Genomic DNA, 230,686 nt, shown 5'->3' on the forward strand with positions numbered 1-230,686 from the left:
TAAAAATGCCGAGCGACAGCGCTCCGAAAAAAGCAATGTAAGTGATACCCAAAAGCGGAAGACTTCGCCCGGAGACTTTTTGCATCAAACGGGCAAGCTGGTATATGAGCGTATTTACAGCAAAACCAATTAGCAGTAAAATAAGTAAATCCATGCGACTATCTAAACCTTCCTTTGTGATGATGTCTTTTTCCGACTTACATGCTACCATACCTTAGGTTTGAAAGATATCCACAAATGCGAAAAGCAGGAACCCTGCAGTAAACTGCCTGGTGGCAGCATTAAAATATAGAGAGAACGGGACAAAGGTGGAGGGATGTTCATGCAGGCATATGCAGACTTTTGGATGGAATGGCAGACACGTATTGTGGAGCTGCCCTGGATTGATATAGGCGTAGCCGTTTTGATTGCACTTCTCGTGTTTGCTTTTCGGAAGCTTTTTACTAAATACATTTTCAGGTTCATTTTAAAGATGACTCACCAATCGAGATCACAGCTCTTCACGAATGTTTTAGTATCATTTGAACGGCCGATCCGGATGTTTTTTGCCGTGTTCGGCATATACTTAGCGCTGCTGTATCTGCCTATACCGTGGGATTCCATGACTATTATCAACCGCCTGTACGGTTCGATTTTAATCGTGCTCGTAGCATGGGGCACATACAAGCTTCTGAACACGTCTTCGATGCTCTTTAACCCGATGATTAAACGGCTCGAGGGCAAGGAAGATAATATGCTGGTGCCTTTTCTTTCCCGGGTGCTGCGGATTATTATCGTGGCGCTTGCATTCACCATTATTCTTTCATCCTGGGGCTTTAACATTAACGGCTTTGTGGCAGGTCTCGGTCTTGGCGGTCTGGCTTTTGCTCTCGCCGCCCAGGACATGGTGGCTAACTTTATCGGCGGTATAATTATTGTAGTGGAGCGCCCGTTTAAGCGGGGCGACTGGATTTATACGCCGACGGTAGAAGGAATCGTGGAAGATATTTCATTTCGGAGCACGAAGGTGCGTACCTTCGCTGATTCGATTGTCATCGTTCCAAACAATACACTTGCCCACGAAGCGATTACGAACTGGAGTGAAATGCGTAAGCGGGAAATAGATATGACGCTTGGCATTGAATACCAGACACCGAGGGAGCAGGTGCTGCAGCTGCGGGAGCGTCTTGAAGAGATGCTGAATAACCGTGATGACATTGATAAAGAACTGATTCTTGTGCAGTTTAAAGAATTTAACAGCTCCTCGCTCGACCTGTGGGTTTACTGCTTTACCAAAACGACCGCATTTTTGGAATGGGCGGAAATAAAAGAAGAACTGAATCTTGAAATCATTCGTATCCTTCAGGAGGAAGGCGTTCAGTTTGCCTATCCAACACAGTCTATTTATATTGAAAAAGCGCCTGAAGAAAATTATCACATCTCCGACAATAATTAAGCGGGCTTCACGGTTGGCAAATGAAACGTACATGTTATAATAAGAATGTTTGTCAGAAGGAATATGTACGAAAAAAAGGAGCCGATGCATTCGATGGAACGAGTGGAAACATTCGTGTTAACCCGTGGACTGAATGCCAGTCAAGTATTGTCATTTGTGCATGAACTGGAAACATTTAAAGCAGATGTGTTTTTTGAAAAGCGGAGAACTTCCGCAAATGGTAAAAGCGTACTCGGCATGATGTCTTTGTTTACAAGCATCAGACTTGGAGACAAAGTGGAACTCAAAGTACATGGAGAAGAAAAAGAAGCAGTTGCCAGGGTGGCAGCTGAATATCTTGGAGCAGCAGCAGAGCATCAGAACAGCAATGGCTATTGGGAAGACGAAGCAGCGGAGCATGTGGAACGGGCAATGGCCGGATGCATGGCCCACTGGAATCCCAATGTACGAAATATTGCGCGCTCGTATCTGAAAACGACACGCAGCTAATAGGAAGACCCGGCGCCAAAAAAAGCGTCCGGGTCTTCAGCTGTATTAAGAGCCATTTTTCTAAGACCCGGGTAATGCTAAGCATATAACGTGCTAAAACGGGTAAAATAAGAAGGAACGAATCGTACATACTGGTTGTATAATACAAGCAGCAACGACGAATGAGACGGAAGGACGAATGCTTTATGATCGACCGGCATACTGGAACGTTTTGGCGGGCCTCCATTGCCCTTGGGCTTGCCTCCCTGCTCATTTTTGCCAATATGTATTACCCCCAGCCACTGCTTCCATTGTTTACAGGAGAATTCAATGTAAGCGAAGCGACAGCGAGCTTTGTCATTTCATTGTCGCTGCTGATGCTTGGAGTAAGCTTCTTTTTTATCAGCGCGATATCCGATGCGAAAGGGAGGAGGAAAATCATCGTGTATGCGATGATCTGGGGAACGATAGCTACGCTCCTTATTCCGTTTGCCGGCTCCTTCTGGCTGCTTTTGCTGCTGCGAATGGTACAGGCAGTGGGGCTTGCCGGTATTCCCATTGCGGCTATGTCCTATATCGGGGAAGAATTTACGCCGAGGGCGATGACAGTAGCAATGGGATTTTACGTAAGCGCGAACAGTCTTGGGGGGATGGGTGGAAGAGTAATGAGCGGCGTGCTTGCTGATTGGTTTGACTGGCGGACGGCATATTTTTTCATGGCCGGAGTAAGCGTATTGCTTGCCTTGATGGTAATTTTTCTGCTTCCGGCTTCGAAAAACTTCAACCCAAAGCCTCTGGAGTGGAGCGACACATGGAAAAATGCGCTTTTTCACCTTAAAGATCCAGTCCAGCGGCTCGCTTATATCATCGGCGGATTGAATTTCTTCGTGTTTATCGGCACGTTTAACTTTATTACCTACCGCCTGGACGGGGATCCTTTTTTCGTCAGCACGGCGGTTCTGGGTCTGCTCTTTTTAACATACGGGGCGGGCACATTCAGCTCGAGCCTTGCCGGGGAATTGACGCAGCGCTTTAAACAGACAGACTGTATGCAGACCGGCATCCTCATTATGGCCGGCGGTCTGATGCTGTCGCTTGTTCCGCAGCTGTGGGTGGTTATTGCATCGCTTGCAGTACTGAGTTTTGGCTTTTTCTTTGCGCATTCCACCTCAAGCTCATGGGTGACAAAAAACGCAAAAAAAGCCCGGGCGAGCGCCTCGGGACTTTATTTGACCTCTTATTATCTGGGCGGAAGTCTCAGCAGTATATATTTTGGACTTCTTTGGCCCATAGCTGGCTGGATCGGCGTCATTGCTGGCGGTCTGCTTCTGTTAACAGTTACACTTACAAGCGTGCGCCGTCTTATGCCGGTGGAGGCGGGCTAGGTTTTGGCAGGGAGAAGCACAATGCCGTCGCTGTCCGCATAAACGTAATCCCCGGGTGTCCAGGTGACGTCGGCAAAATCGACTGGAACGGAGCGTTCACCGCGTCCTTCCTTGACGGACTTCCGTGGGTTGGTGAAACGGGAAAACACCCGGACATTCATTTCGCGCAGTTCATCACTGTCGCGGATTGCGCCGTTTACGATAATACCTGCGAGTCCGCGTTTAACAGCAATTTCTGCCAGGTTGTCCCCAAGGAGCGCGCGCCGGGATGAACCGCCTCCGTCAACTACAAGGACGCTGCCGGCGGGAATTTCACCAAGCGCCTGCTCGACAAGAACGTTATCCTCAAATACCCGTACTGTTTCCACCGGACCTTCGAAGGAAAGTACCGGCCCGTGCGATAAAAACGGTTCATTGGCGACAAAAACCTCGTTTCCGTATTCGTCACAAATGTCAGCTGTTCTACCCATATGTATGCCTCCTTTTATTATTTTCATTGTAAGGCTTTCCCAGAAGAAAGAAAATAGCATAAGAACAGAAAAAAGATGCCACTATCATTTTGCTTTCAAAGGGCGATATGATAATCTAGGAAAGAGAAATTTGAAGGAGGATGTAAAACATGAATCAAATGGACGCAAACGAAATTATCCAGTTCATTTCAGATAGTAAAAAATCCACTCCGGTTAAAGTACATATTACCGGCGAATTGGACGCTATCGGATTTGGAAATGAAACGAAGCGGTTTATTACAGGAAACACCGGCGTATTGTTCGGTGAATGGGAAGATATTAAAGAGGGAATCGAAGCGAATGCGGACAAAATTGAAGATTTTGTCGTAGAAAATGATCGTAGAAATAGTGCGATCCCGATGCTTGACCTGAAAGACATCGAAGCACGCATTGAGCCGGGTGCGATCATCCGCGACCAGGTGGAAATTGGTAAAGGTGCCGTCATCATGATGGGTGCAAGCATTAACATCGGCTCCGTTGTCGGAGAAGGCACGATGATTGATATGAACGTTGTAATGGGTGGACGTGCCACCGTGGGCAACAACTGCCACATTGGTGCAGGATCAGTCCTTGCCGGCGTCATTGAGCCGCCATCCGCACAGCCGGTCGTTGTCGAAGACGGCGTTGTGGTTGGCGCCAATTGCGTGATCCTTGAAGGGGTCACTGTCGGTGAAGGGGCAGTCGTAGCTGCGGGCGCCGTAGTAACAGAAGACGTGCCGCCAAATACGGTCGTTGCCGGTACTCCTGCACGCGTCATCAAAGAAATTGACGAGCAGACAAAAGGAAAAACAGAAATTAAACAGGAACTGCGCCGCTTAAAATAACAATGCAACAACGTAACGGTGAAAGGCTGCCTTTTGGGACGGGTTCCAAAAGGGGCCTTTCTTTTTCATTTACGCGAAAGGGGCAAACAGCATGAACTGGCTTGAAAAAGACCAGCACTATATAATGTCTACGTACCAGCGTCTTCCGATTGTAGTGGAAAAAGGGGAAGGCAATTACTTATACGACAACGAACAAAACAAATATCTCGATTTATTTACCGGCCTGGCCGTTAATATTGTCGGTCATTCGCACCCCTATTTGCTCGATAAGCTGAAGGAACAGGCAGACCAGTTTCTGCATATTTCCAACATGTTTATTAACAAACCGGCGGTCTGCCTGGCAGAACGGTTGATTGAGCTCAGTATCCCGGGGAAGGTATTCTTTGCAAATTCCGGAGCGGAAGCCACTGAAGCAGCAGTCAAGCTTGTGCATAAATGGGGCAGCAGCCAGGAAACGCCGAAAAAAGGAATCGCTGTGCTCGAAAAAAGCTTTCACGGACGGACGCTGGGTGTTATTCAGCTGACGCGCCAGCCCGGAATTTATCAGGATTTTCCTGCAGCAGACTATCCTGTATATGAAGTGGAAGCAGAAAACCTGGAGGCACTTGAAGAAGTGCTTAAGACGAAGCAGCCGGCCGCATTTTTATTCGAGCCGATATTAGGATCAGGCGGTATTCAGCCGGTTTCCCCTTCTTTTATGGAAGAAGCGAAAGCTCTCTGCGAAAAATACAACGTGCTGTTTATCGTAGATGAAATTCAGACCGGAATTGGACGCACAGGCACGTTTTTCGCCTACGAACGGGCAAATATCAAGCCGGACGTTATTTTATTTGCCAAAGGCATCGGCGGCGGTCTGCCGCTTGGAGGAATGATTGCAGGAGAGCATGTGCAGGAAGTATTTCACCCGGGCGATCATGGCACGACCTTCGGACCTTCACCGCTCAGCGCCGCGATGGGAAATGCGGTGCTCGACGTCCTGTATGATCAAAAGGAATTGGAGAAGGGGCGTGAACGGGCTGAATACCTGTGGTCCCGTCTCGAAGACTGGAAAAAGGAAAGCGAAGGATTTGTGCAGGAAATCCGGGGGCTCGGCATGATGATTGGTGTAGTGCTGGATGCCGATGCTTCATTCGTCAAAACACTGCAGGAGAGGCTGCTTGCGAAAGGGTTTATGTTTAATATTACACAGCAGCGTATTATCCGCCTTCTGCCGCCGCTGACCCTTGAGCGAGCTGAAGTGGATACCTTTATTGAAACCCTTGCAGAAGAAATGAACGCCCTGAAAGAAAGGAGCGTGCAGTAATGACTTCAACTGACTTAACGAAATTCCGCCGCGATCTGCACCGCATTCCGGAGCCGGGGTTTCAAGAAGTTAAAACGCAGCAGTATCTGCTTGATGTGATTCGAGCTCTGCCGCAGGAACACCTGTCATATAAAACATGGGAAACAGGTATTCTTGTTCGCATTGAAGGCTCTGACCCGGAAAAAACAGTTGGCTACCGGACGGATATGGACGGCCTGCCAGTCCAGGAGCAGTCAGGTCTGGAGTTTCCATCCGAGCACGAGGGGATGATGCACGCCTGTGGACACGACATGCACATGGCAATTGCGCTTGGCATACTGCAGAACCTTGCGGAGCAACGCCCGGTTCAAAACGTGGTGATGCTTTTTCAGCCGGCAGAAGAAGGACCGGGGGGAGCAGAGCCGATGCTCCGCTCCGGCGAATTCAAGGCCTGGAAGCCGGATGAAATCTATGCCCTGCATATAGCTCCAGAGCACCCGGTTGGCACGATTGCGACAAAGCCGGGGGTGCTGTTTGCCAACACCTCCGAATTGTTTATCAACCTTCACGGTAAAGGCGGACACGCGGCACGTCCCCATCAGACAGAAGACATGGTAGTGGCAGCGAGCCACTTTGTGACTCAGCTTCAGTCAATTGTGGCAAGAAACATTGATCCACTCGATCCGGCCGTTGTAACCATCGGTACGATTGAGGCAGGAACCAAGCAGAACATTATTGCAGAATCCGCCCGGGTGGAAGGGACGATCCGCACCTTTTCGATGGACAACATGAAGCTGATTAAAGAAAGAATAACCGGAATGCTAAAAGGAATTGAAGCTTCCTTTCATTGTGAAACAGAGGTGGACTGGGGAGCGAACTACTGCCAGGTGTATAACGATGAAACAAAAACAGCGGATCTGGCTTCGTTTGCCAAGAGCCATGGCCGGGTCAACTATGTGGAGAGCCGGGAAGCAATGACGGGAGAAGACTTTGGCTACTTTCTCCGGGACATTCCAGGGACGATGGTCTGGCTCGGGGTGGATACGCCGTACGGGCTGCACGATAACCGGATCAGCCCATCCGAAAAAGCGATAGATACAGCGGTGGAATTTTTCACTGATTTTCTGCACAGTCGGTAAGAAAACGATAAAAGACGGCAGGGGCTTTCAAAGCCCCTGCCGTCTCTTTTTGTGCTTTATGCTTCTTTGCTGACGTTCACCTGGTGCGGGTAAGGAATTTCGATATTATGGGCATCAAGATCTTCCTTGCAGGCCTTCAGCAGCTCCCGCTGCATGGCCCATTGCATCATGTTCTCTGTTTTGGCAATAATACGGATCGTAACCTCCGAAGCGCCAAGGGCGTTTACTCCTACAACGTCAGGGCCTTCCTTAAAAATGCCCTGTTCCTCAGCTACGCGGTTGCAGGCTCCCTGAATGACAGCAATCGCTTTATCCACATTCTCTTCATAAGCGATGCCGATATCGACAATGGCCTGCATGTTCCCGCGAGAATAATTGCTGACAACGCTGATTTCCCGATTTGGTACGAAGTGCAGCGTACCGTCAAAGCTACGCACCTGAGTCGTGCGCAGGCCAACCTCCTCGACGATTCCGTCTATTCCGGCGATCGCAATGTAGTCTTCGACGTCAATCTGCTTTTCAAGCAGAATAAAAAAGCCGGTAACGACGTCGCTGACAAGGCCCTGGGCCCCGAAACCAATCGCAAGCCCGACGATCCCGGCGCTGGCGATCAGAGGAGCAATATCAAGATCAAACAAGCCTAAAGTAATAGTAATTACGATAAATAATAAAATGTAAGTAAAGATGCTTATAGCGAGCTTCGAAAGGGTTTTAACCCTGCCCGGGTGCATATTCCGCTGCTTTTCCATGCGGTTAAAGGCGCGATGGATGATTTTGCTTCCGATGGCCCGTACTATAATATAGCCGATGAGCACACCAATTAGCTGCACCATTAAAATAATGGCAGCTGTCCAGAAAACTCCTTCATTAAACGATTCCATATTCAACTTATACCACTCCCCAGCCTGTAGTTTCCATTTTAACCTGACTAGTATAACATAACCGGTTGTGCCAAAAAATATGCAATAGTAATGAATCAAACCGCCATAAAAACAGGAGCGGAGCGTTTCGTTGACTTTGAAATTGGCGGTCCATATAATGAAGGATAGAATGCAGGATCGTAATTATTAAAGGAGTGGAATGCATGAGTGAAAAGCGTATGGTAGCAAAGCAGGCTCCGCGCTTCGAGATGAATGCCGTCATGCCGGACACCTCGTTTGGCACGATCAGCCTTGAACAAATAATGAAGGAAGATAAATGGACGGTGCTCTTTTTCTATCCGATGGATTTCACCCACATCTGTCCGACAGAAATTACAACAATGAGCGACCATTATGACGAGTTCGAAGAACTTGATACAGAAATTATCGGCGTCTCGACGGATACCATTCACTCGCATAAAGCATGGATCAATATGACGCGGGAAGAGAACGGGCTCGAGCAGCTGAAGTTTCCGCTTGCAGCTGATACAAACCACCGGGTGAGCCGGGAGTACGGCGTGTTAATTGAAGAAGAAGGAGTGGCGCTGCGCGGTTTGTATATTATTAATCCGGACGGGGAACTGCAGTATTCGATGATACATCACAACGACGTCGGGCGCGATGTAGATGAGGTGCTTCGAGTACTCCAGGCTTTGCAGATGGGCGGAATGTGTCCAGCAAACTGGAAGCCGGGACAGGATACGATGAATACCTGAGCGTCATGGCCCGGACTGAAAAGATCCGCCAAAAAAGCTGAAGGACTTGAGAAGAATAGGGGAGAACGGAATGAAGAAACAGTTTGCAGTCATTGGACTCGGGCGGTTCGGTGGAAGCATATGCAACGCTTTGGCCGACGAAGGAATGGACGTGCTTGCTATTGATTCCAATGAACACCGGGTCAATGAATTTGCCCAGGTCGTCGCCCAGGCGGTCATTGCGGACGGCATGGATGAAAAGGCGCTGCGCGGCCTTGGGATCCGTAACTTTGACAATGTCATTGTAGCGATCGGTGACAATATTCAGGCAAGCATTATGACGACTATTGTGCTGGATGAAATTGGCGTCAAGCATATTACGGTAAAAGCACAAAATGACTATCATGAAAAAGTACTGCGGCGCATCGGTGCCCATGAGGTTATCCATCCGGAACGCGATATTGGAGTAAGAGTGGCGCACAGCATCGTATCTAAAAGCGTGCTCGACTACCTGGAGCTTTCCGAGGATTACAGTATCGTAGAACTGGAAGCCGGCCAGCTGCTTGACGGGAAATCTCTTCTCGACTTAGATATACGTGAGACGTATGGATGTAATGTCCTTGCTATTAAACGCGGGGAGGACGTCCACGTCTCTCCGCGCCCGGAGGTGGATATCAGCGAGGGAGATATTTTGATTATTGTAGGTGCGGATGGAGACATTGCGAGACTCGAGTCCCGGTGGATAGATGATAACTGAAAAATGGCGAAAGCTCTTCCGTATGATTCATGCGGAAGGGTTTTTTAGTTTTTCAGATTGCAAAAAGGGTAAATAAGGATGTTGGCTGCAATATTATTACAGGAGGTGAATTAGTTGCTGCTGTATGCGTCATTACTCGTAACACTGTTAGCCATCGGACTGATTGTTTATATATTTGATGTTAAAAGCAATTATTTCCCAGTGCCGATGGTGCTTTTGATTATTGGCCTCGGCCTCTCCTTCATTCCCGTTTTCAACAGGCTTGGTTTGAATCATGATATTATTTTTGATCTGCTGCTTCCGGCAATATTATTTGTATCTGCCTACAGTTTTCCGATACGTTCATTAAAGAAAAACATCTGGCCGATTGCGACGCTCGGGACACTTGGGCTAATGGCTACCGTTTTTTTAATGGCAGTGCTTATATATCTTGCAGGTGCTCCTGCTGTCGGTCTATCGTTCGTAGCGGCATTTTTAATTGCTTCTATACTGACACCGACCGATCCGGTATCCGTGACGGCCATCCTTGAAAATGTGTTCGGTGATTCGGATATCCCGAAAGTAGTGGAAGGGGAATCGATGATCAATGACGGCACAAGCGTCGTATTGTTCGGGATTGCTTCATCCATGTTTTTGTATAATGAATCCTTTTCTATTCTTTCGTTTCTAGGTGAATTTCTGCTCGTTTCGCTTGGCGGTGTAGCCGTCGGGGCGGCGGGAGGATGGCTTGTTACAAAAGCCGTACACGTTATACATAATCACGTGTACCAGGTGATGCTCAGTATAATTCTTGCCTACGGAGGCTTTTATATTGCTGAAGGCCTTGGAGCTTCCGGTGTTTTAGCAACAGTGTCCGCAGGTATCATGCTTTCCCGGGCCTTCCAGAGATCAGAAAAGGAGGAGGAGCTTCACTCCTATTTGGACGGCTTTTGGAAAGTGGTGGAGCCGGCCATATTGTCCCTGCTCTTTTTATTGATTGGCATCCAGTCAGCGGACTATCTTGCGTTCGGGCATTGGCTGCTTGCGATTGGAGTATTTATTATATCGTTAATCGTCCGTTTCATTGTATTGGGAGGTTTTCTGAAATTATCCCCCCATATCAAAGAGCGGTTTCAGTGGTCCTCCGTATTTATGATGACCTGGTCGGGGCTGAAGGGAACCGTTTCTGTGGCCCTGCTGCTGAGCATTGAAACGCAGTCGGGCAGCAGTGCGGACCTCGTCGTTTCTCTGACGTTTGCAGCTATTCTGCTGTCGCTTGTGATTCAAAGTCTTGGGATTTATCCACTGGCACAGAAATTTTCTTCCTGAGAGTGTCCGGCTATGCCAGGTGATATGTTAACTAATATGTATAAGAAAAAACACGTCCCGATGAATACACCGGGTGTGTTTTTTGGTTTCCGGTTAAGCTTTACTCCAGTCAGCATTCATTTCCACTCCGGCTGCGTGCAGAGTAGTAAACACCGGACAGCGGGCATCAACCTTCTCCTGAAGCTCCTGAACACGTTCATCGCTTTCAGATGTCCGGACCTTCGCTTTTACCGAAACAGTCTGAAAATACGGGCGTACATCAGGATTGCCCAGCATGCCTTCTGAATCAATGTTGCCATGTACCTGAAACGAAATACCCTGCAGATCAAAATCCATTTCTCTGGCCACGAAGTTGGCTACTGCGTTTTCGCAGCCTGCCAGGGAGGAGAGAAGAGCGGATAAAGGGTCCATGCCCTGATTGCTTCCGCCAAGATTTTCCGGCTCATCGATCGTAATTTCATGATTGCCTGCAGAGAGGTCAGTCTGAAAGTTTTTGGCATCTCCTTCTACGTTAAATTCCATATTAGCCATAGTTATTCACTCCTTTGGGTAGAACTACCGTACTATACCCATGCCCCTATTAAGATAAACAAGAATGGCAGCCATTCCTCAAGTTGCGTTTTTTCAGCTATCCTTTAGGGAATGGGATAAAAAGCAAACTGTAAAGGAGAAATCAATTATGGCAAAGTACAGTAGAATTATCGCCCAGGCAGGGTGCCACATTCATCACGCAGAGCCTGCACAGGTATATGAAGCCTGGACCAATCCTGAGCTGATGAAAACGTGGATGTTTCCATCAGGTGGAGAAAAAGAAGCAGAAGCGGAGGCTGATGTAACAGAAGGGGGAGCATGGAGCGTCGTGAACGAAGGCCAGGAGGAAGCGTACCGGGCCTACGGAAAGTATCTGGAAATAGATCCGCCGGAACGAATCAAAAAAACGCTCATCCGTAAAGAGACAGGCGGGCAGGACGAAAAAATCACAGTGGAAATTAACTCAATTTTAAACGGAAGCCAGCTGATTGTAACCCAGGACGTAGTTTTTCTTCATCATGAACAGCTGGAGGGAAAAGTAGTCGAAGAGCATTTAAGAGAACAAAGGCTCCGAACGGAAAAATATTGGCATGAAATGTTTTCCTTACTATCGAAACAACTTACACCTTCGTAAGCATATGATATTATAAAAGACGGGACAATATTTCCCCTACAGACTTAACGACGTATAGGATGATGAGGAAAATGCAGAAAAAGATCGTATTTACCGGCGGTGGCTCCGCCGGTCACGTTACGCCGAATATTGCTGTGATTAATGAGCTCGATCAAAGCGATTGGGGCATTTATTATGTCGGCTCAAAAGAAGGTATTGAAAAAGAGCTGATTGAGCGCAGAGGCATACGGTACCACTCTATCAGTTCGGGGAAACTGCGCCGTTACATAGACTGGCAGAATATTACTGATATTTTCCGTGTGGTAAAAGGCTGCCTTGAAGCCCGTAAGTATTTAAAAAAAGTTAAACCGAATGTGGTATTCTCCAAGGGCGGCTTTGTCACTGTGCCGGTAATTATCGCAGCCAAAACATTGAATATTCCCGTTATTATTCATGAAAGTGATATTACGCCGGGACTTGCCAATAGAATCGCCCAGCGGTTTGCGACAAAAATATTCACATCGTTCGATGAAGCGACAGCTCATTTTCCTTCCGGAAAAGCAAAAGCTCTCGGTTCACCGGTGCGAAAAGAAATCACACGTGGAGACAAAAGAAAAGGGCTCGAGTTCCTTCAATTCGAAGAATCCCGGCCGGTACTTACCGTTATGGGGGGGAGCCTTGGCGCAAAAAAAATTAATGAAACGGTGCGTGCGGCGCTTCCGTGGCTCACGGATAAATATCAGGTAGTTCACCTTTGTGGTAAAGGCCATACAGACGATAGTCTGGAAGGTCAGCCAAACTACCGTCAATTCGAATATGTTAATGAAGAACTGCCGGATGTGCTGGCTGCCACAAACACAATCATTACCCGGGGCGGTTCCAATTCTATTTTTGAATTTCTGACGCTGCATCTGCCAATGCTGATTGTGCCGTTAACACGTGCTCAAAGCAGGGGAGACCAGATTCTGAATGCTGAGTCATTTAAGGAAAAAGGATATGCAGCTGTCCTGGAAGAAGAACAGCTGAGTGAAGAAACGCTGCGCGAAGCTCTGCAGAACATTGAAGACAGCCGGGACGATACGATCGCCCAGATGAAAACATATATGGCTGAAAACCCATTGGATCTTATTATCAAAGAGCTGTATGCCTATCACTAATCAAAGCCTTCCCGGCACTTGTGGCCGGGAAGGCTTTGCATATTAAAAGGAAATTGCATTACTCAGCAAGTAGGCCGGCAATTAAATCAATCTGCTCGTTAATGGAAATAGGGTCATACGGATAATACGTGTCGTAATCAAGAAAATAAAACTGGTCGTTCTGTACAGCATCGAGGTTTGCCCAGACATCGGAATTCTGGATTTTTTCCTTGCTTTCACCAGTCTCCTCAGGGTCGTAGGTAGTCATAAACATATGATCGGCCGAGTACTCCTCAAGCACCTCCATTGAAATCTCCTGCGCATTTTCGCCCATAACCTCCTCCTGAATTTTCTCGGGAGCGTTCAAATCAAGAGCATTATAGATAGCCTGGCCGCCCCGGCCACCATTCGCCCCAAAAACATAAAGGTCGTTATTATTGGTCAGTTCATATAACCCGAAAGTATCATCCTCTTCTATTGTACCCTCTAGACGTTTTTTGGCATCCACTGCGGTTTCCTCAATGGTGTCTTTAAAATCTTCAGCTTCTGTCTGATTATTGGTTAGTCCCCCGAATGTATCAAGCGTTTCCTGAACATTTGTATCCGGGTTGTATGGAATATGAACCGTAGGCGCAATCTGCGACAGTTGTTCGTAATTGTCATCATACATCACAACAATTAAATCAGGATCGAGCTCGAGTACTTCTTCAGGATCAATTGGATTCCCAACATTTTTTGCTTCGCTCAAGTGTTCTTCAAGAAAAGGATTGGAAAATGCATTCGGTCCGGAACCGGATACGTCTGCATCAACCGCAAGCAGCTCGCCGGCATAGTAATCTGTCACAATCGTTTCTGGGTCGGTGGGGATGGAGACGTCGCCTTTTTCTGTTTCATAAGCTCTGGTTTGCTCACTGCTGTCTGCATTATCTGTAAAAGAACTGGTTCCTTCCCCGCTGCTGCAGGAAGCGAGCAGCACCGTGCCAGCTGTAACAACAGCAAATCGTCCAGGAATCGTATGTAAGCGCATCAAAATCCTCCCTGTTTAAATGATAATGATTTTCAATATCACTATTGTAACGAAAAGAAAAAGAAAAATCTACATAAAAAAGCCCCCGCAATATATGCGGAGGCAGAAGCGAAGTGGTTTACACTTCCATAATAATAGGGAGAATCATTGGGCGCCGCTTCGTACGCTCGTATAGATAAGGTGCCAGACTGTCTATAATCTCTGATTTAATCTCAGACCACTGACTGGTTTTACGTTTCATCACTTCATCAAGATGCCTGCTTAATGTTTTCTGGGCATCGTTAATCAAATCCCCGGATTCACGCATATAAACGAAGCCGCGTGAAATTAAGTCTGGACCTGCTGAAACCTTAAAGTTTTTCATATCGATACTTACGACCACTACGACGAGTCCTTCTTCGGATAAAATGCGGCGGTCCCGGAGCACAATGTTGCCAATGTCACCGATACCGTGACCGTCGACATAAACAGCACCGGAAGGCACCTTGCCTACGACAGAAGCACTGTCCCGGGTCAGGGCGAGCACTTCACCGTTTTCCATAATGAAGGAATTTTCGAGAGGTACGCCGCAGTCCCTGGCAAGTCTCGAATGCATTTTCAGCATCCGGTATTCGCCGTGAATCGGCATGAAATATTTCGGGCGCATTAAGCGCAGCATAAGCATTTGTTCCTGCTGGCTTCCGTGACCGGAAGTATGAATGTTGTTCAGTGAGCCGTGGATGACACGCGCTCCTGCACGGTAGAGCTGGTTAATAATTTTATGCACGGATGTCGTATTTCCTGGAATAGGAGAACTTGAGAATACGACAGTGTCTCCGGGAATAATCTGAATCTGACGGTGGGTTCCGTGGGCTACACGGGAAAGAGCTGCCATTGGTTCGCCCTGGCTCCCGGTACATAAAATGGCTGCCTGATCGTCCGGCAGTTTATTTAGCTGGGAAGGCTCCACGAACGTTCCTTTTGGTGCATTAATATATCCGAGCTCCTGGCCAATCGTGATGGATGATTCCATACTGCGGCCGAATACAGCGATTTTGCGTCCGTCCTTTACAGCTGCATCCACGGCCTTTTGAAGACGGTATATATTAGAAGCAAATGTTGCAAAAATGATTCTTCCTTTGGCCTGGCGGAAGATGGAACGGATGTTGTCCCCGACTTTTCGTTCGGATACAGTGAACCCTGGAACCTCCGCATTCGTGCTGTCCGAGAGCAGGCACAGCACGCCTTTTTCGCCGATGTCAGCCATTTTGGCTAAATTGGCCGGCTCTCCTACAGGGGTGAAGTCAAATTTGAAATCTCCGGTATGGACAACATTCCCTTCAGGAGTGTGGACATTGATACCGAGAGAATCAGGAATACTATGGGTGGTCCGGAAAAAATCCACTTTTAAATGATTAAAAGCAACAGGCTGGTCTTCCTGAACAGTATTTAATTTTGCTTTGCGTAAAAGCCCGCGTTCTTCGAGCTTTCCTTTTAACAGACCAATGGCCAATGGGCCGCCGTAAATAGGGACATTTAATTCTTTCAGCAGAAATGGGACGCCGCCGATATGGTCTTCGTGCCCGTGGGTGATAAAGACGCCTTTAATTTTTTCTTTGTTCCGCACCAGGTATGTGTAATCGGGAATGACGTAGTCGATTCCAAGCAGGTCATCTTCTGGGAACATGATACCGGCATCGATCACGATAATTTCATCTTGGTATTGAACCACATACGTGTTTTTGCCGATTTCGCCTAACCCGCCCAGGGCAAAAACAGCAACTTGGTTTTGGTTTATTTGTTTCATACGTTATAAATTCTCCACTTGAAAGTCTTCAGATCTTTGTTCGAACTCAAGCTGCTTATCAGTAAGCCCCTGAACGAATTCAATGTTAAATTGTTTGTCGGCGAGTTTGCGGCGGACTTCCCGCTCAGATTCTGCTTCTACATATAGTGAATGAGTGTTTTCCCGTACAGGGGCTTCTGTGAAATTATTCTGGTAAAAAACTTTGTAAATCATCGTAAATATCTCTCCTTCTTGAAATGTAAATGCGGCGTTTATAGCTGCTTTAGAAAAAAATGGTTTTTTGGCATAAACTAGTACTGTAAATAGAAAAAAGCAAAATAATGCAGGAAGGACAGGAAGTAATCGTTGCAACAGCCTGGCTGTTTAATCAAAAATGACTTCATATCCAGAGCGGTTCTACTCAGCTTCCGGCCAAAGAACTCAAGCTGAACAGCACCACAGTGTACGTACCAACCATTAATAATTCATATTATAAAGCATGAAACTGTTTTTTTCATCCTTTTAATCACTTCTGTCCAAAAATCATCCGGGTGCAGAGTAAGAAAAAGACAAAATAAAGTAACTATACGGGTACTAAAGAACCATGATAGTATAGAAAGGGAATAAATTATCTATAAATGCATAAAGTTTCTTTTATAGAAATTATTACCAAATAAAAACGGAGAGAGAAAACTTTACAGGAAAAAACTGATGAGATGAAAAAAGCATTCTCCCGAAGGAAAACGCTTCTTTAGCAGGCTATAGCTTTGGCAGTTCCCGTTTGTACTCGTCCTCGTAATCTTCAATCCGGTCGTAAAACATAACCCCGTTCAGGTGATCAATCTCGTGCTGGGCAACAATAGCCGGCAGTCCCCGGAGACGCAGCTTCACTTCTTCGTTTTCAAGAGTCTGGGCCTTTAATGTGATACGCGAATATCTTGGAACGTTTCCAGGCACTTCCCGGTCTACTGAAAGGCATCCTTCTCCGCCCTCTAAATGAGTGGTTTCTACAGAATGGCTCAGAATTTTTGGGTTGATGAAGCCGTAGCTGTACAGCTCATCTTTGTCATCGGTCACATGCATGGCAAACATTCTTTTATTAATGCCAAGCTGGGGTGCTGCTACACCGACGCCGGAACGGAGCTCATATTTTTCAGCGGTTTCCTCGTCCTGGCTGTTTTTTAAGAAATCCAGCATTTCCTGCAGGGTATTCAGATCTTCAGGAGACGGAGGAACCGGGACTTCTTCAGATACTTTGCGGAGCGCAGGGCTTCCCTCACGCTTAATATCTTTCATTGTTAACATGAATCAACTGCCTCCAATCAAGCTTACATATGATAGTCGTTAATAACAGTGTATTAGTATAGCAAAAAAATTTCAGCTAAAACAGCTCTAAAGTGTGAAATAGCCGTAAAAATATAAATATACAGGAGGAATACATATGTACAAAATGAACAAAAAATTGACAGGAGCAGCAGTCGTTACATTATCGGCTTTAGTATTATCGGCATGCGGGTCTCCAGAGGGAAGCATCCAGAATCACTGGAGTGAAGCAGTTGGAGCTGAAGAGGATTTTTCCAGTAAAGATGAAGAATTGACCGAACTGGCCCAGGAAGAACAAAATGTATTCGAAAATTTAACTTCCTATGAGAATGATGAAAAGAAAAAAATTGAATCATCTGTAGAAGAAGCTGTAGGATCAGTGAATGAACGTAAAGAATTAATGGAAGAAGAACAGGAAGAAATTAATCAGGCGTATGAGGAAGCAATGAACGCAGACGAACCGATTGAAAATCTGGAAAATGAACAAATGACTGAAAAAGCTAATCAGGCCCAGAAGGCGATGGAAAAGAGAAACGAAGCATTTAACGAAGTACACGATGCTTATATGGAAGCAGCGGATAAAGAAATTGATATGTATGAATCGTTTAATGATAAAAATCTAGAGCTTGAAGCGCTCGAGGAGCAGCTTGATACTATTAACAGCTCATATAAAGAAGTGGAGAACCACAGGGAAACATTTAATACAGAAACAAAAGCATTCAATGAAGCTAAAAATGCATTCGGGGATATGACGGAGGAAGAGAGTTAATTCAGTTTTATAACAAGGCGGCGGGGCCAGGCGGTGAATGGAGAAAAAGGGCTGAACTGTTTATATAAGCGTAGGCCGATGATATATAACAGATTTGATTATTTACAAATAATAGAAGGTGCCAAATGGCAGGATAATCCTTTGAACAAAAAGGATTGACGTATCTTTTTCGTTTGGTATATTCTAACTATTGAAAAGTATTGTTTCATTGAAATGATATAATAAACTGAAACAGTTACTTATTTGTTCTTTGTTAAAATTATCCTTGATTACATTAAGCTTGTGAAGGGTATTAAAAGATGATGTGGTCTTAAATCCGCACGCGGAAAATACTCTAGCAGCAGATTGTGAAATTCGGGCGATAATTGAAGAACAGATAAAACACAACTACTGGATACAGCCGGTGTATTTTAAGAAGAGAGGAAGAGGTGAACATTTGTGGCGACAAAAACGATTGAACAAGTCGAAAGTCACTTTGAAATGTTTCAAATTTTAAATGAAAACGGAGAGGTAGTTAACAAGGACGCAATGCCTGACCTTTCCGATGAGCAGCTTCAGGAAATCATGCACCGCATGGTCTATACGCGCATCTGGGACCAGCGCGCCATTTCCCTGAACCGTCAGGGACGGCTCGGCTTCTACGCGCCAGTAGCAGGACAGGAAGCTTCCATGATCGGCTCCCACTATGCACTGGAAAAAGAAGACTGGATTCTTCCGGGCTACCGGGATGTACCACAGGTAGTATGGCACGGCCTTCCATTATATCAGGCGTTCCTTTATTCCCGCGGCCATTTCCATGGCGGTCAGATTCCGGAAGGCGTAAACATTCTCCCCCCTCAAATAATTATCGGGGCTCAGATTGTACAGGCAGCAGGCGTCGCGCTTGGTTTAAAGCGCCGTCATCAGGATAATGTTGCTATTACTTATACTGGGGACGGCGGCGCTTCCCAGGGCGACTTCTACGAAGGTATGAACTTCGCAGGTGCCTATGAAGCTCCGGCTATCTTTGTTGTGCAAAACAACCAGTTTGCCATCAGCGTGCCGGTAGAAGAACAGTCCGCAGCTAAAACGATTGCTCAAAAAGCGGTAGCTGCTGGGATTCACGGCGTGCAGGTTGACGGCATGGACATCCTTGCCATGTACTCTGTCACGGAAACAGCCCGTAAGAATGCCTTAAACGGAGAACCTACCCTGATTGAGTCCGTGTGTTACCGTTACGGCCCGCATACAATGGCTGGTGACGATCCGACCCGTTACCGCACAGAAGAACTCGATAACGAATGGGAAAAGAAAGACCCGCTTATTCGTTTCCGGAAGTTTCTTGAGGATAAAGACCTTTGGAATGAAGATAAAGAAAACGAAGTGGTAGATCAGGCGAAAGCCGATATTAAAGAAGCGATTAAACAGGCGGACGATACACCGAAACAAAAAGCCTCCGATTTAATCGAAATTATGTATGAAAAGCTTCCGCAAAACCTGCAGGAACAGCTCGAAGAATACAGAGAGAAGGAGTCGAAGTAAGCCATGGCGCAAATGACGATGATTCAAGCAATTACAGATGCAATGCGTACGGAACTGAAAAATGACGAGAACGTCCTCGTCTATGGGGAAGACGTAGGCCAGAACGGCGGTGTATTCCGTGCTACAGAAGGGCTGCAGGATGAATTTGGTGAAGAGCGTGTATTTGATACTCCGCTCGCAGAATCTGGTATCGGGGGCTTAACGCTCGGTTTGGCTGTTACTGGCTTCCGTCCGGTAATGGAAATCCAGTTTTTCGGCTTCGTATTTGAAACAATGGACGAAGTTGTCGGCCAGATCGCACGTCTGCGCTACCGCACAGGCGGTAAATACGGTGCGCCGGTAACTATCCGTACACCTTACGGCGGCGGAGTGAAGACTCCGGAGCTGCACGCTGACAGCCTGGAAGGCCTGATTGCACAATCCCCGGGTATCTCAGTTGTTATTCCATCGACTCCTTACGATGCAAAAGGCCTGCTGATTTCTGCTATCCGCAGCAATGACCCGGTCTTTTATCTCGAGCACATGAAGCTGTACCGTTCTTTCCGGGAAGAAGTGCCGGAAGAGGAATACACAGTGGAAATCGGTAAAGCGGATGTGAAGCGTGAAGGAAAAGACGTTACTCTGATTGCTTACGGCGCTATGGTGCACACATGCCTGAAAGCAGCTGATCAGCTTGCAGAGGAAGGGTACGAAGCAGAAGTAATCGACCTGCGTACTGTAAGCCCGATTGACATGGACACCATTGTTGAATCCGTGAAAAAGACTAATCGTGCTGTTATGGTGCAGGAAGCACAAAGACAGGCAGGTGTCGGCTCCAACGTTATGGCTGACCTTAATGAGCGCGCAATTCTGCACCTTGAGGCACCGGTACTTCGTGTAGCAGCTCCTGACACTGTTTTCCCATTTGCGGCGGCTGAAGACGTATGGCTGCCAAATGAAAATGACGTGATCGAAAAGGCGAAAGCAGTACTCAACTTCTAAATTTGTAAATGACTGCAACAGGTTGATGGGTGAAATCAACCTGTTTGCTACGCGTAATATCGAATGTAAACTAAAGGAGGCATTTGTTTTGGCTTATGAATTTAAACTTCCCGATATTGGTGAGGGAATTCACGAAGGCGAGATCGTTTCATGGCAGGTTAAGCCCGGCGATGAAATCAAAGAAGACGACGTGCTCTGCGAAGTACAAAACGATAAAGCAGTTGTGGAAATTCCTTCCCCTGTAGACGGAAAAGTTTTAGAGCTTAAGGTGGATGAAGGAACAACAACCACCGTCGGTGAAGTGATTCTCACTATCGATGATGGCAGCGGAGAGGAGTCCTCTTCAGATGATTCCGCGGAAGATGCTTCCGGCGATGAAAGTTCCGAAGGTAAATCAGAAAGAGACGAGCAGGAGCAGAATGATGCTCAGCCGGCTTCCACGGAAGCAGAAAAAGAAAGTCCGACACCAGCAGGCGGCGAGAGTGCCAGTACGTCAGGAGAAGCAGACGTAGATGAAAACGCACGCGTTATCGCCATGCCTTCTGTGCGCAAATATGCGCGTGAAAATGACGTAACGATTCAAAAAGTCAAAGGAACAGGCAAAAACGGCCGTATTCTCCGTGAAGATATCGATGCATTCCTGAGCGGCGATCAGTCAGCTGAAGAAGAAACAACAGAAGCTGCTTCCGGCGCTGAAGAAAGCAAAACAGCAGCGAGCGCAGCAGCACCTTCCCAGGATCAGGGCGCTATGGAAGAACGCGTGCCGCTTAAAGGTATCCGTAAAGCTATCGCTCAAAAAATGGTACAATCAAAACAGACGGCTCCACACGTTACTCATATGGACGAAGTGGACGTCAGTGCGCTGGTTGACCACCGTAAAAAATTCAAGCCGATGGCAGCAGAGCAGGATATCAAGCTTACGTACCTGCCGTACGTAGTAAAAGCTCTGACTTCCGCAATCCGTAAGTTCCCTGTATTGAACGCTTCTATCGATGATGAAGCTTCTGAAATCGTGTATAAGCATTACTTCAATATCGGCATTGCAGCTGATACAGAGCAGGGACTTGTCGTACCGGTTGTAAAAGATACAGATCGCAAGCCAATCTTTACACTGGCTGACGAAATCAACGAACTTGCTACAAAAGCAAGAGACGGAAAGCTTTCCTCGGCTGAAATGAGCGGAGGCTCTGCTACGATTTCGAACCTTGGATCTGCAAAAGGTGCTTTCTTTACTCCGGTTATTAATCATCCGGAAGTAGCGATTCTTGGTATTGGCCGTATTGAAGAAAAAGCGGTAGTGCGCGACGGTGAAATTGTTGCTGCGCCAATGCTTGCTCTTTCATTAAGCTATGACCACCGCCTAATCGATGGCATGACAGCACAGCACGCATTGAATCACATCAAACGCTTGTTAAATGAACCAGAACTAATCTCAATGGAGGGATAATTCATGGTAGTAGGAGATTTTGCAGAAGAAATTGACACGCTAGTTGTAGGTGCCGGTCCGGGTGGCTATGTCGCGGCCATCCGTGCGGCCCAGCTTGGACAAAAGGTAACTATCGTAGAAAAAGGAAATTTGGGCGGAGTCTGCTTGAACGTAGGCTGCGTACCGTCCAAAGCATTAATCCAGGCAGGCCATCGTTTTCACGAAGCCAATGAAGGCGCGGAAAACATGGGTATCACCTCTAAAGGTGCCGACGTGGATTTCACAAAGGTACAGGAGTGGAAAGGCAGCGTCGTTGAAAAGCTTACTGGCGGTGTTGAATCCCTTCTAAAAGCAAACAAGGTAAATATCGTAAAAGGTGAAGCTTACTTCTCCGACAAGGATCAGGTAAAAGTTTCCACGGATGAATACAGTTCCCAAACGTATAAATTTAATAACTGCATCATTGCTACAGGGTCCCGTCCGGTGGAACTCAAGCCGCTTCCGTTCGGAAAACGTGTACTTGATTCTACTGGCGGCTTAAATCTCGAAGAAATTCCGAAAAGCATGATTGTGGTCGGCGGCGGCTATATCGGTATCGAGATGGCTGGAGCGTATGCAAACCTTGGTACAGAGGTTACGGTGCTTGAAGGCGAGAATCGTATTCTTTCCCAGGGCTTTGAAAAGCAGATGACTCAGCCGGTGCAGAAGAAATTAAAAGCACAGGGCGTTGATATTCAAACAGAAGCATTTGCCCAGGGCGTTGAGGAATCAGAGGACAGCGTAACTCTTACAGCTGAAGTAAAAGGCGAAGAAAAAACGTTTGAAGCAGAATATGTACTGGTTGCTGTAGGACGTCGTCCAAATACAGAAGAACTGGGACTTGAGCAGATCGGCGTGGAAATCGGCGAACGTGGTCTTATCCAGGTGGACGAGCAGTCCCGTACCAGTGTAGATAACATCTACGCAATTGGTGACATCGTGCCTGGCCTGCCGCTTGCTCATAAAGCTTCCTACGAGGCGAAAGTAGCTGCAGAAGCTATTGCCGGAGAAGCAGCAGCAGTCGATTATCTCGGTATGCCGATGGTTGTCTTCTCGGATCCGGAGCTTGCAAGCGTTGGATACACTGAAGAAGACGCGAAGGAAGCAGGCTTTGACGTAAAATCCGCGAAGTTTCCGTTCCAGGCAAACGGACGGGCATTGTCTCTGGACGTCTCTGAAGGCTTCATGAAGCTCATTACGCGCAAGGATGATGGATTAGTCATCGGGGCACAAATCGTTGGCCCTAACGCGTCTGACATGATTGCAGAAGCAGGCCTGGCAATTGAAGCAGGTATGACGGCAGAAGATGTGGCGATGACCGTTCATGCTCACCCAACGTTAGGTGAGATTACGATGGAAACGGCAGAAGCAGCACTTGGCATGCCAATTCACATTACGTAATAAAATTAAGAAGGCCGCGGCTTATCACAGCCGTGGCCTTCTTGTGTATAGTAGAAGAGCAGCTGCTCGCGGAAGCAGAATATTTCATGCCTTCTTAGTATAATAAAAACCCCGGCGCTCTGGCCGGGGGTTTCTTATTTCGTTTACAAGCTACTCTTTGCCAGTCAGGTCTTTTTGAAGCTCTTCCTGTTCTTTGCGAAGCTGTTCGCGTTCGCGACGGGAAAGTCCTGTTTCATCATCCTGGCGCAGCTTGCGTTCTTTATTAAGAATAGTGCGGTCGGTTTGGAGAGCTTTTAACAAGGATACACACATTAAGATCATGATAATAGTAAACGGCAGGGCCGCAATAGTCATGACAATCTGTATGCCCTCAATACCTCCGGATGCGAGCAGCATCGCTGCAGAACCAGAAATAACAAGTCCCCAGATGAATTTAATGGAAACCGGCGGGTTCAGGCTTCCGTTTGTCGTTTGCATTCCGAGAACAAATGTTGCCGAGTCTGCGGAAGTAATGAAAAAGCTCATGATCAAAAGTAATGCTATAACACCTGTGATCGCTCCGAAAGGAAGGGTGTCAAGCAGGCCGAACAGAGCAATCTCATCACTCTGGCTCGTCATTAACTCGTACAGGCCGCCGTTTTGGGCATTGTCTTCAGCAATACCAGTTGTCGCAAAAACGGCGAACCATACAAACGAAAAGATCGATGGCACGAGCAGAACACCAGTGATAAATTCACGAATTGTCCTTCCGCGGGATACGCGGGCAATAAAGGTGCCGACAAACGGCGCCCATGCAATCCACCAGGCCCAGTAGAATACTGTCCAGGCGTCAAGCCAAGCCCGGTCTCCAGTATATTCATACGTGGTAAAGCTCTGAGCCGGCAGGTTCTCCATATAGGCTCCAATACCGTTTGTGAAAGAGTTTAAAATGCTTGTCGTCGGTCCGGCGAAAAGGACAAACAGCATAAGTACTGCAGCCAGCGCAATGTTTGCCCAGCTTAAATAGCGGATACCTTTGTTTAAGCCGGTAGTAGCCGAGGCAAGGTAGAGAATGGTAAAGATAAGAATAATAATCAGCTGTGTCGGCAGGTCATTATTAATGGATGCGAAAATATAGCTGAGCCCTCCGTTTACCTGGGTGGCGCCAAAGCCAAGAGACTGGGCGACGCCAAAAATGGTAGCGAACACAGCAATAAAGTTAATTAAAGTACCCATCGATCCGTCCACACGATCGCCGAGGAGCGGGCGGAAAGCCGAGCTGATAATGCCCGGGGCGTTATGCCGGAACTGGAAATAGGCAAGTGCGAGTGCTACAACTGAATAAATAGCCCACGGGTGAAGCCCCCAATGGAAAAACGAAAGACGGATAGAGTCTGCAGCTGCAGCGGAAGATTGAGGTTCTGCTTCAGGTCCTCCGTAATAGTGATAAAGCGGCTCAGCAACGCCCCAGTATACCAGGCCGATCCCCATACCGGCTGTAAATAGAAACGCAAACCATGTTAAGTAACTGTACTCCGGTCGTTCGTCTGGTTTTCCCAAACGAATTTTCCCGTATGGACTAAACACTAAGTAAATACAAAAGATAACGAAAAACGTTGCGGAAATTAGATAAAACCATCCGAGATTAGTAACAATCCATCCCTGGATCTCACCGGTCACTGTATTTAAATTTCCTGGCGTGACAACACCCCAGATGATTACCGCAAGCGCCGCTATCAGGGTCACAAAAAAGACGCTTGTTAATTTTCTCATGACTTTTTACATTCCACCTTTCTTTTAGCGGGGTATTCGATTTTTAGGCAGCGGTACTCAGCAAAAGAGGGGATAGTTGCAATTCCAGTAAGCAGGTACATACCTATTTAATAAATGACAACGATGATTATTATAACACTCATAACTTCATACGCAACCAGGACGCATGAATAATCTATACCCTAAACCTAGGCCCCCAAACCCAGAAGGCTTCATATATAATTGTTAAAAAATACCTACGGGTAATAAGCAGCGTTAATATTTCTATACAAACGTTATTATTAACATTTTATAGAAATTTTTTAGACTTTTAGCCCTGACTTTGCAGAAATTTTGCTAAAATATAAAAGGGAATAATTAAACAGGGGGACTCGGGGTTGAAAAAAATGCTGATATTATCATCGCTGGCCGTACTTCTTGCAGGCTGTTCGAATGCAGGAGAAGACAATGCAGATGCAGAAAAAAAGGAAAAAGCAAATACTGCTGCTCATGAGGAAACAGGGGATCAGAATAAGGAAAAAAAAGGGGAGAAGGAGCAGCAAGAAGACTCAGTCTCAAAGGAGGAAGAACTGATCTATAAAGTTAATGAAGCAAATTGGACAATCCAGGCAGAAGAAAGCGAAGGCAATGAAGTTCTTCTCACATTTGATGATGCTCCGGATGGAAATGCTGTAAAAATCGCGGATATTTTAGCGGAAAATGAGGTGCCTGCCATCTTTTTTGTAAATGGTATGTTTCTGAAAGATGAAGAAGGCAGAAATGCCCTGAAAAAAATACACGACATGGGGTTTTCGATAGGTAATCACACGACTACCCATGCTTCACTTCCGGATTTATCAGAAAAGGAGCAGCTTGAAGAATTAAAAGAAACCGATCAACTTGTAAGAGAAATAACCGGGGAAACACCGGCATTTTTCCGTGCCCCGTTTGGACAGAACACTTCATTTAGTGATGAATATGCCAAAGAACATGGCATGATAAAAATGAATTGGACGTATGGGTACGATTTTGAAGCAGAATACCAGGAAGCAGAAGCGCTCACGGATATTACGCTGAATACGGAACTATTAACGGATGGTGCAAATATTCTTATGCATGACAGGGAATGGACGAAAGAAGCGATCGGTCCAATTATTGAAGGATTTAATGAAAAAGGCTATTCCTTTATTGACCCCCAATATATAGAAAAAGAGTAGAAAAATGCTTGATATTAAAGCTTTTTATGTCGAATTTTGTTGAAAATTTTTAATGGGCACCATATTAATGCTATATTGATTAAAAATGAATAGGATTCACACGAAGGGGGAACATCTATGGACCATTCTGCACTATATGATGAAATAAGGCTGCACGTAGGTCTTGCCCATGATTATTCCATAACGCCTGAAGGCTTCCTGCATGATGTTATGAATGCATTTCAAAAATACTGGCCGCATAAAGACCTGATTTCGCTGTACGTTAATAAATGGACGCATTTTGAATGGCAGGACGGAGACGTGCATCCGGTATTTACGAAAGAAATGGATATTCAAAACGGTCTTTTGCTTCTGGCAGATATAGAAAGAACAGTGTTTTGCTGCAGGGAAGAAGGAATGTATCACTGGATGCTTCCGTTTTATGATAATGAAGTATTTGCCGGGGGAATTATTGTTTCAAGAGAGGCAGAGATGAAAGAGCTGGAAAAAGAAGAAGTATGGCTTCTCGAAGAAATTATGTCTTTCATTAATGCCAAGCTGCCCCATTATATGTAAAAGCAAAAAAAGCAGCCGCGGCTGCTTTTTTTATTGAATCGGCTTTTGCTCCTGGATGACACGTACAGTTTGAAGAGAAGGGTCTTCGGGACCCTGGACTGGGAGGCCTGCTGCTGCGTTAGCCTGAATGTACGTTAAATTTTCCTGGGTAATAATTTCGCCTGGAAGAAGGACCGGGATGCCCGGTGGGTAGATCATAATAAATTCTGCGATAATCCGGCCGGCGCTTTCTGAAAGTGCAATTGTCTCTTTTTCGGCGTAGAATGCATCACGGGGAGCAATGGATAGTGTCGGGATAGAAGGAAGCTTTAATACTGCCGGAGCCGTGTAGGACTCAGGAGCATAATACTCCCGGGCGAGATCCTTCATTGCCTGTACAAGAAGCGATGCTTCTTTTTTTGTATCGCCAAAGCTGATAATGCATAGAATGTTATACAAATCAGAGAGCTCTACTTCAATACGATAATGCTTTCGCAGCCATTTTTCAGCTTCATAGCCATTGATGCCAAGCTGTTGAACAGAAATTAACAGCTTTGTCGGATCCATGGCGGTGACAGTGTTCTGTTCAAGCATTTCAGCGCCCGCACAGTAGAGGCCGTTAATGGAATTAATAGAGGCTCTGGCTTCTTCAGCGAGTTCAAGCGTATTTTCTATCAGCCTGTGTCCCTTTAATGCAAGCTGTCTGCGTGCAGTGTCGAGCGAGGCCAGAAGTGGATACGACGTAGATGTTGTAGTCAGCATGCTGAAGACCGCCTGAACGTGAGCAATGGAAACCCGGGGGCCCTGGACATTTAATACAGAGCTCTGGGTCATTGATCCCCCGAGCTTATGCACGCTTGTAGCAGCCATGTCAGCACCCGCCTCCATGGCTGAAGGAGGAAGGCTTTCGTGGAAATGAATGTGCACTCCGTGAGCTTCATCGACCAGGACTGGTACATCGTACTGGTGAGCGGTTTCTGCAATGGCACCCAGGTCGGAGGAAAAACCGAAATATGTCGGGTTAATTACAAGCAGGGCTTTCGCATCAGGATGCCTGTCGAGAGCATGCTGTGCTGTTAAAGGTGTAATACCGTGCGAAATACCGAACTCTTCATCGAGCGCCGGATACATAAATACCGGGACGGCTCCTGAAAAAATGATCGCATTCATAATCGATTTGTGCACATTTCTCGGAACGAGAATTTTGTCTCCCGGAGCACAAACAGATAAGATCATCGTCATAATGGCACCGCTTGTTCCCTGAACAGAAAAAAAGGTATAGTCGGCACCGAAGGCTTCTGCGGCAAGCTTCTGTGCTTCATCAATAACGCCGGAAGGGTGATGCAGATCATCAAGCGGTTCGATATTAATTAAGTCCATATTTAATATATTACTGCCGATAAATTCACGAAACTCTTCATCCATTCCAGTGCCGTTTTTGTGCCCGGGGATGTGGAAAGGCACGGGCTGCGCCTGTATATGCTCTTTTAATTTAGTGAATATCGGAGTAAGCTGCTGTCTGTTCATATGTGTCCCTCCAATGCGTTCAAAAACATTCAAATTATAGCAGATTTCCTGTCGTCAATAAATAACTTTGTGAGACGTTCCGGCCGGGATTTGCTAGAATATTACCGAAGGGGGAAGCAGCGATGAAAGAAAATGTTAATATACCCATCTCCATGGAGTGGACTACACAGGAAATTATCGATGTGACCACGTTTTTTCAAGTGATTGAAACAGCACACGGTAAAGCTGTGCCCCGGGAGGATATTTTAGGACTGTATGGGAAATTTAAAGAAATCGTGCCGAGTAAAAGCGAGGAAAAGCAGATGTTCCGACAGTTTGATGAGGATGCTGAAGTGAATTGCTGGAAAACGGTGCAGGCGGCAAAAAAAGCAGAAGCAGGAGAAAAAATTAATATGACCGGGCGCTCAGAATAGAGCGTCCGGCATTTTTATACTGTCTGCAATGACAGCTGATATAAAGGAAGGAGTTCCCTGAATGTACTATAAATATAATCGTACGTTTCATCTTCGTTCCAGAAAGCAGCCTTTTCTGCATCAAACTGACGGCCAATCAGAAATTCTGCTTTTTTTACATCCCTTACACGCTCAAGGGTGTGAATGACCTTATCCTTATTTTCATGAATAAAAAATGCGTCTGGTTTCGTATGGTCCGGAGAAATTTTATAGTCGTCCGGAAGGGAAGTAAGCTGAGAGAGGCGGTCGAGATACTTTTCCCCGATATCCGCTTTTTCCGGTACTTCGTACATGTGAGTCAGCCAGGCGAATAAATGGTCATCAAAAAGTCCGACCTGGAAATGAGGATGCTTTTTGTAGCCTCTTTTATCCGGGGCAATACCGAACCAGGTGCTTTCCGGAGGATGAACAGAACGTCTGGCATGTTTTGCAATATGAGTAAACAATTCTTCGCCCGTATCTGTGGAAAGATCTTCAGCCAGCGGTTCTGCCAGGCGGGAAAAAACTGGTTGAATGTCGTTCCGAATTTGAGTCATGCGGTTTTCAAGACCTTCTGCCTGCATAATAGTAAAATCATTTTTGGTGAAATGCTGTCTGCTCATGTAATGACTGCTCCTTTTTCAATTGGTCTGTCATCAAGCATACTGAAAATCTGGGCCTCCGGCAACCAATTGAATCATGGAGAAAACGCAATTATTTAAAAATACTGAAAATTTTTGTGTGTTTTTCTTGCGTTTCCGGTAAAAAGGTTTTATAATTCCAATAATCCTTAAAGAATAACGATTACTCAAGCGTTGCCAGTATATCGTTAGATACACAGGAAACACAGTAAGGAGAGACTGTTACAGAATATAATTTCTGAACAATAGAGATAGTTCTGTATCTTATATTTTCTGAACATTCTGAGAAGAATTGCCAGCGTCGTTAACTTTCAGCTCGAAACATTATTATTCCATTAAGGGGTGTGGGAAACTTGGAACAAGTAATTCAGGCGTTTAAACGTAGAGATGCAGAAGAACGAATCCCGGTACTGCGCTTAGAAATTGATTATGAACTGGTAACCCTTCATGACGCCATGGCAGAAGAAGATTTAACATCCATTCATGCCAGCAAATACCGCTTAGAGCAATTACGCCAGGAGTGGATTCGGCTGGAAGTATAATATAAAGTAAGAAGGTCCGGGCTGCATTACAGCAGTCCGGGCTTTTTTATGAAGAAATTGGTGCATAAATTTGCTGTATTGAGGGAACATAAACTCATATACATAAGGAAGAAGCGGAGAGGATTATAATGGAAGATAATTGGTCAGCAATGCAGCAGAAGGCTGTACAATGGATACAGGAAGCCGGGGAGCTGCTACGCGCTTCCCTGGAGGAAAGCTTAATTATAGAAACAAAATCGAATCCAAATGATTTAGTCACAGAAATGGATTTCAAAATTGAGCGGCTTTTAACAAAAAAGATCATGGAGGAATACCCTGGTCATCGTATTTTAGGAGAAGAAGAAGCCGGAGCGGATATTATGGATACCGATGATATTATCTGGATTATAGATCCAATAGATGGAACGACGAATTTTGTACATCAGCAGTTTAATTTTGCTGTATCCCTGGCTGTTTTTGAAAATGGCATCGGCAAAGTGGGCATTGTCTATGATGTCATGGCAGACGAATGGTTTACCGCACTGGAAGGAAGAGGTGCATACCGCAACGATGTCAAGCTGCCAAAGCTGAAGCCGGCAGAATTAAATGAATCAATTGTAGGTATTAACGCCAGATGGATTAAAAACGAAAAAATTCCTTATGCCAGACAGATGCGTAATATTGTGGATGAATCAAGAAGCACCAGGGCCTATGGCTCTGCTGCAATTGAACTTTGCTATGTAGCATGCGGGCGTCTTGATTCCTATGTGAACCTGTGGCTTGCACCGTGGGATTTTGCCGGGGCAGAAGTGTTGTTAAGGGAAGTCGGGGCGGATATTTCGACGATCGATAACCAGCGGCCGTCAATGCTTGAAAAAGGCCCGTACCTGGCGGGCCGGCCAGCTCTGCAGGAAAAAATACGGGGGATGCTGAATAGCTGATCCCCCGTACTGATTTTTGGCTACGATGCAGAATTTGCTTTCAGCTTTCTGGCAAAATAAAAGGCTGAGCACGTTACAGCGATGGATATAACAGCAATAATAATGGAAGCTTCGGCTATAGCAATCCCAATAGAGGCGATGCCAAAAATAGCTAACGCTGCAAGCAGCAGGTATAACCACTGTAGTTTTGTCATAGAGTCCCTTCTTCCTTTAAAATAATACTGTTATTATTTTATCGGCTTTGGAAAGAAAACTCAAATAAGTACAGCCGGCTTTGATTCAGGAATGGTTTATGTTATATTGAAGAAAGTAGTGTCTGTGATGGTAACTTGCCAGTCGGCGTTTCTTCAATGAAACCCGTCATATGTTATACTGACAATGTAAAATGTAAATGGTAGGAACTCAGATAAAAATGGCAATGAGAACCCTGGCTTTATGGAAGACGATCTCGTCGAGCGCCAGGGTTTGTTATGATTGCAGCAAGAGAATAGGAGAGATTTATAGTGACAGTTTTACGCAAAGATATTCGCAATATCGCGATTATTGCCCACGTTGACCACGGGAAAACAACCCTCGTCGACCAGCTTCTTCGTCAATCAGGAACATTTCGGGAAAATGAACAGGTAGACGAGCGGGCAATGGACACAAACGATATTGAAAAAGAACGCGGCATTACAATTCTGGCCAAAAACACAGCGGTGAAATACCATGATACGCGTATCAATATTCTTGATACTCCCGGCCACGCGGATTTTGGCGGGGAAGTAGAACGCATCATGAAAATGGTGGACGGAGTACTGCTTGTTGTAGACGCCTACGAGGGCTGCATGCCGCAGACGCGTTTTGTTTTGAAAAAAGCACTGGAGCAGAACTTAACCCCGGTGGTAGTAGTAAACAAAATCGACCGCGATATGGCCCGTCCGTCAGAAGTTGTGGATGAAGTACTGGACCTGTTTATCGAGCTTGGAGCTAACGAAGACCAAATCGATTTTCCAGTTGTTTATGCTTCTGCTATTAACGGAACAGCCAGCGAAGATCCTGAACAACAGGACGAGGATATGGATGTTATTTTCCGCATGATTTCAGACAACGTGCCGGTTCCTTTTGATAACAGCGATGAGCCGTTCCAGTTCCAGATAGCGATGCTTGATTATAATGACTACCTTGGAAGAATCGGCGTAGGAAGAGTGTTCCGCGGGACACTCCGGACAGGTGATCATGCCGCGCTGGTCAAGCTTGACGGTACGGTGAAAAAGTTCCGGATTTCCAAAATGTTTGGTTTCTTCGGTCTGAAAAAAGAAGAAATCAGCGAAGCCAAGGCAGGAGATCTCGTAGCTATTTCCGGAGTGGAAGATATCATGGTCGGAGAAACAATATGCCCGGTCGATCATCAGGAAGCACTGCCGGTACTACGTATTGACGAACCGACACTTCAAATGACCATTCTTGTGAACAACAGTCCGTTTGCCGGACGCGAAGGCTCTAAAATTACGAGCCGTAAAATTGAAGAGCGGCTGCTTACGCAGCTCGAAACCGACGTAAGTCTAAGGGTCGAGCAGACGGACAGCCCGGACGCATGGTTGATTTCCGGACGCGGTGAGCTTCACTTATCCATCTTAATTGAAAACCTGCGCCGCGAGGATTTTGAGCTCCAGGTATCCAAGCCGCAGGTAATCGTTAAAGAAGTGGACGGTGTACTCTGTGAACCGTATGAGCGTCTTCAGGTTGATGTGCCGGAAGACTATACCGGAGCGGTTATGGAGTCTCTCGGTGAGCGTAAAGGCGAAATGGAAAACATGGTCAATAAAGGCGATGGCCAGGTCCGGATCGATTTCATGATTCCATCCCGTGGTCTGGTTGGATATACGAACGAATTCCTATCCCAGACTAAAGGTTACGGCATCCTGAACCATACGTTTGAAGAATATCGTCCGTATATTAAAGAACAGATTGGCGGCCGCCGTCAGGGAGTGCTCGTTTCCATGGAAAATGGAAAAGCGACTCCTTACAGTATGATGCAGCTTGAAGACCGCGGTACAATGTTTGTTGAACCGGGTACTGAAATTTACGAAGGCATGATTGTCGGCGAGCACAGCCGGGAAAATGATTTGGCTGTAAACGTTACAAAAGCGAAGCAGCAGACAAACGTGCGTTCAGCTAACAAAGATCAGACCGTAACGATGAAACGACCACGGATTCTAACACTTGAAGAAGCTCTTGAGTATTTAAACGCAGATGAGTACTGCGAAGTTACTCCGGATTCTATCCGCCTCAGAAAGAAAATTCTCCAAAAAGGCGAGCGCGAGCGCGAAGAAAAACGCCAGAGCGTTTCCAAATAATAAAAATTCCGGCTGCAGTTTTTACTGCAGCCGGAATTTTTATTTTAGAAAACATTTAATTGAAAAGCGGTGGAGCTGTATGATGCCGCTATTACCAGTTGTTATTTTTCACCGGATCCCGGTACAGATGGAAATGGCCGGTAGCCTTTCGCTCATTCGTCCGGTTAGTAATGCGTTCATGGCATTCGGGGCATATATACGTGTGAATCGGCCGGTTCCGAATTTTTTTTGCTTCCGGATTTTCATCGTCCAATTTATGAATTTCATCGCAGATTACGCACTTTACGCGCATCATTTCGTTTCACCTCTGCTTTGCTCAGCCAAAAGATATGCATCAAGTATAACACGGGCGCTGCTTTGAGAACAGAACGAGCCTTAGATGAATGAAACAGAAAAAAATAAACGGAGAAATCCGAAAAAGAATGGACAAATTTTCTGATCAAAATGGTACTATTATACATATAAGGGGGGATACATATGGCTAGTCGAGTATTTGACGAACTACCCGAAGAGATCGTCCATTTATTAAAGCAGGAACAATATGTGACGGTTTCTACTATCGAACCAAAAAGTTCCACCCCGGATGTTCACGCTGTTTCATGGGTTTATGCAGCTTCTCCGAGGATTCTCCGGTTTGCTGTTGATGCCCGGGCGTCTGCTGTGAAAAATCTGCGGGAGACACCTGGCATGGTAATGACTGTCATCGGCGGAGGCACTACGTATTCCATTGCAGGTAAAGGAAAAATTTTAACAACCGAAGTAAGTGGAATTTCTTTTCCGCTTGCGCTTATAGAAGTGGATGTTGTGGAAGTGAAGGACGTAATGTTCTATGGATCAAAAATGCTCCGCGGACCGGTGTTTGAAAAGACATATGACCCGGAAGCGGCGGAAGAATTAGACAATAAAGTACTTGAAGCTATGAGGAACATAAACGGAATATAATATCCCGATAGAGATAAGATAGGGGGAAGCACCTTATATGAAAAAAATTTACGTTTTAGATACGAACGTACTGCTCCAGGATCCCCAGGCAATTTATCAGTTTGATGAACATCATGTCGTAATTCCAGCTGTAGTATTGGAAGAAATTGATTCCAAAAAGCGATTAATGGATGAACTTGGAAGGAATGCGAGAGAAACAGCAAGAATTTTGGACCGCTTCCGTGGAAAGGGCAGACTGCATGAAGGAGTTCCTCTTGGTTCAGGAGGCACACTGCGTGTGGAACTGAATCACCGTTCGTATGAAAGCATGAAAGATACCTTTATCGAGGTAACCAATGACAACCGAATTTTGGCAGTGGCTCAAAATTTAAAGGACGAATACGAGCTGATGGGAGATTACCATGTTGTCATTATCAGCAAAGATGCTCTTGTGCGTGTGAAAGCAGATGCACTCGGCATAACGGCCGAAGACTTTCTGAATGACCGTGTCACTCAATATGACAATATTTACAAAGGGCATCAGACGCTGACGGTGGACAGGCCGCTGCTTGACGCTTTTTTCGAGGAAGGCTCACTGGCCTCTGAAGAAGTTTCGGAAGAAGGCTTCTGCCCTCATGAATTTCTCATTTTAAGAGACGCCCTGAGCAGTTCTTCGGCTCTTGCAAAAGTTGATGAATCCGGAAAAAGAATTCGCAAGTTTACTTCCGATATCGACCATGTATGGGGCATCCGCCCGAAAAATGTCGAACAGAAGATGGCGCTTGAGCTGCTGCTCAGAGAAGACATCCCGCTTGTGACGTTAACCGGGCGGGCAGGAACTGGAAAGACCCTGTTAACTCTAGCGGCCGGTTTGCTGCAGATTGAAGATATGGAGCGTTACCATAAGCTTTTGGTGGCAAGGCCTGTCGTTCCGCTTGGGAAGGATATAGGGTATCTTCCGGGAGAAAAGGATGAAAAGCTGCGTCCCTGGATGCAGCCTATCTACGATAACTTGGAGTATTTATTTAATGCCAAGAAGCCCGGAGAGCTCGATTCCATTCTCGCCGGAATGGGGTCAATCCAAGTGGAAGCTTTAACTTATATCCGAGGGCGCAGCATTCCGGATCAGTATATTATTATTGATGAAGCCCAAAACCTGACAAAGCATGAAGTGAAAACGATACTGACAAGGGTAGGGGAAGGCAGTAAAATTGTTTTTCTCGGCGACCCGGCCCAGATCGACCATCCGTATCTTGATGAACTGAACAATGGACTCGCTTATGTGGTTGAAATGTTTAAAAACCAGGGAATCAGCGGGCATGTAAAACTGGAAAAAGGGGAACGCTCCGGCCTTGCCCAGCTTGCAGCAGATATATTATAAAGAAACGACAGCTGGGGGTTGCTCCAGCTGTCGTTTCTGATTATTTTACCCGGAATCCTGTCACGTGCCGAATAGGATCGGCTTTATTAGATCCGTCGCCGTAATAAATATGGACCGGTCCGTCTTCTTTCAACGGGCTTCCTTTATGGGAAAAGGCTACGATAAAATTTTTCGCTTCCTCGAGAGACACGAGATGAGTTTGTGTTTCAGTTTCCACAACGACGTGGCTGGCATCTTCTTTCGGTTCGGCGTTCTCCAAAAACGGCTCAAACCTGATGCCAAATGAGCCATTAATGATAGCTTCTTTTTTATTGCGTACCTTATTGGTGCGTCCCCGGCCAGGATCCGGATCGGGAGCGTTTGATCCTTCCTCGCGGTCTCTTGCAAATCTTCTGGCTGTATGATCAGCTTCTGTGGAAGGCTGTTCTTCAGCGGAGGGATCGGTATCAAAATACGTATCGAGATCAATTTTACGGTCGTCAAAGATCCAGGTAGTAGGATCGAGAGTGATTGGGAAATGAACATTTCCCTGAATCATTACAATGAAATTCATGAGGAACTCCTCCAATTTAATAACTGCTGATAGGAACTGGTTTTTATGCTACCACAACCGGGTAATAGAGAAAAAGCAGAAGCTATTGCTGCCCCCGGAGGTTATGGCATATAGTCTGAAGAATCAAGATTTTATACGCAAACCATCTTGCTTTTTTTTTAATGAACAGATAAGATGAATAGAAGGAGTCAGCTTGTAGGAGGGATTGCCTTGAGCATGAGGGCAGCAACAGAACATAGTGAGAAAGCGTATGCTTTATTAAAAGCAGATGCTGAGAAAATTAGAAAACTTATTGAAGTACAGATGGACAACCTGACAATGCCTCAATGCCCGCTTTACGAAGAGGTGCTTGATACACAAATGTTTGGCCTTTCAAGAGAAATTGATTTTGCCATTCGTTTGAATCTCATCGACGAACATACCGGTAAACAAATTCTTTCTGAACTCGAACGGAAACTTGCTGCTTTTCATGAAGCAACAGTCGGTGGATGAGCCAAGCTATTCTAATTGAATAGCTTGGTTTTTTTACAAACAGCTATATTTTTAATTAAAAGTTTTATTCGGATGAAAAACAGGGTAAAGAAACGTTACGCAGGAGCCTCTCGTAATCAAAATAGGCATAAATTTTTAAAAAATGAGAATATTACTTTGACAGATGGCCTGGTTCTTGCGTATGATAATTTATATTTAGAATTATCAGTTATTGAAGATAATTCTGATTGAACCTATCGGGATAAGATAGATACATCCTGCAGGAGATGCATTAGATAAGAGGAGGAGAAGGATGAACGGTCTAGAGAATATTAAAAAGGTATTAGTAGCAAACCGCGGTGAAATTGCTATACGCATATTTCGGGCGTGCACCGAATTACATATACGCACCGTGGCTATTTATTCCAATGAAGATGTAGGCGCCTTTCACCGTTATAAAGCAGATGAAGCATACTTAGTTGGCGAAGGGCAGAAGCCGATCGATGCATACCTGGATATTGAAGATATTATCCGTACGGCAAAAGAGAATGGTGTCGATGCTATACATCCAGGCTACGGTTTTCTTTCTGAAAATATTGATTTTGCCAGAAGGTGTGACGAAGAGGGCATCACCTTTATTGGGCCTGAGACCCGTCACCTGGAAATGTTCGGTGATAAAGTTAAAGCAAGAGAAACAGCTATCGCTGCCGATCTACCTGTTATTCCGGGAAGTGACGGGCCGGTAGACAGTGTAGAGGAAGTAAAAGATTTTACTGACAAGCACGGCTTCCCGATCATGATTAAAGCTTCCCTTGGCGGCGGCGGGCGCGGCATGCGTATCGTCCGAGACGCGGAATCCCTGGAGGATGCTTACGACCGGGCGAAATCCGAAGCAAAATCTGCTTTTGGCAACGACATTGTTTACGTTGAAAAATTCGTGGAAAATCCAAAGCACATCGAAGTACAGGTGCTCGGTGATAAAGCAGGAAACGTTATACATTTATACGAGCGGGACTGCTCCATTCAGCGCCGTCACCAGAAGGTAGTGGAGGTAGCGCCGAGTATTGCGCTCGATGAGTCGCTGCGGGAACGTATTTGCGATGCAGCTGTTCAGCTCGCTAAAAATATTGAATATGTGAACGCGGGTACGGTAGAGTTTCTCGTAAACGATAAGGGTGAGTTCTTCTTCATTGAAGTGAACCCGCGTGTTCAGGTGGAGCACACAATCACAGAAATGATTACCGGCGTGGACATCGTTCAGTCCCAGCTGAAAATTGCTGATGGGGGCACGCTGCACGACGACTCCATAGATATTCCGGAGCAAAAGGATATTAAAACGTTCGGGTATGCTATTCAGTCCCGGGTGACCACGGAGGATCCTGCGAATGATTTCATGCCGGATACCGGACGCATCATGGCTTACCGTTCAAGCGGCGGCTTTGGGGTGAGACTGGACGCTGGTAACGGTTTCCAGGGCGCGATCATTTCCCCGTATTACGATTCGCTGCTCGTGAAGGTATCCACATGGGCACGTACGTTTGAAGGAGCTTCTGAAAAAATGCTCCGAAACCTGCGGGAATTCCGGATCCGGGGTATTCGTACAAACATTCCGTTTCTGGAAAATGTCGTCCAGCACGATAAGTTCATTAACGGGACCTATGACACCTCCTTTATTGATTCGAGTCCAGAGCTGTTTGTATTCCCGGTGCGTCAGGACCGGGGCACGAAAATGCTCACATTTATCGGTGAGACAATTGTAAACGGGTACCCAGGGCTTGAAAATACACCAAAGCCGACGCTCAATAAGCCGGTAGTGCCAAAGATCGATAAGAAAAAACCGATACCGAGAGGAACGAAGCAGATTCTCGATGAACAGGGACCGGAGGGGCTTGCGAACTGGGTGAAGGAGCAGAACGAAGTGCTTTTGACCGATACCACGTTCCGCGACGCCCACCAGTCGCTGCTTGCTACCAGGGTCCGAAGCGACGATCTGAAGCGTATCGCAGAGCCGACCTCCCGGATGCTCCCTAACTTATTCTCCTCGGAGATGTGGGGCGGAGCCACCTTTGATGTGGCCATGCGTTTTCTGCATGAAGATCCGTGGACCCGGCTGATTGAACTTCGTGAGCGTATGCCGAACACGCTTCTGCAGATGCTTTTCCGCTCGTCAAACGCTGTCGGATACAAAAACTATCCGGATAACCTGATTAAAGAATTTGTTCATAAATCAGCACATGCCGGTATCGATGTGTTCCGTATCTTTGATTCTCTTAACTGGCTGAAAGGCATGACGCTTACGATTGATGAAGTGCGCCAGACAAACAAAATTGCTGAGGCAGCTATGTGTTATACAGGGGATATTCTCGATCCGAAACGGGAAAAATATGACCTGAAATACTATAAGAATCTTGCAAAAGAGCTTGAAAACGCTGGCGCCCACATTCTGGGCATCAAGGATATGGCAGGCCTGTTAAAGCCGGAAGCCGCGTACCAGCTTGTCTCTGAACTAAAAGATTCGATTTCCATCCCAGTTCACCTGCATACGCATGACACGAGCGGCAATGGTATTTTCACATATGCCCGCGCCGTTGAAGCAGGAGTGGATATTGTGGATGTGGCTGAAAGCTCCATGGCAGGTCTTACTTCCCAGCCAAGCGCAGACGGTCTGTACTATGCCCTATCCGGAAATAAGCGCCAGCCGAAGATTGATGTTGGCGCCCTGCAGGAGCTCAGTGACTTCTGGGATACGACCCGTGAATACTACCAGGGATTTGAAAGCGGTATGCGTTCGCCTGCACCTGAGGTATATGAACACGAAATGCCAGGCGGTCAGTACAGCAATCTGCAGCAGCAGGCTAAAGCGGTAGGCCTTGGCGACCGCTGGCGTGAAGTGAAAAAAATGTACCGCCGCGTGAATGACATGTTTGGAGATGTTGTAAAAGTAACACCATCGTCGAAAATTGTCGGGGATATGGCACTGTATATGGTCCAAAACGATCTGACAGAAGAAGACGTGTACGATAACGGCCAGAACCTCGATTTCCCGGACTCCGTAGTGGAATTCTTCCAGGGGTATTTAGGACAGCCGCACCAGGGCTTCCCGGAAAAACTTCAAAAAATTATTTTGAAGGACCGTACTCCTATTACGAACCGTCCGGGTGAAAACCTCGAACCGGTCGACTTTAAAGCTATTGAAGAAGAGCTCTTTAATACACTCGACCGGCCAGTGACGAGCCATGATATGATTTCCTACGCGATGTATCCAAAAGTATACATGGAGTTTGAACAGTTCCGTCAAAGCTTCAGTGATGTGTCTGTGCTGGATACACCGACATTTTTCTACGGGCTGGAGCTCGGAGAGACAGTGGAAGTGGAAATTGAAAAAGGAAAGACGCTGATCGTGAAGCTCATCTCTGTATCAGAGCCGGATGAAACGGGTCATAGAAACGTGTATTTTGAATTGAACGGACAATCCCGTGAAGTAGTTGTGAAGGATAAAAACGCTAAAGTGGATGCCAGTGTGCGTCCGAAAGTAGACAAATCAAATCCTAATCAAATTGGAGCGACTATGCCTGGAACTGTGCTGAAAACCTCTGTAAAAGAGGGAGATGAAGTGACTAAAGGCGACCAGCTCATGATTACGGAAGCAATGAAGATGGAAACGACCGTACAGGCGCCATTTGATGGAAAAATTAAAGGCGTGTATGTAGGAAATAATGAACCGATCGAATCGGGAGATCTTCTTATCGAATTTGAATAACAGTTAAAAAAGATCGGCCGGCGGGCCGGTCTTTTTTTATGATGAATACAAAAAGTGAAAGTGATTTCTTCTCAGCGCTGAGAGGATATTTCTGAAAGGAAAAAATCTGTTGAAAAGGATGTTTTCTTCAGGAAAAAGCGTAAAATAAACGGAAAAAAGGTATAGAATTGAAGAGGAAGCATTAGGGTGTAAAAGGAGCGGAGTGTATGACTGAAGTAAGTGCTTTATGGATGCGAAGGGATTTAAGGTTAACAGATAACCGGGCAATGCATGAAATGCAGCGATGGGTGGAAGCCGAAGGGGGCAGGCAGTGGTTTTTAGTTTTTCATCTTGATCCAGACTTTTATGAATATTCGTGCCCTCATCATGATTATTTTTTTCAAAATCTAGAAAAATTTCGTAAAGAATGCGATGATCAACATATACAATTATATTTTCTGCACGGGCCAGCGAATGAGGCTTTCACGTACTTAAAAGAAAAAGTTCCGGCGCTTACGCATTTATTTTTTAATGAAGATGAGGCACCGCAGGCGGCCCGGCGGGATAACCAGGTATTAAAAGAAATGGAGCAGAAAAGCGTAGAAGCACATGCCTTTAAAGATGCTCATTTTCATCGCTCCGATGAAGTGAAGAAAAAAGACGGAGGATTTTATTCTGTCTACACTCCTTATTATCGTGCCTGGCGCCAGCTTGAAAAAGAACAGCCGTATGAATGCAGACTCGATCGCATTATCAGTCAGCAGGCCCGTCTGGAACTGCCGCAGAAGGCTGCTTATAATAAGCTGTCTTCTTATTTGAACAATAACGAAAAGACGTGGGAGCGCACTGCGGAGAAAGACGGGCGGGAACGGCTGGAGACGTTTGTGGAGGAAATTGCCCCGGCGTATCATGAAACGAACAATGCCCTTTCGAGTGACGGAACGAGCCGGCTTTCTGCCTACTTAAAAACCGGTCGGCTGTCAGTACGGACGATTTATCAAGCCCTTTCAGAGCAGCTTGAAGAGGGGGGCCCGGGGGCTGAAGCTTTTGTCAGTGAACTCGCCTGGAGGGATTATTACAATATGATTCACGCCACGCGTCCTGAGCTGAAAAACAAGGAGCTGAAAGAGGCGTACCGGGATTTGCCGTGGGAGTATGATGAAAAGAGACTGCAGACATGGAAGGAAGGCCGTACCGGCTATCCGATTGTAGACGCCTGTATGCGGCAGTTAAATGAAATAGGCTGGATGCATAACCGCGGAAGAATGATTGCTGCTTCCTTTTTAACTAAGGATTATTTGATCGACTGGAGAGAAGGGGAAAGGTATTTTGCTGAAAGGCTGATTGATTATGATCCTTCTTCCAATGCCGGGGGATGGCAGTGGGCTGCGTCTACTGGTACAGATGCGGTACCGTATTTCCGAGTCTTTTCTCCAGTGAGACAGAGTGAACGTTTTGACCCGCAGGGCGATTATATTCGTGAATACGTGCCGGAGCTTCAGTCAGTTCCAAAAAAATATATTCATACTCCGTGGAAAATGAGTGAAAAGCAGCAGCGGGAGTACGGCTGCATCCTCGGAGAGAACTACCCGGAGCCTGAGGTGGACCACTCGGTACAGCGAAAGAAAGCAATTGAAATGTTTAAAGGAGAGTAAGCCATGGACATTCGCCGTATGAAAAAATCAGAAATTGATCAGAGTCTGGATCTGGCTCAATATGCTTTTCAAATTCATTTAACAGAAGAACAGCGCCGGGAGAGACGGCGGACTATCGTTCCCCAGGATAACTGGGTCGCGGTCGAGCGGGGCAAGGTCCTCTCTAAAGTAGCTATTTTCCCCACGGTAGTTTACCTTGGGGATGTGAAAATGCCGATGGGAGGAATTTCCGGTGTGGCAACATGGCCGGAAAAGCGCCGGGGCAGCCTGGTGCGTTCATTGCTGAAGGAAGCACTGGTGGATTTGAGGGACCGGGGGGTTCCGATCTCGATGCTTTATCCATTTTCGACTTCCTTTTACCGGAAATTCGGCTGGGAGGTGTTCTGTGATACCAAGCACTGGACGGTGACGAAAAACGAGCTTCCGGATACTGGGGAGCCTGAAAAAGGCAGTATTCGCCGAATCTACCAGCAGGACTGGCAGATTCTCGACTATATCTATCAGAAGTGGGCGAAACAATATGCCGGCATGATTGCGCGGTCTGAACAGTGGTGGAAAAACCGGACGCTTCAGCGAAAAAAAGGAAATGCCGCTGTTTACACTGATGCGAATGGTTTTGACAGCGGGTACGTGCTGTATGAGGTAAAAGAGCAGCAGTTGACCGTGCATGAATTTGTGGCCTGGCATGAAGATGCCCGCAGAGAATTGTGGCGGTTTTTGGCGAATCACGATTCCATGATTGAAACCGCTAAAATTTCTCCAGTTATTGATGATCCCAGCCGTTATCTGCTGCCGGAGCCGAAAATTGAAGAAACCAGAAAAAGCTACTTTATGGCCAGGATTGTCGATGTATATCCATTTTTGCATCAGTATCCATTGAATCTGCCGGTCGAGGAGTCTCTGGTGCTGCATGTGGAGGATGACTTCTGTGATTGGAACAATACGAGCTGGCAGCTGTATAAATCGAAAGAGGGCCGGACAGAAATTAAAGAAGTTCTCTCAAACCGCACCGGCATCGAACTTTCCATTAATACCTTAACCGCCATTGTTATGGGATATATCACTGTACGTGAAGCTGAGCGCACGTCGCTGGTGAAAGGAAATAAACAGCAGCTGGAGCTGCTTGGCCGCGTTCTCCCGGGATTCACTCCATTTATGTATGACTTTTTCTAATGCAAAAAAGCAGGCCTTTTAATGATGAAGGCCTGCTTCTTTCTGCTTGATGTTATTGGAGGTGCTGGTAAGCTCTGATGATGAAAGGGCGGGACGCCTTGTAATAATCACGAGCATATAGGTCATAATAGTGAAAATAATGCTGATTGTCAGCGCGTGAATAAGCACTGATGTTAAATGAGGCGCTCCGAAAAGGAGAGCGATACCTGCGCCTGCCTGAACGAGTATTAAAACGAATGTCATCACACTCATAGCAGCAAGGGAAGTGTAGGCTCTGAATCGTTTCAGCGTCCAAATCATCAGAACTGCGACGACAATCATGAGAGCGACAGCAGCGCCGCGATGGATCCAACCGGCCATCTCTGATCCGCCGGAGTGCTTCACGTAGGCGCCGGTATAGATAACGGCGTAGGAATAGACGATAGTAGCGATCAGATAACTGCGGTAGCCTTTCGTTACTTTAGGCTGCAGCGACGGCTTCTCGTTATCCTCAAATGCCAGTATTGTGAGCATGATAACTGTGGCAAGCGAAATGGCACTGATGCCAAAATGAAGCGCGAGCACGAGACTCGAGTTGCCCCAGATGACAGCGCCGGCTCCCATTAATCCCTGAAAGATAATAAACAATACAGCCATCAACGCCATAAATTTTGTCTCCCGTAAGTGGGAAAGCTTCACGGACGACCAGATAGCCAGAATAATAACGAAAAGTCCCATCAGTCCTGACCAGAGTCGGTGGCTGTATTCAATGATAGTGGCGACGGCAGGGTTGGAAGGTACTACTTCCCCAAAGCAAAGCGGCCAGGTGGCACCGCAGCCTTCCCCGGACCCTGTGTTAGTCACCAGAGCTCCCTGCAGCAGTACAATAAGCATGCCGATGGAAGTAATGACGCCAAATATGCGTAGTCCCCAGTGCAAAATAAGTCACTCCTTCAATATAAATGCAATTAAAAATTCCACGTTTTTCTTACATAATTAATCGTAGATTTCCAGCCTGAAAAAGTCAATTTTTAATACTGGTCCGCCCGTGAACAAATAATGAAATGTGAAAAATATGTGAAAGCAGCAATGGCAAAGAAAAAACGTTCACTGGATTGTTAATTCAGGGCTCTGCAAAAAGCCCTGTGATTTAGTATAATATAACCGCTACCAGAGAAGAGGAGGAATATACGTGTCGCATTTAAAAGCCGAAGAACAGAAGCGAACTAATCGTACGCACACGTGGATCGTGATACTGCTCAGCGTAATTATCAACGGGCTCGTCACGGTTTTGATTTTTGTAGAAGGCGGCGGGCAGACATTTAACGGCTTCGATTTGACCATTCTGCCGATGATGAATGCAATATTTAACAGCTTTACGACTGTATTTTTACTCGGGGCTTTATACTTTATTTTAAGAAAAAATATTAAAATGCACCGCCGGTTTATATACGGGGCATTCTCGACCACTGCTCTTTTTCTCGTCACGTATCTGGCGTACCACAGCCTTGCATCGAGCACGTCCTACGGCGGGGAAGGAATCATTCAATATGTGTATTACTTTATTTTGATCTCTCACATTATTTTGGCAGCATTGATCGTGCCGCTTTCAATCTATACATTTTTAAAAGGCTTTACGTATCAGGTGCAGAAGCACCGTAAAATTGCCCGTTGGACGATGCCGCTTTGGCTGTATGTGAGCATTACCGGTGTAGTGGTTTATTTTATGATCGCTCCGTACTATTAAGAAAAAGGAAAGCCCCGGCGGCTTTCCTTTTTTATACTCTGAAATTTAATTTAATGAGCCCTGCTTCCCGTGCAGAAGTAAAAGCAATAACCGTAAGCGGACCAACGATAAAGCCTACGACGCCAAGAAGAGTAAGCCCGAGATACAGGCTGATTAACGTGGCAAGCGGGGAGAGTCCAATATGGTGCCCCATTACTTTTGGTTCGACAGTACGGCGGATGATGAGTAGAACAATACCAAGCGCCAGCAGCTGTGTTCCAAGGACAAGGTCGCCGCTGATATACATATAGATAGACCACGGGGCGAGAATGGCGATCGAGCCGATAATTGGAATGAAGTCAACGGCCCAAATAATCAAACTCATCACAATCGCCACTTCCGGGGTAAAAATCATCAATCCGATAAACGTAACGGCCAGTATAATTAAGCTGACTAAAAATTGGGCTTTGAAGAAGCCGAGAATCACTTCAGCAAGCCGGCTGGTCATGAATTGAAATTTTTCACCAGTTTCGGGCTTTAAAAAGGAATAGAATTTATCCTTCAGTCTTGGGAGATCGATCATAAATAAATACAGGGCAATCAAATAAACTAAAAACATAATTAAATAGCCGGGAATAGAAGCGATAACCGCCGTCGCCTGGTTCAGCAGATCGTCGCTTGCGATATTTTCCTGAAGCCCGGTAAGCATTTCGGCAATCCGGCTGTTGATCTGGTCGATGGTGTCCTGCGGCAGATTCCACTGCTCATAGCGGTTATTCAGGCCGGTTTGAATATTTTCCACGGTGTCCACAAGGTTGCTGATATATGTAGGGAGATTTTTGGAGAAAGCCACCAGCTGGGTAATCACCTGCGTAATCAACAAATAGCCGAGTAGAATCAACAGTAAAAGAAAAGCCGAGAAAACGATCATAACTGAAAACGGCCGCTTAATCTTAAGAGAACGCATAGCGAGTCGCACAGCCGGAGAGAGGGCCAGGGCTGTCAGCCACGCAAGAATAATAGGACCTGAGACTGGCAGAATAAAGTAAAGAGCGACAAGGGCAAGAACGATGCCGATAAACCGGAAAATATTTTTTTTTGTCAGCAGGGCGGTCACAGGGAAACTCCTTTCGTCAAAATGAAGCAGTATGTACGTGCTTTATTCATTATAATGTATTTAAACGGATAGTAGTAATAAATTAATGGACACTGGGTCAGGAGCGGGCAGCCTGTTTTAGATAAAAGGTTCCATCTGCTTTTGCAATAAGGCGGTTTTCTTCATCATAAACTGCGGCTTCGGCATAGGAGATCCGGCGGCCGACGGTGACTGGAGACGCTTTACAGGTGAGCTGTCTGCCGGTACCGGCTGAAATAAATTGTACGTGAATATCGATCGTTAAAATATCGCCTGGAACAGGAGAGAGCTCTGAAAGAAGCACGCCCATGGAATTATCCATGATTGTCGTCAGTACGCCGCCGTGAACGATACCGTGAGTATTGTGCAGGCCGGGATGAACGGGAACCTGGGCGCAAAGCGTTTCTTCATCCTCCCAGTAGGTGGACGTATGCATTAAGTGTTCTACGCCGCTTCTGGCGTCTGAAGTATCCCAGTCGTGCAGCAGTTTAAGATAATGCCTGGTCAGCTCTTTCGCTTCCGGGGAGCCATCTGCCAGAATGCTTTCAAGCATTTCCTGTTCTGTCAGCTGGGGTGAATGTTTTTCCGTCATGTTTTTCATCCTCTCCGTAGTGCACTTCTTTTTATATTGTAGCAATAAGATAAAAAGCGAACAAATATGATGATTCGTTCTTCATAGAATGAGGGGATCCGTGATAAAATAAAAGCGGAGGTGAATGTATGTCTGTAATAGAAGCATCGACGTCTGTAGATATACTCGAGCAATCGGAACAGTTAGGATACATGGTTGTAGAGTCTGATATATATATCGAATATAAGGAAGCCAAAAAAGCGATGAAGGAAGATCCGGAGGCCCAGGAAAAAATTAATAATTTTTTAAGCTGGAAGGATCAGTACGAGGAAGTACAGCGCTTCGGGGCGTACCACCCGGACTATAAGACAACCGCCAAGCAGGTGAGAGTCGTAAAGCGGGAAATGGATATGCATGAAACAGTCATCCGGTACCGTCAGGCAGAAAAAGCGCTTGACAATTTACTGACAGAAATATCCACTCTGGTGGCGGAATCCGTATCATCTTCCATCAAAGTGCCGACAGGCAATCCGTTTTATGATAACCAGTCGTGCGGCTGTTCGACCGGCGGAAGCTGCGGCTGCTCCTGATAAACATAAAACCTCCTCTTTTAGGGTATAACTCCTTTAAAGAGGAGGTTTTTACTATGTTTAAAGGTGTGTTTGAAGCCCAGACCGTAGTGCCTGCTTCCAGAGAAGAAGTCTGGAATTACTTTCAGGACCCGGTGCAGCTTGAAGAGATGACGCAGTTTCCTGAAGTTGAGGTGGAAGCCTCCGGGAAAGCTGAAGCAGGCGCGGAGATCCGGCTGTACCTTTATTTTGGTCTATGGAAAACGGTATGGGATTCGGTTATTACTTACGTGGATGAGCCGAGCTCGTTTCAGGATGAAGGGAAAAAGCTGCCTTTTCCGTTTACGGCATGGAAGCATACTCATACTTTTCAGGAGCTTGGGCCGCTTACGGGAGTTCATGATTACATCGAATTTGAGTCAGTAGTACCGGCATGGATGGTGAAGTGCTTTTTAGGAGGAATGTTTAAAAGCCGCAAAGCCTTTGTAGTAAAACAGTTTAGTACGGAAAATAAAGAAAGCTCCGCTTTTTAATCAAAAAGCGGAGCTTTCTTTAATCAGACTGAAATTCGCGGTGGACCATAACGAGAATAGCCCGCCGTGTAATGAGACCAACAAAGGCACCTTCATCATCTTCAATACATACAAATGGATGATTGATAGAAAGCGTCAATGCCTTCCCAAAGTTATCATCTACGTTCATTTTCGGAACTTTTTCCGACATGACCGTTTCCACAGTATGCTCATGGAGCTTATCCATTTCGATGCGTTCTGTGCCGAGGATCGTATCAAGTACCTGGGCCTTGCTGATCTGGCCCTGTACACGGTAATGTGTATCTAACACCGGGACCGCAGTGTAACCGGATTTAATTAGTATCAAAAGCGCATGGTCGAGGGGATTGACTGCCTGTACATGGGCTACTTTTTCGTGGCCGATGATCAGCTCAGCTATTTCCTGATCCATAATATTTGTGTTTTTTAACTCATGAAGCACTGTCATCACATACTTTCATTGATTTCTCATAAAGCAAAAGAACGATAACTACAACACAGAGATATAAAGACATGTTGAATAATAAAAGGATTTCAAGGTTTCGTCAAGTTCCAAAAAACGCAATTAATGGTAATCTAGGCGCTTTTAGGCAGACCAAAGACAGCTGTTGGTTCAAATCGACTCAACAGCTGTCTTTTGGAATGAAATGGAATCAGCCTTTTCGCATATTGAAGGCTGCGTTCAGCTGGCCGCGCAGCATTCTTTCCCGCAATTCTTTGTTTTTCATTTTCTTTTGTTCCATGCGGCGGATTTCAAATGTCTGCATACCGTCTTCCATTTTTTCTGCAATATCGAGGAGCCGTTCTACATCCAAAAAAGAATATTTCCTGGTCCCGCCGGAAGTGCGGTCAGGGTAAATCAATTTACGTTCTTCATAGTAGCGAATTTTTCTTTCGGAAAGTCCGGTTAATTCGCTCATAACTCCAATCGTAATTACTTTTTTATCTTTGTATGACGACATAGTTTGCTCCCCTTTTCATCTCTTTTGTAAGCTAATATACCACAATAACTTTTTTATGTATGGTTGTTTGTTAGATTACCTCACATAACAGGGAAATGAAAATGTGAAATCAATGCTTAAACCTGCGAAAAGGGGGGAATTAATAGATAAATGACTATAGCCTACCAATTGAAAGTAATTGCTATGGATTACGCGTATGCAACGGACCACGGGTTCTTTCACATAAGAATCGGGTCAAACGGGCTTTAACCATGTATATTACTGATTGTTGACGGATAAAACATGTGATAATCTATTAATTGTGAAATTTTTGAACAATTCACATCATAATAACAAAGCAGGAAATATACACGAATGATATTTATACAAAGACTGGAAATAATGACAGGAGTGACAGGAAAATGAAAGTAGCTAAATTTGGCGGAAGTTCTCTGGCAAGTGCAGAACAAATAAAAAAGGTGGCGGATATTGTAGCGACGGATGAAGACCGCAGGGTGGTAGTAGTATCTGCGCCTGGCAAAAGAAGCGGTGAAGATACGAAAGTAACAGATTTATTAATCGCCCTCGCCGAAGCCTGCCTGGAGAATTCCGGGGTGGAAGAGGCCAAAAACAGAGTACTGGAACGCTTCCGTAGTATTACAGCCGAATTGAACCTATCAGACGACATTATCGCAACTATTGAAAGTGATATTGAGGCCCGGATTCAGTTCAGCAAAAGTAACGAAGGACGTTTCGTTGACCAGATGAAAGCCGGCGGCGAAGATAATAACGCTAAGGTAGTGGCAAGGTATCTTCAAAGCATCGGCACTGTGGCCGAGTATGTTAATCCAAACGATGCCGGCCTGTTTGTAAGCGACACCCCCGGAAATGCCCAGGTGCTGAACGAGTCCTACGACCACATTTATAAGCTGCGCGAGCGCGAAGGAGTAGTAGTATTTCCAGGGTTCTTCGGCTATTCGAAAGAAGGGGATCTCGTCACCTTTTCCCGTGGAGGGTCGGATATTACCGGCTCCATTCTGGCTGCGGGAGTCCAGGCTGATCTTTACGAAAACTTCACAGATGTGGACTCGGTATTTGCGGCCAACCCGACAGTGGTGGACAGTCCTTGCGCGATCAAGCGGATGACCTACCGTGAAATGCGGGAGCTTTCCTATGCAGGATTCGCTGTTTTTCATGATGAGGCACTCATTCCGGCTTTTCGCAAAAAGATTCCGGTCTGCGTGAAAAACACAAATAATCCGCAGGGAAACGGGACGATGATCATTTCGGAACGGGAATATTCATTGAATCCAATTATCGGCATTGCGGCAGATAAAGGATTCGAAACTATCTACGTGCGCAAATACTTAATGAACAGAGAAGTAGGTTTTGGCCGCCGGCTGCTTGCGATTATTGAAGACGAAGGAGTTTCGTATGAGCACATGCCGTCAGGGATCGACGACACGTCCATCATTATCGAAGAAGGCCAGATGTCTAAAGAAAAAGAAGAGCGTATCATTGAGCGGATCATGAATGAACTCGATGCAGACGACGCTTACATTGAAAAAGGATACGCGATGATTATGCTCGTAGGCGAAGGCATGCATGAGACGGTGGGTGTAGCTGCCCGCGCGACCCGGGCATTCTCCGAAAAAGGCATTAACATTGAAATGATCAACCAGGGTTCATCTGAAGTGTCACTCAGTTTCGGGATTGCTGAAGGGCATGTTGATGAAGCCATCCGCGGTTTATATGAAGAATTTTTCAGCACGAAAGAAATACTGCAGTAAAAATAAAGAGGGCGGCCACGGGGCTGCCCTCTTTTGTACATAAAAAACTAATCCTTTTGTTTTTCTTTTAGAAGCTGTTTAATATCGCTCAGTTCGCTCTCCATGTGATCGAGCTGCTTCTGCAGCTTGTCTTCGCTTTCTTCGGCTTCCGCTTTTTCAACGTTGCTTACAATGACGCCGACAAACAGGTTAAACACAACAAACGTTCCGACGAGCACAAAGGAGACAAAATAAATCCAGCTTAATGGATTCGTTTCAGCGATTGGGCGCATGACTGCACTTGCCCACGACTCGAGGGTTACGACCTGAAAGAGTGTCAGTAAGGACTGGAAAATGTCCCCGAAATACTCAGGGGCCGTGTCACGATAAAGCATTGTGCCAATTACGGCATAGACGTAAAAAATGATGCTCATCAGAATCATAATATTCCCTAACGAAGGGATGGTGCGGAGCAGAGCGTCCACAAGACGCCGCAGGGAAGGAACAACTGTGATGGCCCGGAGCACCCGTAGGACCCGGAGTACCCGTAGGACGGTAATAAAAGCTGAACCAGCGAAAATGTGACCAGCTGCTACAATGAAGAAATCAAACCAGTTCCAGGGAGAACGGAAAAAACGATAGGAGGGGAAAACACCTAAAAACCGGATGATAACCTCGATGGTAAAAAGCCAGAGGAGTATGTAATTTAACACAGAAAACGTATTTTCGTAACGCCTGTATAAGGTTTCAGAGGTTTCAAGCCCGACGAGGAGTGCATTAAATAAAATAAGTGTCGTTACAACAGCAGTGAAAAACGGCTGATCCAAAATGACAGCTAAACGCTGCCGAAAACGGGTAAAGGTAGATATCTCGCTCATAGGTGGACTCCTTTAAAAAGATGTGAACCGCTTTGATTGTACAGAAAAAAATGGACGAAGAAAAGAAATAGCTGTGTAAGGAGGAATTATATGAACCCGGATGTCATTATTATTGGTGCCGGCCTCGCCGGATGGAGCGCGAACCGCGAGCTTGAAAAGCATGGCCTGCGCACTGTGGTTGCAGAAAAAAGCAGAGGGCTTGGCGGGAGAATGGCGACACGAAGATTGAACAACAGCCGTGCGGACCACGGGGCTCAGTTTTTCACTGCCAGAAGTCAGTCGATGAAAGAGACAGTAAAAGAATGGGAAGCGGCGGGGTACATACGTAATTGGAGCAACGGGTTTATTCAGCTCGAAAACCTTGAGCAGGAGCAGCATTTTCAGGGAGACGGTCACCCGAGATATGTTGGGCGGGCCGGGATGGCACCGCTGATGAAAAATTTATGGAAGGGAAAAACGATAGAAAAGGAAACAAAAATTACGACAATCGTGCCCGGGGAAGAAGGCTGGGTACTTCGTGCAGATACTAATCAAATGGAAGCGCGGGCGGTACTTTTAACTTCCCCGGTGCCGCAGTCCCTCGATATGCTGCAAAACGTTCCCGGAGAGCGCAGGTGGGAAGAGGATCTTTCTTCTGTCCGCTATGATCCGTGTTTATCCGTAATGATCGAATATGACGGGGAGAGTCCTCTTATGGCGCCGGGAGGCATCCAGACCAGGGACCCGAGAATTCAGTTTGTCGGCTGTAATCTTCAGAAAGGCATTTCTGATTCCTGCGTTCTAACCGTGCACGCTGAAGGTGAATGGTCAAGGGAGCACTGGGACGACACCGATGAAGTTTTTGCCGAAGAACTGACCCGTATTGCCGGGCCGCTTTTGGACCGCAAAAAAATAATGAAGATTCACCCGAAGCGATGGCGTTACGCGAAGCCGGTACATATGTATCCGGACCGTTCAAGGAGCTATGATTCGCCGTATCCACTTGCATTTGCAGGCGACGCGTTTGGAGAAGGGAAAGTGGAAGGAGCTGTTTTAAGCGGAAAGGATGCAGCATGGAAAATTATTTCGCTGCTGCAATAAAAAAGCAGGAGCCGGAGCCCGGTTCCTGCTTTTCTTTCATTTCTTTCATTAATCGCCAATGGAGCCTGATCGCTTTGAAGCTTCTTTCATGGCTTCTAAAAAATGCTTCTGGACTCTGTGTTTTTCAAGATGGGTGAAAGCCGCTTCCGTCACTCCATTTGGACTCAGTACTTCCTGATACAGTTCATGCGGTTTTTTGTCAGCATCGAGATAGCGAAAAGCCGCCCCTTCCATAGTGTGAGCGATAATATTTTTTGCTTCCTCCGGCTCAAAGCCGGATTCAGCTGCCATTGCCTCCATTGCTTCCAAAAAATAATAAAAATAGGCGGGACCGCTTCCGGCAATTGCAGTGAAACCGTCGATGTCCTGCTCGGAAATCGTGTGCACGCTCCCGACTACCTGGAATAGCGATTCCGCAAGATCAAGGTCCTCGTCAGTGGCATGGGTGCCTGCACATATAGCCGTTGTTGAGGCGCCGACGTGAGCGGAAGTGTTTGGCATCGAACGGACGACTGGCACCTCCTGTTCGACGAAGGATTCAAGATCACTTAAAGAAATACCGGCCAGGACGCTGATCAGGAGCTTATCTTTTGTCAGTTCGCCGGCAAATGACTGGACGACCGCTTCGGCGTCTTTTGGTTTGACGGCAAGAACGACGATGTCTGCCGCTTTTACAGCTTCTTTATTATCAGTTTTGACGTGGATGCCGTACTGCTCCTGCAATCGCTTCTGCTTATCCACAGACGATTTCACCGTTCCAAGGACGTTCGCCGGTTTGACCAGCTCATGACGCAGAAGTCCTGAAAATATAGCTTCTGCCATTGAGCCGGATCCGATAAATGCAATGGTTTTCTGCTGTAGGTTTGTTTTTGTCATCATTTGATCTGCCCATCTCCGTGAATTAAATATTTGTAGGAGGTGATTGCCTTCAGTCCCATTGGGCCGCGGGCATGCAGCTTCTGGGTGCTCACTCCAATCTCTGCCCCGAAGCCGAATTCAAATCCATCGGTGAAGCGGGTGGATGCGTTATGATAGAGAGCAGCCGCATCAATCTGCTGGAAAAACTTCCGTTTATTTTCCGCTGATTCTGTAACAATTGCTTCAGAGTGATACGTCGTGAACGTATTGATATGCTCGATGGCTTCTTCCGTATCCTCTACGGTCTTCACCGAAACGATCATATCCAGGTATTCGGTGTTCCAATCCTCATCAGTGGCGGGCTCCACATCGCCGTGCAGCTTTTGCACGCCGGCATCTCCGCGGATAGTCACTCCGTGTGCAAGCAATGCATGCACCAGTGATTCACCGTGGGTATTAAGCCAGGACTGGTGAACAAGAATGGTTTCAGCTGCATTGCAGACAGAAGGGCGCTGGGTTTTGGCGTTAACGGCAATCTGGACCGCTTTGTCGGCTTCGGCGGTTTCATCAATAAAAATGTGACAGTTGCCGACGCCGGTTTCAAGCACCGGCACGGTGGACTGATTCACTACAGTTTTTATTAAATTAGCACCTCCGCGCGGAATCAGCACATCCAGATAATCATTCATCTGAAACATTGTCGTGGCAGCTTCTCTTGACGTGTCGGAGGCAAGCTGCACTGCTTCCTTCGGAAGGGAGGTTTTTGCCAGTGCCTCCCATATAGCGTCCATGACCGCCTGGTTTGACTGAAAAGCGGAAGAGCTTCCGCGTAAAAGAACGCCGTTGCCGGTTTTTAAAGCAAGAGCGGCTGCGTCAGCCGTCACATTTGGACGGGCTTCGTAAATCATGCCGATCACGCCGAGCGGCACCCGGATGCTTTCCATTTTCAGGCCGTTCGGCCGGGTCCAGGATTCAATGGTTTCACCGATAGGATCTTCAAGAGAGGCGATCTGCCGGCAGCCATCAGCCATACCTGCGATGCGTCCCGAATCAAGCGTTAGACGGTCAAGGAGGGCGGGGGATAACCCATTCTTTCTGCCTGCTTCAAGGTCCTGGGCGTTCGCTTCAAGAATAAAAGGTTCTCTCGTTTCAAGTTCGTCGGCGATAAGTGCAAGTGCCTTGTTTTTTTCTTCGGTAGAAGCGACAGCCACACGTTTCGCTGCTTTTTTAGCTGCTTCTCCCTGCATCCGCATCTGGGTGCTGATTTGTGTTTGTTCCATGTTTATCTCTCCCTTACAGTAGTAATCCAGTTATCCCGGTGGATGACTTCTGATTTTGACGTTAATGTAAACGAGGCTGCTTCGGCCGAGGATTTTCCTTTAACAGCCTGCAGCTCCTTGGCACTCATGTTCACCTGTCCCCGTCCGAGCAGCTGGTCCTTCTGGTCATACACATCGACCACATTTCCGGGGGAAAAGTGGCCCTGGACATCGACGATGCCGGCAGGGAGCAGGCTTTTTCCCGAGCGAAGCAGCGCTTTTGCCGCTCCATCGTCAACTGTTAAGGCGCCGGCAGTAACAGAGTGGAGGCCGATCCACTGTTTTTTATTGTTTATTACATCTCCGCCGGGCACCCCTATATAGGTGCCGTCCCCTTTGCCGCTGAGGACGTCTTCGAGTCGGTGGCCGCTGCCGAGTCTGCCGACAAATACCCGGGTGCCGAGGCGGATGGCTGTGCCGGCTGCTTTTAGCTTGGACCTCATACCACCGGTACCGACAGAGGAGCTGGATTCACCGGCCTGATCCATTAGGTCGCTCGTGATGGACGGGATGAAATGATATTTTTTGGCTTCTGGATCTTCGTTTGGGTTCTTATCGTAAATGCCGTTGATATCTGTTAATATCAGCAGTGTATCTGCATGCACAAGTCCAGCTACAAGTGCTGACAGCATGTCATTATCCCCAAACGTAAGTTCATCGACAGCGATAGAGTCATTTTCGTTAATAATGGGAAGCACCTGGCGGTGAAGGAGCTCGGTAATAGTAGAGTGAGCATTCTGGTACTGGCTGTGATTGGCAAAATTTTCACGGGTCAAAAGCAGCTGGCCGCAAGCGATATTTACTCTGCTGAATTCTTCGTTATACGCCTGCATCAGCTGGCTCTGCCCGACAGCAGCGGCAGCCTGTTTACCGGCAGTCGTAACCGGACGGGACGGATAGCCAAGGTCGTAAAAGCCGGCAGCTACGGCCCCGGAGCTGATCAAAATAACTTCGTTTCCTGCCTGCCGCAGCCGGATGATTTCATCTGCATACTGCTTCAGCTTTTCCCTGCTTAAGCTTCCCTGCTGATTCGTTAAAGAGCTGCTCCCGATTTTAACTACGACCCGTTCTTTTTTCATTGGAACCACCTGTCTTATTCGTTCTGATTGCATATAAAAAACCCCTTCGCCTGTAAAAGGACGAAAGAGTTATCCGCGGTACCACCTTTAGTTGAAAAGACTGCGTCTTTTCCGCTCATGTCCATTAACGCAGGACCGCGTCCTAAAGGAAGCTCACGGACAGGTTCAGGCAAAACAAATTCCGGCATAGCTTTCAGCTCGTGGCTATGCTCTCTGTCGGTGCTTTGTCCTACTATTTCCGTTTCACAGCTTTTGTACTATTCAGCTTATTTGTGATTACTATTATGTAAAGTGCCAGGTAGTTTGTCAAGTTTTAATACGTCTGGGAGGAAGATTAGTTGAAAACAATTATATTAACAGGAGCAAGCAGCGGTATTGGCAGAAAAACGGCAGAAAAGCTCGTGCAAAACGGAGAGACGGTAATAGGTATCGGAAGGAACACGGAGCAGCTGCAGGCAGCAGAAGAAGAGTGGAAGGGGTATCCCGGGAAGTTTGCAGCCTGGACGATGGATGTTGGGGTAACAGAAAACGCGGCAAAAAAAATGAAAAAAATCACTGGTATATACGGAAGCCCGGACGTCCTCATTAATAACGCCGGTACAGGGAAGTTTGGGGAACTGGAGCAGCTGAGCATAAAGGACTGGGAGCAGATGATAGATACAAATGTAAAAGGAAACATCGCCATTACTCAGGCGCTGCTTCCTGAATTAAAACAGACGGGCGGACATATCGTTTTCACAGGCTCAACCGCAGGGATTATAGGCACACCCAAAGCGACCGTTTACGCCGCAAGCAAACGTGCTGTGCTTGGATTCGCCGAAGCGCTGCGCCTGGAGACGGCCGGAACGGGGGTGCGGGTTTCGGTATTAAATACCGGGCCGGTGAGAACTGATTTTCATGACCGCGCAGATCCGAGCGGGAAGTATAAGCGTTCGGTTGAACAGATAGCCCTATCCTCCGAAAAAGTAGCCGGGCAGCTGGTGAAGCTGCTGGAGAAGCCGAAGCGCACGGTGTTTATGCCCCGGTGGATGAAAGTCCTCAGTACACTGTACCAGCTATGGCCGTCAGCAGTAGAAAAAATTGGACGCAGGCAGTTTCACCGCAAATGATTACTGCTGTCGTTCCAGAGCGGCAAAGGATAGGCCGCTGATCGATTCAAATACATGAATGCCACTCATGGTAACGGCCATCGTACTGGCCCCCGGGAACACGGAATCTCCGCAGAACCATACGTTTTCAAGCGGGCTCCGGTGGGACAACGGCTGAAAAAACGTGTTTTTCCTCGTCTGCGGGAAGCCGCCAACCATGCCGCGGGGCCGTTTAATATAGCGTTCCCAGGCGTGCGGAGCTCCGGGCAGGACCCGCTCCGGCTCGACAGGCAGGCCTGCTTCCTGAATTTTTTCCACTAGCGCCAGGGCAGCTGCTGACTTTTTTTCGTCATACAAGGACAAATCCTCCCAGTATTCGGGCGGTGTGTGAGTAGAGACGGTAAACGTACGCTCACCTTCGGGGGCCCGGAGACGATCATCCGGCGATGATAATGAATAAAATAAATGGCTTGAAATGCCGGGAAGCTTCTGATCCCAGAGCAGCTGGTGAAACAGTGCTGCGGGGGGCTCTGACGGCTTACAGACACCGTACATGGAAAAAGTACTCCAGATCGGCGTTTCGGATTTGGTCTGCCAGCGCCTGGTGAACTGTTTTCGCTCTTCGGGCTGAAACAGCGGGAGAGCGGTCTGAACAGGGATGTTCAGCACCAGATGATCGGCTCGTGTCTTTCGCTCCCGGTGGTCAATAACCGTCCATGTGCCGTCGTCATTCCTTTCTACAGCCTGAATGCGGCGGCGTTTTTGCATAGAAGCCCCGTGACGTTCGCCGGCTTCTTTTAACTGTTCGGCCATACGGTACAATCCGCCGTATACATAGGAAGCGCCCTGATGGTATAAATCGAGGGCGTACAGTCCAAGCAGGGCAGGGGCGTGGCGGCTGCTTGTCTGCAGGCTGTCCAGGAGCTGCCCGTCGATATACCGATGCACTTCGGTGTCGTGCAGACGGTAGTGCCGCAGCACATCCTCGGTGGAGGCAGCGAGCCAGCGGACAGCACCGAGGATTCCGGGCCGCAGTGCCCGCACAGAACGAATGAAATCAGCGGGCTTTTGCATTGGAAGAACCGGAAGACGGTGGATCAGCTTCCGGAGCTCTTCCCCAACCCGGAAAATATAGCGGTATAACGAGCGAATACTGGCTGCCGAGGATGGGAACAACCTGCAGAGAGTATCGATATGCTTTTCCCGGGAAGAGTAAAGAGGCAGAGTAAAAGAAGGAGCGTGAACCTGCATAATGGTCTCTAGGCTCTCATGTTTTGGAATTGGCTCTCCGAGGTGGCTGAAAACCCGGTGATGAAGCCCGTCCGGCTGCTGCAGACCGAGGCCGAGAGTGGCACCGACAGGAAAAAGGTGCGGTTTGTGTGTGAACTTGCCGGCGCAGCCGCCCCATTCATTGGAAGCTTCAAACAAAGTGACGTCACAGTGGTGGCGGGCGAGCAGGGCGGCTGTTGTAAGCCCGCCGAAGCCTCCTCCGATAACAATTACAGATGGTCGGTTCATGTTACTCCTCCTAGACAGCATTGCCCTTTTTTCTCCTGACATGCTAGACTTAACGAAAATCACGCGAAAGGATGTGCTTTCATGCATCAGCCGAGAATTGGCATAGCCGTTTGGATTAAATCTGTCAAACAGGCGAGACAGCTGAGAAAGTACGGATTAGTGCACTACGTTTCCAAACAAATGAAATACGCGGTAATATATGTGGATCAGGAAAATGTGGATACGGCTATAAGCCAAATTGGAAATCTCGGTTTTGTGGAAAGGGTGGAGCGTTCGGAAAAACCATTTATTCCGCTAGAATACCACAAGGTCGAAAAAGAAAGCCAACCGCAGGATGACAGCATAGGAATATAAATAAGCCACCTTTTATTGTTCGAAGGGAAACGCTGTTTTATAATAAGGGAGGCAGAAAGAAGGGACCTCTCTCATGGTAAGATGGAGAAAAAATTTATATATATTAATGGCTGCCCAATTTTTCGTAATGGCAGCCATGACGATGATCGTTCCATTCCTGCCGCTGTATCTGCAGGAACTTGGAGTGACAGACCCTGGGCAGATAAGTATCTGGTCAGGTGTTATTTTTGGCGTCAATTTTTTAACGGCTTTTTTATTTGCCCCGCTCTGGGGTAAAATTGCAGACAGACAGGGCCGTAAGCTGATGGTGCTTCGTTCCGGCTTCGGTATGGCAATCGTAATGGTACTGATGGGGTTTGCCACCGGTCCGTGGAGTTTGTTTTTTCTGAGAATGCTGAACGGGACCATCAGCGGTTTTATTCCGGCTTCGATCGCGCTCGTGTCCACGAACACACCGAAGGAATATGTGGGGCGTGCGCTCGGTATGCTGCAGTCGGGCACGGTGGCAGGAACGATCTGCGGTCCGCTGATCGGCGGCCTGCTTGCAGACGCGTTTGGCTTCCGGGCTATATTTAACATTACCGGACTAGGCATCGCCGTAGCCGCGGTTGCCGTTTTGTTTTTAGTGAAGGAAGATTTCGAGAAGCCGGAGCAGGCGGAGAAAACGAAAACGAGTGATGATTTCAAAAGGATTGCAGGCGTACAGCCTATGATCCCTCTGTATACCGTTATTTTTCTTGTGCAGTTCGCGCTGATCGGAGTGAATCCGCTCATTTCCGTGTTTGTTGGAGAGCTGAGCGGCAGAGAGGAAAATGCTTTTTACGCTGGTCTGGCTGTGGCCTCCCTGGGGGTGGCGAACATGCTTGCTTCGCCAAAGCTTGGTAAACTCAGCGATACGAAGGGGGCGCAATATGTGCTGTTCGGTTCGTTAATCGGTGCAGTGCTCCTTTCTATACCGCAGGCCTTCGTAACAAACCTTTGGCAGCTGATTGCTGCACGTTTTTTTGTTGGTTTGTGTCTCGGCGGCCTTCTGCCGGCGGCTAACACGTTAATACGCCAGCTGTCCCCGAAGGGAATGGAAAGCAGGGCGTACGGCTTTTCCAATAGCTTTTTGTTTCTTGGAAACATGCTTGGACCAGCCGCAGGAGGGCTGATCAGCGCCGCTCTTGGTATGCGCGGTTTGTTTTTAATCAGCGCCGCAATACTGGGGGCTGCTGTCTTTGTCATGTATACAAAAGTGATTCCAAAGCTGGCGCAGCGCACAGAATTATAGAGTGAGGCGAAACGTATGAGAGTGATAGCAGGGGAACTTAAAGGACGGAGGCTGAAGGCTGTGCCGGGAACCGGCACAAGGCCGACGTCAGATAAAGTAAAAGAGGCATTGTTTCATAAGCTGGGCCCCTTTTTTTCTGAGGAGGAAACGGTCCTTGATCTGTTCGCCGGAACCGGGAACCTCGGAATTGAGGCGCTCAGCAGAGGCTGCAGTTCAGCTGTTTTTGTTGACAAAGCCCAGAACGCGGTCAGGACCATCCGGGCCAATATTGACGCTTTTGCGCTTGGTGCCCGGACAGAGGTTTACCGTTCAGAAGCGTCTAAAGCCCTGGATCGTCTTGAGGCCCGGGGGCGGCAGTTCGATTTGATTTTTTTTGATCCTCCTTACGCAGAAGAAAAAGCAGAGCAGCTGGTGAAAAAAGTACTGGACTGCTCTATGCTAAAAGAAGACGGCATGCTTATATGGGAGCATGCCACGGCGAAATCGGCAGCGTTTGACGGACGTCTGTCTGTATTTGCAGAAAAAAATTATGGTGATACCACACTTACAATATTGCAGCTGACAGGAGGCGCTAAGAATGGCGAATAAAGCAATTTATCCAGGAAGCTTTGACCCGGTCACCAACGGCCATCTGGATATTATCGAACGGGCGTACAATGTATTTGACCATGTGGTAGTGGCAGTACTGCATAACCGGAAAAAAGAACCGTTCTTTTCCATTGACCAGCGGGTGAAGCTGATAGAAGAATCAGTCAAGCATATGCCAGGGGTGGAAGTAGATGCTTTTCACGGACTTTTAGTGGATTATGTGAAAGAAATAAAAGCTGATACGATCGTAAGAGGCCTCCGGGCGGTGTCTGATTTTGAATATGAAATGCAGGCAGCGTCAATAAATAGAAAACTCGAGCCTGGGGTGGAGACATTTTTTATGATGACAAATCACCAGTACTCTTATCTGAGCTCGAGTATTGTAAAAGAAGTAGCGGAATACGGAGCGGATGTATCCGGGCTTGTGCCTGCGCACGTGGAAGATGCGCTCAGAAAACAGTTTGAGAAGAAAAACCGTGGGTAGAAGTGCGATTCATTGCAATTCCCCTTCCATCCTTCGTATGATGAATAATAATTGTTTATAAAGGATGAAGAACATGTATCGCACCGGAAGCAGGAAAATGCGGCGGATTATTACTGCAGCTGTCATAGCAGCTGTGGTGCTTATATTAACCCAGGTGCCTCTCCCGTACTATTATATACAGCCAGGCTCGGCAGCCAGTTTGTCCCCGGTGGTCGAAGTGGAGCAGGGGGCGGAGGAATCCGGCGAAATGTATTTAACGACTGTTTTTCAACAGGGTGCTACACCTGCACTTGCTTTATGGTCAGTATTTTCTCCTTACCGAGAGCTTTCTCCAAAAACCTCCTACCAATTTGAAGATGAAAGTGAGGAGGAATTTTTTGAACGCCAGCGTCAGGTAATGGAAAGCTCCCAGGAATCTGCAGAAATAGCAGCGTATGAAGCGGCCGGGAAGACCGTCAGTGTAGAGTACCAGGGAGTAAGGGCTTCGGACTTTATCGACGGAATGGACGCGGCAGAAAAGCTGGAGGAGGGCGACCTGATCCAGGCGGTCAATGGCACAGATATCCAGACGCTTGAGGAATTAAACAGTGAGATTGCAAATGTGGAAACAGGAGAAAAAGCAACCATCACTTTCCAGCGTAATAATAAGCAGATGGAGGCGGAGGTTGCAGTGGAATCGTTTCCGGCATCGACCGGGGAGGAGGAAAACTCCGGTCTTGGAATACTGTACCCCTATACGGAAAGAACCGTCTCGCTTGATCCGGAGGTTACAATCGACGCAGGATCTATCGGAGGACCTTCCGCGGGTCTGATGTTTGCACTTGAAGTATACAATCAGCTCACAGAAGAAGATCTTACAGGCGGCGAGAAAATTGCTGGTACCGGCACTATTGATGAACAGGGTGGTGTCGGCCCGATTGGCGGAATAGATAAAAAAATTGTTGCGGCGGATAAAGAAGATATAGATGTCTTTTTTGCGCCCGCATCAGACATGGCTTCGCCGTCCAATTATGAAATTGCCAGACAGACGGCGGAGAATATTGGGTCAGATATGGAAATCGTACCAGTGGAGACGCTCGACGAAGCTTTAAACTACCTGAAAAACGACCTGAAATTAGCTGAAAGCAAACCTTAAAAAAGCAGCAGGGGCGGGAGGTCGTAATCCTTCCGCCATTCTTTCTGTCTTTCAGCAGGCGGAAGTAAAAGCGCATAAGCATTATCAGCCCGTTCGCCGATTGCCAGCTGCGGCGTTTTTTTACTGCTCATTTTCGTATAAAGAGGAACGGATATATGTTTTTTTGCCTGGTTTAAATAGAATCTTCCCTGCTCATTCATGCCCAGAACCCGGATGTGATCAACATTTCGCCCATCAGAGGCGGCAGAGGCTTCATCTTTTGTCAGGCCGGTTAATATATGCACAGCGGTACGCTGAAGGCGTGTCAAAGTATAACGCTTTGTTTTTACGAGGTGCAGCCACTGGTCGAAAGCGGCTGCTTCTTTCATCAGCCGTTTCATGCGGTTATGAAGACCCTCTGACATATCATAGTGGGAAGCGAGCTCTGTGTCGGAGGCAGCTACCACCTTGGCCTGCAGAACAGCAAAATAATCCTCCCAAAACCGCAGGTGTGGGAGTCGGGTAAGAATGCGCCTGGAGGCTTCGGGGATAAATGAACTGATCTCTTCCCCGCGCTGAAGCATCTGCCGGAGGCTGGTGGCGCTTGCGATAGACGAGTCCTGTGGAGAAACGTCGTGATAGGAAGCGCCTTTTCGTTTGACGGTGTCGATCCGGAGCTCCGGGTAAGCCTGGGCTGCAGCTTTTGTATAATGGAAGCCGAGAATATTGTTTGGCTGGCTTAAGTCCGGCAGGGAGCCCGGAGCCTCCAAGTCTCTGTAGGCGAGTTCGTTAGCTTTAGCATAGCTGCATCCTCCCTGAATATGAAAGCGGACGCGTTCATCAAAACGGTCCCGGTGCGCGTAAAGAAAATCGACAAGCTTTATAAATGGAGCGGATTCTCCGTGCTCGCTGCCGAAGTTTAAATCGGTAACACCGAGCTCTCTACAGATGGAAACAGCCCCGGCAGCAAATATATCAGCATGCTGGCAGGCAAACATATAAGGAAGCTCGATAACAAGATCAGCCCCGCTCGAGATCGCCATTTCAGCCCGTTCTCTTTTAGGGACGAGAGCAGGTTCGCCCCTTTGAAGAAAAGGGCCGCTCATAATACATACGATCGCATCGGCCTTGCTCTGGACCGCAGCCTGTTTGAGATGATACAGGTGGCCGTTATGAAAAGGATTGTATTCGACAACCACTCCTAGAACATTCATTATAAGTCCGCCTTTCAAGTAGGGTATTTCGGGAGATATCGCTTTTCACGTTTCTTTATTCATGATACGATGTTTTTCGAGAGTTCAAAAGGGTTTACTGTAAAGAAAAAATGTTGACAAAGAACGTTACGATGGATATAATTACTCTTGTTGTCTGGAGGTGGATCCGATGAAATGGGGTATCCAGCAGTTACTTTCAAAGAAGCACGAACAGTCGTTTAACATCGAAGATGAAGCAGATGTTTCAGAGATGATTGAACGCGATAAAGAGTTACGGGATATCAGTGCTGTGCATGTGCAGGGCGAAGGGACAATCGTTGAAGAAACCTTTCAAGTACACCTGCGGTTAACAGGAACGATGATACTTCCATGTGCGCGCACGCTCGCGGACGTCCATCATCCGTTTGATGTGGAAATGTTTGAAGCATTTCGGCTGGATGGAATGCCTGCGGACGAAGAAAACATTAATGAACACGAGCCAGAAGATGGTTTTGTCGATCTTCTCCCATATATTAAAGAAAACATTTTCCTTGAAATGCCGTTCAGAGTCTTCGCGAAAGAGGGGGACGGTGAGCCGCTTGCTCCTCAGAGCGGAGATAACTGGCGGGTAATCTCGGAGGATGAATTAATAAAGGAACGGGAGCAGGAAGCTCCTAAAGTTGATCCGAGAATGGCTGATTTATCGAAGTATTTCGATAAAGGCTCCAGCTGATCCAAAATCATTCACTGGTTGAAATAATCTTTATCTTATAAGGAGGTGGGAATCATGGCAGTACCTTTTAGACGTACTTCTAAGACCCGTAAACGTATGCGCAGAGCTCATCATAAAGTAGCAGTACCAGGTATGGTAGAATGTGAACAATGTGGAGAGCAGAAACTATCTCACCGCGTGTGCAGAAATTGCGGTTCTTACAAAGGCGAAACAGTTGTAGAAAAGTAATAAAAAAAGCAGGGAGCCGGAGACGGCGTCCTGCTTTTTTTATATAAGCACTGAGGAATCGGATATTACGACTCAGTATCGGAAAGAGGTGGTTCGGCAGTTAATTCTTCTGCTTTTTGCGGCTGTACCCCTTTTGGATACCATACGTATGGATTTTCACCACGATCTCTGACCGGGTTGTATTCTGCGGGTTCAAAGCCCATTTTCAGCCAGAAATCATCCGAACGCTGACGTGCGTTTGTTTTCACCGGCAGTTCAAAGCTTTTTGCATAGTTGACAAGCTCCTCCCCAAAACCGCGTCCCCGGTAAGGCTCGAGTACTTCGAGTTTCCAAAGCTCAAGATAGTCCTGGGGAGGGTCAAAGAAGCGGTCGTATTTGCCGGTAATTGTATATAAACACATACGTGCAACCAGCCGGTCTCCAAAATAAATGCCGTAAAATGGAGAACGGCTGTCGTTTTCCATAATGTTTTCTTCGAGCTCTTCCTGCATGGAAAGCTCCTGAGCGCCAACTTCTTTAAAGTTTTGAAATTCTTCTAATGTCTTGTAGTTTATGAGTAATGGTACAACTTCTATTCCGCTCATGCGATTGGCCTCCTTCACTAATAACTTCCAACTTCATTATACACGAAAACGTTTTAAATCGAAAAGTGAAAAGTCGGTGTCCCTGATCGTCCAATGCTACTAGTCCGGAGAGTAGAGATATGCTAAAATGCTTGAGACATCTAAAATTCATCAATAATATTGATGTTTAATGTGATAGAGTTAAGAAAATGCGAGCAAACTGGATGAGGGAAAGTGACAAATATGCTACAGCAGATATATGGATGGTTAATGGAAGCAGCTCTGGCCTTTCCGCCGGCTTTTTGGTACATAGCCTATCTGGTCACGGCAAAATTAACGAAAAGAAAAACATACGCCTTCCGGGCTGCCTGTGATTCCACTACATTGTTGTTCATCGCTTCGGTGCACAGATGGTCAAGTGATCTGTGGAACGAATCCTACCTGTGGGTTATTTATTTAGTGATTCTGGCCAGTGCCATAGTGATATCCATCATTCATTATCATTCCCGGGAGGAGCTGGAATTTTTTCGGGTGCTGAAGGGCATATGGAGATGCAGCTTTTTTATATTTACGGCAGGGTATGTCCTGTTAGCCGGATACTGGGTGTATCTGCAGTTCACGGCATAGAACGGAGCAAGGCATAAAGGATGGTAGTTTGATATGAAAGTGCTGTACGATCAACCAATAGATAACAATCATTTTTTGCATGACTATCAAAAAGGACAACCCAGTGCCAGGCAGCTCTTTCATTACGCTGGAAATACACAGGGGGTGCAGGACCGGCTTCGTTATTTAGACGGCCGGTCTTTTGAACGCCAGCGTTTAAAGCAGCTTCTGCAGAAGTATAATGACAGCCTGCACTACGGGGGAAGGGCGGTTACAGCCCTCGAAAAACTTGAAAACGAAGAAACCGTCATTGTAGCCGGCGGCCAGCAGGCCGGGATGCTTACCGGTCCGTCTATGGTTATATCCAAGGCTGTATCGGTAATTAAGCTGGCAGAGCAAGAGCAAAAGAGGCTGGAGCGTCCAGTGCTTCCTTTGTTTTGGATCGCGGGCGAGGACCATGACTGGGAGGAAGTAAACCATGTCAATTTTCCGGTCGAAGGACATCTCGGTAAAACAAGATTTGAGGGTAATTTTCTGCCGAATGTACCTGTCTCGGAACAGCCGTTTGATCCAGAGGAAGCGCAAGCATTTGTGGAAGAGGCCTTTTCAAAGATCCGGGAGACTTCGCTTACAAATGAATTAAGAAACGAAGTGAATGAACTGGTGCGTGGTTCAGCATCCTGGTCCCAGTTTTTCGCAGAAATGATGCGCTGGCTGTTTAAAGATACGGATCTCATTATGATGGACCCGCAGCAGCCGGAATGGAGAGAACTGGGAGCGCCATTGTTTCAAAGCCTGCTCTCTGTACCGGAAAAAATAAATGAAGCTGTTTACCAGGGCTCAGCTGAAAGGGCGGCAGCGGGATACGGAGCTGTCGAAGGCATTAATTTTGACAGCGGCCACCTGTTTTTTCATATAAATCATGTGCGGCACCTGCTTGAATATAAAGGCGGGGCCTGGCGGAGCCGGAGATCAGGAGAAACAATCGAAACGGGGGAATTACTGGAAGAAGCAGTACACGCCCCCTTTCGTTTCAGTACTGATGTAGTGACCCGGCCGCTGATGCAGGAGCAGATGCTTCCGATTCTTCATTTCGTGGCAGGCCCGGGGGAAATACAGTACTGGTCTCTTTTAAAGCCATTGTTTGAAGCATTGGGTTTGCGGGTGCCGATTGTACAAAAGCGCATGGAAATACATTATGCCACCCGGCAGGTACAGCAGGCAGCTGAAAAAGAACATATTCCCTTCAGGGAGCTGCTGAATTTGCCGGCACTCGAACAAAGGCTTCAGGAGATGAAACATGCTGCCCTTGAAGTGGATGGCAAAGCCAAAGCGGAACAGGTAATGGAAGAAATGAAAGAAGCGCATGCCGCTCTTGCTGACGCATGGATTCGGCAGTTTCCTTCACAGGAAAGTTTTGCAGAAGAGAACTGGCGGAGGATTGAAAAAGAAGTCCGTTATCTAGGCGACCGGCTGGATGCGGAACAGGAGCGTACCGTTCAGGTTCACGTACGGCGGCTCGAATTGATTATCGGTCAGCTCTACCCGCGCCGGGAGCCGGCGGAACGGCAGGTGAACATTTTGTTTATGCTGAATGAATTCGGCGGCTGTCTTCCATCACAGGTTTTAGCTGGAACAGAGTGGAAAAGCGGCCGGCAGAACATTATATTACTGTAGCATCTTCGTGCTGATTTATACGATATCCGGCTGAAAGCTTCCCGAAATAGCGGGAAGTTTTTTTTGTCAAAAAAATTTTCCGGAAAAAGTGGTACAAAGTGGGGGAATGTGGTAACTTAAATGTATGGAGTGGTGAAAGGTTGGGTCCATATGTTTATGGGAGAATATCAACATAATATGGACGACAAAGGAAGAATTATTATACCATCCCGTTTTCGGGAGAAGTTGGGAGATTCTTTCGTCGTTACCCGTGGTCTGGATGGATGCTTGTTTGTTTATCCGTATGACGAATGGGAACGAATTGAAACCAAATTAAAAGCTTTGCCTTTCACAAAAAAAGACGCAAGGGCATTCACCCGTTTTTTCTTTTCAGGAGCATCTGAATGTGAACTTGATAAGCAGGGACGTTCGATGATTCCTACCACCCTCCGCCAATATGCAGAATTAAAAAAAGAATGTATGATCATCGGGGTAAGCAGCCGAGTAGAAATATGGGATAAACACAAATGGGACGAATATTACGCAGAATCAGAAGAAGTATTTCCGGATATTGCAGAGAACATGGCCGATTTGGATTTTTAAAGTAGCATCAAACACATTTTTGCCGGAGGAATAGAAGTGCCGCCACAATTTGAGCATGAAACCGTATTGAAGGAAGCAGCAGTCCAGGGACTAAACATTCAGCCGCACGGTGTGTATGTTGATTGTACCCTCGGCGGCGGCGGACACAGTGAAGAAATTATGAAACAGCTGTCTGCTGAAGGTTTTTTAATTGCCTTTGACCAGGATGAGGAAGCGATTGAGCATGCCCAGCAGCGGCTTCGCGCTCATGGAGAAAATTTCAGGATCGTACATAGCAATTTCCAGTTTTTAAAGGAAGAACTGCTTGAGCTTCAAGCCGGGCAGGTAAACGGGATATTATTCGATCTTGGAGTTTCATCGCCGCAGTTTGATCGTCCGGAAAGAGGGTTCAGCTACCGCTACAATGCTCCTCTTGATATGAGAATGGACAGGCACCGGCAGGATCGTACAGCAGCACACATCGTCAATGAAGCACCTTTTCAGGAAATCTGGCAGATTCTTTCGGAATACGGGGAAGAACGTTTTTCAAAGCAGATTGCCAGAAAAATCGAAAAAGCGCGTGAAGACCATCGTATTGAAACGACGGAAGAACTAGTGGAAATCATCAAAAGTGCAATACCTGCACCGGCCAGGAGAAAAGGCGGGCATCCGGCGAAGCGGACTTTTCAGGCTTTGCGAATTGCTGTAAATAATGAACTTGATGTGTTCAAAGAAGCGCTCGACGATGCGCTGACAATGTTAGCGCCGGGCGGAAGATTGTGCGTAATAACATTTCATTCGTTAGAAGACAGAATTTGTAAAAAGTTGTTTAAACAGAAAAGTTCTCCACCTCCGCTTCCGAAGGGACTCCCGGTCGTGCCCGATGAAGCAGAACCAGATTTTAACCTGGTGACAAAGAAACCGATCCTGCCATCAGAAGATGAACTGACGCAAAATCCAAGGGCGGCTTCCGCGAAGCTTCGAATCATCGAAAAACGCGAGGAGGGGAAACAATAATGGAGAATTTGGCACAGCAGATTAAACGCCAGCAGGAAGACAAGCAAATAGTACATAAAAAAGTCCAGTACCATGTTCGTGGTGGTATTACTAAGGGTGAAAAACTGATTATGACGGCCGTCATAATAGGGATTTTAATCGCATCCTTTTTCATCGTTTCGAACTTTGCTACGATACACGCCCAGGACCAGCAAATAGACCAGACTGCCACACAGATTCAGGAGCAGCAGCAGGTGAATCAAAACCTTGAGCTGCAGGTGGCTGAACTTAGTTCACCGGAGCGTATCATGGACTACGCGAAAAATGAACTGGGTATGGAAATGAAGGATGAAAATATTCAAGTCGTAAACGGAACAGAACAGAACTGATGCAGAAGGGAGGGGAATCCGTGGAAACGCGGTAGTACTGCTCCCTTCTTGCAAGTTAACCTACGCCCCGTTACATGTAAAAATCCAGGTGGTGAACGTTCTCAGCATGAAGAAATTGAAAAGTACGAAAGTACGGGCGCTTTTATTGGTTATTGCTGTAGCTGTTTTTTTTCTCGTATTCACCGGCCGCATGGTGTATATCCAGGTAGGGAAATCAGTAGAGGGCAATGACCTTGCAAGTATGGCAGACTCAAGGTATACGTCGACCGAAACCGTTGAGGCAAAACGGGGCACTATTTACGATAAGCAGGGAGAGCCGCTGGCAGAACAGGTGCCTTCCTATTCTGTGTATGCAGTACTTGATGAATCCTACGATGACCATGTGAAAAACCCGGGCAGGGTAGCAAGAGAGCTTGGACCGCTGATCGGAATGGAAGCGGCAGACCTCGAGGACATGCTCGAACGTGACCAGTACCAGGTGGAACTCGGTTCCGGCAGCAAATACTTAACGCTGTCTGAAAGAGAAGAAATCGAACAGCTTGATCTGGCAGGCATCCATTTTCGAGAGGAGCCGAGCCGCTATTACCCGAACCAGACGTTTGCAAGCCATGTGCTTGGCTACACGAACCGGGACATGTCAGAAGCACAGATGGGACTCGAAGCCGGTTTGAATGAAGAATTAACTGGCGAAGACGGGACAAAAACAGAATCTGAAGAAAACGCTCTTCTTGATGAAGAAGAAACAACAACAAACACGGCCAAAGACGGTGAAGACGTTTATCTGACCCTGGACGGCAATATTCAGAGCGTGCTTGAGCAGTCGATGTCTGAGGTGGAAGAAAGCTATAGCCCGAACAAAATGATGGGTATTGTGGCTGACGCAGACAGCGGGGAAATTCTCGGGATGAGCAACCGGCCGAGCTTCAATCCGAATGAATATGAAGAAATTGAAAACTATACCAACTATGCGGTTTCCGACCAGTTTGAACCCGGGTCGACGATTAAAATGTTTACTCTGGCTGCTGCGATCGACGAAGGAGTATATGAAGGCAAAGATACTTATGAGTCCGGCACCTATGAGGTCTCCGGGGAAACGATCCGGGACCACAACAACGGAGAAGGCTGGGGAGAAATCACGTACAATGAAGGCCTCCGTCGTTCCTCAAACGTAGCATTTATGAGAATAGCTCTGGAAATCCTGCCGGAAGGAGCTTTATTTGATTACCTGGAGAAATTCGGATTCGGACAGGAAACCGGTATTGATCTCCCGAATGAAGCGGACGGGGCGTTAGCAGAAGAAACGCCGTTAAACGTAGGTATAACCGCGTTTGGCCAGGCTTCCACGGTCACCCCTATTCAAATGATTCAGGGCGCTACGGCGATTGCCAATGACGGAGAAATGATGCAGCCTTACGTCATCGACCGTATTGAAAATCCGAATAACAATGAAACGACGTACCAATCCGAGCCGAAGTCGGCCGGTACGCCGATTAGTAAGAAAGCCGCCCGCCAGACAAGAGAAAAGCTTCAAACCGTTATTGAAGGAGAAAACGGTACAGGCGCTCCTTATCAGATTGACGGTGTGGAAGTTGCAGGGAAAACAGGAACGGCTCAGATCTCTGACCCGGAGGGGGGAGGCTATCTGAGCGGAGAAAACCAGAATATCTTTTCTTTCATCGGCATGGCGCCGGTGGATGACCCGGAAATTATTGTCTACGTTGTCGTGGACCGGCCGGAGCTTGAGCCGACAGAAACAGGCTCCGATGCCGTGAGCGCTATTTTTAATCCGGTGATGCAGCAGAGCCTTTCATACATGAATCTTACGCCTTCAGATGTTGAGGATACAGAAGCCTATGAAGAGTCGGGTATTAAGTTTGAAGACTATACCGGAAAATCAGTGAATAAAGCTGAAAACGCCGCTAAGAATGCGGGGCTGGAGCCAGTGAAAATTGGCAGCGGCAATCAGGTGGAAAGTCAGATTCCTACAAATACGGAACGGCTGATCGTAGGTGAAAAAGTAATTTTCCTCACGAACGGACAAAAAAGTATTCCTGACGTCAGCGGATGGTCCCTGCGGGAAATCCAGCGGCTCGAGGCGCTGCTTGAAATCGATATAGACACCAGTGGCTCCGGCTATGTCAGCTCCCAGTCGGTAGATCCCGGCACAGCCGTCAGTGCTGCCGGCAATATGGAAGTCGAGCTGGTGGCACCGGACGAATTGCAGGACACTCAGGCAGAGCAGGAGGAACCGGAAGAAAATAGCGTGGAAAATGAAAATGGGGAAGAGCGTCCGGAAGAGGCCGAAACAGAGGAATCTGAACCCCAGGAAAATGATACCCAGGAAAGCTCTGGCGAAGAGCAGCCAGAAGAAAGTGAAGCGCCGGTAGAAAATTAATGACGATTGTCCCATGACATGTTTTATCGTTCACATTAGAATGAGTGAGGTGTACGCAGAGAGTGAATATAGTTCTCTGCGTGCATGTTCATTAAAAGACAGCCGGGAAGGACGAAGCATATTTTTTCTATAATTAGTGGTAAACACTTGCTCCGGATAGAAAAGAGGCACGGAAATGAAATATATAACAGACATCATTCCAAGTATAATGGTGCGGCTTGAGCGCGAAGACAAAGAAATAGAAAGCTTACATATGGATTCCAGGGGAGTGACCCCAAATGGTCTGTTTTTTTGTATTGAAGGAACCCAGGTAGACGGCCATGATTTTGCCGCCGACGCAGTAAGCAACGGAGCGGCGGCTGTGATAGCCGAACGGCACGTGGACGTTGAAGCTCCTGTGTGGATCGTGAAGGATACGCAGAAGGTAATGGCCTACGCAGCGGATCATTTCTACGAACATCCCACAAAGGATGTTCGCATAATCGGTATTACCGGTACAAATGGTAAAACCACCACCAGCCATTTAGTTGAATCTATCCTGCACGAAGAGCAGGCAAAGACAGGCTTAATCGGCACTATGTATGCAAAAATCGGAAATGAATCCGTGAAGACTAATAACACAACGCCTGAATCCCTGGAGCTGCAGCAGCTGTTTGCGGATATGCGCGATAAAGAAGTGAAAAGCTGTGTGATGGAGGTTTCGTCTCACGCACTGCAGATGGGGCGCGTACGGGGCGTCCAGTTCCGTACAGCAGTCTTTACGAACCTTTCACAGGATCATCTGGACTATCATGGATCGATGGAAAGCTACAGGAACGCTAAAAGCCTCCTGTTTTCCCAGCTGGGCAACAGCTTTGCAGGAGAGCTGGGCACTGCGGTTTTAAATGGAGACGACGAAGCCTCCGATTACTTTCAGGCTGTAACGACAGCCCCGGTACTTACTTATGGGATCAGTGACCATAACGACATCTATGCTGAAAACATAAAAACCACCGGCGGCAAAACATCGTTTACGCTGAATACTCCGTGGGGAAGCACGGAGGTGGAGTATCCGCTGCTTGGAAGGTTCAATGTATACAATGCGCTCGCAGCCATTACGGCCTGCATTGCAGAAAACGTTTCTGTCACAAGCATCGTTGACGGTCTAAAAAATGCTCCGGTCGTAAGCGGGAGATTTGAAGCTGTAGAAGCAGGGCAGAAAAGCACCATTGTCGTTGATTACGCCCATACTCCAGGCGGGCTGGAAAATGTAGCTCAAACAGCCTTTGATATGACCGAAGGACGTCTCTACACCGTGGTAGGATGCGGCGGAGACAGAGACAAAGAAAAAAGGCCGAAAATGGCAGCTGCAGCAGAAAAGTTCAGTGATCTGGTGATTCTCACCTCCGACAACCCGCGCTCGGAAGACCCGGTCAAAATATTGGAGCAGATGGAAGCAGGTTTTACTGGGACAAAATACGAAATTATTGAGGACCGCCGGACGGCGATTGAGCGTGCCGTATTTCTTGCAGATGCCGGGGACACAGTACTTGTTGCAGGCAAAGGCCACGAGACGTACCAGATAATAGGGGATCAAACGTTGGAATTCGATGACCGCGAAGTGGCAAAAGAGGCGGTCAGGAAAAAAAATAATAAACAGGCTTAGTGTTTCATACTGAAAGGAGCTCCCTTGATGGGTTTTGCAGCTTTAATAGTAACGATAGTTTCATTTATTCTATGTGCGATTTCAGCACCGGTTCTTATTCCAGCCTTGAAACGGCTGAAATTTGGCCAGAGTATCCGGGAAACGGGGCCGGAATCGCATCAGAAAAAAGGCGGTACGCCAACAATGGGGGGCGTAATGATTATTGCCGGCCTTTTGATTACTGCTCTCATCGTACTGCCGCTTTTTGTCGGCTACACAACGGAAATATGGCTGCTCCTGCTTGTAACAGTAGGCTTCGGAATACTTGGGTTTTTGGACGATTTCATTAAAATTGCCATGAAACGAAATCTCGGTCTTACGAGTATCCAGAAGCTGGTTGGTCAGATTGTTATTGCATTTATCTTTTTTATTGTTTTGTATAATGGCACATTTGACACGAGTGTAGCTGTGCCGGGAACGGAATGGTCACTCGAATTCGGATGGGCGTATTTCTTTCTTATCATTGTTATGCTCGTCGGCGCTTCCAATGCGGTGAATTTGACGGACGGCCTGGATGGACTGCTGGCCGGTACGGGAACAATGGCGTTTGCCGCTTATGCCCTGGTCGCTTTTTCGCTCGGGTATATGGACATCGGGCTGTTTGCTTTTGCGGTGGTGGGCAGCCTGCTCGGCTTTTTAATCTTCAATAAATACCCGGCCAAGATTTTCATGGGAGATACGGGCTCCCTGGCGCTCGGGGGCGCAATTGCTGCTGTAGCTATTTTAACGAAAACCGAACTGACGTTGATTGTGATTGGCCTCGTATTTGTTTTGGAGACGCTGAGCGTCATTATTCAGGTGATTTCTTACAAATTAAGAGGGAAAAAAGTATTTAAAATGAGCCCGGTTCATCACCATTTTGAACTGTCAGGCTGGTCGGAGTGGCAGGTCGTTGCTGCTTTTTGGGTGGTAGGAGCCGCCGCCGGACTGTCCGGGGTCGCATTAGAGGTGTTTTTATAATGGATCGCTTAGAAGAATATAAAGGAAAAAAAGTACTTATCGTAGGTTTGGCTAAAAGTGGATTAGCGGCAGCGAAGCTGATGCACCGTTCTGGAGCGGAGGTGACCGTGAATGACGGAACGGAAGCGGAAGAAGGAGACGAAAAGATTCAGGAGCTTGAGAATCTCGGCATTCGGCTGATTACAGGAAGCCATCCGGTCTCCCTGCTCGAAGAATCGTTTTCGGTCATTGTTAAAAATCCGGGTATTCCCTACCATCATCCTTTTATCAAAAAAGCCCTGGAAAAACAATTTAATATTATTACGGAAATTGAGCTTGCCGCAGAACTATGTGAAGGGACGATGATGGCTATCACCGGCTCGAACGGTAAGACCACCACTACCTCATTGATACAGTCTATTTTCAAAAATGACCACAGAGAAGCCGCTGTAGCTGGTAATATTGGAAATGTGGCATGTGAAGTAGCTCCTCAGATTAAAAAAGACCAGATCATGGTTACAGAGGTTTCGAGCTTTCAGTTGAAAGGGACACGCCAGTTCCGCCCGAAGGTTGGAGTGCTGTTAAACCTCTTCGATGCCCATCTGGATTACCATGGCTCGCGGAACGACTACGAGCACTCAAAAGCAAAGCTTTTTCAAAACATGACCGCAGAAGATACTGCCGTCTACAATTATGATCAAAAAGAGGTAAAACGAATTGCTGAAAGCTCAGACGCCGCACTTGTGCCATTTTCCACAGAGTCTGTCTGTGAAAACGGCGCCTATATTAAGGAAGGCATGTTTTATTATAAAACAGAGCCGGTGATGGCTGTGGAGCGTGCTTCTCTTCCCGGAGCGCATAACAAGGAAAATATGCTGGCAGCGATTGCTGCAGCTAAAGTACTTGGCGCATCCAACAAAGCCATCGATTTGGCATTATCCGACTTCCACGGCATCGAGCACCGGCTTCAATTCAGCGGAATTGTGAACGGGCGCAAAATTTACAACGATTCAAAAGCGACAAACATGCTCTCCACCCAAAAGGCGATCGAAGCTTTTGAAGAGCCGGTGGTGCTTTTAGCCGGAGGACTTGACCGTGGAAACACCTTCGATGATTTGATTGAGTCTTTTCGGAAAATCAAAGCCATCGTTGCTTACGGCGAGACGCGGGACAAACTGGCGGCGTCTGCTCAGGAAGCAGGGGTAAATGAAATCCACCGCACAGAATTTTTGGAAGATGCTGTAGATACAAGCTTTCAGCTTTCTGAAAGCGGGGATGTGCTGCTGCTCTCTCCTGCCTGTGCAAGCTGGGATCAGTTCCGGACGTTTGAAGAACGGGGCCGGAAGTTTATGGAATATGTAGAAAAGTATAAATGATATGGGGTGCAGTTTTGCTCCACTCCTGAAGCTACCTTTAAAAGGTGGTTTCAGGAATGGATCGAATGATGCATTCTTTAAAAAGAAAGTATACAAAAACAAACAAAAAATGTAATGGAATCCAGGGAGCCTGAAATAAACAATTGAATAAACAGGAGGGGATCGTATGGGACAAGAGGCGGAATCAGCATGGAACTTCGAAGACTTTGGCAAAGTACTGAAAGATGAACCACTGGCGAAGCATACGACTTGGAAAATCGGTGGGCCGGCGGACTGGCTGGTGGAGCCGACAAGCGTGGAAGAACTGGAAAACGCCATGAAATGGATTCAGGAGGAAAACCTTCCATGGCGTGCCATCGGCCGTGGATCAAATCTGCTGGTGGATGATGAGGGGATTGAAGGCGTAGTAATAAAATTTGGCACGAAGCTTGCCAATATGGAAAACGATAACGGTATAGTCACGGTGGAAGCGGGCTATCCATTAGTCCGGCTAGCTACGATTTTAAGCCGGGACGGATACGGAGGCATGGAGTTTGCCGGGGGCATTCCGGGGAGTGTCGGTGGCGCAGTATTTATGAATGCAGGCGCCCACGGCTCTGACATGTCAAAGGTGTTAATAGAAGCGTTAATTTTATTTCCGGATGGAACAATGGAATGGATTCCTAATGAAGAAATGGGATTTGCTTACCGCACCTCCAGGCTCCAGTCGGATAAAGGGATATGTGTTGCTGCCAGGCTCAAGCTTGAGCAGGGGGAAAAAGACGTCATCTTTAAAGAAATGCAGGAATACAAACAGTACAGAAGAGAGACGCAGCCCTGGGCGCACCCCTGTGCCGGCAGTGTGTTCCGGAATCCTCTGCCTGACCACGCCGGTGAGCTTATAGAAAACCTCGGGTTAAAAGGTCACGTGATTGGCGGGGCGCAGATATCAGAGCTTCATGCAAACTTTATTGTTAACACAGGGGAAGCCAAAGCATCTGATGTGCTGGCATTAATTGAAAAAGCCCGTTCCTCCGTGAAAGAAGCTTACGGCATTGAGCTTGAAACCGAAGTGGAAATTGTAAACAAAAGATCAGCCGACAGCTGATAAGCGGGGAAACAGAGGAGGACTGCGGTGTGAGAAAGCCGAATGATGGCAAACTGGTCTCGCTCGAAGAGCATCACCCCAGTTTAAAGGAGCAGCGCCGGCAAAAATCGCGGCGCCGGCTGTTTATCTATCTGGCTGTATTTTTTGTATTGATCGGACTGGTTATCTATTTTCAATCTCCGTTAAGTCATATCCGCAGTATTGAAGCGAGCGGAGCCCAATTCACAGAAAAACAGGTTATTAAAGAAGAAAGCGGGGCCCAGATCGGAACAAATATCTGGGAAATGGACAGAAGCGTGATTAAAAATAATGTAGAGAAGCTGCCGGAAATTCAAGAAGCAGAGGTGACGAGGTCGTGGCCGGCGACGGTAAACATTGAGGTTACTGAGTATGAAAAAGTTGCTTATACACAGGTTGAAGGCGCTTATGCCCCGGTGCTTGAGAACGGCTACGAGCTTACAGATAACGTAAGCAGCGAACTTCCGGCAGATGCGCCGCTTCTGCAGAATTTTGAGAAAGAAGAAAGACTTGAAGCGTTCGCAGAGGAACTTGGGAATTTAGGTGAAGGGGTGACCAACCGGATTTCAGAAGTATATTTCGATCCTTCTGAAAATGAGGAGGATAATATCACTCTTTACATGAACGACGGTCTTGAGGTCCGCAGTTCTGTATCTGGATTCTCGGAGTATATGGGCTCGTATCCATCCATTGCAAGAAATATTGATCCCAGCCAAAACGGGGTGCTTTATATGATGAGGGCGCCTTATTTTGAAGCAGCAGAGCCGGAGGAAGGCTCTGGGGAAGAAATGGAAGGCACGCAGGAAATGCCTGAGGAAAGCTTCATTGAAGGAAATGATACTCCTGAAGGGGCAGAAAACGGAACTTCTGATACAGAAGAAAACGATAGCGCCAATGGAACTGACCAATAAAAGAATGAATATTGTTTGAAAATTGCCTTTTCCATTGAAGATAGTTGTTGTAGACTGAAAAGAAGGCGTATTTTTCTTAACCTAAACAAAAATACTGCCGCATATTATTAATGGAAGCGCAACCGGAAAAATTCTGGTGCGTATGGAAATATAAAGCACAAAACAACTGTAAAACCGAAACGAAAATAGATCTATAAGGGGGTGCCCAACCTTGAACAGTGAAAATTTGTATGTCAGTCTTGATGTCGGCACATCGTCTGTCCGAGCGATTATCGGAGATATGAGCGGTGGTGCCTTGAAAATTATCGGAGTCGGCCGGGCGCCGTCTATCGGCATGAGAAAAGGTGCGATCGTCGATATCGATGAAACGGTTAAAGCGATTAAAGAGGCCGTGGACCAGGCGGAACGAATGGTTGATTTAGAAGTAAAGCAGGTCATTGTAGGAATTAATGGTAATCAGGTGGAAATGCGGGCGTGTAATGGAATAGTGGCCGTATCAAGCACCGATCGTGAAATTCAGGATGAGGATGTAGAAAGAGTAATCGATGCGGCACATGTGATGAGTATTCCTCCCGACAGAGAAATTATTGATATTATTCCAGCCCAGTTTATTGTAGACGGAATGGATGGAATTAAAGATCCGCGCGGCATGCTCGGTACTCGTCTGGAGATGGAAGGCACTATTATTACAGGAGCTAAAACCGCTTTACATAACCTACTACGCTGTGTGGAGCGAGCAGGACTGGAAATTGCAGACATTGTTCTTCAGCCGTTGGCTTCAGGGAGTGTAGCTGTTTCAAAGGACGAGCGTTCTCTTGGAGTAGCCTTAATTGATATTGGCGGCGGCTCGACAACGGTCTCTGTATTCCAGGAAGGCCAGCTGCAGACAATGTCCTTTCTTCCGATTGGCGGCAGCCATATATCAAATGATATTTCTGTCGGTATCAGAACGACCGCTGAAGAGGCCGAGCGCCTGAAGCTTGAGCATGGTCATGCCTTTATTGATGATGCTTCTGATGATTTGTCATTCTCCATTCAGACGCTTGGAAATAATGATCAGAAAAAATTCACGCAGCTCGAACTGGCAGAAATTATTGAACCGAGAATGGAAGAGATTCTTACATTAGTGCAGCAGGAAATCAACCGCATGGGTTATCATGATCTTCCGGGCGGGTATGTATTAACCGGAGGTGCGGTCATGATGCCGGGGACGCTCGAGCTTGCCCAGGACATTTGGAAGCAGCACGTCCGTCTGGCAATGCCGGACTACATCGGCGTACGTGAACCTACGTATACAGCCAGTATCGGCTTGATTGAATTTGCATATAAAAGCATGAAGGTTCATAGTGGAGAGGAGTCCGTTGTAGCAGCGGGCCGCTCTGAGAAGTATGCAGAATCAGACCGCCCGGCTTCAGCAGGAGAAGCTAATTACCGTAATGGTTCAAACACGCGCCAGCAAAACCGGACGAAAGAAAAAGATCCGGAGGAGCCTGGATTTAAAGAGCGTATGCGAAGCGTATTTAAATCTTTCTTTGAATAAGTAACGAAGGATAAAACGACTATATAGGAGGACCACATATGTTGGAATTTGAAATGGATATGGACCAGCTAGCCCAGATTAAAGTCATCGGTGTCGGCGGTGGCGGTTCGAACGCTGTGAACCGTATGATTGAGAACGGTTTACAGGGAGTAGAATTTATTGCGGTAAACACAGACGCCCAGGCGCTGAAATTATCAGAAGCAGAAACAAAGCTTCAATTAGGCGGAAAGCTAACAAGAGGCCTGGGGGCTGGAGCGAACCCCGAAATTGGTAAAAAAGCTGCAGAAGAAAGCAAAGAGCAGCTCGAAGAAGCGCTGACCGGTGCTGATATGGTATTTATTACAGCCGGTATGGGCGGCGGCACAGGCACAGGTGCTGCTCCCGTTATTGCTGAAGTAGCCAAAGAAATTGGGGCACTTACCGTAGGCGTCGTTACACGCCCGTTTACATTTGAAGGTAAAAAGCGTGCGGTGCAGTCCTCCAACGGAATTTCTTCTTTAAAGGAAAAAGTGGATACGCTGATTGTTATTCCAAACGACCGTCTGCTTGAAATTGTGGATAAAAGCACACCGATGCTTGAAGCGTTCCGTGAAGCGGATAATGTTCTTCGCCAGGGCGTCCAGGGCATTAGTGACCTGATCGCGGTACCAGGGCTTATTAACCTTGACTTTGCCGACGTAAAAACGATCATGAGCGAAAAAGGATCTGCGTTGATGGGTATTGGTATATCCACCGGAGAAAACCGTGCTGTGGAAGCGGCGAAAAAAGCCATATCAAGTCCGCTTCTTGAAACGTCCGTGGAGGGCGCTCAGGGCGTGCTGATGAACATTACCGGCGGATCCAACCTGAGCCTGTTTGAAGTGCACGAAGCAGCTGAGATCGTATCTGAAGCGTCGGACACGGATGTTAATATGATCTTTGGCTCGGTTATTAACGAGAACCTGAAAGACGAAATCGTAGTTACAGTAATTGCTACAGGGTTTCAGGATAGTGAGGATCAGCGGAGTGCGCAGGGGACGCGCGGCGGAGGCCGCCAGACTGTTTCCCGTCAGCAGCCGACAAGACAGCAGGCGCCGCAGCAGCCACAGCAGCCTGCGCCTCAGCAGGATTGGAAGGAAGAGCCTGTATCTGAAAACGAACCGTCCAGAGATGGACAGGAAGAAGATGAAGGACTCGATATTCCAACGTTCCTGCGCAACCGGCGCCGTCGTTAAGCGCGGGCAGGCGATAGAAGAAAAAAGCGGGCCGGATACGGCCCGCTTTTCTTCGCTAAGGCTGAGGTAATCTATATGAAGCCGTATAATTGATCAATAAGCAGAAGGGTCGTGATGGCATGCAGCCTGAGCCGTTTCACCTTTTAACAAACGGCATTCTCGAGCTGGAAATGAACAGCAAAGCAGTGGCCGCCGGCTTTACCACAAGAGTAAACGGTTCGGGAAAGCCTCCCTACGAGAGTCGTAACACAGCTTTTCATGTAGGGGAAGACAGGAATATAACGATAAACAACCGTATGATCACTGCCGAACATATCGGGCGGCCCCTTTCTACCTGGACTGCTGAAGAACAGGTGCACGGCAGCCGTATCGTAGAAGTCGGCCGCAATGACGCCGGCAAAGGAAGTGAGCAGAGGGAAACCTCTGTGGCAGAAGCTGACGGCATGATTACCCAATCAAAGGAAGTAACGCTTGTCAGTTTTTATGCTGACTGCGTTCCTCTGTTCTTTTATGCAGAAAACTCCGGGGTTGCAGGGCTCGCCCACGCAGGATGGAAAGGCACTGCAGCTGGCATCGGAGCTGGAATGATCCGGGCTTTTGCAGATAAAGGCATCCCGCCTGAACAAATATATGCGGCGATTGGACCGGCTATATCCGGAGCTAATTATGAAGTGGATGAAACAGTTCTCTCAGCGCTTAAGAATCAACAGGATTTTTCCAGCGGAAAGCCGTGGGTCCAAAAGGCAAACGGGCGGTACGCGCTTGATTTAAAAACAGCCAACAAACTCCTGCTTGAACAGGCAGGCCTGCCGCCTGAACGTATTGCTGTCAGCGGTTACTGTACTTATGCTGAAGAAAAACTGTTTTTCTCCCACCGTCGTGAGAACGGGAAAACTGGACGAATGATGAGTTATATCTATATTATATAGACAGGGAGGATGCTGCACTTTGAACACTGTGGAATCCAACTGGAAAGTGATAAAGCGTAACATCAGCCTCGCCTGTGAAACATCCGGCCGGGACCCGGAGGATGTGACATGCATTGCTGTTACAAAGTACGTGTCTCCGGAGCGGGCGGTAGAGGCAGTAGAAGCTGGAATAACCAATTTGGGGGAAAACCGTGTGGAAGGAGCTCTTGAAAAATACGAAGCTGTTTCCGGACGGGCGGATATTCATTTTATCGGCACCCTGCAGTCAAAAAAAGCGAAAAAGATTATCGGCAAGTGTGCATACATTCATTCGCTGGACCGCTGGAGCCTGGCAGAGGAAATCAATAAACGCTCTGGGGAAACAGTCACCGAATGCTTTGTGCAGGTGAATGTCTCCGGGGAAGAGAGCAAAGCAGGGCTTGGGCTTCAGGAAGTGGAGCCGTTTATCGAATCACTGGTGAAACTTCCCGGCCTTCGGATCGTAGGATTAATGACACTCGCTCCATTTGAAGAGGACGCTGAAAAAACCCGCCCGGTTTTTCGGCAGATGAATGAGATGCGCAGGCGTATCCAGGAAAAAAACTGGGCGCATGCTCCCTGCGGTTATTTGTCCATGGGAATGTCCAACGATTATATGGTAGCTGTTGAGGAAGGCGCTACTCATATTCGTCTCGGTACTTCGCTTGTAGGTGAATAAAAGAATCCGGCGTTAAGTAACAAAACAGCTGGTATCTCTGTGTAAAAAGGAGAGGAGAAGATGAGTTTGCGTTCGAAGTTCCGGCGTTTTTTTGAAATGGACGACGATGTGGTCGAACAGGAGGTTCCTCTTTCTGAAGAAGAACAATATGCCCAGTATGAAAACAGGCAGGGGGCAGCGCCGAGCAACGTGGTGAGCCTGCAGAGTGTACAGAAGTCCTCGAAGGTGATGCTTTTAGAGCCGCGCAGCTACGAAGAAGTGCAGGATATCGCCGATCACCTGTGCAGCCGGAAAGCAGTGATCATTAATCTGCAGCGGGTGCCAAAGGAGCAGGGGCGGCGTATCGTTGATTTTTTAAGCGGTACTGTCTATGCCATCGGCGGGGACATTCAGAAGGTTGGCAGCCACATCTTTTTCTGCGCACCTGACAATGTGGATATTTCTGGAGCTATTACAGATATTATGTCCGAACGGGATGAACATTATTAGACAGAAAGGAGAGAGATTATGCAGCTTATAGGTTCTTTGCTGATTAGTTTAATCAGTATTTACCGGATTGTGTTAATTGTATATATTTTCATGTCCTGGTTCCCGAACGCGAGAGAATCTACGATCGGCCAGTTTATCGGTTCGATTTGTGAACCGTATTTGGAGCCGTTCCGCCGATTTATTCCGCCGCTCGGCCCGCTTGATATTTCGCCGATTGTGGCAATCATCGTACTCTTTTTTGCAGAATCCGGCATCCGGGCGCTGTTTTTCAATGCCGGGGCGTTGTTCTAATTGAGGTGAATACAACATGAATATGCTCGAACACTTCCGGCCGGAAGAAAGAGCCTGGGTGGAACAGGCATCAGACTGGAAAGAAGCAGTGGAAACAAACTTCGAAAGACGGCTGACCGATTTTCTTGATCCGCGGGAGCGGGATATTTTAGCGTCAGTCATCGGAAAAGATGAAACTGTCCATTATGCTTTTGCCGGGGGAAACGATGATGCTGAGCGAAAGCGGGCGCTGATTTATCCGTTTTACGAACAGCCGGAGCAGGAGGATTTTCAGCTGATATTGTTTGAAATATCCTATCCGCAGAAATTCGCTTCTCTTGAACACAAGGATGTTCTCGGGGCCCTGATGGGCATCGGGTTAAAACGGGAGAAGTTCGGTGATATTCTGGAAGGGGAAGGATGCTTTCAATTCGTAGCAGCTGCCGAAGTCCGCAGCTATATTGAGCTGAACCTTCCCAAAATCGCCAACGTTTCCGTAACGCCGGTGGAAAAACCGTTTTCCGCTATGCTGCCGATAGAAGAGCAGTGGGTGGAACGCGAAACGACGGTTTCTTCGCTTCGGCTTGATACATTTATGGCAGAAGCATACCGGCTTTCAAGAAGCAAAACGCTCCCATTCATAGAAAAAGCGAAGGTGCGCGTGAACTGGAAAAAGGTCGACCAGTCCTCCTATATGCTGCGCCCCGGGGATTATGTTTCGGTACGCGGGCTTGGCCGCTCCAAATTGATGGAGGTGCTCGGACGCACGAAAAAAGATAAGCAGCGGATTGTGTACGGAATTAAAGAGCAGAAAAGAAAGAAATAACTTTTTTTCTTTTGAAGGAAGGAACTGCCTTTTTCGCCGCGAATGCAGTAAAAGGCAGCAGGCTTTCGGGCCGGTATACATACTTGAATTGTAGAAAGGGTGAAAGACTTTGCCTTTAACACCACTGGATATTCATAATAAGGAATTCACAAGAGGTTTCCGGGGATACGACGAAGATGAAGTAAACGATTTTTTAAAGCAGCTCATTAAGGATTTTGAAGATGTGATTCGTGAACGTGACGAGCTGTATGACCGTACAAAAGAGCTCGAAGACCGGATTAATCATTTCTCAAGCATTGAAGAAACGCTGAACAAGTCGATTTATGTAGCCCAGGAATCGGCAGAAGAAGTGCGGAAAAATGCCGAGAAGGAAGGGCAGCTGACGGTGAAGGAAGCGGAGAAAAATGCGGACCGGATTATCAACGATGCCCTGAACAAATCCCGCCGGATCGAGCTTGAAATTGAAGAATTGAAAAAGCAGGCTTCTGTTTACCAGACCAAATTTAAAATGCTGCTCGAAGCCCAGATGGAAATGCTTCATTCGGATGAATGGCTGAATCTTTCCGAGGAAGAACCGGCTGAGGCGGACGTTTATGCAGGCGACGGCGAACGTCTTGACTAACACCAGCAACTAGATTATACTTTTGCATTATCATATTCGATAAACGTTGAAGGGGAGCAGGCAGTAATGTACCGGTCTCAGCGATCTGCGGTTGGTGTAAGCGCAGAACCAGGGCATTTTTGTTATCACCCCGGAGTTCCTTAACTGAACAAAGCAGTAAGTTAAGGCGGCTTTGAAAAAGCCGTTATTGCCAATGAAGAGACAAGCAGGGAGCCGTATAGCCTCCTGCGCTCATCAGGGTGGTACCGCGAGTCATTCTCGCCCCTATGCACAGGGGCTCCGAATGGCTCTTTTTGTTGTAAGAAAAAAAGGAGGATGCGGAAATGAGTTACAAAGAATCGCTGTTAATGCCAAAAACCAAATTTCCAATGCGCGGCAATCTGCCAAATAAAGAACCGGAACGCCAGAAAATGTGGAACGAGCAGGACATCTATGAGCAGGTTCAGGCCCGCACGGAAGGCCGCCCGCTGTTTGTGCTGCACGACGGACCTCCCTATGCCAACGGGGACATCCATATGGGGCACGCTCTGAATAAAGTACTCAAGGACTTTATCGTCCGCTATAAATCAATGACAGGCTACCATGCGCCGTACGTGCCGGGCTGGGATGTTCACGGGCTTCCGATAGAAACGGCGCTTTCGAAAAACAAAAAAGTCGACCGGAAAAAAATGACGACAGCTGAGTTCCGTGCCGCGTGTGAAGAATATGCGGAAAAACAAATTGACCGGCAGCGGGAGCAGTTTAAACGTCTCGGAGTAAGAGGCGATTGGGAGAACCCATATGTGACGATGCATCATGAATACGAAGCCCAGCAGATCCAGGTATTCGGCGAAATGGCCAAGCGCGGCCATATTTATAAAGGCAAAAAACCGGTCTACTGGTCGCCATCCTCGGAATCGGCCCTGGCAGAAGCAGAGATCGAATACCACGATATGCGCTCTCCGTCGATTTATGTGTCGTTTGCGGTTAAAGACGGCAAGGACGTTCTCGAGGGCGATGAAAAATTTATCATCTGGACGACGACTCCGTGGACGATCCCGGCAAACCTGGCGATCACTGTTCATCCAGAGCTTGACTACGTCGTCGTGAAGGCGAATGGAGAAAAGTATGTTGTAGCCGAAGGACTGCTCGAGGAGCTTGAACAAAAGCTTGAGTGGGACGGCTATGAGATTACAAAGCGCATGAAGGGCAGCGATCTGGAATACGTCATGGCCGAGCACCCTATTTACGGCCGGGATTCCCTCGTCATTCTCGGCGATCACGTAACGCTCGATGCCGGTACCGGCTGCGTGCACACAGCTCCGGGCCACGGGGAGGAAGACTTTGTGGTAGGACAGCAGTACGGTCTGGAAACACTTTGTCCCGTCGACGATAAAGGAGTATTTACCGACGAAGCCCCGGGCTTTGAAGGACTGTTTTACGATAAGGCGAATAAAGCGATTACGGATAACCTCGATCAGCTCGGGGCGCTTTTGCAGCTGAACTTCTTCAGCCACTCTTATCCGCATGACTGGAGGACAAAAAAGCCGGTGATTTACCGGGCGACTGACCAGTGGTTTGCATCGATCGAAAACATCCGGGGCGAGCTTTTAGACGAAATCAGCCAGGTGACATGGACTCCGGCTTGGGGAGAAACGCGACTGTACAACATGGTGCGTGACCGGGGCGACTGGTGTATTTCAAGACAGCGTGCCTGGGGCGTGCCAATTCCGGTCTTTTATGCTGAGGACGGCGAAGCGCTTATTAACGATGAGACCATCCAGCACGTAGCCGAGCTGTTCCGCAGCCATGGCTCCAACGTATGGTTTGAGTGGGAGACAGCCGATCTGCTGCCGGAAGGGTTTACGTCGGAACACAGTCCAAACGGCATTTTTACAAGAGAAATGGATATTATGGACGTTTGGTTCGACAGCGGCTCGTCCCATCAGTCAGTGCTTGAGGCATCTCCGCTTCTGCAGCGTCCGGCTGATATGTATCTTGAAGGCTCCGATCAATACCGCGGCTGGTTTAACTCTTCTCTTACAACAAGTGTTGCGGTTACCAGAAAAGCGCCGTACCGTTCCGTACTGAGCCACGGCTTTACGATGGACGGAGAAGGCAAAAAAATGAGCAAATCGCTCGGTAATACGATTTCGCCAAACGACATCACAAAGCAGCTCGGCGCAGATATTCTAAGGCTCTGGGTGTCGAGCGTCGACTATCAGGCGGATCACCGGCTCTCGGACAACATTTTAAAGCAGATCGCTGAAGCGTACCGCAAGATCCGTAACACGTTCCGGTTCATGCTCGGAAACCTGAGCGATTTTGATCCGGATAAGCACCGGGTTGAGCCGTCGGACTGGAGCGAGCTTGATCAGTATATGCATCTGCGCCTGCAGGATTTGGTTGCAAAAATCCGTGCCGGCTATGAAGAATACCAGTTTGTGAACGTTTATCAAACGTTCCACAACTTCTGCACCGTGGATCTGAGCTCATTTTATCTTGATATCGCCAAGGACACGCTCTACGTCGAGCATGAAGACGATGTCCGCCGCCGGGCTGTGCATACGGTGCTGTATGACACGTTAACAGCTCTCGTGCAGATGATCGCACCGATCATTCCGCATACGGCCGAAGAGGTATGGGAATTCATCCCTCAAACAGAAGCTGACAGCGTACAGCTGACGGATATGCCGCAGGCGGACCGTTCGACAGAGGATGAAGAGCTCCGCAGGAAGTGGGATCGTCTCATGGATGTCCGGGACGATGTATTAAAGGCCCTTGAGACAGCGAGAGGAGAAAAAGTGATTGGCAAGTCACTTGAAGCCTCGGTAGATATCTACGCAGACGGGGAAGTAAAGGATATGCTGCAGAGCGTAACCCGTTTAAAAACGCTATTTATTGTTTCGAAGGCAGAAATTGCCGGTTCAGCGTCAGAGGCCCCGGCGGAAGCAGTGAAGCTCGACGAAGTAAGCGTTGTTGTAGGAGCAGCGGAAGGTGAACGCTGCGAACGCTGCTGGGAAGTGACCGAAACGGTGGGAGAAGACCCGGCGTATCCGGATCTCTGCAGCCGCTGTGCCTCGGTCATGCATCAAAAAGAGAACGTCAGTCAGTCATAGCATGTGAGGAGCCCCTTTCCATCAGGGGCTCTTTTTTTATGGAACGTAAAGCCCGGAAGGATCGACCCGGGCGCTGTTCGCACCGGCGAATATATGCTAAAATGCTAAGGATGGAACGCATACCGCAAGAGAGGATGAAAGAGTCCGTATGAAAATCATTAAGTGGCATTACCTGCTGGCTGCGCTGATTATTATTTTCGATCAGGTAACCAAATACATAGTAGCTGCCTCCATGCGTATTGGAGAAAGCATTGAAGTGATCCCGTCTTTTTTATATCTGACCTCTCACCGGAACGCAGGAGCGGCCTTTGGTATACTGCAGGGGCAGCGCTGGTTTTTCTTAATTATTACGATCGTCGTGATAGCAGTAGTGGTGTATTACATGCAGCAGTATGGTACGCTCTCATTTACTTTTGGCATCCCGCTGGCCCTTGTTCTTGGAGGAGCTGTTGGAAATTTCATTGACCGTATGCTTTTTGGTGAAGTTGTAGATTTTGTTGATGTCTACCTGTTCGCTTATAATTACCCTATTTTCAACGTTGCAGATGCTGCCCTGACAGTAGGTGTAATCTGGTTGATTATCGGTATGTTTTTAGATGAAAGATCACGAAAGAAGGAAGAAGCACATGAATCCACGAATTATTGACGAAGAAGAACAGGGAACAAGAATCGACCGTTTGATGACAGACGAATTGGAAGAGTCGCGTTCAGTCATTCAGCAATGGGTGAAAGAGGGATGGGTCACAGTCAACGGCGGCCGTGTGAAAAATAATTACAAGCTGCAGGCCGGCGACCGGATCGACGTCACTGTACCTGAAGAAAATCATGAAGAAATGACGCCGGAAGAGATCGATCTTGACATACGCTATGAGGATGACGATGTGGTGGTGATTTACAAACCGAGGGGGATGGTTGTGCATCCGGCACCGGGGCACACCCGCGGAACATTGATGAACGGGCTGCTGCACCGTTATCCGGCATGGCAGGACCACCCCGAAACCCGGGCAGGGCTGATTCACCGCCTGGATAAGGATACGTCCGGACTCCTTATAGCAGCCAAGCATCCTGAGGCTTACGAGCAGTTATCCGCTCAGATGAAGGAGCGGAAAATAGAGCGGAAATATAAAGCAATTGTGCACGGGGAAGTGCCGCACGAAACAGGGAAAATTGATATGCCGATCGGCCGTGATCCCCATGACCGTCAGAAAATGGCGGCGGTGCGAGAAAACTCGAAGCCGGCAGTCACTCACTTTCAGGTGCTCCAATGGTGGCACAAATACACATTTGTGGAGTGTGAGCTTGAAACCGGGCGGATGCACCAGATCCGTGTGCATTTTGCCGAGATCGGCCATCCGGTGGCCGCTGATCCGAAGTACGGACGCCGAAAGACTCTTTCTCTTCCGGGGCAGGCGCTGCATGCGTACCGGCTCCGCTTTGAGCATCCTGTAAGCGGAAAGTGGATTGAATTGGAGGCGGAGCTGCCGGAGGAGATGCAGGCTGCTATTGATGAACTTAACAAAACTAGTTGACCGCACAATAAAAGACTGTCATACTACGTAATAACGAAAAAAACGAATGCCTTTTTAACACAGTCCCGTGAGGCTGAGAAGAGGTGGTGACTGAGCGCAGAAGTACCCAGGGCGGCGTATGTGTAATACCCGGCCTGCGGGTGAATGTGCCCGGATCCGCAAGCTCTCATCCTTACGGGATGGGGGCTTTTTTTATGAAGTAAAGGAGGATGGTGCAGATGGAACGGGTGCTTTTGGATGAACAGGCAATCCGGAGAGCTCTGACGAGGGTATCGCACGAAATTATTGAACGAAACAAAGGCGTGGAAGACTGTATCCTGGTTGGAATCAAAACGCGGGGCATTTACATTGCCAACCGGCTAGCGGAAAGTATCGAACGGATTGAAGGAAACGCGATTCCGATTGGCGAAGTGGACATTACGATGTACCGCGATGATTTATCGCACAACAATAACAGCCAGGAGCCGGAGCTGCACGGGGCTGTGCTTCCCGGAGAGATTACCGGAAAGACAGTGATTCTGGTGGACGATGTGTTATATACCGGCCGGACCGTGCGGGCAGCCATGGACGCCATGATGGACAGCGGCCGTCCGGCACAGATTCAGCTGGCAGTGCTCGTGGACCGTGGGCACCGGGAGCTTCCCGTTCGACCGGACTACATCGGCAAAAACGTACCGACCTCCCGGGAAGAAATTATCGCTGTCAACATGGCAGAAGAAGACGGCGAAGACCAGGTGAGTATCCATTCTGCGTAACAAGATTTCTCTTTAATTTGAACCAGTGAGTTCAAAAAGGGACGAGACGAAAGCGTTTCTTCCCTCCATGCCAATATTAATGGAGGTTTATCATGAAAAATAACGAAGATATCCATATCCAGACCCGCCCGGCCCCGGCTACGTGGCTGATTCTGAGCCTGCAGCACCTGTTCGCCATGTTCGGGTCAACAATACTCGTGCCGGCGCTTACAGGACTCAGCCCAGCCGTAGCTCTTGTATCCAGCGGTCTTGGAACACTTGCCTATCTGGCAATCACTAAAGGACAGATACCGGCTTATCTCGGCTCGTCATTCGCATTTATTTTCCCAATCATTGCCGCTTTATCCATTGGCGGCCCGGGCGGCGTTATGCTCGGCTCGCTAGCTGCAGGGCTTGTTTACGGCATTACAGCGCTGGTTATCCGAAAAGCCGGTGTAGGCTGGCTGATGAACATTCTGCCGCCGGTAGTAGTCGGCCCGGTCATTATGGTCATCGGCCTCGGCCTTGCGACGACAGCAATCGAAATGTCGATGAACTACAACGCAGACACCGGAAACTACAATGAACCGATGCGCCATATGAGCGTAGCCGCCGTAACACTTGCAATTGTCATTGTCGCTTCTGTATTTTTCCGGGGATTTTTCCGCATCATTCCCGTGCTGTTTGGCATTATAGGCGGCTACTTGACGGCGCTTGCTGCCGGAATGGTAAATACAGGCGCCATCGGAAAGGCTGCCTGGATTCAGGTGCCGGATTTCTCCGTGCCGTTTGCCACGTACAGCCCGGATTGGAGCTGGAGCGTTATCGCGATCATGGCACCGATTGCGCTGGTGACCATTGCTGAACATATCGGCGACCAGCTCGTATTAAGCAAGGTAGCGGAAAAAAACTTCCTCAAGTCCCCGGGGCTTCACCGTTCCATCATGGGCGACGGGGTGGCAACCATGTTTGCCGCCGTGCTTGGGGGACCGCCGAACACGACCTACGGGGAAAATATCGGAGTGCTTGCCATCACCCGCGTATTCAGTGTGTACGTGATCGGCGGGGCCGCCGTGCTTGCCATCAGCTTTGGATTTATCGGAAAGGTGGAAGCCTTTATCGCAAGCATCCCCGGAGCCGTAATGGGAGGCGTTTCGATCCTGCTGTTTGGTATCATCGCCTCGAACGGCCTGCGAATGCTGATTGATAACAACATTGATCTCGGCATTAAGCGGAATCTGATTATCAGCTCCGTCATTCTGGTGACCGGGATCGGAGGAGCGTTCATCGAAATCGGGGAATACTTTGAAATATCAAGCATGGCGCTTGCTACCGTGATCGGGATGGTGCTGCACGCAGTGCTGCCGGGAAAGGAAGATTCCTACGGCAACCGGTCGATGTTTGAATCCGTAAGTACATCTACCTCAAAAAATAAGGCAGCTTGATCATCCTTTAAGGAAGTACAGAGAGACATCCAAGGTTGAACGGCATGAAAACACTTCCGTCAGCAGACTATCCTGCGCGGGGCGTTTCTTCATACCCGTACACCTGGAGTCTTTCCGACTCCGGGTTTTTTATATAGGATCGAGGCGCTTAAAAAGGAGCGGAAACGATGATGAATATGAAATCTTCAAAAACAGCAGCAGTCCAGCACGTGCTGACGATGGAGGAATGGGATGTGCGGCAGATCCATGAGCTGCTGGCGAGGGCGAATGCATTTGCAGACACGGAGAGGGAACGGAAAAGCCTTCCGTTGTACGCAGCGAACTTATTTTTTGAGCCCAGCACCCGGACCAAGCTAAGCTTTGAAGCGGCCGAACAGAACCTCGGTCTCGGAATTCTTCACTTCGATGCTGCCACCTCAAGCGTAAAAAAGGGAGAGAGTCTGTACGATACGGTGCGCACAATCGAAAGCATTGGGGCTGACGTGGTCGTTATCCGTCACGAGCAGGAGCGGTACTTTGATGAACTGCGGGACTCTATCAGCATCCCCATTATTAATGGAGGGGACGGCTGTGGGCACCACCCGACCCAGTCGTTTCTGGATTTAATGACGATTCAGCAGGAATTTGGACGGTTTGCCGGCGTGAAGGTTGTCATTGCCGGCGATATCCGGCACAGCCGGGTTGCCCGTTCAAACGTGGAGGTATTGGAGCGTCTTGGAGCGAAGGTATATGTATCGGGACCAAAAGAATGGATGGATGAAGCCATGAGCAGCCGCTTTATACCAATGGATGAAGCGGTGGAGGTGGCGGACGTTATGATGATGCTCCGCATTCAGCATGAACGGCATACGGTCCAGCTGATAGCCGGACCGAACGATTATCATGAAGCATACGGGCTCACCATAGAGCGTGCGCAGCGCATGAACAATAAAAGCATTATTATGCACCCGGCCCCGATCAACCGGGGAGTGGAGATCGCGGACGAGCTCGTGGAGGGCGGCCGCTCAAGAATATTCAAGCAGATGACAAACGGTGTTTTTATCCGGATGGCTGTGCTTGACCATGTATTAAGACAGGCTAAAGGAGGAGATTGGAAATGAACGGATGGATTATCAATGCGCAGGTGTTCACCTCCGGGGAAACCATCGAACCACAGGATGTACTGATTGAAAATGGGCGTATCCAGGAAATCGGCAGGGCGCCGGAGGAGGCTGAAGTAGTACTCGATGCGAAAGGAAGGCTGCTAAGTCCGGGCCTGGTTGACGTGCATGTGCATCTTCGTGAGCCGGGAGGCGAGCACAAAGAAACGATTTATTCAGGTACAAAGGCGGCAGCGAAAGGCGGATTCACTACCGTTTGCCCAATGCCGAACACGTACCCGGTGCCAGACTCCGCAGGAAAGCTTGATCTGCTGTATGAGCGTATCGAAGCCACGGCTGTGGTACGTGTCCTTCCCTACGCCTCCATCACAGAAAAACAGCAGGGGGCCGAACGTACGAACATGAAAGCTCTGAAAGAGCATGGGGCCTTTGCTTTTACAGATGACGGAGTGGGTGTGCAGGATGCCTCTGTCATGTACGAAGCCATGCAGGACGCCGCAGCGCTCGATATGCCGGTGGTGGCGCACTGTGAAGAAAATACACTCGTGTACGGCGGCAGCGTGCACGCCGGGAGGTTTGCGGAAAAAAACGGACTCAAGGGCATACCGGCGGTAGCTGAATCTGTTCATATCGCCCGTGACATTTTGCTTGCTGAAGCGGCCGGCTGCCACTATCACGTATGTCACGTGAGCACGAAGGAATCTGTGCGGCTGATCCGCGATGCAAAACGTGCCGGCATCCATGTAACAGCCGAAGTCACACCACATCATCTGCTGCTAAGTGAAGACGACATTCCGGAGGTGGATACGAACTATAAAATGAACCCGCCTCTTCGCTCCCGCGGCGACCGGCAGGCGCTGCTTGAAGCCTGGCTCGAGGGGACCATTGATTTTATAGCGACCGACCACGCCCCTCACGCTGCAGAAGAAAAGGCACGGCCGATAAGCGAAGCTCCGTTTGGCATTACAGGGTTTGAAACGGCCTTTCCGCTTTTATATAACGAACTGGTATTAAACGAAGTATGTACTCTGGAATATCTGCTCGCATCAATGACAGGGCGTCCGGCCAGAGTGTTCGGACTCGCTGCCGGCACGCTTGCCGCAGGTGCTGCTGCAAACCTGACGCTCATAGACCTGGAGCACGAGGAAACGGTCGATCCTGCTCAATTTGTGTCAAAAGGAAAAAACACGCCATTTACCGGCTGGAAGCTGAAGGGCTGGCCAGTTCTCACGATCGTAGACGGGAAGACAGTGTATGAAAAGGAAGAGGTGCAGCAATGAAGCGGAAATTAATACTGGAAAATGGAGCAGTTTTTCACGGAGAAGGCATTGGAAGCGAACGGGAAACTGTAGGGGAAGTCGTATTTAACACTGGAATGACCGGTTATCAGGAAATTTTATCCGACCCGTCCTACTGCGATCAGCTGGTGACACTGACGTACCCGCTGATCGGCAACTACGGTATTAACCGGGATGACTTCGAAACGATGCATCCCTCTGCCGGCGGACTGATCGTCAAGGAAGCAGCTTCGCACCCGAGTAATTTCCGAAGCATCGGCACGCTCAGCGAATGGCTTTACGAAAAGGATATTCCCGGCCTGTGCGGCATTGATACACGCCGCCTGACGAAAATGATCCGGACCGCCGGTACACTGCGCGGCAGACTGTGCGCAGAAGAAGCGGAAGAAGAGGAAATCGTCCGGGAGCTGCAGCAGTGGATTGATCCCCGGGATCAGGTGTCCCGGGTCAGTACGAAAAATGCCTATCATGCACCCGGCAACGGCAAACGGGTGGTTCTGATGGATTACGGGGCTAAACACGGCATCACCCGGAATCTGCTCAGCCGCGGCTGCGATGTGTTTGTGCTCCCATACAACGCCACGGCGAAAGAAGTGCTTGCCCTGAACCCGGACGGAGTAATGCTCAGTAACGGCCCCGGAGATCCTGAAGACGTGCCGGAGGCCGTGGAGACGCTCCGTAACCTGATCGGGGAAGTACCGGTGTTTGGGATATGTCTCGGACATCAGCTGCTGAGTCTCGCCTGCGGGGCCACCTCGTCCAAACTTAAATTCGGCCACCGCGGAGGCAACCATCCGGTCAAGCAGGTAAAAACCGGGCGGGTGGATATAACTTCCCAGAACCATGGCTATACGGTGGACCGGGATTCGCTGATGGGAACGGACCTGATCCTGACGCATGTCAACGTCAACGATGGCACAGTTGAAGGCGTCGAACACCGGGAATATCCGGCATTCAGCGTTCAGTACCATCCGGAAGCATGCCCGGGACCGAGCGATGCCAACGACCTGTTCGACCAGTTTGTCCGTCTAATGAACCGTTACGAAAAAGTACCTACTCGAATGTAAAAGGGGAGTCACCATGCCAAAACGTACAGATATTCAAAAAATATTAGTGATTGGCTCCGGCCCTATAGTAATCGGCCAGGCGGCGGAGTTTGACTATGCCGGCACCCAGGCGTGCCAGGCGTTAAAGGAAGAAGGATACGAGGTCATTCTAATTAATTCCAACCCGGCAACCATCATGACGGATACCAACATTGCCGATCAGGTGTACATGGAGCCGCTCACCCTCGAGTTTGTCGACCGGGTAATCCGTAAAGAACGGCCCGACGCCATTCTGCCGACCCTTGGTGGTCAGACCGGCCTGAATATGGCGATGGAGCTGCACCGCCACGGGCTGCTCGAGCGGTATGATATTTCCCTTCTTGGCACCGAACTGTCTGCCATTGAGCAGGCAGAGGACCGGGAGTCATTCCGGAACCTGATGTATGAGCTGAACGAGCCGGTGCCGGAAAGCACCATCGTGCACAACCTGCAGGAGGCAGAAGCCTTTGTGGAGGAAATCGGCTATCCGGTCATCGTCCGGCCGGCCTATACGCTCGGCGGTACCGGCGGCGGCCTGGTGGACAATCATGATGAGCTGGTGGAAATCGTCGGCTCCGGGCTCAAATACAGCCCGGTAACCCAGTGCCTGCTTGAAAAAAGCATTGCCGGATTTAAAGAGCTTGAATACGAAGTAATGCGCGACAGCTCCGGGCAGGCAATTGTTGTCTGTAACATGGAAAATATTGACGCAGTCGGTGTTCATACCGGGGATTCGATCGTAACCGCCCCGAGTCAGACACTTGCCGACCGGGAGTACCATATGCTCCGCGACTCGTCTTTGAAAATCATCCGGGCGCTTGAAATTGAAGGCGGCTGCAACGTGCAGTTTGCGCTGTCTCCGGACAGCTTTGAATACTATATCATCGAGGTTAACCCGAGGGTGAGCCGTTCGTCGGCACTTGCGTCCAAAGCCACCGGCTACCCGATTGCCAAGCTTGCAGCCAAGATTGCCTCGGGATATAAGCTCGATGAATTGAAGAACCCGATCACCGGTACGACGTATGCGAGCTTTGAGCCAGCCCTTGACTATGTGGTAACAAAAATTCCGCGCTGGCCGTTTGACAAATTTGAAGCAGCGAACCGCCGGCTCGGTACGCAGATGAAAGCGACCGGAGAAGTGATGGCCATCGGACGCTCATTTGAGGAGTCCATTTTGAAAGGTATCCGGTCGCTGGAACTCGGACGTGCTTTTCTGACGCATCCGGATTACGCAGAGGCATCCGAGGAAAAACTGATAGATAAACTTATTCGCGCGGACGATGAGCGGCTGTTTTACATCGGGGAAGCGCTGAAGCGCGGGTACTCGCTCGAACAGCTGCACACATGGACAAAAATTGATTTGTTTTTCCTTGAAAAATTCGCGGGTATTGTCAAGGTTGCGGAAATGGCACGCTCCTACCCAAATGATGAAGAAATACTGCGGATGGCAAAGACAACCGGCATGGCTGACGAAACACTTGCGGCCTACTGGAATACGACAGAGAAACAGGTGCGCAGCCAGCGCCTCGAGCTGGGTATTACGCCGGTGTATAAAATGGTCGACACGTGTGCGGCGGAATTTGAGTCCGAAACGCCGTATTACTATTCCTCCTATGAAGAAGAAAACGAAAGCAGCAAAACCGGGCGTCCGTCTGTCGTCGTCCTCGGTTCCGGCCCGATACGGATCGGGCAGGGAGTTGAATTTGACTACGCGACGGTGCATACCGTCTGGGCGCTGCAGGAAGCGGGATACGAGGCGATTATTATCAACAACAATCCGGAAACGGTGTCGACAGACTTCAGCGTGTCAGACAAGCTGTACTTTGAGCCGCTTACAGTGGAAGATGTAATGCACGTAGTCGATGTAGAACAGCCGGAGGGCGTCATCGTTCAATTCGGCGGTCAGACCGCCATTAACCTGGCGGATGGTCTCGCTGAGCACGGCGTGAAGATTCTTGGCACTACACTTGAGGACATGGACCGGGCAGAGGACCGGGATAAATTTGAAGCGGCGCTGCAGTCGTTGAAAATTCCTCAGCCGCTCGGCCGTACAGCGGTCAGCACCGAAGAGGCAAGGGTGGTGGCTGCTGATATCGGCTATCCGGTTCTGGTCCGCCCGTCGTATGTCCTTGGCGGACGGGCGATGGAGATCGTCGGCAGTGAAAAAGAACTGCTTAATTACATGGAGCGGGCCGTACGCGTCAACCGCAAGCACCCGGTGCTGATCGATCGTTATATGGTCGGAAAAGAAGTGGAGGTCGACGCGATTTCAGACGGAGAGATGGTGCTTATTCCGGGGATCATGGAGCACATTGAACGCGCCGGGGTGCATTCGGGCGATTCGATTGCAGTCTATCCATCGCAGACGCTCTCAGAGCAGACGAAGCAAACACTTGCCGAGCGGACGATCGCTATCGGAAAAGGGCTGAACATCAAAGGACTGCTGAACATTCAGTTCGTTATACACGAAGATGAAGTGTATGTGCTTGAAGTGAACCCGCGGGCAAGCCGCACCCTGCCGTTTTTAAGTAAAATTACCGGATGTCCGATTGCAAAGCTTGCCACCCGGGTCATGGTCGGTGAAAGCCTTGCTGCCCTTGGGTACGAAAGCGGTCTGCTTCCGGAAGCGGAAGGCGTTTCGGTCAAGGTGCCGGTCTTTTCCTTCGCCAAGCTCCGCCAGGTGGAAATATCTCTCGGCCCGGAAATGAAATCGACCGGTGAAGTGATGGGCCGGGATCAGACGCTCGAGAAAGCATTGTATAAAGGGCTGATCGCTTCCGGGATGAAAATTCCAAATCACGGCACCGTGCTGTTTACTATTGCCGATGAATGGAAAAAGGAGGCGCTTGCGCTCGCCAGGAGGTTTCATGCGATCGGCTATACGATTACAGCGACCCAGGGAACCGCGGCGTGGCTGAACAAGGAAGGCATTCCGGCTTCCTCGGTCGCAAAGGTGGAAGAAGAATCGCCAAACATTCTTGACTTTATCCGGGAAGGCAAAGCCCAGTTTGTCATTAACACGATGGAAAAACAGAAAAAAGCGGCAGCGGACGGCTTCCGGATCCGTCGGGAAGCCGTGGAAAATGAAGTAGTATGTCTCACATCCCTCGACACGGCCGGAGCCTTGTTGAAGGTGCTTGAGATGATTACCTTTTCCACAGAAGCCATGCCTGCGATGAAAGAAGATCGTACAAACGAGGTGATGGTGTGATTCAAAAAGAATGGATGAGCGTCGTTTCCATCGACGAAATCGCAGCGTCGATTTTTGAAGTTGTGCTCGAAGGTGATATGCCAGGGCGTATCCAGGCACCGGGACAATTTGTGCATGTGAAAACGTCCCCGCATGTCGCTCCGCTTCTGCGCCGTCCGGTCAGTATTAGTGAATACTGGCCTGACCAGCGGCGGATGGCGCTTGTTTTCCGGGCCGAAGGGGAAGGTACAAGCCGGATGGCGGCCTGGCGTGAAGGCGACGAAGTGGATGTGCTCGGGCCGCTCGGCAACGGGTTTGATACGAGTGACGTGGGCGAAGGAGAAAAGGCGCTGATTGTCGGGGGCGGCGTCGGCGTTCCGCCGCTGCTCGGTCTAGCTAAACAGCTGACTGGTCAGGGCGTCCGGGTGCAGACCGTGCTCGGCTTTGCCGATGAATCCAGTGCGTTTTTCCGGGATAGGTTCGGCGCGCTCGGGGACTGCTTTGTGAGTACCATTGACGGAAGTATAGGGGAGGCCGGCTTTGTCACAGATGTGATTGACCGCCAGGGGCTTTCCTACGATGCTATTTACGCCTGTGGACCGCTGCCAATGCTTCGTGCGCTCGACAGCTCCTATGCGGCCGCAAAAGGGAAGCTTTCCCTTGAGGAACGTATGGGCTGCGGCATCGGCGCCTGTTTTGCCTGTGTGTGTCACACTACAGACGACCCTGACGGAACAAGCTACCGGAAGGTTTGCAGCGACGGCCCGGTCTTCCCGTGGGGAGAGGTGGTGCTGTCATGAAACTGCATGTAAGCCTGCCCGGGCTTGAAATGAAAAACCCGGTTATGCCGGCAAGCGGATGCTTTGGCTTTGGAAAAGAATTTTCCCAGCTGTATGATCTCAATGACCTCGGAGCCATTGCGATTAAAGCGACCACCGAAGAAGCGCGGTTCGGTAATGAAACACCGCGGGTGGCAGAAACAGAAGCAGGCATGCTGAACGCTATCGGTCTGCAGAACCCGGGGCTTAAAGGAGTAACGGAACACGAGCTGCCGTGGCTCCAGCAGCTGGATACACCGGTGCTTGCAAATGTTGCGGGAACAAAAATGGAGGACTACGAAGCGGTGGCGGCCGGACTGTCGGAATCCGGTATGGTGGCAGCGCTGGAGCTCAATATTTCCTGTCCGAATGTGAAAGAAGGCGGCATTACGTTTGGAACCGACCCGAAGCTTGCGGCAGAGCTTACGAAAAGGGTGAAGCACGTGTCTGACGTGCCGGTTTACGTTAAGCTGTCGCCCAACGTGACGGATATTACGGAAATTGCCAAAGCGGTGGAACATGCCGGCGCGGACGGTTTGTCGCTGATTAACACATTATCGGGGATGAAAATTGATCCGGTGACGCGCAAGCCGCTGCTCGCTAATGAAATCGGGGGCCTTTCGGGTCCGGCCATTAAGCCGGTAGCCATCCGGATGGTATATCAGGTGCGGCAGGTAACAGAACTGCCTATTATCGGCATGGGCGGCATTATGGGCATGGAGGACGTGCTGGAGTTTATGATGGCTGGAGCTGATGCGGTCGCTGTCGGAACAGCAAACATCAGCAACCCGTTTGCCTGCCCGGAAATCATTCAGGAGCTGACAGACTGGGCCGGCTCTGAGACGGCTGCGGACTGGGCCGGCTGGAAGCGGGGCGGGGTGAAAGCATGAAGGACCGTCCCCTGATCATTGCCATGGACGTGCCGGATAAACCGGAGGCGGATGCCCTGCTCGCTTCATTCGGACAGAAATCACTGTTTTTAAAAGTCGGCATGGAATTATTTTATAAAGAAGGCCCAGCGCTTGTGGAGGAGTGGAAAGCACAAGGACACCGGGTATTTCTTGACTTGAAGCTGCATGATATACCCAATACGGTCCAGCGGGCAGCCGCTCAGCTTGCCCGGCTGCAGGTGGATCTTGTCACGGTTCATGCTGCTGGCGGAAGCCGGATGATGGCGGGTGCTGTAGAAGGCCTGGAGCAGGGCACCCGGTCCGGGCAGAAGAGACCTGCCTGCATAGCGGTCACTCAGCTGACGAGCACCTCTGAAACGATGCTGAAGGAGGAGCTTGGCATACCGCTTTCGATGAATCAAGCAGTGGCGGCTTACGCGGATCTTGCCGAACGGTCGGGGCAGGACGGCGTTGTCTGCGCTGCCGGGGAGGTGCCGCTCATTAAAAGCGCCCGCAGCCGCTCTTTTATTACCGTGACCCCGGGAATTCGCGGGGCAGGTGAGGAGGCGGGGGACCAGGCCCGGGTAGTGACACCGCAGGCCGCCGCAGATTTTGGCAGTGACGCGATCGTCGTCGGACGCAGCATTACAAAAGCTGCTGCTCCGGCTTCGGCTTACGAACAAATGGAACAGGAATGGAGAATGCCCAATGCAGAATGAAGAACTTCTCAGCAGGGATCTGCTGACCATTGAAGCAGTGACACTGCGCCCGGATGAACCGTTTACCTGGTCTTCCGGTATACGCTCCCCGATTTACTGCGACAACCGGCTGACGCTTTCTTATCCGGACGTACGGACCCGGGTGGCAGAAGGATTGGCGGAGCTTATCCGGAGCAATTACCCGGATGCTACGATCGTTGCCGGCACTGCCACGGCCGGGATAGCTCATGCGGCGCTTGCAGCAGACAGGCTCGGCCTGCCGATGTGCTACGTGCGCGGTTCCTCCAAATCCCATGGTAAAGGCAATCAGATTGAAGGCCGGGTCACTCCGGAGGATAAAGTCGTAATTGTTGAGGATTTAATCTCCACAGGTCAAAGCATGATCACGGTCCAGCAGGCTCTTCTGGACGCAGGAGCCGACGTACTCGGAGCGGCTGCGATTTTTACGTATGAGCTGGAGGAAGCCGGAAGGCAGCTTAAAGAAGCGCGGCTGCCGGTGAAAACACTGACTAATTACTCTGCCCTGATTCAGATTGCAGCTGAGGAAGGCTACGTGCAGGAAAACGATATCGAACGTCTGCAGGAATGGAAACAGGCCCCGGCTTCCTGGGCGTAAATACGAATTAAAAAGCTCCCTCCGGACAGCTGGGCTGTGTCGGAGGGAGCTTTTTTATTTTGCAGCGGTCTGGGCTTTGGCCCGGTTTTTCATTTCAAGGACAAGGCTTTCCTCCGGAGTGACAAACAGGGTGGACTGCTGATCGTAGGTCACAAACCCGGGCTTGGCGCCGTTTGGTTTTCGTACGTGGCGGATCAGGGTGTGGTCGACCGGCACCGAGGACGAAGAGCGCGCTTTGGAGAAATAGGCGGCAAGGACAGCCGCTTCCTTTAACGTTTCCTCGTCTACGTCTGTGGAGCGGATCACCACATGGGATCCGGGGATATCTTTCGTGTGCAGCCAGGTGTCTCCGGCGTTTGCCACCCGGTTGGTGACGTATTCGTTCTGGCGGTTGTTTTTTCCGACAAGCAGAAGTGTGCCGGCCGAGGAAACGTACTGCTCAACCTGCGGTTTCGTGCTTTTTTTCTGTTTTTTCTTTTGAACACGCTTTTTCAGATAGCCGCCGTCCGATAATTCTTCACGTATGTCGTCAATGTCGGATGGGGCAGCCGTTTCCACCTGCTGAATCAGCCGGTCGAGGTAATCAATCTCGCGACGGGTCAGCTTAATCTGTTTTTTCGCCTCGGATAGTGAGGTTTTAGCTTTGTTGTAGCGTTTAAAATACCGCTGGGCATTATCTGACGGCGAGAGTTCAGGCTCAAGCTCAATGGTAAGCGTGCCGCCTTCCGGATCGTAGTAATCCGTTACTTCGATTTCGTTTTCACCGCCGCGGAGCTGGTGCATATGGGCAGTTAACAGCTCCCCGTACTTTTGATAGACGAGCCGGTTTTCGGCCTGCGTAATCGTCTGGCGCAGTTTTTTCAGCTTGCGCTCGTTTTTTTCGCGCTCGTTCTGCAGAAAACGTTCGAGATCATGGGCCTGCTGATGCACCCGGTCACGTTCGGCTTTGCCGTTATGGTAGCGGTCGAGCATGGCGCTCACCGAGTCAAAACTTTCCTTCGAACCATCCACATGAGTAAGGTCAATGGCGCTGTAATATTCTTTATTGGCTTCGGTGGTCACAATCTGCGGCTGAAAATTCCCGTTATTAACTTCGTTCATGAGCGAAGTAAACGTATCGGCCAGCTTCTGGAGCGAACCGAGACCAGCACGATGCGCGGCCTCTTTGGCGCTCTGGGGAGAAATTCCTTCAAATGCCTGCATCAGCTGGCGGTCGAGCTTGCCCTGGTTGGCGTCGAGTGCTCTCAGCACGTCACCGGCTTCAGCTTCGAGGGGGTTCGCCTTATGCTGGGACGGTGGTCCAACATATTCCTGACCGGGAAGAATCGTGCGTACGGTGTTTTGGGCCGGGGAAATATGCTTCATGCTGTCCAGAATATGCGTACGGTCCTCATTAAGAAGCACGACATTACTGTGCTTCCCCATAATTTCCATAACCAGGGTCCGTTCCGTAAGATCACCGATTTCATCTTTGTTTTCAATGCGCAGCGAAACGATCCGCTCAAGTCCCTGCTGTGACACTTCCCGCACGAAACCGCCTTCAAGGTGCTTGCGCAGCAGCATGCAGAACATGGAAGGCTCCTTGGGATTCTGGTACTTTTCGTCTGTCAGATGCATTCTTGACAGGGAAGGGTTCACCGACAGCAGCAGCTGGTGGTTTTTGCGGTTCGCCCGCACTGAAATGACCAGGTCGGTTTTGTAGGGCTGGTGTATTTTTGTGATCCGGCCGTTTTGGAGTGTCTGCTGGACCTCCTGGACAACGGCCTGGGTCATGATTCCGTCAAAGCTCACGTTCGATCATCCTTTACTCGTACAAGCAGGAGAAATTCTTCTGCTGCTTGCGTTCTGTACGGTGGATTATAGCATAATGAAAAGCGCGCCGTCTTGTCTGCTGAATAAACATTGGTTGTGGGCTGAAGAGATATTGTTTACAATATAGAAGTACATAATGTTCGGGCCTCGCCGCGAAGCATCGTTTGTGACGCTTGAAATAATCGTGCTATACTGAAGCAGGAGAACAACTCGTCAGGAACCGCAGAAGAAAACATATATGAACCATTTTTTCAGGCAGCAGCTAGAGGGATGGTCCGACCAGGAGGGGTAGTTTTGAGCATTAAGCTAATCAACATCGGATTTGGAAATATTGTGTCGGCAAATCGGATTATTTCTATCGTCAGCCCGGAATCAGCACCAATCAAACGGATTATTCAGGAAGCCAGGGACCGTAACATGCTGATTGATGCCACCTATGGCCGAAGGACGAGAGCGGTTATTATTGCAGACAGCGACCATGTTGTGCTTTCTGCGGTTCAGCCGGAGACAGTCGCCCAGCGGCTGCATACAAAAGATGATGATTCATCGGACGAATAAGATTGTGAAATGAGGCGTGTCAACCTATGAAAGATGATAAAGGATTATTGATTGTTCTTTCCGGCCCGGCCGGTGTAGGAAAAGGTACGGTATGCGGAGCGCTGCGCGAAGAGGATACGAATATTGAGTATTCCGTATCCGCTACTACCCGGGCCCCGCGTCCCGGGGAGGAGCACGGAGTAAATTATTTCTTTCATTCGAAGGAAGAGTTTGAAAAAATGATCGAGGAAGGCCGGCTGCTGGAGTGGGCGCAGTATGTAGACAACTACTACGGGACCCCGCTTGATTACGTTCAGGAAACCATTGAACGCGGCAAAGACATTATTCTCGAGATTGAAGTGCAGGGCGCAGAAAAGGTGAAGGAGCGTTACCCGGAAGGCACGTTTATTTTCTTAATGCCTCCAAGTCTTGCCGAGCTCCGCAGCAGGATCGTCGGGCGTGGGACGGAAACATCCGAGTTGATTGACAAACGGATGACTGTGGCCAAAAATGAAATTGACATGATGCAGATGTATGACTATGTAGTGGAAAACGATGAAATTGAAAAAGCGGTCTCCCGCATCCGCTCTATTGTCACTGCAGAACACTGCAAGCAGGAACGCCTGATTGAAAAATATAAAGAATTAGCGGAGGTGGAATAATGGCTTCAAACAGAAACGACGAAGGAATGCTGTATCCGTCCATTGACCAGCTGCTCGGTCATATCAATTCCAAATATACGCTAGTATCCGTCTCAGCACGGCGCGCGAGAGACCTCGAAGAAATCGACGGGGCGCTCCCAATGATCGATAATGCAAAATCTGTGAAGGCAGTAGGCATCGCTCTCGAAGAAATCCAGGCAGGCGTGCTCGGCTACCGCCAGGGTGACTACGAAGAACACGACTACGAAGAATAACCGAAAAGGAACGGGCACCAGATAAGAAGAAGCAACCTATGGGATTACGTAGGTTGCTTTTTTTAGCCTGGAAGCGCCTGTTAAAGGAGGACAAAGCTGTGAAAGGCAAAAAAATTGTACTCGGTGTCACAGGAGGAATAGCTGCCTTTAAAGCCGCGGCGCTTGCAAGTAAGCTGTACCAGGCGGGGGCAGAGCTGCGCATTATTATGACGCCGGAAGCCAAAGAGTTTATTACCCCGCTCACATTTCAGGCACTGACACGATCAAGAGTGTACGACGACACGTTTGCAGAAGCCGACCCTTCAGTCGTTTCCCATATTGATGTGGCGGACTGGGCAGATGTATTTATCGTAGCGCCTGCGTCGGCCAACACACTCGGAAAGCTTGCGAACGGACTCGCAGATGATATGCTCACCACCACAATGATGGCGACACTGGCCAACGTATACGTTGCACCGGCGATGAACGTAAACATGTATAATCATCCGAGCTTTCAGCGCAATAAGGAAACGTTAAAGCAGGACGGCTACCGGTTCATTGAACCTGGAGAGGGTTATCTTGCCTGCGGCTGGATTGGCAAAGGCCGGATGGCTGAGCCCGAGGACATTATGCAGTTTGTCCAGGATGCCGAAGATGTCGGCACTCCGCTTGCCGGCAAACGAGTGCTTGTGACTGCTGGTCCCACGCATGAGCATATCGATCCCTTCCGGGTCGTTACCAATCCGTCCAGCGGAAAAATGGGGTTTGCGATCGCTGAGGAAGCAGCCCGGCGGGGAGCAGAAGTGACGCTGGTTGCAGGACCGGTGACGCTCTCCACGCCTGGCGGCGTCCAGACAAGAATCGACGTCGGAAGCGTGGATGATATGCGCGAAGCCGTGCTCACCCACTACGATACGTCGGATGTGGTAATTAAAGCAGCTGCTGTGTCCGATTACCGGCCGGAGACCGTGCATGAAAAAAAGCAGAAGAAAAAGGACGATGGTCTTGAAGTGCCGATGGTGAAAACACCGGATATTCTCCAGGAGCTCGGAGAGAAAAAGAAGCATCAGCTTTTGATCGGCTTCGCTGCAGAATCGGAACGCCTCGAGGAATATGCAGAAAACAAGCGGCAGCGTAAGAATGCCGATTTAATTGTAGCCAATGAAATCGGGAAAGCGGGTTCGGGCTTTCGGGCCGATGAAAATACTATTACCTTCGTGGATAAAAACGGAGCTGTTTCTTTTCCCACCCAGTCGAAGCACGAGGCAGCGGCAGAAATTATGTCCTGGCTGCAGAAACGAATAGGAGACGCGTAAATATGTACGCCAAGGTAATTGTGGATATAGCGACCGGCCAGACGAACCGGGCTTTTGATTATCAGATTCCGGCTTCACTCGAAATGCTCGCGCGCCCCGGATCGAGAGTGACGGTGCCGTTTGGTGCCCGGAAGATTCAGGGATTTATCTGGCGGATCGAAGACAATACAGAGCTTGCCCGGGTTAAGCCGATTACAGATGTGCTCGATCCTCATCCGGTGCTTACGCAGGAGCTGCTTGAGCTCGGAGAGTATTTGGCTGTGGAAACGGTCTGTTTTTTAATTACGGCCTATCAGTCGATGATTCCGGCAGCCATTCGGGCAAAACCAAAAAAGAAGATTGAGCTGCTCGTGCCCCCGGAGACACTGCCGCCGGTACTGCAGGCAGTGTTTCAGAAGCAGACGACAATCGACTGGAAGGACCTCCCGGACGATAAAGCAGTGATGCAGCACGTGCAGGAAGCTGTCCATCGTGAACAGATCCGGATCGATTATCAGGTGAAGGACCAGACGAAAAAACAGACGAAGCGGATGCTGCGGCTTCATCCGGAGCACCGGACGCATGCAGCTTCTCTTACGGCGAAAGCGAAAAAACAGCTGGAGCTGTACGACTGGTTTCTTTCGATCGGAGACGAAGAAGTGGCTGTCCCTGCGGCCCAGCTGCTGCATGAGCAGACGGCGAGCCGGGCGGTTATTCAGGGCCTCGTGGAGAAAAACATTCTTATGGAGCGGGACCAGGAGTCGTACCGGGATCCATTTGAAGACCGATCATTTGAAGCCACTCCTCCGCAGGAGCTCACCCCGGACCAGCAGCGGGCACTTGATCCGATTACAGAAAAAACGTCGCGGCATGAGCATCATACGTTTTTGCTGCACGGGGTCACCGGAAGCGGAAAGACAGAAGTGTATCTGCAGGCCATTGACCGTGTGCTGAAGCAGGGACGGGAAGCGATTGTGCTCGTACCGGAAATTTCACTTACCCCGCAAATGGTGGAACGCTTTAAAGGGCGGTTCGGGGACCAGGTGGCGGTAATGCACAGCGCTCTCTCAAGAGGCGAACGGTACGACGAATGGCGCAGGGTGCATGCCGGAGACGCAAAAGTAGCGGTCGGAGCACGATCGGCGGTTTTTGCCCCCTTCAAAAATGTCGGCCTGATTATCATTGATGAAGAGCACGAAGGCAGCTACAAGCAGGAGGACCACCCCCGGTATCACGCCCGGGAGGTAGCGATCTGGAGAGGCAGGTATCACGGGGCTCCGGTAGTATTAGGGAGCGCCACGCCGTCGCTGGAATCATATGCCCGTGCCGGCCGGGAGGTTTATCAGCTGCTTGAAATGCCGGAGAGAATCAACCAGAAACAGCTGCCCGCCATCGATGTGGTGGATATGAGGGACGAGCTTCATAAAGGCAACCGCTCCGTATTTTCCGAAACGCTGCTTGAAAAGCTGAAGGACCGACTGGAAAAAGGGGAGCAGAGTATTTTGTTTCTAAACCGGCGAGGCTACTCTTCGTTTGTCATGTGCCGTTCATGCGGCTATACTGCTGAATGCCCGCACTGTGAAATCACGCTCACATACCACCAGACAAAGCATCAGCTGAAGTGCCACTATTGTGGCTATGAAGAAGCGATGCCTGCAACGTGCCCGTCCTGCGAAAGCGAACAGATCCGCTACTTTGGCACAGGCACCCAGAAGGTGGAAGAAGAGCTGACGAAGGTGCTGCCGGAGGCCAGGATTATCCGGATGGATATGGACACCACGACGAAAAAAGGCTCCCACGAACAGATGCTTCGCCGGTTTGGAAACGGAGAGGCGGACATTCTGCTCGGCACCCAGATGATTGCCAAAGGCCTGGACTTCCCTATGATTACGCTGGTTGGTGTACTGGCAGCGGACACGATGCTGCATCTGCCTGATTTTCGGGCGCCGGAGCGGACCTTTCAGCTGCTTACCCAGGTGAGCGGGCGGGCCGGCCGGGACAAGCTGCAGGGCGAAGTAGTGATTCAATCCTACAGCCCAGATCATTACAGCATTCAGTTTGCTAAGAATCATGACTATCCATCGTTCAGCCGGCATGAAATGGGCCAGCGCAAGCGGGGCGGGTATCCGCCGTATTATTATTTAACGATGGTCAATGTTTCTCACGAAGAGATCGGTGTAGCGCTGAAAACCGCTGAAAAAGTGACGAGCCGGCTGCGGGAGGAATTATCACCGCAGGCGAAAATTCTCGGACCAACTGTTTCTCCGATTGCAAGGATCAAGGATAGATATCGGTACCAATGCATGATAAAATACAGGGATGAGCCTGAATTAACGAAAATCCTGAATGATATTGCTGTACATTATCAAAAAGAGACAGCTCAGGATAAGCTGTTTATTACGATTGATATGTACCCGCAGTTGTTTCTATAAGGTAAACACCAGCCCCGCTGCCTCGATAGTGACCGACGCACGGGGCTGTGTATTGTGAAAAGAGGGATAAATATGAACATTTTATTTATGGGGACGCCGGACTTTTCGGTCCCGGTGCTGCGGCGTCTGCTTGAAGAGGGCTATCCGGTAACGGCGGTGGTCACTCAGCCTGACCGTCCGAAGGGAAGAAAAAAAGAGCTGACCCCGCCGCCGGTCAAAGTTGAAGCCGAAGCGTGGAAGCTTCCTGTCCTGCAGCCGGAAAAGCTGAAAAACGAAGCCTCCTTAAACGAAGTGCTGGCAGAGAAGCCGGATTTAATTATTACAGCGGCGTTCGGCCAGATTCTGCCGAAAAAGCTTCTCGAAGCCCCTTCCATTGCAGCGGTGAATGTGCACGCTTCCCTGCTTCCTGAATACCGCGGCGGCGCCCCGATTCACCAGGCGGTCATCGATGGCCGGGAAAAAACAGGCGTCACGATCATGGACATGGTGGCAAAACTGGACGCCGGTGACATCATCCGGCAGCAGGAAGTACCCATTGAATGGGAGGATACGGTCGGAGATGTGCATGACAAACTGAGCGCCGTCGGAGCAGATCTTTTGATCGAAACGCTGCCAGCAGTAATCGACGGCACGGCGGAACGGACTCCGCAAAATGAAGAGAAAGTAACATTTGCATCCAACATCCAGCGCGGTCAGGAAAGAATCGACTGGAAGCAGAGCGGCCGTTCGATCTATAACCAGATCCGTGGGATGAATCCATGGCCGGTGGCCTATGCAGAAAAAGACGGAAAGTCGATTAAGCTGTGGCGGGCCGAATGGGTGGATGCTTCCGCCAGTGCTGAAGCGGGTACTATCACCGATATAACAGATGAATACATTGATGTGGCAGCCGGTGACGGCACGATGGTCCGGCTGTGGGAGATTCAGCCGGCTGGCAAAAAAAGAATGAATACAGCCGAATTTTTGCGGGGAAGCCACGGCTGGTCCAAAGGAGAGAGTTTTAATGAATAAAACGGAGCCTTCCTATTCCCTCCGGTATACAGCTGCTTCCCTGCTCGAGCGGGTGGAGACCGGCAAGGCCTTCAGCCACCTGCTGCTTCATCACGAGCTCGCCGGAAAAGCATGGTCGAGAGAGGATGCCGCCCTACTGACCGAAATTGTTTACGGCACCCTCCGCCGCCAGAACACCCTCGACTACGTGCTTGGGGTTTTTGTGAACAAACCGATAACGAAGCTTGACGCCTGGGTACGCGTGCTGCTGCGCATGAGCGTGTATCAGATGCGTTACCTTGACCGGGTGCCGGACCACGCCGTTGTGGATGAGGCGGTAAAAATCGCAAAGCAGCGGGGAAATAAAGGAGTGAGCGGTTTTGTGAACGGAGTGCTCCGCTCCCTGCAGCGCAAAGGATTTCCCGACACAACCGCTATCAAAAACTCAGAGGAACGTCTGGCCGTCGACTACAGCCATCCGGCATGGATGCTTCGGGAATGGCAGGCGGCCTACGGGGAAGAAACAGCGCTCCGTATCGCCGAAGCAAATAATGTTACGCCAAAAACGAATGTGCGGGTCGCCTCTGGGGCTGAAGTCGAAGATGTGCAGGAAATGCTCGAACAGGAAGGGATTCAGACAATCCGGGGCGTTATTGCAGAGAAAGCATTAATTGTAGAAAAAGGCAATGTTCTCGTTACCGAAACGTATCAGAACGGCTATATAACGGTGCAGGACGAAAGCTCCATGAAAGCCGGTGAAGCACTGATGGTTGAAGAAAATATGGACGTTCTCGACGCCTGCGCTGCCCCGGGCGGAAAATCAACGGACGCTGCCGAACGGACCGGCCCGGGCGGAAGCGTGGCAGCCCATGACCTGAGTGCAAAAAAGCTTGTCCAGATTGAAGAACAGGCGGCAAGACTTGGGCTTGAAAATATTGAAACCGCCGCCGGGGATGCACGTCAATTGACAACTACTTTTCCGGCGCGTACATTTGACCGGGTGCTCGTCGATGCACCGTGCAGCGGACTTGGCGTTATCCGGAAAAAGCCCGAGCAGAAATGGGCCAAAAAAGCAGAGGATTTTGAACGCCTGCCGGAGATACAGCACGAAATATTGAATGAAGCTGTAAGTATGTTACGATTTAATGGAAGGATTGTGTACAGCACATGTACAATTCGTCCAGAGGAGAACGAACAGGTGTGGGAAGCATTTTTGCACCGGCATCCAGAACTATCACCAGACCATGAACTGACCGACAAACTAAAACTTTCAGAAATAGAGCATTTTTCCAGCGAATACGGATGGTGCACGATTCTTCCCCACGAATACGGCACAGACGGATTTTTCATTGCCGCGGCGGTAAAAAATAATCAGGAAGAAACGGAAGGAGCATAAGCATGCAGATTTTAAAAAAGGAGGCGCCTGCCCCGCAAACGGACAGCCCCTCCATGTACAGCTTGGAATACGAGGAACTTCAACAATGGTTAAAAGAAAACGGGGAGCCGGCATTCCGTGCAAAGCAGCTGTTTGAATGGATGTATCAAAAGCGCGTGACCTCATTTGAGGAAATGACCAACATCCCGAAAACGCTTCGCGAAAAGCTCGAAAGCACGTTTACACTGACAACGTTAAAAGAGGTCATCCATCAGCAGTCCCAGGACGGCACCATTAAGATTTTGTTTGAACTGCAGGACGGCTATACGATCGAAACCGTACTGATGAAGCATGACTACGGCTACAGTGTTTGTGTAACCACCCAGGTAGGCTGCCGGCTCGGCTGTACCTTCTGTGCTTCCACACTTGGCGGCCTGAAAAGAAACCTTGAAGGTGGCGAAATTACCGCCCAGGTGCTCGAATCCCAGCGTCTGCTTGATGAAAGAGACGAACGTGTAAGCTCTATCGTGGTTATGGGCATCGGCGAGCCGTTCGATAACTACGACGGCCTGATGAATTTTCTGCGCGTAGTCAATCACGATGACGGCTTAAACATCGGTGCACGCCATATTACCGTTTCTACAAGCGGGGTCGTGCCGCGCATTTATGACTTTGCCAATGAAAACATGCAGATTAATTTCGCAGTATCTCTCCACGCAGCAAACACAGAGACCCGCAGCCGGCTGATGCCGATTAACCGCGCTTGGGATGTTTCGGAGCTGATGGATTCCATCCGCTACTACCAGAAGAAAACGAACCGAAGAGTCACATTTGAATACGGCCTGTTCGGCCAGGTAAATGACCAGAAAGAGGACGCGGAAGAGCTCGCCGACCTGATCGGTGATTTGAAATGCCACGTCAATCTGATTCCTGTGAACGATGTGCCGGAAAGAAACTACGTGCGTACCACAAGAAACGACATTTTTGCGTTTGAAAAAGCATTAAAAGACCGCGGGGTGAACGTAACGATCCGGCGTGAGCAGGGACACGATATCGATGCAGCCTGCGGACAGCTGCGTGCCAACCAGCGGAAAGAAGAAACGGAGGCTAATTCCCAGTGAACCATATGTTTTTAACAGACCGGGGGAAAATCCGTCCTCATAATGAAGATACCGGAGGCATCGTCACGCATGCTTCCGGCATTATTTTAGCCGTCGTTGCCGATGGAATGGGCGGACATTCGGCCGGAGACGTGGCAAGCGCCATGGCTTATCAGACGTTAAAGGACGCGTGGGAGGAAAATCCGTCTGTCAATTCAATTGAAGAGGCGTCGGAGTGGCTGACTGACAACATGATGAAAGCAAATGAAGCCATCATCCGCCACGCCCATCATTATCCGGAGCATGCGGGAATGGGAACGACCCTTGTCGCAGCCATCTGCCACCCGTCGTTTACCGTTACCGGAAATATCGGTGACAGCCGCAGCTATATCTGGACGGACCGTACGGTTCAGCAGCAGAGTGAAGACCATTCCCTTGTGCAGGAGCTGTATAATAAAGGACAGATTTCAGCACTCGAAGCGGAGTCGCATCCGCAGAAAAATATATTAACGAAAGCACTCGGCACGGACCGCGGCCTTTCCCCTGACATCTATACGTATGAATGGGGCGAAGGGGACGGCGTGCTTCTTTGTACCGACGGGCTGACGAATAAGCTTGGCGCTGAAGATATGGCCGGGATGCTTGCTTCTCACAAGCACCTTCGCGAAGGTGTGGAAGCGATGGTGCAGGCAGCCAACGACCGCGGAGGCGAAGATAATATTACGATTGCGGTGGTAATGCGGGAGGAAGAGGTATGGACCAACTGATCGGACGCCGTATCAGTGACCGTTATCATATTAAACGCCTCCTTGGAAGCGGCGGTATGGCGTACGTGTATCTCGGAGAGGATATGATTCTGGAACGGCTGGTGGCAATTAAAATTCTTCAGCCGCAGTTTAACGGCGACGAGGAATTTTTGCAGCGGTTCCGCCGCGAGTCCCGGGCAGCCACTATTTTGGGCCATAGAAACACGGTCAATATTTATGACGTTGGCGAAGAGCGGGAGCTGCATTATATCGTTATGGAATACGTGGAGGGCCAGACGGTGAAGGAAATGATCCGCCTGCATGGACCTTTGCCGCTTGCACAGGCGGTACATATGACCAGGCAGCTGCTTGAGGCGCTGATGCAGGCGCACAGTCACGGCATCATCCACCGGGACATCAAGCCCCACAATCTTCTTTCCAACGACCGCGGGGAAGTAAAAGTAGCTGATTTCGGCATTGCCCGTGCTGCGTCTGCTTCCACGATCACACAAACCAATACGATGATGGGCTCCGTCCATTATATTTCGCCGGAGCAGGCGAGAGGCGGAGTGGTAAGTGCACGCTCAGATATTTATGCTGCCGGTATCGTTTTGTTTGAAATGGTGACCGGGGTGATTCCCTACGATGCAGAATCCGCTGTAAGTATTGCTTTAAAGCATATTCAGGAGCCGCTTCCGGACCCGATGCAGCTGCGGCAGGGTCTGCCGCAGAGTCTGTCGAACGTTATCCTAAAAGCTGCGGCTAAAAGTCCGGATGACCGTTACGCGAGCGCCGAAGAAATGTATGAGGACATCCGTTCGGCGCTCTCGGAAGAGAGAAGAAACGAACGCCCTTATTTCATCCAGGAGGGCCACACCAATGCCCGGGAGCGGGGATGGTCGGACCCCCAGGTGGCCGAAGAAGATACGATGGTAGCAGCGCCGGCTGTTCAGGAAGATGAGCAGCAGGATTCCGGCCTGGAAACAAAGGCCGACCGGCAGCCGGAAAAAACTAAAAAATGGCCGTACGTTGTGGCCTGTATACTCGTATTTTCAGGAGCGGCATTTTTTTACTGGCTGCTTCCAGAAATGTTTGTTGTGAGTGGCTCAACGGAATTAATTCCGCACGTCTTTCCCGCAGCGCAGACAGCTGTGTGGGATGCGGACTGGGCAGGAGAGAGCCCAATATTACAAGAAGGGGCGAAGGTATGGCAACAGGTCGAATTGTAAAAGCAGTCAGCGGGTTCTACTATGTGGACAGTGAAGAAGGATATTTTCAGTGCCGGGGCCGGGGACTGTTCCGCAAACAGAAAATCAAACCGCTTGTAGGTGACTTTGTACGGTTTGAAGCAGAAAATCATACAGACGGATACGTACTAGAAATTAAAGAACGAAGCAATGAACTGGTTCGCCCGCCGGTCGCAAATATTGACCAGGCGCTGCTCATATTTTCCGCTGTCGAGCCTGATTTTTCCACCTGGCTGCTCGACCGTTTTCTTGTGCATGTGGAAAACGAGGAAATCAAGCCGGTGATTTTAGTAAGTAAATGGGACAAGGCAGACGAGGAAAAAAGAGAGATGCTGCGCGTCATTCAGAAGGACTATGAGGATATCGGCTATCCGTTCCACTTTTACTCGACGAAAACAGGCGAAGGCATCGAAGAGGCCGCTGCTTATTTTCCGGAGAAGTATTCTCTTTTATCCGGACAGTCGGGAGTGGGGAAATCCTCGCTCCTGAATGCGGTGGCTCCTGATCTTGATCTCGAGACAGCGAACATTTCGGGGGCTCTCGGTCGGGGGAAGCATACGACAAGGCACGTAGAGTTCCTGCGGGTTAACGGCGGATGGGTGGCAGACACGCCCGGGTTCAGCTCGCTTGATTTTGGTTCGATTACAGCTGAGGATCTTGATATCTGTTTTCCGGAAATGCGGGCAAGAATGCCTGACTGCAAATTCCGCGGATGCTCCCACCGGCAGGAGCCGGGCTGTGCCATAAGGCTCGACGTGGAGGAAGGACGGATCCCGTCCCACCGCTACGAGCATTACAAGCAGTTCCACGAAGAAATTGCATCCACTCCGAGGAGGTATTAACGATGATAAAAATAGCACCTTCCATCCTGTCAGCTGATTTTGCGGAATTGGGCCGGGCGGTGAAGGAAATTGATGAAGCCGGGGCGGATTATATACATATCGATGTCATGGACGGCCACTTCGTTCCGAATATCACGTTCGGGCTTCCGGTCATCGAGTCCATTCGTCCGTACAGCGATAAACCGTTTGACGTGCACTTGATGATTGAAAAGCCGGAACGCTACATTGAAGATTTTGCCCGGGCGGGTGCCGACATTATTTCGGTGCATGTGGAAGCGTGTCCTCATGTGCACCGTACGATCCAGCAGATTAAAGAAGCCGGCTGCCGGGCGGGCGTAGTGTTAAATCCGGCAACCCCGGTGGAAATGATCACTCATATTCTGCCGGATGTTGACCTTGTGCTTTTAATGACTGTAAACCCGGGCTTTGGCGGCCAGGCGTTTATTCCGAACGTCCTCGACAAAATCAGAGCAGTGAAAAAAGCGGCGGATGTCGTTAATCCGGAGCTCGAGATTGAAGTGGACGGCGGGGTCAGCCGGGAAACAGCCAAAGACTGTCTCGAAGCCGGGGCGAATGTTCTTGTGTCGGGCTCTGCCCTGTTCAAGCAGGAGGATAAAGCGAAAGCGATCGAAGAATTAAAGCAGTGAATAATATTATTATGTAAACTAAAAACACTCATAAAAAAAGCGGCTCTATGGCCGCTTTTTGCTTTATACGCGTGTGACTTTACCAGATTTTAATGCTCTAGCGGAAACGTATACGCGTTTTGGCTTACCGTTTACAAGAATGCGGACTTTTTGCACGTTAGCTCCCCAACGGCGTTTCGTTGCATTGTTGGCGTGAGAACGATTATTTCCGGCTTTAGGGCCTTTCCCAGTTACATAGCACTTGCGGGACATATGCGGCACCTCCTTATTAATATCAAACAAAATTACCCATACTCAAATATATTAGCACAGAGCCTGTACACACGCAATGTTGATTCGCCAAAAATACAATTATGCTTTTCATTTAAGGAAAACGTGGTTATAGTGATAATGGCATAGTTACTTTGAAAAGAAGCTGGAGCGTCCGGATACAGCCGGCGTCCGGAAAGGAAGGAATCGAGACATGAGTTTCGAAATATATTCGTCAAACGGCACGGTCGATATTACACTCGAAGTGCTTGCCACTGCCGTGGGAGCGGCAGCCATGGACTGCTACGGAATCGTAGGCATGGCGTCGAGGAAACATTTTAAGGACAACCTGTCGGAACTGCTGCGAAGAGAAAATTATTCCCGTGGGGTAGTCGTCCGGGAAGAGGACGGTCTTATCCATATTGATATGTATATTATTGTAAGCTATGGTACGAAAATTTCTGAAGTGGCGCACAATGTGCAGCGAAAAGTGAAGTATCAGCTGCAGAAAATGCTTGGGCTGGACGTGTCCGCTGTGAATGTATATGTTCAGGGCGTTCAAATTGAATCGGCCTCACCATAGGAAGAGACGGATGAAGGAGAGAGAAAAATGGATCAATTAGTACACGGTCCTGAACTGGGAAGGATGCTGAAGCAGGGAGCTTCCGCACTGCAAAAACACAGTAAAGAGGTAGACGCATTGAATGTGTTTCCAGTTCCGGACGGGGACACAGGCACCAATATGAGTTTGACGATCCGTTCCGGCGTCGAACAGCTCAAGGAGAACCAGCATGCCGGAGAGACGGCCAAACACTTTTCCAAAGGATTGTTAATGGGAGCGCGTGGAAACTCCGGCGTTATTTTGTCGCAGCTGTTCCGCGGCTTTGCCAAATCTATGGAAAAAAAGTCTGAGCTCCGTACTCCTGACGTAGCAGAAGCTTTTGAACAGGGAGTGGATGCTGCCTACCGGGCAGTGATGAAGCCGGTGGAAGGAACGATTCTCACGGTAGCCAGGGAAGCGTCCCTTGCTATGAAAAATGAACATAACGCCAGTGAGCTTGCGCTGGAGGAATGGATGCGGCGGTTTTTGAAGGCGGCTAAAGAAGCGCTTGCTTATACGCCCGAGCAGCTGCCCGTCCTGAAGGAGGTTGGTGTAGTTGACTCGGGCGGCCAGGGGCTTGTGCACATATATGAGGGGATGCTGCACGCGCTAACCGGGCAGGAGGAAGAAGAAGGAGAATCTGTGCCTTCGCTTGACCAGCTTGTGAAGCTCGAGCACCATAAGGATCCGGCCGCCCAGGGCGGAGCCGAAGCTATTACGTACGGATACTGTACCGAAGTAATGGTCCGCTTTGCAGACAGTGATCCTTCCTTTCAGGAAGAAGCATTCCGGGAAGAGCTGTCGGCCCACGGGGATTCTCTTTTGGTGGTCTGTGATGAAGAACTGCTGAAGGTTCATATTCACGCCGAAGAACCAGGGAAAATTCTGGAAAAATCCCAGCGGTACGGAGAGCTGATTCATATAAAAATTGAAAATATGCGTGAGCAGAATCGTGCCCTGCAGCAGGAAGGAACGTCAGAAAGGCCTGAGACTTCCGCATCTCTTGTACCCTACGGCTTTGTGACCGTGACGACTGGTGACGGAGTAGCCTCGCTCTTTGAAAGCCTTGGAGTTCAGGAGGTTGTCCACGGCGGACAGTCAATGAATCCGAGTACCGAGGACCTTCTCGAGGCTATCAGCCGGGTGCAGGCGGAGCATGTGTTTATACTGCCGAATAACGGCAACATTGTAATGGCTGCGGAGCAGGCAGCAGACATCAGTGACAAGCAGGTAACGGTTATTCCGACGAAAACGGTTCCGCAGGGTCTCGCCGGCATGCTTGCGTTTGACGAAACAAAAGAGGCTGAGGAAAATGAAGAAGCAATGAAAGAAGCCACCCGGTACGTTAAATCCGGCCAGATCACCCATGCCGTAAGAGAAACCAGCATCGAAGGAAAAAAGATTCAGGAAGGCGATTTTATGGGCATCTGGGAAAAAGATATTGTTACCGTTCATGGGGAAATGAAACAGGCTTTTCAGGAACTGCTTGCACGGATGGTCGACAGCGAGAGCGAAATTATTACGCTGATCAGCGGTGAGGATGTGAGCGAAGAGCTGGCGGATGAACTTGCCGCAGAGCTTGAGCAGGCATACCCGGATGTGGAAATAGAAATGCACACGGGCGGACAGCCGCTGTATCAATATATCGTTTCTGTGGAATAAGCTGCCCCGGGCGGCTTATTTTTTTGTTTCACGCGCAGGAGTAACTCTTTCGCGCGAAAAAGGAAACGTATATAATGAAAGGTGAACAACCGTTCGTATAATACAGCAAAAGCAGGAAGGAAGGGACGGTTTATGAATTCGACGCTTCAATCACCGGTCTCTGACTTAAAAGGTGTAGGAGAAGAAAAGCAGCGGGAGCTCGAGCAGCTTGGTATTACCACGATTGACGACCTGCTTCATCATTTCCCTTATCGATATGAAAACCACGAAGTGGTTCCTATAGAAGAATTGAAGCACCAGGAAAAAGTAACGATTACCGGCGAAGTGCAGTCGGAGCCGTCTGTGCGTTTTTTTGGCAAAAAAAAATCCCGGATGACCGTACGGATATTAATTGATCATTTACTGGTAACGGCGGTGTTTTTTAACCGGGCGTTTTTAAAAAAGCAGATAGAAGTCGGCAGGAAGGTAACTATCACCGGAAAGTGGGACAAGCACCGACTCACCATCTCAGTGCAGGATTTTCGGGCCGGCGCCCCCGACCCGGCGAAGCAGCTTGAGCCAATCTACAGCGTGACCGGGAGTCTGACGGTCAAGCAGATGCAGCGTATTCAGGCAGAAGCCGTAAAACACGTCTCGCAGGTAGTCCCTGAAAACCTGCCGGAAGAAATCCGCGAACGGTACCGCCTGCCGGGAAAACCCGAAACATTTCAGGCGCTTCACCAGCCAGAGAGCCGGGAACAGCTGAAGCACGCAAGAAGGCGCTACGTCTATGAAGAACTGCTGTTTTTTCAGTTGAAGATGCAGATGTTTAAACGAATGGAGCGCCAGTCAGCCTCAGCGGTGCCATTTGTGTATGATGCAGAGGCGACGGCGGATTTTGAAAAGCAGCTGCCGTTTCCGCTCACGAATGCGCAGAAAAGAGTAGTGCGGGAAATCCTTGAGGATATTGAGGCTCCCATCCGGATGAACCGGCTTTTGCAGGGGGATGTGGGCTCCGGAAAAACAGTGGTGGCCTCGATTGCCATGCAGGCCGTATTTACCGGAAACGCCCAGTCGGCTCTGATGGTGCCGACAGAAATTCTTGCCGAGCAGCACTATGAGTCTCTTCAGGAGCTGTTTGCAGGAACAGAGGTGACTGTGGGTCTGCTGACCGGTTCGATGCGTCAGAAGGAAAAGCGGAACGTCTATGAACACATTACCGACGGCACCATCGATATTATCATCGGCACTCATGCCCTCATCCAGGAGCCGGTGCAGTTTAATAACCTGAAGCTTGTCATCACTGATGAGCAGCACCGGTTTGGGGTCGGTCAGCGCCGGATTCTTAAAGAAAAAGGGGAGGACCCGGACGTATTGTTTATGACTGCCACCCCGATCCCCCGTACGCTTGCTATCAGCGTCTACGGGGATATGGACGTGTCAGTGATTGACGAAATGCCGCCGGGCCGGAAACCGATTGAAACCTACTGGGCGAAGCCGCAGATGCTTGAGCGGGTGCTTCGTTTTGTGCAGAAAGAAATCGATCAGGGGCGGCAGGCCTATGTCATCTGTCCGCTCATTGAAGAGTCAGAAGCGCTCGATGTTCAAAACGCGATTGACGTGCACGCCCAGCTGATGCAGTTCTTCCCGGGATATCAGGTCGGCCTGATGCACGGACGTCTTCCGGCAGAGGAAAAGGAGGACGTCATGCAGCGGTTTGCCAGCCATGAGCTTGATATTCTCGTTTCGACGACGGTCGTAGAGGTCGGTGTGAACGTGTCAAACGCCACGATGATGGTGATTTATGACGCAGAACGCTTTGGCCTTTCCCAGCTGCATCAGCTGCGGGGCCGTGTTGGACGCGGAGAGCACCAGTCCTATTGTGTGCTTTTGGCCGACCCTAAATCCGAAACCGGCCAGGAGCGGATGAATATCATGCAGGAAACCGAGGACGGGTTTGTCCTTTCGGAAAAAGACCTGGAGCTGCGCGGGCCGGGAGATTTTTTTGGAAAAAAGCAGAGCGGACTGCCTGATTTTAAAATTGCGGACGTGGTCCATGACTTTAAAGCGCTCGAGACCGCCCGGGACGATGCGGCGAAATTAATACGCAGCGAGGTGTTCTGGAAGGATGAAAAATACCGGCCCCTCCGTGAATATCTTGAAGAAGCCGGGGCCTTTCAAAAAGATAAACTGGATTAGTGGTTGAAATGAAAGAAATCGGTCTATATACTACTATTAGTACCTACTCATAGAAGTGGATGATTATTATGGCCCGAAAAAATAAAAAGGCAAGGCAGGAAGAACTTCAGACTGTTATTGCCTCTAATCCTTTTATTACCGACGAAGCACTGGCCCGGTCATTTCAGGTGAGCGTCCAGACTGTCCGTCTGGACCGCCTGGAGCTCTCGATCCCGGAGCACCGGGAGAGAATCAAGCACGTTGCTAAAGAAAGGCTTGACGAAGTCAAGGCGCTGCCGCTCGAAGAAGTGATCGGGGAGGTTATTGACCTCCATCTGGACCACGAGGCGATCAGCATACTTGAAATTACCGAGGATCACGTATTCTCAAGGAACGGCATTGCGCGCGGGCATTATCTGTTTGCGCAGGCGAACTCCCTTGCTGTAGCCGTGATCAACGATGAACTGGCGCTTACGATGCGCTCCTCGCTTGAATTTAACCGGCAGGTGCTTCTCGGAGAACGAATTATTGCCAAAGCGGTCGTTACAAAAAAGACCGAAAGAAAAACATATGTTACGGTAACAAGCCGCGTGCAGGGGGAAGAAGTGTTTCAGGGCGAATTCGTCATGTACCGTTCCCACGCTGCTTCGGTGAGCGAATAAGGAGACTAAAAAAATGAGAATTGTAGTCGATGCGATGGGCGGCGATCATTCTCCTAAAGCCCAGGTGGCTGGAGCAATGGCTGCTGTTCAAGCTTTTAAAGATATCGAGATTACACTGGTGGGCTCTGAGCCTCAAATAAAAAAACATTTATCCAAGACGGAACGTATTGATATTTTGCATACCGATGAAGTGATTGACGGGGACGAGTCCCCGACCAAAGCCATCCGTCGCAAAAAGCAGTCCTCGATGGTTCTTTCCGTACAGGAAGTGAAAGAGGGCCGGGCAGCGGCAGGTATTTCTTGCGGCAATACAGGAGCTTTTATGACGGCAGGTCTCCTGCATATCGGCAGAATACAAGGCGTAGAGCGCCCGGCACTTGCTCCGACACTCCCGACAGTGGACGGCAGCGGTTTTCTGCTGCTTGATGCCGGAGCGAATATGGATGCAAAAGCGAATCACCTGTACCAGCATGCGATTTTAGGCAGTACATATATGCAGCTGGTACGGGGCATTGAAAACCCTCGGGTCGGACTTGTTAATATTGGCACAGAAAAGGGCAAGGGCAATAATTTAATGAAAGAGACGTATGAATTGCTCGAGCATGCTCCGGTGAATTTCGTCGGAAACGTGGAATCAAGGGATCTGCTCGATGGTGTCTGTGACGTAGCGGTCTGCGACGGCTTCTCCGGAAACCTCGTGTTAAAATCCATCGAAGGCACTGCATCCACTCTGTTTTCGCTTCTGAAAAAAGAATTTATGGCAAGTCTGCGGACAAAGCTGGCTGCTGCCATGATGAAAACAGGCCTGACGCATCTACGTGAGAAAATGAATTACTCCAATCACGGCGGCGCTACGCTTGTGGGCCTGCAGGCGCCGCTGATTAAATGTCACGGGTCATCCGACCATATTTCCGTCTATCATTCGATCCGCCAGGCCCGGCAGATGGCCCAGGAAAACGTGACACACCTTATGCAGAAGCACTTAGAAGAGTAGGAGGCATTACAATGGGAAAAACGGCTTTTATTTTTCCTGGTCAGGGATCCCAGTTTGTTGGAATGGGAAAAGAATTATATGACAACGCTCCGACGGCCCGTACCGTCTTTCAGGAAGCAGATGAAGCGCTTGGATACAGCCTGACCGATATTATGTTTAACGGCCCGGAAGAAACATTAACCCAGACAGAATACACGCAGCCGGCACTGCTTACAATGAGCTCCGCCCTTCATGCGCTTGTGGAGGAAAAGGGCGTGCAGGCCGATTACACCGCCGGCCACAGCCTCGGAGAGTATTCGGCGCTGGTGGCAAATGGCGCGCTCAAATTCGCAGACGCCGCTGCTGTTGTGGCCAAACGGGGAAAATGGATGGCTGAAGCGGACCCCGAGGGTAAAGGAACGATGGCCGCAGTTATGGGCATGGAGCGTGAAGATCTGCAGGAGCTTGTGGATGAAGCTACAGAAGCCGCTGATAAAGTACAGCTGGCCAACCTGAACGCCCCCGGACAGATTGTTATCTCCGGAAGCCGGGAAGGCGTGCGCTATGTGGAGGAGCACGCTCCGGACCGCGGGGCGAAGAAAGTGGTGCCGCTGCAGGTGAGCGGTCCTTTTCATTCCTCGTTTATGAAGCCGGCGGAGGAAAAGCTGGCGGATGCTCTGCAAAACGTTGAGATCCGCGGGCCGCGCCGCCCGCTCATAGCGAATGTGGATGCCAAGGAAACCTCGGACCCATCCGCCATCCGTCAGCAGCTGATTGCGCAGGTAACCTCCCCGGTTCACTGGGAAGATTCGGTGCGCCGCCTGATTGACCTTGGTGTAACGGAATTTGTAGAAATTGGTCCTGGCAGCGTCCTGAGTGGAATGATCCGGAGGATTCAGCGCCGCGGCCTGGATGTACATGCAGTACAGGACGAAGCATCGCTGGATAAATGGCTTGAAAAAAGGAGTGCATCGTCATGAATTTCGAAGGACAAAGCGTGCTTGTAACCGGGGCGTCAAGAGGTATCGGCAAAGCCATCGCCCTTGGCTTTGCCGCTCAGGGAGCGAACGTTGCGATCAACTACGCCGGCAGCAGGGAAAAAGCCGAGGAAACCGCTTCGGAGTGCAAAGAGCACGGCGTAAAGACGCTTGTGATCCAGGCGGATGTATCGAATGAATCGGATGTCAAAGAAATGCTCAAGCAGGTGACAGAGGAATTCGGCGGTATTGACGTGCTTGTAAATAACGCCGGTATCACGAAGGATAACCTGTTAATGCGCATGAAAGAAGACGAATGGGATGACGTCATTGATACAAATTTAAAAAGTGTGTTTTTAACATCCCGGGCAGCGGCCCGTCCGATGATGAAAAAACGGGGCGGAACGATCATCAATATGGCTTCTGTCGTAGGAACGACCGGCAACCCCGGACAGGCGAACTATACGGCATCAAAAGCAGGAGTAGTCGGGCTCACGAAAACGCTCGCCCGTGAGCTTGCTTCGAGAAATATCCGGGTGAACGCTGTCGCACCAGGGTTTATCTCCACGGAAATGACCGACGAGCTCGAAGAAGACACGAAGGAGCAGATGATGCAGCAGATTCCGCTTCAAAAGCTCGGGGAGACGGAAGACGTGGCCAATACGGTGTTGTTTCTCGCTTCAGACAGCGCCAAATATATGACCGGGCAGACGCTGCATGTTGACGGCGGCATGGTAATGCCATAAAATATCGGTGACACAGCGGTTTCATTCGCGCTCAGAAGTGGAAAGAATGGAATGAAGCCGAAACGATTCTTTAAAGGAGGTGAAAGGAATGGCAGAAACACTCGAACGTGTGAAAAAAATCGTTGCAGACCACCTCGGGGTGGATGAGGCGAACGTCAATAAAGACGCGACCTTTAAGGAAGATCTCGGCGCGGATTCTCTGGATGTAGTAGAATTAGTCATGGAACTGGAAGATGAATTTGATCTGGAAATTTCTGATGAAGAAGCAGAAAAAATTCAAACAGTCGGTGATGTAATCAATTACATAGAGAAGCAGTAGTAGAAAGCAAGCCCACGTCCTGTGTAAGCGGGCTGGGCTTTTCTATGTAATACCCGACATTATTTTAAGGGAGGTTCATTTTTGCCAAAACCTACATCGTCCAAAAGCCAGTCCAGGGAGAAAGCAGTATTTACAGCCAGACAGCATGAACTTATGCAGTCCATTCTCCGCGAGCTGCAGGTTTCATTTGCAGACGAGCAGCTGCTGCGCCAGGCTTTCACGCACTCTTCCTATGTAAATGAACATCGCATGAAGCACGTAAGGGATAACGAACGTTTGGAATTTCTCGGCGATGCTGTATTGGAGCTGGCGGTTTCCAATCATTTGTTCCGCGAATTTCCTTCCATGACGGAAGGCGATATGACAAAACTCCGCGCCGCAATGGTATGTGAAGCTTCGCTAGCTAGCTTGGCCGAGGAATTGCAATTTGGAAATGTGGTCCTTATGGGGAAAGGCGAAGAAATGACGGGCGGCCGGACCCGGCCGGCGCTGCTCGCAGACGTATTCGAATCGTTCGTCGGAGCAATGTATCTTGATCAGGGACTTTCAAACGTCGAGCAGTTTTTGGAGCGCTTCGTCTTTCCGAAGCTCGACGAAGGGGCGTTTTCCGTGACAGCCGATTACAAAAGCCAGCTGCAGGAATTCGTCCAGAAGGAAAACCTGGGCGTGATTTCCTATGAAATCACCGATGAGCAGGGGCCGGCCCATAACAGGGAATTTCATTCGGCGGTCTCCTTAAACGACGCGCGCGCCGGTGCCGGCCGCGGACGGTCAAAAAAAGAAGCGGAGCAGCGGGCAGCCCAGGCTACCCTTGAACAGCTGCAGCGCCGTGAATAAACGAAATTAAAAAAACAACCGCCAAACGCTGGCGGTTGTTTAAATGTGCGGATCAGCCTTTGCGCAGATGGCCGAGCTCGGAAACGATGGCCTGCATCTCGCTGACGCTGATATTATTTTTGGAATCCACCATGTCGTAGATTTCTTTAATCTCATGGTATTGATCGACGTCATAATGCTCCGGCTGCATTACAGAAACATTGACGATCTGTAATTTTTTCTGCAGTTCGGTAATCATGTAATCCAGGTTATCACGGCTTGCTTGTTCTAAACTCATGCGAATTTCTTCTCCTCCACTCCGTCCAGTTTAAAAACCCGTGGTTCATCTCTTTAAAAAGCTTCCACGGTGTTTTAATGACAACGTTAATATTATTGTAGTGGTTTTTCCCGCGTTTGACAAAGGGGGATTTAGGTCGAGTTCTGCCAGCGTGCGTGTTGTGATAAAATATAAACAGCGGAGGACAGCGCCCGGCGCTGTCAGTACATACTATAAAATAAGAGGGGGCATACCTTTGTTCCTGAAACGAATAGAAATTAAAGGGTTTAAATCGTTTGCCGACCGTTTACATATTGATTTTAACCCCGGCATTACGACCGTCGTCGGCCCGAACGGCAGCGGCAAAAGTAATATTTCCGACAGCATCCGGTGGGTACTCGGGGAACAGTCGGCCCGGTCGCTGCGCGGCGCCCGCATGGAAGACGTGATATTTTCCGGAAGCGATACCCGGCGTGGGCTGAATATTGCGGAAGTTACGCTCGTGCTTGATAATGAAGACGGAAGCCTTCCATATGAATACAGTGAAATAAGCGTGACACGCCGTTTGTACCGCTCCGGAGAAAGCGAGTATCTGCTGAACCGGACAAAATGCCGCCGCAAAGATATTATTGATCTGTTTATGGATTCCGGCATGGGAAAAGAATCTTTTTCGATTATTGGCCAGGGCCGGGTCGAAGAGGTGTTAAACAGCCGGCCGGAAGAGCGGCGGGCGATGTTTGAAGAAGCTTCCGGGGTATTGAAATACAAGCAGCGCAAGCAGGAAGCTGAAAGAAAATTTGAATCAACAGAGGCGAACCTGCACCGGGTAAAAGACATTCTGCATGAATTGAATGAGCAGATGGAGCCGCTGCAGATACAGGCATCCGAAGCGAAGGACTACCTCGCCAAGCGTGAAGAGCTTGAAGCGCTGGAATCGGCTCTGCTCGTGCATGAAATTGAAGAACTGCATTCCGATTGGAAAGCAGCCCAGGAGCAGGAGAAAAAAGAAGAGCAGCACAACAGACGCTGGAAGCAGAAAAAAGAACAGACGGAAGCGGCCGCCCGCAAAGCCCGGGCTTTCGAAGCGCTGCTTGCCCGGTTCCACCAACAGGTGCAGAGCGGCTATGTGGAAGCGGCCAGAAATCTCGAAAAACGTGAAGGAGACCGTAACCTTTCAAATGAACAGGGAAAACATGCAGCCGAAAAGCTAGAAGCAGAAAAAAAAGCACTCGAGGAAGACGAGGCAAAGCTGAGCAGCGTAACAAACGCTTACCGGGAGCAAAAAGAACGGTATGAAAAAGAAAACGAAGCTCTCACGAGCGGGATGAATGAACTGCGTTCGGTTCAAAAGCAGCTGCGCTCCTACCAGGAAATGAACGGAAAAGACCTTGAAGAAGAAAAAAGCGAATACATTGAAAAACTCAATGAACAGGCGTCTGTAGGAAACGAAACCCGATACGTGACAGACCAGAAAGCTTCTCTCGAGCGGCGTATGAGAGCATTGAAAGAGGATAATCAATCGTTTCTTGAAGAGCGCGGGAATTCCGCGCAGCTCGTTAAGGAGCAGAAAAAAGAAGAGGAAGCGCTCTCCCTCCAAACGGAAAACGCGCGCTCGGAAGCTGAAGCAGCCACCAGAGAAGAAGAGCGCCTGGAAGAAAAATTAAAAGAGCAGGAAGACAAACTGTATAAAGCGTACCGGTACGTTGACGAAAAAAAATCAAAAATCCGTATGCTTGAAGAAATGCAGGAGGAGTATGCCGGCTATTACCAGGGGGCCAAAGAAATTTTAAAGGCCCGGGAACAAAAGCTTTCAGGCATTATCGGCTCGGTGGCTGAGCTGATGGATGTACCGGGAGAATATGTGGAGGCGATGGAAACGGCGCTTGGCGCTTCCCTCCAGCGTATTGTGACGCAGACCGAAAAAGACGCACGCGAGGCAATTGCGTATTTGCGCAAGCATCAGAAGGGGCGGGCGACGCTGCTCCCCTCCGAAACGGTGCGTCCAAGACGGGCCGACCGGTCCAGCTATGAAAAAGCACAGACGTTTACCGGTTTTGTCGGCACGGCCGGAGAGCTTGTGCATGTCCGCCAGGGATATGAGCATGTCCGTGACCAACTGCTCGGCCATATTTTTGTAGTGGACCAGCTGGAAACGGCTAACCGCCTGGCGGCAGCGTGCAGCTATAAAATCCGCATCGTCACTCTTGAAGGAGATGTCGTAAACCCCGGGGGCTCGATGAGCGGAGGGAAAATGCAGAACCAGAAGGGCACGCTTCTCGAAAAACAGCGTGAGCTTCGCGAGTTAAGAAATAATTTATCGGAAATAGAAGAAAAGACTGCAGCCTGGGAGAAAACAGTTGATCAGACGAAGCAGGCTGTAAAAAAGCAGAAAGCGGCTGCGAGCGATAAGCAGCAGAGAGCCCGGGAGTATACCGGGCAGCTTGAGGAGAAAAAGGAAGCACGCCGTAAAAGTGAGCAGGAGCACGACCGCCTTGATTCCCGTCTCGGCATGTTTGACCGGGAATATTCCTCGCTTGAGGAAGAGAAAGAACGTCTTGATGAGCGTCTGCAGGTGCTTGAAGAAAACCGGGCAAGAGTCGAAAAAGCCATTGGAGAACTAAAAGCATCGATCGACGCACTCGAGCAGGAGTACTCCAGGCGGGACGAGGAAGAAGCAGCACTTCGGGAGCAGGAAACAGAAGCCAAAGTGCAGACGGCGGCGCTCCGGGAAAACGTTTCTGCCCAGCATAAAGAAAAAGAGCGGCTGCAAAGGGAAAAGGAAGAACTCGAACAGGCGGTGGCCGGGCGTAAAGAGCGGGCGGCTGCCTGGGAGGAGCATTTAAATAACGACCATAGCAGCCAGGACTGGGATGAATTGGTCGAAGAAGCGAAAGCTGCTAAGGAAAAGATTGAGCGGCTGCAGGAACAGCTGAATGAACAAAAGAATCGTGCAGCCCGTGCTGCAGAACAAATCGAAGCAACAGCCTCAGTTCAGAATGACCGCTTTCAGGAAAGCCGGGACCGTCTTCATGAAACAACGGTGCGCATGAACCGTCTCGATGTGACGCTCGAAAATAAAATCACCTACCTGCAGTCAGAATATGAATTATCGTTTGAACGGGCGAAACAGAAGCATACGCTGTCCGTAAGCCCGGAGCAGGCAAAAGACGAAGTGCACCTGCTTCAGCTTGGCATCGAAGAGCTCGGAACTGTGAATCTCAGGGCGATTGAAGAATGCGAACGGGTCACGGAGCGTCACCGCTTTTTAAGCAGCCAGCAGGAGGATCTGATGGAGGCAAGACAGTCGCTGCAGGATGTGATCGATGAAATGGACACAGAAGTGACGGAGCGTTTTGCCGCTACGTATCATGCGATCCGCGAAGAATTTCAGCACGTCTTTGCGAAGCTGTTTGGCGGCGGGGAAGCGGATCTGGTGCTTACGGATCCGGAGAATCTGCTTCATACGGGAGTGGATATTTCCGCCCGGCCGCCCGGTAAAAAAAGGCAGCACCTGTCTCTTCTATCCGGTGGGGAGAAGGCGCTGACAGCCATCGCGCTGTTGTTTGCCATTATTAAAGTAAAACCGGCTCCGTTCTGCGTACTGGACGAAGTGGAAGCCGCTCTTGATGAAGCGAACCTCGTACGCTTTGCGAAATACCTGCGCTCGTTCAGTGAAACGACTCAGTTTATTGTGATCAGCCACCGTAAGGCTACCATGGAGGAAGCCGATGTACTTTATGGAATTACAATGGAAGAATCAGGCGTATCAAAAATGGTATCTGTCCGCCTGGAAGAAGCGGATGAACTACTGGAAGTGTAAGGAGTGAAAAGCATGAGTCTTTTTCAACGATTAAAAAAACGAATGGCCGGCGAAGCGGCGGAAGAAGAAGCCAGGGAAGAAGCGAAGCAGGAAGCACAGGAATCAGGTAAAGAAGAACCCGAAGAAGAACGGCGTGTTTCGCTTTCGAGCCGTTTCCGTGAAGGGCTGGCAAAAACAAGATCTTCTTTTTCCGAAGCGATGAATGAACTGTTTGCCCAGTACCGCGAAGTAAATGAAGATTTCTTTGAAGAACTCGAAGAAATTTTGATCAGCTCAGATGTCGGTGTGGAAACTGTGATGGAAATCATCGACGAGCTGCGAAACGAATCGCTCCTGAAAAATATCCGGACGACGGAAAAGCTCACTCCGCTGATTACGGAAAAAATGGCGGAAAAGCTGGACCGCACCGGAGAAGATTCCAAGCTTAACATGAATCCGGACGGTATGACTGTCATGCTTTTTGTCGGCGTGAACGGCGTCGGGAAAACGACAACGATCGGGAAAATGGCCCATCAAATGAAAGCAGAAGGAAAAAAAGTTGTTCTCGCAGCCGGGGACACGTTTCGTGCCGGGGCAATTGAGCAGCTCGAGGGCTGGGGAGAGCGTGCCGGAGTGGACGTTATCAAGCAGCAGGCCGGCAGTGACCCGGCGGCGGTCATTTACGATGCGATCAAGTCAGCAAAATCTAGACAGGCAGATGTGCTTCTCTGTGATACGGCAGGCCGTCTGCAGAACAAGGTCAATCTAATGAATGAGCTTGCGAAAGTAAAGCGTGTTATTACGCGGGAAATTCCCGAGGCACCTCACGAAGTGCTTCTCGTTCTGGACGCTACCACCGGCCAGAATGCCATGAGTCAGGCAAAAACCTTCCGGGAGGCAACGGAGGTTTCCGGCATCATCTTAACGAAGCTTGACGGGACCGCGAAGGGCGGTATTGTAATGGCGATCCGCAACGAATTGAACATTCCGGTAAAAATGGTCGGGCTCGGAGAAAAGCTGGATGATCTGCAGCCATTCGAAGCGGAGGATTTCGTTTACGGGCTGTTTAAGGATATGATTGAACAGACGCCGGCCGATGCAGAGGAGCGGTAGCATCCGGTTACGCAATTTCTTGACAAGAAACGCTGTGGTTCGTAAGATGAACTGTAAAGTAATTGCACTTAACGCCAGAGGTGGTATGCATGCTCGAAAAAACAGTTCGGATGAATTCACTGTTTGATTTTTACCAGCCGCTGCTGACAAACAAGCAGCGGCTCTATTTGGAAAGGTATTATTTAGACGACTTTTCGCTGGGTGAAATTTCGGAGGAATTTAACGTCAGCCGTCAGGCGGTGTACGACAATATCCGGCGCACCGAGACGATGCTTGAGGAATATGAGGAAAAACTTGGATTATATAAAAAATACCAGAAGCGCCTGGCGCTGTACGAGCAGTTAAAGGCGCTGGCTCCGGACGATTTCCCGGAAAAAACGCAGCTGCTTGAAGCGGTAGAGACGCTGGAAAATTTAGAAGAGGAAGGGGTTTCGTAATGGCATTTGAAGGATTAGGCGAACGTCTGCAGTCCACGTTTGACCATATGAAGAGCCGTGGGAAAGTTACGGATGAAGACGTTAAAGCAATGATGCGCGAAGTACGGCTCGCGCTGCTTGAAGCAGACGTCAACTACAAAGTCGTAAAGCAGTTCGTCAACAGCGTAAAAGATCGTGCGACCGGCCAGGAAGTGATGAAAAGCTTAACGCCTGGCCAGCAGGTGGTCAAGGTGGTCAGCGAAGAGCTGACCCAGCTGATGGGCGGCGAACAGGCGGAAATTGCAAAAGCGGCTAAAGCGCCGACGGTAGTAATGATGGTCGGGCTGCAGGGCGCCGGGAAAACGACGACATCCGCAAAAATTGCGAATTATTTGCGGAAAAACAAAAACCGCCAGCCTCTGATGGCGGCAGCGGACGTCTACCGTCCGGCAGCGATTGATCAGCTCGAGACGCTGGGCCGGCAGCTGAACATGCCCGTCTTCTCTCTCGGAACCGAAGCAGACCCGGTTGATATTGCCAAACAGTCGCTCGCAAAAGCTAAAGAAGAGCATTACGATTATCTGTTTATTGATACAGCCGGCCGTCTGCACGTGGATGATTCTTTGATGGACGAGCTGCAGCGTATGAAAGAAGCAGTCAATCCGGATGAAATCATGCTCGTGGTGGACTCGATGACCGGGCAGGACGCTGTCAACGTGGCAGAAAGCTTTAATGAACAGCTCGGCATTACCGGCGTGACGCTGACGAAGCTTGACGGGGACACCCGCGGCGGGGCAGCGCTGTCGGTTAAATCGGTGACGGATAAACCGATCAAATTCGCCGGTACCGGAGAGAAAATTGACGCCATTGAACCGTTTCACCCGGAACGGATGGCTTCAAGAATTCTCGGCATGGGCGATATGCTCTCCCTGATTGAAAAAGCACAAACCAATGTGGATGAAGACAAAGCCAAAGAGCTTGAAAAGAAAATGCGGTCGCAGGATCTCACGTTCGACGACTTTCTCGAACAGCTCGGCCAGGTGCGTAACATGGGATCGATGGAAGATATTATGAGCATGATCCCTGGCGCCGGCAAAATGAAAGGCCTTAAAAATGTCCAGATGGATGACAATCAGATTACACGGGTGGAGGCAATCGTTCGTTCCATGACCAGAGAGGAACGCCAGCATCCATCTTTGATGAACGCAAGCCGTAAGCGCCGGATTGCCAAAGGAAGCGGCACGACGATCCAGGACGTAAACCGTCTGCTCAAGCAGTTTGAGGACATGAAAAAAATGATGAAGCAGATGACTTCGCAGCAGAAGGGCAAGAAAAAAGGCAATTTTTCGATGCCATTCATGTAAAATTTTTGTATGGCAAGGAAAAACACTTTACAGCACGTAAAGAAGCTATTATAATAAGCAAATGTGAGAAAAAAATGGAGGTGTTTGCATATGGCAACGCGCATCAGATTAAAGCGCATGGGCTCGAACAAGCGTCCTTTCTACCGTTTGGTAGTAGCGGATTCCCGGGCACCACGTGATGGACGTTTTATCGAAGAAATCGGTACGTACAACCCGCTGACTAACCCTGCCGAGTTCCACGTGAACGAAGAGAAGGCTCTTAAGTGGATGCTCGACGGTGCTAAACCATCGGATACTGTTCGTAACCTGTTTTCGCAGGAAGGTCTTATGACCCGTCTGCACAACGAAAAGCACGCAAAGTAATAAGCTAAAAAGATCGTCTGTGCCCGTCATTTCCTTAGGGAATGAAGAGGGCGAGGCGGTCTTTTTTTATGCAGCGGCATGCCTTTATACCCTCTGCCTGCGGAGAAAGACCCGGGGACCGCTTGTTTGTGATAAAATAATACATATCAGGAAAGGATGAGTGGATGAAATCTTTTGCCTACATAATATTGGAGCGGATCGTGGATTATCCGGATGATATAAATATGACGGAATCGGAAGAGAACGGACGGGTGCTTATTGAAGTGAGGGTTCATCCGGAGGACGCGGGAAAAGTAATCGGCAGGCAGGGCAAAACGATTCAGGCGGTGAGAACGCTCCTGCAGGCGAAAGCCTCGGCTGAAGGAAAAAACGTCCGTCTTACCCTGTTGAACGATCAAAAATAGCTCCCTGTTTAGCTGCCGCTTCGGGGCCCTTGAAGAGGTGATAAAGTGCGTGTAATGAAAAAAATGAACGTTCACCATATTCTGACGGAAACATTGAAAGAGGAGCTGCAGGAAAAATACGAGCAGCAGAAATCCCGGCTGCTGGAGGAAACGGAGCAGCTTCGTTTTCAAAAGCAGAAGCAGAACAAGGAACGGGAGACCGAGAACGGCCGCTGGTCGGCCATGGATAAATTCAACAAGGAAATTGAAAAACGAAAGGAAGAGCTGCAGCAGCTTTATTTCTTGCAGAACCAGCTCGAGCATCTTCCGATCGGCTCGGAGCTTTCATTTGGCACGACGGAAGTGATGTTTGATATCGAGGTGGGGAGCGCATGGCATGAAGGCGAGCACTGGGGGACCATTGTAGTGGAAGAGGGCATTGTAAAAGAAATCAGATCAAAACATAAAGCGAGTGACGAAGATGGAATGGTTTAATATAGGCACGATTGTAAATACGCACGGCGTACGGGGGGAAGTCAGGGTAAAATCCGTCAGCGACTTTGAGGAGGAGCGTTTTCAGCCCGGGCAGGAGGTATACGTGGAGAAGCCGGAGGCAGAAGCAGGCCATGAACCGCTGGTCATTAAAAGCTCCCGTCCGCATAAGCAGTTTATTCTGCTCACATTCGAAGGGTTTCATTCGATTGATGATGTGGACTGGATGAAAAATGCGGCGCTTTTTGTACCGGAAACGGCGCTTGCCCCGCTTGAAGAAACGGAATATTATTTTCATGAAATCATCGATGCAGACGTCTATACGGAAGAAGGCACCCGCCTCGGTTATGTGAAAGAAATCCTGACCCCGGGAGCCAATGACGTGTGGGTGGTGGAGCCGGCAGAAGGGCGGCAGGACATTCTGCTTCCTTATATTGAAGAAGTCGTCCGGCATGTGGACGTTGCCGAAAAACGTATTACCGTAAGGGTAATGAAGGGAATGCTGCCGGAATGAGAATGGATTTTTTAACCTTGTTTCCGGGTATGTTTGAAAGTGTATTCGGCCACTCTATTCTTGCCCGTGCCGCTGAGAGGGGGCACGTCTCCTTTCACACCCATGACATAAGGGACTATACAGACGACAAGCATAACAAGGTGGATGATTACCCGTACGGCGGGGGCGCCGGTCTCGTATTGAAGCCGCAGCCGGTATTTGACGCTGCTGCCCAGGTCAAAAGCGCAGGTGATGCTCCGCCGGACCGGGTTATTCTTCTCTGCCCGCAGGGAAAGCCGTTTAAGCAGGAGGACGCCCGGGAGCTTGCCGGCGAAGACCGGCTGATGTTTATATGCGGTCATTATGAAGGCTATGACGAACGGATCCGCGAGCATTTAATTACGGATGAATACTCGATCGGCGATTTTGTGCTGACCGGCGGTGAACTAGGCGCGATGGTTATGGCAGACAGCATTACGCGCCTTTTGCCCGGAGTGCTCGGCAATGAACAGTCCGCCCATACAGATTCGTTTGAGGACGGGCTGCTGGAGTATCCGCAGTATACCCGTCCGGCGGACTTCCGCGGCATGGTGGTGCCGGACATTCTGCTGTCCGGCGACCACGGAAAAATCGCTGAATGGCGGCAAAGCCAGGCAATAAAGAGAACAAAAGAACGCCGGCCGGATCTTTGGGAAAAATATACCGATCAGACGTAAATCCGGCGGTTGATTCCACCCGTGGAATGTGCTATGATTCATTTTGTGACTGAATAGTCATCAATTACGGTGCTCCGCTGTTTTCATCGTGGACAAGAGCATGCGAGAGAAGGAGGCGAATACAAATGCAACAACTTATTCGCGACATAACGAAGGAACAGTTAAAATCGGATCTCCCGGACTTTCGCCCAGGTGACACTGTAGCAGTGCACTTGAAAGTTGTCGAGGGCTCCCGTGAACGTGTACAGGTGTTTCAGGGCGTCGTTATTAAACGTCGCGGCGGAGGCATCAGCGAGTCTTTCACTGTGCGTAAGGTTTCCTACGGAATTGGTGTGGAGAGAACTCTTCCGCTTCATTCCCCAAGAATCGATAAGATTGAAGTGAAACGCCGCGGTAAAGTACGTCAAGCTAGATTGTACTATCTCCGTAACCTGCGTGGAAAAGCTGCGCGTATCAAAGAACTTCGATAAGACACAGGAGAAAAAGCTGCAGCGGAGTATTCCGTCTGCAGCTTTTTTCATACGGATAAACTATATAAAGAAAGGAATCGACCGCATGAATGAACGCCGTTTTCCCATCAATTGGCTGCATCTTCTGACAGTGATTATGATTGCATTACTTATTGCATTGGCAGCACGCTGGCTGTTTGTAGCTCCAGTCGTTGTGAAAGGCGAATCAATGGAGCCGACCATTCATGACGAAGACCGGATGCTGTTGAATAAATCAAGCAAATGGCTGCACGAGTGGGACCGGTTTGATGTGGTCGTTTTCCACGCCAATAATAAAGATGATTACATTAAAAGGATCATCGGACTGCCGGGCGATACGCTCGAATACAGGAACGATAAGCTTTTTATTAATGGGGAGCAGGTGGATGAGCCGTTTCTTGATAAAAAGACCCTGGCAGCAGGCCCTATCCCGGCGACAACCGATTTCACCCTGAAGGAGAAAACGGGCCGGAGCCGTATTCCTGAAGGGCAGGTGTTTGTGATGGGCGACAACCGTCCGAACAGCTATGACTCCCGGGCGATCGGACTCGTAGAAGAAGAGGAGATTGTCGGGGAAGCGGTAATAACATTCTGGCCGCTTACTCATATGTGGCCATCGCCATTTTAATTTGAAAGGAGGCAGAGATATGGACATTCAATGGTATCCCGGACATATGGACAAGGCGCAAAAGGAAGTGCAGAGCAAATTAAAGCAGGTGGATGTGGTTATCGAGCTCGCAGATGCAAGAATCCCCCGGTCCTCACGGAATCCGCTGCTTGAAACGATTATTCAGGATAAGCCATCGGTGATCGTATTAACCAAAGCCGATCTGGCTGATCCTAAAGTAACCGAGGAATGGAAGCAGTATTACCGCGACCAGGGAATTGAGGCGGTGGATGTGGATTCCAAGCACAAGAAGGGCCTGCATGTGATTAAAGAAGCGGCACTTCAGCAGACGGAACGGCTCCAGGCCAGGTGGAAAAGAAAAGGCATTAAGCCAAGGGCTATACGGGCAATGATTATCGGCATCCCGAACGTCGGCAAATCGACGCTCATCAATCAGTGGATCGGAAAAAAAACAGCTAAAATCGGTGACCGTCCGGGAATTACGAAAAACCAGCAGTGGCTGAAAATGGGCAAGGAAATGGATCTGCTCGACACCCCGGGCATTCTCTGGCCGAAGTTCGAAGACCCTTACGTCGGGGAACGTCTCGCAGCGACAGGTGCTATTAAAGACGAGCTGTTGGATCTGCAGGATATTGCTTATTTTATTATCGGGATCTGCCAGGAGTATTACCCCGAAAAGCTGCTTCAGCGTTTCGGCCTTGAGGATAAGCCGAGGGAGACGTCGCTGGAGTGGTTTGAAGACATTGGACGTAAGCGGGGAGCGCTGCTTGCAGGAGCGGAAATCGATTACGAAAAAGCAGGTGAAATGGTCGTACGCGAGTTCCGCGGCGGGCTGCTCGGCCGCATCAGTCTCGAACGCCCGGACGATGACGTGAGCGAATAATTGTGCAGCAGAGGTGAAAATATTGGAGAAATGGACGATAACAGCTGTAAAGGAATATTTGCAGACACATGAGGAGCCGGATGCAGAGCTTCTGGAGGCCTGGAAGGAAGACTCCCGGGCTGGTGTCCAGAAGGAGCTGCAGCGGTATGCTAAGCGACAGAAGCAGAAGCAGGAAAAGTACGAGGACTTCTGCCGCCGGCTTTCGTTTGAACAGGATTATTGGGACCGGGGTTTCGAGGCGGTGGCTGGAGTGGATGAAGTCGGGCGCGGGCCGCTGGCCGGGCCGGTGACTACGGCTGCTGTTGTGCTGCCAAAGGACGTCAGCCTGATAGAAGTAAATGACTCCAAAATGCTCTCCGCCAAAAAACGTGAAGAGCTTGAAATAAAAATTAAAGAGGTGGCGGTCGCCTGGAGCGTTGTTCATATCGAGGCGGACGAAATCGATCGTCTGAATATTTACCAGGCAACCAAAAAGGCTATGCGGACGGCTGTGGCGGATCTTAAACCTGCTCCGGATGCCCTGCTCGTAGATGCGATGACCCTTCCATTACATATTGAACAGCAGTCGCTCGTGCAGGGGGACAGCCGGAGCGTGTCGATTGCGGCTGCCTCTATTCTGGCGAAGGTGGAACGGGACCGTTATATGCAGTACTATCATACGCTTTATCCGGACTATGATTTTGCCAGCAACAAGGGCTACGGTACCCAGAATCACCTGGACGGCTTAAATCGTCTCGGCGGGTGTGCCATCCACCGGTATTCGTTTCAGCCGGTATCCGGGTACCGTCGTTCGTAAAAGGAGAGAAAATCGATGAAGCTGTCGCTGCCGTCCACGTTTGCCGGAAACCGTACAGGACAAGCCGGAAATGAAGAAATTAAAGCCGGGCAGATTATTAAAGGTACTGTCAAACAGCTTTATCCAGGCCAACGGGCGGCAGTTACTGTGCACGGGAGGGTGTATCACGCTTCCCTGGAGGCACCGGTTGAAGCCGGAAAGTCATATTATTTTCAGGTGAAAAATGAACACGGCCGGCAGGTGTGGCAGGTGGCAGCAAACGAGGCTGCCACTTCTTCCGGTGATAAAGGCCATGCGCTCCTGAAGCTGTTCGGCCTGCCTTCCGGAAAGCAGGAGCAGTACATATTCCGCATGTTTGAACAGATGCAGCTGCCTGTAACGAGGGAAACGCTCCAGAAAAGCGTGCAGCTGCTAAAAGGGGAAGGCGCCGTAAATAAGCAGGGGATGCAGACGATTCAATGGATGCTCGGCGCAGGTGCCCCTTTAAAAGCATCCATCTTTCAAAGTGCCCACCAGGTGCTGCACGGCCCCTCGCCGGCACAGGATTTAACTGTGCTGCTTGCACAGCACAAAACGTCTGACGCTGTTCATCAGTCCATCAGCAGCGCCGTGCTCACCCCGGGAAGCTTTAAAGGAGACATCGAAGCACCGACAAAGCCGATGCAGCTGTTCGCCGCAGCAGCCGCGGCGGCTGTCATTGACAAAAACGGTCAGGCTGCCCAGCTGATCCACCGGCTATTTGCGGGCCTTCAGCCTCCATTGAACGCTGAAGCCTTTCTGCAGCATGTCGGTCAGGGCGCCGTAAGCAGCGGGTCCGTGGAAAAATGGCTTCAGTCCCAAGTGGAAGACGCGGCAAAGCTGCATCAGACGATCCAGCAGCCGGGCAGTTCGCCGCAGCTGAGCGCAAAGGCTCTAATGAGAGCCTGGCACGCGCTGGTCCCGGAAGCAGTGACGGTGCTTGCCAATACGCCGCAGATGGTGGAATGGCTGAAAAGTTATACCGGCAACTCGAGCTGGTCTTCCTGGGCGGAAAGCGGGAGCAAAGAAGCGATGCAGACGTCTTACAGGCATTTAGAGCAGGCTCAGGTGCATATTATGTCGAGAGCTGAACTCTCACCCCAGCATGAACGGACCGTCGCCCATGTGGCCGGTCAGCAGCTCATGCAGCAGACCGAGCAGGAGGCATGGCTGCAGCAGCTCTCCCATCTTCCGGCGAAGTGGGGGGAGATGCTTTCGGATGCTGTTGTTCACTGGGAGGGAAAACGTACTGAAGACGGAAAACTCGATCCGGATACGTGCCATATTTTATTTCAGCTCGAGATGGACCGGCTCGGCGTTTTAATCGCTGATGTGCAGATTTATAAACGAAACGTGACGGTAAATATCAGCAGTGAAAACCCGCGCCCGGAACAGCCGCTGCATCTTTTTCAGCCCATGCTGAAAACGGCAATGGCTTCGCTGAACTACCAGCTGGTGTCGCTTCAGTGGCACGAAGAAGAAGCCCTTCCGGCCGGGCCGCACGGCCGGGAGCCCGGACGGAAAGGAGCATTTGATATTCGGATATGACCTCCAACCAGAACTGGACCACGAAAAAAGCAGTGGCACTTAATTATAAGCAGGGCACTTCACAGGCGCCGGCAGTCAAAGCGAAGGGGCGGGGATGGACCGCGGAACGAATTATCGAAGCGGCCGCTGAACAGGACGTCCCGGTGCATAAAGATGCCGGGCTTGTACATATGCTTCATGAGCTTGAATGGAATGAAGAAATTCCGGAAGAGCTGTATGAAGTGGTGGCGGAAATCTTCGCCTTTATCTACCGGATGGATAAAAAAACGGCTGGTAAAAATGAAAACTAAACCGCGCAGCAGAAACTTTCACGGAAATGTTGAATTTTTTTCTAAATTTCTATACGATAAAGGATGTGTGGGAGAGAGCGAGGCTATTTAGAGGCTTTCGTTCTGCCCAGATTCGATTTTGTAATCACTTACACAGTCGATAGAAGGATTCGTATTGTAACGGTGAGGGGGAAAAAGCATGAATATTCATGAGTACCAGGGAAAAGAGCTCCTTCGTAAATACGGAGTGGCAGTCCCTAACGGAAAAGTTGCATTTACGGTAGATGAAGCAGAAGCAGCCGCAAAAGAACTGGGTTCTGACGTAACAGTGGTAAAAGCCCAGATCCACGCAGGTGGAAGAGGGAAAGCCGGCGGGGTCAAGCTCGCTAAAAACCTCGATGACGTCCGCAAATATGCTGACGAAATCCTCGGCAAAACACTGGTTACCCATCAGACCGGACCGGAAGGTAAAGAAGTGAAACGTCTTTACATCGAAGAGGGAAGCGACATCAAGAAGGAATACTACTTAGGTGTTGTGCTCGACCGTGTATCGTCCCGCATTGTGATGATGGGCTCTGAAGAAGGCGGAACAGAGATCGAAGAAGTAGCTGAAGAAAATCCGGAAAAAATATTCCGCGAATACATTGATCCAGCTATCGGTATGCAGCCTTATCAGGCCCGTCGTATGGCATTTAACATGAATATACCGACAGACCTTCTGAAAGAAGCAGTGAAGTTCATGCTTGGCCTGTCCAAAGTATTTATCGACAACGACTGCTCTATCGCAGAAATTAACCCGCTCGTAACGACCGGGGACGGGAAAGTAATGGCGCTTGATGCGAAATTCAATTTTGATTCAAACGCCCTTTATCGTCAAAAAGAAATACTTGATTACCGTGACCTCGATGAAGAGGATCCTAAGGAAATCGAAGCTTCCAAATACGACTTAAGCTACATTGCCCTCGACGGCAATATCGGCTGCATGGTCAATGGTGCCGGTCTTGCGATGGCTACAATGGATATCATTAAGCACTACAGCGGCGATCCGGCGAACTTCCTAGATGTTGGCGGCGGTGCGACGGCTGAAAAAGTAACGGAAGCATTTAAAATTATCCTTGAAGATGATGCTGTTAAAGGCATTTACGTTAACATCTTCGGTGGAATCATGAAGTGCGACGTCATCGCTGACGGGGTAGTGGAAGCTACGAAGCAGACTGGACTGGAGATTCCGCTTGTTGTACGTTTGGAAGGCACGAACGTAGAAAAAGGCAAAGAAATTCTGGAAAAATCCGGATTGAATATTACAGCAGCGGACTCTATGGCAGACGGTGCGCAAAAAATTGTTTCGTTAGTTCAATAGAAAGGCAGGGACCATCGACCTATGAGCATTTATATTAATCAGGATACAAAAGTAGTTGTTCAGGGAATTACAGGATCTACCGGCCTCTTTCACACTCAGCAGGCGTTAGAGTACGGTACGAAAATCGTCGGCGGCGTGACGCCGGGTAAAGGCGGCACGGAAGTTGAAGGCGTGCCGGTTTTCAACACGCTTGATGACGCAGTGGAAGCAACCGGTGCTACCGTGTCGGTTATTTACGTTCCGCCTGCTTTCGCAGCGGACGCGATCATTGAAGCAGTGGACGCAGACCTTGATCTTGCCATCTGCATCACTGAAGGCATCCCGGTTCTTGATATGATTAAAGTGAAGCGTTTTATGGAAGGCAAGCGCACCCGCCTTGTCGGTCCAAACTGCCCGGGCGTTATTACACCGGACGAGTGCAAAATCGGCATTATGCCGGGCTACATTCATAAAAAAGGACACGTAGGTGTTGTTTCCCGTTCGGGTACACTGACGTATGAAGCCGTAGACCAGCTTACCAAAGCAGGCATCGGCCAGTCGACAGCTGTCGGTATCGGCGGCGACCCGGTAAACGGCACAAGCTTTACCGACGTGCTGCAGGCCTTTAATGACGATCCGGATACAGAAGCCGTGATCATGATCGGTGAAATCGGCGGCACAGCTGAGGAAGAAGCAGCTGAATGGGTCAAGCAGAATATGACCAAGCCAGTAGTCGGCTTCATCGGCGGTGCGACAGCCCCTCCAGGAAAACGGATGGGCCACGCCGGCGCGATTATTTCCGGCGGTAAAGGCACCGCAGAGGAAAAAATTAAAACGTTAAACGAAAGCGGCGTGCAGGTAGCAGCGACACCGGCAGAAATCGGTGATACGATGATCAACGTTCTGAAAGAACGCGGTCTGCACGAAAAATGCCTCACCCACGAACCACAAGTATAAAATAACCGCCCTCCGCTGCCTCTTTTGGGCAGGCGGAGGTTTTCTTTTTCTTCCCCGTGTTCCCCCTAAAACCATTATTCCCCCATGAAAGGACTACTCCTCATGCAAAATCTCTCCTTTAATGAACGGCTTCTGGCTGTCCACGAATTTCCCTATTTTCAATGGAAGCACGTAGCAGAGCTGCTGCGCCGTGACCGTGAATTACTTTTACCTTTTACGCACCCTCATCTTCTGCCTGTAAACAGCGCCCATTTGACTGCCTGGCGGGAATATATGTCCCAGCTTGCCGTGCAGCGGAGGCTCGCTTGGTACCGGGAGCAGGGTATCGGGTGGATTACATATTTTGACGAACGCTATCCGTCGTCTTTAAAGTCAATATACGATGCGCCGTGGGTGCTTTACACGAAAGGGAACACAGAGCTGCTTCAAGACAGTCCCCGGCTGGCGGTAGTCGGCTCCCGGAGCATGACTTCCTACGGCAAAGCAGCTGTGGAAGCATTTCTTCCTCCTGGGCAGGTGCAGATTGTCAGCGGACTGGCAAGAGGCGTGGACGGGCACGCCCACCGGCAGGCATTAACAATGGGAGCGCCGGCTATTGCGGTGCTAGGCTCCGGATTTGGCCGTATTTATCCGAAGGAACATCTCGCTCTGGCAAAAAATATTGCTGCCGCGGGGCTGCTTTTGAGCGAATATCCTCCGGACAGATCACCGAAAAAATGGCACTTCCCGGCCAGAAACCGCATTATCAGCGGTCTGTCTGATAAAATATTTGTGGTGGAAGCGGATGTAAACAGCGGTTCCCTCATTACGGCATCGCTTGCGCTTGAACAGGGCAGGGAGGTCTGCGCACTGCCGGGATCCGTGTTTTCCAGACAGAGTGCGGGTACAAATCAGCTGATTTATGATGGTGCTCTCCCGGTTATCCAGCCGGAGGATTTAAGCATATCCGGCAGGTGGACAGCGTCTCATAACAGCTGACGGAATTGAAACGGAATTTTAAATTTTCCGTATGTTATGCTAGACACGTTCGGTAAACTGTGAAAGAATAATTGTGATTTCAAGCACAAAACGCACTGAAACGAGTAAGACCATAAAAGCATCACTATTTGACAGAGTAATTTATTCGAGTTAATAATGGTAATATTTCATTGAGACAAAGGGGAGAAGAGGAATGGCCGACTATTTAGTCATCGTGGAATCTCCCGCAAAAGCAAAAACAATCGAAAAGTATTTAGGGAAAAAATATGCGGTGAAAGCTTCAATGGGGCACGTAAGAGATCTGCCGAAAAGCCAAATGGGAGTCGACACTGAAAACAATTATGACCCGAAATATATAACGATACGCGGGAAAGGTCCAGTTTTAAAAGAATTAAAAACGGCTGCAAAAAAAGCGAAAAAAGTATATCTCGCAGCCGACCCTGACAGAGAGGGTGAAGCTATTGCCTGGCATCTGGCGCACAGCTTAAACATTGATGAGGATTCGGAATGCCGGGTTGTTTTTAACGAAATTACAAAAACGGCGGTGAAGGATGCATTTAAGCATCCCCGATCCATCAATATGGATCTTGTGGACGCCCAGCAGGCCCGCCGGATACTTGACCGCCTCGTCGGCTACAACATTAGTCCATTACTATGGAAGAAAGTGAAAAAAGGATTGAGTGCCGGACGGGTACAGTCGATTGCTGTAAAAATGATTATTGACCGGGAAAAAGAAATCAAGGCGTTTATTCCGGAAGAATACTGGAGTATTAATGGAACGTTCTCGGACGGGGAAGCGGAATTTGAAGCGAAATTTCACGGCACAGCGAAAGAAAAGCAGGCGCTTGCCTCCCGGGAAGATGTTGACGGCGTGCTTCAAAAGATGAAAGGCGATCAGTTTGAAGTAACAAAGGTCACGAGAAAAGAACGTAAACGCAATCCGGTACAGCCGTTCACGACCTCGTCCCTGCAGCAGGAGGCAGCGCGAAAGCTGAATTTCCGTGCGAAAAAGACGATGATGGTGGCCCAGCAGCTGTATGAAGGTATTGATCTGGGTAAACCGGCTGGCACTGTCGGTTTAATCACCTATATGCGGACAGACTCCACCAGGGTCTCCCAAACCGCCAAGGAAGAAGCCCGGACGTTTATTACGGAAAAGTACGGCGAAGAATACATCCGCCATGGCGAGCGCAAGAATGCTAAAAGCAGCAACAGCCAGGATGCCCACGAGGCGATCCGGCCGACATCGATCATGTATGAACCAAAACAGGTGAAAAGCTCGCTCTCAAGAGACCAGTACCGGCTGTACAAGCTCATCTGGGAACGTCTGGTGGCGAGTGAAATGGCCCCGGCTGTTATGGACACTATGTCGGTGGACCTTGATAATGAAGGCGTGCTGTTCCGGGCGACCGGCTCCAAAGTGAAATTCCCCGGCTTTATGAAGGTGTACGTGGAAGGCCAGGATGACGGAAAAAAAGAAGAGGATAAAATGCTTCCGGATCTTCAGGAGGGCCAGATGGTCACCCGGACGGATATGGAAGAAAATCAGCATTTCACCCAGCCGCCGCCGCGTTACACAGAAGCCCGGCTCGTTCGGACGATGGAGGAAATGGGCATCGGCCGGCCATCCACATATGCGCCGACGCTCGATACAGTGCAGCGCCGGAACTACGTAGCACTTGAAGAAAAACGTTTCGTGCCAACGGAGCTCGGTGAAATCGTCATGGATCTGGTCGTGGAATTCTTCCCGGAAATTCTTGATGTGGAATTTACTGCAAAGATGGAGAACGATCTTGACTATATTGAAGAAGGAAAACAAAATTGGATCGAGATTATCGATGAATTTTACCAGGGATTTGAGCCAAGGCTGAAAAAAGCCGAGGAAGAAATGGAAGAAGTCGAAATCAAAGATGAGCCGGCAGGCGAAGACTGCGAGCAGTGCGGCCATCCGATGGTATATAAAATGGGCCGTTACGGAAAGTTTATGGCCTGCTCCAATTTTCCGGAATGCCGTAATACGAAAGCGATTGTGAAAGATATTGGCGTGAAATGCCCGAAATGTAAAGAGGGAAATGTCGTTGAACGCCGAAGTAAGAAAAAGCGGATCTTTTACGGCTGCGACCGGTACCCGGACTGCGAATTTGTTTCCTGGGATAAACCGATTGCCCGACCGTGTCCGAAATGTGAAAATATGCTTGTGGAGAAAAAGACGAAAAAAGGCGTACACGTCCAGTGCTCTGAATGTGATTATAAGGAAGAACCAAATTAAAAATGACTGGTTACAGCGCAGGTCTGACTGCTTCCGAAAGGAATAGTTGCCTGCGCTTTCAAAAGGGAAAGGAGTTTTTATCATGAAAAGTACACCTGTTCATATCGTCGGTGCAGGGCTAGCCGGAAGCGAAGCGGCATGGCAGCTTGCAAAACAGGGCGTGCCGGTCAGACTTCACGAAATGCGTCCAAACAAACAGACGGCCGCCCACCATACCGATAAATTTGCGGAGCTGGTCTGCAGTAATTCCCTTCGGGCCAACAACCTTACAAATGCCGTCGGCGTATTAAAGGAAGAAATGAGGCACCTCGACAGCGTGATTATCGAGGCAGCAGACGCAGCTTCGGTGCCGGCAGGCGGCGCCCTTGCCGTAGACCGGCATGAATTTGCCGCGAAGGTCACGGAAAAAGTAAAAAATCATCCGCTCGTGGAAGTGGTATCGGAGGAAGTGACCCATATACCGGATGAACCGGCAATTATTGCCACGGGTCCGCTGACCACTGAGTCGCTCTCTGAGGATATTTTTAACCTGACCGGCGAAGAGCATTTGTACTTTTACGATGCAGCGGCGCCGATTGTGGAAACAGACAGCATCGATATGGACAAAGCGTATGTAAAATCCAGGTACGATAAAGGAGAAGCTGCGTACATCAACTGTCCGATGACAGAAGAGGAATTTGACCGCTTCTACGATGCACTGGTGGAAGCAGAAGTTGTTCCGCTGCGCGAATTTGAAAAAAACATCTTTTTTGAAGGCTGTATGCCGGTCGAGGAAATTGCCCGCAGAGGCAAAAAGACCCTGCTGTTCGGCCCGATGAAGCCGGTCGGTCTGGAGCACCCGGAAACAGGGGAGCGCCCGCACGCCGTCGTGCAGCTGCGCCAGGACAACCAGGAAGGCACGCTCTTTAACATTGTCGGCTTCCAGACGCATCTCAAATGGGGACCTCAGAAGGAAGTAATCCGTTTAATCCCGGGGCTTGAAAATGCCGATATCGTCCGCTACGGCGTGATGCACCGCAATACATTTTTGAATTCCCCGAACTTCCTGAATCCGACCTATCAGACGAAGGCCCGCAGTGATTTGTTCTTCGCCGGACAGATTACCGGTGTGGAAGGCTACGTGGAATCAGCTGCTTCCGGGCTGGTCGCCGGATGGAATGCGGCAAAACAATATTTGCAGGAAGAAACGGACACCTTCCCGAAGGAAACGGTGATCGGTGCCATGAGTCACTATATTACGACGGCCGGCGCCAAAAACTTTCAGCCGATGAACGCCAACTTCGGCCTGCTGCCCGCCCCGGAGCAGAAAATCAAAAACAAGCGGGAACGCAATGAATACTACGCAGAACGGGCTCTGGATGCCATTCAGAATTTTAAGAAAAAAGTCCAAATATGATTGCTAGGCTGCAGGGTTTATGATACGATTTACTAGCTTTTGTCTTCATAAGGCGGCAACAGACCCGCAGAGGGAAGCCGAAAGTGCAAAGGAGCAAAAAGCTGATGAACCCGCTATTAACCTGGAGGGAAGAATTTTTCCGCTATCTGGAGCTTGAAAAAAACATTTCCTCCTATACAAAAACAGCTTACGAACAGGACTTGATTGAATTTGAAGCGTTTATGCAGCAGGAGGGCTGGAAGCACGTGGAGGATGTTGATCCAACGCTCGTCCGCCTCTACTACAGCAGCATGTACGACCGCTCGTATGCGAGGGCGACAGTAGCGCGGAAAATCTCCGCGCTGCGTGCGTATTTCCGCTATCTGCAGCGTGAAGAATATATTGAACAGAATCCGTTCATCGGAGCGAGCCATCCGAAAAAAGAGCGGCCGCTCCCCCACTTTTTATATGAAGAAGAGATCGAATCACTGTTTGCTTCATTTGATATGAGCAAGCCGCTTGATATCAGGGATAAAGCCATTATGGAGCTGCTTTATGCGACAGGCATGCGCATCAGCGAATGCCAGCAGCTGCAGGCCGATGACCTCGATGACTATCTTGGCACCATTCTGGTGAAGGGAAAAGGCCGGAAGGAGAGGTACGTGCCGGTAGGAAGCTTTGCCCAGGAAGCCGTGGAGCTTTACAAAACGGAGGTGCGGCCGGAGCTGTCAGCCAAAAGCAGCGTGCCGACCGGCCAGCTGTTTTTAAACGCCCGGGGCGGTCCGCTGACCGACCGTGGATTCCGCCATGTCATCAACGAACGGGTGAAAAAGGTCTCAAGCACGCTTCGTATTTCTCCTCATGATCTGAGGCATACGTTTGCGACACATCTGCTCAATCACGGGGCGGACCTGCGGGTCGTGCAGGATCTTCTCGGCCATGCCAATTTATCAACAACCCAGATTTATACCCATGTCACGAAAGAACGGCTACAGGATGTGTATCGACATGCGCATCCAAGAGCAGAAAGGAAGCGTGAATAACTATGGAACCATCCTTTCACGCCACAACAATATACGCTGTCCATCACGACGGTGAAGGAGCGATGGCCGGCGACGGCCAGGTGACGCTCGGCCAGCAGGTGGTCATGAAGCATACGGCACGAAAGGTGAGACGGCTGTACAACGGGAAAGTTCTCGCCGGCTTTGCCGGATCGGTAGCTGACGCGTTTACACTGTTTGACTTATTTGAAGAAAAACTCGAGCAGTGGAGCGGCAATCTGCAGCGTGCTGCCGTCGAGCTTGCCAAGGACTGGCGCAGCGATAAAACGCTGCGGCGTCTGGAAGCGATGCTCATTGTTATGGATAAATCCACCATGCTTTTGGTCGCGGGCACAGGAGAGGTAATCGAGCCTGATGATAATATGCTTGCGATCGGCTCCGGGGGCAATTTTGCGCTCAGCGCCGGAAGGGCACTCAAAAAGCATGCCACGCACCTGACCGCCCGGGAAATGGCCGAGGCTTCGCTGCAGACAGCAGCAGATATATGTGTTTTCACCAACCATGAAATCATAATTGAAGATTTGGAATCTTAAAACATAGTCCGCTAAGGGGGCTTATTAATGGAAATTTCGATGACACCCAAACAGATTGTAGAACGGCTCGATCAATATATTATCGGCCAGAATGAAGCGAAACGGTCTGTTGCGGTAGCTCTTCGCAACCGGTACCGCAGAAGCAAACTGCCCGAACAGCTTCAGGAGGAAGTAACGCCGAAAAATATTTTGATGATCGGACCGACGGGCGTAGGTAAAACAGAAATTGCCCGCCGGATTGCGAAGCTTGTCGGTGCCCCGTTTTCGAAGGTGGAAGCCACGAAATTCACGGAAGTCGGCTATGTCGGCCGTGACGTGGAATCGATGATCCGGGATCTGGTGGAGGTCGCCGTACGTATTGTAAAGGAAGAAAAAACAGCCTCCGTACAGGAAAAAGCAGAAAAAGCTGCGAATAAAAAAATTGTCCGGCTGCTTGCTCCGAGAAAACGCAAAAATCGTCAGACGGACAACAACTCCGGCAATCCGTTCGGGATGCTTTTTCAGCAGAATGAGGACAATGATGAAGAGGAAGAGACAGACACTTCTAACAACAGTGATCTGCGTGAGCAGCGCCGTCAGCTGCAGAAGCAGCTGGAGATGGGCGAGCTTGAAGACCGCAAAGTGACCATAGAGGTCGAACAGCAGTCCGGCTCCATGGGTGACATGTTTCAGGGCGGCGGCATGGAGCAGATGGGCATGAACATGCAGGAGATGCTCGGGAACATGATGCCAAAGAAAACGAGCAGCCGTACTCTCCCTGTGAGCGAAGCACGCAAGGTGCTGACCGAGCAGGAAGCCCAGAAAATGATCGATATGGACGAAGTCAGTACAGAAGCTGTTTATCGCGCGGAGCAGCTGGGAATTGTGTTTCTGGATGAAATTGATAAAGTGACCGGTAAAAAGGAAAGCAGCAGTGCGGACGTTTCACGTGAAGGGGTACAGCGGGACATCCTTCCGGTTGTGGAAGGATCAACGGTTAATACGAAGTACGGGCCGGTGCGTACCGATCACATGCTGTTTATCGCCGCCGGTGCTTTTCATACGGCTAAGCCTTCCGATTTAATTCCTGAGCTGCAAGGAAGATTTCCGGTGCGTGTCGAACTAGATAACTTAGGGGCAGCAGATTTTGCCCGGATTCTGCGGGAGCCGGACCAGGCTCTTACGAAGCAGTATCAGGCTCTCATCCGTACCGAAGGCATTGAAGTAACGTTTACAGATGAAGCGGTCGACACTATTGCAGAATTAGCGGAAGCGGTCAATCAGCAGACAGAAAATATCGGTGCGAGACGGCTGCATACGCTGCTTGAAAGACTGCTCGAAGATCTGTCCTTCGAGGCGCCGGAAATTACTATGGACGCTATTACCATTACGCCGGAGTACGTCAATGATAAACTGGCCACGATCGCCAGGGACCGGGACGTCAGCCGGTACATTTTGTAGCATAAATCAGGAGGAGAATCAGCATGGATTTGTTAACAAGAAGCAGAAGAATTAATGAAATGTTACAGAAAACACAGGGGGACCACGTCAATTTTAAAGACATGGCCGAAACCCTTCAGGAAATTATCGGGGCTAATGTGTTTGTAGTCAGCCGCCGCGGGAAGCTGCTCGGCTACTCGATCGAGCAGGAAATCGAGCACGAAAAAATGCAGCGGATTTTAGAGGAGCGTCAGTTCCCGCAGGAGTATACCTCAGGGCTGTTCGGCATTAATGAAACCTCCCCGAATCTGGATGTGCAGAGTGAATACACGGCATTTCCGCAGGAAAGCGCTGAATTATTTGCCTCTGGCCTGACAACGATTGTACCGATTGTCGGCGGCGGCCAGCGTCTTGGCACGCTCGTTCTGGCCCGGTTAAGCGAAACGTTTGATGATGATGATCTGATCCTCGCCGAGTACGGGGCGACTGTTGTCGGCATGGAAATCCTCCATGAAAAAACGCAGGAAATTGAAGAGGAAGCGAGAAGTAAAGCCGTTGTTCAGATGGCTATCAGCTCCCTTTCCTACAGCGAACTCGAAGCGGTAGAGCATATTTTCGAGGAGCTCGACGGCAAGGAAGGGCTGCTTGTAGCGAGTAAAATTGCCGACCGTGTCGGTATCACCCGCTCCGTGATCGTCAACGCCCTGCGTAAGCTTGAAAGCGCCGGCGTGATCGAATCAAGATCCCTTGGCATGAAGGGAACCTATATTAAAGTATTAAACAACAAGTTCCTGTATGAACTCGAGAAAATTAAAAATAATGACTAACGGCTTTCGGGCGATCCCTTCACGGGGGTCGCTTTTTTTTGCTCTTAAACTAAAACATGAGGCGTGAAGGAAAGACAGCATTCCGGTGAAAATTGAATACTATCCAATAAATAAGCACATTAAGGATAAAAGAACTATTAAAAAGTAGTTTAACTTCTTAGACGGAAGTTACTGAAATGCAAAAACCGCGATATTGATTAGACAAATGTACATTTTTTCTATACAATTTAGGAAGTAATGCTCATATAAAAGTAAATAACTAAACCTTTAGTATCAATTAAAAAGCCAGAGGTGAGAAAATGGAACTGTTCCAATCCGGGACGTGGCAGAAATTACAGGCGGGTGTCGAAGGGGCATCGCTTAGACAGAAGGCAATTACGGATAATATTGCCAATATTGACACCCCGAACTACAAAGCGAAGGAAGTTTCCTTTCAGGACATGCTGAAAGAAGAAAGCAGCAGTCAGATGGAAGCTGTACGGACAGACGCAAAACACTTTTCTTTTCAGAATAATCAAAATACTCCGAGCGTATACGAGCAGAAGGGCAATACATATAACAATAATGGAAACAACGTAGACATTGACAAAGAAATGACCGAGCTTTCGGAAAACCAGCTGCATTATAACGCCATTATCGATCGTATTAATGGAAAATTTGGCGGCATTAAATCAGCTATCCGGGGAGGGTCATAAGCATGTCTATTTTTAATGGAATTCAAGCCTCCGGCTCGGCCTTGACGGCACAGCGCCTAAGAATGGATGTCGTAAGCTCCAACCTTGCGAATGCGGATTCCACGAGAGGGCGGCTCGTTGACGGGGAATGGCAGCCGTACCAGCGCAAAACCGTTTCCATGAGTCCGAAGCAGGACAATTCCTTTCAGTCGAATTTAACGAAAGCATTAAATGACCAGAGCGGCGTGCGGGTGTCGGAAATCGGGGTGGATGATGCCCCTTTTGATGAGGTTTACCAGCCTGAGCATCCCGATGCCAATGAAGAAGGCTACGTACAGATGCCAAATGTGGATCCTTTAAAAGAAATGACGGATTTGACCTCGGCCTCACGCTCGTATGAGGCAAACGTCACGGCACTCAATGCCAATAAAAATATGATGATGAAAGCACTTGAAATCGGTAAAAACTAATAACGGAAGGAGGATGACAAATGGAAATTACGAATAGCCAGGCTCCGGTAATGAAAACAGCAAATGAGGCAGGCCAGGCGACAGTAAAGGAAACCGGCGATTCATTTCAAAAAGCGATGAGTGAGGCGATGAGTAAAGTCAATGAAGCCCAGCTTGAATCGGACCGGATGACGGAAAAGCTTGTGACCGGAGAAGCGGACAACCTGCATGATGTGATGATTGCCGCGGAAAAAGGAAGTGTCTACATGCAGACGGCCACCGAGGTGAGAAACAAGGCGGTGGAAGCCTACAAAGAAATGATGCGGATGCAGGTGTAATCGTAAAGAGGAAGGTATGAAGCGGAATTATGAAAGAAAAATGGAAAGAGTACAGCCAAAAGGCGAAAACGTATTGGAGCAGCCGCAGTAAAAAACAAAAAAGAATATATATTTTTGGCACGACGGCGATCTTTCTTTTTCTCCTCATCAGCATACTGCTGTTTTCGCGGACAAACTTTGAGCCTCTTTACACCGATCTGGCACCGGAAACAGCAGGCAGCATCAAAGAAACGCTGGACACCCGCGGAGTGAAATATGAAATATCGAATGAGGGAACTACCATCAGCGTACCGAAGGATCAGGTGGATGCGTTAAAGGTTGACCTGGCAGCCGAAGGGCTTCCACAGGACGGGGCGATTGACTACAGCTTTATTGAGGATCAGACCGGCTTCGGAATGACAGACAACGAATTTTCCGTCATGGAACGGGCAGCGCTGCAGACTGAACTTGAAGCGTTAATTTCCAATATGGATGCAGTGTCAAGTGCCGATGTAATGATCAATATGCCGGAGGAGTCTACGTGGGTGGCCGAAGAAGCTGAAGCAGCGACAGCATCGGTGAACGTTGATTTGGGCGGTACTGGAGAGCTCGATCAGGAGCAGGTGAAAACCCTGTACAACCTGGTGTCCAAAAGTGTGCCTGATCTGCCGGTGGAAAACATCGATATCAGTGATACAAGCATGAACTATTATACATATGAAGAAAATGGTGCGTCCGGCTCTGCCATGGATCAATACGAGGACCAGCGTGCGGTGCAGCAGGATATCGAAAAGGACATCCGCCGTGAAGTCCAGCAGATGCTCGGCACTGTGGCGGGGCAGAATAAAGTCATGGTATCGGTAACGACAGACATCGACTTTACGAAGGAAAACCGGGAGGAAGACCTTGTGGAGCCCGTGGATGAAGAAACAATGGAAGGCATCGCCGTCAGCGCGGAAGAAATTGCTGAAGCCTATGAAGGTGTTGATCCGCTCGAAGAAGGAGAAGTCGGTGCAGGGGAGGAAGACGTAGCCAATTATCCGGCCGGTACAGAAGCAGCAGGCGACTCAGAGCGGACCGAAGAACGGATTAATTATGAAGTGAACCGTATTCATAAAGAAATTCAGGAAAGCCCGTACAAGCTCCGGGACCTCGGTATTCAGGTGATGGTGGAGCCGCCGGATCCGGAAGATCCGAACTCTTTAGAGCCGGAGACGATGGATAATATGCAGGGTATGCTTGAAACAGTTATCAGTACGAGCATCGATAAAGAATACCTTGAAGTGGAAGGCGAGGAGATGGATGTAGAAGAAAAAGTCTCTATCTCCTCCCAGACCTTCCTCGGCGCAGAAGAAATCGATCAGGAAGCAGGCGGCCTGCCGTGGTGGGCATATGCATTAATGGCTGTCGGCGCTTTGGGCCTCATCTTTTTAGTGGTATGGCTCGTCCGTCGGAAAAAACCAGCCGAAGCCAAAGAAGAAACCTTCCAGGCTGCGGAATTTGAACAGCGCGAGGTACCTGATCTCGAGAGCAGCAGGGAAATGACCGAAGAAGAAAAGAAACGAAACCAGCTCGAGAAGTTAGCAAAGGAAAAGCCGGAGGAATTTTCAAAGCTGCTTCGTTCCTGGCTGTCCGATGATTAAAAGGGGGAGCAGCAATTGCAGAAAAGAAAAGAAACGCTGACCGGGAAACAAAAGGCAGCTGTGCTGCTCATTTCACTGGGCCCGGACGTTTCAGCCGAAGTATATAAGCATTTACGGGAAGAAGAGATTGAAAAGCTGACGCTTGAAATTGCGAACGTCCGGAAGGTAGAAAGCTCAAAAAAAGAAGAAGTGATGAATGAATTTCATCAGATAGCGATTGCCCAGGATTACATTTCCCAGGGAGGCATCGGCTACGCCAAAAGCGTGCTTGAAAAAGCGCTTGGCGAAGAGGAAGCGATGCATATGATCAACCGCCTCACATCATCGCTGCAGGTAAAGCCGTTTGATTTTGCCCGCAAGGCTGAGCCCTCCCAGGTGCTGAACTTCATTCAAAATGAGCACCCGCAGACCATCGCCCTTGTGCTTTCCTACCTGGAACCGGGCCAGGCTGGACAGATATTGTCGGAGCTGCCTGAAACGCAGCAGACTGATGTAGCCCGGCGCATTGCGAAAATGGACCGGACTTCACCGGAGATCGTAAGCGAAGTGGAAGCAGTGCTTGAACAAAAGCTTTCCACATCCGTCACCCAGGATTTCACCGAAGCAGGAGGCATTGAATCTGTCGTGGAGGTGCTGAACGGGGTGGATCGCAGCACAGAAAAGATTATTCTTGAATCCCTGGAACAGGAGGATCCGGAGCTGGCTGAAGAAATCAAAAAGCGGATGTTTGTGTTTGAAGACGTGGTCGCGCTTGATAACCGCTCCATTCAGCGGGTTGTACGTGACGTCAATAATGATGATTTGCAGCTTGCCCTTAAGGTGGCAAGCGAGCAGGTGAAAGAAGTCGTTTTCCAGAACATGTCCCAGCGGATGGCCGAAACGTTCCAGGAGGAAATGGAATTTATGGGGCCGGTACGGCTGCGTGATGTAGAAGAAGCACAGTCGAGAATTGTCGGTATTATACGCAGACTCGAAGAAACGGGGGAAATCGTCATTGCCCGCGGCGGAGGAGATGATGTTATTGTCTAACGTATTTCGCACGCACGTCAGCGCAGAGCATCGAACCATTGCGCCCAGAAAAATCGTGTTTGAAGAAGCGTCTCCACAGGCAGACGAGCATTTTCTCCAGCAGCGTCAGGCCGAACAGTTAAAAGAAGAGGCGGGGCGGCTGCATGAGCGAGCCGAACAGGCCTGGAAGGAAACCCAGGAAAAAATCAGACAGGAAGAAAAAGACGCCGGGGATCGTATTGCTGCATGGGCCGAAGAGGCCAAGCAGCAAGGATATGCCGAAGGTTTTAAGAGCGGGGAGGAGAAAGGCTTCGAAGCGTGGCAGGAACAGATCAGCCACGCCGGACGGATCATAGAATCTGCTGAACAGGCCTTTCATGAACGCCTGAATGAAGCCGAACCGACGGTGATCGATATTGCAGTGCAGGCACTTGAAAAAATGCTCGGCCCGGAGTGGCTTCCGGATGAACACTGGCGGATGCAGCTGTCGACTGCGATTGGGTCTCTGCGTGAGCAGGGAAACATCCGCGTGCTCGTCAGCGCGGAAGATTATGAAGATTTACGAATGTATAAAGAGGAGCTGCAGAGCGCGGCGGGGAGTGACCAGAAGGTGACCATTTATCCCGACGCGCAGATGAAAGATCGGCAGTGCGTGCTCGAAACGGACTTCGGAAAGCTCGACGTCTCCCTTGACACTCAGCTCCAGGAATTAAAAAAACAGCTCCAGGCTGTTGTTAAAGAGGGCATACCGGTATGAGAGCAGAGCATGCAGCGAAACAGGTGAAACAGATGTCTCTGTACCGTTCCTATGGAAGTGTGGAGCGGGTGATTGGATTAATGGTGGAGTCGCGCGGGCCGAAAACAAACGTCGGTGACATCTGCTACATATACGGTGTCGGAAGCGACAGTTCCACGGCCGCTGAAGTAGTTGGTTTCCGGCAGGAATACGTGCTGCTGATGCCGCTGGAGTCGTTAAAAAATATCAGCCCGGGCTGTACGGTCGAAGCCACCGGCAAGCCACTGAAAATCAAGGCAGGAGCAGGGCTGATCGGGCGTGTACTAAATGGCATGGGAGAGCCGATGGATCATCAGGAGCTTCCGGAAGGACTGGTCAGTGTTTCTTCGGAGGCAGCACCACCGGCTCCGCTTGATCGCCCGAGGATTAAAAACATCATGCCGACCGGCGTGAGAGTGATTGACAGCCTCCTCACGATGGGCGAAGGCCAGCGGATAGGCATCTTTGCCGGAAGCGGTGTCGGAAAAAGCACCCTGCTTTCGATGATCACGCGCTACACGGAAGCCGACATTAACGTAATCGCACTTATCGGAGAGCGCGGACGCGAGGTCCGGGATTTTATCGAACGCGACCTCGGAGAAGAGGGGATGGCCAGATCAGTGCTGATTGTAGCGACCTCCGACCAGCCCGCTTCGATGCGAATCCAGGGAGCCTACACGGCCACAGCTATTGCTGAATATTTTCGTTCCAAAGGAAAAAAGGTCAATTTCATGATGGACTCCATCACCCGATTTGCAATGGCACGAAGAGAAATCGGCCTTGCGATTGGCGAGCCTCCTACGACAAAAGGATACCCGCCGTCAGTATTCGCCCTCCTGCCGGGACTGCTCGAGCGGACCGGCACAAGCAACGAAGGCTCGATTACTGCGTTTTATACGGTGCTTGTGGACGGGGACGATATGAATGAGCCGATTGCCGACGCTGTACGCGGGATTCTTGACGGTCACTTTGTGCTCGAACGGTCACTTGCCAATAAAAACCATTTCCCAGCCATCGACGTGCTTCAAAGCGTCAGCCGGGTGATGTCAGAGGTTACGGATAAAGCTCATCAGGAGGCAGCCTCGAAAGTGAAAAGCTGGCTTGCGGCTTACCGGGAAGCAGAAGACCTTATACGAATTGGGGCCTACCGCAAAGGCAGCTCCCCCGAAACCGACGAGGCACTGGAAAAATTACCTGCCGTTGAAGCGCTTATCCAACAGCGGTCGATGGAAGCATCGACCATGGAACAGACGCTGCAAAAGCTGCAAAACGTTATGGAGAAAGGAGCATCCTAATGTCCTACCAATTTTCTTTAGAACAGCTGCTGCAGCTGAGAGACCGCGAAAAAGACCAGAAGGTAAAATCCTACAATGAGGCAGTGGACCAGTTTGAGGAGAAAGCAGGGACCCTCTATGAATTGCTCCGTTCCAAGGAGCACGCAGAAGAAATAAACCGGGAGAAAATGACCCGTGGAGTGACGGTGCGGGAGCTTCGTCAGCAGGAAAAAATGCTGCATATGTATGAACGGGAAGCAGCCGTTCTTGAAGAAGCGGTAAGCAAGGCGCGCTGGATGATGCAGCGTGAAGAAAAAGCGATGCAGGAAGCATGGCGTGAAAACCGGAAGCTTGAGCTGATAAAAGAAAAAGAAGAAGCAAAACATATGGAAAAATTAAAGCGGCATGAGCGTATGGCCATGGATGACACGGCAGTACAAATGTATCTTCAGAAGCAGACGGTGCAGCATTATGGCTGAAAAAGAAAAGAAAAAAGGCAGTTTTTTTCAATGGTTTTTCATGCTGTTTCTTATCCCGCTTGTTTTCGCCATTGTTCTGTCGGTAGCTGTTATGTCCTTTATGGGGATAAATGTTACTCAGCTCGGCCAGGACGTAATGAAGTCGGTCACCGGCAGCGAAGAAAGTGCCGATGACGCCGGAGCTTCCGGTGAAGAACTCGAAGCCAAGGAAGAGGAAATCGTCGAACTGCAGCAGCGGCTGGATGAACGGGAGCAGGAGCTTGAAAGCGTGGAAGAAGAGCTTGAGGAACTGACGCTCGAATCAGAAACAGAAGAGAATAATGAAGAGGAAGAAAACGGCGGGAATACCGGTTCAGCCCAGAAAATTTATGAGGAAATGAAGCCGGCAACTGCGGCAGCAGTGCTCGGGCAGCAGGAAACAGAAGTTATTGTCCAGCATTTGTACACGCTGCAGCCGGAGGAGCAGGCTGCCATACTCGAAGAGATGGATGAAGAGCTTGCTGCTTCCGTTGTCTCGGGGATTGAAGGCCTCGACCTGGAACAGTAAAAGAAAGGAGGCCGCTATGGAGACAGCAATTACCGGTCGGCCGGCGTCACCGGGCCAGGGCGTTATGTCCGTATCCGCCCAGACAGGAGGCAGCCCGTCAGCATTTGCCGCTCTGTTTGCCGGTGCCACCTCAATAACGGGGAAACAGCCGGTTATGGAAAATGGGACGGAACATGCCGGGCCTTCTGCTGAGCAGATAATGGAAGCCATCGAAGCAGAGCCGGAAACAATCAATGCGCTGATGCAACAGCATCCCGAATTTGAGGATGCCGTGATGTTTATCGCTGAGATCGTACGTAACGAACAGGGCGGTGAAGGACCAGCGAAGGAAGAAATGCCCGGAGAAATGCCGGCAGGAGCAAAAAATATTTTCACAAAGATTGCTGTTGTTCTTCATTCTCCGGACGCAGAAACAGTTGCAGGAAAAGATGCTGCTCCAGGGGAGAAAAGGCGGGAGTCCCCAATCAGCGCCATTAAAGATATGGCTGGAAAAGCAGAATTGCCGGTGCTTGAGCAGCTCGCAGCCCGGTTTAACGACCTTGCTCTCCGCGATCAGCAGGCGATACAGGTGGCAGCAGAAAAGCTGGAGGAGGCTGCCGGACCGCTGCTTTCCAAAGCCCTGGAGGGAGAGGGAAAAAAACAGGCAGAAGAAGTATTTACGAGCAGGCTGAAAGAACTGGCTGCGCTTCTTTCAAAGGTTTTATCAGATAAAACAGAAAGTGTCCGTCCGGAAGCCGTTCTAGCAGCATCAGCAGTAGCCGCCGGAGCGCCGGTACAGGAAGACGGTCTCAAGGCAAACCAGGAGAATGGTCAGCTGACAGAGAAGGAAATGTCTCCGCTCGAAAAGGTCAACATTCTGTTTCCGGAAAAAACACCGGAGGTCCGGCAGCTGATTTCCTTTCTGGACCAGCAGGCAGACGCCAAAAGCATCGCCGCGCTGCGGCCACAGTTACTGTCGCATGTGCCAGCTGGATGGGCAAGCCCTGCCCCCGGTAAGGAAGCGGCGGCAGATACCGGCACCCAGATGGTAAAACGAGACCTTCAGCAGTGGCAGAAATACCTCAGTGGACGAGAGCAGCCAGGCACCTGGGTGCCGAAAGCCCTTCAACCGTCCGCTGGAGAAACGCCCGAAAAGCAGCTGACTGCGTTTATCCAAAGTCTTTCGGCTCTGGTGAAAAAGCAGCCGCTGGTGTCTTCAACAGCATGGGCGGATAAGAACGAAGCGTTTACTGAGCAGCTAGAGCAGATTCTGCAGAGTATTCGCGGTGAAGCAGGGAATGCTTCAGCCCCTCCAGTACCAACAGCTGGCGCGGGAGAGCCGAGAGCGCTTCAGCCTAATACGCCGCTCGTGATTCAGCTCCCGCCGGCGTCTGAAGGAAATCAGCGCCAGGCCGAATTTTTAAAGCAGTTTCAGCAGACGCTCGGGACGATGAACACCGCCCAGCTGAAAAACGGGGCTTCCTATACGATTCGTCTCCACCCTGAGCACCTGGGCCGGCTCGATGTGAAGCTCACGAAAATCGAAGGACAATGGACCGCCCAGCTGATTACAACCTCCAAAGGGGCGCAGGAGCTCGTGGAAGGCAGCGTGCATCAGCTGAGACATTCCTTCCTGCAGCAGAATCTGCAGGTTGAACGCATCGAAGTAGCAGAGCACCCGGATTTCTATAAAGAAGAAGAGCAGAAAGAAGAACCTGAGGAACAGCGGGAAGCGGTAAATATGGAGGAAGAGTCTTCAGAAGAGGAAGAACGCTCGTTTGAAGATATTTTACAGCAGCTTTCGGTCAACGAACGAATTTAAAGGAGGTGAATAAACGGTGAGTACGATTACAGATAATATGCAGCTGAACAACGCTTCAAACAGCAAATCGCCCTTTGCCGCTGAAAACAGCAACGGCAACATGGATAAAGATGATTTTTTAAAACTGCTCATCACCCAGCTGCAAAACCAGAACCCGCTTGAGCCGATGAACGACACTGAATACGTGTCGCAGATTGCCAACTTCAGTACGCTCGAGCAGATGAATAACATGAATAAATCGATGGAGCAGTCGACGCAGTTTATGGCGCAGGATGCCCTAATGCAGCTGAGCGGGCTGATCGGTCAGGACGTAACTTGGCAGTCGCTCGTAAACGCCAATACACCTAATGAGGATGTGCAGACGGGCCGGAACGAAATTATGTCGGTGAAAAAAGATACGCAGGGAAACATTATGGTCGAGCTTGACTCCGGCCGCTGGATTGATGGCAGGCAGGTGGTGAACATCGGAGAGGATGAGACGGCTGCAAAGGAAAGCTGATACGAAGGAAGGAACAGCATGGATTATTCAAAGGTGCACAACTATGCCAGAATGCCGGTTCCGTCCAGTACAGCCAACACCCCACGACCGGAAAAGCAGCAGGCTGGTTCATTTGCCTCGCTGCTGCAAAACGAGCTTACAGCTCCTGATGTCAAAATCAGCAAGCACGCTGCCAAACGAATGGAAGAAAGAAATGTCCATATCAAAAGCGCAGACTGGGAGCAGATGCAGGTAAAGCTAGATGAGGCAGCAGAAAAGGGTGTCAAGGAATCTGTCGTGGTGTTCCCGGAAGCGGCACTGGTCGTGAACGCGGAGAGCCGGACCGTTATTACAGCAATGTCAAAGCAGGAAGCGGCAAATCACACGTTTACAAATATTGACGGCGTTATATTCATGTAAAAGGCTTGACCGCAAGGAGGCCTGGGCTCCCGACAGACAGACGGGGCCCGCTTAAACCAAAGGAGGAATACGATGCTACGCTCTATGTATTCAGGAATTGCAGGAATGAAGAACTTTCAGCAGAAATTGGACGTTATCAGCAACAACATCGCAAACGTTAATACCCAGGGGTTCAAAAAAGGACGCCCGACATTTCAGGATATGATGAGCCAGCAGACCGGATCGGCCGCAGCAGCTGAGGGCGGCCGGGGCGGTGTGAACGCAAAACAGGTCGGTCTGGGAAGTGAGATGGGAAGCATTGATACGGTGGACACGCAGGGCAGCCTGCAAAATACCGGGCGCGAGCTGGACCTCGCAATTTCCGGATCCGGCTATTTCCGCCTGCAGAATCCGACAGAAGAGGGAGAAAGCTTTACACGGGCCGGTAACTTCTATCTTGATGATAACGGAGATATGGTGAACGCCGAAGGGTTGTATGTACTGGACACGGATGGAGATGTTATTAACATCGACGAAGAAGCCCGGAGCTTCAGTATCGATGCTGCTGGTAATGTTAATATTGTCAACCAGAATGAAGCTACTGAAACGGTTGCCCAGCTGGGGATAGCCACATTTGCAAATCCGGGTGGACTTGAAAAATCAGGCGGCAACGTTTACCGGGCTTCGTTGAACTCAGGAGCTCCCAACAACCTTGAGCCAGGCCAGGGTGGAGCGGGCGAAGTAGTGGCCGGAGCGCTTGAAATGTCCAACGTTGACCTGTCCGAAGAGTTTACGGAAATGATCACTGCCCAGCGCGGATTCCAGGCGAACACGCGGGGGATTACGACAGCAGATGAAGTGCTGCAGGAACTGCTCAACATCAAGCGGTAACTAATGAATGAAATTGGGGGAGACAGGGGCAGTATGCTGCCCCTCAACTAATAATGATGGAATTGACAAAATTAAACGGACGCCCGTTCGTGCTGAACACTACATTGATTGAGCAGGTCGAAGCAGCGCCGGACACGACGATTACGCTGTTGAATGGCAACAAAATTGTTGTTCGGGAAAGCCTCAGTGAAGTGATGGATCTTGCCGAACGGTTTTACCGGCGGACCTGGATGCCGGCCGGCCGAAAAGGGGAGAACGTCTGAGCTATGTTAAAAAGCAAAGCAGGAAAAATAATGATGATTATGCTTTTGACCCTTGTACTTATTGCCGGTGCGGCTGCTGCTGTGTATCAGTTTCTGGGGTCCTCTGAACAGGCAGAGGGCAGTGAAGAAGAAAAGGCAGAGGAATTAAGCGCTGAAGAGCTGAGGGAGCTCACCTGGGACATGGACGAAATGACCACCAACCTTAAAGGCAACGACCGCTATATTAAAACGATGTTCAGCCTGCAGGCCGATAACGAAAAAGCCCGGGAAGAACTGGAGCAGCGCGACTATCAGATTAACAACATCATTATCCATGAACTGGCCCAGCTCGAACCCGGAGACATCGAAGGCTCGGAAGGGACCACCGAAATGGAAGGACGAATCAGGGAAAAAGTGAATGAGGTTATGACTGAAGGGGAAGTGCAGCGGGTCTATACGACCGAACGCGTCATTCAGTAACCCAGAATCCGCCCGAGAGAAGAGAAAGGGAGGTGAAAACCTCTTGTCAGATGTACTATCCCAGCATGAAATAGATGCCCTTTTGTCCGGATTGTCCACCGGAGAAATGGACGGTGAGCAGTTAAAAAAAGAAGAAAATGAACGCAAGGTCCGTTCCTACGATTTTAAACGCGCCCTGCGCTTTTCCAAAGAACAGATCCGGGGCCTGTCAAGAATTCATGAAAATTTTGCCAGAATTCTTACCACGGCGCTTTCAGGACAGCTGCGATCCTTTGTGGATATCAGCGTAGCCTCTGTGGATCAGGTGCCCTACGACGAATTCATCCGCTCAATTCCTAAAATGACGCTGCTGAATGTGTTTGAAGCGCCGCCGCTTGAAGGACGGATGCTCATGGAGGTCAACCCGCACGTCGGATACGCCATGCTCGACCGGCTGCTCGGCGGCCAGGGCCAGAGCATGAACAAGGTGGAAAAGCTGACGGAAATTGAAACAAAGCTTTTAAGTTCCTTTATGCAGATGATTCTCGAATCCTTCCAGAGTGCCTGGGAATCAGTGCTGAGTATTGAAACCATCGGATCCGAAATTGAAGTGAATCCGCAGTTTCTTCAGATGGTCTCTCCAAACGAAACCGTGGTGGTTATTTCTTTAACCACAACGATTGGAGAAACGTCGGGAATGATTAATCTGTGCCTTCCGCATATGGTGCTTGAAGAGATACTGCCCAAGCTTACTACCCACTACTGGATGCAGACGAAAGTAAAAGAGCGGGACCAGCAGGAAGTGGAGCATCTGAACGAGTGGCTGCTGCAGGGAAATGTTTCCCTGCAGGCAATCCTTGGCACTTCCTCTATCACCATCGAAGAGCTTTTACATATGGAGCGTGGAGACGTTTTAACGCTCAAACAGCACATCCATGACCCGCTCGAGGTGCACGTAGGCAGCAGAAAGAAATTTACGGCTCAGCCGGGGAAAAAGCGCAGCCATATGGCTGTACAGATTCTAGAAAAGATAGAGGAGGGAGAAGAACAGCATGAGTAATGACGATATGCTTTCGCAGGACGAAATTAACGAGCTGCTAAAAAACGTCGGAGCAGACGATGATGACGACAGCGGCGCTTCCTCCGGGGAGACGCCTGCTGAAGAAATTGCTTCTTCCACGGAAGATGAGGAACTCGATCATCTGCTTTCCACCGAAGAAAAGGATACGCTCGGCGAAATTGGCAATATCAGCTTCAGCAGCGCAGCCACCGCCCTGTCGAGCCTGCTGAATCAAAAAGTGAGCATTACTATACCAGGCGTAAAAGCGGTGTCGACCGAAATGGTGGAAAAGTCCTTTCCACGTCCTCACGTAGCGGTAAATGTGGAATACACCGAAGGGTTTGAAGGCACGAATCTGTTTGTGATCAGCATGACGGACGCAAGCATTATCGCCAACCTGATGATGGGTGGCGACGGGCAGGTTGATGAGGCAGCTGATATTGATGAAATGCAGCAAAGCGCGGTCCAGGAAGCGATGAATCAAATGATGGGATCGGCATCCACTTCGATGAGCACCATTTTTAACAAACGGGTGGATATTTCTCCACCGGGCGTCAATATTATGAACCTCGAGGAAGAAGAGTCGGCCCGCTACATTCCCGATGAGGATACGGTCGTACAGATCGCCTTCCGTATCCAGATAGGGGAGCTGATGGACTCCTACATTATGCAGCTCATCCCGCTTGGCTTCGCGAAGAAAATGGTGGAAGAGCTGCTCGGGGCAAGCACCGGAGCTCCGCAGCCCGAACCGAAGCACCAGCCTGCCCCGGAGCCTTCCGGACGGCAGGAAGCCGAGCCGCAGAGAGCCCGAGCACAGGAGCCAAAAGCAGCTCCGACAGTAAGCGGAGCCGCCTTTTCCGAGCTTGAGGAGCCTGCGCACAGATATAATGACGGCGGCGGGAATCTCGATATGCTGATGGATATATCGCTTGATGTAACGGTGGAGCTTGGCAGATCGCGGCAGCCGATCAAAGATATTTTGTCACTGTCCCAGGGCTCAGTGGTCGAGCTTGATAAGCTTGCCGGCGAACCTGTCGATGTACTGGTGAACCAAAAGCCGGTAGCTAAAGGGGAAGTCGTTGTCATCGATGAAAATTTCGGCGTACGCATTACGGAAATTCTCAGTCCGAGAGAACGGGTTGCGCAATTAAAATAACGACAAAACAGGGAGTGGAAAACATGGGATATTCAGTTTTAGTAGTAGACGACGCCGCGTTCATGCGGATGATGATTAAAGATATTCTGGAAAAAAACGGGTTTAACGTAGTAGGGGAAGCAAAGGATGGAAACGAAGCAGTGGAAAAGTTCCAGGAAACGTCGCCGGACCTGGTGACGCTTGATATTACGATGCCTGATAAAGACGGGATTGAAGCACTGAAGGAAATCAAGGCGGCGGATCCGAACGCCAAGGTGATCATGTGTTCAGCCATGGGTCAGCAGTCGATGGTCATCGATGCGATTCAGGCGGGGGCTAAAGATTTCATCGTAAAGCCGTTTCAGGCAGACCGTGTACTTGAAGCAATTAATAAAACGTTAGGCTGATGGCCTGCCGCGGGGGAAGAAAATGAACTGGAAATACGCAGTAATCATAGTTGTAATGATGACGGTAATTATTCTGGCGGGCGCTGATACAGCGCTTGCCAGCACTACTGTCAATGAGTCCCTGAATCCGCAGGAAAACCAGGAGGACCCGGCAGCTGGAAGTGAAGAAGCTCCGGCAGACGATGAGACGGCGCCGGCAGCAATGGATAATGGCAACCTGTGGCTGAACTTTGTAAAGATGATTGGAGCGCTTGCGGTTGTTCTCGGACTGCTGTTCTGGCTGCTGAAATTTATCAACAAAAAAACAAGCAAATACCAATCCACCCGCTCGCTTCAAAGCATTGGCGGTATTGGGCTTGGGCAGAATAAATCGATTCAGGTCGTTAAAATTGGGGATAAAATGCTTGTGGTCGGAGTGGGGGACACGATTTCGCTGCTTCAGGAAATTGAGGATAAAGAAGAACAGGAGCGGATTACCGCCCAGGAACAGAATACATATACAGGTGTCCCGTCCTTGCTGGATAAATGGAAAACACGCGGGAAAACAGAGGAAAAAAGCAGCCAGTCCTTTCAGTCGGTGCTCGAAGAACGTCTGAAAGCAGCACGTGGGGCAAAGCATCCGGAGGCGCCGGATAACCGCACGGAAGTGAAGGAGGAACGGTGATGATTATTAGTGCTCTTCCTGCGCTTGATTTCAGCGGACTGCTCGAGGGCGGCGGAGAAGGAGCGGCGACATCGGTACAGCTTGTGCTGCTGCTCACTGTTTTGTCTCTCGCTCCCGGTATTTTAGTGCTGATGACCTGCTTTACCAGAATCGTGGTCGTGCTGAGCTTTGTGCGGATGGGGCTTGCCACGCAGCAGACACCGCCAAATCAGGTGCTTATCGGCCTTGCCTTATTTTTAACCTTCTTCATCATGGCGCCGACGCTTTCGGAAGTAAACGAGCAGGCGTTCAGTCCTCTGATGGCAGGAGAAATCGACCAAAATGAAGCGCTGACCGAAGCGGTCGGCCCGATGAAGGAATTTATGTCCCGGTACACACGGGAAAAAGATCTGGCGCTGTTTATGGATTATGCAGGCGAAGAGCGTCCGGAGTCGGTCGAAGACATTCCGCTTACATCGCTCGTGCCGGCGTTTGCCATCAGCGAGCTGAAAACAGCTTTCCAGATGGGGTTTCTCATTTTTGTGCCTTTTCTTGTTATTGACATGATTGTGGCAAGCGTACTGATGAGCATGGGGATGATGATGCTTCCGCCTGTCATGATCAGTCTGCCGTTTAAAATTTTACTGTTTGTGCTCGTGGACGGCTGGTATCTGATTGTAGAGTCGCTGCTCCTCAGCTACACCTAGCCGGTATGAAGAAAGGAAGAAATGTATGTCAGCAGAACAGGTAATGCAGATCGCACAACAGGGAATATGGATGGTTTTTTTAATCGCGGGGCCGCTGCTTGTTATTGCGCTCGTACTCGGCTTTGGTGTCGCCATATTTCAGGCGACCACCCAGATCCAGGAGCAGACGCTCGCGTTTATACCAAAGATTCTTGGCGTTTTGGCCGCCATGCTCGTGCTCGGCCCGTGGATGCTGACGCAGCTGGTGGAGTACACGAGAAACCTGTGGTATCACGCGCAGCAGTTCATCGGATGAACAGACGATGGAAGCAATAATAGAGCAGCTCCCGGCTTTTTCCCTGGTGCTTGTGCGAGTGCTCGCTTTCTTTACGACGATGCCTCTTTTCTCTTATCGGACTATTCCGAATCAATTTAAAGTAGGTTTGGCATTTTTTCTTGCCCTGGCTATTTTCCCGGCACTGGATGCCCCGCTGATGACGGTGGACGGCGAGTACATCCTTCTTCTGCTAAAGGAGGTTATGCTCGGCCTTGCTATTGGGCTTATCGCAACGATTATGCTGTATGCAGTGCAGACAGCCGGGATGTTTCTCGATATCTCCCTCGGCTTTTTGATGGCGAATGTGGTGGATCCGCAGACGGGCGCGCAGAGCCCACTGTTTGGCGGCTACTTTTACGCTTTTGCGCTGTTAATGCTTTTGGCGGTGAACGGACATCATCTGCTGCTTGACGGCATTTACTACAGCTACAGCTTTGTGCCCATCGACCAGACGGGACTTGCGTTCGGTGATGAAGCGGTCGTCACGCACGTGGCCGAAGCGTTTAACCAGATGTTTATTCTTGCTTTTCAGCTGGCATTTCCGATTGTCGGTTCGCTCTTTCTCGTTGATCTTGCTTTAGGAATTATGGCGCGGGCGGTTCCGCAGATGAACGTGTTCGTCGTCGGACTGCCGCTGAAAATTGTGGCGGGACTGCCGCTGCTTGTGGTGGCAATCCCTGGGATGTTTCTGGCGATCCAGTACTTGTATGAAGATATGTTTCACGTCTCGCGCGGACTGCTTGAGCTTTTAGGGGAGGGACAGGAATGAAGTGGACACTTGATCTGCAGTTTTTTTCACAGGAAAAAACGGAGGAGGCCACTCCTAAAAAGCGCAGGGACACGAGGCAGAAGGGCCAGGTTCCGAAAAGCAATGATGTGAATACGGCGGTCATCCTGTTTTTAGTATTTGCGCTCTTCTACATGTACGGAGGCACCATTTTCAATCACTTACAAGCGTTAATGACACATACATACATAGAATACATGCAGTGGGAAATTACAAAAGCCAGCGTGCCGGCGATGCTTCAGGAAATTACGATCCAGTCCGTAATCATTATTCTGCCGGTGATGCTCGTGGCCATGGTGGCGGGTGTTGCCGCATCGCTCACGCAGGTAGGATTTTTGTTTACAGGCGAGCCGATCAAAATGAAGCTGGAAAAGATTAACCCGCTCAGCGGCATCAAGCGGATCTTTTCGGCCCGGGCGCTCGTGGAGCTCGCCAAGGCACTTTTGAAAATTACGCTCGTCGGCGGTGTCGTTTTTGCGATTCTCTGGCTGGCGCTCGACCGGCTGTTGTTTTTATCGCAAAAGGACGTTGGGGACGGCTTTATGGAAATTGCCCGTCTGACCGGGCTCATGGGACTGATTGGGAGCCTGCTGCTGCTCGTGCTTTCACTGCCGGACTATATTTATCAAAAGCATGACCACGAAAAGCAGATCCGCATGTCCAAGCACGACGTAAAGCAGGAAATGAAAAACATGGAGGGCGATCCGCTCATCCGCGGTAAACGAAAGCAGAAGCAGCAGGAAATGGCGATGGGGCGGATGATGGAGGAAGTGCCCAAAGCAGACGTTGTTATTACGAACCCGACGCACTTTGCAGTGGCACTCCGCTATCAAGAAGGCGCGATGGGTGCGCCGAAGGTAATTGCCAAAGGGGCCGACCATCTGGCCCGGAAAATCAAAGAAAAAGCAGGCGAACATTCGATCCCGATGGTGGAAAACAAGCCGCTCGCCCGTGCGCTGTACGCCCAGTCCGAAATTGATGATGAAATACCTGAAGATTTATTCAAAGCCGTGGCCGAGGTGCTTGCCTACGTGTACCGCATCAAAAGGAAAAACGGCTAGAAAAGGAGCAACGTTATGGGATTTAGAGAACTATCAGTGCTGCTCGGCGTTATATTGATTGTTATTATGCTGATCATCCCGCTGCCGACATTTATTTTAGACATCTTAATCATGGCCAATATTTCCCTGGCGCTTCTGGTTATTCTCGTGGCGATGAATACGAAGGAGCCGCTCGAATTCAGCATCTTTCCTACACTGCTTCTGCTTGTGACGCTGTTCCGGCTCGGGCTGAACGTTTCAACAACCCGTTCCATTTTAAGCAATGCTGAAGCAGGCAACGTCATCGAAACGTTCGGAAGCTTTGTGGTGCAGGGGAGCGCCTTTGTCGGCCTGGTGGTTTTCGTGATTCTTGTTGTCATTCAATTTGTCGTTATCGTTAAAGGGGCAGAACGGGTGTCGGAGGTTGGAGCCCGCTTTACCCTCGACGCGATGCCGGGAAAACAAATGAGCATCGATGCCGACCTGAATGCGGGAGTTATTTCCGAACAGCAGGCCAAAGCCCGCCGGGAGAAAATCGAACAGGAAGCGGACTTTTACGGTTCGATGGACGGGGCGAGCAAGTTTGTAAAAGGGGATGCCATCGCAGGGATTGTTATTGTCATTATTAACGTTATTTTTGGCCTTGTGATCGGCATGACCGAGCACGGCATGGATATCGGCACCGCTGCGAACACCTTTACGCTCCTCACCGTCGGCGACGGCCTGGTCAGTCAGATACCTGCGCTGCTTATTTCAACAGCAACGGGTATTGTCGTGACACGGGCGGCGTCCGAAGGTAACCTCGGCCACGATATTACAAAGCAGCTGTTTGCCTTTCCACCAATGCTGTTTGTGGCAGCGGGCGCCATCTTTTTACTTGGTGTGTTCACGCCAATCAACTTCTTTTTGACCACCTGTATTGCCGGTGCGATGGCTGCTATCGGCTTTACCATCAGGCAGACAGTGCTTCAGGAGGAGCAGGCAGCGGTGCATGAAACCGAAGAAGCGCAGGAGGAGGATCTGCGTTCACAGGACAGCGTGATGCAGCTGCTGGATGTGGATCCGATCGAGTTTGAATTTGGCTATAACCTCATTCCTCTTGCGGATGCGAAACAGGGAGGCGACCTGCTTGACCGGGTCGTGATGATCCGTCGCCAGCTGGCGCTTGAGCTCGGGATGGTCGTGCCGGTGATACGGATTCGTGACAACATCCAGCTGCAGCCGGGAGAGTACGTCGTGCGCATGCGGGGCAGCGAAATCGCCCGGGGCGAGCTGTACATGGACCATTATATGGCGATGGGCACCGGGGCTGAAGAGCCGATTGACGGCATCGAAACGACAGAGCCGGCATTCGGGCTTCCTGCCCTCTGGATTCCGGAAGAAGAGCGCGATATTGCTGAGGACTCTGGCTACACGGTGGTGGATCCGCCGTCGGTCGTAAGCACGCATTTAACCGAAGTCATTAAAACGCACGCCCATGAGCTGCTCGGTCGCGAGGAGACAAAGCAGCTGATCGATCATCTGAAGGAAACGTATCCGACGCTGGTCGAAGAAGTAACTCCTTCAACGCTTACGATTGGGGATGTGCAGAAGGTACTGGCCAAGCTGCTCCGGGAAGGGGTATCCATCCGGAATATGCCGACTATTTTTGAAGCGCTGGCGGAATACGGCACGATGACCAGGGACATGGAGATTGTGACAGAGTATGTACGGCAGGCACTGTCGAGACAGATATCGAAGCAGTATGCGGACGGAGAAGAGCTGCTGCAGGTCGTTACACTCAGCGGCGGCATTGAAAAGAAAATTGCCGATGCCCTGCAGCAGACCGAAAGCGGTAATTATCTGGCGATGGATCCAAACGAGTCCCAGCGGGTGGTTCAGCGTATCGGTGCAGAGGCCGAGCAGCTGATGAACATCGGGAAAACACCGGTTATTCTCTGTTCTCCAGCTGTGCGCATGCATGTACGTCAGCTGATTGAGCGGTTTTTTCCCCAGATGCCGGTATTATCCTATAACGAACTGGAGCCTTCCATAGAAATCCAAAGCGTCGGGGTGGTGAATAATGAATGAGAATGAAAAAAATTACAGCGGATTCGATGCCGGAAGCGGTAGCGAAAGTACGGAAGGACTTTGGGGATGAAGCGGTTATTCTGCATTCAAGGCCGGTGAAAGTCAGAAGATGGTTTGGGCTTAAGTCCGTGAACAAGCTCGAAGTTTACGCAGGTATCGATGACGCCCCGCCCCGCAAAAAAGAGCGTACGCCTCCGGCAGAAGCCGTAAAGCCGGCCGCGCTGAAAGAGGCTAAGGCTGTTAAGGCGCCAGAAAAAACGCCGGGAGTGCTTCCTGCTTCAGCGCCGGCTCCTTTTCAGACCGTATCCGCTGCCTTGAAGGCACAGGAGGTAAACGAACGGGTGGAGGAAGAGCTGATGAACCGGTTTATGGAGAAATGGTACGCAGAAAAGGCCAGCCGGCCAAAAGCAGCCGTACTCGAAGCCTGCATAGAAGAGTGGCTGGAGGACCGGCATCCCCGCGTTGAAGCAAAGCCGTCCCGGATGATTCAGCTGGTCGGCCAGACCGGCGTCGGAAAAACGACGACGCTTGCCAAGCTCGGCGCCCGGGAAATGCTCCGCAGAAAAAAGTCCATTGCCTTTTTTACGACAGACACCTTCCGCATGGGAGCAGTCGAACAGCTGAATACGTACGCCTCCATCATGGAAGCGCCGGTTCATGTTATTTACGACCAGGCAGATTACAGGGAGGCAGTGGCCCAGTCCGGAGAGCATGATTATGTGCTCATTGATTCAGCAGGAAGAAATTTTCTGCATGAACAGACGGTGGAAGACGCGCAGCGGCTGCTGCCGGCGGGAGAGCCGATTAAAACCGTGCTCGTGCTGTCTCTGACGGCTAAATATAAAGACATGAAGGAAGTCGCTGAAAAATTTCTTCCCTATATATCAAACGAAGTTATTATCACGAAAACAGATGAAACCACGTCATTTGGAGCGCTTCTGAATATTATTGATGAATTCTCGCTCCGGGTGGCATTTGTCACTACGGGCCAGGAAGTGCCGGAGGACATTGAGCCCGCGGACAACAAATGGCTCGCAGCAAAAATAGCAGGGGGGACACTCGGTGAAAAATGATCAGGCTGAAAGCCTGCGCGCTCAGATGCAGAAACGGGGTCGCAGGCAGACGAGAGTGTTGTCGGTAGTAAGCGGAAAAGGGGGCGTCGGCAAATCTAATGTCTCCCTGAACGTGGCCATTTCCCTGGCAGAAGCTGGTGCAGAGGTGCTGTTGATTGATATGGACACCGGCATGGCCAACCTTGATATTCTGCTCGGGTATACGCCCCTTCTGCCGTTTCAGGAGATGTTCACGGAAAATAAAAGTATTTTTGAATTGATTCAGTCCGGCCCTTCCGGTGTGCAATGGATTGCGGGAGGTTCGGGCCTTTCCGGTGTCTTTCATATGGAGGAGGAGCATAAGCAGCGGTTTTACGAACAGCTGCAGCTGCTTGAAGGCGAATTTGATTTTATTATTTTTGATATGGGGGCAGGGCTGAACGAAAACCATATGCACCTGATTACGACGACCGAACGCGGAATTCTTGTAACAACCCCTGAGCCGACGGCGCTCATGGATGGTTACGCCATGATGAAATACATCCGCTCCCACAAAAGCGATTTTCCATTTGCGGCGGTTATTAACCGGGTGGAGCAGAAAAAAGACGGCCGGGCAGCCGCACAGAAATTAATAACTGTGAGTGAACGTTTTCTCAGCATGCAGCTTGTCATGCTGCCCATGGTGCCAGATGATCCTAAAGTAAGCAGGGCAGTCATGGAGCAGACACCGCTTGTGATAGCGTATCCTGACAGCCGTGCGGCCCAGAGCATGAAGCAGATTGCAGCAGGGCTGTGGAAGAAGGAACAGTCTGCAAAAACGGACGGTGCGCCGTTTCGGCATTTTATTACAGGGATGAAGCAGCGGTTGTTCGCTTCTGCCCGCACGTAGAACGGAGTCTGAGTATATGAACATTCAATCCCCCGGGAAACCGGGACGCTGGGATCTGTTGGTGATCGGAACGTCCACAGGCGGTCCCGCAGCTTTGCATGAGCTTTTCCGTTCGATGCCCGAAACGGTCGAACTTCCGATTCTGATTGTGCAGCATATGCCGCCCGGGTTCACAAGGTCGCTTGCCGACAGGCTGAACCGCGACTACAGCTGGAGTGTAAAAGAAGCCGGGGACGGAGGAGCACTGCAGAAAGGAACAGTTTATATTGCTCCCGGAGGCCGGCAGCTTGAAGTCCGGCGAAAAGGAGGCCGGCTGGTAACAGCAGTTAGTGAAAGCAAAATGGGCGACCGTTACCATCCGTCGGTGGATATTCTGCTTGCTTCTCTTGCCGAATTAGGAGGTCTGCGTGTACTCGCTGTTATTTTAACCGGGATGGGTAATGATGGTACATACGGATTAAAAAAGCTAAAAGCGGCGACGGAACTTTATGCAGTCGCCGAATCAGAAGAAACAGCTGTTGTCTACGGGATGCCCCGGGCAGCGCTGCAGGCTGGCGTCATCGATGAAATCCTCCCACTTCATGCGATTGGAGAGCGGATCGGGCGGCTGGTACAAACTACTGCATATGAAGGAGAGGTGAAATGATGGGCGCACGGGACGTAGAGCTCGATATATTAAAGGAAATCGGAACCATAGGGGGCGGCAATGCTGCTACGGCACTGTCCTCCCTCCTGAAAACGCCGGTCCAGATCAGTGTGCCTTCGGTGCAGATGGTACCGTTTCCGGAGCTGCTTGAAGCAGCGGGCGGGGAAGAAAAGGTAGCGGCGGTTACGTTTCTCCGCATCGCGGGCCACGTCAGCGGCAGCATATTTTTTGTGCTCGAGCCGGAGGAGATGCAGGCAGTGGGAAGGTCGCTTGTCCAAAGCTGGAATCTGCCGTACACGCCGGAAAATGAGCAGGAGCTGCTTGAGTCGGCAGTGTGCGAATTAACAAATATTCTGGCAGGCTCTTATTTATCGGCACTCTCCGATTTCACCGGCCTTTATATGATGCCGACGGTTCCTTCGTCAGCGGTGGATATGATTGGAGCGCTTTTGAGCGAGGGGCTTATCGAAGCAGGCCTTGAAGGGGACGAAGCGATCATGATCGATACGAACATGACAAAAGGAGAGAATCACTCGCAGATGGCCGGCCGGTTTTTTATGATCCCGGACGCCCACTCGCTTCCGAAAATTTTTGCCTCTCTCGGAGTACAGGAGGGCGGGGAATGAAAAACACGGAAATTAAACAAGCGAAGATAAAAGTGGCAATGGCTGATATGCAGTGGGGCGGGGGCGGCGATACTCTCACTACGAGCGGACTTGGTTCCTGTGTAGGTATAGTCATTTATTCGCTCCGCCACCAGTATGCCTGCCTGATCCATGCGATGCTTCCGTCATCCTCCATGGCAAGAGAAGGCCAGCATATTAACGAAGCGAAGTACACCGATGCGGCTTTACAAAAAGCATTTGCCGGCTTCGAAGGACGGCGTATTCCAATTGCTTCGCTCGAAGCAAAGCTTGCCGGGGGAGCAAGAATGTTTCAGTTTCAGACCGATCACCTGCATATTGGAAAACGAAATGTCGAAGCAGCAAAAGAAATGCTTGCCGGACGGTCTGTGCCGCTTAAAGCAGAGGAAACAGGCGGTCACATTGGCAGAACGATAGAGTTTGACGTGGCCACAGGAGTTCTCCGGATCAAGCCGACCGGAGGAGAACCAATAATAATATGAACAGGGGGAAATTACATGAGTAGATCGACAGCACATGCTCATCAGGAGATTTGGGAGAAATGGCTGGATAATTATGACGACACGGCGGCCGACCAACTAGTCGACATTTATATGCCCCTTGTTCATTATCACGTTCAGCGCATCGCAGCGACGCTTCCGAAAAATGTGAACCGGGAGGATCTTGTGAGTCACGGGCTGATGGGCCTGTATGATGCGATGAAAAAATTCGACCTGTCCAGGGATTTGAAATTTGATACATACGCCTCGTTCCGGATCCGTGGAGCGATTATTGACGGTCTCCGGCAGGAAGACTGGATGCCGCGTTCTCTACGGGAAAAAACGAAGAAAATTGAGGAAACAGCTGAATGGCTCGAACAGAAAAAGGGACGCTTTGTCTCGGACCGGGAGATTGGCGAAGAGCTGGATATGAAGTCCTCGGAAGTATCGAAGGTGATTGCCGAAAACTATTTCGTGCATATGCTTTCCATGGATGAGGCGACGCCGGACGGCGAGCGTGATGAAACGTACCGCGGGGCCATCGTGGATCACAACGCCCCGTCCCCGGAGGAAATGCTTACGGATCAGGCCTCCCTGCACGAGCTCGGCGAAGCAATAGCGAATCTGCCGGAAAAGGAGCAGAAGGTCGTTTCTCTTTTTTACCTGGAGGAAATGACGTTAACCGAAATCGGTCATATTTTGTCCCTGTCCACGTCAAGAATTTCACAAATCCATTCCAAAGCACTCTTCCGGCTGCGCCAGTATTTGAAACAGACGGAGGAAAGAACGTAAGAAAGGAGAAGGCCCATGTCTCTAATATTCAGTCTGCTCGCCCTGATGGCCGCCGGCGCTTTATGGATAAAGCACCAATTCATCGTGCGTGAGCTGCAGGCGGTAAAAAATGATAAGAAGGAAATCGAGCAGCTTTTAATCTATTACACCGACGAAATGAAACGCGACAATGAACGTCTCCGCGCCGAGTGGGAGGGCGGGGAGCTTCCAGCGGAAGAAATTGAAACAGCTGAACCGGTGCCGGAGATGGATGAAGCAGCGCCGAAGGAATCGATGATGAACCGTGTTATAATGTTATACAAAGACGGATGGAAGGAAAAGGATATCGCAAAGACACTGTCGATCGGTCAGCGGGAGGTTCATCTGTTTTTGCAGATGCAGGAAAAATAAGCTTTAACATTGCGTCCTGCAGACACGTATGGTATATTACGTGTTGGTGTTAAAAACACACGCAACAGCTGATTTGTGCAGAGGTGCTTTCCGCATGGAAAGTTTTGCACAGACATGACGCTTGCGGTGGAAAAAACCTAAGGAGGAATTATTTTATGGCTGTTATTTCTATGAAACAGTTGCTTGAAGCAGGGGTGCACTTCGGTCACCAGACTCGTCGCTGGAACCCTAAAATGAGCCGTTATATTTTCACGGAGCGTAATGGTATTTATATCATTGACCTTCAAAAAACGGTACGTAAAGTGGAAGAAGCGTACAAATATGTACGCAGCATTGCAGAAGACGGAGGCAAAATCCTTTTCGTCGGAACGAAAAAACAGGCGCAGGACTCTGTTCGCGATGAAGCGATCCGTTCGAACATGTACTACATTAACCAGCGTTGGTTAGGCGGTACGTTAACGAACTTCGCAACGATCCGTAAACGGATTGCCCGCTTGAAAGACCTTGAAAAAATGGAAGAAGACGGTACCTTTGACATTCTTCCGAAAAAAGAAGTTATGCTGTTAAATAAAGAAAAAGACCGTCTCGAAAAAGTACTTGGCGGCATTAAAGATATGAACAAGCTTCCGGATGCCCTGTTTATTATCGATCCGCGCAAAGAGCGCATCGCGGTGGCAGAAGCTCACAAATTGAACATTCCAATCATCTCGATCGTGGACACTAACTGTGATCCGGACGAGATCGACAAGCTGATCCCGGGTAACGACGACGCTATCCGTGCCGTTCGTCTCCTTACAGGAAAAATGGCCGATGCTGTTATCGAAGCAACCCAGGGCGCAGAAGAAAAAGCCCGTGAGCAGGCAGCTGCCCAGGAAAAAGAACAGGAAGCAGCCGCAGCGGAAGAAGAAGGAAACACAGAAGAAGAGAGCGTTTCAAACCAGTAAGCTCTCTGCATAAATATAACGGGCCCAGGCCTGACGCGAAGGGTGGTAAAAGGGAAAAACCCTTTATCACCCTTTTTCTTGAAAAATAGCGCTTAAGCGTTTATGCATGGAAAAATCGAAGGAGGAATTTAAATGGCTGTAACAGCAAGCATGGTAAAAGAACTGCGTGAAAAAACAGGTGCAGGTATGATGGACTGCAAAAAAGCACTCAACGAAACAGACGGTAACATGGAAGAAGCGGTCAACTACCTGCGGGAAAAAGGTATTTCCAAAGCAGCGAAAAAATCTGACCGTGTAGCAGCAGAAGGCCTTACGTACGCAACGTATGAAGGAAACAAAGCAGTGATTGTGGAAGTAAACGCTGAAACAGATTTCGTTGCGAAAAACGAATTGTTTAAGCAGCTCGTCGCGGACGTTTCCACGTACCTTCTGAATGAACAGCCGGCTGACGTTGACGCGGCACTCGCAGGTGAAATCGAAAGCGGAGTAACGCTTGAGCGTTATATTAACGACCAGATCGCACGTATCGGGGAGAAAATTTCCCTTCGCCGTTTTCTGCTTGCAGAGAAAAACGACGGTGACGCATTCGGCGCTTATCTTCACATGGGCGGACGCATCGGCGTGCTGACGGTTCTTGAAAACACAGAAGACAGCGATCTCGCCAAAGACGTTGCGATGCATGTAGCGGCTATCAGTCCGAAATACGTTTCCCGCGAAGATGTTCCGAAGGAAGAAGCGGACAGTGAGCGTGAACTGTTGAAGCAGCAGGCGCTGAACGAAGGCAAGCCGGAAAACATCGTTGAAAAAATGGTGGAAGGCCGTATTGGCAAGTACTTTGAACAAATCTGCCTGCTCGATCAGGAATTTGTAAAGGATACTGACCAAAAAGTAGGCGACTACCTGAAAAGCAAGGGCGCTTCCGTTCGCACATTTGTCCGCTATGAAGTAGGCGAAGGCATGGAAAAACGCGACGAAAACTTTGCAGACGAAGTAATGAACCAGGTGAAGAAATAAATCGGCAGTATGGGAGAGTCCATATCGAATCCTCTAGGGTCCGTAGGCTCTCCTTTTTTCTGAAAGCAAAATCAGGGCAGAAGCCGCAGCGCTTCTGCGATACATAATATAAAGGCGGGGTTCATGACGATGGAGAGATACAATCGCGTTGTGTTGAAGTTGAGCGGAGAAGCATTAGCAGGCCAGCAGGGCTACGGTATTGATCCGGAAGTCATTCAGTCTATTGCTTCTCAAATTGGTGAGATAGTAGAATTGGGAACAGAGGTAGTGATTGTCGTCGGCGGGGGGAACATATGGAGAGGCATGGCCGGAAGCTCGAAAGGAATGGACCGGGCTACTGCTGACTATATGGGCATGCTCGCCACAGTCATGAATTCGCTTGCGCTCCAGGACAGCCTTGAAGACATTGAAATTCCTACAAGAGTGCAGACATCCATAGAAATGAGACAGGTGGCCGAGCCGTACATCCGCCGCAAAGCCATCCGCCATTTAGAGAAAAAACGGGTAGTCATTTTTGCGGCCGGAACCGGGAATCCGTACTTTTCAACCGATACGACTGCGGCACTTCGGGCGGCAGAGATCGAAGCTGACATCATTTTGATGGCTAAAAACAAAGTGGACGGGGTATATGACTCAGACCCATCCGCAAATGCGGACGCTAAAAAGTACCAGTCGCTCACTTATCTGGACATTTTAAATCATGACCTGAAAGTGATGGATTCGACGGCATCGACGCTTTGTATGGACAACAACATCCCGCTTCTCGTATTTTCGATTATGGAAGAAGGAAACATCAAGAAAGCAGTAATGGGAGAAGACATTGGAACAATTATAAGGAGGAACAATGATGGCTCATGATATAAAAGCAACAGAAGAGAAAATGAAAAAATCAGTGGAGTCTTTAAGCCGCGAGCTTGCCACACTGCGTACAGGGAGGGCGAACGCTTCCATGCTCGACCGGGTCGTAGTTGATTACTACGGTGCCGAGGTGCCGCTTCAGCAGCTTGCAACGATTACAGTGCCGGAAGGGCGCCTGCTCGTTGTGACGCCGTTTGACAAAAGCTCCATCAAGGACGTGGAAAAAGGGATCCAGAAGGCGGAGCTCGGCCTGAATCCGAGTAACGACGGCGAAGTAATCCGCATCCCAATTCCGGCGATGACAGAAGACCGCCGCAAGGAAATGACGAAGCTGATTAACAAGTACGCGGAAGAAGCACGGGTGGCTATCCGCAACATTCGCCGCGATGCCAACGATACGCTGAAAAAAGATGAAAAAAATAATGAAATCACCGAAGATGATTTGAAGCGTGAGCAGGAGCAGGTGCAAAAAGCAACCGATAAATACATCGGCCAGGTGGATCAGGCAGCGGAACAAAAAGAAAAAGAAGTTATGGAAGTTTGATGCGAATCGAGTTACAATAGGAACAGACTGGAACCCTCTGCACTCAAGAGGGTTTTTTTGTAAGAATAAAATCGGCAGGAGTCATGTACACTGCCGGGGAGAAAACATAAACAGATATACTGCTTTCCGTTCTTCAACAATGCTGAGGCAGGAACGGTTTTTATATGGAATTGATTGAACACGCGCCATATAAAATAGACAAAGGGGAAAAGGCTGGTGCCCTCGTTATGAACGATCGACTATTTAATCAAATAAATCCATGGGCGGAGGCGAACACCACGGCAGTGAAAGTGAATACGCCTGACCATGTGGCTATTATTATGGATGGTAACGGCCGGTGGGCAAAAAAAAGAGGCCTGCCCCGTGTAGCCGGCCACCGCGAAGGTATGAAGGCGATCACGAAGGTCGTGGAAAAAGCGCACGAGCTCGGGATAAAGTATTTAACGCTATACGCTTTTTCCACCGAAAACTGGAAGCGGCCGAAATCAGAAGTGAATTTTCTTATGCAGCTGCCGGAGCGGTTTTTGGCTAAGGAACTGCCCAAGCTGATGAAAAACAATGTCCAGGTGCGGATGATGGGGGATGTGGACAAGCTGCCGGACCATACGCTGCAGGCTGTGCAGGAGGCCGTGGATGCCACAGCTGAAAACACCGGCATTGTTTTAAACTTTGCCCTTAACTACGGCGGGCGGCACGAGCTTGTCCATGTCGTGCAGGAGCTCGCCCGGGACGTGGAAGAGGGGCGGATGAAAGCTGAGGCCATCGATGAAGAATTAATCACCAACCGGCTGTACACGAACCAGATCCCGGACCCTGACCTGCTGATTCGCACAAGCGGCGAAATCCGGCTGAGCAATTTTATGCTGTGGCAGTTAGCTTATGCGGAATTTTGGTTTACCGAAACGCTCTGGCCGGATTTTAATGAAGACGGCCTGGCAGAGGCTGTCATAGAATATCAGCAGAGAAAACGCAGGTACGGAGGCGTTTAACGACTGAAGGGGAGGTCTTGTATGGGATTGCGGGCGATGACCGGTCTTATCGGAGCAGTACTCGTCTTGGCGATTGTATTTGTGGGCCGCGAATGGTTTACTCTTTTGATTGCTTTGCTTGCTTCTGTCGCCATGTTTGAAATAATGCGCATGAAACGGATCCCGCTGCTGTCCTTCCGGGGTTTAATCAGCATGGGCTTTATGTGGATACTGCTCGTGCCCACAGAATGGCTGGACTTTCCGTTTTTGCAGCATATAACGAAAACAGAGATTTTTTTAACGATGATTCTGGGCCTGCTTGCATTAACAGTAGTTACTAAAAACTCCTTTACCTTTGATGAAGCAGGCTTCGTCATTTTATCCTCTGTGTACATAGGGTACGGGTTTCACAGTTTAATTATGATCCGCCAGCTGCCGGACATCGGCCTTGCCGTTGTCATTTTGATTTTATTTTTAATCTGGGCAACCGATTCCGGAGCATATTTTATTGGAAAGAATTTCGGGCGCCACCGGCCCTGGCCGGAGATCAGTCCGAAAAAAACGATCGAAGGATTTGTCGGGGGGCTTGTCGCGGCGTTTATTGTCGGCTTCATCTTTGAAGCGGTATACCCGGTATTCGACTCTTACCTGATAATGAGCGCTTTTATCGTAGTGACATCCATCTTCGGCCAGCTCGGGGACCTGGTGGAATCGGCGCTGAAACGACACTATGCTGTTAAGGATTCCGGAAATATTCTTCCAGGTCACGGCGGCATTTTGGACCGTTTCGACAGCCTGATTTTTGTTATGCCCCTGCTTCATTTTTTCTATTTTTTCGGTTAATGCCTCAGACGCAGGCTGCCAACCTAAAGGAGTTTAAACCATGAAACGAATAGCATTGCTTGGGTCCACCGGATCCATCGGTACACAGACGCTCGACGTTGCCCGTCTGCATCCGGAACGGTTTCGGATAACGGCGATTGCTGCCGGCAGAAACGTGGAACTCGTACGAAAGCAGATTGAAGAATTTTCACCTGAAATTGCGGCAGTTCATACAAAGGAAGATGCCGAAACGCTTCAGGCGGAATACGGCGGGCGCATGCGTATCGTCTGGGGGCACGACGGCCTCATGGAAATTGCGGGCAGCTCCTGTGACTTTCTGATGAACGCGGTCAGCGGCAGCATGGGACTTGAGCCGACGCTCCGGGCAATCGAAAACCGGGTGGATATCGGTATTGCCAATAAAGAGACGCTCGTCACCGCCGGCCATCTTGTAATGGAAAAAGCAAAGGAGCACGGCGTACGCCTGCTGCCGGTTGACAGCGAGCATTCGGCGATCGCCCAGTGCCTGGAAGGAAACGAGCTAAAGGAAGTGAGCCGCCTGATTTTGACTGCTTCAGGAGGCAGCTTCCGGGACTATTCACGCAGCGATCTTGACGGAGTTACGGTGGAGGATGCCTTAAACCACCCGAACTGGAGCATGGGAGCCAAAATTACGATCGACTCGGCTACGATGATGAACAAAGGCTTTGAAGTGATCGAAGCCCACTGGCTGTTCGGTATTCCCTACGACCGTATAGATGTGCTGCTTCATAAAGAAAGCATTATTCACTCGCTCGTCGAGTATCAGGATACAAGTGTGATTGCCCAGCTCGGGCTGCCGGACATGCGCGTGCCGATTCAGTACGCCATGACCTACCCGGAGCGGCTTGACTATCCGGCCAAGGAATCGCTGAACCTGTGGGAAATAGGCACTCTGCATTTTCAGCCGCCAGATTTTGAACGCTACCGCAGCCTCCGGCTGGCCTACGATGCCGGCAGAGCCGGAGGCTCGATGGGAACGGTGCTGAACGCAGCCAATGAACAGGCGGTGGCGATGTTTTTAAACAGCCAGTGTGCTTTTCTTGAAATTGAAACCGCTGTGGAAGAGGCACTTTTGCGCCACGAGCGCATCGAACATCCAGACCTCGACACGATTTTACGTGTGGACCGGGAAACAAGAGAACACGTACAGACGCTTTTAACGTGACGTTCTTTCACAAACACTCTATAATGGGAAGAAAGAGCAAAAGAAGAAGGTGAATAAGCTTTGGATACGCTGATAGCGGTAATTGTCATGTTCGGCTTATTGGTGGCCATACACGAGTGGGGCCATTTATATTTTGCCAAAAAAGTCGGCATTTTGTGCCGGGAGTTTGCGATTGGCTTCGGGCCGAAAATATTTTCCACGAAGCGCAATGAAACAGTTTATACGATCAGGCTCCTGCCGCTTGGCGGATACGTTCGCATGGCCGGGGACGATCCGGACCCGGTCAATATTAAACCAGGCTATGAAATCGGCCTGACGTTTAACGATGCAGGAAAAGTAAAAGAAATCATCGTAAACAATAAATCCAAGCACCCGGAAGCAAAAGTTGTATCTGTGGAATCGATTGATATGGAGCGTGAGCTTTACATTGAAGCGGTGGAGGATGAAGAAGCCGGACTAAAGCGGTACGAGATCGACCGTACGTGCGATCTGATCGTCGATGAGAAACGGGAGCAGATTGCGCCGTGGGACCGGCAGTTCGGCTCCAAGCGCCCGTGGAAAAAAGCAGTGGCCATCTTTGCCGGCCCGTTTATGAACTTTGTGCTCGCCTTCGTGCTTTTTATGATTTATGCCCTCGCCAATGGGCTTCCGCAGGACACCCCGGCTATCGGTGGCATTGCCGGCGGTTCGCCGCTGAGCGAATCCGCGTTTGAAGAAGGCGATGTTATCACCTCGGTGGACGGCGAGTCCGTGAATTCGTGGAATGAAATGACCGGTGTTGTCCAGGAGCGTCCGGGAGAGGAAGTCACGGTCACCGCTGAACGCGGCGGGGAGACAATTGAAGACACGGTCACCATTGACGGCATTCCGGTGCAGGAGGGCTCGAGTGAGGAAGTCGGCCAGATCGGCGTCTATGCCGAAACGGAACGGTCCTTCACGGAAGCAGTGGAGTACGGAGGCACGCAGCTGTATGAAGTGTCCACGCTGATTTTCCAGACACTCGGCACGATTGTAACAGGGGAATTTTCTTTGGATGACCTGGCCGGTCCGGTAGGTATCTATGATGCGACGGATCAGGTAATCGCGACAGGGCTTCTTACCCTTATTGCGTGGTCCGCCATGATCAGCGTCAACCTTGGGATCGTCAACCTTCTTCCACTGCCGGCGCTTGACGGAGGGCGGCTGCTGTTTATCATTGCTGAAGCAGTCCGCGGCAAGCCGATTGAACCGCAGAAGGAAGGCATGATCCACCTGCTTGGATTCGCGCTGCTGCTGCTGTTAATGATTGCAGTGACGTGGAACGATATTAACCGCTTATTCACGTAATAAAAAAACGGTGACGGAGCCAAAGCCCCGTCACCGTTCTTATGTTAAAATAACCAAAGAGCTTACAGACGCAGATGTATAAGAGAAAGAGGTTGATATAGTATGCGACAACAATTTTTATTCAGTCCCACCCTCCGGGATGTGCCGCAGGGAGCGGACATTGCAAGCCACCAGCTGATGCTCCGGGCCGGTCTGATCCGCCAGAGTGCAGCCGGAGTCTATTCCTATCTTCCGCTCGGCCATAAGGTGCTCCGTAAAATCGAAAACATCGTCCGCGAGGAAATGGATGCTGCAAGCGGCCAGGAAGTACTGCTTCCCGCCATGCAGCCGGCAGAGGTATGGCAGGCGTCGGGCCGCTATGACAATTACGGACCGGCACTGATGCGCTTTAAAGACCGCCACCAGCGTGATTTTGTGCTCGGTCCCACGCATGAAGAAAACATTGCCGCCCTTGTAAAGGATGAAATGAATACATACAAGCGCATGCCTGCGATTTTGTACCAGATTCAGACCAAATACCGCGATGAAGCGCGTCCGCGTTTCGGGGTGCTTCGCGCCCGCGAATTTATTATGAAGGATGCGTATTCGTTTGATACGTCCTACGAAGCGCAGAACGAAAGCTACTGGGCAATGTACCGCGCCTACGAGCGGATTTTTACCCGACTGGGACTGGACTACCGGGCGGTGCAGGCCGATGCCGGAGCGATGGGCGGTCAGGGAGAAACCCACGAATTTACTGTGCTTTCCGATGTCGGGGAGGATACCATCGTGTATTCTGATGAAAGCGACTTTGCGGCAAATATTGAAATAGCCGCCATTCCGGACAACGTGTCAAAGCCGGAGCCGGTAGCAGAGGAAATGATAATTGTCGAGACGCCGCAGGAGCGAACCATTGAAGAAGTGGCTTTAAACCTCGGAATCAAGCACGAAGAGTGCCTGAAAACGGTCGCGTTTGACGCAGATGGCCGGCTGATAGCCGTGCTTATGCGCGGCGATCATGACGTCAACGAAGTGAAAGTGGCAAACGCCGTGGGAGCTGAAGTGCTTGAACCAGCGTCTGCCGAAAGAATTCAAGAGGTATTCGGAGCAGAGCCCGGCTTTATCGGCCCTGCCGGCCTGTCTGAAGACGTGGAGGTGCTTGCCGATTACGCGGTCCGCGGCATGGCAGGTGCCGTGTGCGGTGCCAACGAAAACGGCAGACACTGCCAGTATGCGGTGCCGGAAAGAGACTTCCCGGTGGGACGGTACGCAGACCTGCGTTTCATCCAGGAAGGAGAACCGTCTCCGGACGGACAGGGCACGGTCCGCTTCGCCAAGGGCATTGAGGTCGGGCACGTGTTTAAGCTTGGCACGAAGTACAGCGAAGCGCTCGGAGCCACATTTTTGGATGAAAACGGCAAAGCCCGCCCGATCATTATGGGGAGCTACGGCGTCGGCGTGAGCCGGACGATCGCGGCCGTCATTGAGCAGAACCATGACGAGAGCGGCATCTGCTGGCCGAAAGCAGCCGCCCCGTTTGATCTGCATCTGCTGGTGCTCAATCCAAAACAGGACGAGCAGCAGCAGCTTGGCGACGAGCTGTACGAGAGCCTGCAGAAAAGCGGGTGGTCCGTGCTGCTCGATGACCGGAAGGAGCGGCCGGGAGTGAAATTTAAGGATGCGGACCTTTACGGGCTTCCTGTGCGTATCGCCTGCGGAAAAAAAGCAGGGGAGCAGATTGTGGAAGTAAAATCCCGCACAGCCGATGAAAACGTGGAAGTCGCTGTAAGCGAGCTTCCGAAGTATCTCGGGAAGCTGTGGTCTGAAATCCATTAACCCTTTCTGGTGTCTCCAGGAGGGGTTTCCCTCTTCCATGTACCTGCCGGAAATGAATTTTTTTGATAAAATGAATTATAAAAGAACGAAGAAGTGAGGCGAGAAACGTGCAGACCGACCGTCACATTCAGCAGGAACGTTTTGAGTTGCTACTTGAGCAGATTGGCATGCCGGAAGAAGAAACCAACCGTTATTTTACAGAAGGCCGCCTCGAAAAGCTTGTTATTCATAAAGAACAGAAGCAGTGGCATTTTCATCTGACGCTGGCAGCTCCGCTGCCATTTACGGTTTACGCGCTGCTGAAGGAAAAACTGCAGGCTGCATTTGAAAGCATTGCTGACATTGACTTTACGCTTCATTACGAAGAAGGCACCACAGTGCCGGCGGACGCCATCCCGGACTATTGGCCGCTGATTATGCAGAAGCTCGAAAATTACGATCCCCATCTGTGCATGAGGCTGAACGGAGGAGCGCCGTTTCTGCGGGAAGGCGAGCTGATTTTCCCGTGTAAAAGCGATATTGAAATGAATTCGCTCGGACCGAAGCTGCAGCAGGCGATGAACGACGTTCTGCCGTTGTTCGGGCTGCCGGCTGCCACGTTTACGATGGAAGCCAAAACGAGCGATGAAGAAAAGGAACAGTTTGAAGAAAAGAAAAAGCAGGAAGAGCACTCCAAAGTAATTGAAGCGATGATGGAGCGCAAGAAAAAGGAATCCGAAGCCGATTCCAGGCGTGCGTCCCAGTCAATTCAGATCGGCTACCCAATCAAGGACGAAGCCGTGCCGCTGAAGGAGATCCGCGAAGAAGAGCGCCGCATCACGGTGGAGGGCTACATTTTCGAAGCGGAAACGAAGGAGCTCCGCAGCGGCCGGACGCTGCTGACGTTTAAAATTACCGACTACACCGATTCGATTATGATCAAAATGTTCTCCAAGGATAAAGAACAGGTGCCGCTGCTTGAAGCCGTACAGAAAGGCATCTGGGTAAAGGCCCGTGGCGGCGTCCAGGACGATACGTTCGTCAGGGACTTGGTTATGATCGCAAACGATGTGATCCAGGTGCAGGGAACGTCGAAAACCGATGACGCCGAACAAAAACGCGTCGAGCTGCATGCTCACACGAATATGAGCCAGATGGATGCGACTGTTTCTGCCGGAGAATACGTAGCCCGGGCAGCCGAATGGGGCCATCCGGCAGTTACCATAACGGATCACGGCGTCGTGCAGTCGTTTCCGGAGGCCTACAATGCCGGGAAAAAACACGACATTAAAGTACTGTATGGTATGGAGGCGAACCTCGTGGATGACGGCGTCCCGATCGCATATAACGAGGCGGACGTGGATCTTGAAACAGGAACCTATGTCGTTTTTGACGTGGAAACGACCGGCCTGTCGGTCGTGTACGACTCCATTATCGAGCTCGCAGCAGTGAAGGTAAAAGACGGCGAGATTATCGACCGGTTTGAACGCTTTTCAAACCCGCATGAAAAGCTGACGGACACGATTATTAACCTGACCGGCATCACGGACGACATGCTCGTTGATGCGCCGGAAATTGAGCCGGTGCTTGAAGACTTCTACGCCTTTTCCAAAGACTCGGTGCTGGTTGCCCATAACGCAAGCTTTGACATGGGCTTTCTCCGGGAGGGATACAAAAAAATAGGTAGAACGGCAGACATGCCGGTGATCGATACACTTGAATTCGGCCGCTTTTTGTATCCGAATTTAAAAAACCACCGGCTGAATACGCTCTGTAAAACGTTTGACATTGAACTCGTAAGCCACCACCGGGCGATTTACGACGCAGAAGCGACCGGGTACCTGATGTGGAAAATGATGAAGGATGCGCTTGCCCAGGACATCACGAACCATAAACAGCTGAATGACAACATGGGCCAGTCCGGCTTTCACCGCCTGCGCCCGTCGCACTGTACTTTGATCGCCCAGACGCAGGAAGGGCTGAAAAACCTGTACCATCTCGTCACGCTTTCGCATCTGGAGTATTTTTTCCGGACACCGAGAATCCCGCGTTCGAAGCTGCAGAAGTACCGCGAAGGCATACTCGTCGGCTCGGCGTGTGACAAAGGAGAAGTGTTTGAAACGATGATGCAGAAGTCAGAGGATGAAGCGAAAAAAGCTGCTGAATTTTACGACTACCTCGAGGTGCAGCCGCCGGAAAACTATGCGCACCTGGTGGAAAAGGAGCTTCTGAAAAGCTACGACGACGTCAAGGATGTGATTCAGAAAATTATCCGCACCGGGGAGGAGCTGAATCTTCCGGTAGTTGCCACCGGTAACGCCCACTATATGGATGAACACGACTACAGCTACCGGCAGATTCTGATTGCGTCTCAGGGCGGGGCGAACCCGCTGAACAACCAGACGCTTCCGCAGGTGCATTTCCGCACCACTGGGGAAATGCTCTCCTGCTTCGATTTTCTGGATGACCGCACGGCAGAAAAGATTGTGGTGGAAAATACCAGGGCGATCGCGGATCAGGTGGAAACGATTCATCCGGTACCAAGCGACCTGTATACCCCAAACATCGAAGGATCGGATAAAGAAATAAGGGAAATGTGCTACCGCCGGGCGGAGAGCATCTACGGCTCGCCCATACCGGAGCTCGTGAAAACCAGGCTCGATAAAGAGCTCGACAGCATTATCGGAAACGGCTTTGACGTTATCTACCTGATTTCGCAGAAGCTCGTGAAAAAATCCCTCGAAGACGGCTACCTTGTCGGCTCCCGGGGCTCGGTCGGCTCGTCGTTTGTTGCCACTATGACAGAAATTACCGAAGTGAATCCGCTGCCGCCGCATTACGTTTGCCCGGAATGCAAGCAGTCGACGTTTTTTGACGACGGTTCGGTCGGCTCCGGCTTCGACCTCCCGGACAAGCTGTGTGACAGCTGCGGCGTGGATATGGTTAAAGACGGCCACGATATTCCGTTTGAAACGTTCCTCGGGTTTAAAGGCGACAAGGTGCCCGATATTGACCTGAACTTCTCCGGCGACTACCAGCCGCGGGCCCACAATTACACGAAGGAACTGTTCGGTGAGGAAAAAGTATACCGGGCAGGAACAATCGGTACCGTGGCGGACAAAACGGCGTACGGATTTGTGAAAGGCTACCAGAGCGACCACGAGCTGCACCTGCGCGGGGCGGAAATCGACCGGCTGGTAAGCGGATGCACGGGTGTCAAGCGGACGACCGGCCAGCATCCTGGCGGCATTATTGTCGTCCCGGATGAATATGACATTCACGATTTCTCGCCGATCCAGTTTCCGGCAGATGATAAAACGTCGGAATGGAAAACGACGCACTTTGACTTTCATTCCATTCACGATAACCTGCTGAAGCTTGATATTCTCGGCCACGATGATCCGACGGTTATACGCATGCTCCAGGATTTAAGCGGCATTGATCCACAGACGATCCCGACTGATGACGAGGAAGTCATGAAAATCTTCGGCGGTCCCGAAGTGCTAGGCGTAACGCCGGAGCAGATTAACTGCAAAACGGGAACGTACGGCATTCCGGAGTTCGGTACCCGGTTTGTGCGCCAGATGCTTGAAGATACGAAGCCGTCGACGTTTTCCGAGCTGGTTCAGATTTCCGGGCTTTCCCACGGCGCGGACGTCTGGGTTGGAAATGCCCAGGAGCTGATCCAGAATGGTACGTGTGAACTGAAGGACGTTATCGGCTGCCGGGACGATATCATGGTGTATTTGATCTATAAAGGCATCGAGCACTCGCTCGCCTTTAAAATTATGGAATTTGTCCGCAAGGGGCGCGGGCTCGATCCGGAATGGATTGAAGAAATGAAAAACCACGGCGTACCGGAATGGTACATCCAGTCGTGCCTGAAAATTAAATACATGTTCCCGAAAGCGCACGCCACCGCCTATGTTCTGATGGCAGTACGGATTGCCTACTTTAAAGTGCACCATCCGATCCTTTTTTACGCAGCGTACTTTACGGTCCGCGCGGACGACTTTGACCTGCCGATCATGATCAACGGCAGCACCTCGATCCGGGCGAAGCTTGAGGAAATCCAGGCGAAGGGATTTGACGCCTCTCCGAAGGAGAAAAGCCTTGTGACCGTGCTTGAGCTTGCGCTTGAAATGACCGAGCGCGGCTACCGTTTCCAGAAGGTGGACCTGTACCGCTCGGAGGCAAGCGAATTTGTCGTCGACGGCGACGAGCTGATACCGCCGTTCAATGCGCTTGAAGGCGTAGGAACGAATGCAGCGGTCAACGTAGTGAAAGCGCGCGCCGACGGGGAGTTTTTATCCAAGGAAGACCTGCAGCAGCGCAGCAAGGCGACCAAAACAGTGATCGAGCACCTCGACCTGCACGGATGCCTTGACGGGCTGCCGGATACGAACCAACTTTCTCTGTTCTAAACGGCAGCGAGGCTTGCGAAAATGCACAAATCGTGCTATGATAATGGGCAGTGAGAGGTATATCGAGACGGCGAAAGAGTGGGTGGATACCCACTCTTTCATTTATGGTTGAAGCTTTCTGCATAAAATAAACTATATACTATCATTGGAAGAAATGAAGATGATGACAAAGCAGCAGGGAGGTACGTAATGAAAGAAAGTATTAAAGACATCGCAGCACGTCTGGCGCGGCCGATTGCTGAAGAACTGGATCTGGAACTCGTGGATACAGAGTATAAAAAAGAAGGAAAACACTGGTACCTTCGGGTGTTTGTGGACAGCCCCGACGGTGTACATCTTGAAGACTGCGGACGGGTGAGCGAACGGCTGAGTGAACAGCTCGACGCCCTGGATCCGGTCCAGGAGGCTTATTATCTGGAAGTGTCTTCACCGGGCGCGGAGCGTCCGCTGAATAACGAATCGGATATCCGCCGTTCAGTCGGGAAAAACGTATACGTGACTACGTATGAACCCGTTGAAGGAGAAAAAGCGTTCGAAGGAAAGCTGAGTGACTTCAAAGATGGAGAGCTTTTGATTTCCACTAAACAGAAACAAAGGGAACGCACGGTGCATATACCGTACAGTAAAGTAGCTAAAGCAAGGCTCGCCATCATTTTTTAACGGTGCGGCGGGCCTCGAGAAAAAGGAGGATCTGAATTCCATGAATGCAGACTTTATGGAAGCATTGGACGTACTGGAAAACGACAAGGGAATCGATAAAGAAATAGTGCTCGAAGCAATCGAGGCCGCATTGATTTCCGCCTATAAGCGAAATTTCAACCAGGCGCAGAACGTCCGGGTGGACGTCAACCGTGACACCGGATCGATTCACGTATTTGCCCGGAAAGAAGTGGTGGAAGAGGTATTTGACCCGCGGCTTGAAATCTCTCAGGAGGAAGCGCAGGAAATCAGCCCGTCATATGAGCTCGACGATGTAGTGGAAATGGAAGTCACCCCGAAAAACTTCGGGCGCATCGCTGCCCAGACGGCGAAGCAGGTCGTGACCCAGCGCGTGCGCGAAGCCGAGCGCGGCATTATCTATTCCGATTTCATCGACCGCGAAGAAGATATTATGACCGGCATCGTGCAGCGCCAGGACCACCGCTTTATCTACGTGGATCTCGGGAAGGTAGAGGCGCTGCTGCCGCAGAGCGAACAGATGCAGAATGAAACGTACAACCATAATGACCGGCTGAAAGCATACATCACCAAAGTGGAAAAAACCACCAAGGGGCCGCAAATCGTTATTTCCCGTACGCACCCGGGACTTTTAAAGCGGCTGTTTGAGCTGGAGGTGCCGGAGATTTATGACGGCACGGTGGAAATTATTTCAGTGGCGCGGGAAGCGGGCGACCGCTCAAAAATTTCGGTGTATGCGGACGATCCGGAAGTAGATCCGGTCGGCTCCTGCGTAGGGCCGAACGGCCAGCGCGTACAGACGATCGTTAAAGAGCTGAAGGGCGAAAAAATCGATATCGTGCAGTGGTCGGATAATCCGGTGGAGTACGTAGCCAACTCGTTGAGCCCGGCGAAAGCCCTTGATGTTCAGGTGAATGAAGAGGAAAAAAGTACGCTCGTCGTGGTGCCGGACTACCAGCTTTCCCTGGCTATCGGCAAGCGCGGACAGAACGCCCGTCTGGCCGCCAAGCTTACCGGCTGGAAAATCGACATTAAAAGTGAAACCGAAGCCGAAGATCTCGGTATCTTCTCGCCGGAGGATGCGGAAGAAATCCCGGTGACAAGCACAAGCATTGATTTAGACACAGAAGATTTGTAAAAATGAGGGTGAGCGGCTATGGTTAAAAAAATTCCCATGAGAAAATGCATTATTACTGGAGAAGAAAAGCCCAAAAAAGAGCTGGTGCGAGTCGTTCGGGACCCGGATAACACCGTTTTTGTTGACCGTTCCGGTAAAAAGAACGGCCGGGGCGCGTATTTAACAGACAGTGATGATGTGTTTTTACAGGCGAAGGCAAAGGATTCGCTGAGCCGCCATCTGAAGGTGAAAGTCTCAAGCGAAGACTACGACCGTCTCCTCGAAGAGCGCAGAGGCGCGGGTCATGAACGATAAAGCATTGTCCTTTCTTGGCCTTGCCGCGAGGGCGGGAGAACTGAAAAGCGGCGATGACACCGTTCTTAAAACTGTGCAGACCAAAAAGGCACAACTGGTCATCGTCGCTGCGGACGCTTCTGCCAATACGATTAAAAAGTTCACGGATAAAACGGCCTTTTATTCATGCCCTTTTCGGGTTGCCGGAACGAAAGCGGATCTCGGCGCGGCGATCGGAAAAGAATCGAGAACTATTTTATCCGTCACAGAACGCGGCTTTGCCAAAAAGCTGATAAAATTAATAGATGAAGAAATAAATTAAGAAGGACGTGTAGATGGAGGAAAAACGAACAATATTCAGGAACGATATCTTTGGAAGGAAAGTGATGTCACTATGAGTAAAGTGAGAAGCAATAAAACAAGAAACACCCAGCAGGGGAACAGAGGCCCAAACAAGAAGAAGAACACCCAGAAACGCCCGGGCGGCGGCCGTAAAGAGCAGCAGGCCACACCGGAAAAAATTACGTTTGCCGGCAGTCTTTCCGTCGGGGAACTGGCAGAAAAGCTGAATAAGGAAAGCTCTGAAATCATCAAAAAATTGATGAATCTCGGCGTAATGGCGACCATCAACGAAACGCTCGAGGCAGAAACCATTGAACTGATCGCCACCGATTACGGCGTAGCGGTAGAGCAGGAGGAAGTGGTGGATGAACTCGATATCGATAACTATGTCGAGCAGGACGACCCTGCAAAGCTGCAGGAGCGCCCGCCGGTAGTAACCATTATGGGACACGTCGACCACGGGAAAACGACGCTTCTCGACTCCATCCGCCATACAAAGGTGACCTCAGGGGAAGCCGGCGGCATTACCCAGCATATCGGCGCTTATCAGGTGGAAGAAAACAACAAGCTGATTACCTTCCTTGATACGCCTGGACACGCAGCGTTTACGACGATGCGTGCGCGCGGTGCTGAAGTAACCGATATTACGGTTCTGGTTGTCGCAGCTGACGACGGTGTCATGCCGCAGACAAGAGAAGCCATCAACCACGCCAAGGCGGCAAATGTGCCAATCATTGTCGCGGTAAACAAAATGGACAAGGAAGGCGCGAACCCGGACCGGGTCATGCAGGAGCTGATGGAATTTCAGTTAGTGCCGGAAGCATACGGCGGGGAAACGATCTTTGTAAACCTTTCTGCGATTCACGGGGAAGGCATTGATGAACTGCTCGAAATGATTCTGCTCGTCGCTGAAGTGGAAGACTTCAAAGCGAACCCGGACAAACGGGCACGCGGCAGTGTCGTAGAAGCAGAGCTGGATAAAGGGCGAGGCCCGGTTGCCACTCTGCTCGTTCAAAACGGCACACTGCATGTCGGCGAGCCGATTGTCGTCGGCAACGCCTTTGGCCGGATCCGGGCAATGGTGGATGATCTTGGCCGCCAGGTGAAAAGCGCGGGACCATCCAAGCCGGTGGAAATTATCGGCCTGAATGATGTGCCGCAGGCAGGCGACCCGTTTGTCGTCTTTGAGGAAGAGAAAAAAGCCCGCCAGATTGCCGATGCGCGTAAGAGCCGGGCGAAGGACGCCGAGCGTGCCCAAACCTCGAAGATCAACCTTGACGATCTGTTCAGCCAGATTCAGGAAAACGACATGAAAGAAATCAACGTGATTGTAAAAGCGGACGTCCAGGGCTCGGTTGAAGCGCTTCGCGGCTCCCTTGAAAAAATAGAAGTGGAAGGCTGCAAGATTAATATCGTACACGCCGGTGCCGGCGCAATTGCAGAATCAGACGTCATTCTCGCCTCGGCCTCCAACGCGATCATTATCGGCTTTAACGTCCGTCCGGACGTAAACGCCAAGCGTACGGCGGATGCAGAAAATGTGGATCTTCGTCTCCACCAGGTTATCTACAATGCGATTGAAGAAATTGAAACAGCCATGAAGGGTATGCTCGACCCAGTCTATGAAGAGCGCGTGCTCGGACAGGTTGAGGTGCGTCAGCTGTTTAAAGTGTCCCGCGTTGGCACAATTGCCGGAAGCTATGTGCTCGAAGGCAAAATCACCCGGGACTCCAAAGTGCGTGTTGTGCGCGACGGCGTCGTGATTTTCGACGGCGGCATTAAGGACCTGAAGCGTTATAAAGACGACGCCAAGGAAGTCGCAGCCGGCTATGAGTGCGGTGTGACCCTTGAAAACTTTAACGACCTTAAAGAAGGCGACATTATGGAGCCATATATCATGGAGGAAGTTAAACGCACATGATCGGCGTCGTCCATGTAGAGTGCATGCTTTATGAAGCGAGTCATTTAAAGCAGAAACGGGCGGTGCTTCAAAGCGTAAAAACAAAGCTGAAGCAGCGCAATCTCTCCGTGGCGGAAACGGATTACCAGGAGCTTTGGCAGCGGGCAGCTCTTTCGATCGTCACCGTGCATAACGAAAAGGCCGGTGCGGAAAAAGAGCTGCAGCGTGCCATTCATATGATTGAAAGTTATACGGAATGGGAAATAACCTCCGTACACTATGAATGGTTATAGGAGGAACAGTGATGGCTAATATACGTGCTCAACGTGTAGGAGAGCAGATTAAAAAAGAAGTATCGGATATTTTTGCGCGTGGAATCAAGGATCCGCGGGTGCAGTTTGTGACGGTGACTGACGTAGAGGTGACCGGAGACCTGCAGCAGGCAACGATCTTTGTAACGGTTCTCGGAGAAGAAAAAGACAAAGAGGAAGCGTTTCAGGGCCTCGAAAAAGCCCGGGGATTCATCCGCAGTGAAATCGGAAAACGAATCCAGCTTCGCAAAACGCCGGAAATTTTCTTTTCCTTTGATGAATCGATTGAATACGGCAACCGTATTGAATCGCTGCTGCGCGATTTAAATGAGCGGGAGAAGTAGAAGAAAGAAGCTGTTTTAAAGTTGGAAAAGCTGTTGCTGACTTTGAAGCAGCTTTTCCTATGTGTATGAATTCTGTAATGGAAGTGAGCGAAACAGCCCTATGATTGATGGAATCATTCCTTTGTGGAAAGAAGCAGGGGTTACGTCCCATGACTGTGTCGTGCGTGCACGCCGGCTGCTGAAAACAAAAAAAGTCGGTCATTCCGGCACGCTTGATCCATCGGTGACCGGGGTGCTCCCGCTTTGTGTCGGGAAGGCCACCAAGGCGGTGGACTATCTGCACGAAGCCTCAAAAGCGTATGAAGGAATCATCACTCTCGGGGAAACGACGACGACCGAAGACGCCGATGGGGAAACGGTGGCGGTTCTTCCAGTGGAAAAAGCCCCGGCAAAGCAGAGCATCGAGGCAGCGCTTGAAGCGCTGACCGGTGCGGTGACTCAGGTGCCGCCCATGTATTCAGCCGTCAAAGTCCGGGGGCGCAAGCTGTATGAGTACGCCCGGGAAGGCATAGAGGTCGAGCGCCCCGTGCGGGAGGCCCAAATTTATGATTTCCGGCTGCTTGATATGGACGAATCTCCGCAGGACGGAAAGTTTTCCTTTAAAGTGCAAGTGATCTGCAGCAAAGGAACCTACGTACGCACCCTGGCCGTCGACGCCGGGGAGAAGCTCGGGTATCCGGCGCACCTGCAGCAGCTTGTCCGGACGGCGTCCGGCGGGTTTGGTCCGGAGCACAGCTCCACGTGGGAGGAGCTCGAATCCCTCCTTGCCGAAGAACGTCTCGCAGACGCCGTGTACCCGGTGGACTGGGCCGTGGCCCACCTTCCCGCCATTACGGTGTCGGAAAAAACGGCAGAGCAGATCAGTCACGGGCGCGTTCTGCCGGCAGAATGGTTTCAGGAGCAGACGATGGCAGTAAAGACAGAGAGCGGAAAGCCGCTGGCTGTATATACGGCGCACCCGGATAAGCCCGGCATTTTCAAACCAAAAACAATGCTTCTTTAATAGCGTGAATGAAAGAATATCGGCAGGTGAAAATAATGGAAGTTCATCATCTTGTACATCCACATACGTTAACGCCGTCGCTTTCAAAACCGAAGGTGATGGCGCTGGGCTACTTCGACGGGGTGCACCGCGGCCACGCAGAAGTGATTGAAAAGGCCCGGCAGACAGCAGAGGACAGGGAACTGCCGCTTGCTGTTATGACCTTCCATCCGCATCCGAAGGTGGTACTATCGAAGCACACGGAAGAAGATATGTTCTATTTGACCCCGCTTAAGGAAAAACAGCGCGTGCTCGAATCACTGGGGGTGGAAGAGCTGTACATCGTGCGGTTTGACCAGGATTTTGCATCTCTCGATCCCCAGGCTTTCGTCGATGCCTACATCATTGATCTCGGCGTAAAGCATGCGGTAGCCGGGTTTGATTTTTCGTACGGGAAATTTGGCCGCGGCACGATGGAGACGCTCCCGTATCATTCAAGGGACGCCTTTACGTTTTCCACCGTATCGCCGCATACCGAAGACGGAGAAAAGGTGAGCTCCACCTGGATCCGCCGGGTGGTGGAAGAGGGGGAAATGGTCAAAGCCGCCCGCCTGCTCGGGCGCTGGTATACATTTGAAGGCACTGTCGTCGAAGGAGAGAAACGCGGACGGACGATTGGCTTTCCAACGGCCAACATCCAGTCCGAAGAGCCGTACCTGCTTCCAAACGACGGTGTGTACGCCGTGCGTGCGCTTATTGATGGACGCTGGTACCGGGGGATGTGCAATATCGGCTATAAGCCTACGTTTCACGACGAACGGGACGGCCCCCCGGAAATTGAAGTTCATCTGTTTGAGTTCAGCGGAGACATTTACGGTAAAACGGTCCGCATCGAGTGGCGGGACCGGCTGCGCGGGGAAGTGAAATTTCCTTCCCTCGATGCACTTGTGTCCCAGCTTCATGAAGACAAACAGTCCGCCGAGCAGGTACTCGAGCAGGAAATCAGGGACTAAAACCTGTTTTCCCTTGCGTTTTTCCTGCTCAAAAGGTAAGATGGTTGATGTATGGAAACCACTTCTTGGCTTGCACGCGCCTCCTGCGGCTTGCGAGGAAATGGTTGAAACAAAATAACAAAAGGAGGTCGACTGAATGGCTTTAACACCAGAGCGTAAATCAGAGTTGATCGAAGAGTACAAAACACATGAAGGCGACACCGGTTCCCCGGAAGTGCAGATCGCTATTTTGACGGAGCAGATCGTTTCGTTGAACGAACACCTGCGTGAGCATAAAAAGGACCACCATTCCCGCCGCGGGCTTTTAAAAATGGTTGGTAAGCGCCGTAACCTGTTAACGTACGTTCGTAACCAGGACATTACACGCTACCGCGACATCATTAATAAACTCGGCTTGCGCCGTTAAGAATGACTGGGAAGCGGGAGGTATCTCCCGCTTTTTCTCTTACCTAAAAACAACCATGTGCATAACGTATGCGGCTGTGCGGTATAAAATGATCCCTTACGCACATCTCACAAGCTTAGCGCGTAAGCAGGCGTGGCTTCCGCGCTAAGCTTGTGCGCACGAAAGGGCTTCCTCCCAGCAGGCAGTACCGGCGGGATGGAACATTTATACCCGGACAGTCAGACGTATACGTGAAAAAACGTATAGGAGGTCCTGAAATTTGGAACAAGAAAAGAAAACCTACTCGATTGAATGGGCGGGGCAGACGCTGACCGTCGAAACAGGGCACATAGCGAAACAGGCAAACGGAGCGGTCATGATCCGCTACGGAGACACCGTGGTGCTTTCCACCGTCACGGCTTCAAAGGAACCGAAGGATCTTCCGTTCTTCCCGCTTACGGTAAATTACGAAGAGCGGCTGTACGCGGCAGGGAAAATTCCCGGCGGCTTTATTAAACGCGAAGGACGGCCAAGCGAAACAGCGGTTTTAACGAGCCGTCTGATTGACCGGCCGATCCGCCCGCTTTTCCCGGACGGCTTCCGTAACGACGTGCAGGTCATCAACATGGTGATGAGCGTGGACCAGTCCGCTTCCCCGGAGATTGCGGCTATGGTCGGTTCGTCACTTGCCCTCTCCCTGTCGGACATTCCGTTTTACGGCCCGGTTTCAGGTGCTGTTATCGGACGGGTCGACGGCGAATTTGTCGTCAATCCTTCGGAATCCGAAGCGGCGAGAAGCGACATTGAACTGACGGTTGCCGGTACGAAAGATGCCATCAACATGGTGGAAGCCGGAGCAGACGAAGTGCCGGAGGAAACAATGCTTGAAGGCATTATGTTCGGCCACGAAGAAATCAAGCGCCTGGTGGAGTTCCAGGAAGGCATCATCAGCGAGCTCGGCCAGGAGAAAATGGAAGTACAGCTGAAACAGACGGACAAAGATCTCGAAGAAACGATCCGCAGCCAGTTCCAGGACTCCGTGAAAGAAGCGGTCATGATTAACGACAAAAAAGAACGCGATGTGGCCATCCAGGAGCTGAAAACACAGATCTCCGAGCCGTATGAAGATGAGGAGCAGCACAGCGAAGTAAAAGATATCTTTGAAAAACTCGTTAAAGCGGAATTCCGCCGTCTGATCACCGAAGAGCATATCCGTCCGGACGGACGCGGCCCGGATGACATCCGCCAGCTCACGTCTGAGGTGGACATTCTGCCGCGAACGCACGGCTCCGGGCTGTTCACCCGCGGCCAGACGCAGGCGCTCAGCATCTGTACGCTTGGCGCTCTCGGAGAGGTGCAGATCATCGACGGCCTCGGCACCGAAACATCGAAGCGGTTTTTGCACCACTATAACTTCCCGAACTTCAGTGTCGGGGAAACCGGTCCGATCCGCGGGCCGGGCCGGCGGGAAATCGGCCACGGCGCTCTCGGCGAACGCGCCCTCGAAAAGGTTGTGCCTTCCGAGGAGGAATTCCCGTACACGATCCGCCTGGTGTCCGAAGTGCTTGAATCCAACGGCTCCACCTCCCAGGCGAGCATCTGCGCAAGCACGCTTGCTATGATGGACGCCGGTGTGCCGATCAAATCGCCGGTTGCCGGCATCGCGATGGGTCTTGTAAAAGAAGGCGACGACCTGGCCGTGTTAACCGACATCCAGGGCATGGAAGACGCCCTCGGCGACATGGACTTTAAAGTAGCAGGGACGGCAGACGGTGTAACGGCGCTGCAAATGGATATTAAACTCGCGGGCATTGACCGCGAAGTGCTTGAATTTGCTCTCAAACGGGCAAAAATCGCACGCATGAAAGTGCTCGAAAACATGCTTGCTACGATCAGCGAAACGCGCGGAGAGCTTTCCCCGTATGCGCCAAAAATTATGTCTATGCACATCAAACCGGATAAAATCCGTGACGTGATCGGCCCGAGCGGGAAAACGATCAATCAGATTATTGAAGATACCGGCGTAAAAATTGATATCGAGCAGGACGGCACGGTCTTTATTTCCTCGACCGAGCAGGATAAAAACGAGGAAGCGAAAAAAGTCATTGAAGATTTAATTCGTGAAGTAGAGCCGGGCGAGACGTATTTAGGAAAGGTCAAACGCGTCGAGAAGTTTGGCGCCTTCGTGGAGCTGTTTAAAGGAAAAGAAGGCCTTGTGCATATTTCCCAGCTGAACCACGAGCGCGTAAACAAAGTGGAAGACGTCGTTTCCATCGGGGACGAAGTCATGGTCAAAGTAACAGAAATAGACAATCAGGGACGGATTAACCTGTCGAGAAAAGCGTTGCTTGCAAAAGAAAGCTCCGACACACCTTCTCAGTAATCCGCTAATAGATCAGAAGGGACTTGGATTTCCAGGTCCTTTTTTTTATAAATACCGATAGAATAAAAGAAGGAGGACCAAGCAGATGGTGGAAACGAAATATCTTCCGAACGGAGTTCGGCTGGTCTCAGAGCACATTCCGCATGTACGTTCGGCCTCGCTCGGGCTGTGGATAGATGCAGGATCGAGGCAGGAACGGGCGGAGGAAAACGGGATGGCCCATTTTATTGAACATATGCTGTTTAAAGGGACATCTGAACGGAGTGCAGCAGACATTGCCGGCTACTTTGACCGCATCGGCGGGGAAATGGAAGCTTTTACGGCAAAGGACACCACCTGCCTGCAGGCCACTGTACTCGATGAACACGCGGAACAGACGGCCGAAGTGTTTGCCGATATGTTTTTTCATTCCCGTTTTGATCCGGAGGACGTGGAAAAAGAACGTAATGTGATTTTGGAGGAAATCAGCATGGTGGAGGACACGCCGGATGATATTATTCACGATATGCTCTGGCAGGCTTCCTACGGCAGCCATCCGCTGGCCCGCCCGATCCTCGGCACACGGCCGGTGCTCCGTGAGATAACCCGGGAGCGCCTGCTTGATTTTTTCCATGACCATTATACGCCGGAGCGCCTTGTTATTTCGGCTGCCGGTAATGTGAGCGGGGAGCTCCTTGCCTGCCTTGAGCGTTTATTTGACGGCTGGGGACACGGCCGCCGGGCGGAAAACCGGGAGGAAACAGCCGTGTTTGTTCCGGGAAGAGAAGTGAGGAACAGGGAGACCGAACAGGCCCACCTGTGTCTGGGCTTTCCCGGCGTTTCCCGCTTTCATGAGCATTATTTTGCAGAAGTGCTCTGGAATAACCTGCTCGGTGGCTCAATGAGCAGCCGCCTGTTCCAGGAAGTCCGGGAGGACCGGGGTCTGGCATATTCCATCTTTTCTTCGTTTGAAGCCTTTGAAAGTACTGGCTTTCATACGATTTACAGTGCAGCGGCGCCGGAACGAGTGGAGGAGCTGCTCGAAACAGTTGATGGGCTGTTTGAACGTTTATCCGCTGGAAATATTAAAGAAGCGGAAATTGAAAACCACCGGTCGCAGCTGAAATCGGCTTTTGTGCTGGGGCTGGAGTCGTCAGCGGCCCGCATGGCCCGGAACGCAAGAAACGAAATGCTGTTTGGCCGGCACCCCGGAATCGATGAGACCCTGGACAGGCTCAGCAGTGTGCAGCTCGAACACGTCGAAAAGCAGGGGATTGCGATGATGCGGACGCCGCCGAGCGCTTCGCTTATCCAGCCAAATGGGCATGTGCCGGAGCTATTGAAGAAAAACAGCTCCAATTTCAGTGTGAGCATCGAAGAATAAGCCATAATTGCCCTTTTCAGTGCTGACAAGTGTGGTAAAATAAAGCAAAGTTTGTTTTAATAAATGTGAAATGGATGAACCAGAAAGGGAGAATGAATATGTCTAACGAAACATATACTGTAGCGGTCGTAGGCGCAACCGGCGCCGTCGGCCAGCAGATGCTGAAAACTTTAGAAAATAAAAATTTCCCTGTCGGAGACCTGAAGCTTTTATCCTCGAGTCGCTCCGCCGGTAAAAAAATGACGTTCAAGGGTAAGGAATATACGATTGAGGAAGCAACCCCGGAATCGTTTGAAGGCGTACAGATCGCCCTGTTTTCCGCTGGCGGATCCATATCCAAGGCGCTGGCTCCGGAAGCAGTTAAACGGGGTGCGATTGTCGTCGACAACACGAGTGCCTACCGGATGGACCCGGATACGCCGCTTGTTGTGCCGGAAGTGAATGAAGAAGACCTGCACAGCCATAATGGTATTATCGCCAATCCAAACTGCTCGACAATCCAGATGGCGGTGGCGCTTGAGCCGATCCGTCAGAAATACGGGCTGAAAAAAGTGATTGTCTCCACGTATCAGGCTGTATCCGGTGCAGGGCTTGACGCGGTCGATGAAATGAACACCCAGTCGACAGCAGTACTGAACGGTGAAGAAGCAGAAGCAAACCTTATGCCTGTCAGCGGTGACAAAAAGCACTACCAGATCGCTTTCAATGCGATCCCGCAGATCGACAAATTCCAGGACAACGGCTATACGTTTGAAGAGATGAAAATGATCAATGAAACGAAAAAGATCCTTCATATGGACGATCTCCCGGTAGCAGCAACATGTGTACGCCTTCCAGTCGCTACAGGCCACTCGGAGTCGGTATATATTGAAACAGAAACCGGCAACCCGGATGTTAAAGAGCTGCAGCAGACACTGTCCGAAGGCGAAGGCATTACCCTTCAGGATGATCCGGCCAATCAGGTGTATCCAATGGCTGTTAACAGCGTTGGCCTGCCGGATGTATTTGTCGGCCGTATCCGCCGTGACCTTGACCGCGAAAACGCGTACCATTTCTGGGTCGTATCGGATAATCTCTTGAAAGGCGCCGCTTATAACTCGGTACAGATTGCCGAAAGCCTGATTCGCCTTAATTTAATCAAATAACCTGTGAGGGAGCCGGACCGATGAATATAATCGTTCAAAAATTTGGCGGTACGTCTGTAAAAACGAAGGAGCTGCGCGAGCAGGCCGCCGGCCATATCGAAGACGCAGTGCGTGAGGGCTATAAGGTGGTGGTGGTCGTTTCTGCCATGGGCCGGAGCGGGGATCCTTACGCCACCGACACCCTTCTCAGCCTGATTGATGAAAGCGCGCCGGGAGAAGGCGGAGCCGAACGCGACCTGCTGGTATCGTGCGGTGAAACCATATCCGCCGTTGTGTTTACGGAGCTTCTGCGCTCAAAGCAGCTGAAGGCCGCTGCACTAAACGGGGCGCAGGCCGGGTTTATTACCGACAGCAATCACGGCAACGCCAAAATCATTGATATGCGCACAGAAAAAGTGGAGCAGCTGCTTGCCAACCACGACGCTGTTGTTGTTACCGGCTTTCAGGGTGTCGACGAGGACGGGATGGTTACGACGCTTGGACGCGGCGGCAGCGATACGTCAGCGACTGCGCTCGGCACAGCCTTAAAGGCCGAATGGGTGGACATTTTTACCGACGTTGAAGGCATGATGACGGCGGACCCGCGGGTCGTGGAGGACGCGAGGCTGCTTTCCACCGTCACCTATCAGGAAATCTGCAACATGGCGTACCAGGGGGCAAAGGTTATTCACCCGCGCGCAGTTGAGATTGCGATGCAGGGGAAAGTCCCGATCCGTATCCGGTCGACGTCGACCAAGGAGCCGGGCACGCTGATCACGTCCATGCTCGGCAGCGCCCCGGGCCGGGAGGTGGCTGAGCGCCTGATCACCGGGATCGCCCACATTCCGTCGCTCACCCAGATCAGTGTTGCGGCGGATCCGGCACAGGCAGAAGATATGCATGCCCGCGTGTTTCAGCGGATGGAGAGTCTCGGTTTGAGCGTGGATTTTATTAATATAGGACTCGAAAGCGCCGTGTTCACCGTCCCCGACCCGCATGCAAAAATAGCGGTTGATGCTCTTGAAGAGGACGGCTGGAGCATTTCAGCGGTGCCTCGCTGCGCTAAAGTCAGCGTTGTCGGAGCCGGCATGACTGGGGTGCCGGGTGTTGCTTCCAAAATTGTCACCGCGCTGTCAGAAGCCGGCGTACCGATTTTACAGTCGGCGGATTCGCATACGACCATCTGGGCGCTGGTGCGGGAGCAGGATACAGATAAAGCTGTGTCCGCCCTTCACCGCGTATTTGATCTTGGACGTGCCGGTGTACGTCCCCCATCTGTTTCCTAGTAAGCTGCAGAGGCTCATCACGATCCGCACCAATTCCCTGCAGATGAGAGAAAGGAGCCGACCTATGGCTTTTGGACAGTTACTTACAGCAATGGTTACACCTTTTCATGAAAATGGCGACATTCACTGGGAGCAAGTCGAACAGCTGACGGAGCATTTGATTGCGACAAAAAGCGACGGTGTCGTTGTAGCCGGCACCACCGGAGAATCCCCGACGCTCAGCAGTGAAGAGAAGCTGCAGCTGTTCCGACGGGTGAAAGACATTGCCGGCAGCCGGATGGATGTGATCGGCGGCGTCGGTACGAACAATACGGCGTACTCCGCCGATCTGGCGAACGAGGCAACCAAGATCGGCATTGACGGCCTGATGGCAGTGACCCCGTATTACAACAAACCGAACCAGGAAGGCATGTATCAGCACTTTCAGCGGATTGCCGCAGCTACGACGCTGCCCTTGATGATATATAATATTCCGGGGCGCTGCATCGTTAATCTGCTGCCGGAAACGCTGCTCCGGCTTGCGGAGATTTCCAACATTACGTCAGTGAAAGAGGCGTGCGGGAACCTTGATCAGATTTCGCACTTTCTGTCTTCCGCGCCGAAGGAGTTCCAGCTGTTCAGCGGCGATGATTCGCTGACGCTCCCGACGCTTTCGGTTGGCGGCGACGGCGTGGTATCTGTAGCGGCGCACATTGCCGGGGAGGATCTGCAGCAGATGATGACGGATTTCTTTTCCGGGAACGTGCAGCGGGCAGCGGAAGCGCACCGGACGCTCCTTCCGAAGATGCGGGCCTGCTTTATGGCCCCGAACCCGTCTCCGGTAAAGGCTATGCTTGAACAGATGGGCATTACCGGCCGCTACACCCGTCTGCCGCTCGTGCCGCTGACGGATGCCGAAATCCGCCAGCTTGAACAGTGGTTCACTGCCGCTTCCTAACGGTTATTTCTATCAGGACACCGCCAGCCCCGCTGCCGGTGTCCTGTTTTATATACATAAAAAATGCTGGAGAAATCGCCGGTGCCAGGCTGCTCAAAATGCCTGAGCGCAATAGTTTCTCTTGTATTTCAAAAACCGCCTGGGTTATACTGAGTATAAGTGATTTGTGCGGAAACCATTCACTCAAAGGGAAAAATGTTTCTTTTTGGGGCCGTAAATCGACGTCAGCAATAATTCATTTTTAATTTAGGAGGAAATATACTTTGGCCACACAAGCGAATGGTAACGTTCGTGTTTTTTCCCTTGGAGGTATCGGGGAAATCGGAAAAAATATGTACGTTATAGAATCAGAACAGGACATGATTGTCATAGACGCAGGACTAATGTTTCCAGAAGATGACATGCTCGGAATTGATATCGTCATTCCGGATATTTCATACTTAACACAGAACAAGGAAAAACTCCGCGGCATCTTTTTAACCCACGGACACGAAGACCATATCGGAGCTCTGACCTACATTCTCCGCCAGGTGCACGTGCCAATCTACGGCACCAAGCTTACGCTCGGCATCGTGGAGTCATACGTGAAAGAAAAAGGTCTCCGGAAGAAACCGGATTTCCGTGTGGTGCACGACAACAGTGTGATCCAGACCGGACAGCTGAAGACAAGCTTTTTCCGGACGAACCACAGTATCCCGGATTCGGTCGGCATGGTCGTGCAGACGCCGGAAGGCGTTATTGTCCATACCGGTGATTTCAAATTTGACCAGACGCCGGTGGACGGGCAGTACACGAGCCTTGATAAATTGACCGAGATCGGCAAAAAGGGCGTTCTCTGTCTGCTTTCCGACAGCATTAACGCGGAAGTGCCGGGTGTGAGTCCGTCTGAAGCGATTGCCGGAAACGGGATTATGGATATCTTTTTAGAAACCGAAGGACGTATCGTCATTACAACCTTTGCGACGAACATCCACCGCATTCAGCAGGTGATCCAGGCAGCGGAGGAAAGCGGCCGCAGGATTGCCGTTAACGGCCAGGCAATGGAAAAAACGATTGAAATTTCGCGCCGGCTCGGCTATCTCGATGCCGAAGACGACATTTTCATCACGACCGACCAGGTCGAGGACATGGATCCGAAAAAAGTAGCTATTTTATGCACGGGCAGTCAGGGCGAACCGGTCTCTGCACTGATGAATATGGCGAAGGGCGAGGATGATAATTTAACCATTGAAGAAGGCGACATGGTTATTATCGCCGCCAACCCGGTAGCCGGGAACGAAAAAACGGTGTCGCAGACGATCGATTTTCTCTATCAGATCGGCGCAGAGGTCGTTATGGGCGAAAATGTGCACTCCTCCGGCCACGCCCGTCAGGAAGAGCTCAAAATGATGCTGAACCTGGTGAAGCCGCAGTACTTTATTCCAGTGCACGGCGAGTACCGGATGCAGTTTGTGCACGGGGAACTTGCGGAAGAAACCGGCATGGATCCAAACAACGTCTTTCTGCTTGATAAAGGGGAGGTCGTGGAATTCAGCAAAGGCAAAGCCGTAAAAACCGGCAAAGTACCGGCCGGCAACGTCTTAATTGACGGCCTCGGCATCGGCGATGTGGGCAACATTGTCCTCCGCGACCGCCGCCTGCTGTCCGAAGACGGCATTCTCGTCGTCGTCGTGACACTCAGCAAAAAATCCGGCACTATTGTAAGCGGCCCTGATATTATTTCCCGCGGCTTCGTTTACGTGCGAGAATCCGAAGAACTGATGGAAAAAGCGCATAAAAAAGTATCCGAAACGCTGGAAAAATCGATCAGCGAAAATGTAAGCGAATGGTCGACGCTCAAAAGCAGCATCCGGGACTCCATGAGCCGTTTTCTGTTTGAAAAAACCAAACGGCGCCCGATGATTCTGCCGATTATTATGGAAATTTAAAAGCACGCGAAAAGCTTGCCATGACACACCCCTGCATTAGCCAGTTTGGCGGGCAGGGGGTGTTTTATTGAATAGAGTTTTTTTCGGGGAGAAAGGAGCCAAACCATGGCAAAAACGGCGAAGCGGAAGAAAAAACGAACCTCGTCGAACAGAAGCAGGCAGCCGGCGTTTTCATGGCCGGCGCTTGCGGCAGCACTGCTCGCCCTCATATCGCTCGGCGGCTGGGGGTGGGCCGGCCAGCTGCTGCGCTCCGGTTCCCAGTGGCTCACTGGAGACCTCTGGTGGATATTGAACCTGTTTATACTCGCTTTTTCCACGGTCTGGATGATCAACCGGAACATCGTGAAGCAATTTCCGGGGCGGTGGACAGGCGGCGCCCTTCTTTTCCTTGGGGTGCTCCTCTTTACGGAGGTTCGCTGGGCTTCGGGTCTCAATGATCCGGCAATTTCTGTTTTTATGGAAACGTTCGGCCGTGACGGCTGGCTCGACCGCTCCGGAGCAGCCTCTATTGGAGGCGGTACGATCGGGGCTCTTATCTACGATGCTGTTCATTTTCTGATCGGGACAGCCGGAGCTTATATTGTGTCCGTGCTTCTCATGATCGCAGGACTTTTTTTACTTATGCAGTGGTCTTTCCAACATACAATGCAGACAGGCGGGGCATGGGTGGCCCGTACCTCCAGAAAGGGAGCGGCTCAGGCGGTCGAAAAAGGAAAACAGCGCCGGGCGGAACGAAAAAAGCAAAAAGAAGCCCGGGAAAAAGAAACACCTGCCCAGGAGGCGCCGAAGCAGAAGGAGACGCCTGAAGCACCTGTGGAAAAGCCGAAGGAAGGTGCAGAAAAGCCGAAAATCTTCTCGTTTACCGAACAGGCTTACCAGGAGCCGCCGGCGGCCAAAGAGGCACCGAAGTCCGAGGAGCCCGCGCGAAAAAAAGAAGCGCCGGCGCCGGAGGCAGTCGAGGCTCCGGCCGAAGCCGGACCCGACGTGGACCGCTCGGATATGCTGAGCGTCACCGAAGGGGAAACGGAGAATAAAAATTATCAGCTGCCGGCCCTTACGATGCTCTCAGCACCGAAAAATCAGAACCAGCAGCAGGAGCGTTCGCAGATTTCAGCTAACGCGAAAAAGCTCGAGGAAACCCTGCAGAGCTTCGGGGTGAAGGCGAACGTCTCGGAGGTGCATTTAGGGCCTGCGGTAACCAAATACGAAATCCAGCCGGCCGTTGGGGTGAAGGTCAGCAAGATTGTGAACCTCTCCGATGATATCGCGCTCGCGCTCGCGGCACGGGACATCCGGATTGAAGCGCCGATTCCGGGCAAATCCGCCGTCGGCATTGAAGTGCCGAACCAGGAGGTGGCGATGGTGACGCTCCGGGAGGTGCTCGAGTCGCTTGAGAAAAAGGACGACCATGTGCTTGATGTCGCGCTCGGCCGGGACATTTCCGGCGAACCGATTCTTGCCTCCCTGCATAAAATGCCGCACCTGCTTGTCGCCGGGGCGACGGGAAGCGGAAAAAGTGTCTGCATCAACGGCATCATTACGAGTATCCTGATGCGCGCGCGTCCGCATGAAGTGAAGCTGTTGATGATTGACCCAAAAATGGTGGAGCTGAACGTGTATAATGGTATCCCCCATCTGATGGCTCCGGTCGTTACTGAACCGAAGAAGGCAGCCCAGGCGCTGAAGAAAGTAGTGGCCGAAATGGAACGCCGCTACGATCTGTTTTCGCACACCGGTACGAGAAACCTTGAAGGCTACAACGAATGGATCCGGAAGCAGAACGATAAAGGCGGGGCCAAGCAGCCCGAGCTTCCGTACATTGTCGTTATTGTCGACGAACTTGCCGACCTGATGATGGTGGCCTCGAGTGAGGTGGAGGATGCGATTACGCGTCTCGCCCAGATGGCACGTGCGGCCGGCATTCATATGATTATCGCGACCCAGCGTCCGTCCGTTGACGTCATCACCGGGGTTATCAAAGCGAACATTCCGTCGCGGATTGCGTTCGGGGTATCGAGCCAGACGGACTCCCGGACGATTCTTGACAGCGGCGGAGCGGAAAAGCTGGTCGGCAAAGGCGATATGCTGTTTTCCCCGATCGGCTCCAATAAGTCAACCCGTGTGCAGGGAGCGTTTGTATCCGACCATGAAGTGGAACAGGTGGTAGAGGCTGTGGTTGCCCAACAGAAAGCCAAGTACCAGGAGGAAATGATCCCCGACGAGCAGCCGGCGCAGGCCGAACGGCCGAGCGACGAGCTGTTTGACGAAGCGGTGGATATGATTCTGCAGATGCAGAGTGCCTCGGTATCGATGCTGCAGCGCCGGTTCCGCATCGGCTACACGCGGGCAGCCCGCCTGATTGATGAAATGGAAGACCGCGGCATTGTCGGGCCGTACGGCGGCAGCAAGCCGCGTGAAGTGCTCGGCGATACCCGCGGCGGAAGCGGCGAACCGGCCGAAGAAAAGGAAGATACGCACCATAGTTGAGGAGGATTTTGATGCAGCCAGTGACGACGAACACCAATATTCCGGTGCATTTATTTCAAACGAAGCAGTTTAAAACAACGGCTGTCATTATGCAGTGCCGCGCCCCGCTGTCCGAACATACCGCAGCGGGCCGGGCGCTGCTGTCCAGAGTGCTGAAAAAAGGGAGCCTGCGCTACCCGTCGCAGTCCCATATAAAAGAAAAGCTCGATGACCTGTACGGCGCCACGTTCAGCGTGGACGTCGGCAAACGCGGCAATTACCATGTGATGAGCTTTCGCATGGAATTTGTCAACGAACAGTATCTGCCGGCGCAGGAGGACCTGTTTGCCGAAGCGACCGCATTTTTAGCGGAGATGGTGCATGCACCGCTCGCAGAGAACCGCGCGTTCAACCCGAAAATTGTCGAGGAGGAAAAACGGACGCTGCTGCAGAAAATCAATACGATTTATGATGAAAAGGACCGCTACGCCAACATGCGTCTCGTACAGGAAATGTGCAGCGCAGAAGCGTATTCGGTGCATCCGCTCGGCGATGCCCATCGGATGGAGGCACTCGATGAACAGAAGCTCTACGACGTATACGAGCAGTTTCTCGCGGAAGACGCGATTGATGTCTACGTGGTCGGCGACGTGGAGTCATATGACGTTGAGGCAGTCACAGGCCCGTTTCCGGAACGAAGCAGCCTGCCGCCGGTCGAAGACGGCGCAGAACGTCCGCCGCGTGTGCGCTACGTGGAAGAGTCGGATGACATTCACCAGGGCAAGCTGCAGCTCGGCTACCGGACGACGATTACCCAGGACGATCCGCAGTTTGCCGCGATGCAGGTAACGAACGGCCTGTTCGGCGGCTTTCCGCACTCGAAGCTGTTTCAGGAGGTGCGTGAAAAACGGAGCCTCGCCTATTACGCTGCTTCCCGCTACGAAAGCCAGAAGGGACTGGTCATGGTGATGACCGGCATTGAAAAGGAGCAGTACGAGCAGGTGAAAGAAGTGATCGGTGAACAGCTGCAGGCGCTGCAGCAGGAGCCCGTCTCTGAGGAACTCCTGGCCCAGACAAAGGGTATGCTTATCAACCAGATCCGCGAGACCACCGACGCCCCGGGCGGGCTGGCTGCCCTTCATTTTCAGGGTAAAATGGCGGGCCGCGTCCGTCCGATTGAAACTTGGATTGAAGAAATTGAGCAGGTGAGCGCAGAGGACGTGCTTGCATGCGCGAATTCAATCGTACTTGATACCGTATTTTTCCTACACGGAAAGGAAGATGAAGATGCAGAAACAACAGTATGATCAGCTGCAGGAAACCGTCTACTCGGAGGTCATGCCAAACGGCCTCCGGGTGTACGTGCTTCCGAAGCAGGGATTCAGTAAAACGTTTGCCACCTTTACGACCGACTACGGCTCCATCGACAACGCCTTCGTGCCGATCGGACAGAAGCAGAGCGTGCAGGTGCCGGACGGCATCGCTCATTTTCTGGAGCATAAAATGTTTGAAGACGAAGAAGGCGACGTATTCGACACGTTCGGCAAACAGGGCGCTTCGGCCAATGCGTTCACGTCCTTCACGCGTACGGCGTATTTGTTTTCAAGCACCGATGATACCGCGGTGAATCTGCATACGCTGCTCGACTTTGTGCAGCATCCGTATTTCACTGAGGAGAGCGTGGAAAAAGAAAAGGGCATTATTGGCCAGGAAATCAGCATGTACGACGATGATGCCGACTGGCGCCTGTTTTTCCAGCTGCTCGGCAATCTGTATCACCGCCATCCGGCCCGGATTGATATTGCCGGCACGGCCGAGTCCATCAGCCGGATCACAAAGGATGACCTGTACACGTGCTATCATACGTTTTACCATCCGGCGAACATGATTTTATACGTGGCCGGCGCGGTGGAGCCGCAGGAGATTTTTGAACTCGTGCGAAGAAACCAGGCGCAGAAGGAATTTACACCGATGGATCACGTGGAGCGTATTGAAGTGGATGAGCCGGCGACGGCGCTTCATTCCAAGGCGGTCGAAAAGATGAGCATCCGCCTGCCGAAGGTGCTTCTCGGCTACAAGCTGTCGCTTCACAGCGAAACGGACAACCTGCTGTATCAGGAAGCCCGGCTCGAGCTGCTGCTTGAAACGCTGTTCGGGGAAGGCTCAGAGGCGTATGAAACGCTGTACTCTGAAGGGCTGATCGATGACAGCTTTTCAAGCGAGGCGATGATTGAGCGTTCGTTTTCACTCGCGGCGTTTGGCGGCAACACGCCGAAGCCGGAAGAAACCGAGGCCCGGATTCTGGACATTATCGAGCACGCGCAGACCTACGGTATGGACGAACGCCGCTTTGAACGGATGCGCAAAAAGCTGCTCGGCCAGCTCGTCAAGCAGCTGAATTCCACCGAGTTTCTCGCCACCGAAGGCACACGCTACGCGTTTCACGGCGCTTCGGTTATGGACGCGGTGGAGATCATGCAGCAGGTGACGTTTGACGATATTTCCAACCTGCTGGAGAGCGAATTCCGCATCGACAACCGAACGACATCCATTATCGACCAGAAGGCTGAAGCAGATGCCTGACTGGACGCTCGTTACCGGAGCAAGCGGAGCGATTGGAGGAGCAGCAGCCGAACGGCTCGCTGCCTCCGGCCGCCCGCTTCTGCTTCATTATTGCAGGGGAAGTGAACGCGCAGAACAGACAGCGGAGCGCTGCCGCCAGAACGGACAGCAGGCAGAAGCAGTCTACGGGGATCTTGCCACCGAGGCAGGCCAGGAGGCATTTATGGCCCGGCTGCCGAAAAATATTGATACTTATATTCATGCTGCAGGCATGGAGGAATACATACTGTTTCAGGAAACCACCTATGCGCACCGAAATGCCATTATTCAGACAAATGCGATGAGCGCGATGGCTGTCAGCCGTGCTCTTCTTCCGGAAATGCTCACCGCCAGGCGCGGGACAATCGTTTTCGTAAGCTCCGTCTGGGCCCGGGAAGGGGCAGCAATGGAATCCACCTATGCAGCGGCGAAGGGCATGATTGAATCCTTCACCCGTTCGCTCGCCAAAGAAACCGGCCCGTCCGGGGTGCGCGTAAATGCCGTGGCACCGGGGGCGGTCGCCTCTCCGATGCTCGGCCATTTAACGGAGGAAGAACAGCAAGACGTCGCCGGGCGTGTATCGCTTGGGCGGATCGGTACGCCGGATGAAGTGGCCGGCGCGCTCGCGTTTTTATGCTCGAAGGATGCCGCTTATGTGCACGGGGAAGTGCTCCGCGTGGACGGTTTATTTCCGTCCTGAAACCCCCGTCGTCTGCTGTTCAAATGGGAAAAAATGACGTACAATAAAAGCAGTAGAGACAAAGAAGGGGGACGTCTGATGGCTGGCAACGAATGGTACGTGGAATACGAAATTCATCAAAACCGCCCCGGCCTGCTCGGGGATATTTCTTCGCTGCTCGGTATGCTTGCAATCAATATCGTGACCATCAACGGGGTGGAGGGCAACCGCCGGGGGCTGCTTCTGCGCTGCGACAGCTTTGACCGCATCCAGCGGCTTCGCGCCATCCTTGATACGATTCAGATCATTTCCGTGCGGAAGGTCAAACAGCCGGGGCTTCGCGAACGGCTCGCTGTCAGGCACGGGCGCTACATTGAGCGCGATGCCGATGACCGGAAAACGTTCCGTTTCGTTCGTCCGGATCTCGGGCTCCTCGTCGATTTTATGGCCGAGCTGTTCAAAAAGGATCGTCATTATCTTGTCGGTATCCGGGGGATGCCACGGGTTGGAAAGACCGAATCGTTGGTGGCTGCGAGCGTATGTGCCAATAAACGCTGGACGTTTGTGTCGTCGACGCTTCTGCGCCAGACGATGCGCACCCAGCTCGGCGACGACGAACGAACAAACAGCCACGTGTTTATTATCGACGGGATTGTCACCACGATGCGTGCGGCGCGGAAACATCGCGACCTGGTAGAGGAGATCATGCGGCTGCCCGCAGTCAAAGTCGTGGAGCATCCGGATATCTTCATCCGCGAAACGTCGTATACGGCGGATGATTTTGACTGCATGATTGAGCTCAGAAATGATGAAAGCCAGGTGATCTCATACGATACAGTGGATTCCGGCTTTTCGTCGTTTGATATTAGTTAACGTGAAAGAGGCAGGTGAGCCGTTATGGCAGAGTTAGGACCGTACCTTCGCGGTGAACGCGAGCGCCAGGGAGCAAGCCTCGAGCTGATGCAGCAGCGCACGAAAATCCAGCGAAGGTATTTGCAGGCGATTGAAACCGGTGATTACGGGGCGCTGCCGGGGGCTTTTTATGCCCGGGCGTTTATCCGCAGCTACGCCGAAGCGCTCGGCCTGAACGCCGAGGAGGTTTTCCAGCAGTATGGCCATGAACTCCCGGCGCCAAAGCAGCAGCCGACAGAGATGCCGTCGCGGGCGTCAAGACAGCAGACGCGAAGCAGAAGCCAGCAGAAGCGGCCGCAGCAGAAACAGAAAAAAACATCCTTCCTGCCCTCTATTTTTGCGCTTATTTTTCTTCTTATCATCGGGGCAGGGATCTGGGTGCTATTCCAGAATGTAAGCAGCGATACAGAGACCCAGCAGCAGAGCAACGAAGGGACCGGCGTCCAGTTTGAGTCCGGGTCTCCGGAAGAAGACAGCGGAGCTGCAGAGGAGAGTGCAGAAAGCACTCCGGAAAACAACGGGGGCTCCGGCGGGGGAGAAGACGAAAATGCTGAAGAAGAGGAAAGCCAGGACACCGATGTGCAGCTGGAGGAGACCTCCTCGGACGGAGACAATTCGTCGTATGACGTGATCGGGGCGGAAGCGTTTGAGCTTACGATGAGCTTCAGCGGCAACTCCTATGTGGATATAACGGATGCAGACGGCGAGATGCTCGATATGTTTGCAGAGCAGGCCGAGGGAGATGAGCTTGAAGAAACGTACGAGGCAGAAGAAATCACCGTCAATGTCGGCAACACGAACAACATGGAGCTGACTGTCAACGGCCGGGACTTTTCCTATCCTTCAGATGGCACCCACCAGGTTATTACGTTTACGGCAGTGCCAGAAGAATAAATCCGGCCTTCGCTTCTGAAATGTTCAGAACGAAGGCTTTGCTTTGCCATAAACAAATTGTGCGTTTTGTTCCATGAGAAAAAAAGATATGTGATACAATATGAAAGACTGGAATGTGGACGGAACAGCACGATTTGCAAGTAGGAGGACGCCCATGAACTTACCTAATAAAATTACAATTGCCCGTGTGTTGATGATTCCGTTATTTGTGATCGCCGTTCTGGTGCCTTTTCCGTTTGGTACCTGGCCGGTAGGGAATGCCGATCTGCCGGTGCATCACTTCATCGGCGCGGTCATCTTTGCGATCGCGGCCGGCTCCGACTGGCTCGACGGCTATATTGCAAGAAAGTACAGCCTGGTGACCTCGTTTGGCAAATTTCTGGACCCTCTCGCGGACAAGCTGCTCGTTACGGCGGCACTGCTTGTGTTGATTGACATTTCCATGCTTGCGTCCTGGATGGCCATTATTATTTTAAGCCGCGAATTTGCAGTTACCGGCGTCCGGCTGGTGGCTGCCGGGGAAGGAAACGTTATCGCAGCAAGCGGACTCGGAAAATGGAAAACCACATTCCAAATGGTTGCTATCGTGGTGCTCTTGCTTCATCACTTTCCATTTTCCTATGTCGGCTTCCCGGCGGGTGACGTCCTCATGTGGATTGCTGTTATTTTAACCATCATATCCGGCGTTGATTATTTCTGGAAAAACCGCGCCGTGATTATGAAGACGATGTAAGCTGTATCGGAGGAACGTGTAATGAACGCTGAAATTATTGCAGTAGGAACAGAGCTTCTGTTGGGCCAGATTGCCAACACGAACGGCCAGTATTTATCGAAGGAATTAGCTTCCCTCGGGGTGAATGTTTTCCGCCATACGGTGGTCGGGGACAATGAAGCCCGGATGCATGAAGCCATCGGGGAAGCCTCCGAACGGGCGGATATCGTCATCCTGACGGGTGGTCTCGGACCGACGCAGGACGACATTACGAAAGACGTGGTGGCCGGCTTTACCGGCCGGAAGCTGCTCGTGCACGAAGCATCAGCGCAAAAGATCAGGGACTATTACGACCGTACGGGCCGGGAGATGCCTGCGTCCAATATGCGCCAGGCACACTACGCAGAGAATAGCACAGTGTTTTTTAACCAGAACGGAATGGCCTGCGGGATGGCGGTCGAAGAAAACGGCACGCATTACGTTTTAATCCCCGGGCCGCCCCGGGAAATGAAATCCATGTACAAGTATGACGTTGAGCCTTACGTGGCGGCGCTTGCCGGTAGCGGCAGGCTCGTTTCGTCCCGGGTGCTCCGTTTTTACGGCATCGGGGAATCCTCGCTCGAGGAGGAGCTGCAGGATTTGATCGAAGCCCAGACGAATCCGACGATCGCCCCTCTGGCCGGCGACGGCGAAGTTACGCTCCGGCTGACGGCTGCTGCCGCGACGGAAAACGAAGCCGTGCAGATGATTGACGGCGTGGAGAAGCAGGTTCTTGGCCGTGTCGGGGAGCATTTTTACGGCTATGATGACGATTCGGTCTTTAACCATACCGTGGATGTACTGAAAGAGCGCTCCCAGACGATCGCTTCGGCAGAAAGCCTGACCGGCGGCTGGTTTGCGAAATCCATCGTGGATATCCCAGGCGCCTCGAGCGTATTTCAGGGCTCGGTCACGACGTATTCCAAAGCGGCAAAGCAGCACGTTCTCGGCATTGACCGGCCGCTGCTCGACGAGGAGGGCGCCGTGAGCGCAGCCTGCGCAGAAGCAATGGCTGAAAAAGTGAAGGAAAAATTCAACACCGACGTCGGTATTTCATTTACCGGTGTCGCCGGGCCGGACCGTGACGAAGGGAAGGAGCCCGGACTCGTCTGGATAGGAATTTCCGGACCGCAGGGAACGATCTCAAAACAAATTCACATCGCCGGCACCAGGGATCGTGTCCGCTTTATGGCTTTATATGAAGGGTGCCGATTGTTATGGAAAGAAAAGGTGGTAGAAAATGACAACATTCAATGATTTTCAAATGAAGGACGAAATTAAGCAGGCTGTACGGGAGATGGGCTTTGAAGAGCCATCCCCGGTGCAGGAAAAAGCGATTCCCGATGCCCTCGAGCAGAAGGATCTGATCGGACAGGCGCAGACCGGTACCGGTAAAACGGCGGCGTTTGGCATTCCGATTTTAAATAAAGTAACCGAGGAGCCGCACGTGCAGTCAATTATCATTACTCCGACCCGCGAGCTGGCCATTCAGGTATCGTCGGAAATCCAGAAGCTCTCCAAGCATTTAAACATCCGTTCGCTGCCAATTTACGGCGGCCAGTCGATCGGCCATCAGATTAAAGCGCTCAAGCAGGGCGTGCAGATTGTCATCGGTACGCCGGGCCGGGTGCAGGACCATCTTCGCCGCAAAACGCTGCAGCTCGACAAAGTTAATACTGTCGTGCTCGACGAAGCGGATGAAATGCTCGACATGGGCTTTGTGGAAGACATTGAAGCGATTTTAAAACAGGTGAACGTCGACCGGCAGACGCTGCTGTTCTCGGCGACAATGCCGCCGGCGATCCGCAAGCTGTCGAAAAAATACATGGTGGATCCGGTGACGGTCTCCATCAACAAAAGTGAAGTAACGGCGCCAAACATCGAGCAGTCGTACTTTAAGGTGCTCGAGCGCAACAAGCAGGATTCGCTCTGCCGGATTCTTGACGCGCGCGACCCGGACCTCGGCATTATTTTCTGCCGCACGAAAAAAGGCGTGGCTGATCTGACGGAAATTCTGCAGGCCCGGGGCTACCTCGCAGACGGGCTGCACGGGGATCTGACCCAGCAGCACCGCGACGCCGTTATGAACAAATTCCGCAATGGGGCGATCGAATTTCTCGTCGCCACAGACGTTGCCGCACGCGGCATTGACGTTCAGAATGTAACGCACGTGATCAACTACGACATTCCGCAGGATCCGGAAAGCTACGTTCACCGTATCGGCCGTACAGGCAGAGCCGGCCGCAAGGGCGAAGCACTCACGCTTGTGACGCCGCGCGAAATGAAGCACCTGCGTTCGATCGAATCGGAAATTAAAATGTACATTCCGTCGCACCGGGTGCCGACCATCGAAGAAGTGGTGGAAAAGCAGCAGGAAGCGTGGAAGCGCCAGATTGCCTCCCAGATGGAGGAGGAGTCGGAGCTCAGCCTCTTTAATGAAATTACGGACGAGCTTCTAAACGAATATGATCCGAAGGACGTCGTCCGCTCGCTGATGAAGCTGAACTTTGCCTCCACGGTGAGCGAATCCGAAGAAGGCAGCGGCTTCGGTGAAACCGGCGGCGCCCGCGGCATGACAAGATTCTTTATCAATGTCGGCCGCAATGTGAACATGACGCCGAAAATACTGATTGAAGAAATTTCGAACGCGGTCGGTATTCCCGGCAAGTCGATCGGCAAAATTGATATTTTTGATAAATTTACCTTTGTGGAAGTACCGCAGGACAGCGCACCGTTTGTGTATGAAGCCCTCCGGCACGCACGCATTAACGGCACGCGCGTGAACCTCGAGCCGGCGAAGCCTCGTCCGGCCCGTCCGAACCGGAACACGCAGCGCCAGTCCCAGTAATCCGTTCGCTCTTCAGCGGCAGCCGCCGCTGAAGAGTTTTTTTACCGTCAGCCTGGCAGCGACAGGGCGTTTCGGGCAAAAGAAAAAACACGAATAAATGTTCGCATATCTGTTGGCAAACCGGACAAAAAAAGATATAATATAGAAAGCAGGAAAACAGCGGGAACGCTTCCTGAACAACAGCAGGCATGTATGGATACGTTCTTCGTGGGGAAGAGAGTATCTGTTTAATAGTATATATCCTTGAAGGAGAGATAAGATGAACGAAAGAAAAGCCGCATTGGATCAAGCACTGAGCCGCATCGAAAAACAGTTTGGCAAAGGGTCGATCATGAAGCTCGGCGATCAGACCGACCGCCGCATTTCCACCATTTCCACCGGCGCCCTGGCCGTAGATATTGCCCTCGGGGTCGGCGGCTATCCGCGCGGACGTGTCGTGGAAATTTACGGCCCGGAATCCTCCGGTAAAACGACAGTGGCTCTGCACGCCATTGCTGCGGCCCAGCGCGACGGGGGCACAGCAGCCTTTATCGACGCGGAGCACGCGCTGGATCCAAGCTATGCACGGGCTCTTGGCGTTAACATTGATGATCTGATTCTTTCCCAGCCGGACACGGGCGAACAGGCACTTGAAATTGCCGAAGCGCTTGTACGAAGCGGTGCAATCGACATTCTCGTCATTGATTCTGTAGCTGCGCTCGTGCCGAAAGCAGAGATTGAAGGCGAAATGGGCGACAGCCACGTCGGCCTGCAGGCACGTCTGATGTCCCAGGCGCTGCGGAAGCTGTCCGGGGCGATCAGCAAATCGAACTCGATTGCCATGTTTATCAACCAGATCCGTGAGAAGGTCGGCGTCATGTTTGGCAGCCCGGAAACAACTCCCGGCGGTCGTGCGCTGAAATTCTACTCCTCGGTGCGTCTTGAAGTGCGCCGGGCAGAAACGCTCAAGCAGGGCAACGAAATGGTCGGTAACAAAACGAGAATCAAAGTGGTGAAAAACAAAGTAGCACCGCCGTTCCGTCAGGCGGAAGTGGATATTATGTACGGCGAAGGCATTTCGCGCGAAGGTTCCATTCTCGATATCGGTGCTGAGCTCGACATCGTGCTTAAAAGCGGCGCATGGTACTCCTACGAAGGCGAACGCCTCGGACAGGGACGGGAAAACTCGAAGCAGTTCCTGAAGGAAAATGAAGCAACGGCCGCGGCGATCGAACGGAAAATCCGCGACCATTACAAGCTCGACGACATCCAGTCCGAACCGGAAGAGCCGGAAGAAGAACCGGAAGCTCCGGCGGAATCCGGACTGCTTGCTGAAGAGGAAGAAACAGCAGATACGAACCGTTAAATCAACGCCAGGGCGCCGGAATTCCGGCGCCTTTTTTTCGTGCGGAAAAAGGTCCGGGGGGAGCAGCAGCGCACGGAACACCTGCCGGGCGGGCAGCGAAAGCAGGAGGACAGGCGGGAAGAAAACGGTGTCAATCCCTATAAAAACAGGGATTCCTGCCAGTGAGCTTTCTTGACAGCGCCATGCGGTAAAGATACAATAAAGAAGTGGAACGTTTGTTTTGTTCCGCACTTCGATGAGCGTATTAATTCGCAAGCAGAACAATGCGGACACGAAAAAGAATCATCAATGCAACTTTCGCAACAACCGAAAGTGAACAATCAGATAGCAAGAGGAGGTGACATGTATGAACACTGCAATCATCTCCATTTTGCTTGTTATCGGTGCATTGATAGTTGGTTTGATTGGATATTTTGTCCGAAAAGCGATTGCCGAAGCGAAATTCAAAAGCGCCGAGCACGAAGCCGGCCAGATTGTGAAAGAAGCTGAGCGGCAGGCAGAAACAATCTTAAAAGAATCGCGGTTGGAAGCTAAAGACGAAGCACATCAAATTCGGGCAGAAGCAGAGAGCACTCTGAATGAACGAAGAAATGAAGTTCAAAAACAAGAAAACCGCTTGATGCAGAAAGAAGAGACCCTTGACCGAAAAAGTGAGACGTTGGACAAAAAGGAAGAATCCTTGGAGCGTAGAGAGGAATCTCTCTACGAAAAACAACAACAGGTTGAGGAAAATAACAGCAAAGTGGAGGAGATTCTCGCCAAACAACAGGAGGAACTTGAACGTGTTTCCGGAATGTCTCGGGAGGATGCCAGAGAGCTGATCCGCCGCGAGACCGAACAGGAGATGGAACACGAAACGGCGCTTCTGATCAAAGAACGGACAGAAGAGGCCAAACAAGAAGCCAACAAAAAAGCGAAGAATATTTTATCCCTCGCCCTGCAGCGCTGCGCTGCCGACCATGTCGCCGAAACGACGGTGTCTGTGGTGAACCTGCCAAACGATGAAATGAAAGGGCGGATCATCGGCCGCGAAGGACGCAACATCCGGGCGCTTGAAACGTTAACCGGTATTGATCTTATTATCGATGATACCCCGGAAGCTGTCATTCTCTCCGGCTTTGATCCGATCCGCCGCGAGGTGGCGCGCATTGCGCTTGAACGCCTCGTGCAGGACGGCCGCATTCATCCGGCACGTATCGAAGAGATGGTCGAAAAAGCACGCCGGGAAGTGGATGAGTTCATCCGCGAATACGGCGAAGAAGCAACGTTTGAAATGGGCATCCACGGGCTGCATCCGGATCTTATGAAGATTCTCGGACGCCTTCACTTCCGGACAAGCTACGGCCAGAATGTGCTGAAGCACTCGATGGAAGTGGCGCATTTGACCGCGCTGATGGCTGCCGAACTCGGGGAAGACGAACAGCTGGCCCGCCGCGCCGGACTGCTTCACGACCTCGGGAAGGCCATCGACCATGAAGTCGAAGGAAGCCACGTGGAAATCGGCGTCGAGCTCGCTAAGAAATACAAAGAGCACGAGGTCGTCGTCAACAGTATCGCTTCCCACCACGGGGATACCGAAGCGACCTCCGTGATTGCTTCCCTCGTCGCGGCTGCAGACGCGCTGTCCGCGGCCCGGCCGGGAGCGCGCAGGGAGACGCTTGAAACGTACATCCGCCGTCTGGAACGGCTCGAAGAGATTTCGGAATCCTTTAAAGGAGTCGAGAAAACCTTCGCCATCCAGGCCGGACGCGAGGTGCGGATCATGGTGAAGCCGGACGTGGTGGACGACCAGCTGGCACCGCAGCTGGCACGCGACATCACGAAACGGATTGAGAGTGAATTGGATTATCCGGGACATATCCGCGTAACGGTGATACGGGAAACCCGGGCAGTAGATTATGCAAAATAAAGCGGTGGCACTCACCGCTTTATTTTTTTATGCTTAGATGCACGAAGAAAGGAAGACATTCATATGAAATTTTTATTTATCGGCGACATCGTCGGCGCTCCGGGACGGAAAATGGTGGAGGAGTATCTGCCGCGCTTAAAGCGCAGGTACCAGCCGACTGTGACAATCATGAACGGCGAAAACGCGGCGCACGGCAAAGGCATTACCGAAAAAATTTACAAGCAGCTGCTCGAAGCAGGCGCGCAGGTTATCACGATGGGCAATCATACGTGGGACAACCGGGATATTTTCGAGTTCATTGACGATGCCAAAATGATGATCCGTCCGGCCAACTACCCGGCGGGAGTGCCTGGCGAAGGTATTAAATACCTGCGTATCAACGACCAGGAGGTGGCAGTCATTAACCTGATCGGGCGTACGTTCATGGGCAATCCGAATGACGACCCGTTCCGGAAGGCCGACGAGCTTGTAACGGAGGCGTCCGCGCGCACCAACTTTATTTTCGTAGACTTTCACGCGGAAACGACGAGCGAGAAGCAGGCGATGGGCTGGTTTTTAAGCGGCCGGGTGAGCGCTGTTGTCGGCACCCATACCCATGTGCAGACAGCCGATGATCGGATTCTCGACGGCGGGACCGCCTTTTTATGCGACGCCGGCATGACCGGGCCGAGCGACGGCATTCTCGGCATGGAGCGCGAAGCGATCATACGAAAGTTTCAGACGAATCTGCCCACCAAGTTTGAAGTGGCCGAAGGGCGGGAACAGTTAAATGGAGTCGCTGTGAAAGCGGATCCGAAAACCGGAAAAGCGACGACGATTGAACGCATCCGCATTGACGAATCCCACCCATTTTTCGAATAAAAAAGAATATTTAGAAAAAAGCAGGAATCTGGCCCTTCTTTCATGAATTATGCCTAATACAATGGCGTTACCATTGATCCTACGCAGGGAGGTACTAGAAATGGAAGTATTAAAAGTATCCGCTAAATCCACTCCAAATTCTGTCGCAGGTGCCTTAGCCGGAGTTATTCGTGAAAAAGGAGCCGCAGAAATCCAGGCGATCGGGGCCGGCGCGATCAACCAGTCCATCAAGGCGATAGCCATTGCCAGGGGGTTTGTGGCGCCGAGCGGCATCGATCTGGTCTGCATTCCCGCTTTTACCGATATTGAAATTGACGGCGAAGAACGAACGGCGATAAAATTAATTATTGAGCCCAGATAGACGTTTTTCGCCGCATCCGGCGGCGCCCAGGAGGCGCTGCCGGCAATTCTATACATATCACCGGCCGGTGGTACTTGGAGACGTCCCTGCGGCGTCTTTTTGTATGCCGGTAGACCATGAGAGGAGAATACCAATGAAACAACTGATTCAGACGCTAAAACGCATCGACCGCAAGGGCTACAAAGCCTATAACGATATTAAAGGGACCCACGAGTTTTCGGATTTCAGGCTGCATATGGACCACGTGCAGGCCGACCCGTTCGCCAGTCCCTCCCGTGCCCGGGTGACGCTTTCACGCAAAGCGCTCGAGCTCGGCCCGGAGGTTGAGGAAAGTGACGCGCGCCGGGTGGCGGCCGTCGACTTTTTCGCCCTTGCCATGCAGCAGGAGCTGAGCAAGCAGAAGGGCAAGCCGGGCATTATTATCGATGGTCCCGGCCAGGAAATGATCGACCGCACAGCCGTGAAGCTGTCGAAGGAACACCTCGAAATCCGGCTGTCGATCCACCTGCCGGCGAGAGGCCGTACGATCCAGGGGCAGGAAGCGATTGAGCGGCTCACAAAACAGCTGCCGGAGGCGGTCCAACGCGCCGTGCAGCAGTACTCCAGGCAGAAGCTGACCGCCCAGCTTGAGCTTGCTGACCAGCAGCAGGCAGTGCGCCGATATCTGGAGGACAACGACTGCATCGCGTTTGTGGCCAACGGCTCGGTGCTCCCACGCGCAAGCGGCGTCAGCAACCGCCCGATGAGCGGCAAGGAGGTAATCTCGTTTCAGTCGCCGAAGGAGCGCGAAGTGACGATTGAGCTGCCGCACGGCGGTCCGGTTACCGGCATGGCGGTGCCAAAGGGTGTGACGATCATTGTCGGCGGCGGCTACCACGGCAAAAGCACGCTGCTTGAATCGATTGAGCGCGGGGTGTACAACCACCGCGCCGGCGACGGCCGCGAGTTTGTGATCGCCGATCCGAGCGCCGTGAAGGTGCGTGCCGAGGACGGCCGCTCGGTGACCGGGGTGAACATCAGCCCGTTTATCGCAAACCTGCCGGCCGACAAGGACACCTCGTTTTTCACGACCGAAAATGCGAGCGGCAGCACATCGCAGGCGGCGAATATTATGGAGGGCCTCGAGGCAGGAGCCGGGACACTTCTGATCGATGAAGATACGAGTGCGACCAACTTTATGATCCGTGACGCCCGCATGCAGGCGCTTGTTGCCAAACGCAAGGAGCCGATCACCCCGTTTATTGATAAAGTGCGCGCGCTTTATGACGATGAAGGCATTTCCACGATTCTCGTCGTCGGTGGAGCAGGAGATTATTTTGACGTGGCGGATTATGTTATCATGCTTGAGGAGTACGTGCCGTATGATGTGACCGAAGAAGCGCGCCGGATTGCCGGCGAGCACCCGACCAACCGGGCGAAGGAAGCCGGTGAGGCATTCGGGGCCCTGACCGGACGCCGTATTGCGGTGAACCGCTTTGACGCGCGTAAGGGCAAAAAGGAAAAGGTGAGCGGCAAGGGCCGCGATACGGTCATGTACGGAGCGGAAACGATCGACCTGAGCGCGGTCGAGCAGCTGATTACCGGCAGCCAGACGAATGCGATTGCCGAAGCCATCCGCCACGCGAGCCGGCAGTTCGAACAGCCGGCGCCGCTTCCGGAGGTGCTCGACTACATCGAGCAGACGATCGACAGTCAGTCACTCGACGCGCTCTCGCCGTTTAAAAACCAGCATCCCGGGGACATGGCGCGCCCGCGGCGGTTTGAAATCGCGGCGGCCATTAACCGCTACCGTCCGCTCCGCGTCGAACGGTGATTTGAGTTTTAATGGTTTTCGGCTTATAATATGAAGCGACGATAAAAATCACGGGCGGCGCGTCCGCCCGTACCTATAGAGAAGGGAGAGACCACCGTGACTGATAAAAAGCAAACGGATACGTCTGAACAAACGACTCCGGCGGTCGATCCGGCATACGAAAAATACTTTGATTTTTCCAAAGCCGAAGTGGAAAGTAACGAAGACGGCAAACAATACATGAAAATTGGCGGCCGGTCGATCGTGATCAACGACCAGCCCGACCATAAAGCAGGACGCAAGCGGACGAAGCAGGACGCGTCGGTGCACTATGATTTTGACATACCCGAGGATATGCGGGGCATCGGCTACGGCAAAAAGTACCTGATCCGCACGTACGGCTGCCAGATGAACTACCACGATACCGAAAACATGGCCGGCATTCTCGAGGAAATGGGCTTTGCCGAAACGAAGGACACCGAGGAGGCGGACCTCATCTTTCTGAACACTTGCGCCATCCGCGAAAACGCGGAAAACAAAGTGTTCGGCGAAATCGGCCACTTAAAGGCGCTCAAGCGTGAAAAGCCGGAGCTGATGCTCGGCGTATGCGGCTGTATGTCGCAGGAGGAAAACGTCGTGAACCGCATCATGCAGAAGCACCAGCACATCGACATGATTTTCGGCACGCACAACATCCACCGCCTGCCGGAGCTTCTCCGCGACGCTATCCAGGGCAAGGAGATGGTGATCGAAGTCTGGTCCAAGGAAGGCGACGTCATCGAAAACATGCCGAAAAAACGCGCCGGCGGCACGCAGGCGTGGGTCAACATCATGTACGGCTGCGACAAGTTCTGCACGTACTGCATCGTGCCGTATACGCGCGGCAAGGAGCGGAGCCGCCTGCCGGAGGACATTATCGCTGAGGTGCGCGACATCGCGCGCCAGGGCTACAAGGAAATTACGCTGCTCGGGCAGAACGTGAACGCCTACGGCAAGGACCTCGGGCTCGACTACGGGCTCGGCGAGCTGATGAACGAGCTGCATAAAATCGACATTCCTCGCATCCGGTTTACGACGAGCCACCCGCGCGACTTTGACGACTACCTGATCGAGGTGCTTGCGCAGGGCGGCAACCTCGTCGAGCATATCCATCTGCCGGTGCAGTCCGGCAACAGCGACATGCTCAAGCTGATGGGACGCAAATACACGCGCGAGGAATACGTCGAGCTCGCCCGCAAAATCAAAACGGCGATTCCGCACGCGTCGTTTACGACCGACATCATCGTCGGCTTCCCGAACGAAACGGAGGAGCAGTTTGAAGACACGATGTCTCTCATGCGCGAGATGGACTACGACAGCGCGTTCACCTACATCTACTCCCCGCGCGAGCATACGCCGGCGGCGAAGATGGAGGACAACGTGCCGATGGATGTGAAAAAAGAGCGGCTCGCCCGCCTGAATGCGCTTATGGGCGACATTTCGAACCGCCGCAACAAAGAGCTCGAGGGCAGAGTGCTTGAGGTGCTCGTCGAAGGCGAAAGCCGCAAAAACGCCGACGTGCTCTCCGGACGGACGCGCACGAACAAGCTCGTGAACTTCCGGGCGCCGAAGGACGTTATCGGCGAAGTCATTTACGTCCAAATTGATGAAGCCAAAACGTGGTCGCTCGACGGCCATGTTGTGGAATTCGCGGAGGTGTAAGCAGATGGCCTACACGAAAGAAGAAGTGATGCAGGAAGCCGGACGGCTCGCCGAACGGCTGAAGGAAACCGAGGAAGTGGACTTTTTCATCCGCGCCGAGGCGCAGATTAACGACAACGTGCGGATCCAGAACCTGATCCAGGAGATCAAGGACAAGCAGAAGCAGGCGGTCAACTTCCAGCACTACGAAAAAACGGAAGCGAAGCGTCAGGTGGAAGCGCAGATTAACGACCTGCACGAAGAGATTGAAAACATTCCGATCGTCGGGCAGTTCCGCCAGAGCCAGACCGAGGTTAACTACATTCTGCAATTGATCAGCGACCAGATCACTGCCTCGATCTGGGAAAACGAAGACGGCGACAACAGCAGCTCATAAAAAGAACCGCTTTCCGTTTCACGGGAGGCGGTTTTCTGCTTGTCGGACTTTTATAAATTTCACATACCATAATTTAGTTTCTCCCTAAACAGTGATATAATATGAGGGACAAATCGCAGAACGCTTCCCGTTGGAGAAGCGAACGGAACGATGTACAATAAACAGGCAGTGAAACAAACATAACGGAGGCTTTTTGATGCCAGAGACAGATACACCGATGATGAAGCAGTATAAGGACATAAAAGCGGCCTATCCGGACGCCTTTTTGTTTTACCGGCTCGGCGACTTTTACGAAATGTTCTTTGAGGACGCGGAGCTTGCCGCCCGTGAGCTCGAGATCACGCTCACCAAACGAGGCCAGAAGAACGAAAATGACATCCCGATGTGCGGGGTGCCGTATCACTCCGCCGAAGGATATATTGCCACGCTGATCGAAAAAGGGTACAAAATTGCGATCTGCGAGCAGGTGGAGGACCCGGCGAAGGCAAAGGGCGTCGTGAAGCGCGAGGTGGTGCGCATGATTACGCCGGGGACGATTATGGAAGGGCGCGCCCTCGACGAAACCGAAAACAACTTTCTCGTCGCGATAGTGCCGAACGGAACGGAAACGGCGTTTGTGAAGGCGGATCTCACGACCGGGGAAACGGCCGCGGCGCTTCTCTCCGATGACGTCGGCGAATGGCAGCGCGAAATGACGACCGCGCACCCAAAGGAAATCATCGTGCCGGAGGAGCAGGAGGGCGTCATGGCCGACATGTACCGCGGCATGATCTCGACCGGCGCGGTGCCGGAGCTGAAGCCCGAATGGGAAGCACTCACCGGTGAGCTGGACAGCGACACGCTCCAAAACGGCGCAGCGCTTCTGCTCGGCTACGTGGAGCGCACCCAGCAGCGGTCACTCGGTCACCTGCAGCCGTTTACGGTGTACGAGCCGAACCGGACGATGCAGCTGGACATGCATTCACGCCGGAACCTGGAGCTGACGGAGACGATGATGGGCAAAACGAAGGACGGATCGCTTCTCGGCGTGCTCGATCGTACCGTCACCGCGATGGGCTGCCGCAAGCTGCGGCGCTGGATCGAGGAGCCGCTTCTCTCCCGCCCGGCGATCGAAGAGCGGTACGGCATGGTCGCTTCGTTTGCGGACAATTTCTTTGCCCGGGAGGACCTGCGGGAGCATCTGCGCGACGTGTACGACATTGAACGGCTCGCCGGTAAAGCCGTCTACGGCAACATTAACGCCCGCGAGCTCGTGCAGCTGCGCCGGACGCTGCAGGCAGTGCCAGCGATTGCCGACCTGCTCGGGGGCATGAACAATCCGGCCATCAACGAACGCCTGGTGGACGTGTCTGCCTTTCAGGAACTCGAAGAGCTTTTGGACCGGAGCCTCGTCGACGATCCGCCGTTTGGCGTCCAGGAGGGCGGCATGTTCCGCTCCGGCTTTCACGACGAGCTCGATCAGTACCGCGAGGCGGGCCAGAATGGCAAGCAGTGGATCGCGGAGCTTGAGCAGAAGGAACGTGCCGAAACGGGCATCAAGTCGCTCAAGGTCGGCTACAACCGGGTCTTCGGCTACTATATTGAAATCACCCGGGCCAACACCCATCTGATCCCGGACGGGCGCTACGAGCGCAAGCAGACGCTCACGAACGCCGAGCGCTATATCACGCCGGAGCTGAAGGAAAAGGAAGACCTGATCCTCGGCTCGGCGGACCGCGCCGTCCAGCTTGAGTACGAGCTGTTTCTCGACCTGCGCGAACGCGTCGCGGGCTACGTGCGCCCGCTCCAGGAGCTTGCCGACCTGCTGAGCGAAATGGATGTGCTGCAGAACTTCGCCCACGTGAGCGAGCGGCTCGGCTACGTCCGGCCGGCCTTCAGCACGGACAAGACGCTTGCTGTCCGCGGCGGCCGCCACCCGGTCGTGGAGACGATGCTGACCGCCGGCGAATTTGTGGCAAACGACACCCACATGGACGAGCACGGCATGCTGTTGATCACGGGTCCGAACATGGCCGGCAAAAGCACAGTCATGCGGCAGGTGGCGCTGATTGCGATCATGGCCCAGATCGGCTGCTTCGTACCGGCCGAGGAGGCGGAGCTGCCCGTGTTTGACCGGATTTTCACCCGCATCGGGGCGGCCGACGACTTAACGAGCGGCCAGAGCACGTTCATGGTGGAAATGAAGGAAACCCAGCAGGCGCTGTTGAACGCTTCGGCCGACAGCCTGATTCTGCTCGACGAAATCGGGCGCGGCACCTCCACGTATGACGGGATGGCGCTCGCGCAGGCGATCATGGAATACATTCACGAGCAGGTCGGGGCCAAGACGCTTTTTTCCACGCACTACCACGAGCTGACCGTGATGGAGGATCATCTGCCGGCGCTCCGGAACGTGCACGTGCGGGCGGTGGAGGAGGACGGCGAAATCATCTTCCTGCACCGGGTGGAGCCGGGCAAGGCCGACCGCAGCTACGGCATTTACGTGGCCAAGCTCGCCGGCCTGCCGCCGCAGGTGATCGAGCGCTCCGAGACGATTCTAAAAAGCTTTGAGGAGCAGAAAACCGCCGCGTACGCAGCGCCGGACGAAGCTGCCCCGACCTCTGCAGAGACCATCAAGGAACCGGACGAGCCCGAGCAGCTGGCGCTCTTTTCCATTGATGACGGCAGCGCCCGTGCGAAAGAAATCATGAGTGAGCTGAAACGTACCGACGTGCTCCGCATGAGCCCGATCGAAGCGATCGAAAAGCTGTACCAGCTCCAGCAGTACGCCAACGAGGAGGAGGAATAAGCGGTGACGTATGTAAAAAAACTCCCGGACGGCCTCGCCAACAAAATCGCAGCGGGGGAAGTCGTCGAACGGCCCGCCTCGGTCGTCAAAGAACTCGTGGAAAACGCGATTGACGCCGGGGCCACCACCATTCAGGTGGACGTCGAAGAGGGCGGGCTGTCGCTTCTCCGGGTGACCGATAACGGCCGGGGCATGGACCAGGAGGACGCGGAGCTTGCCTTTGAGCGCCACGCGACGAGCAAGCTCGCCCGGGAAAAGGATCTGTTCCAGATTGAGACGCTCGGCTTCCGGGGCGAAGCACTCCCGAGCATTGCCGCGGTCTCAAACGTGACAATGGAAACCGGGGACGGCCGCGAAGCGGGAGTGCTCATCCGCTACCAGGGCGGCAAGCGCATCGCCTGCACCTCGTCCAAAAGCCGGCGCGGTACGCAGGTGGAGGTGCGCGACCTGTTTTTTAACACCCCGGCCCGGCTTAAATACGTGCGCACGATGAACACCGAGGTGGCAAACGTTGCCGACGTGATGAACCGGCAGGCGCTCGCGCACCCGGAGGTCAGCTTCCGGCTGTACCACCACGACAAGCAGCTGCTTCTCACGAACGGAAGCGGCAGCCTGCAGCCGGTGCTTGCGGCCATTTACGGCCGCCAGACGGCGCGCGACATGCTGTACATCGAGGCGGAGACGGACGACTACCGGGTGAGCGGCTGGATCGCGAAGCCCGAAACGTACCGCGCCTCGCGCCAGTACATGTCCACGTTTGTGAACCACCGCTACATCCGGCATTACCCGCTCACAAAAGCGATCGAGTCGGGCTACCATACGCTGCTTCCGATCGGCAAGCACCCGATCGCGGCGCTGCATATTGAGATGAACCCCGGGCTGATTGACGTGAACGTGCACCCGTCCAAGCTCGACGTGCGCGTGAGCAAGGAGGAGGAGCTGCTGCAGCTGGTCGAACAGGCGGTGCGGGAGCGTCTCCAGCAGGAGCGCCTCATTCCGGCCGGCGACCAGAAGCGGGCCAAATCGGCACCGGCGTCCGAACAGATGAACCTGGCCTTTTCTGAACCTGCGCCAGCCCAAGCGCCGCGGCGGGAAGAACCATCCGCCCCGGACGAGCCGGCACCCGCACCCGGGGACCATGCCTCTGCCCACGAGGCGTCATTTAGCGATGATGCTCCGCCCGAAGAGCCGGAAACGGTATTTGAACACGCAGACACGTGGCCCGAAGAGCAGGACGCACCGCAGCCGGAACCGGAAGCCCCTGCGCCGGAAAGCACCGGACCGGAGCTGCCCGAGCTGCGCCCGATCGGCCAGTTTCACGGCACGTACATTCTCGCGGAAAACGAAGACGCGCTGTACATGATCGACCAGCACGCCGCGCAGGAGCGTATTTTTTACGAATACTTCCGGGTGAAAATCGGCGACGTGGACAAGGACGTGCAGCAGCTGCTCGTGCCGATTCTGCTTGAGGTGACCAAAGAGGAAGAAATCCTCATCAGCGAACGCCAGCGCGATTTTGAAAACATCGGCATTTTCCTCGAGCCGTTCGGCGGCCAGACGTTCCGGGTGCACGCGTATCCGACCTGGTTCCCGGCCGGCGACGAAGAAGGCGTCATCCGCGAATGCATCGAAGAAGTCAAAAACAACAAGCGCATCAGCGTGCATGAGCTGCGTGAGGAAGCGGCTATTCTGATGTCGTGCAAGGCAGCGATCAAGGCGAACCGCTACCTGACGAAGGACGAGATCCAGGCGCTCATCGACCGGCTGCGCACGTGCGAGAGTCCGTACACGTGCCCGCACGGCCGCCCAATCATTATTCATTTTTCCGACTACGATATGGAAAAAATGTTCAAGCGCATCATGTAGCTGTACAGAAGGAGAGAGCGCCGTGATTATCACTACCGCCAAAAAGCCGCAACCGGCTGTCCGTGCAGAAGCAGAGGCGAAGGCGCGGGCGTGGTGCGTGCCGTACGCAGCACGTGGTAAGCGATCGATCCGGCAATGGAAGTGGGAAACAAACGAGGACATTTATATTGTGGCAGCCAGCTGCGACACCTACTACCCGGCCGCGGAAGCCGCGGAGCCGCTCGCGTTTCACCCGTCGATGGCGTGGCTGCGCGGCCTGCACGTTCATCGCGGCGGGAGCGATCCGCTGCTGGACGCGGCAGACGTGCGCGAAGGCGATACGCTGCTCGACGCGACGCTCGGATTTGGTGCCGACAGCATCATGCTCGCCCTCGGTGCGGGAAATACCGGCACGGTGCTCGGCATGGAAAAGCAGCCGGTCGTGGCGTCGCTCGTCCGCAAAGGGCTCCGGCTTCCGGGCGACTATCCCGAATGGTTTACAGACGCGATGCAGCGGATTACGGTGGTCCAGGGCGACAGTCTCCGACTGCTCCGGCTCATGCCGGAGAGCTCGGTGGACGTCGTCTACCTGGATCCAATGTTTGCCGAAGCGGTGGCCACGAGCCCGGCGATCGACCGGCTCCGCCCGGTGGCGGCCGCGGACCCACTGACGGACGCCTGGATCGAGGAAGCACTGCGGGTGGCACGCCGCCGAATTGTCGTGAAAGATCATGCGGACAGCCCGCATTTTAAGCAGTATCAATTAACCCTGGCCGGACGGCGGAGCGCCGCAGTCCGGTACGGATGGAAGGAGGCATACACGTGAAGCAACCGGTACTCGCCGTTGTCGGCCCGACCGCGGTCGGAAAAACAGAGCTCGGAATCCAGCTCGCCCACAAGTACGACGGCGAAATCATCAGCGGCGACTCGATGCAGGTGTATGAAGGCCTGACCATCGGCACCGCCAAGCCGACAATGGAGGAACGCAACCAGGCGCCGCATCATCTCGTGGACATGCTGTCGCCGGATACGCCGTATTCTGCGGCGGACTTTAAAGCCCAGGCCGAGCCGATTATCGAGCGGCTGCACGGGGAGGGCAAGCTTCCGATTATCGTCGGCGGCACCGGCATGTACATCCGGGCGCTCCTGCACGACTATTCGTTTTATGACGCGAAAAAGCAGGAAGGCGTGCGCGAGAAATGGGAGCTGTACGCGCGCCAGTACGGAAGCGCTGCGCTGCATGCGAATTTAGAGCGCCGCGACCCGGAGCGGGCGGCCGCGATTCACCCGAACAACGTGCGCAAAGTCGTGCGGGCGCTCGAAATTCTTGAAACGTCGGAAGAAGGACCAACTTTATCCAAAAAAATGCAAAAAAAGCATTCGCCCTACGCTTCATTCATGATAGGATTAACAATGAACCGTCCGTATTTGTATGAGCGGATCGAGCGCCGGATCGACCGCATGATGGAAGGCGGCCTCGAGCACGAAGCGCGCTGGCTGTACGAACGCTTCGGCGAGGAAGTCCAGGCCGCCCAGGCGATCGGCTACAAGGAATGGTTCCCGTATTTCCGTGGGGACGCGGACACCGAATGGGTCGCCGAGCGCATGAAGCGCAATTCCAGAAGATACGCCAAGCGCCAGCTCACCTGGTTCCGCAACAAAGAGGACACCCACTGGTATGATATTACCGATCGCTCCCGGCCGTTTGCCGACGAAGCGTTTGCTTCGATTTTGCGGCAGTTCGAGCGCGAGCATCGCTAATACATAAATCATTCAACTAAGCCCCGGCTGTGGAAGGAGATTCAAGCATGAAACAATCAGTGAACATTCAGGATCAGTTTTTGAACGTGGTACGCAAGGAAAAAATTCAGGTGACCGTCTTTCTGACGAACGGCTTTCAGCTGCGCGGCCTGATCAAAGCCTTTGACAACTTCACCGTCGTCCTCGACAGCGACGGCAAGCAGCAGCTCGTCTACAAGCACGCCATCAGCACCTTCGTCCCGCAGCGGACCGTCTCCCTGCAGACCGAAAGCGAGAGCGAAGAATAAAAAAAGAGCTTCCTTCAAAAGGAAGCTGCCGAAACCGTCTGTTCCTGTGGAAACAGGGGCGGCGGTTTTTGTAAAATTTTATCAGATAGACAATTCAGTTAAGATTAAATTAAGAAAAGAGCAATCAAGATGTATACAGATAAATATTTTAATAAATCATTGAAAATGGCTATGCATTATAGAAAATTATGTATTATAGAATATTTAATAAGAGATAATATTGTTACTCTTGAAAATAATACTGAACTTTACTTTCATGAATATATTCCTCTATTACATGATGATTTCTGTAATAATGATTTAAGAAAAAAATTATATAAATTAGTAAAAGTGCGAAATAAAATATGTCATATGAAAATTTTAAATTTCGAAGATGAGAGTCTCTTAAATACTTGCTTTGAAGAAATACTTATTATTGGAGAAATTAATTAATTATACTATCGGCTTGGATTATAAAATTCAAGAAAGATCCTTATATTTTTTAGAAATGAAAATATTACAATTTTTATTAATATTATGTAAATTAAAGCATGTTTTACCCTTAGTTTGATAAAAGTCAAAAATTGAATTTGAGGAGCTCAGTGATGCCCAGAATATTTGATAATATTAATCAAAAGTTATTAGTCGCTTTAAGGGAAACTTTAGATGTGTCGTATAAGGCAGATTTTTGTGTTGGTTATTTTAATTTAAGAGGTTGGCGAGATTTAGAATCTTATGTTGATAATTTTAAAGGGGGGGAAGATAACTGTTGTCGATTATTAATAGGTATGCAATCAGACCCGCATAAAGAAATGATGGAGGAACTGAGCTTTGTCAAAGATGAATCGAGAATAGATAACAAGAAAGTTATTAAAAAGAAAAAGAAAATAGCTGAGCAATTTAAAGAACAGCTGATATATGGAGCACCTAGTAGTAGAGATGAACAGAGTTTGAAAACATTAGTAAGACAAATTAAGGAAAACAAATTAAAAGTAAAAGTTTATTTGAGAACTAAGCTTCATGCCAAGTTGTATCTTATGCATCGAGTAGATTTTATCACACCACTTGTTGGATACGTAGGAAGCAGCAATTTAACTTTTTCAGGTCTTGATAAACAAGGTGAATTAAATGTAGATATTGTAGAGAACGATGCTGCAAATAAATTAAATGAATGGTTTGAAGAACGTTGGAACGACAAATTTTGTATAGACATATCAGAAGAAATTATTGATACTATTGAAAATAGTTGGGCTACATCTAAGGTTACTCCACCTTATTATATCTATGCCAAAATGGCATATCATTTATCTCAACAAACTAGAGAAGGAATTAGTAGCTTTAAAATTCCAGAAAATATATCAAATAAACTATTTAGTTTCCAAAACACAGCAATAAAACTTTCTGCTAATCACTTACTGAAAAGACGCGGTGTGATAATTGGGGATGTAGTTGGTTTAGGAAAAACGATGATGGCGACTGCTTTAGTGGCAATGCTAG

226 protein-coding genes, 1 pseudogene and 2 other annotated features (2 of these 229 running past the window's edge) are annotated in these 230,686 nt (G+C 50.6%); of the genes and pseudogenes, 198 read left to right on the top strand and 29 right to left on the bottom strand.

The annotated features are described in order from the left end of the window. Positions 1-154 carry the 5' portion of a hypothetical protein gene (locus ACTRXF_RS00345; RefSeq protein WP_474262604.1) on the bottom strand. The gene continues 110 nt to the left of window position 1, outside the view, so only the first 154 of its 264 coding nucleotides appear in the window; it begins with the start codon at positions 152-154; its stop codon lies beyond the left edge, outside the window. A gap of 168 nt (positions 155-322) precedes the next feature. On the opposite strand from ACTRXF_RS00345, the gene ACTRXF_RS00350 reads away from it, so the two are divergent. From ACTRXF_RS00350 to ACTRXF_RS00360, 3 genes are all read left to right on the top strand, one after another. After that, on the top strand, positions 323-1,435 hold the full coding sequence (locus ACTRXF_RS00350) for a mechanosensitive ion channel family protein (protein ID WP_474277163.1): 1,113 nt from the start codon (positions 323-325) through the stop codon (positions 1,433-1,435). A gap of 63 nt (positions 1,436-1,498) precedes the next feature. Then, complete coding sequence (locus ACTRXF_RS00355; protein WP_474262600.1) at positions 1,499-1,924, top strand: HPr family phosphocarrier protein; 426 nt, start codon at positions 1,499-1,501, stop codon at positions 1,922-1,924. A 185-nt stretch (positions 1,925-2,109) separates the two neighbouring features. Continuing rightward, complete coding sequence (locus ACTRXF_RS00360) at positions 2,110-3,288, top strand: MFS transporter (protein ID WP_474277165.1); 1,179 nt, start codon at positions 2,110-2,112, stop codon at positions 3,286-3,288. Here the strand turns inward: ACTRXF_RS00360 and rraA are convergent. Then, on the bottom strand, positions 3,285-3,758 hold the full coding sequence (gene rraA / locus ACTRXF_RS00365) for a ribonuclease E activity regulator RraA (RefSeq protein WP_474277167.1): 474 nt from the start codon (positions 3,756-3,758) through the stop codon (positions 3,285-3,287). The two genes, ACTRXF_RS00360 and rraA, sit on opposite strands and share 4 nt — an antisense overlap. 149 nt (positions 3,759-3,907) lie before the next feature. Here rraA and dapD point away from each other — a divergent pair, with 149 nt between their 5' ends. The 3 genes from dapD (at position 3,908) to ACTRXF_RS00380 (ending at position 7,042) form a co-directional block, all read left to right on the top strand. After that, entirely contained in the window at positions 3,908-4,621 is a 714-nt protein-coding gene (gene dapD, locus ACTRXF_RS00370) for a 2,3,4,5-tetrahydropyridine-2,6-dicarboxylate N-acetyltransferase (protein ID WP_298784071.1), read from the top strand. A 91-nt stretch (positions 4,622-4,712) separates the two neighbouring features. Further along, a complete protein-coding gene (locus ACTRXF_RS00375; protein WP_474277169.1) occupies positions 4,713-5,924 on the top strand; it encodes an aspartate aminotransferase family protein in 1,212 nt (403 codons plus the stop codon). After that, a complete protein-coding gene (locus ACTRXF_RS00380; RefSeq protein WP_474262590.1) occupies positions 5,924-7,042 on the top strand; it encodes an N-acetyldiaminopimelate deacetylase in 1,119 nt (372 codons plus the stop codon). Before ACTRXF_RS00375 ends, ACTRXF_RS00380 begins: the two co-directional genes overlap by 1 nt. Positions 7,043-7,098: 56 nt before the next feature. Here ACTRXF_RS00380 and ACTRXF_RS00385 read toward each other — a convergent pair whose 3' ends face one another. Continuing rightward, a complete protein-coding gene (locus tag ACTRXF_RS00385) occupies positions 7,099-7,923 on the bottom strand; it encodes a mechanosensitive ion channel family protein (RefSeq protein ID WP_474264276.1) in 825 nt (274 codons plus the stop codon). 203 nt (positions 7,924-8,126) lie between these two features. Between ACTRXF_RS00385 and ACTRXF_RS00390 the strand changes: the two genes are divergently transcribed. From ACTRXF_RS00390 to ACTRXF_RS00400, 3 genes are all read left to right on the top strand, one after another. Beyond that, positions 8,127-8,678: a peroxiredoxin gene (locus ACTRXF_RS00390; RefSeq protein ID WP_474277171.1), complete on the top strand. Its 552-nt coding sequence runs from the start codon at positions 8,127-8,129 to the stop codon at positions 8,676-8,678. Positions 8,679-8,748: 70 nt separating this feature from the next. Next, a complete protein-coding gene (locus ACTRXF_RS00395) occupies positions 8,749-9,414 on the top strand; it encodes a potassium channel family protein (RefSeq protein ID WP_474264272.1) in 666 nt (221 codons plus the stop codon). 114 nt (positions 9,415-9,528) lie between these two features. After that, entirely contained in the window at positions 9,529-10,722 is a 1,194-nt protein-coding gene (locus ACTRXF_RS00400; protein WP_474277173.1) for a cation:proton antiporter, read from the top strand. Between the two features lie 93 nt (positions 10,723-10,815). Here the strand turns inward: ACTRXF_RS00400 and ACTRXF_RS00405 are convergent, their stop codons facing one another. Further along, positions 10,816-11,253, bottom strand: coding sequence for an OsmC family protein (locus ACTRXF_RS00405; RefSeq protein WP_474277175.1), 438 nt, complete (start codon positions 11,251-11,253; stop codon positions 10,816-10,818). A 148-nt stretch (positions 11,254-11,401) separates the two neighbouring features. On the opposite strand from ACTRXF_RS00405, the gene ACTRXF_RS00410 reads away from it, so the two are divergent. Further along, positions 11,402-11,887 (top strand): SRPBCC family protein, encoded by a 486-nt coding sequence (locus tag ACTRXF_RS00410; RefSeq protein WP_474277177.1) that lies wholly within the window; start codon positions 11,402-11,404, stop codon positions 11,885-11,887. A gap of 71 nt (positions 11,888-11,958) precedes the next feature. Next, on the top strand, positions 11,959-13,023 hold the full coding sequence (locus tag ACTRXF_RS00415; RefSeq protein ID WP_474277179.1) for an undecaprenyldiphospho-muramoylpentapeptide beta-N-acetylglucosaminyltransferase: 1,065 nt from the start codon (positions 11,959-11,961) through the stop codon (positions 13,021-13,023). A gap of 58 nt (positions 13,024-13,081) precedes the next feature. On the opposite strand, the gene ACTRXF_RS00420 is transcribed toward ACTRXF_RS00415, so the two are convergent. From ACTRXF_RS00420 to def, 4 genes are all read right to left on the bottom strand, one after another. Continuing rightward, positions 13,082-14,029, bottom strand: coding sequence for an ABC transporter substrate-binding protein (locus ACTRXF_RS00420; RefSeq protein WP_474277181.1), 948 nt, complete (start codon positions 14,027-14,029; stop codon positions 13,082-13,084). Positions 14,030-14,147: 118 nt separating this feature from the next. Next, positions 14,148-15,815 carry a ribonuclease J1 gene (gene rnjA / locus ACTRXF_RS00425; RefSeq protein ID WP_474263863.1) on the bottom strand — a complete coding sequence of 556 codons (1,668 nt, stop codon included), beginning with the start codon at positions 15,813-15,815 and terminating at the stop codon, positions 14,148-14,150. A 3-nt stretch (positions 15,816-15,818) separates the two neighbouring features. Then, a complete protein-coding gene (locus ACTRXF_RS00430; protein ID WP_474263861.1) occupies positions 15,819-16,028 on the bottom strand; it encodes a DNA-dependent RNA polymerase subunit epsilon in 210 nt (69 codons plus the stop codon). Positions 16,029-16,553: 525 nt separating this feature from the next. Beyond that, entirely contained in the window at positions 16,554-17,099 is a 546-nt protein-coding gene (gene def / locus ACTRXF_RS00435; protein ID WP_474277183.1) for a peptide deformylase, read from the bottom strand. A 136-nt stretch (positions 17,100-17,235) separates the two neighbouring features. Here def and ACTRXF_RS00440 point away from each other — a divergent pair, with 136 nt between their 5' ends. From ACTRXF_RS00440 to lpdA, 5 genes are all read left to right on the top strand, one after another. Further along, positions 17,236-17,886 carry a YkyA family protein gene (locus tag ACTRXF_RS00440; RefSeq protein WP_474277185.1) on the top strand — a complete coding sequence of 217 codons (651 nt, stop codon included), beginning with the start codon at positions 17,236-17,238 and terminating at the stop codon, positions 17,884-17,886. 480 nt (positions 17,887-18,366) lie between these two features. Beyond that, on the top strand, positions 18,367-19,407 hold the full coding sequence (pdhA, locus tag ACTRXF_RS00445; RefSeq protein WP_474263879.1) for a pyruvate dehydrogenase (acetyl-transferring) E1 component subunit alpha: 1,041 nt from the start codon (positions 18,367-18,369) through the stop codon (positions 19,405-19,407). 3 nt (positions 19,408-19,410) lie between these two features. Beyond that, the gene (locus ACTRXF_RS00450) at positions 19,411-20,388 is read left to right on the top strand and encodes an alpha-ketoacid dehydrogenase subunit beta (protein ID WP_474263855.1); all 978 of its coding nucleotides are present in this window, start codon (positions 19,411-19,413) and stop codon (positions 20,386-20,388) included. Positions 20,389-20,476: 88 nt separating this feature from the next. Continuing rightward, positions 20,477-21,835 (top strand): dihydrolipoamide acetyltransferase family protein, encoded by a 1,359-nt coding sequence (locus tag ACTRXF_RS00455; protein WP_474263853.1) that lies wholly within the window; start codon positions 20,477-20,479, stop codon positions 21,833-21,835. A gap of 3 nt (positions 21,836-21,838) precedes the next feature. Next, on the top strand, positions 21,839-23,254 hold the full coding sequence (gene lpdA, locus ACTRXF_RS00460) for a dihydrolipoyl dehydrogenase (RefSeq protein ID WP_474277187.1): 1,416 nt from the start codon (positions 21,839-21,841) through the stop codon (positions 23,252-23,254). 150 nt (positions 23,255-23,404) lie between these two features. Here lpdA and ACTRXF_RS00465 read toward each other — a convergent pair whose 3' ends face one another. Then, positions 23,405-25,006 carry a glycine betaine uptake BCCT transporter gene (locus ACTRXF_RS00465; protein ID WP_474277189.1) on the bottom strand — a complete coding sequence of 534 codons (1,602 nt, stop codon included), beginning with the start codon at positions 25,004-25,006 and terminating at the stop codon, positions 23,405-23,407. A 386-nt stretch (positions 25,007-25,392) separates the two neighbouring features. Here ACTRXF_RS00465 and ACTRXF_RS00470 point away from each other — a divergent pair, with 386 nt between their 5' ends. Continuing rightward, positions 25,393-26,202, top strand: a complete 810-nt coding sequence (locus ACTRXF_RS00470) for a polysaccharide deacetylase family protein (protein ID WP_474277699.1) — start codon at positions 25,393-25,395, stop codon at positions 26,200-26,202. A gap of 117 nt (positions 26,203-26,319) precedes the next feature. Next, entirely contained in the window at positions 26,320-26,757 is a 438-nt protein-coding gene (locus ACTRXF_RS00475) for a hypothetical protein (protein WP_474263847.1), read from the top strand. 30 nt (positions 26,758-26,787) lie between these two features. Here ACTRXF_RS00475 and ACTRXF_RS00480 read toward each other — a convergent pair whose 3' ends face one another. Continuing rightward, a complete protein-coding gene (locus ACTRXF_RS00480) occupies positions 26,788-28,263 on the bottom strand; it encodes an aminotransferase class I/II-fold pyridoxal phosphate-dependent enzyme (RefSeq protein WP_474277191.1) in 1,476 nt (491 codons plus the stop codon). A gap of 122 nt (positions 28,264-28,385) precedes the next feature. On the opposite strand from ACTRXF_RS00480, the gene ACTRXF_RS00485 reads away from it, so the two are divergent. After that, complete coding sequence (locus tag ACTRXF_RS00485; RefSeq protein ID WP_474277193.1) at positions 28,386-28,676, top strand: UPF0223 family protein; 291 nt, start codon at positions 28,386-28,388, stop codon at positions 28,674-28,676. A gap of 14 nt (positions 28,677-28,690) precedes the next feature. Here the strand turns inward: ACTRXF_RS00485 and ACTRXF_RS00490 are convergent, their stop codons facing one another. Next, positions 28,691-29,317: a YktB family protein gene (locus ACTRXF_RS00490; protein WP_474277195.1), complete on the bottom strand. Its 627-nt coding sequence runs from the start codon at positions 29,315-29,317 to the stop codon at positions 28,691-28,693. Between the two features lie 371 nt (positions 29,318-29,688). Between ACTRXF_RS00490 and ACTRXF_RS00495 the strand changes: the two genes are divergently transcribed. Next, positions 29,689-29,877, top strand: a complete 189-nt coding sequence (locus ACTRXF_RS00495; RefSeq protein WP_022792649.1) for a hypothetical protein — start codon at positions 29,689-29,691, stop codon at positions 29,875-29,877. 128 nt (positions 29,878-30,005) lie between these two features. Beyond that, entirely contained in the window at positions 30,006-30,797 is a 792-nt protein-coding gene (locus ACTRXF_RS00500; RefSeq protein WP_474277197.1) for an inositol monophosphatase family protein, read from the top strand. Between the two features lie 20 nt (positions 30,798-30,817). Here the strand turns inward: ACTRXF_RS00500 and ACTRXF_RS00505 are convergent, their stop codons facing one another. Further along, on the bottom strand, positions 30,818-30,991 hold the full coding sequence (locus tag ACTRXF_RS00505) for a DUF5325 family protein (RefSeq protein WP_474263837.1): 174 nt from the start codon (positions 30,989-30,991) through the stop codon (positions 30,818-30,820). 309 nt (positions 30,992-31,300) lie between these two features. Here ACTRXF_RS00505 and typA point away from each other — a divergent pair, with 309 nt between their 5' ends. Continuing rightward, positions 31,301-33,136, top strand: coding sequence for a translational GTPase TypA (typA, locus tag ACTRXF_RS00510; RefSeq protein WP_474277199.1), 1,836 nt, complete (start codon positions 31,301-31,303; stop codon positions 33,134-33,136). A gap of 91 nt (positions 33,137-33,227) precedes the next feature. Here typA and ACTRXF_RS00515 read toward each other — a convergent pair whose 3' ends face one another. Continuing rightward, a complete protein-coding gene (locus tag ACTRXF_RS00515) occupies positions 33,228-33,431 on the bottom strand; it encodes a YlaI family protein (RefSeq protein WP_474277201.1) in 204 nt (67 codons plus the stop codon). A gap of 182 nt (positions 33,432-33,613) precedes the next feature. Here ACTRXF_RS00515 and ACTRXF_RS00520 point away from each other — a divergent pair, with 182 nt between their 5' ends. Then, the gene (locus ACTRXF_RS00520) at positions 33,614-34,078 is read left to right on the top strand and encodes a pyridoxamine 5'-phosphate oxidase family protein (protein ID WP_474277203.1); all 465 of its coding nucleotides are present in this window, start codon (positions 33,614-33,616) and stop codon (positions 34,076-34,078) included. Positions 34,079-34,115: 37 nt separating this feature from the next. Then, positions 34,116-35,438 carry a PhoH family protein gene (locus ACTRXF_RS00525; RefSeq protein WP_022792655.1) on the top strand — a complete coding sequence of 441 codons (1,323 nt, stop codon included), beginning with the start codon at positions 34,116-34,118 and terminating at the stop codon, positions 35,436-35,438. A gap of 40 nt (positions 35,439-35,478) precedes the next feature. Here the strand turns inward: ACTRXF_RS00525 and ACTRXF_RS00530 are convergent, their stop codons facing one another. Continuing rightward, a complete protein-coding gene (locus tag ACTRXF_RS00530; RefSeq protein WP_474277205.1) occupies positions 35,479-35,991 on the bottom strand; it encodes a peptidyl-prolyl cis-trans isomerase in 513 nt (170 codons plus the stop codon). A gap of 216 nt (positions 35,992-36,207) precedes the next feature. On the opposite strand from ACTRXF_RS00530, the gene ACTRXF_RS00535 reads away from it, so the two are divergent. The 4 genes from ACTRXF_RS00535 (at position 36,208) to ACTRXF_RS00550 (ending at position 43,029) form a co-directional block, all read left to right on the top strand. Beyond that, positions 36,208-36,483 (top strand): Fpa/YlaN family protein, encoded by a 276-nt coding sequence (locus ACTRXF_RS00535; protein WP_094907905.1) that lies wholly within the window; start codon positions 36,208-36,210, stop codon positions 36,481-36,483. A gap of 292 nt (positions 36,484-36,775) precedes the next feature. Beyond that, a complete protein-coding gene (gene pyc, locus ACTRXF_RS00540) occupies positions 36,776-40,222 on the top strand; it encodes a pyruvate carboxylase (RefSeq protein WP_474263829.1) in 3,447 nt (1,148 codons plus the stop codon). Positions 40,223-40,428: 206 nt separating this feature from the next. Then, entirely contained in the window at positions 40,429-41,856 is a 1,428-nt protein-coding gene (locus ACTRXF_RS00545; RefSeq protein ID WP_474277207.1) for a cryptochrome/photolyase family protein, read from the top strand. A 3-nt stretch (positions 41,857-41,859) separates the two neighbouring features. After that, positions 41,860-43,029, top strand: coding sequence for a GNAT family N-acetyltransferase (locus tag ACTRXF_RS00550; RefSeq protein ID WP_474277209.1), 1,170 nt, complete (start codon positions 41,860-41,862; stop codon positions 43,027-43,029). An 18-nt stretch (positions 43,030-43,047) separates the two neighbouring features. Here ACTRXF_RS00550 and ACTRXF_RS00555 read toward each other — a convergent pair whose 3' ends face one another. Next, complete coding sequence (locus tag ACTRXF_RS00555) at positions 43,048-43,947, bottom strand: COX15/CtaA family protein (RefSeq protein ID WP_474263823.1); 900 nt, start codon at positions 43,945-43,947, stop codon at positions 43,048-43,050. Between the two features lie 253 nt (positions 43,948-44,200). On the opposite strand from ACTRXF_RS00555, the gene ACTRXF_RS00560 reads away from it, so the two are divergent. After that, positions 44,201-44,755, top strand: a complete 555-nt coding sequence (locus ACTRXF_RS00560; RefSeq protein WP_474263821.1) for a DUF420 domain-containing protein — start codon at positions 44,201-44,203, stop codon at positions 44,753-44,755. A gap of 31 nt (positions 44,756-44,786) precedes the next feature. Here ACTRXF_RS00560 and ytvI read toward each other — a convergent pair whose 3' ends face one another. After that, positions 44,787-45,851 carry a sporulation integral membrane protein YtvI gene (ytvI, locus tag ACTRXF_RS00565; protein WP_474277211.1) on the bottom strand — a complete coding sequence of 355 codons (1,065 nt, stop codon included), beginning with the start codon at positions 45,849-45,851 and terminating at the stop codon, positions 44,787-44,789. A gap of 97 nt (positions 45,852-45,948) precedes the next feature. Next, complete coding sequence (locus tag ACTRXF_RS00570; RefSeq protein WP_474277213.1) at positions 45,949-46,461, bottom strand: PaaI family thioesterase; 513 nt, start codon at positions 46,459-46,461, stop codon at positions 45,949-45,951. A gap of 128 nt (positions 46,462-46,589) precedes the next feature. On the opposite strand from ACTRXF_RS00570, the gene ACTRXF_RS00575 reads away from it, so the two are divergent. Together ACTRXF_RS00575 and ACTRXF_RS00580 are read left to right on the top strand one after the other, a co-directional pair. Continuing rightward, a complete protein-coding gene (locus ACTRXF_RS00575; protein ID WP_474277215.1) occupies positions 46,590-47,030 on the top strand; it encodes a YlbF/YmcA family competence regulator in 441 nt (146 codons plus the stop codon). Between the two features lie 56 nt (positions 47,031-47,086). Further along, positions 47,087-47,542: an SRPBCC family protein gene (locus ACTRXF_RS00580; RefSeq protein WP_474277217.1), complete on the top strand. Its 456-nt coding sequence runs from the start codon at positions 47,087-47,089 to the stop codon at positions 47,540-47,542. Positions 47,543-47,561: 19 nt separating this feature from the next. Here the strand turns inward: ACTRXF_RS00580 and cbpB are convergent, their stop codons facing one another. Further along, positions 47,562-48,008: a cyclic-di-AMP-binding protein CbpB gene (gene cbpB, locus ACTRXF_RS00585; protein WP_474260341.1), complete on the bottom strand. Its 447-nt coding sequence runs from the start codon at positions 48,006-48,008 to the stop codon at positions 47,562-47,564. Between the two features lie 205 nt (positions 48,009-48,213). Next, positions 48,214-48,522, bottom strand: a complete 309-nt coding sequence (locus ACTRXF_RS00590; protein WP_022792668.1) for a MerR family transcriptional regulator — start codon at positions 48,520-48,522, stop codon at positions 48,214-48,216. A 401-nt stretch (positions 48,523-48,923) separates the two neighbouring features. Here ACTRXF_RS00590 and ACTRXF_RS00595 point away from each other — a divergent pair, with 401 nt between their 5' ends. Further along, entirely contained in the window at positions 48,924-50,291 is a 1,368-nt protein-coding gene (locus ACTRXF_RS00595; protein WP_474277219.1) for an aspartate kinase, read from the top strand. 47 nt (positions 50,292-50,338) lie between these two features. On the opposite strand, the gene ACTRXF_RS00600 is transcribed toward ACTRXF_RS00595, so the two are convergent. Next, the gene (locus ACTRXF_RS00600) at positions 50,339-51,148 is read right to left on the bottom strand and encodes an ion transporter (protein ID WP_474277221.1); all 810 of its coding nucleotides are present in this window, start codon (positions 51,146-51,148) and stop codon (positions 50,339-50,341) included. Between the two features lie 90 nt (positions 51,149-51,238). On the opposite strand from ACTRXF_RS00600, the gene ACTRXF_RS00605 reads away from it, so the two are divergent. Further along, entirely contained in the window at positions 51,239-52,228 is a 990-nt protein-coding gene (locus ACTRXF_RS00605) for an NAD(P)/FAD-dependent oxidoreductase (protein ID WP_474277223.1), read from the top strand. A 48-nt stretch (positions 52,229-52,276) separates the two neighbouring features. On the opposite strand, the gene proC is transcribed toward ACTRXF_RS00605, so the two are convergent. The 3 genes from proC to proB are packed head-to-tail and all read right to left on the bottom strand — an operon-like array spanning position 52,277 to position 55,484. After that, complete coding sequence (gene proC / locus ACTRXF_RS00610; RefSeq protein WP_474277225.1) at positions 52,277-53,107, bottom strand: pyrroline-5-carboxylate reductase; 831 nt, start codon at positions 53,105-53,107, stop codon at positions 52,277-52,279. Further along, positions 53,104-54,366 carry a glutamate-5-semialdehyde dehydrogenase gene (locus tag ACTRXF_RS00615; protein ID WP_474277227.1) on the bottom strand — a complete coding sequence of 421 codons (1,263 nt, stop codon included), beginning with the start codon at positions 54,364-54,366 and terminating at the stop codon, positions 53,104-53,106. Before ACTRXF_RS00615 ends, proC begins: the two co-directional genes overlap by 4 nt. A gap of 2 nt (positions 54,367-54,368) precedes the next feature. Then, a complete protein-coding gene (proB, locus tag ACTRXF_RS00620) occupies positions 54,369-55,484 on the bottom strand; it encodes a glutamate 5-kinase (protein WP_474260824.1) in 1,116 nt (371 codons plus the stop codon). A 53-nt stretch (positions 55,485-55,537) separates the two neighbouring features. Beyond that, positions 55,538-55,740 (bottom strand) — a binding site (T-box leader). An 82-nt stretch (positions 55,741-55,822) separates the two neighbouring features. On the opposite strand from proB, the gene ACTRXF_RS00625 reads away from it, so the two are divergent. Continuing rightward, positions 55,823-56,593 carry an SDR family NAD(P)-dependent oxidoreductase gene (locus ACTRXF_RS00625; protein ID WP_474277229.1) on the top strand — a complete coding sequence of 257 codons (771 nt, stop codon included), beginning with the start codon at positions 55,823-55,825 and terminating at the stop codon, positions 56,591-56,593. On the opposite strand, the gene ACTRXF_RS00630 is transcribed toward ACTRXF_RS00625, so the two are convergent. Beyond that, positions 56,594-58,090, bottom strand: a complete 1,497-nt coding sequence (locus tag ACTRXF_RS00630; RefSeq protein WP_474277231.1) for a phytoene desaturase family protein — start codon at positions 58,088-58,090, stop codon at positions 56,594-56,596. A gap of 81 nt (positions 58,091-58,171) precedes the next feature. Here ACTRXF_RS00630 and ACTRXF_RS00635 point away from each other — a divergent pair, with 81 nt between their 5' ends. The 5 genes from ACTRXF_RS00635 (at position 58,172) to ACTRXF_RS00655 (ending at position 61,924) form a co-directional block, all read left to right on the top strand. Continuing rightward, positions 58,172-58,444 (top strand): YlbG family protein, encoded by a 273-nt coding sequence (locus ACTRXF_RS00635; RefSeq protein WP_474260356.1) that lies wholly within the window; start codon positions 58,172-58,174, stop codon positions 58,442-58,444. Positions 58,445-58,517: 73 nt separating this feature from the next. Next, positions 58,518-59,717, top strand: a complete 1,200-nt coding sequence (locus tag ACTRXF_RS00640) for an MFS transporter (protein WP_474277233.1) — start codon at positions 58,518-58,520, stop codon at positions 59,715-59,717. Positions 59,718-59,732: 15 nt separating this feature from the next. Then, positions 59,733-60,305 (top strand): 16S rRNA (guanine(966)-N(2))-methyltransferase RsmD, encoded by a 573-nt coding sequence (gene rsmD, locus ACTRXF_RS00645; protein WP_474260360.1) that lies wholly within the window; start codon positions 59,733-59,735, stop codon positions 60,303-60,305. Continuing rightward, entirely contained in the window at positions 60,295-60,789 is a 495-nt protein-coding gene (coaD, locus tag ACTRXF_RS00650) for a pantetheine-phosphate adenylyltransferase (protein ID WP_474260363.1), read from the top strand. The genes rsmD and coaD overlap by 11 nt, the downstream gene beginning before the upstream one ends. A gap of 73 nt (positions 60,790-60,862) precedes the next feature. Beyond that, positions 60,863-61,924: a SepM family pheromone-processing serine protease gene (locus ACTRXF_RS00655; protein WP_474277235.1), complete on the top strand. Its 1,062-nt coding sequence runs from the start codon at positions 60,863-60,865 to the stop codon at positions 61,922-61,924. Here the strand turns inward: ACTRXF_RS00655 and ACTRXF_RS00660 are convergent. Beyond that, positions 61,921-63,117, bottom strand: coding sequence for a nucleotidyltransferase (locus tag ACTRXF_RS00660; protein WP_474277237.1), 1,197 nt, complete (start codon positions 63,115-63,117; stop codon positions 61,921-61,923). The two genes, ACTRXF_RS00655 and ACTRXF_RS00660, sit on opposite strands and share 4 nt — an antisense overlap. 169 nt (positions 63,118-63,286) lie before the next feature. On the opposite strand from ACTRXF_RS00660, the gene ACTRXF_RS00665 reads away from it, so the two are divergent. Both ACTRXF_RS00665 and rpmF read left to right on the top strand, forming a co-directional pair. Continuing rightward, entirely contained in the window at positions 63,287-63,829 is a 543-nt protein-coding gene (locus ACTRXF_RS00665; protein ID WP_474277239.1) for a YceD family protein, read from the top strand. Positions 63,830-63,883: 54 nt separating this feature from the next. Beyond that, complete coding sequence (gene rpmF, locus ACTRXF_RS00670; RefSeq protein WP_322524592.1) at positions 63,884-64,057, top strand: 50S ribosomal protein L32; 174 nt, start codon at positions 63,884-63,886, stop codon at positions 64,055-64,057. Between the two features lie 65 nt (positions 64,058-64,122). Here rpmF and ACTRXF_RS00675 read toward each other — a convergent pair whose 3' ends face one another. Continuing rightward, positions 64,123-64,641 carry an N-acetyltransferase gene (locus ACTRXF_RS00675; protein WP_022792685.1) on the bottom strand — a complete coding sequence of 173 codons (519 nt, stop codon included), beginning with the start codon at positions 64,639-64,641 and terminating at the stop codon, positions 64,123-64,125. A 222-nt stretch (positions 64,642-64,863) separates the two neighbouring features. Here ACTRXF_RS00675 and ACTRXF_RS00680 point away from each other — a divergent pair, with 222 nt between their 5' ends. The 32 genes and pseudogenes from ACTRXF_RS00680 to pyrE all read left to right on the top strand — a co-directional run bounded on the left by ACTRXF_RS00680 (position 64,864) and on the right by pyrE (position 100,368). Next, complete coding sequence (locus ACTRXF_RS00680) at positions 64,864-65,247, top strand: DUF3397 domain-containing protein (RefSeq protein ID WP_474277701.1); 384 nt, start codon at positions 64,864-64,866, stop codon at positions 65,245-65,247. 33 nt (positions 65,248-65,280) lie between these two features. Then, positions 65,281-66,903, top strand: coding sequence for a bacillithiol biosynthesis cysteine-adding enzyme BshC (gene bshC / locus ACTRXF_RS00685; RefSeq protein ID WP_474277241.1), 1,623 nt, complete (start codon positions 65,281-65,283; stop codon positions 66,901-66,903). Positions 66,904-67,053: 150 nt separating this feature from the next. Then, entirely contained in the window at positions 67,054-67,485 is a 432-nt protein-coding gene (mraZ, locus tag ACTRXF_RS00690) for a division/cell wall cluster transcriptional repressor MraZ (RefSeq protein WP_022792688.1), read from the top strand. A gap of 36 nt (positions 67,486-67,521) precedes the next feature. After that, positions 67,522-68,481, top strand: coding sequence for a 16S rRNA (cytosine(1402)-N(4))-methyltransferase RsmH (gene rsmH, locus ACTRXF_RS00695; RefSeq protein ID WP_462865208.1), 960 nt, complete (start codon positions 67,522-67,524; stop codon positions 68,479-68,481). Then, on the top strand, positions 68,481-68,849 hold the full coding sequence (gene ftsL, locus ACTRXF_RS00700; protein WP_022792690.1) for a cell division protein FtsL: 369 nt from the start codon (positions 68,481-68,483) through the stop codon (positions 68,847-68,849). Before rsmH ends, ftsL begins: the two co-directional genes overlap by 1 nt. A gap of 106 nt (positions 68,850-68,955) precedes the next feature. Beyond that, positions 68,956-71,244, top strand: a complete 2,289-nt coding sequence (locus tag ACTRXF_RS00705; RefSeq protein ID WP_474260374.1) for a penicillin-binding protein — start codon at positions 68,956-68,958, stop codon at positions 71,242-71,244. Positions 71,245-71,419: 175 nt separating this feature from the next. Next, the gene (locus ACTRXF_RS00710; RefSeq protein ID WP_474260376.1) at positions 71,420-72,889 is read left to right on the top strand and encodes a UDP-N-acetylmuramoyl-L-alanyl-D-glutamate--2,6-diaminopimelate ligase; all 1,470 of its coding nucleotides are present in this window, start codon (positions 71,420-71,422) and stop codon (positions 72,887-72,889) included. A gap of 27 nt (positions 72,890-72,916) precedes the next feature. Continuing rightward, complete coding sequence (gene mraY / locus ACTRXF_RS00715; RefSeq protein WP_474277244.1) at positions 72,917-73,888, top strand: phospho-N-acetylmuramoyl-pentapeptide-transferase; 972 nt, start codon at positions 72,917-72,919, stop codon at positions 73,886-73,888. Further along, positions 73,888-75,243, top strand: coding sequence for a UDP-N-acetylmuramoyl-L-alanine--D-glutamate ligase (murD, locus tag ACTRXF_RS00720; RefSeq protein ID WP_474277246.1), 1,356 nt, complete (start codon positions 73,888-73,890; stop codon positions 75,241-75,243). Before mraY ends, murD begins: the two co-directional genes overlap by 1 nt. Before the next feature lie 166 nt (positions 75,244-75,409). Beyond that, positions 75,410-76,330 carry a UDP-N-acetylmuramate dehydrogenase gene (gene murB / locus ACTRXF_RS00725; protein WP_474277248.1) on the top strand — a complete coding sequence of 307 codons (921 nt, stop codon included), beginning with the start codon at positions 75,410-75,412 and terminating at the stop codon, positions 76,328-76,330. 29 nt (positions 76,331-76,359) lie between these two features. Further along, positions 76,360-77,259 (top strand): cell division protein FtsQ/DivIB, encoded by a 900-nt coding sequence (locus tag ACTRXF_RS00730; protein WP_474260384.1) that lies wholly within the window; start codon positions 76,360-76,362, stop codon positions 77,257-77,259. A 211-nt stretch (positions 77,260-77,470) separates the two neighbouring features. After that, positions 77,471-78,799 (top strand): cell division protein FtsA, encoded by a 1,329-nt coding sequence (gene ftsA, locus ACTRXF_RS00735; protein ID WP_322524604.1) that lies wholly within the window; start codon positions 77,471-77,473, stop codon positions 78,797-78,799. A gap of 38 nt (positions 78,800-78,837) precedes the next feature. Further along, positions 78,838-80,013 (top strand): cell division protein FtsZ, encoded by a 1,176-nt coding sequence (ftsZ, locus tag ACTRXF_RS00740; RefSeq protein WP_091610216.1) that lies wholly within the window; start codon positions 78,838-78,840, stop codon positions 80,011-80,013. An 89-nt stretch (positions 80,014-80,102) separates the two neighbouring features. Next, entirely contained in the window at positions 80,103-80,942 is an 840-nt protein-coding gene (gene pgeF / locus ACTRXF_RS00745; protein ID WP_474277250.1) for a peptidoglycan editing factor PgeF, read from the top strand. 19 nt (positions 80,943-80,961) lie between these two features. Beyond that, a complete protein-coding gene (locus tag ACTRXF_RS00750; RefSeq protein ID WP_474260388.1) occupies positions 80,962-81,639 on the top strand; it encodes a YggS family pyridoxal phosphate-dependent enzyme in 678 nt (225 codons plus the stop codon). Positions 81,640-81,699: 60 nt separating this feature from the next. Further along, a complete protein-coding gene (locus ACTRXF_RS00755; RefSeq protein ID WP_474260390.1) occupies positions 81,700-82,128 on the top strand; it encodes a cell division protein SepF in 429 nt (142 codons plus the stop codon). 18 nt (positions 82,129-82,146) lie between these two features. Further along, complete coding sequence (locus ACTRXF_RS00760) at positions 82,147-82,419, top strand: YggT family protein (RefSeq protein ID WP_022792702.1); 273 nt, start codon at positions 82,147-82,149, stop codon at positions 82,417-82,419. A 16-nt stretch (positions 82,420-82,435) separates the two neighbouring features. Continuing rightward, positions 82,436-83,224 carry a YlmH family RNA-binding protein gene (locus ACTRXF_RS00765; protein ID WP_322524610.1) on the top strand — a complete coding sequence of 263 codons (789 nt, stop codon included), beginning with the start codon at positions 82,436-82,438 and terminating at the stop codon, positions 83,222-83,224. A gap of 109 nt (positions 83,225-83,333) precedes the next feature. Further along, positions 83,334-83,846 carry a DivIVA domain-containing protein gene (locus ACTRXF_RS00770; protein ID WP_474260392.1) on the top strand — a complete coding sequence of 171 codons (513 nt, stop codon included), beginning with the start codon at positions 83,334-83,336 and terminating at the stop codon, positions 83,844-83,846. Positions 83,847-83,883: 37 nt separating this feature from the next. Continuing rightward, positions 83,884-84,115: a binding site (T-box leader), on the top strand. A 54-nt stretch (positions 84,116-84,169) separates the two neighbouring features. After that, positions 84,170-86,944 (top strand): isoleucine--tRNA ligase, encoded by a 2,775-nt coding sequence (gene ileS, locus ACTRXF_RS00775; protein WP_474277252.1) that lies wholly within the window; start codon positions 84,170-84,172, stop codon positions 86,942-86,944. 148 nt (positions 86,945-87,092) lie between these two features. Beyond that, the gene (gene lspA / locus ACTRXF_RS00780; protein ID WP_474260396.1) at positions 87,093-87,590 is read left to right on the top strand and encodes a signal peptidase II; all 498 of its coding nucleotides are present in this window, start codon (positions 87,093-87,095) and stop codon (positions 87,588-87,590) included. Next, on the top strand, positions 87,571-88,473 hold the full coding sequence (locus ACTRXF_RS00785; protein ID WP_474277254.1) for an RluA family pseudouridine synthase: 903 nt from the start codon (positions 87,571-87,573) through the stop codon (positions 88,471-88,473). Before lspA ends, ACTRXF_RS00785 begins: the two co-directional genes overlap by 20 nt. A 218-nt stretch (positions 88,474-88,691) precedes the next feature. Then, a complete protein-coding gene (gene pyrR / locus ACTRXF_RS00790) occupies positions 88,692-89,228 on the top strand; it encodes a bifunctional pyr operon transcriptional regulator/uracil phosphoribosyltransferase PyrR (RefSeq protein WP_022792708.1) in 537 nt (178 codons plus the stop codon). A 92-nt stretch (positions 89,229-89,320) separates the two neighbouring features. Then, on the top strand, positions 89,321-90,652 hold the full coding sequence (locus tag ACTRXF_RS00795) for a solute carrier family 23 protein (protein ID WP_474277256.1): 1,332 nt from the start codon (positions 89,321-89,323) through the stop codon (positions 90,650-90,652). 176 nt (positions 90,653-90,828) lie between these two features. Further along, positions 90,829-91,752: an aspartate carbamoyltransferase catalytic subunit gene (locus tag ACTRXF_RS00800; protein ID WP_474260826.1), complete on the top strand. Its 924-nt coding sequence runs from the start codon at positions 90,829-90,831 to the stop codon at positions 91,750-91,752. Further along, the gene (locus ACTRXF_RS00805; RefSeq protein WP_474277258.1) at positions 91,749-93,032 is read left to right on the top strand and encodes a dihydroorotase; all 1,284 of its coding nucleotides are present in this window, start codon (positions 91,749-91,751) and stop codon (positions 93,030-93,032) included. Before ACTRXF_RS00800 ends, ACTRXF_RS00805 begins: the two co-directional genes overlap by 4 nt. Further along, on the top strand, positions 93,029-94,117 hold the full coding sequence (locus ACTRXF_RS00810) for a carbamoyl phosphate synthase small subunit (protein ID WP_474260404.1): 1,089 nt from the start codon (positions 93,029-93,031) through the stop codon (positions 94,115-94,117). The genes ACTRXF_RS00805 and ACTRXF_RS00810 overlap by 4 nt, the downstream gene beginning before the upstream one ends. 13 nt (positions 94,118-94,130) lie before the next feature. Beyond that, complete coding sequence (carB, locus tag ACTRXF_RS00815; protein ID WP_474277260.1) at positions 94,131-97,346, top strand: carbamoyl-phosphate synthase large subunit; 3,216 nt, start codon at positions 94,131-94,133, stop codon at positions 97,344-97,346. Then, positions 97,343-98,125, top strand: coding sequence for a dihydroorotate dehydrogenase electron transfer subunit (locus ACTRXF_RS00820; protein WP_474277262.1), 783 nt, complete (start codon positions 97,343-97,345; stop codon positions 98,123-98,125). Before carB ends, ACTRXF_RS00820 begins: the two co-directional genes overlap by 4 nt. After that, positions 98,122-98,973 (top strand): annotated as a pseudogene (locus ACTRXF_RS00825) (dihydroorotate dehydrogenase); the annotation flags it as partial. The gene ACTRXF_RS00820 and the pseudogene ACTRXF_RS00825, both read left to right, overlap by 4 nt. A 56-nt stretch (positions 98,974-99,029) precedes the next feature. Further along, complete coding sequence (pyrF, locus tag ACTRXF_RS00830; protein ID WP_474277264.1) at positions 99,030-99,752, top strand: orotidine-5'-phosphate decarboxylase; 723 nt, start codon at positions 99,030-99,032, stop codon at positions 99,750-99,752. Beyond that, positions 99,742-100,368 carry an orotate phosphoribosyltransferase gene (gene pyrE, locus ACTRXF_RS00835; protein WP_474277267.1) on the top strand — a complete coding sequence of 209 codons (627 nt, stop codon included), beginning with the start codon at positions 99,742-99,744 and terminating at the stop codon, positions 100,366-100,368. The genes pyrF and pyrE overlap by 11 nt, the downstream gene beginning before the upstream one ends. A 54-nt stretch (positions 100,369-100,422) precedes the next feature. Here pyrE and ACTRXF_RS00840 read toward each other — a convergent pair whose 3' ends face one another. Then, positions 100,423-102,159 (bottom strand): Rqc2 family fibronectin-binding protein, encoded by a 1,737-nt coding sequence (locus ACTRXF_RS00840; protein WP_474277270.1) that lies wholly within the window; start codon positions 102,157-102,159, stop codon positions 100,423-100,425. A gap of 315 nt (positions 102,160-102,474) precedes the next feature. On the opposite strand from ACTRXF_RS00840, the gene remA reads away from it, so the two are divergent. From remA to rpe, 12 genes are all read left to right on the top strand, one after another. Then, a complete protein-coding gene (gene remA, locus ACTRXF_RS00845) occupies positions 102,475-102,738 on the top strand; it encodes an extracellular matrix/biofilm regulator RemA (RefSeq protein WP_022792719.1) in 264 nt (87 codons plus the stop codon). 26 nt (positions 102,739-102,764) lie between these two features. Next, on the top strand, positions 102,765-103,379 hold the full coding sequence (gmk, locus tag ACTRXF_RS00850) for a guanylate kinase (RefSeq protein ID WP_474260416.1): 615 nt from the start codon (positions 102,765-102,767) through the stop codon (positions 103,377-103,379). Beyond that, positions 103,379-103,633, top strand: a complete 255-nt coding sequence (rpoZ, locus tag ACTRXF_RS00855; protein ID WP_474260418.1) for a DNA-directed RNA polymerase subunit omega — start codon at positions 103,379-103,381, stop codon at positions 103,631-103,633. Before gmk ends, rpoZ begins: the two co-directional genes overlap by 1 nt. Positions 103,634-103,671: 38 nt before the next feature. Beyond that, positions 103,672-104,928 (top strand): bifunctional phosphopantothenoylcysteine decarboxylase/phosphopantothenate--cysteine ligase CoaBC, encoded by a 1,257-nt coding sequence (coaBC, locus tag ACTRXF_RS00860; protein ID WP_474277273.1) that lies wholly within the window; start codon positions 103,672-103,674, stop codon positions 104,926-104,928. 2 nt (positions 104,929-104,930) lie between these two features. Further along, on the top strand, positions 104,931-107,339 hold the full coding sequence (gene priA, locus ACTRXF_RS00865; RefSeq protein ID WP_474277276.1) for a primosomal protein N': 2,409 nt from the start codon (positions 104,931-104,933) through the stop codon (positions 107,337-107,339). A gap of 72 nt (positions 107,340-107,411) precedes the next feature. Further along, positions 107,412-108,350 (top strand): methionyl-tRNA formyltransferase, encoded by a 939-nt coding sequence (gene fmt / locus ACTRXF_RS00870; RefSeq protein WP_474277279.1) that lies wholly within the window; start codon positions 107,412-107,414, stop codon positions 108,348-108,350. Next, positions 108,343-109,725: a 16S rRNA (cytosine(967)-C(5))-methyltransferase RsmB gene (gene rsmB, locus ACTRXF_RS00875; RefSeq protein WP_474277282.1), complete on the top strand. Its 1,383-nt coding sequence runs from the start codon at positions 108,343-108,345 to the stop codon at positions 109,723-109,725. The genes fmt and rsmB overlap by 8 nt, the downstream gene beginning before the upstream one ends. Before the next feature lie 2 nt (positions 109,726-109,727). Further along, positions 109,728-110,825 carry a dual-specificity RNA methyltransferase RlmN gene (rlmN, locus tag ACTRXF_RS00880; RefSeq protein WP_474260428.1) on the top strand — a complete coding sequence of 366 codons (1,098 nt, stop codon included), beginning with the start codon at positions 109,728-109,730 and terminating at the stop codon, positions 110,823-110,825. 5 nt (positions 110,826-110,830) lie between these two features. Continuing rightward, entirely contained in the window at positions 110,831-111,571 is a 741-nt protein-coding gene (locus ACTRXF_RS00885) for a Stp1/IreP family PP2C-type Ser/Thr phosphatase (RefSeq protein ID WP_474260827.1), read from the top strand. Next, positions 111,559-112,779, top strand: coding sequence for a Stk1 family PASTA domain-containing Ser/Thr kinase (pknB, locus tag ACTRXF_RS00890; RefSeq protein ID WP_474277285.1), 1,221 nt, complete (start codon positions 111,559-111,561; stop codon positions 112,777-112,779). The genes ACTRXF_RS00885 and pknB overlap by 13 nt, the downstream gene beginning before the upstream one ends. Then, positions 112,758-113,639, top strand: coding sequence for a ribosome small subunit-dependent GTPase A (rsgA, locus tag ACTRXF_RS00895; RefSeq protein WP_474260432.1), 882 nt, complete (start codon positions 112,758-112,760; stop codon positions 113,637-113,639). Before pknB ends, rsgA begins: the two co-directional genes overlap by 22 nt. 2 nt (positions 113,640-113,641) lie before the next feature. Further along, positions 113,642-114,286: a ribulose-phosphate 3-epimerase gene (rpe, locus tag ACTRXF_RS00900; protein ID WP_474277288.1), complete on the top strand. Its 645-nt coding sequence runs from the start codon at positions 113,642-113,644 to the stop codon at positions 114,284-114,286. 63 nt (positions 114,287-114,349) lie between these two features. Here rpe and rpmB read toward each other — a convergent pair whose 3' ends face one another. Beyond that, positions 114,350-114,538 carry a 50S ribosomal protein L28 gene (gene rpmB / locus ACTRXF_RS00905; protein ID WP_022792731.1) on the bottom strand — a complete coding sequence of 63 codons (189 nt, stop codon included), beginning with the start codon at positions 114,536-114,538 and terminating at the stop codon, positions 114,350-114,352. A 211-nt stretch (positions 114,539-114,749) separates the two neighbouring features. Between rpmB and ACTRXF_RS00910 the strand changes: the two genes are divergently transcribed. The 9 genes from ACTRXF_RS00910 (at position 114,750) to rnc (ending at position 123,469) form a co-directional block, all read left to right on the top strand. After that, the gene (locus ACTRXF_RS00910) at positions 114,750-115,118 is read left to right on the top strand and encodes an Asp23/Gls24 family envelope stress response protein (RefSeq protein WP_322524635.1); all 369 of its coding nucleotides are present in this window, start codon (positions 114,750-114,752) and stop codon (positions 115,116-115,118) included. 27 nt (positions 115,119-115,145) lie between these two features. Beyond that, on the top strand, positions 115,146-116,798 hold the full coding sequence (locus tag ACTRXF_RS00915; protein ID WP_474277290.1) for a DAK2 domain-containing protein: 1,653 nt from the start codon (positions 115,146-115,148) through the stop codon (positions 116,796-116,798). A 132-nt stretch (positions 116,799-116,930) separates the two neighbouring features. After that, entirely contained in the window at positions 116,931-118,976 is a 2,046-nt protein-coding gene (recG, locus tag ACTRXF_RS00920; RefSeq protein WP_474277293.1) for an ATP-dependent DNA helicase RecG, read from the top strand. Positions 118,977-119,044: 68 nt separating this feature from the next. After that, positions 119,045-119,617: a transcription factor FapR gene (gene fapR, locus ACTRXF_RS00925; RefSeq protein ID WP_474277296.1), complete on the top strand. Its 573-nt coding sequence runs from the start codon at positions 119,045-119,047 to the stop codon at positions 119,615-119,617. A gap of 13 nt (positions 119,618-119,630) precedes the next feature. Continuing rightward, positions 119,631-120,611 carry a phosphate acyltransferase PlsX gene (plsX, locus tag ACTRXF_RS00930; RefSeq protein WP_474277299.1) on the top strand — a complete coding sequence of 327 codons (981 nt, stop codon included), beginning with the start codon at positions 119,631-119,633 and terminating at the stop codon, positions 120,609-120,611. An 11-nt stretch (positions 120,612-120,622) separates the two neighbouring features. Further along, positions 120,623-121,570, top strand: a complete 948-nt coding sequence (gene fabD / locus ACTRXF_RS00935) for an ACP S-malonyltransferase (protein ID WP_474277302.1) — start codon at positions 120,623-120,625, stop codon at positions 121,568-121,570. After that, the gene (gene fabG / locus ACTRXF_RS00940) at positions 121,567-122,313 is read left to right on the top strand and encodes a 3-oxoacyl-[acyl-carrier-protein] reductase (RefSeq protein ID WP_474260446.1); all 747 of its coding nucleotides are present in this window, start codon (positions 121,567-121,569) and stop codon (positions 122,311-122,313) included. Before fabD ends, fabG begins: the two co-directional genes overlap by 4 nt. 88 nt (positions 122,314-122,401) lie before the next feature. Then, the gene (acpP, locus tag ACTRXF_RS00945; protein ID WP_462865279.1) at positions 122,402-122,632 is read left to right on the top strand and encodes an acyl carrier protein; all 231 of its coding nucleotides are present in this window, start codon (positions 122,402-122,404) and stop codon (positions 122,630-122,632) included. 153 nt (positions 122,633-122,785) lie between these two features. Continuing rightward, positions 122,786-123,469 carry a ribonuclease III gene (gene rnc / locus ACTRXF_RS00950; protein ID WP_474277703.1) on the top strand — a complete coding sequence of 228 codons (684 nt, stop codon included), beginning with the start codon at positions 122,786-122,788 and terminating at the stop codon, positions 123,467-123,469. Positions 123,470-123,521: 52 nt separating this feature from the next. Here the strand turns inward: rnc and ACTRXF_RS00955 are convergent, their stop codons facing one another. Next, positions 123,522-123,746 carry a DUF1128 domain-containing protein gene (locus ACTRXF_RS00955; RefSeq protein WP_298784279.1) on the bottom strand — a complete coding sequence of 75 codons (225 nt, stop codon included), beginning with the start codon at positions 123,744-123,746 and terminating at the stop codon, positions 123,522-123,524. A 235-nt stretch (positions 123,747-123,981) separates the two neighbouring features. On the opposite strand from ACTRXF_RS00955, the gene smc reads away from it, so the two are divergent. From smc to ACTRXF_RS01475, 104 genes are all read left to right on the top strand, one after another. Continuing rightward, positions 123,982-127,545: a chromosome segregation protein SMC gene (smc, locus tag ACTRXF_RS00960; protein WP_474277305.1), complete on the top strand. Its 3,564-nt coding sequence runs from the start codon at positions 123,982-123,984 to the stop codon at positions 127,543-127,545. A gap of 12 nt (positions 127,546-127,557) precedes the next feature. After that, on the top strand, positions 127,558-128,637 hold the full coding sequence (gene ftsY / locus ACTRXF_RS00965) for a signal recognition particle-docking protein FtsY (RefSeq protein WP_474260451.1): 1,080 nt from the start codon (positions 127,558-127,560) through the stop codon (positions 128,635-128,637). Positions 128,638-128,726: 89 nt separating this feature from the next. Continuing rightward, positions 128,727-129,074: a putative DNA-binding protein gene (locus ACTRXF_RS00970; RefSeq protein ID WP_474260453.1), complete on the top strand. Its 348-nt coding sequence runs from the start codon at positions 128,727-128,729 to the stop codon at positions 129,072-129,074. Continuing rightward, complete coding sequence (ffh, locus tag ACTRXF_RS00975) at positions 129,074-130,417, top strand: signal recognition particle protein (protein WP_474277308.1); 1,344 nt, start codon at positions 129,074-129,076, stop codon at positions 130,415-130,417. Before ACTRXF_RS00970 ends, ffh begins: the two co-directional genes overlap by 1 nt. 90 nt (positions 130,418-130,507) lie before the next feature. Continuing rightward, the gene (gene rpsP / locus ACTRXF_RS00980; protein WP_079476141.1) at positions 130,508-130,780 is read left to right on the top strand and encodes a 30S ribosomal protein S16; all 273 of its coding nucleotides are present in this window, start codon (positions 130,508-130,510) and stop codon (positions 130,778-130,780) included. Between the two features lie 164 nt (positions 130,781-130,944). Next, complete coding sequence (locus ACTRXF_RS00985; protein WP_462865291.1) at positions 130,945-131,184, top strand: KH domain-containing protein; 240 nt, start codon at positions 130,945-130,947, stop codon at positions 131,182-131,184. Positions 131,185-131,238: 54 nt separating this feature from the next. After that, positions 131,239-131,658, top strand: a complete 420-nt coding sequence (locus ACTRXF_RS00990; protein ID WP_322525241.1) for a YlqD family protein — start codon at positions 131,239-131,241, stop codon at positions 131,656-131,658. Next, entirely contained in the window at positions 131,645-132,169 is a 525-nt protein-coding gene (gene rimM, locus ACTRXF_RS00995; protein ID WP_474260459.1) for a ribosome maturation factor RimM, read from the top strand. Before ACTRXF_RS00990 ends, rimM begins: the two co-directional genes overlap by 14 nt. Further along, on the top strand, positions 132,166-132,864 hold the full coding sequence (trmD, locus tag ACTRXF_RS01000; RefSeq protein ID WP_474277312.1) for a tRNA (guanosine(37)-N1)-methyltransferase TrmD: 699 nt from the start codon (positions 132,166-132,168) through the stop codon (positions 132,862-132,864). The genes rimM and trmD overlap by 4 nt, the downstream gene beginning before the upstream one ends. A 125-nt stretch (positions 132,865-132,989) precedes the next feature. Beyond that, positions 132,990-133,334, top strand: a complete 345-nt coding sequence (gene rplS / locus ACTRXF_RS01005; protein WP_022792749.1) for a 50S ribosomal protein L19 — start codon at positions 132,990-132,992, stop codon at positions 133,332-133,334. 85 nt (positions 133,335-133,419) lie between these two features. Further along, a complete protein-coding gene (gene lepB / locus ACTRXF_RS01010) occupies positions 133,420-133,980 on the top strand; it encodes a signal peptidase I (protein ID WP_474260464.1) in 561 nt (186 codons plus the stop codon). A gap of 19 nt (positions 133,981-133,999) precedes the next feature. Further along, a complete protein-coding gene (gene ylqF, locus ACTRXF_RS01015; RefSeq protein ID WP_322524650.1) occupies positions 134,000-134,863 on the top strand; it encodes a ribosome biogenesis GTPase YlqF in 864 nt (287 codons plus the stop codon). Positions 134,864-134,876: 13 nt separating this feature from the next. After that, entirely contained in the window at positions 134,877-135,659 is a 783-nt protein-coding gene (locus ACTRXF_RS01020; RefSeq protein WP_474277316.1) for a ribonuclease HII, read from the top strand. Between the two features lie 15 nt (positions 135,660-135,674). Continuing rightward, positions 135,675-137,225, top strand: coding sequence for a hypothetical protein (locus tag ACTRXF_RS01025; protein ID WP_474277319.1), 1,551 nt, complete (start codon positions 135,675-135,677; stop codon positions 137,223-137,225). Beyond that, complete coding sequence (locus ACTRXF_RS01030; RefSeq protein ID WP_322524653.1) at positions 137,222-137,515, top strand: EscU/YscU/HrcU family type III secretion system export apparatus switch protein; 294 nt, start codon at positions 137,222-137,224, stop codon at positions 137,513-137,515. The genes ACTRXF_RS01025 and ACTRXF_RS01030 overlap by 4 nt, the downstream gene beginning before the upstream one ends. Positions 137,516-137,693: 178 nt before the next feature. Beyond that, positions 137,694-138,854 carry an ADP-forming succinate--CoA ligase subunit beta gene (gene sucC, locus ACTRXF_RS01035; RefSeq protein WP_022792755.1) on the top strand — a complete coding sequence of 387 codons (1,161 nt, stop codon included), beginning with the start codon at positions 137,694-137,696 and terminating at the stop codon, positions 138,852-138,854. Between the two features lie 21 nt (positions 138,855-138,875). Beyond that, the gene (gene sucD, locus ACTRXF_RS01040) at positions 138,876-139,790 is read left to right on the top strand and encodes a succinate--CoA ligase subunit alpha (protein WP_322524654.1); all 915 of its coding nucleotides are present in this window, start codon (positions 138,876-138,878) and stop codon (positions 139,788-139,790) included. Between the two features lie 102 nt (positions 139,791-139,892). Further along, positions 139,893-140,768, top strand: coding sequence for a DNA-processing protein DprA (dprA, locus tag ACTRXF_RS01045; protein ID WP_474277322.1), 876 nt, complete (start codon positions 139,893-139,895; stop codon positions 140,766-140,768). A gap of 193 nt (positions 140,769-140,961) precedes the next feature. After that, complete coding sequence (topA, locus tag ACTRXF_RS01050; protein WP_474277325.1) at positions 140,962-143,037, top strand: type I DNA topoisomerase; 2,076 nt, start codon at positions 140,962-140,964, stop codon at positions 143,035-143,037. Between the two features lie 82 nt (positions 143,038-143,119). Continuing rightward, on the top strand, positions 143,120-144,433 hold the full coding sequence (gene trmFO, locus ACTRXF_RS01055; RefSeq protein ID WP_474260477.1) for an FADH(2)-oxidizing methylenetetrahydrofolate--tRNA-(uracil(54)-C(5))-methyltransferase TrmFO: 1,314 nt from the start codon (positions 143,120-143,122) through the stop codon (positions 144,431-144,433). Positions 144,434-144,537: 104 nt separating this feature from the next. Then, entirely contained in the window at positions 144,538-145,455 is a 918-nt protein-coding gene (gene xerC / locus ACTRXF_RS01060) for a tyrosine recombinase XerC (protein WP_474277328.1), read from the top strand. A 2-nt stretch (positions 145,456-145,457) separates the two neighbouring features. Continuing rightward, the gene (hslV, locus tag ACTRXF_RS01065) at positions 145,458-146,006 is read left to right on the top strand and encodes an ATP-dependent protease subunit HslV (RefSeq protein WP_474260481.1); all 549 of its coding nucleotides are present in this window, start codon (positions 145,458-145,460) and stop codon (positions 146,004-146,006) included. A gap of 27 nt (positions 146,007-146,033) precedes the next feature. Next, complete coding sequence (gene hslU, locus ACTRXF_RS01070) at positions 146,034-147,446, top strand: ATP-dependent protease ATPase subunit HslU (RefSeq protein WP_474277331.1); 1,413 nt, start codon at positions 146,034-146,036, stop codon at positions 147,444-147,446. 23 nt (positions 147,447-147,469) lie between these two features. Further along, positions 147,470-148,252: a GTP-sensing pleiotropic transcriptional regulator CodY gene (gene codY / locus ACTRXF_RS01075; RefSeq protein ID WP_091610307.1), complete on the top strand. Its 783-nt coding sequence runs from the start codon at positions 147,470-147,472 to the stop codon at positions 148,250-148,252. Positions 148,253-148,551: 299 nt separating this feature from the next. Further along, on the top strand, positions 148,552-148,947 hold the full coding sequence (flgB, locus tag ACTRXF_RS01080; protein WP_474260485.1) for a flagellar basal body rod protein FlgB: 396 nt from the start codon (positions 148,552-148,554) through the stop codon (positions 148,945-148,947). 2 nt (positions 148,948-148,949) lie between these two features. Then, complete coding sequence (flgC, locus tag ACTRXF_RS01085; protein ID WP_474277335.1) at positions 148,950-149,396, top strand: flagellar basal body rod protein FlgC; 447 nt, start codon at positions 148,950-148,952, stop codon at positions 149,394-149,396. Positions 149,397-149,416: 20 nt separating this feature from the next. Further along, positions 149,417-149,713, top strand: coding sequence for a flagellar hook-basal body complex protein FliE (fliE, locus tag ACTRXF_RS01090; protein ID WP_474260487.1), 297 nt, complete (start codon positions 149,417-149,419; stop codon positions 149,711-149,713). A gap of 29 nt (positions 149,714-149,742) precedes the next feature. Continuing rightward, the gene (gene fliF, locus ACTRXF_RS01095) at positions 149,743-151,335 is read left to right on the top strand and encodes a flagellar basal-body MS-ring/collar protein FliF (RefSeq protein ID WP_474277338.1); all 1,593 of its coding nucleotides are present in this window, start codon (positions 149,743-149,745) and stop codon (positions 151,333-151,335) included. 15 nt (positions 151,336-151,350) lie between these two features. Then, on the top strand, positions 151,351-152,364 hold the full coding sequence (fliG, locus tag ACTRXF_RS01100) for a flagellar motor switch protein FliG (protein ID WP_474260491.1): 1,014 nt from the start codon (positions 151,351-151,353) through the stop codon (positions 152,362-152,364). Then, complete coding sequence (gene fliH / locus ACTRXF_RS01105; RefSeq protein ID WP_474260493.1) at positions 152,357-153,100, top strand: flagellar assembly protein FliH; 744 nt, start codon at positions 152,357-152,359, stop codon at positions 153,098-153,100. Before fliG ends, fliH begins: the two co-directional genes overlap by 8 nt. Then, positions 153,097-154,413, top strand: coding sequence for a flagellar protein export ATPase FliI (gene fliI / locus ACTRXF_RS01110; RefSeq protein ID WP_474277341.1), 1,317 nt, complete (start codon positions 153,097-153,099; stop codon positions 154,411-154,413). Before fliH ends, fliI begins: the two co-directional genes overlap by 4 nt. Continuing rightward, positions 154,413-154,871: a flagellar export protein FliJ gene (gene fliJ / locus ACTRXF_RS01115; protein ID WP_474277344.1), complete on the top strand. Its 459-nt coding sequence runs from the start codon at positions 154,413-154,415 to the stop codon at positions 154,869-154,871. Before fliI ends, fliJ begins: the two co-directional genes overlap by 1 nt. Next, positions 154,864-155,418 (top strand): MotE family protein, encoded by a 555-nt coding sequence (locus ACTRXF_RS01120; protein WP_474260499.1) that lies wholly within the window; start codon positions 154,864-154,866, stop codon positions 155,416-155,418. Before fliJ ends, ACTRXF_RS01120 begins: the two co-directional genes overlap by 8 nt. 16 nt (positions 155,419-155,434) lie before the next feature. After that, on the top strand, positions 155,435-157,219 hold the full coding sequence (locus ACTRXF_RS01125; protein WP_474277347.1) for a flagellar hook-length control protein FliK: 1,785 nt from the start codon (positions 155,435-155,437) through the stop codon (positions 157,217-157,219). Between the two features lie 16 nt (positions 157,220-157,235). Then, positions 157,236-157,718, top strand: coding sequence for a flagellar hook capping FlgD N-terminal domain-containing protein (locus ACTRXF_RS01130; RefSeq protein ID WP_474277350.1), 483 nt, complete (start codon positions 157,236-157,238; stop codon positions 157,716-157,718). A gap of 18 nt (positions 157,719-157,736) precedes the next feature. Then, positions 157,737-158,117 (top strand): TIGR02530 family flagellar biosynthesis protein, encoded by a 381-nt coding sequence (locus ACTRXF_RS01135; protein ID WP_474277354.1) that lies wholly within the window; start codon positions 157,737-157,739, stop codon positions 158,115-158,117. A 72-nt stretch (positions 158,118-158,189) separates the two neighbouring features. Further along, the gene (gene flgG, locus ACTRXF_RS01140; RefSeq protein ID WP_474277357.1) at positions 158,190-158,987 is read left to right on the top strand and encodes a flagellar basal body rod protein FlgG; all 798 of its coding nucleotides are present in this window, start codon (positions 158,190-158,192) and stop codon (positions 158,985-158,987) included. 53 nt (positions 158,988-159,040) lie between these two features. Further along, positions 159,041-159,250 carry a flagellar FlbD family protein gene (locus ACTRXF_RS01145; protein ID WP_474260507.1) on the top strand — a complete coding sequence of 70 codons (210 nt, stop codon included), beginning with the start codon at positions 159,041-159,043 and terminating at the stop codon, positions 159,248-159,250. Positions 159,251-159,280: 30 nt separating this feature from the next. After that, positions 159,281-159,709, top strand: a complete 429-nt coding sequence (locus ACTRXF_RS01150; protein WP_474260509.1) for a flagellar basal body-associated FliL family protein — start codon at positions 159,281-159,283, stop codon at positions 159,707-159,709. A 43-nt stretch (positions 159,710-159,752) separates the two neighbouring features. After that, positions 159,753-160,748, top strand: coding sequence for a flagellar motor switch protein FliM (gene fliM / locus ACTRXF_RS01155; protein WP_474260511.1), 996 nt, complete (start codon positions 159,753-159,755; stop codon positions 160,746-160,748). Then, a complete protein-coding gene (gene fliY / locus ACTRXF_RS01160) occupies positions 160,741-161,904 on the top strand; it encodes a flagellar motor switch phosphatase FliY (RefSeq protein WP_474277360.1) in 1,164 nt (387 codons plus the stop codon). The genes fliM and fliY overlap by 8 nt, the downstream gene beginning before the upstream one ends. Before the next feature lie 23 nt (positions 161,905-161,927). Continuing rightward, on the top strand, positions 161,928-162,290 hold the full coding sequence (locus ACTRXF_RS01165) for a response regulator (protein WP_322524678.1): 363 nt from the start codon (positions 161,928-161,930) through the stop codon (positions 162,288-162,290). A gap of 22 nt (positions 162,291-162,312) precedes the next feature. Beyond that, the gene (locus ACTRXF_RS01170) at positions 162,313-162,954 is read left to right on the top strand and encodes a flagellar biosynthetic protein FliO (protein ID WP_474260515.1); all 642 of its coding nucleotides are present in this window, start codon (positions 162,313-162,315) and stop codon (positions 162,952-162,954) included. Beyond that, positions 162,954-163,640 carry a flagellar type III secretion system pore protein FliP gene (gene fliP, locus ACTRXF_RS01175; protein ID WP_022792783.1) on the top strand — a complete coding sequence of 229 codons (687 nt, stop codon included), beginning with the start codon at positions 162,954-162,956 and terminating at the stop codon, positions 163,638-163,640. The genes ACTRXF_RS01170 and fliP overlap by 1 nt, the downstream gene beginning before the upstream one ends. Positions 163,641-163,665: 25 nt before the next feature. After that, positions 163,666-163,935: a flagellar biosynthesis protein FliQ gene (gene fliQ / locus ACTRXF_RS01180; RefSeq protein ID WP_022792784.1), complete on the top strand. Its 270-nt coding sequence runs from the start codon at positions 163,666-163,668 to the stop codon at positions 163,933-163,935. Between the two features lie 7 nt (positions 163,936-163,942). Beyond that, a complete protein-coding gene (gene fliR / locus ACTRXF_RS01185; protein ID WP_474260517.1) occupies positions 163,943-164,725 on the top strand; it encodes a flagellar biosynthetic protein FliR in 783 nt (260 codons plus the stop codon). Beyond that, positions 164,722-165,804 (top strand): flagellar biosynthesis protein FlhB, encoded by a 1,083-nt coding sequence (gene flhB, locus ACTRXF_RS01190; RefSeq protein WP_474277363.1) that lies wholly within the window; start codon positions 164,722-164,724, stop codon positions 165,802-165,804. Before fliR ends, flhB begins: the two co-directional genes overlap by 4 nt. A 15-nt stretch (positions 165,805-165,819) precedes the next feature. Further along, positions 165,820-167,853 carry a flagellar biosynthesis protein FlhA gene (gene flhA, locus ACTRXF_RS01195; protein ID WP_474277366.1) on the top strand — a complete coding sequence of 678 codons (2,034 nt, stop codon included), beginning with the start codon at positions 165,820-165,822 and terminating at the stop codon, positions 167,851-167,853. After that, a complete protein-coding gene (locus ACTRXF_RS01200) occupies positions 167,850-168,926 on the top strand; it encodes a flagellar biosynthesis protein FlhF (protein ID WP_474277369.1) in 1,077 nt (358 codons plus the stop codon). Before flhA ends, ACTRXF_RS01200 begins: the two co-directional genes overlap by 4 nt. Further along, positions 168,916-169,794 (top strand): MinD/ParA family protein, encoded by an 879-nt coding sequence (locus ACTRXF_RS01205; protein ID WP_474277372.1) that lies wholly within the window; start codon positions 168,916-168,918, stop codon positions 169,792-169,794. Before ACTRXF_RS01200 ends, ACTRXF_RS01205 begins: the two co-directional genes overlap by 11 nt. 16 nt (positions 169,795-169,810) lie before the next feature. Continuing rightward, positions 169,811-170,440: a CheB methylesterase domain-containing protein gene (locus ACTRXF_RS01210; protein WP_474277375.1), complete on the top strand. Its 630-nt coding sequence runs from the start codon at positions 169,811-169,813 to the stop codon at positions 170,438-170,440. Next, positions 170,437-171,066, top strand: coding sequence for a chemotaxis protein CheC (locus ACTRXF_RS01215; RefSeq protein WP_474260529.1), 630 nt, complete (start codon positions 170,437-170,439; stop codon positions 171,064-171,066). The genes ACTRXF_RS01210 and ACTRXF_RS01215 overlap by 4 nt, the downstream gene beginning before the upstream one ends. Next, on the top strand, positions 171,063-171,566 hold the full coding sequence (locus ACTRXF_RS01220; RefSeq protein ID WP_474260531.1) for a chemotaxis protein CheD: 504 nt from the start codon (positions 171,063-171,065) through the stop codon (positions 171,564-171,566). The genes ACTRXF_RS01215 and ACTRXF_RS01220 overlap by 4 nt, the downstream gene beginning before the upstream one ends. A 15-nt stretch (positions 171,567-171,581) precedes the next feature. Then, positions 171,582-172,355 (top strand): FliA/WhiG family RNA polymerase sigma factor, encoded by a 774-nt coding sequence (locus ACTRXF_RS01225; protein WP_474260533.1) that lies wholly within the window; start codon positions 171,582-171,584, stop codon positions 172,353-172,355. A gap of 15 nt (positions 172,356-172,370) precedes the next feature. After that, entirely contained in the window at positions 172,371-172,745 is a 375-nt protein-coding gene (locus ACTRXF_RS01230) for a DUF6115 domain-containing protein (RefSeq protein WP_474277378.1), read from the top strand. 155 nt (positions 172,746-172,900) lie between these two features. Next, positions 172,901-173,689 carry a 30S ribosomal protein S2 gene (gene rpsB, locus ACTRXF_RS01235; protein WP_091610308.1) on the top strand — a complete coding sequence of 263 codons (789 nt, stop codon included), beginning with the start codon at positions 172,901-172,903 and terminating at the stop codon, positions 173,687-173,689. 132 nt (positions 173,690-173,821) lie between these two features. Then, positions 173,822-174,703, top strand: coding sequence for a translation elongation factor Ts (gene tsf, locus ACTRXF_RS01240; RefSeq protein WP_462865356.1), 882 nt, complete (start codon positions 173,822-173,824; stop codon positions 174,701-174,703). 123 nt (positions 174,704-174,826) lie between these two features. After that, the gene (gene pyrH / locus ACTRXF_RS01245) at positions 174,827-175,561 is read left to right on the top strand and encodes a UMP kinase (RefSeq protein WP_091610312.1); all 735 of its coding nucleotides are present in this window, start codon (positions 174,827-174,829) and stop codon (positions 175,559-175,561) included. Then, positions 175,548-176,105 carry a ribosome recycling factor gene (gene frr / locus ACTRXF_RS01250; RefSeq protein ID WP_322524692.1) on the top strand — a complete coding sequence of 186 codons (558 nt, stop codon included), beginning with the start codon at positions 175,548-175,550 and terminating at the stop codon, positions 176,103-176,105. The genes pyrH and frr overlap by 14 nt, the downstream gene beginning before the upstream one ends. Before the next feature lie 227 nt (positions 176,106-176,332). After that, positions 176,333-177,094, top strand: a complete 762-nt coding sequence (locus tag ACTRXF_RS01255) for an isoprenyl transferase (RefSeq protein WP_474277705.1) — start codon at positions 176,333-176,335, stop codon at positions 177,092-177,094. Between the two features lie 21 nt (positions 177,095-177,115). After that, complete coding sequence (locus ACTRXF_RS01260; protein WP_474260540.1) at positions 177,116-177,916, top strand: phosphatidate cytidylyltransferase; 801 nt, start codon at positions 177,116-177,118, stop codon at positions 177,914-177,916. A 40-nt stretch (positions 177,917-177,956) separates the two neighbouring features. Then, entirely contained in the window at positions 177,957-179,102 is a 1,146-nt protein-coding gene (locus tag ACTRXF_RS01265; protein WP_474277382.1) for a 1-deoxy-D-xylulose-5-phosphate reductoisomerase, read from the top strand. Between the two features lie 60 nt (positions 179,103-179,162). Further along, the gene (rseP, locus tag ACTRXF_RS01270; protein WP_474260544.1) at positions 179,163-180,428 is read left to right on the top strand and encodes an RIP metalloprotease RseP; all 1,266 of its coding nucleotides are present in this window, start codon (positions 179,163-179,165) and stop codon (positions 180,426-180,428) included. Positions 180,429-180,530: 102 nt separating this feature from the next. After that, positions 180,531-182,243: a proline--tRNA ligase gene (locus ACTRXF_RS01275; RefSeq protein ID WP_474277384.1), complete on the top strand. Its 1,713-nt coding sequence runs from the start codon at positions 180,531-180,533 to the stop codon at positions 182,241-182,243. A 107-nt stretch (positions 182,244-182,350) separates the two neighbouring features. Further along, positions 182,351-186,646: a PolC-type DNA polymerase III gene (locus tag ACTRXF_RS01280; protein ID WP_474277387.1), complete on the top strand. Its 4,296-nt coding sequence runs from the start codon at positions 182,351-182,353 to the stop codon at positions 186,644-186,646. 189 nt (positions 186,647-186,835) lie between these two features. Beyond that, a complete protein-coding gene (gene rimP, locus ACTRXF_RS01285) occupies positions 186,836-187,306 on the top strand; it encodes a ribosome maturation factor RimP (RefSeq protein ID WP_474277390.1) in 471 nt (156 codons plus the stop codon). A gap of 40 nt (positions 187,307-187,346) precedes the next feature. Next, positions 187,347-188,462, top strand: coding sequence for a transcription termination factor NusA (gene nusA / locus ACTRXF_RS01290; protein ID WP_474260552.1), 1,116 nt, complete (start codon positions 187,347-187,349; stop codon positions 188,460-188,462). Positions 188,463-188,480: 18 nt separating this feature from the next. Further along, on the top strand, positions 188,481-188,756 hold the full coding sequence (gene rnpM / locus ACTRXF_RS01295; RefSeq protein WP_474277393.1) for an RNase P modulator RnpM: 276 nt from the start codon (positions 188,481-188,483) through the stop codon (positions 188,754-188,756). Next, a complete protein-coding gene (locus ACTRXF_RS01300; protein ID WP_322524702.1) occupies positions 188,746-189,057 on the top strand; it encodes a L7Ae/L30e/S12e/Gadd45 family ribosomal protein in 312 nt (103 codons plus the stop codon). The genes rnpM and ACTRXF_RS01300 overlap by 11 nt, the downstream gene beginning before the upstream one ends. A gap of 72 nt (positions 189,058-189,129) precedes the next feature. Next, positions 189,130-190,998: a translation initiation factor IF-2 gene (gene infB / locus ACTRXF_RS01305; RefSeq protein ID WP_474260554.1), complete on the top strand. Its 1,869-nt coding sequence runs from the start codon at positions 189,130-189,132 to the stop codon at positions 190,996-190,998. Continuing rightward, positions 190,995-191,270: a DUF503 domain-containing protein gene (locus ACTRXF_RS01310; RefSeq protein WP_022792810.1), complete on the top strand. Its 276-nt coding sequence runs from the start codon at positions 190,995-190,997 to the stop codon at positions 191,268-191,270. Before infB ends, ACTRXF_RS01310 begins: the two co-directional genes overlap by 4 nt. Before the next feature lie 11 nt (positions 191,271-191,281). Continuing rightward, positions 191,282-191,632: a 30S ribosome-binding factor RbfA gene (gene rbfA, locus ACTRXF_RS01315; RefSeq protein ID WP_079476203.1), complete on the top strand. Its 351-nt coding sequence runs from the start codon at positions 191,282-191,284 to the stop codon at positions 191,630-191,632. A 100-nt stretch (positions 191,633-191,732) separates the two neighbouring features. Beyond that, complete coding sequence (truB, locus tag ACTRXF_RS01320; protein WP_474277396.1) at positions 191,733-192,635, top strand: tRNA pseudouridine(55) synthase TruB; 903 nt, start codon at positions 191,733-191,735, stop codon at positions 192,633-192,635. Positions 192,636-192,670: 35 nt separating this feature from the next. Next, positions 192,671-193,627: a bifunctional riboflavin kinase/FAD synthetase gene (locus ACTRXF_RS01325; protein ID WP_474277399.1), complete on the top strand. Its 957-nt coding sequence runs from the start codon at positions 192,671-192,673 to the stop codon at positions 193,625-193,627. A gap of 136 nt (positions 193,628-193,763) precedes the next feature. After that, positions 193,764-194,033, top strand: coding sequence for a 30S ribosomal protein S15 (gene rpsO, locus ACTRXF_RS01330; protein ID WP_022792814.1), 270 nt, complete (start codon positions 193,764-193,766; stop codon positions 194,031-194,033). A gap of 259 nt (positions 194,034-194,292) precedes the next feature. Further along, positions 194,293-196,395 carry a polyribonucleotide nucleotidyltransferase gene (locus ACTRXF_RS01335; RefSeq protein WP_474260557.1) on the top strand — a complete coding sequence of 701 codons (2,103 nt, stop codon included), beginning with the start codon at positions 194,293-194,295 and terminating at the stop codon, positions 196,393-196,395. 85 nt (positions 196,396-196,480) lie between these two features. Further along, a complete protein-coding gene (locus ACTRXF_RS01340; RefSeq protein ID WP_474277402.1) occupies positions 196,481-197,758 on the top strand; it encodes a M16 family metallopeptidase in 1,278 nt (425 codons plus the stop codon). Positions 197,759-197,856: 98 nt separating this feature from the next. After that, complete coding sequence (gene asd, locus ACTRXF_RS01345; RefSeq protein WP_474277405.1) at positions 197,857-198,903, top strand: aspartate-semialdehyde dehydrogenase; 1,047 nt, start codon at positions 197,857-197,859, stop codon at positions 198,901-198,903. A 20-nt stretch (positions 198,904-198,923) separates the two neighbouring features. Further along, positions 198,924-200,168 (top strand): aspartate kinase, encoded by a 1,245-nt coding sequence (gene dapG, locus ACTRXF_RS01350; protein ID WP_474277408.1) that lies wholly within the window; start codon positions 198,924-198,926, stop codon positions 200,166-200,168. Between the two features lie 64 nt (positions 200,169-200,232). Then, the gene (gene dapA / locus ACTRXF_RS01355; protein WP_474260565.1) at positions 200,233-201,105 is read left to right on the top strand and encodes a 4-hydroxy-tetrahydrodipicolinate synthase; all 873 of its coding nucleotides are present in this window, start codon (positions 200,233-200,235) and stop codon (positions 201,103-201,105) included. 263 nt (positions 201,106-201,368) lie between these two features. Continuing rightward, on the top strand, positions 201,369-203,033 hold the full coding sequence (locus tag ACTRXF_RS01360; protein ID WP_474260567.1) for a ribonuclease J: 1,665 nt from the start codon (positions 201,369-201,371) through the stop codon (positions 203,031-203,033). A gap of 105 nt (positions 203,034-203,138) precedes the next feature. Next, complete coding sequence (locus ACTRXF_RS01365; protein WP_474277411.1) at positions 203,139-205,520, top strand: DNA translocase FtsK; 2,382 nt, start codon at positions 203,139-203,141, stop codon at positions 205,518-205,520. An 11-nt stretch (positions 205,521-205,531) separates the two neighbouring features. Then, a complete protein-coding gene (yfmF, locus tag ACTRXF_RS01370) occupies positions 205,532-206,806 on the top strand; it encodes an EF-P 5-aminopentanol modification-associated protein YfmF (RefSeq protein WP_474277414.1) in 1,275 nt (424 codons plus the stop codon). Then, on the top strand, positions 206,787-208,082 hold the full coding sequence (yfmH, locus tag ACTRXF_RS01375; protein WP_474277417.1) for an EF-P 5-aminopentanol modification-associated protein YfmH: 1,296 nt from the start codon (positions 206,787-206,789) through the stop codon (positions 208,080-208,082). Before yfmF ends, yfmH begins: the two co-directional genes overlap by 20 nt. Next, positions 208,075-208,800, top strand: a complete 726-nt coding sequence (gene ymfI, locus ACTRXF_RS01380; RefSeq protein WP_474277421.1) for an elongation factor P 5-aminopentanone reductase — start codon at positions 208,075-208,077, stop codon at positions 208,798-208,800. The genes yfmH and ymfI overlap by 8 nt, the downstream gene beginning before the upstream one ends. A 78-nt stretch (positions 208,801-208,878) precedes the next feature. Next, positions 208,879-209,652, top strand: a complete 774-nt coding sequence (locus tag ACTRXF_RS01385; protein ID WP_322524716.1) for a DUF3388 domain-containing protein — start codon at positions 208,879-208,881, stop codon at positions 209,650-209,652. A 24-nt stretch (positions 209,653-209,676) separates the two neighbouring features. Next, positions 209,677-210,585 carry a RodZ domain-containing protein gene (locus tag ACTRXF_RS01390; RefSeq protein WP_474277424.1) on the top strand — a complete coding sequence of 303 codons (909 nt, stop codon included), beginning with the start codon at positions 209,677-209,679 and terminating at the stop codon, positions 210,583-210,585. A 154-nt stretch (positions 210,586-210,739) separates the two neighbouring features. Continuing rightward, positions 210,740-211,318 (top strand): CDP-diacylglycerol--glycerol-3-phosphate 3-phosphatidyltransferase, encoded by a 579-nt coding sequence (pgsA, locus tag ACTRXF_RS01395; RefSeq protein WP_474260578.1) that lies wholly within the window; start codon positions 210,740-210,742, stop codon positions 211,316-211,318. 21 nt (positions 211,319-211,339) lie between these two features. After that, positions 211,340-212,593 carry a competence/damage-inducible protein A gene (locus ACTRXF_RS01400; protein ID WP_474277427.1) on the top strand — a complete coding sequence of 418 codons (1,254 nt, stop codon included), beginning with the start codon at positions 211,340-211,342 and terminating at the stop codon, positions 212,591-212,593. Then, positions 212,577-214,184 carry a DEAD/DEAH box helicase gene (locus tag ACTRXF_RS01405; protein WP_474260582.1) on the top strand — a complete coding sequence of 536 codons (1,608 nt, stop codon included), beginning with the start codon at positions 212,577-212,579 and terminating at the stop codon, positions 214,182-214,184. Before ACTRXF_RS01400 ends, ACTRXF_RS01405 begins: the two co-directional genes overlap by 17 nt. A 259-nt stretch (positions 214,185-214,443) precedes the next feature. Continuing rightward, positions 214,444-215,529 (top strand): recombinase RecA, encoded by a 1,086-nt coding sequence (gene recA, locus ACTRXF_RS01410; RefSeq protein WP_298784446.1) that lies wholly within the window; start codon positions 214,444-214,446, stop codon positions 215,527-215,529. A gap of 346 nt (positions 215,530-215,875) precedes the next feature. Continuing rightward, positions 215,876-217,438 carry a ribonuclease Y gene (gene rny / locus ACTRXF_RS01415; RefSeq protein WP_474260584.1) on the top strand — a complete coding sequence of 521 codons (1,563 nt, stop codon included), beginning with the start codon at positions 215,876-215,878 and terminating at the stop codon, positions 217,436-217,438. A gap of 63 nt (positions 217,439-217,501) precedes the next feature. Next, positions 217,502-218,299 carry a TIGR00282 family metallophosphoesterase gene (locus tag ACTRXF_RS01420; protein ID WP_474277430.1) on the top strand — a complete coding sequence of 266 codons (798 nt, stop codon included), beginning with the start codon at positions 217,502-217,504 and terminating at the stop codon, positions 218,297-218,299. 100 nt (positions 218,300-218,399) lie between these two features. Further along, on the top strand, positions 218,400-218,660 hold the full coding sequence (locus ACTRXF_RS01425) for a stage V sporulation protein S (protein WP_022792833.1): 261 nt from the start codon (positions 218,400-218,402) through the stop codon (positions 218,658-218,660). Positions 218,661-218,793: 133 nt separating this feature from the next. Then, positions 218,794-220,473 carry an ABC-ATPase domain-containing protein gene (locus tag ACTRXF_RS01430; RefSeq protein ID WP_474277433.1) on the top strand — a complete coding sequence of 560 codons (1,680 nt, stop codon included), beginning with the start codon at positions 218,794-218,796 and terminating at the stop codon, positions 220,471-220,473. Between the two features lie 96 nt (positions 220,474-220,569). After that, positions 220,570-222,153, top strand: coding sequence for a tRNA (N6-isopentenyl adenosine(37)-C2)-methylthiotransferase MiaB (gene miaB, locus ACTRXF_RS01435; RefSeq protein ID WP_474277436.1), 1,584 nt, complete (start codon positions 220,570-220,572; stop codon positions 222,151-222,153). A 4-nt stretch (positions 222,154-222,157) separates the two neighbouring features. Beyond that, a complete protein-coding gene (locus tag ACTRXF_RS01440) occupies positions 222,158-222,529 on the top strand; it encodes a YlbF/YmcA family competence regulator (RefSeq protein ID WP_474277439.1) in 372 nt (123 codons plus the stop codon). A gap of 196 nt (positions 222,530-222,725) precedes the next feature. Further along, entirely contained in the window at positions 222,726-225,317 is a 2,592-nt protein-coding gene (gene mutS / locus ACTRXF_RS01445) for a DNA mismatch repair protein MutS (protein WP_474277442.1), read from the top strand. Positions 225,318-225,320: 3 nt separating this feature from the next. Then, on the top strand, positions 225,321-227,183 hold the full coding sequence (gene mutL / locus ACTRXF_RS01450) for a DNA mismatch repair endonuclease MutL (RefSeq protein ID WP_474277445.1): 1,863 nt from the start codon (positions 225,321-225,323) through the stop codon (positions 227,181-227,183). A gap of 238 nt (positions 227,184-227,421) precedes the next feature. Beyond that, positions 227,422-227,988, top strand: a complete 567-nt coding sequence (locus ACTRXF_RS01455) for a class I SAM-dependent methyltransferase (RefSeq protein ID WP_474277707.1) — start codon at positions 227,422-227,424, stop codon at positions 227,986-227,988. Continuing rightward, complete coding sequence (gene miaA / locus ACTRXF_RS01460) at positions 227,967-228,923, top strand: tRNA (adenosine(37)-N6)-dimethylallyltransferase MiaA (RefSeq protein ID WP_474277448.1); 957 nt, start codon at positions 227,967-227,969, stop codon at positions 228,921-228,923. Before ACTRXF_RS01455 ends, miaA begins: the two co-directional genes overlap by 22 nt. A 47-nt stretch (positions 228,924-228,970) precedes the next feature. Beyond that, positions 228,971-229,210 (top strand): RNA chaperone Hfq, encoded by a 240-nt coding sequence (gene hfq / locus ACTRXF_RS01465; RefSeq protein ID WP_022792841.1) that lies wholly within the window; start codon positions 228,971-228,973, stop codon positions 229,208-229,210. Between the two features lie 129 nt (positions 229,211-229,339). Next, complete coding sequence (locus tag ACTRXF_RS01470) at positions 229,340-229,642, top strand: hypothetical protein (RefSeq protein ID WP_474260600.1); 303 nt, start codon at positions 229,340-229,342, stop codon at positions 229,640-229,642. Positions 229,643-229,794: 152 nt separating this feature from the next. Further along, on the top strand, positions 229,795-230,686 hold the start of the coding sequence (locus tag ACTRXF_RS01475; protein ID WP_474260601.1) for a helicase-related protein. The gene runs 2,447 nt beyond the window's last position; the window shows 892 of its 3,339 coding nt (coding positions 1-892); its start codon is at positions 229,795-229,797; its stop codon lies off the right edge, out of view.

The organism is Marinococcus sp. LNHM3E3-2.2, assembly GCF_056034385.1.

Bases quoted from the DNA above. Each gene is read 5' to 3' on its own strand.
- ACTRXF_RS00350 (WP_474277163.1), top strand. From the start codon at position 323: ATGCAGGCATATGCAGACTTTTGGATGGAATGGCAGACACGTATTGTG.
- ACTRXF_RS00355 (WP_474262600.1), top strand. From the start codon at position 1,499: ATGTACGAAAAAAAGGAGCCGATGCATTCGATGGAACGAGTGGAAACA.
- ACTRXF_RS00360 (WP_474277165.1), top strand. From the start codon at position 2,110: ATGATCGACCGGCATACTGGAACGTTTTGGCGGGCCTCCATTGCCCTT.
- rraA (WP_474277167.1), bottom strand. From the start codon at position 3,758: ATGGGTAGAACAGCTGACATTTGTGACGAATACGGAAACGAGGTTTTT.
- dapD (WP_298784071.1), top strand. From the start codon at position 3,908: ATGAATCAAATGGACGCAAACGAAATTATCCAGTTCATTTCAGATAGT.
- ACTRXF_RS00375 (WP_474277169.1), top strand. From the start codon at position 4,713: ATGAACTGGCTTGAAAAAGACCAGCACTATATAATGTCTACGTACCAG.
- ACTRXF_RS00380 (WP_474262590.1), top strand. From the start codon at position 5,924: ATGACTTCAACTGACTTAACGAAATTCCGCCGCGATCTGCACCGCATT.
- ACTRXF_RS00385 (WP_474264276.1), bottom strand. From the start codon at position 7,923: ATGGAATCGTTTAATGAAGGAGTTTTCTGGACAGCTGCCATTATTTTA.
- ACTRXF_RS00390 (WP_474277171.1), top strand. From the start codon at position 8,127: ATGAGTGAAAAGCGTATGGTAGCAAAGCAGGCTCCGCGCTTCGAGATG.
- ACTRXF_RS00395 (WP_474264272.1), top strand. From the start codon at position 8,749: ATGAAGAAACAGTTTGCAGTCATTGGACTCGGGCGGTTCGGTGGAAGC.
- ACTRXF_RS00405 (WP_474277175.1), bottom strand. From the start codon at position 11,253: ATGGCTAATATGGAATTTAACGTAGAAGGAGATGCCAAAAACTTTCAG.
- ACTRXF_RS00410 (WP_474277177.1), top strand. From the start codon at position 11,402: ATGGCAAAGTACAGTAGAATTATCGCCCAGGCAGGGTGCCACATTCAT.
- ACTRXF_RS00415 (WP_474277179.1), top strand. From the start codon at position 11,959: ATGCAGAAAAAGATCGTATTTACCGGCGGTGGCTCCGCCGGTCACGTT.
- ACTRXF_RS00420 (WP_474277181.1), bottom strand. From the start codon at position 14,029: ATGCGCTTACATACGATTCCTGGACGATTTGCTGTTGTTACAGCTGGC.
- rnjA (WP_474263863.1), bottom strand. From the start codon at position 15,815: ATGAAACAAATAAACCAAAACCAAGTTGCTGTTTTTGCCCTGGGCGGG.
- ACTRXF_RS00430 (WP_474263861.1), bottom strand. From the start codon at position 16,028: ATGATTTACAAAGTTTTTTACCAGAATAATTTCACAGAAGCCCCTGTA.
- def (WP_474277183.1), bottom strand. From the start codon at position 17,099: ATGTTAACAATGAAAGATATTAAGCGTGAGGGAAGCCCTGCGCTCCGC.
- ACTRXF_RS00440 (WP_474277185.1), top strand. From the start codon at position 17,236: ATGTACAAAATGAACAAAAAATTGACAGGAGCAGCAGTCGTTACATTA.
- pdhA (WP_474263879.1), top strand. From the start codon at position 18,367: ATGTTTCAAATTTTAAATGAAAACGGAGAGGTAGTTAACAAGGACGCA.
- ACTRXF_RS00450 (WP_474263855.1), top strand. From the start codon at position 19,411: ATGGCGCAAATGACGATGATTCAAGCAATTACAGATGCAATGCGTACG.
- lpdA (WP_474277187.1), top strand. From the start codon at position 21,839: ATGGTAGTAGGAGATTTTGCAGAAGAAATTGACACGCTAGTTGTAGGT.
- ACTRXF_RS00465 (WP_474277189.1), bottom strand. From the start codon at position 25,006: ATGAGAAAATTAACAAGCGTCTTTTTTGTGACCCTGATAGCGGCGCTT.
- ACTRXF_RS00470 (WP_474277699.1), top strand. From the start codon at position 25,393: ATGCTGATATTATCATCGCTGGCCGTACTTCTTGCAGGCTGTTCGAAT.
- ACTRXF_RS00475 (WP_474263847.1), top strand. From the start codon at position 26,320: ATGGACCATTCTGCACTATATGATGAAATAAGGCTGCACGTAGGTCTT.
- ACTRXF_RS00480 (WP_474277191.1), bottom strand. From the start codon at position 28,263: ATGAACAGACAGCAGCTTACTCCGATATTCACTAAATTAAAAGAGCAT.
- ACTRXF_RS00485 (WP_474277193.1), top strand. From the start codon at position 28,386: ATGAAAGAAAATGTTAATATACCCATCTCCATGGAGTGGACTACACAG.
- ACTRXF_RS00490 (WP_474277195.1), bottom strand. From the start codon at position 29,317: ATGAGCAGACAGCATTTCACCAAAAATGATTTTACTATTATGCAGGCA.
- ACTRXF_RS00500 (WP_474277197.1), top strand. From the start codon at position 30,006: ATGGAAGATAATTGGTCAGCAATGCAGCAGAAGGCTGTACAATGGATA.
- ACTRXF_RS00505 (WP_474263837.1), bottom strand. From the start codon at position 30,991: ATGACAAAACTACAGTGGTTATACCTGCTGCTTGCAGCGTTAGCTATT.
- ACTRXF_RS00515 (WP_474277201.1), bottom strand. From the start codon at position 33,431: ATGATGCGCGTAAAGTGCGTAATCTGCGATGAAATTCATAAATTGGAC.
- ACTRXF_RS00520 (WP_474277203.1), top strand. From the start codon at position 33,614: ATGGCTAGTCGAGTATTTGACGAACTACCCGAAGAGATCGTCCATTTA.
- ACTRXF_RS00525 (WP_022792655.1), top strand. From the start codon at position 34,116: ATGAAAAAAATTTACGTTTTAGATACGAACGTACTGCTCCAGGATCCC.
- ACTRXF_RS00530 (WP_474277205.1), bottom strand. From the start codon at position 35,991: ATGAATTTCATTGTAATGATTCAGGGAAATGTTCATTTCCCAATCACT.
- ACTRXF_RS00535 (WP_094907905.1), top strand. From the start codon at position 36,208: ATGAGGGCAGCAACAGAACATAGTGAGAAAGCGTATGCTTTATTAAAA.
- pyc (WP_474263829.1), top strand. From the start codon at position 36,776: ATGAACGGTCTAGAGAATATTAAAAAGGTATTAGTAGCAAACCGCGGT.
- ACTRXF_RS00545 (WP_474277207.1), top strand. From the start codon at position 40,429: ATGACTGAAGTAAGTGCTTTATGGATGCGAAGGGATTTAAGGTTAACA.
- ACTRXF_RS00550 (WP_474277209.1), top strand. From the start codon at position 41,860: ATGGACATTCGCCGTATGAAAAAATCAGAAATTGATCAGAGTCTGGAT.
- ACTRXF_RS00570 (WP_474277213.1), bottom strand. From the start codon at position 46,461: ATGACGGAAAAACATTCACCCCAGCTGACAGAACAGGAAATGCTTGAA.
- ACTRXF_RS00575 (WP_474277215.1), top strand. From the start codon at position 46,590: ATGTCTGTAATAGAAGCATCGACGTCTGTAGATATACTCGAGCAATCG.
- ACTRXF_RS00580 (WP_474277217.1), top strand. From the start codon at position 47,087: ATGTTTAAAGGTGTGTTTGAAGCCCAGACCGTAGTGCCTGCTTCCAGA.
- cbpB (WP_474260341.1), bottom strand. From the start codon at position 48,008: ATGACAGTGCTTCATGAGTTAAAAAACACAAATATTATGGATCAGGAA.
- ACTRXF_RS00590 (WP_022792668.1), bottom strand. From the start codon at position 48,522: ATGTCGTCATACAAAGATAAAAAAGTAATTACGATTGGAGTTATGAGC.
- ACTRXF_RS00595 (WP_474277219.1), top strand. From the start codon at position 48,924: ATGAAAGTAGCTAAATTTGGCGGAAGTTCTCTGGCAAGTGCAGAACAA.
- ACTRXF_RS00600 (WP_474277221.1), bottom strand. From the start codon at position 51,148: ATGAGCGAGATATCTACCTTTACCCGTTTTCGGCAGCGTTTAGCTGTC.
- ACTRXF_RS00605 (WP_474277223.1), top strand. From the start codon at position 51,239: ATGAACCCGGATGTCATTATTATTGGTGCCGGCCTCGCCGGATGGAGC.
- proC (WP_474277225.1), bottom strand. From the start codon at position 53,107: ATGATGACAAAAACAAACCTACAGCAGAAAACCATTGCATTTATCGGA.
- ACTRXF_RS00615 (WP_474277227.1), bottom strand. From the start codon at position 54,366: ATGGAACAAACACAAATCAGCACCCAGATGCGGATGCAGGGAGAAGCA.
- proB (WP_474260824.1), bottom strand. From the start codon at position 55,484: ATGAAAAAAGAACGGGTCGTAGTTAAAATCGGGAGCAGCTCTTTAACG.
- ACTRXF_RS00630 (WP_474277231.1), bottom strand. From the start codon at position 58,090: ATGAACCGACCATCTGTAATTGTTATCGGAGGAGGCTTCGGCGGGCTT.
- ACTRXF_RS00635 (WP_474260356.1), top strand. From the start codon at position 58,172: ATGCATCAGCCGAGAATTGGCATAGCCGTTTGGATTAAATCTGTCAAA.
- ACTRXF_RS00640 (WP_474277233.1), top strand. From the start codon at position 58,518: ATGGTAAGATGGAGAAAAAATTTATATATATTAATGGCTGCCCAATTT.
- rsmD (WP_474260360.1), top strand. From the start codon at position 59,733: ATGAGAGTGATAGCAGGGGAACTTAAAGGACGGAGGCTGAAGGCTGTG.
- coaD (WP_474260363.1), top strand. From the start codon at position 60,295: ATGGCGAATAAAGCAATTTATCCAGGAAGCTTTGACCCGGTCACCAAC.
- ACTRXF_RS00655 (WP_474277235.1), top strand. From the start codon at position 60,863: ATGTATCGCACCGGAAGCAGGAAAATGCGGCGGATTATTACTGCAGCT.
- ACTRXF_RS00660 (WP_474277237.1), bottom strand. From the start codon at position 63,117: ATGAATGTTCTAGGAGTGGTTGTCGAATACAATCCTTTTCATAACGGC.
- ACTRXF_RS00665 (WP_474277239.1), top strand. From the start codon at position 63,287: ATGAAATGGGGTATCCAGCAGTTACTTTCAAAGAAGCACGAACAGTCG.
- rpmF (WP_322524592.1), top strand. From the start codon at position 63,884: ATGGCAGTACCTTTTAGACGTACTTCTAAGACCCGTAAACGTATGCGC.
- ACTRXF_RS00675 (WP_022792685.1), bottom strand. From the start codon at position 64,641: ATGAGCGGAATAGAAGTTGTACCATTACTCATAAACTACAAGACATTA.
- ACTRXF_RS00680 (WP_474277701.1), top strand. From the start codon at position 64,864: ATGCTACAGCAGATATATGGATGGTTAATGGAAGCAGCTCTGGCCTTT.
- bshC (WP_474277241.1), top strand. From the start codon at position 65,281: ATGAAAGTGCTGTACGATCAACCAATAGATAACAATCATTTTTTGCAT.
- mraZ (WP_022792688.1), top strand. From the start codon at position 67,054: ATGTTTATGGGAGAATATCAACATAATATGGACGACAAAGGAAGAATT.
- ftsL (WP_022792690.1), top strand. From the start codon at position 68,481: ATGGAGAATTTGGCACAGCAGATTAAACGCCAGCAGGAAGACAAGCAA.
- ACTRXF_RS00705 (WP_474260374.1), top strand. From the start codon at position 68,956: ATGAAGAAATTGAAAAGTACGAAAGTACGGGCGCTTTTATTGGTTATT.
- ACTRXF_RS00710 (WP_474260376.1), top strand. From the start codon at position 71,420: ATGAAATATATAACAGACATCATTCCAAGTATAATGGTGCGGCTTGAG.
- mraY (WP_474277244.1), top strand. From the start codon at position 72,917: ATGGGTTTTGCAGCTTTAATAGTAACGATAGTTTCATTTATTCTATGT.
- murD (WP_474277246.1), top strand. From the start codon at position 73,888: ATGGATCGCTTAGAAGAATATAAAGGAAAAAAAGTACTTATCGTAGGT.
- murB (WP_474277248.1), top strand. From the start codon at position 75,410: ATGGGACAAGAGGCGGAATCAGCATGGAACTTCGAAGACTTTGGCAAA.
- ftsZ (WP_091610216.1), top strand. From the start codon at position 78,838: ATGTTGGAATTTGAAATGGATATGGACCAGCTAGCCCAGATTAAAGTC.
- ACTRXF_RS00755 (WP_474260390.1), top strand. From the start codon at position 81,700: ATGAGTTTGCGTTCGAAGTTCCGGCGTTTTTTTGAAATGGACGACGAT.
- ACTRXF_RS00760 (WP_022792702.1), top strand. From the start codon at position 82,147: ATGCAGCTTATAGGTTCTTTGCTGATTAGTTTAATCAGTATTTACCGG.
- ACTRXF_RS00765 (WP_322524610.1), top strand. From the start codon at position 82,436: ATGAATATGCTCGAACACTTCCGGCCGGAAGAAAGAGCCTGGGTGGAA.
- ileS (WP_474277252.1), top strand. From the start codon at position 84,170: ATGAGTTACAAAGAATCGCTGTTAATGCCAAAAACCAAATTTCCAATG.
- lspA (WP_474260396.1), top strand. From the start codon at position 87,093: ATGAAAATCATTAAGTGGCATTACCTGCTGGCTGCGCTGATTATTATT.
- ACTRXF_RS00785 (WP_474277254.1), top strand. From the start codon at position 87,571: ATGAATCCACGAATTATTGACGAAGAAGAACAGGGAACAAGAATCGAC.
- pyrR (WP_022792708.1), top strand. From the start codon at position 88,692: ATGGAACGGGTGCTTTTGGATGAACAGGCAATCCGGAGAGCTCTGACG.
- ACTRXF_RS00795 (WP_474277256.1), top strand. From the start codon at position 89,321: ATGAAAAATAACGAAGATATCCATATCCAGACCCGCCCGGCCCCGGCT.
- ACTRXF_RS00800 (WP_474260826.1), top strand. From the start codon at position 90,829: ATGAAATCTTCAAAAACAGCAGCAGTCCAGCACGTGCTGACGATGGAG.
- ACTRXF_RS00805 (WP_474277258.1), top strand. From the start codon at position 91,749: ATGAACGGATGGATTATCAATGCGCAGGTGTTCACCTCCGGGGAAACC.
- ACTRXF_RS00810 (WP_474260404.1), top strand. From the start codon at position 93,029: ATGAAGCGGAAATTAATACTGGAAAATGGAGCAGTTTTTCACGGAGAA.
- carB (WP_474277260.1), top strand. From the start codon at position 94,131: ATGCCAAAACGTACAGATATTCAAAAAATATTAGTGATTGGCTCCGGC.
- pyrF (WP_474277264.1), top strand. From the start codon at position 99,030: ATGAAGGACCGTCCCCTGATCATTGCCATGGACGTGCCGGATAAACCG.
- pyrE (WP_474277267.1), top strand. From the start codon at position 99,742: ATGCAGAATGAAGAACTTCTCAGCAGGGATCTGCTGACCATTGAAGCA.
- gmk (WP_474260416.1), top strand. From the start codon at position 102,765: ATGAAAGATGATAAAGGATTATTGATTGTTCTTTCCGGCCCGGCCGGT.
- rpoZ (WP_474260418.1), top strand. From the start codon at position 103,379: ATGGCTTCAAACAGAAACGACGAAGGAATGCTGTATCCGTCCATTGAC.
- coaBC (WP_474277273.1), top strand. From the start codon at position 103,672: ATGGGATTACGTAGGTTGCTTTTTTTAGCCTGGAAGCGCCTGTTAAAG.
- priA (WP_474277276.1), top strand. From the start codon at position 104,931: ATGTACGCCAAGGTAATTGTGGATATAGCGACCGGCCAGACGAACCGG.
- fmt (WP_474277279.1), top strand. From the start codon at position 107,412: ATGAACATTTTATTTATGGGGACGCCGGACTTTTCGGTCCCGGTGCTG.
- rsmB (WP_474277282.1), top strand. From the start codon at position 108,343: ATGAATAAAACGGAGCCTTCCTATTCCCTCCGGTATACAGCTGCTTCC.
- rlmN (WP_474260428.1), top strand. From the start codon at position 109,728: ATGCAGATTTTAAAAAAGGAGGCGCCTGCCCCGCAAACGGACAGCCCC.
- ACTRXF_RS00885 (WP_474260827.1), top strand. From the start codon at position 110,831: ATGTTTTTAACAGACCGGGGGAAAATCCGTCCTCATAATGAAGATACC.
- pknB (WP_474277285.1), top strand. From the start codon at position 111,559: ATGGACCAACTGATCGGACGCCGTATCAGTGACCGTTATCATATTAAA.
- rsgA (WP_474260432.1), top strand. From the start codon at position 112,758: ATGGCAACAGGTCGAATTGTAAAAGCAGTCAGCGGGTTCTACTATGTG.
- rpe (WP_474277288.1), top strand. From the start codon at position 113,642: ATGATAAAAATAGCACCTTCCATCCTGTCAGCTGATTTTGCGGAATTG.
- rpmB (WP_022792731.1), bottom strand. From the start codon at position 114,538: ATGTCCCGCAAGTGCTATGTAACTGGGAAAGGCCCTAAAGCCGGAAAT.
- ACTRXF_RS00910 (WP_322524635.1), top strand. From the start codon at position 114,750: ATGAGTTTCGAAATATATTCGTCAAACGGCACGGTCGATATTACACTC.
- ACTRXF_RS00915 (WP_474277290.1), top strand. From the start codon at position 115,146: ATGGATCAATTAGTACACGGTCCTGAACTGGGAAGGATGCTGAAGCAG.
- recG (WP_474277293.1), top strand. From the start codon at position 116,931: ATGAATTCGACGCTTCAATCACCGGTCTCTGACTTAAAAGGTGTAGGA.
- fapR (WP_474277296.1), top strand. From the start codon at position 119,045: ATGGCCCGAAAAAATAAAAAGGCAAGGCAGGAAGAACTTCAGACTGTT.
- plsX (WP_474277299.1), top strand. From the start codon at position 119,631: ATGAGAATTGTAGTCGATGCGATGGGCGGCGATCATTCTCCTAAAGCC.
- fabD (WP_474277302.1), top strand. From the start codon at position 120,623: ATGGGAAAAACGGCTTTTATTTTTCCTGGTCAGGGATCCCAGTTTGTT.
- fabG (WP_474260446.1), top strand. From the start codon at position 121,567: ATGAATTTCGAAGGACAAAGCGTGCTTGTAACCGGGGCGTCAAGAGGT.
- acpP (WP_462865279.1), top strand. From the start codon at position 122,402: ATGGCAGAAACACTCGAACGTGTGAAAAAAATCGTTGCAGACCACCTC.
- rnc (WP_474277703.1), top strand. From the start codon at position 122,786: ATGCAGTCCATTCTCCGCGAGCTGCAGGTTTCATTTGCAGACGAGCAG.
- ACTRXF_RS00955 (WP_298784279.1), bottom strand. From the start codon at position 123,746: ATGAGTTTAGAACAAGCAAGCCGTGATAACCTGGATTACATGATTACC.
- ftsY (WP_474260451.1), top strand. From the start codon at position 127,558: ATGAGTCTTTTTCAACGATTAAAAAAACGAATGGCCGGCGAAGCGGCG.
- ACTRXF_RS00970 (WP_474260453.1), top strand. From the start codon at position 128,727: ATGCTCGAAAAAACAGTTCGGATGAATTCACTGTTTGATTTTTACCAG.
- ffh (WP_474277308.1), top strand. From the start codon at position 129,074: ATGGCATTTGAAGGATTAGGCGAACGTCTGCAGTCCACGTTTGACCAT.
- rpsP (WP_079476141.1), top strand. From the start codon at position 130,508: ATGGCAACGCGCATCAGATTAAAGCGCATGGGCTCGAACAAGCGTCCT.
- ACTRXF_RS00985 (WP_462865291.1), top strand. From the start codon at position 130,945: ATGAAATCTTTTGCCTACATAATATTGGAGCGGATCGTGGATTATCCG.
- ACTRXF_RS00990 (WP_322525241.1), top strand. From the start codon at position 131,239: ATGAAAAAAATGAACGTTCACCATATTCTGACGGAAACATTGAAAGAG.
- rimM (WP_474260459.1), top strand. From the start codon at position 131,645: ATGGAATGGTTTAATATAGGCACGATTGTAAATACGCACGGCGTACGG.
- trmD (WP_474277312.1), top strand. From the start codon at position 132,166: ATGAGAATGGATTTTTTAACCTTGTTTCCGGGTATGTTTGAAAGTGTA.
- rplS (WP_022792749.1), top strand. From the start codon at position 132,990: ATGCAACAACTTATTCGCGACATAACGAAGGAACAGTTAAAATCGGAT.
- lepB (WP_474260464.1), top strand. From the start codon at position 133,420: ATGAATGAACGCCGTTTTCCCATCAATTGGCTGCATCTTCTGACAGTG.
- ylqF (WP_322524650.1), top strand. From the start codon at position 134,000: ATGGACATTCAATGGTATCCCGGACATATGGACAAGGCGCAAAAGGAA.
- ACTRXF_RS01025 (WP_474277319.1), top strand. From the start codon at position 135,675: ATGAAGCTGTCGCTGCCGTCCACGTTTGCCGGAAACCGTACAGGACAA.
- ACTRXF_RS01030 (WP_322524653.1), top strand. From the start codon at position 137,222: ATGACCTCCAACCAGAACTGGACCACGAAAAAAGCAGTGGCACTTAAT.
- sucC (WP_022792755.1), top strand. From the start codon at position 137,694: ATGAATATTCATGAGTACCAGGGAAAAGAGCTCCTTCGTAAATACGGA.
- sucD (WP_322524654.1), top strand. From the start codon at position 138,876: ATGAGCATTTATATTAATCAGGATACAAAAGTAGTTGTTCAGGGAATT.
- dprA (WP_474277322.1), top strand. From the start codon at position 139,893: ATGCAAAATCTCTCCTTTAATGAACGGCTTCTGGCTGTCCACGAATTT.
- topA (WP_474277325.1), top strand. From the start codon at position 140,962: ATGGCCGACTATTTAGTCATCGTGGAATCTCCCGCAAAAGCAAAAACA.
- trmFO (WP_474260477.1), top strand. From the start codon at position 143,120: ATGAAAAGTACACCTGTTCATATCGTCGGTGCAGGGCTAGCCGGAAGC.
- xerC (WP_474277328.1), top strand. From the start codon at position 144,538: ATGAACCCGCTATTAACCTGGAGGGAAGAATTTTTCCGCTATCTGGAG.
- hslV (WP_474260481.1), top strand. From the start codon at position 145,458: ATGGAACCATCCTTTCACGCCACAACAATATACGCTGTCCATCACGAC.
- hslU (WP_474277331.1), top strand. From the start codon at position 146,034: ATGGAAATTTCGATGACACCCAAACAGATTGTAGAACGGCTCGATCAA.
- codY (WP_091610307.1), top strand. From the start codon at position 147,470: ATGGATTTGTTAACAAGAAGCAGAAGAATTAATGAAATGTTACAGAAA.
- flgB (WP_474260485.1), top strand. From the start codon at position 148,552: ATGGAACTGTTCCAATCCGGGACGTGGCAGAAATTACAGGCGGGTGTC.
- flgC (WP_474277335.1), top strand. From the start codon at position 148,950: ATGTCTATTTTTAATGGAATTCAAGCCTCCGGCTCGGCCTTGACGGCA.
- fliE (WP_474260487.1), top strand. From the start codon at position 149,417: ATGGAAATTACGAATAGCCAGGCTCCGGTAATGAAAACAGCAAATGAG.
- fliF (WP_474277338.1), top strand. From the start codon at position 149,743: ATGAAAGAAAAATGGAAAGAGTACAGCCAAAAGGCGAAAACGTATTGG.
- fliI (WP_474277341.1), top strand. From the start codon at position 153,097: ATGAGAGCAGAGCATGCAGCGAAACAGGTGAAACAGATGTCTCTGTAC.
- fliJ (WP_474277344.1), top strand. From the start codon at position 154,413: ATGTCCTACCAATTTTCTTTAGAACAGCTGCTGCAGCTGAGAGACCGC.
- ACTRXF_RS01120 (WP_474260499.1), top strand. From the start codon at position 154,864: ATGGCTGAAAAAGAAAAGAAAAAAGGCAGTTTTTTTCAATGGTTTTTC.
- ACTRXF_RS01125 (WP_474277347.1), top strand. From the start codon at position 155,435: ATGGAGACAGCAATTACCGGTCGGCCGGCGTCACCGGGCCAGGGCGTT.
- ACTRXF_RS01135 (WP_474277354.1), top strand. From the start codon at position 157,737: ATGGATTATTCAAAGGTGCACAACTATGCCAGAATGCCGGTTCCGTCC.
- flgG (WP_474277357.1), top strand. From the start codon at position 158,190: ATGCTACGCTCTATGTATTCAGGAATTGCAGGAATGAAGAACTTTCAG.
- ACTRXF_RS01145 (WP_474260507.1), top strand. From the start codon at position 159,041: ATGATGGAATTGACAAAATTAAACGGACGCCCGTTCGTGCTGAACACT.
- ACTRXF_RS01150 (WP_474260509.1), top strand. From the start codon at position 159,281: ATGATGATTATGCTTTTGACCCTTGTACTTATTGCCGGTGCGGCTGCT.
- fliY (WP_474277360.1), top strand. From the start codon at position 160,741: ATGAGTAATGACGATATGCTTTCGCAGGACGAAATTAACGAGCTGCTA.
- ACTRXF_RS01165 (WP_322524678.1), top strand. From the start codon at position 161,928: ATGGGATATTCAGTTTTAGTAGTAGACGACGCCGCGTTCATGCGGATG.
- ACTRXF_RS01170 (WP_474260515.1), top strand. From the start codon at position 162,313: ATGAACTGGAAATACGCAGTAATCATAGTTGTAATGATGACGGTAATT.
- fliP (WP_022792783.1), top strand. From the start codon at position 162,954: ATGATTATTAGTGCTCTTCCTGCGCTTGATTTCAGCGGACTGCTCGAG.
- fliQ (WP_022792784.1), top strand. From the start codon at position 163,666: ATGTCAGCAGAACAGGTAATGCAGATCGCACAACAGGGAATATGGATG.
- fliR (WP_474260517.1), top strand. From the start codon at position 163,943: ATGGAAGCAATAATAGAGCAGCTCCCGGCTTTTTCCCTGGTGCTTGTG.
- flhB (WP_474277363.1), top strand. From the start codon at position 164,722: ATGAAGTGGACACTTGATCTGCAGTTTTTTTCACAGGAAAAAACGGAG.
- flhA (WP_474277366.1), top strand. From the start codon at position 165,820: ATGGGATTTAGAGAACTATCAGTGCTGCTCGGCGTTATATTGATTGTT.
- ACTRXF_RS01200 (WP_474277369.1), top strand. From the start codon at position 167,850: ATGAGAATGAAAAAAATTACAGCGGATTCGATGCCGGAAGCGGTAGCG.
- ACTRXF_RS01210 (WP_474277375.1), top strand. From the start codon at position 169,811: ATGAACATTCAATCCCCCGGGAAACCGGGACGCTGGGATCTGTTGGTG.
- ACTRXF_RS01215 (WP_474260529.1), top strand. From the start codon at position 170,437: ATGATGGGCGCACGGGACGTAGAGCTCGATATATTAAAGGAAATCGGA.
- ACTRXF_RS01220 (WP_474260531.1), top strand. From the start codon at position 171,063: ATGAAAAACACGGAAATTAAACAAGCGAAGATAAAAGTGGCAATGGCT.
- ACTRXF_RS01225 (WP_474260533.1), top strand. From the start codon at position 171,582: ATGAGTAGATCGACAGCACATGCTCATCAGGAGATTTGGGAGAAATGG.
- ACTRXF_RS01230 (WP_474277378.1), top strand. From the start codon at position 172,371: ATGTCTCTAATATTCAGTCTGCTCGCCCTGATGGCCGCCGGCGCTTTA.
- rpsB (WP_091610308.1), top strand. From the start codon at position 172,901: ATGGCTGTTATTTCTATGAAACAGTTGCTTGAAGCAGGGGTGCACTTC.
- tsf (WP_462865356.1), top strand. From the start codon at position 173,822: ATGGCTGTAACAGCAAGCATGGTAAAAGAACTGCGTGAAAAAACAGGT.
- pyrH (WP_091610312.1), top strand. From the start codon at position 174,827: ATGACGATGGAGAGATACAATCGCGTTGTGTTGAAGTTGAGCGGAGAA.
- frr (WP_322524692.1), top strand. From the start codon at position 175,548: ATGATGGCTCATGATATAAAAGCAACAGAAGAGAAAATGAAAAAATCA.
- ACTRXF_RS01255 (WP_474277705.1), top strand. From the start codon at position 176,333: ATGAACGATCGACTATTTAATCAAATAAATCCATGGGCGGAGGCGAAC.
- ACTRXF_RS01260 (WP_474260540.1), top strand. From the start codon at position 177,116: ATGGGATTGCGGGCGATGACCGGTCTTATCGGAGCAGTACTCGTCTTG.
- ACTRXF_RS01265 (WP_474277382.1), top strand. From the start codon at position 177,957: ATGAAACGAATAGCATTGCTTGGGTCCACCGGATCCATCGGTACACAG.
- ACTRXF_RS01275 (WP_474277384.1), top strand. From the start codon at position 180,531: ATGCGACAACAATTTTTATTCAGTCCCACCCTCCGGGATGTGCCGCAG.
- rimP (WP_474277390.1), top strand. From the start codon at position 186,836: ATGAAAGAAAGTATTAAAGACATCGCAGCACGTCTGGCGCGGCCGATT.
- nusA (WP_474260552.1), top strand. From the start codon at position 187,347: ATGAATGCAGACTTTATGGAAGCATTGGACGTACTGGAAAACGACAAG.
- rnpM (WP_474277393.1), top strand. From the start codon at position 188,481: ATGGTTAAAAAAATTCCCATGAGAAAATGCATTATTACTGGAGAAGAA.
- ACTRXF_RS01300 (WP_322524702.1), top strand. From the start codon at position 188,746: ATGAACGATAAAGCATTGTCCTTTCTTGGCCTTGCCGCGAGGGCGGGA.
- infB (WP_474260554.1), top strand. From the start codon at position 189,130: ATGAGTAAAGTGAGAAGCAATAAAACAAGAAACACCCAGCAGGGGAAC.
- ACTRXF_RS01310 (WP_022792810.1), top strand. From the start codon at position 190,995: ATGATCGGCGTCGTCCATGTAGAGTGCATGCTTTATGAAGCGAGTCAT.
- rbfA (WP_079476203.1), top strand. From the start codon at position 191,282: ATGGCTAATATACGTGCTCAACGTGTAGGAGAGCAGATTAAAAAAGAA.
- truB (WP_474277396.1), top strand. From the start codon at position 191,733: ATGATTGATGGAATCATTCCTTTGTGGAAAGAAGCAGGGGTTACGTCC.
- ACTRXF_RS01325 (WP_474277399.1), top strand. From the start codon at position 192,671: ATGGAAGTTCATCATCTTGTACATCCACATACGTTAACGCCGTCGCTT.
- rpsO (WP_022792814.1), top strand. From the start codon at position 193,764: ATGGCTTTAACACCAGAGCGTAAATCAGAGTTGATCGAAGAGTACAAA.
- ACTRXF_RS01340 (WP_474277402.1), top strand. From the start codon at position 196,481: ATGGTGGAAACGAAATATCTTCCGAACGGAGTTCGGCTGGTCTCAGAG.
- asd (WP_474277405.1), top strand. From the start codon at position 197,857: ATGTCTAACGAAACATATACTGTAGCGGTCGTAGGCGCAACCGGCGCC.
- dapG (WP_474277408.1), top strand. From the start codon at position 198,924: ATGAATATAATCGTTCAAAAATTTGGCGGTACGTCTGTAAAAACGAAG.
- dapA (WP_474260565.1), top strand. From the start codon at position 200,233: ATGGCTTTTGGACAGTTACTTACAGCAATGGTTACACCTTTTCATGAA.
- ACTRXF_RS01365 (WP_474277411.1), top strand. From the start codon at position 203,139: ATGGCAAAAACGGCGAAGCGGAAGAAAAAACGAACCTCGTCGAACAGA.
- yfmF (WP_474277414.1), top strand. From the start codon at position 205,532: ATGCAGCCAGTGACGACGAACACCAATATTCCGGTGCATTTATTTCAA.
- yfmH (WP_474277417.1), top strand. From the start codon at position 206,787: ATGCAGAAACAACAGTATGATCAGCTGCAGGAAACCGTCTACTCGGAG.
- ymfI (WP_474277421.1), top strand. From the start codon at position 208,075: ATGCCTGACTGGACGCTCGTTACCGGAGCAAGCGGAGCGATTGGAGGA.
- ACTRXF_RS01385 (WP_322524716.1), top strand. From the start codon at position 208,879: ATGGCTGGCAACGAATGGTACGTGGAATACGAAATTCATCAAAACCGC.
- ACTRXF_RS01390 (WP_474277424.1), top strand. From the start codon at position 209,677: ATGGCAGAGTTAGGACCGTACCTTCGCGGTGAACGCGAGCGCCAGGGA.
- pgsA (WP_474260578.1), top strand. From the start codon at position 210,740: ATGAACTTACCTAATAAAATTACAATTGCCCGTGTGTTGATGATTCCG.
- ACTRXF_RS01400 (WP_474277427.1), top strand. From the start codon at position 211,340: ATGAACGCTGAAATTATTGCAGTAGGAACAGAGCTTCTGTTGGGCCAG.
- ACTRXF_RS01405 (WP_474260582.1), top strand. From the start codon at position 212,577: ATGACAACATTCAATGATTTTCAAATGAAGGACGAAATTAAGCAGGCT.
- recA (WP_298784446.1), top strand. From the start codon at position 214,444: ATGAACGAAAGAAAAGCCGCATTGGATCAAGCACTGAGCCGCATCGAA.
- rny (WP_474260584.1), top strand. From the start codon at position 215,876: ATGAACACTGCAATCATCTCCATTTTGCTTGTTATCGGTGCATTGATA.
- ACTRXF_RS01420 (WP_474277430.1), top strand. From the start codon at position 217,502: ATGAAATTTTTATTTATCGGCGACATCGTCGGCGCTCCGGGACGGAAA.
- ACTRXF_RS01425 (WP_022792833.1), top strand. From the start codon at position 218,400: ATGGAAGTATTAAAAGTATCCGCTAAATCCACTCCAAATTCTGTCGCA.
- ACTRXF_RS01430 (WP_474277433.1), top strand. From the start codon at position 218,794: ATGAAACAACTGATTCAGACGCTAAAACGCATCGACCGCAAGGGCTAC.
- ACTRXF_RS01440 (WP_474277439.1), top strand. From the start codon at position 222,158: ATGGCCTACACGAAAGAAGAAGTGATGCAGGAAGCCGGACGGCTCGCC.
- mutS (WP_474277442.1), top strand. From the start codon at position 222,726: ATGCCAGAGACAGATACACCGATGATGAAGCAGTATAAGGACATAAAA.
- ACTRXF_RS01455 (WP_474277707.1), top strand. From the start codon at position 227,422: ATGGCGTGGCTGCGCGGCCTGCACGTTCATCGCGGCGGGAGCGATCCG.
- miaA (WP_474277448.1), top strand. From the start codon at position 227,967: ATGGAAGGAGGCATACACGTGAAGCAACCGGTACTCGCCGTTGTCGGC.
- hfq (WP_022792841.1), top strand. From the start codon at position 228,971: ATGAAACAATCAGTGAACATTCAGGATCAGTTTTTGAACGTGGTACGC.
- ACTRXF_RS01470 (WP_474260600.1), top strand. From the start codon at position 229,340: ATGTATACAGATAAATATTTTAATAAATCATTGAAAATGGCTATGCAT.